Raw genomic sequence first — 230,686 nt, 5'->3', positions numbered from 1 at the left:
GATAACAGCGAGCGAAAGAATATCAACATAGAAAAAATCCGAAAACAGGCGATAGCTGCCTCTAAGCAAAGTCTGAGGGTGCATTTCCCAATTGTGAATGATTTGGTGAAGTTGCGCGATTTTCTGAAAACCATAGATCCAGAAAAGACTTTCGTAGCCCATTGTGATAGAAGCTTGGTACGCATTCCCATACAGGAGCTTAAAGTAGAGAACAGACTTACGATACTCATCGGTCCTGAGGGGGATTTCTCCACTGCCGAGATTGAGCAGCTCTCTACTCTTGGGATAAGGGCAGTAACGCTCGGAAGCCAGCGCCTTCGCACCGAAACCGCAGGGGTATATGCTGCTGCTTTTATCTATTCAAAGATGAAGTAGGGGAGGAGGTCAGTTTGTTTTTAAAGTTGAAAATTTAAACTTTTCAGCTTATACACAAGCAAAAAGCACGGGTGAAATTATCCGTGCTTTACTTTTTTTATCTGTGTTTGTAGCTTATTTAGTCTTCCTTATCCTCCACCAGATTTTATTAATGAAGAATCCCAAGATGAACATCCCTATGAAGAGCAGGAAGGTAAGCCCTAAGGCAGTGAAGTTCATCGGCTCACTTTTAGGGACATAGATAGTATTGCCATTGGTTGTGGAAATCAGCCCCAGAATAGTGATAAACAGGCTGGTGAGGAAATGTACCTCTAATCTAAAATCTTCCTCTGGCAGGAGTTCCTTAATGCCATATGCTCCACCGATAATCAGCAGGAGTACGCCTATTGCCAGCACCGTAGTGGTGGTAAAGAAATCTGCCCCAGAGAAATAAAAAATAGACTGTGTAAGCAGGTAAAACAGCACTGGAAATATCAGTAGGCTTGGGTACCATTTCAGGATTTTATAGCCTCGGCTTTCCTTGCCCAAGAAGAGGGTGCGGAGGGCTAAGAAGCAAAAGCCAATGCAGAACCCCGCTTCTATACTCACGAGTACTGCCATATTGCTGAGGACTTTTGTGTTTTCTAATGCCTGCTGTATCGTAACCTGAGACTGCTCTATGGCATAGGTATAGGCAAAGAGCAGAAAGCCAGCGGATAATACTCCCATTATGGCAACTTGCCAGAGCTTCCAGAAACTGAGTTTTATCAGTGTATTAATGATGATAAAAACGATAAGTATGTTTAAAATCAGTTGCATAAGATTTACTTTAAAGTGTGGTTTCTAATAGTACAGCTGATGAACTGTATCCCTTCTTCGGTTTTAATGAAATTAAAATGGTCTTGATGGCTGAATTTCCCTTTTTCATAATAGGATATTATCAGGTTAAAAATAGGAAATCTGTTGATATCTCTTTCGCCGCAATTGTTGTAATGATGTTCAAATTCTTTTTCTATTTTTTCGGTAAGAGGGGTATAATCCGAAAGTTGATAGTCTTTTTTAGAAAAATAAGCCTTCAATTTCTCTGAAAGTATAGTATAGTTTTTTTCTATAAAATCTTTTGCAGGAGCAGAAATCCAGCCTTTTTCTTCATCCCAATAAACGATTTCTTTATAGGAATTTTTTAGAAGATATTCTTTGTTTAGATTTTTAATCAATTTTTCGATGAAGTTTTTAAAAAGTTTTTCATTGTCCACGAAAGAATAATATTTTCCATTTTTTCCTAAAACATTGATTCGGTTTTCGTCCTTAATCGGCTTTTCAGCTACTTTTGAAGAATAGAGATCTAAACTTTTCGGCTCTGGAAAATCCTCAACGAGAATTTCATTTTTTGAATTGATTAAAACATTCTTGCCACCTACCCAGCTCCAATGGTTGCACCCAGAGTGCTCATTATGTTTTTCCCAATATTCTTTGTATGCCCCTTGTAGCGCGATGGTCATTCCATTTTTTACAGGGAATAAGTCGCTGTATTTGGCTGGAATTACAATTTTGCCTTCGTGATTAAACATTCCGACTTTATCCGTTTTGGAATCGTGAAATCTAATGAATCCCTCACTTTCACAATCAAAAGTCATATCAAAGATATAAGTGCTGTCCTTTCCAAATGTCTTCCCATTTTTCAGCATATAATATACTCTTGAGAAATTTTCATCATCCATTAAGGCTATTATTTTATCAAACTTACGAGCTGAAATAAGACCTCTGAATCTTGGTTTAATCATTACCTCACCTTTGGAATTTTTAAAGCCGATATCATCAGTATCTGGATTATAGAAAGCCGTCCAAATATCATTGTTCTGTGCAAATGTACAGACAGAGATAAAGGAGAGAATGCTTAATAATCTTATTTTCATACGGCTGCTTTTACTTTGATATTCTTAATAATATAAAAGCAGTTTAGGATATTGAGATACCCTAAACTGCGAATTAAAGATTAGTCGGATTTTCTTTTTTTCTTGAAGTAGATGAGCAGAGCGATAAAGACAATTAAGATACCTCCACCGATGAAGAGCCCGTTGAGAGAGACTTTTTCTTTTAATTGTTCTGTATTGTTCTCTTCTTTTTTCAGGACTTTTCCGTCTTTCACCTGTGTAGTGCCAGACTTCATCTTTTCAAGAGAGCCTTTGTACTCGGTTGCCTGTGCTTCTGGGAGCTTTTTAGCGATATAGTTCTGAAGTTTTACATTTTTTGCAGAGAAGTCAGAAGACTCGGCTCCATTTTCTTTCACAAGGTCGTTATGCATCATTGCCAGTTTAGCAATTTTTCCTGCATCGGCTTTCCACATACCTTTTCGTGTAGCTTCGAGCATTACGGCAGTTACGGTTTGCAGTGAAGCACTGTTCTTCTGATGGATGAAATCCTTTATACCGAGGTTATGCTTATCTTCTACATAGGTTTGGTAGAGCTCTTCCCACATTGCATCATCTACTACCTCTGGTCGTGTAGCTTCCCAGCCGAACATATTGGTTGCAATTTCTGCAATTTGTCCAGCGCTGGAGCTTTTTCCTTTCATCATTTCTTTGATGTATTTCGGATTGAAGATGGTTGCCTGTGCTTCTACACCTACGGCCTCTTTCAGCTCCTGCATTCTCATATTCTTATGGTTTCGGTAGTCTGCAAGGTAGGCATCGGGGTCTTTGCCTGTTACATCTTTAATAGCAGCATTCATCCCTCCCATAAATTCAAATACATGGTCAAGGCTTAGCGCTCCCCAAGTGTTATTCTGTCTTGGCTGGATGAGTACATCGGTATTGCTCAGTGCGGCACGGAACATACCTTCTTCGTGCTGGCTCCATTCTTTTTCTGAGCCGTAGAGGGCTCCCATATTGTGGATGTAAGTTTTGGCAATATCTTGTGTAGATTCCCATTTATCACCAGAAAGCATCATCTCTTTTGTACCTGTATCGTATCTGCCTTGCTGCCCACCAAAGATTCTGTAGTTAGACATTTCTCTTGCGCGCTTAGGTGGTACTCCTGCTTTTACCAGTTGTTTTTCTATTTCTATTGTACCTGCACTTACTTGGTTATCAAATTCATCGTCTTTGGCATTAGCAGCCATTTCTACCGCTTTGGTAAGCAGGAAGAGGCGCGAAGCTGCTAAATCCCTGAACTGACCAGAGGTTTGAATTACCACATCTATCCTTGGTCTTCCCAATTCTTTGGAAGGAATGAGGCGTACATCTACTACTCTACCAAAGGAATCTCTTACAGGCTCTACACCGAGCATATACAATGCTTGAGCGATAGATACCCCTTCGGTTTCTATAAATTCTGAGCTCCAGAAAGTATAAGCCACTTTTTTAGGATAAGCTCCTTTGTGTTTCTTTTTATATTCTTCTATGGTTGCTTTTGCCAGGGTCACCCCTCTATCCCAAGAGAGCTCACTTGGAGTCATTTCCGCATTTACGGAATACATATTTCTCCCCGTAGGTACGGCTCTTGGGTTGGCTACTAAATCTCCACCTGAAGAAGGCGGTGTATAGCCACCATTAAGTGCATTGATAAAAGATTTGAATTCGATTTCAGGGCTTTCGAGAAGCGCTTTTTTATTATCTACAACAGCTTTCAGGGTTCTTTCTATGTCGAGTACAGCTATTGCTTTTTCTTTTACTTCTTTTGGTATTTCAGGCTTTTTGGTTTCGGTTTTTGCTTCGCCTTTTTTTACCGTTCTTTTACCTCCTGGGTTGTAAGGCTCGAGTCTTTCTCCTCGTTTTACCTTTTCCATTAGTTTTTTCGCAACAAATTCAGGCATTCCTTCAGGGATTTTTCCTGCTTTCAGTTGTTTCTCTATATCGGAGAGTTCTGCAGAGCCTTTTCCTTTTTTCTCCATAGATTTTTTGAGGAAGAAAGGCATTTCCCTTTTTGGAGTGAGGATTTCTCTTGATTTTTCTATTTCGGAAACTGGAACTCCTGCTACTTGTGCTACCAATTCTGGAGTTACTTCTCTGCCTGCTAAGATTTGGTTGACTAAATTCTTCGCTGGGTTCAGGTAGTTTTCTGTGAAGAATACTTTCCTTTTCAGCTGTTGGTCGGTTACTTTTCCTCTTAGTTTGTCTAATGCCGCCACGGAATATGCCAGAGGGTCTGTGCTCATCGCCAGTACGGTGGACTGTATCTTGTCTGAAGAATAAGGCTCTCCCATTGTGTAGAACTGCCCGTTGATTTTCTCTGTCGCGATTTCCTCTGCGAAGTTTTCCAATTTATCGATTTCCTCTTCTGTATAAGGTTTTGTGAGTACGGAGTCTAATCTCAAACTTCTGTGGAAGCCCATTTTTACAGCATCGGCTTTTATTTTAAGTGAGAGGTCTCTCTTGTGGTCTTCTTCTTTTGCTTTGTAATAGTAGTTGATTTTATCCATCAAGCTATTGAAAGCGGTTCGGGTATCACTCTCGGTAAATGCAGGGTTGAGGTAAGACACTAAACTCGCATAAGTACGGCGTTTAGCCATAATACTCTCTCCTACATTGGCAATGGTATAGTAGTAGAAGTGAGGTACGGCACCTATGCAGATATCTCCCCAATCATCTCCGTCGAGAGCCACCTGTTTATGTGGAGTAAATTCCAATGAACCGTGGGTTCCAAAGTGTATCATAGCATCTGCTTTGAAGCCGTGCTGAGTCCAAAGATAAGTTCCGATATAAGCGTGAGGAGGGATTTCTTTAGCACCGTGAACTACTTTGAACTGGTCATCCGAGCTAATACCCGCAGGAGGTTGAGGGAGGATCACTACATTTCCAAACTTCACCCTTGATACTGCGAGATAGTTCTTCCCATCTTTTGTTACGCCCATATAGGAGTAAGGAGCAGCACCATTTTTCTCCATTACTTTTTTGTAGAGGTCTTTGGAGAGAGCTCCTTTTAGCCATTTTTCGTACTGAGTAGTTTCTATCAGCTCTGGGTCTCCGTTTTTCACATATTCGTCAAATGCTCCTTGCGCACTGGAGAGGAAGATATTCCCTTTCAGGTTGAGGACTTTCTCAAACTCCTCTTCTGTAGCTGGGAGGTCATCTACGGTATAGCCTTCAGCTTTTAGCCTTTTCAGGAAGTTGTAGAGTGAGGCATTGGTCTCAAGTCCCTGTGCTACAAGAGGATTTTCTCCATAACCTTTGAAGTAGTAGATGGCTACCTTCTTCTCAGCGTTTTGTTTTTCTTTCAAGCGGAGATAGTTATTCACTACTTGTGTAAAGGTTTTAAGCCTTTCGGGCATTGCCTTAAACATATAGAAACCGTCTTTGCTTTTCTCTTGAGCTATGAGCGCATAAGGGTAAAGGGCACCGTCCAGCTCGGGCATTACAATGGTTTGCCCCATAAAGCCACCGAACATTCCCATTGGGTTTTTCTTCCATTCTTCTTCTAATTGAATGATGGATATCGGTGTAAAGAGTGGGATATTTTTCTCTTTTAGATATTCTACGGTAACCTCTGGATCCATCATCTGCACCCTTCCGTGTGGCATATAGATAACGGCATCTGGGTTTATCTCTTTTAGAAAATCTATCCTCTTTCCAAAAGATGCGAAAGGATAAACATTAAGACCTGATTTTTCTAAGGATACGATAATACTGTCTATATGCTGCCGATTCCCAGAAAATGGGTCGTGGATTCCCGTAATGAACGCCACTTTTGGCTTGCCTTCCTTATAGATTTTCTCTTTTTTAAGAAATGCTTCAAAGTCTTTTAATGTAGGGAAGTGGTTGTCTTCTCCCAGATAGAAAAAGGCATCGCCTATACTCTTAGCGGGCTTTTCTGGAGCGGTAGCAAAGAGCTTTTTACCATTGATTTTAGTGCGGACATATCTTGCAAAGTTCTGATAGTTCTTTTTATTGGCAGAGTTTAAGTATGCATCTACTTCCTCCAGCTGAGTTTCCGAGAGGCTCGTAATATCATTCTCTGGTGAGGTTACGGAGATAAAGTGTGTAGGGACTTTCTCTGCAATTTTGAGGAAAGTTTCTCTCTGCTCATCATTAATTCTCAAACCCATTCCCCAAGTGAGGACAAAGTCATAACCATCGAGTTTATCAATTTCCTCAAGAGGAACATCTACAAACTTGATGAAGCTGTCCGAATTGGAAAGGGCAATGTTTGATACCTGATAGTTCGGGAAATTTACAAGAGCAATACGCGTAGGCGAAGCCCATTTGCTCCAAACGAACCAGCAGGCACTGAGTAAAACGGCAATAAAGACCGCTAACAGAATTTTCTTCTTGTTTTTCATTATATATAAGTTTTTTATTTTAATAAATACTGTAGCATCTAAGGCTATCTCTCTCTATTTTTTCTTAATATCCATCTTGCAAATCTCCTCCACCTGTAGGACTGTTTCCTCCACCTGTAGGACTGTTTCCTCCATCTGTAGGACTATTTCCTACGCCTTGCCTACAAGGTATCATCATTCTCTTTTTTCTTCATATTGAAGTTCCATCTTACCCCTAAATAATAGGTCCTTCCCGGGCTAATGGGTGAGTAGAAATCAGCAGTAGGTGTTTTATAATTAAACAAATTGCTAACGCCTGCTACTACCGAGAAGTTGAGCGGTAGCTGGGAGGAGAGCTTCAGCCACCAAAGGGAGTAGGGGCTGTACCAGTAGGTTGTGATATTCCCAGCGCTATCTTTCTCGGCAAGGGTACTGCCAGAGATGTACTTACCGCTGATGAGTACATCGGGAATATAGAGCTTGTGGGAGCTGTATTCTGCCTTAAAGGTAAGGGTATGCGGGCGAATTTCTGTAATTCTCCTCTGCCCTATGCTGTAATAGGAGTAGGAAGTTCCAAACTTAAAGTGTTTGTTGGGTCTGTAGGTGGCAGAGACCTCTGAGCCGATGATGTCTGAGCGCCCACTGAAATTTACATATCGTATTGTGTCGTTATTCGCTGTCCATTTATTGGAAATTTTATTCTTGATGCTCGAGTACTGAGTCATAAAAGTAAGATTCAGCTTCTTGTTGAGGTTAAAATCTACAGATACGGTGTAGTTATCGCTGGTTTCGGGTTTGAGGTTTTTATTGCCCATTATTTGGAAGCCTCCGCCCCAAGGGTGGAACCAGTTGGTGTAAAGCTCTTTCAGAGTAGGGGAGCGGAAGCCACCCGAATATCCTCCTCGCAGGGTCATCAGATTATCGAGCTTATACATTCCTGAGAGTCGGAAAGTGAAAAAGTTTTTGAAAAGGGAATGATGGTCGAGTCTGGCACCCGTTACAAGAGTAAATGAAGGGCTAAGCACCCAATCTTGCTGAGTAAAGAGAGTGTAGGTCTCGGCTTGTTTTTTCTCGGCACTTCCCGAGTCATTAAATCTAAAACTGAGAAGCCTGTCAGCCAAGACTTCACCACCTGCTACTAAGGTATGCTTACCAAAGAGAGTTTGGTTGTATTCTGCTGTGCTGCGAACAATCTGGTTTTCGTAATCTTTCTCTTTTTGTTTGAGGAGTCTGTAGTATTTGAATTTATCATACCTGTCAAAAGCTCCGCTGATGCTAAGGTTTTTATCTTCTGTGAGTTTAAAATTGGCTTTGAGACCTCCTGTATAGTTATAGTACTTATCTCTTATTTTTTTACTGTCGTTATCTCCTCTATTTCTCTCGCTATAATAGTAGCCAGGGGTAAGGGTGAGGTCTATTTTCGGACTGATATTAAACTGTAGCTTGGGATTGATGGCATAATTGGTAAAACCTGCTACATTTATCTCAGGGTATTTGGCTACGCCGCTGTTATCTATTACTGGTTCTGTCCCTCTTATGATATAGGGCTCTCTCATTTTGTAGAAAGAGGAAACGCTGAAACTTCCCCACTTTTGTTTTGTACCTGCGGAGAAGTTGATTTTATGGTTAATACTGGTATCATATAAATACCCAGCGGTGATGTCTAATGGGCTTTGAGAATTTTTAGTAATGATATTAATAACCCCACCAATAGCATTAGAGCCGTAAAGAGAGGAAGATGCCCCTTTTATGATTTCTATCCGCTCGATGTTATCAAGGTCTATTCTGTCGTAGTCTATGTTATCAAAGGTTTCACCAGCAAGCCTTTGCCCATCCACAAGGAATAGGATATACTTCCCTCCGAAGCCCATCATATTGATATTGGGCATACCACCGTCATAAGTAAAATTGATTCCAGAAAACTCATTCTCTAAGAAAGACTGAAAGTCTTTGGATTGAGACTTTTTTATTTCATCAGAGGTAATGACTTGTACGGGTATAGGTACATCTTTTAGCTTTTTTAGAGAGCGAGTAGCGGTTACCACTACTTCCTGTATATCTTTTATACTATCTTTTTTTTTCTCGGTTTTCCTTTGCCCAAAGAGAGGAACACTGATGAGTACAATAACTAAGGCTGTTGAAATTTTTAATTTTAACATTACTATTTCTATGGTAATTAGTGTTAAAAACCAAAATAGAATTACCATAATACTACAGTAACTCTATTTTAGATTAAAAGTTATTAAATGATGAGATTAACATTCCATTCTATTAGAACTTACCATCGTTAGAAACTTGGTATGTAAACTTAGGATAACCACCCTGGTTTTTCTCATTAACATAATCTGTAACTTGAAGTTTTACAAATTTTTTACCATCAGCAGTTTTTACTACATAAACCCACTTATGTGTAATATAAGGTGTTTTACCTTGTTGTGCTAATGAAGGGTAAAAAGATGCAAAGCCATTTACTTGACCTTGATCACCATTTCCGCCAGAGATTGCACTATTATAAGAAAGTTCCACAGTTTGTGGAGGGTAGCCTATTTCTACAGTCTCTTTTTTATCATCTGCTAAGAAACCTGAAGTAGGTGCTTGTTTCAATGCACTGAAATCTTTTCCATCGGTTTTAACAACACCTCCTTTCCCTTTTCCTGAAAAGCCACTATTTGTTTTAACATAAAGTCTTTGAAAAGCTATATCCCAATTAAGGTCATTATCCGGATCTGTTACTGTAACCTCAGTTCCTTTACTGAAAGAGAAATATTTCCAAACATTTTTTTTACTAGCATCTAATGTTGCTTCTTTTGCACCTGTAGGGACAGGGGTTGGAAGTGGTAAATCTTCATCTCTACTGCAAGAAGTTAGTGTTAAAACTCCTAATACTAAACTAAAAAATATCTTTTTCATTGTAAAAATTTTGAGGCAAAAATATGCTTTATTTGTAATGAATAAATATTTATTTATATGATAAAAATCATATTTTTTAATTTTAAAGCGCAGGCAAAGGTAAGATTTATTTATAGAATTATAACGCCTGATAGAGTATTTCTATTGATATTAATAATATTTTATCTGTGTGTTTAGATATTTAAACAGTAATTCGTTTGATTTAACTTTTTTCATTAATGTTTATAAAAGATGGCTTGTAGAGCAGCTTTCTGTAAAAAGAAAATTTATTTTAAATCTATTGTTGCCCATTTATCACTTTTTTTTAAATTTGTGAGCACTTTCAAAAAGAAAATAAATATAGTATATTATGAATCTTCACGAGTATCAATCTAAAGAGATTTTATCAAAGTATGGCGTTGCAGTGCAACGAGGCATTTTGGCAAATAATGTAGATGAAGCAGTATCTGCCGCTGAAAAATTAACCGCAGAAACAGGAACTCAAGGCTGGGTTGTAAAAGCACAGGTTCACGCTGGAGGTAGAGGAAAAGGAGGGGGAGTAAAATTCTCACCTAATATGGATAAACTAAAAGAAAACGCACAGAATATTATAGGTATGCGTTTGGTTACCCCTCAAACTTCCGCAGAAGGTAAATTAGTTAACGCTGTTTTGGTCGCAGAAGATGTGTATTATCCAGGTGATTCTGAACCAAAAGAATTCTATGTTTCCGTACTTTTAGATAGAGCATTAGGTAAAAATACCATTGTATATTCCACAGAAGGAGGTATGGATATTGAGCATGTAGCAGAGGTTACCCCTCACCTTATTCATAAGGAGGTAGTAGACCCTCAGCTTGGTTTGCAAGGCTTCCAAGCGAGAAAAATCGCTTTTAACCTTGGGCTTTCTGGCAATGCTTTCAAAGAGTTCGTGAAATTTATCTCTGCTCTTTACAATGCGTATATCGGTATTGATGCTTCTCTATTTGAGATTAACCCTGTTTTAAAAACATCAGACGATAGAATTATTGCAGTAGATGCAAAAGTTACATTAGATGATAACTCCCTTTACCGTCATAAAGACCTTGCAGAGCTTAGAGACAAGAGAGAAGAAGACCCAATGGATGTAGAAGCTGGCGAGGCAGGGCTTAACTTTGTGAAGCTCGATGGTAATGTAGCTTGTATGGTAAATGGTGCCGGTCTTGCAATGGCAACTATGGATATTATTAAGCTCTCAGGAGGTAACCCTGCAAACTTCCTTGATGTAGGTGGTACCGCCGATGCTCAAAGGGTACAGACCGCTTTTGGAATTATCCTTAGAGACCCTAATGTAAAAGCGATTTTAATCAATATCTTTGGAGGTATTGTGAGATGCGATAGAGTAGCACAAGGGGTGGTAGATGCTTATAAAGCAATGGGAAATATCCCTGTGCCGATTATCGTAAGACTTCAAGGTACAAATGCAGAAGAAGCGAAGAAGATTATTGATGAATCTGGATTAAATGTACACTCTGCTATTACACTTGAAGAAGCAGCAAATAAAGTAAAAGAAGTTTTATCATAACTTGAAATTTTAAAATGAAGAAAGCGACTGATATATCAGTCGCTTTCTTGTTTATTGGGAGGGTTTAGATTTTTATTTTCTTTTAGACCTTCCCTTTTTGCTGTCTTTATAGAAATGGGTGTAGGCATATTCAGCCGCTTTTGCTACATCTATTACGCCTCCTGCTTCGGAGATGTTTTCAAAAGTATTGTTGGGTGCAGCAAGCCCTGTTTCGGACTTGGATTTATTACTCGTCTTCACCAGAGATTCTATAATCTGCTGTGGGCTGAGGCTTGGCATATAAGACCAAAGCAATGCCGCTGCTCCTGCCACTACAGGTGATGCCATAGAAGTCCCTTGCAGGTATTGGTATTTGCCGTCGGGTACGGTAGAATAAATCTGCTCACCTGGTGCGAATACATTCACCATTTTCTTGTTATAGTTAGAGAAGCTCGCTTTTAAGTCATCATTTCTATTGGTGCTCGCTCCCACTACAATCATATTAGATACGAAAGGTTTGGTATCAGATGTTTTCTTGAAGTTCGTAGGGAAGTATTCATATACTTCTATGTCTTCGTTTTCGTTTCCTGCGGCTTTTACGAGGAGTACGCCTTTGCTTTCGGCATATTTAAGGGCTTCCCATACTTGTTTTTTACCAGGGGAAACGGGCTTTCCGAAAGACATATTGAGGATTTTCGCTCCGTTATCTACGGCATATCTAATGGCATTAGCTACATCTTTATCTCTCTCGTCTCCGTCTGGAACGGCTCTTACGGTCATAATCTTCGCTACTTTGGAAGCAACTCCGTACTGCACTTCGCCTCCCTGAGGGTAGCCTGCAATAATCCCCGCCACATGGGTTCCGTGTAAGGCATCTGGACCTTCGTAGTGGTTATTTCCGTAGTGTTTTTGGTTGTAGTTGTTATAATCATCGCCTACGAGCTCTGCTCTGGTATCAAAGTCAAGGTCATACTGTTTTGAGGAAGGCTCATAGTGGTCAAGCGCTTCTTTCACCATATTATCCATATAGTCTTTTACCTTATCTGGAGTAGCGCCCTTCAGCTCTGGGTCTTGTCCCAGCCTTGAAAGAAAATCCAATGCAATGGCTTCGTCTGGCTGAGTAGGAGTAATTTTTGAAAGCACTTCCTGAGAGAGGTTTTTACCTTTTAATAGCTTAATCATCGTAGGGATGGTCTCTTTCAGCTTGGTGAAGAATGCGGTATATCTCCTGCTTTCTACGCTTTTTTCGTCGTAGATTTTTTTGGATTTCATATACATTTCAAACTCTTCGGGCATTTTGGCTTGGTTCGCCTTGTTTTTTGCTGAGTTTTCGCTTTCAAATAGAGGTTTATACTGCCTTACCACTCGGGTTACCTCCATATTATCCACATCTACATCTCCTTTGCTACTTCCCATAAAGTTCCAGCCGTGTATATCATCTACATAGCCGTTTTTATCGTCATCAATTCCATTATTAGGGATTTCCTTTGTGTTTATCCACATATTTTTGATGAGCCCTGGGTGGTCTACCTCCACACCGCTGTCTAGCACACCCACGACAATAGGCGTAGGCTTCAGCCCTTTGGACTCTAAGAAGCTGTACGCCCCTTGTGTATTCACACCATAGACATTCGCGGTTTTAATGTCTTTATGATACCAAGTCATCAGGTCATTACCCTGATTTTTATCTGCACTTTGCTGTGCAAAAGCCAAGTTTAAGCCTGCCAATAATGCAGATGCTATAAAAATTCTTTTCATTTTGAAAATATTTTAAATTAAATAGGCTACAAATGTAGCTGAATACCCCATTCTCCACAAAAAATTATAGTAAATTTAACCCTTTACACCTTGCAGGTGATACGATTCTTACTAAGAGCACCCCACTCAGTGGGAGTGGGGAGCACCCGTTAGCACGGGAGGCAATTACTTATAAGCCAAAAGCCAGTTGCAGCCACTTCGGGACCACCCTTTACCCCGTTCTGAGGTGGTTGCAGGCACTTCGGGACCACCCAACACCCACTTCCGAACCAGGTGAAACCTCAAAAATAGTGCAAACTTGATAATTTTAATAGGGTTTTATTAACAATAATGTAATATGCTAGCTTTTGGCTAATAGCTATTAGCTAATAGCCAGAAGCTAGTTGCTAAGCAAAAAGCACGGAGACTGAATCTCCGTGCTTTTTGTTTATAATTATAAAATAAGAGCCTCACCGGCTGCGGTGCTACGGCTTCTTAATAAACTTAAGTTTTTGGGAACTACCGTTGTCATTAACACTGATGATATAAACTCCCTGAGGAAGGCTTGTGATAGAGATTTTCGCATCTACTACTTTGCCTTTTTGCACGAGATTACCAGCAGTGCTATAAATCTCATAGGTAGCATTTGCTGATGCCTTAGAGAGGTTGAGGACATCGGTAGCAGGGTTAGGATACAGTACGATCTGATGAGCCTTAGCCTGTACATCATTTACTGCAAGATTCTCTTTAATGAATACGGAATAATCTTCCACTTCACCATAGTTGAACCCTGTCTCGCAACCACTCTTAGGTGTTTCACCATATTTCAAGATTACGCGGAGTCTTACAGGGTAGTTACCCGTATAAGCGTCATTAGGCACATCGAAGGTTCTGTATGCAGGATTAGTTTTGCTTGGTGATGAGGAGAGAATCTTCTCGCTGTCATCAAATATACCGTCTCTGTTGAAGTCTATCCAAGCGCTTACCCCTTCATTGTATTTGTTAGCTCTCCAGCCTTTGGTAACATCTATTCTGTTGTTTTCGCTACCTTTTTCTAATGTAATGTAGGCTTCTGGCTCTTCGGTAAAGTCAGAGTAAGGCTTACCTTGAGAATCGTTTGATACCTTAGTGCCTTGGTGGTTGGTTACGGTTACATTAATGATATGTCCATCGGTAGCGTTTTTAGATTCGCTTGGGCAGTATTCCAGTTTTTTCGTCTGGAATGTAGTTTCTGCATAAGTGCCCACTGTACCAGAGCACACGGATGCTACGCCTAATTCATACTCTACATTTTCTTCAAGGTTGGTAAGATGGTGGCTTGTGCTATTCACCTCTACTGTAGTCCAATCCGTATCAGAAGTTTTCTTGTATCTGAGGCTGTATTTATCTGCATTTACTACACCTTCCCAGCTTACAGTAGCTTCATTTATTGTAATATTTGAAGTATTGAGGTCTAATACTGGGGAGCCATCACATTCTACCGCTTTGCTAATGCTGAATTTTTTAACGGTATAGAAGATATTATCAATAGCAGAGATTCTTACATAAAGCACAGCATCATCTGCTAAGGTTTTGAAATCATATTTTTCTCCACCATCGTTTGGAGTAGATTCAGAGAGAACCGTCCAAGTATTTCCTCCATCTATGGAATAATCTACTTTTACATTGGCTACATTATAGGGAGCGGCTTCTGTTTTAGCGGTATCCCAAGTAATGTCTGTAATCGTATTATTAAATACCTTTTTATTGATAATGCTGAAAGGTCCGTCATTGGTTACGGTAACTTTCATTTTAGCAGTAGCCGTCTGTTGCTCTTGTACATTTGGGCTATTATCCCTTACCGTTACATTGAAATTAAGCTCTCTTGCAATGTTGGATACTGCCTCCCATTCTTGTTCATTAACGAGCTTGCCTTCCAATACGCTTGAAAGTTTAGGGAAATACCTTGTAGGATTGGTAGTAGGGGAAAGCGAGCGGAACTTAGGACCGTATTTATAATCTCCGACTACGGTCGTTACTGTTTGAGACATCGTATCTGCCTGCTCCCAAGTATAGGTAAGTCTATCGTTATCCTCTGCGTCGGTTGCCTTTGCTGTTAGAACAAAAGGAGTTCCTTTCGGGATGGAATAATTCGTGAGAGGATCTATTACCGGTGGGGTATTGGTAATATTGGTAATAGTACCACAGGTTTGAGAGGTAATATAATTCTGAACCTGCTGAATACTCGCCCCATTGAAATAAGCATCTGAATGATCTTGAACATCCGCAGAAGTAATACCAGCATATCCCATAATCGTAGAGCCAGAGCCAGGCTCTACCTGTACAGGGGTACCTTCATAGCGGATAGCAAAAGTATGGTTTGCCCCAAGCTGGTGCCCCAGTTCGTGTGCTACGAAGTCAATATCAAAAGCATCTCCCTCTGGACCTCCTACATTTGGAGATGTATAGCCAGAGCCTTTGGATGATTTATCATTATTATCTTTTGGGTTTCGGCAGGCATTACCTATACCACCTGCATTACCGCCACCACCGCTTCGTCCAAAGAGGTGACCTATATCATAATTATCATTGCCTACTTCTTTGGTAAGGGTTCGCTGGAGCTGTAGATTCCAAGTACCTTTTGCTCCTATACTTGCATCATCATAAGGATCGGTTTTAGGGTCAGTAAAGATAATCTGAGGGAGATCCTGTACGGTAAGGTGTACCGCAAAATCCTTTTCAAATACTCCATTTACACGGGTTATTGTTGCATTAATCGCAGTAGCTGCCTGTGGCACCCCTCCGAAGTACTGGGTATATTCACCTGTTACGGAAACGGCAAGTCTGTAGTTTCTGAATTTTCGGTCAGAGGTTCTGCTAAAATCGGTTACCGATTTAGAGAAATCGCGGTTGGATTCTAGCTTGTCAATATCGTAATGGTCGTGTGTAAGGCATTCAAATGCTTTCCCATCAGCTGTTTTCTTGGTTTTATAGAATACTCTGTATACGGACTGGGCTCTATCCGTAGGCTCGATGAACTGATACTTCCCATTTCTATAAAGCATAGATTGGAAGTCATTAGGCGCTACACTGAAACGAATATACGCCGAAGGGTCATCAATGCCCACTCCTGTATAGGACCCAAGCTGATATCTCTTAGCAAAAGATTCTTCAACCACTGGGAGGCTGTATACAGCAAACCTTTCAATCTTACCATCTATCGTTGGGACATTAATAATCGTAGGTGTGGAAGATTTCCCTGCCTGTTGCGCATTATTGAGTTCCTTTCTTATCTGGTTAATGTCCAGTTTGTAATATTTTACATCATCAGTGGAGCTTTTTTTTGTTTTTTCTGAGGCTGTAGTAGGCGTCCACTGTGCATTTGCACCTACCCAAGCAGCAATAATGAATAAGGATGTTATTACTTTTTTCATAAAAGCGTTATTTAAATTTAGTCGCGAAAGTAAATAATTATCTTGATATAATCCTCTTTTTATGATAAATATTAGGAGATGAAAATATAGAAGCTCCTGTTATTAAGTGTTAAAAATATACTCTGTATTTTAAAAGTTAGATTAATCTAATAAATTTTTATACTTTCGCAGAAAAATAATCATTATGTTAAAGAAAGTTTTTATTCCAATGGTGCTAGGAGCACTGTTTTTAGGTTCTTGCAAGCAAGACGACAGAGATGAACCCCAAGAATTGTCCGTAACCAAGGACATTCAGAAACTTAATGCCACTTCATATGATAAATGGGTGTATTTTTCGTTTGGTAAAGGAGAAATCGTAGAGGTAGCCGATCCTGAAAATGACCTCAGCTGGGATATAGCCCTCCAAAGGTGGTATATAAAAACCAATAGCGGAACTTCCGGTAAGAAAGGTAAAGGCGGAGCTATTAATACCAAAGCTACCAATTGGAATCTAGTTTCTACCGCTCCAAGTGGAGATTATAAAGTAGATCAGATGGGTATTTTAAAAGGTTGGGATGTTATAAATAATGTAGAAACCAAAAAAGAAGGTTCATTCTCTCAGGAAGCCTCTCTCTATGTAGACTATATAAGCGGGGGCAAGTATAAAGTGAGAAATGAGGTATATGTACTCAAAACAGCAAATGGAGGATATGCTAAAATTCAGTTCTACGACTATACTAATGAGAAATTAAAAGGGGGTTACCCAAGTTTCAGGTACAAGCTGAGTACCGATGGTAAGTTTTAAATTCAAATAATTATAAAATGAAAAAAGCAATTTTTACTTTTATCCTGTCCGTATTCGCTATTGGGGTGGTAAGTGCCCACGCAATCTGGTTAGAGACCAATCCGAAAGGTAGTGTAGGAAGCACTCACGAAGTGAGATTATTCTTTGCAGAGCCCAATGAAACCGAAAAACCTGTGGCTACAGCAAACTGGTACTCAGATTTGAATGAAGCTCAAATCGTGCTGACTTCTCCTTCGGGTAAGAAGCAAGTCCTAACCAAGAAACAAGCCGAGTTCTACTACTCCACCGAGTTTAAAATAGAGGAAAACGGCATCTATACCCTTAGCGTAAATCATTTGGTAAAAAAGGTGTATAAGCGAATGAGAATCCGCTACCAGACCGTAGCCTTCGTAAGTACCTTAGATGAAGGTAAAGACATCGTTATCGGTGATAAAAAGTACTTCCAGATAGGGATTAATACCGCTTCGCAAGTGGGTACTCAGACTTACAAAGCCTTCTTCAAAAAGAAACCTTTTAAGAATGAGAAAATCGCCTTTGATTTCAGTGTAGATAATACAATGACCCTTGAAACCAATGCCAAAGGAGAGGTAACCATTACTCCAAACTCACCTAAAAAGTATATCGTAAATCTCGCAAGAAAAACCGATAACAAAGGGAAGCACCACGGCACAAAACACCTATGGGACTACGAATGGCTTACTTATTATTGTGGGCAGTAGTTGGCTATTAGCTAATGGATTTTATTTAATAGTCCATACTTACTTTATACCTTAGAATTAATAACCATATATCATATTTTTACTTGTTACAGCTCCATCAAAATGGAGTACAATTACTAAAAAAGCACGGAGAATTAAATCTTCCGTGCTTCTTATATTTGCTTGCTACTTAGCGCTTATTGTTTCGTTTTTGTTCTTGTAATCTTTGTTGTTCCTGAGCTTTTTCCATCATTTCGCGCATTTTCTTTTGGAATTTACCTTCTTTTTTAGGCTTGGCTTTATTCTCTTGTATTTGTGCGTGTATTTTTTTCTCATCGAGAATCCAGTATTTGATAACGAGAATAATGATGATGTTGATGGCATTAGATACGAAATAGTACCACGAAAGCCCTGATGCTGCGGAGTTGAGGAAGAAAAAGAAGGTTACGGGGAAGATGTACATCATCACTTTCATATTTGGCATACCTTCTTGTGTTGGTTGCTGCATTTGCCCTGCTGTCATCGTCGTATAGATGAGGATAACCGCTGTACAGGCAATGGCGAAGATGCTGATGTGGTCCCAGCCGAGAAACGGAATCGTAAATGGGAGTTTCAGCACATCATCGTAGGCAGTGAGGTCTTTTGCAAACCAGAAACTCTTACCCCTTAGCTCGATGAAGTTGGGGAAGAACCTGAAAAGCGCATAGAAAATCGGGATTTGAAGCAAGCCAGGGATACAGCCTGCGAGCTGATTAACCCCTGCTCTTCGGTAGACATTCATTATTTCCTGCTGCTTTTTCATTGGGTCGGCATCCTTATACTTGGCATTTACCTCGTCTATTTCTGGGCGGATGACGCGCATCATCGCTGAGAGTTTGTGCTGTTTGAAGGTGATGGGGGAGAGGATGAGCTTTACAACGATGGTAATGATGAAAATAACCCAGCCAGCGGAGACACCCCAATTGGAGATAAAATTGTATACTGGGATAAAGAACAGCCTATTGACTCCTCCGATGAATGCCCAGCCGAGAGGGAGGATTTCATCGAAGTTTTTGTCGTAGGATTTCAGTAAATCCAAATCCAGTGGGAGGAAGTACCAGCTAAAATCCTGATTGAGCTCACCGCCAGAAAGCTGTACCTGCCCAGAATACTGGAATTTTTTGAGGATATCCCCTTTTTCTATAATGTCCTGATGCCCCTGAGATTTCGTGAAACCATTTTTCGCCTCAATAACCGAAGCAAAGAACTGCTGTTTTACTCCAATCCAGTTCAGGGTTTCATCCTCCTCAGAGAGCTCGGTTCTACCGTCGTAGTCATAGTCCTTATAATTATTAAATGCGTACGAAAACTCGGAGTGAGACTGCTCCTGTGAGCGCCCTTTTTCCTGTTTTCTTACCTTATAATCCCATACAAAAGCTGCATTGTCAGCCTTTATAATATTGGAAAGTCCCTGCGTCTTTACCCTGAAATCTACTTTATATTTTGGGAGTAGGGTATAGATAAACTGTATCGCTGCACCACCAGTATTTGCCGTAAGGATGAGCTCGTTGCCCTTAACCTGCGGGCTAAAAATTAAATCTTTTGTGCTGATGATTTTCCCGTTGCCGTCCTTAAACTCAAAGCCATAAGATGCCGAATGCTCTGCAATAAGGTTGAGCGGGAGGTCGGTATTATCGGTTTTTGTATTGTAAGCCTTGTATTCTGGCAGCTCTACTTTGGTTAGAAGTCCGCCTTGAGTAGAAAATTCAAGGTTGAGCTCCTTATTGCTAAGATTAATGCGCTCTACCTTTGCTGTGCTATCGGTTGGGAGGTTCAGATGAGCAGATTCTTGCTGCTGAGTTTGAGTAATAGTTTTGTTTTTTGCTTCATTTTCTGCATTTATTTGTCTGTTTTGGAAGTAAAACATCCCTCCAATCAAGATGACAGAGAAAATGATAAAGTTGATGAGCTGGTTTTTGTCAAATCCTTTGTTTTGTTGCATCGTAATTAATATTAAAATATCCTTCTGACCCTACGAAAGTCTTCCCTCTGTAAAATCAGGCGGACAAAAATACAGTTTTTTTACCAAACCTGCTGACATCACTACTTTATAGGCTATGGTATCAAGTGAGCGGGTATTAATGGACTATTTTTATAAAGAAAAAAAGATGAGACTGCTGCCTCATCTTTAAATTATTATAATGAAAGGGTTTTTGTATTTATGGAATTAAGCGCTCGAGAACCCATTCTATGGTCATTCTTTCGGAATTGTGGTGGTCTGGGGAGAACTCTCCTCGTCGTCTGTTGGCTATCACACAATTTACGGTAAGCGCTTTATGCCCCAAGAGTTTTGAAAGCCCATATATTGCGGAAGTTTCCATTTCAAAGTTGCTTACGCCGAGGTCATTCAGGGTTTCGAGGAATTTATCATCTACGGCTTTTAGCCTTAGTTGCCTGCCTTGTGGAGCGTAGAAACCAGGGAAAGTTGCCGTATTCCCGTGATACTTAGCATCGGCATAGTAAGAGGAGATGTCTTCTGCCCAATCTGAGAAGTAGAGCATAGGTTTTATTCGCTCGTAAGGGAATTTTTCGAGGAAATTTTTGGAAAATTCATTCTCAAACTGATAGTCTGAGTAGAAATGAAGGAGACCATCGAGCCCCACTACATTTTGGGTAACGAGCATATTGTCTACCTGTATGTCTGGGTTTACACTTCCGCAAGTCCCCAGTCTGAACAGCTGAAGTGCTTTATGTGTATCCTTAAACTCCTTATTCTTAAGGTCTATATTCACTAATGCATCGAGCTCATTCATCACAATATCGATATTCTCGGTACCGATACCTGTGGACATTACGGTGATTCTCTCTCCTCGGAGTACGCCCGTATGGGTGTAGAATTCTCGCTTGTTTTTCTTGACCTCAATTTTGTCAAAGTACTTGGATACTCTGGCTACTCGGTCTGGGTCGCCTACTAAAATGATTTTTTCGGCAATTTCTTCTGGATGCAAATTGAGATGGTAAACGCTTCCGTCTTCATTTAGAACTAACTCGGAAGCAGCAAGTTTTTTTAACATAATATTTAGTTTTACTTTATTTTAATGAATGTACCTATATTGAGGAACAGCAAGAGGAGCCCCATTGTAACCCAGAAGGCATTATTCATATTCTCAGCTTTGTAGGACTCTATATATTCTTTAGCGGTCTCGGCAAGGCTATCGTCCTCAATAGTGTAATTATTAATGCTGATGACTTGGTCAATATTGATATTCGGCACCGATTGCTTTGAGAAATAGGCAATATTTTTCCCTATATAGCCTACGATCCAGTATTCGCTGGAATTTTTCATCATAAGGTTGTCCAATCTGTAATGGTCTGTACGGATATTTCCAAAATGCTCGGTAGTATAGAGCGAATCTCCTTCCTTCTTATCAGGCGTGATAATATAAAAATCCAATGGCTGAGGGAGCTCATTGATAATTTGCAGGGATAAAGAATTTTGCAAAAGCCTGTCGATACTTTTTTCTATAAACCAGTAAGTGAATAAACTCACTCCTAAGGCAATACTGAAAATACGAAAGACTGTAGCCCACTTTTTTAATATTCCAGAGCGGATGAGATTAAGAAATAATGAAAAAGATAATATTACAATAAGTATATACAACATAAATCCTGCAAATAGGAAAGCAAATTTAATAAATATTTTTGGGATAATGCTACTGCTATGGTATGTATTCCGTAAAGAATAATCTTGTTATAATCACAAAAAACTCCTTTCTTTTAGAGAGAAGTATCTTTTCATTAATAAAACTAAAACTCTAAGCTAAAGAATCCTTAATAAAGTTTAGTATATAAATGGTTATTTCAAAAATTAGCTGTACCATAGTATTTACTTTTTGTTGTAATTACAGGCAAATATAAGTTTTTATTTGTAAAAAAGGCTGATTTTTTTGTAGAAAAAAACAATTATCCTAGTATTTTCTGGTTTAGATGTTAGAGAGTCTTTTCGTACTTTTGCCTTATGATTTTAGTAACAGGCGCTACGGGCATTTTAGGTAGGGTAATTGTACTTCAACTCCTTAAAAAAGGGAGAAAAGTAAGGGCTACAAAACGCCCTGAAAGTAATCTAGATGAGGTGAAACACTCCTTCCGCTTCTATACAGACACCCCCGAAGAATATTTTAATACAATAGACTGGGTAGATATCGATTTTGATGATATAGACTCAATTTCTACCGCACTACACGGAGTAGAAGAGGTCTACCACTGTGCTGGAAAGGTAAGTTTTAACCCCTCTGAAAAGAAGGGAATCTATCATACCAATATTTCGGGGACTAAAAACCTGCTCTACGCCTGTGAGGATTTTCAGATTAAAAAGTTTCTTTTCATCAGTTCTATTGCGGTATTAGATGGGCTTAATGAGCAGGGCTACTTGGATGAAGAATCTGATTTTAATCCTAAAATAGCGCATTCTGCCTATGCAAAATCCAAGCACTTCGCAGAAATGGAAGTATGGCGCGCAAGTGCAGAGGGACTGAATACCATTATTCTAAACCCAGGTGTGATAATTGGCAGTGGGAACTGGGGACGAAGTAGTGCTTTGCTTTTCAAAACTTCTAAATATACATTCTCTGGCGGCACAGCCTTCGTAGATGTGAGAGATGTAGCCCAAATTGCCGTTCAATTAATGGATGAAAATGCCTTTGGAGAGCGCTTTGTCATCGTTTCAGAGAATAAATCCTATGAGGAAGTAGGAAACCAAATACGGCAGAGATTAGGACTGGGGAAAACGAAAATCCTTTCCGATAAACTCCTTAATGCAGCGAGATTTTTAAATGTTTTTGGCTTTATTTTCCCAAGATTAAAGCTGATGAATAAGGCAAATATCAATGCCGTTACCTCAAATATTAACATCACCAATCAAAAGATAAGAAGAAGATTAAATTTTGATTTTATCCCTGTAAAAGAGAGTATAGACTTCCACTTAGAAAACTATTTAGCAGATCAAAGTTTTAAAACTTCAAAATAAATCCGTATTGTTGCAAGTCTAAATTATGCAATACATAAATTAGAATGCGCAAAAACAGAATTTTAATTTAATCATTTACCGAAAATAAATGAATCTTACTGAATTCTTGAACGCTAATGTTCAAAAATTTCCACTAAATCCTGCCATTGGATTTAAAAAGAAAGATGAATGGAAGTCCATCAATTGGAAGCAGTTCCGTACACTGGTTTTTAAAACGGCAAACGCTTTAAAAAACGCAGGTATTTCCCCTGGTGACAAAGTTGCGATTTATTCCGATAACTCTGCGGAGTGGATTACCTTTGACCTTGCTGTAATGGCTCTCGGAGCGGTTACCATTCCCATCTATGCAACCAATAATACCGAGCAAACTCAGTATATCATTAATGATGCAGAGGTAAAAATCATCCTTGCAGGAGCGCAAGACCATTATGATGTCTGTTATAATTTACTTCCGAACTGCCCTACGCTTCGTCAGATTATCGTTGCTAAAAAATTGGTTTGGATTAAGAAAGAATACAGCCAATACCTCGAAGATTTTATCTTAGATGCAGATGAAACCCTTGATATCATCCCGAGAACTGATGATGACTTAGCTACGATTATTTATACTTCTGGAACTACAGGTACTCCCAAAGGCGTAATGCTTACTCACGGCAATTTGACCAAAGCCTTTGATGCCCATATGAAGTATTTCAAGTTTAAAAACTTTGAAAGAGAGCATTCGCTGGCATTCTTGCCCTTAAGCCATGTCTTCGAGAGAAGTTGGACGCTTCTCGTTCTCTCGTTTGGTGCAAAAGTTAGCTTTTTAGAAAACCCAAAGCTCATTGCTCATACACTTCCAGAGGTGAAGCCTACAATGATGTGCGTAGTCCCAAGATTCTATCAAAAAATTTATAACGGAATTAATGAGCTGGTCGTTTCTGGTTCTCCGTTGAAGAAAAAGATATTTTTTTGGTCTATGTCTGTCGGTAGCCGTGTAGCTGAGCTTAAAAGATTGCAAAAGTCCGTTCCTTTCAGCTTAAAGTTAAAGAATGTTTTGGCAAATACGCTGGTTTTCGGCAAGATTAAAAACAAACTCGGTGGCAAACTATGGTTTTCCCCTTGTGGTGGAGCCTCTCTTGATGCGGAAATCTCCAAATTCTTTGATGCTATGGGCTTGCATATTACCGTGGGCTATGGTATGACTGAAACTACGGCAACAGTAACCTGCTTCCCTTTTACTCAATACGAGCACGGCAGTGCTGGCGAGCCTATGGAATGCCAAGTAAAGATAGGAGAGAATAATGAAATCCTTGTAAAAGGTACAGGCGTAATGAAAGGCTATTACAAACAGCCAGAGGAAACAGCCAAAGTATTTACTGAAGATGGATGGCTCCGTACGGGGGATGCTGGTTATATTTCCGAGACAGGAAACCTTTATATCACCGATAGAATTAAGGATTTAATGAAAACTTCCAACGGTAAATATATTGCTCCACAGCCTATTGAGAATCTCCTTTGCAAGAATAATCTTATCGCTCAAGTGATGCTGATAGCGGAGGGTAAACCATTCGTTACTGCGATTATTAGCCCTAATTTTGAGGCATTAGAGCAATACGCTCAGAAGCAAAATATCACTTATAAAAACCATAAAGAGCTTGTAGAGAATGAGAAAATCAGAAATCTGTATACTCAGATTATTACCGATTTACAAAAAGACCTCAATGGCTATGAAAAGGTGAAGAAATTTACCCTAATGCCTTATGAATTTGATATAGAATCGGGAGAAATTACTCCTACTCTTAAAATCAAGCGAAATATTGTTACTCATAAATATGCTGAACTTATTGATCAGATGTACCAGCATTAATATTTATTGGATATGACTTATACCAGTGTTCAGACTTGCCCTTCAAATATCGCTCTCATCAAGTATTGGGGGAAATATGATAACCAAATCCCAGCAAATCCCAGTATTAGCTATACCCTCAATCATTGTAAGACCATTACAGAGATGCAATTTATACAGGGGGAGGTGTTCTCCGTTCAAACTTTTCTTTCTGGAAAGGAAGAACCGCTTTTTGCCGATAAAATTGAGAAATATTTTAAGAAAATTGAGGTTTATTTGCCTTGGGTTTTAAGTGGCAAGTTTGTTATTAACACAGAAAACACTTTTCCACACAGCTCTGGAATTGCAAGTTCGGCATCTGGTTTTGGAGCCATCGCTAAATGCTTGGTAGATATAGATACTCAGCTTCAGCCTAATCAAGAAAACACCCTTCAAAAAGCCTCTTTATTGGCTCGCTTGGGCAGTGGAAGTGCTTGCCGAAGCCTTTATAATGGTTTAGTGGTTTGGGGGCAGACCGAAGCCGTAGAAAACAGCTCAGACGAGTATGCTATTCCCTATCCTAATGAAGATATTCACCCTGTTTTTAAGGATTTTAATGATTGGGTACTCCTCATCCACGAAGGGCAGAAGTCCGTTTCTTCCACACTCGGTCATAGCCTTATGAATACCAATCCTTATGCAGAAAGGCGATTCCAAGAGGCGAGGGATAACTTTTTTACTCTAAAAAATATCCTGAAAACAGGAGATTTAGAAGGTTTTATCAAGTTAGTAGAGCACGAAGCTCTTACGCTACACGCAATGATGATGATGAGTGAGCCTGCTTTCATCCTGATGAAAACCTCTACTTTGGAAGTCATCAATAAAATCTGGGCTTTTCGTAAAGAAACCTCCTTATCTCTGTTCTTTACCCTTGATGCAGGCGCCAATGTCCATCTCCTTTTCCCTTCTGGAGGGGTAGGAGAGCAAGCCATCATAAGTTTTATAGAAAAAGAGCTAATGCCTCACACTCAGAATGGTGGAGTAGTAAAAGATTTTATGAAATTCTAAAAGATTTCTCTTATACAATAGCATATTTCACTAAATCTATACCTTAAATCTTTGTTGGGAAGCAAAGATTTTTTTATCAATCTTTTTAGTAGAATGCTCTTTTGAGTAAATCCCTATCTTTGCCGAATGGAATATCCAAGTAAAGTCCTTTCTAAAGCCGTTGAAGAGATTTCTGGGCTACCAGGAATAGGAAAAAAATCCGCTCTAAGGCTTGCTCTATACCTTTTGAGACAAAATGAAACCCAGGCTTTAGCTCTCGCTGATTCATTAAAAAAACTTGTTCAGGAAATTAACTATTGTACCGACTGTTACAACTTCTCAGACGATGAAAAATGCAGCATTTGTGCGAGTAATAGTCGCAATCCCGAACTTATCTGCGTTGTAGAAGATGTAAGGGATGTAATGGCAATAGAAAATACAGGCAAATACACAGGCAAATATCTCGTTTTGGGTGGTAAAATCTCTCCCATAGAGGGTATCGGTCCTAATCAGCTCCATATTTCTGCTCTTAAAAACAAATTAGAAGAAGGCACGGTAAAAGAAGTTATTTTTGCCCTTAGTGCAACGATGGAAGGAGACACTACAGCCTATTATATCTACAAAAAAATGAAGCATTTCCCTGTGATTTTTTCCAGTATTGCACGGGGAATTTCCGTAGGGGACGAGTTAGAGTACGCCGATGAAGCTTCTCTCGGCCGCTCGATTATCAACCGCTCTCCTTACAACGAAAAAAGCTAAAATCCTACCCCTATGCTTTCCGTTATCATCCCTTTATACAACGCTCAAAGCAGTATTATTCGCGCTTTAAACTCAATTAAAGCTCAAAATTTTGATAATAGCTTAGAAATCATCATCATTAATGACGGCTCTACCGATAATAGTCAGTTGTTGGTAGAACATTTTATCCACTCCCATCCAGAGCTTGACATTCATCTTATTAATCAGGAGAATAAAGGGGTTTCTTCCGCCAGAAATGCAGGCTTAAAGCACTCCAAAGGCAGCTATATCGCCCTCCTTGATGCAGACGATGAGTGGCTCCCCCACAAAACAGAAACCCAGCTCAATTATTTACTTCATCATCAGGAAATTGATTTCCTAGCTACCCGTTTTAATGATAAAAAACTCCTTTTCCCCTACGCTACTCGTAAAAATCTCTGCAAAGTCACATTTAGAAAGCTCCTTTTTCGTAATGAAATCCAGCCTTCTACCGTTATTTTCAAGAGAGAGATTCTCAATAGCATTGGTTACTTCTGTGAAAATCAAAACTACGCTGAAGATGTCAATTATTGGCTAAAAATCTCTGAAAAACATCACTTATTTATCTTCAATCAGAGCTTGGTTATCGCAGGTCAAGGCAAAAGAACATTCGGTGTATCGGGTTTATCCGCCAACCTCCCCGAAATGGCAAAAGGATACAGAAAAAACCTCAAAGAAATGTACCTAATGAAGCGAATATCCTTCATAGAACTCATTATTTACCGCATTTTTTACAGGTTAAAATACATTTTTCTTCGCTTCCGCACTTTTTATCATAAATTTGGCAGGTAATTTTTCTCAAAATGCTAAAAATTCTCATTACAGGAGGTGCAGGTTTTATCGGTAGCAACCTTTCGCTCGAGCTTATAGATAAAGGACACAAAGTTACGGTGTTAGACAACCTTTCTCCACAAATTCACAGCACTCATCCCTTAGAAAATTCGCCTCTTTACAGGAGTATTCACAATAAAGTCCATTTTATTCACGGCGATGTAACCAATATATCCGATTGGGAACGAGCAATTAAAGACCAAGAAGTCATTGTTCACCTCGCTGCTGAAACAGGCACTGGTCAATCAATGTATCAAGTGAATAAATACACCGAAGTTAATGTCCTTGGCACCTCTAAAATGCTTGATGTACTGATAAATACCCCTTCTCATAGCATTAAGAAGGTCATTCTCGCCTCTTCTCGAGCCCTCTACGGCGAAGGCAAGTACCTTCACCCCGAAATCGGCATCGTTTATCCTACTCAAAGACGAGTTGAAGATATGAAAAAAGGTGATTTTGAGGTGAAATACAATGATGATCAACTGCTCACTCCTCTTCCCACCGATGAGAACTCCAAAACGCACCCAATTTCCCTCTACGGCATCACAAAACACACACAAGAGCAGATGATTATGACACTCTGCGCCGCAATCGGCATCCCCGCCGTATCATTAAGGTACCAAAATGTATATGGCGAAGGACAGTCTCTCTTAAACCCCTACACAGGCATATTATCCATCTTCTCTGCACAGATTCTCAATGGAAACGACATAAATATCTTTGAAGACGGCAAAGAATCCCGCGATTTCATCCATATCAGCGATGTCATCGATGCTACCATCAAAGCCATTGAGAAAACCGAAGCCAATAACCACATTTTTAATGTCGGTACAGGCATTAATACAGATATTATCACTGTTGCTAATGAGTTGATACGCAATTATAATAGAACTACCAATGCCGAAACCTCTGGTCTCTTCCGAATAGGCGATATTCGCCATAATTTCGCCGATATTACCAAAATAAAAAACCTCCTTTCCTTCCATCCTAAGGTTAATTTCAAAGAAGGAATACAAAAATTCACCCAATGGGTTATCAAACAAAGCATAAAAGATGTAAAATTCAAAGAATCAATCGAAGAAATGAAGAAAAAAGGTCTCCTTAAATAAATGAATATGAATCTAAAAGGCAAAAAAATCCTCTTTCTCTCAGTCAGTTTCTTTCAATACGAAAAGAAAATCGCCCAGCGCCTCACAGATTTCGGTGCTGAGGTAATTTTCTTCGATGAGCGACCCTCAAATACCCTCATTGAGAAGGGAATTATTAGGCTCAACAAGTCTTTTATCCAGCACAAAATCAATAAATACTATCATTCCATACTAAAAAATATCACCAATCAACATTTTGATTATTTCCTCCTAATAAAAGGCGAAGCTGTTCCCGATTTTTTTCTTAAAGAACTGATTAATAGCCATCCTCATACTAAAAAAATCTACTATTCCTTCGATTCTTTCAGCGAATATCCTCACCTCAAAGCCCATCTTCCCTATTTTGATGAAGCCTTCAGCTTTGACCCTCACGATGCTAAAGAACTACACCTTCATTTCCTCCCTCTCTTCTTTATTCCTGATTATAATACGCAAGAAACCAGTCAAAAAAAAGAGTTTGACCTCGTTTTCATCGGCTCCGCACACACCGACCGCTATATCGTAGGCGAAAAAGTCAGAAAAGTCATCGAAAAAAACCACCTCAACACCTTTTTCTATTACTATGCAATGAATAAATGGGTCTTCAAGCTCAAAAAACTCTTCGATCCTCATCTCAAATACTTTGATTCCTCAAAAATCAGCTTTCATAAACTCTCTCATCAGCAGATTTACAGCTATTATCGCCGTTCTACAGCAGTTTTAGACATCAATAAACCTTTCCAAAGAGGGCTTACAATGCGTACCTTCGAAGCTCTCGCCTCTGGAAATAAACTTATCACTACAAATCCTGATATTCAGCAGTATAATTTCTATACTCCTCAGAATATTCTCGTAATCAACCGAGAGAATCCCCAAATCCCACTCTCATTTTTCCAAACTCCCTTCATTCCTCTCCCTCCCGAGCTCCTCAATACACTCTCTCTTGACAATTGGCTCCAAACCCTCTTCTCTGCATAGCCTTCTCCCTCTCAAAATCCTTTTTCCCTCCTCTTCAATAGAGAAAATCCTTCTCAAAATAGCTCCCATTCCCTTAAAATTTCCTCTCCTTACACCTAAAGCCCTCTCTCCCCCTATCCAAAATCTTCCACTTTTTATTAAAAAACCAATATTCAACCTTAAAATCTTCTCTCTCCCCACCTAAAACGCTCTACTTTTTATCAAAAAACCAATACTCAACACGAATAAATACATATTCAATCAGTAAAAAACCTTGCTCATTATCAAAAATTCAATACTCAACTAGGAAAAAGCCTTACTCCACTCGAAAAAAACCTCACTTCTTGTGAAAAAACCAATACTTCAACCAAAAAACTAAATATTTGCACAAAAAAAGGCATTTTTCACCCTAAAAAATGCTTCAAAACAAGCAAAAATTTAATACTTAACTTGAAGAATTGAATATTCAACCAGTAAAAAGATTTACTCCACTATGAAAATCCAATACTCGACCTAAAATATTGTAAATTTAACAAAATGACCCCATTTTTTACCCTAAAAACACCCTAAAATTATCAGAAATTCAATACTCAACATAAAGAATTGAATACTCAACCAGTAAAAAGGTTTACTCTGCTATAAAAATTCAATACTCCTACCTAAAACCCTGAAAATCCCATAAAATTAAGCACTATTTAAAGCATTATTTCCTCTATTTTCATTAAAATACGCTAGGGTAGGGGAGCAGAAAACAGTATTTCCCTATTTCTCCCCCTAAAATCAAATAAAAAAGGGGTCTCTGATCCCCAAAAAATAGGTCTCTGACCTAATAAAAGGGGTCTTAGACCCCTTTATTACAATTCCCTTTTCAAAAAGCTCCCTGTAACCGAGTTTTTATTTTCGCTTACTTCTTCGGGAGTCCCTTTTGCTACGATTATCCCGCCATTCTTCCCACCTTCTGGGCCAATATCAATGAGATAGTCTGCAAGTTTTATCACATCAAGGTTATGCTCTATAATAATAAAGCTATTCCCTAAATCCACAAGCTTATTAATCGATTCCATCAGGATTTTTACATCTTCAAAATGCAAACCTGTCGTAGGTTCATCCAAGATATAGAGGGTATTACCTGTTTGTTTTTTAGAAAGTTCGGTAGCGAGCTTTATTCTTTGCGCCTCACCCCCAGAAAGCGTCGTAGATTGCTGCCCAAGACTGATATAGCCGAGCCCAACCTCCTGCAATGTCTTCACTTTATTATAAATCTTCGGTATAGGCTGGAAGAATTCCACTGCTTCATCTATCGTCATCTCAAGAATATCCGAAATAGACTTCCCTTTATACCTCACTTCCAGTGTTTCTCTGTTAAATCGCTTCCCGTGGCAGGTCTCGCAATGCACAAAAACATCAGGAAGGAAGTTCATTTCAATGACTTTCAGCCCACCACCTTGGCAGGTCTCGCATCTTCCTCCTTTTACATTAAAAGAGAACCTCCCAGGCTTGTAACCACGGATTTTACTCTCTGGAAGTGCCGCAAATAGCGTCCGAATATCCGAAAATACCCCCGTATAAGTCGCAGGATTCGAGCGAGGAGTCCTACCAATCGGCGTTTGATCCACATCCACTATCTTATCAATATTCTCCAAGCCCTCAATAGACTTATAGGGCAGCGGTTCTTGTATCGCACGATAAAAATGCTTGTTCAGAATAGGGTAGAGCGTCCCATTAATCAGCGAAGACTTCCCACTTCCCGATATACCACTCACTACCACCAGCTTTCCAAGGGGTATTTCCACATCTATATCTTTCAAATTGTGCCCACTTGCCCCTTTCAGTATCAAGGATTTTCCATTCCCCAGCCTTCTCTCCTTAGGAATCTCAATTTTCCTCTTCCCATTGATGTAATCAGCCGTAATCGTCTCTGCATTCACCAAATCTTTTGGCGAACCTTGCCAAAGTACCTCTCCACCAAGCTTCCCAGCCCTCGGACCGATGTCTAATACCTCATCAGCCTCCATAATCATCTCCTTATCATGCTCCACTACGAGTACAGAATTGCCTATATCCCTTAGATTTTTAAGCGATTTAATCAATCTTTCATTGTCCCGCTGGTGAAGACCAATAGATGGCTCATCCAAAATATAAAGCACATTCACAAGCTGAGAACCTATCTGCGTAGCAAGACGAATTCGCTGAGATTCTCCCCCCGAAAGCGTGCGAGAGCTTCGGTTCAGGCTCAGATAATCAAGCCCTACATCCAATAAAAACTGCAATCGCCCTCGTATCTCCTTTAATATCTCGTGAGCAATTACTTTATTCTTCTCAGAAAAGGTGTCCTCCACTTCATTTAGCCATTCCATCAGCTCAGAAAGACTTAGCGAGGCCACTTCTGCTATATTCTTCTCATCAATTTTAAAGCTCAGGCTTTCAGGTTTTAGCCTCGCCCCCTTACACTCTGGGCAAATCTCCTCCGTCGTATAATGCCTCTCCAAAAGTGTAGCGTCATACGCCTCTTTTTGCCCTATCATCTCCTCAATAATGGCGATAAGCCCCTCAAAATTAATCCGAATCTTCTTTGAAATCCCAGCATGCTTCAGCTCTCGGATTTCCTCTTTGTGTATCCCGTTATAAATCGCATCCAAAGCCTCAGGAACTATCTCTTCAAATGGCGTAGAAAGCTCCTGACCAAAAAGCTCCAATATATTTTTAATCTGAGAAACTATCCATTTATTAGATTTAATGTCTTCAAGTGGTAGCAATGCTCCCGCATTAATAGAAATTTTGGGGTTTTCAACAAAAAATGCAGGGTTTACCCTCTTTATCGTTCCTAAACCCTTGCAGTGTGGGCAACTTCCCTTTGGTGAGTTAAAAGAAAAAGTATTCGGCTCTGGCAGTGCTACGGACTGTCCTGTATCATCATCCATCAGGTTTTTAGAAAAGTATTCAATATTCTCTTTTCCCATTTTCTGTATTCCGATAATGCCATCCCCAAGTTCCAAGGCTGTTTCTAATGACTTTTCCATTCGACCCTCGGTGCTTGTCTCGCCTATCATCCATTTATCAATAATGATGTCTATATCGTGGGTCTTGTATCTATCAAGTTTTAGGTCATATTCTATATCTATAATTTCTCCATCTACTCGGGCTTGAGAGTAGCCTTTTTTTGCCATTTGTACAAAAAGTTCATGATAATGCCCTTTTCTTGACCTTATGACTGGAGCCATCAGGTATACCTTTTGGTCTTGATAATTATTTTTAATAGTAGTGAGAATTTGCTCCTTAGTATAGCTTATTAGCTTTTTACCAGTGGTGAGAGAATATGCATCGGATACTCTAGCGAAGAGCAGTCGTAAAAAGTCGTACAGTTCGGTTACCGTTCCCACCGTTGAGCGAGGGTTTTTGTTCGTTGTCTTCTGTTCTATGGCAATTACAGGTGATAGACCCTCTATTTTATCCACATCAGGGCGCTCCAAGCCTCCCAAAAACTGCCGTGCATATGCCGAGAAAGTCTCTATATACCTCCTTTGCCCCTCTGCGAAGATTGTATCAAATGCCAGCGAGGATTTCCCACTTCCTGAGAGACCTGTAATCACCACCAGCTGATTTCTCGGGATTTTTACATCTATATTTTTCAGGTTATGCTCCCTTGCACCGTATATTTCTATATATTCTTTAGCTTCTTCCTGCTTTTTCATCTTGCAAAAATAGACAAAAACTCCAGCTTTATGCTGGAGTTTTATTATATCCTGTTGGTTTAAGTCTTAAATCGCTTCCTTAGTATATTCTTTTGTATATTCTTTCAAACATTTCTTAGATTGTACTTTCAGTTTCACTGTTTTTACCCTCATTGTGGTTTTATTTGCTGGGAACTGCGGTACTTTCTCTTTTGAAGTTCTTGTTTCTCCGTTATAATAGCTCACTTCCCAGGTATAAGCATAATTATTCATCGTTGAACTTGGGAAGAATGCAAGAATATCATCAGAAACTCTTACTTCTTTAAAGTCTTTTATACTAATATCACAGTCTATTTCCTCCTGATTTATATTAGATGCTGTGTAAGTCTTTGTATATTCCTTTAAACAGGTTCTGGAGGTTACTCTTAGCTTCACTGTTTTCAGCCTCATAGAGGTTTTGTTAAATGGAAACTGTGGTACCTTTTCTACTGAAGTCATTGTCTCTCCCGATAAGTACTCTATCGTCCAATAATATCTGTAATTATCATCATTTAAATCTGGAAAAAATGCTATTGCATCATCAGACATTATTACATCTCTCACTTCTCTTATGTTGATATCACAATCCGAAGAATTACTCATAACTGGAGCTGAACCTCCAGAATAAGAGATATTAACAGGGAAAGTACATCTCACACTTCCTTCTATTGTAGGCACATCTACACTCAAAACGCCGGAGCCAACCCCAGTTCCTTTTACGGTAACAGTCTTTTGGTTCTCGTTGTTCATTATAACGAGGTTGTTGTCCAAATTTCTCCACTCATAGCAGTTCGAGCATCTGGAATCTACATCTACTGTGTATTGTGCTACTTCATTAATAGTGATATTCGGTTTACCAATAATTTTACACTGTGCAAATGCTAAGGTATTCACTACAAACAATGATAAAAATAATAATTTCTTTTTCATCTTTAATCTATTTTTTAGTTAAACTTGAATAATTCCTAAATTAAATTTTTCCTGTATTGGTGCGTTATTAGCCATTTCTATACCAATAGAGATCCATTTCCTCGTTTCCGAAGGATTTATGATAGCATCCGTCCAAAGTCTTGCTGCAGAATACACCGCTTCTGTTTGTTTCTGATATTTTACTGAAATATTTTTAAGTATTTGATTATGCTCCTTCTCAGAAATCTCTTTTCCTTTTGATTTTAATGCCGATTCCTGTATCTGAGCTAAAACTTTTGCTGCCTGAGTTCCTCCCATCACCGCTAATTCTGCCCACGGCCAAGAAACAATAAGCCTTGGGTCGTATGCCTTTCCACACATTGCATAATTCCCTGCACCGTACGAGTTTCCTGTAATAATGGTAAACTTAGGAACCACCGAATTGGCAACGGCACTCACCATCTTTGCTCCATCTTTTATAATCCCTCCTTGTTCAGACTTAGAACCAACCATAAAGCCCGTTACATCCTGTAAAAAGACCAATGGAATCTTTCTCTGGTTACAGTTCGCAATAAAACGAGTGGCTTTATCTGCAGAATCTGAGTAGATCACTCCACCAAACTGCATTTCTCCCTTCCCATTCTTTACAATCATCCTCTGGTTGGCCACAATCCCTACGCTCCAGCCATCAATTCGTGCATAAGCACAGATAATCGTCTTTCCATAATCGGGTTTATATTCTTCAAATTCAGAATTATCTACAAGGCATTTAATGATTTCATAAGTATCATACTGCTCTGCTCTACTTGTGGGCATAATACCTAAAATATCATCAGGACTGCGTTTTGGCTCTGCTGAGCTAATGCGGTTAAATCCTGCATTTTCTTGCTCACCAATCGATTTCATCAGTTTCTTAATCCTGTCTAATGCATCTTTATCATCTTTTGCTTTGTAGTCGGTAACGCCAGATATAGAGCAGTGCATAGTTGCTCCTCCAAGGGTTTCATTATCTACATTCTCCCCGATAGCAGCTTTTACTAAGTAGCTTCCTGCAAGAAAAATAGATGCGGTTTTATCTACAATTATAGCTTCATCGCTCATAATAGGGAGGTAAGCTCCTCCCGCTACGCAACTCCCCATAATCGCAGAAATCTGAACAATTCCCATAGCACTCATTTTGGCATTATTCCTGAAAATCCTCCCAAAATGCTCCTTATCAGGGAATATCTCATCCTGCATAGGGAGATAAACCCCTGCAGAATCCACAAGATAGATGATAGGTAATCGGTTTTCCATCGCAATCTCTTGTGCTCTAAGATTCTTTTTCCCTGTAATAGGAAACCAAGCACCAGCTTTCACTGAAGCATCATTGGCAACGATGACACATTGCCTCCCAGAGACACAACCAATCACTACTACTACGCCTCCTGAGGGGCAGCCGCCATCCTCAGCATACATTTCATAGCCAGCCAATGCTCCAATCTCTATAGACTGCGAATTTTTATCCAGAAGATAGTCTATACGCTCTCTTGCGGTCATTTTTCCTTGTTGGCGGAGCTTTTCAAGGCGTTTTTCTCCACCTCCCAGCTTTACCTGTGAGAGAATTGTACCGACTTCCGATAGTTTTAAACGATTAATGTCTTCTCTTTTATTAAATTCCAAACTCATAGTAAGGAGTTTCTTATTGAATTAGTATTTTTGACCCAACAAATATAATTATAATATCTTAATTAAGGTTCCTTACCCTGAAACACTCATAATATACAGTACTTTTTGTTGAATTATAAATAAAAACTCAGCAAGTCTCATAGAAAAACTCACTGAGCATTATCTTTTCATTGATGATTTTAAATGATATTAAGCTCTTTACCTACTTTTTCAAAGGCATTAATCGCTTTATCCAAATGTTCTCTGGTATGTGCAGCAGAAAGCTGAACTCTTATCCTCGCTTTACCTTTTGGAACTACAGGGTAGAAGAAGCCAATAACATAAATCCCTTCATCCATAAGTTTTTCCGCCATTTTCTGGGAGAGTTGTGCATCATAAAGCATCACTGGGACTATTGCTGCATCTCCATCAGGGATATCAAAACCTTTCTCCTTCATTTTTGTACGGAAGTATGCTGCATTTTCCATTACTTTATCCCTTAGAGAAGTATTTTTAGAGATAATATCAAGGACCTTAATCGTTGCACCTACAATACCTGGAGCTAAAGAGTTGGAAAACAAGTACGGTCTTGAGCGCTGTCTTAGCATATCTATAATTTCCTTCTTGCCAGAGGTGAAACCACCTAATGCACCACCAAGTGCTTTGCCAAGAGTAGAGGTAATGATATCTACACGCCCCATAACCTCATTTGCTTCGTGAGTGCCACGCCCAGTTTTTCCTATAAATCCCGTTGCGTGAGAGTCATCCACCATTACAAGAGCATTATATTTCTCTGCAAGGTCACAAACTCCTTTTAAATTTGCTACGATACCATCCATTGAAAATACCCCATCTGTAACAATAATTTTAAACCTGTGATTTTTCTCGGAAGCGAGCTTTAATTGAGCTTCCAAATCCTCCATATTATTGTTTTTGTATCGGTATCTTGCTGCTTTGCACAGCCTAACTCCATCAATAATAGATGCGTGGTTCAGCTCATCGGAAATAATCGCATCTTCATCGGTGAAAAGAGGCTCAAAAACTCCTCCATTAGCATCAAAACAAGCCGCATAGAGTATGGTGTCCTCTGTTCCCAGAAAGTTTGATATCTTTTCTTCCAACTGTTTATGAATATCTTGAGTACCGCAGATAAATCTCACCGAAGACATCCCATAGCCGTGAGTATTCATCATTTCCTGAGAGGCTTTTACTACCTCTGGATGGTTGGCAAGCCCAAGGTAATTATTTGCACAGAAGTTTAGAAGTCTTTTTCCATTGGCAACAATCTCTGCAGACTGTGAAGAAGTGATTATCCTTTCATTTTTATACAAACCTTCATCTTTTATATTCTGAAGTTCTGATTTTAAATGATTAATAAATTTCTCTGAAATCATTTTTTGTACATTTTTAGATGCGTGCTAAGGTAAAAAAAAAGTGATTTATGGCAAAATAATGCACTTAATATTCATTTTTTTGAATAAAATCTATTAAAAGTAAATACAAATAATTATTTTTGCCAATCATTAAATAAAAAACTATAATAAGTGGATACAATTTCTAAAGTACTTTTCTGGGTAGCAAACAGTTTGCTCATTCCCGATGTTATTATCTTGCTCATTCTCTTTGGTAGATCTCTTCTTCTCATCGGTAGCTTTTACAATCGTTTTATTACAAAGTATAAGAATGATAAACAGCTTGAAGTTGCTATTAGAGCACTTAATTCTGACAATATTTCAGAGCTTAAAACCTTCCTTCCAAAGAAAGATAATTCCTTATATATAAAGTATCTTAGGGATTTGCTTACTCACTCACCAAGTGAGGCTTATTCAGACTTTATGATTTCCAATTTTGAAAATGAAGCCGACAAAGATATTTCCACTTCCAAGCTATTGGCAAAGGTGGGACCTGTTTTAGGACTTATCGGTACGCTCATTGCGATGAGTCCAGCGCTTACAGGGCTTTCCTCAGGAGATATTTCGGGTATGGCGTATAATATGCAGGTTGTTTTTGCAACTACTGTTGTAGGTCTGGTTGTTAGTTTGGTTGGTATCGTTACTTTACAGTTTAAACAAAGATGGTATGCCAAAGAGACCAGCAATTTAGACTATATCGCTCAGATTTTAAACCAAAAAACAAAGTAATGAGTAGAAAAAAGCGCAGAGTACCTGCTTTCAGGCAGGAAGAAGATACTGACCCACTAAGTGTGGTGGTCAATTTATTTGATGTAGCAATGGTCTTTGCCGTAGCGCTGATGGTCGCAATGGTAATGAATATGAATATGCAGGAGTTTTTCTCTGGTGAAGATTTTACTGTTGTAAAGAACCCAGGAAAAGACAATATGGAGATTATCAGTAAAGAAGGTAAGAAGATTAATAAATATACTCCAAGTGAGGATAAGACCAATAAATCTAATAACAGAGGTAAAAAGGTGGGTGTAGCCTATGAACTTGAAAACGGGGAGATTATTTATGTTCCTGAATAATCAACAAGCAAAGAAAAAATAGATTTTCATATTTGTGATTTAGGGGTTATATAGGCGTTCAGCACCCAAAGGGTGCTGAACGCCATTTTTCCTATACAAAATAGAACTCTAAATACTTATAACCCTTCTCCTTCTTCATTATTTTCCTCTCCCCAAGTAGTAAAGTCCTTTTAGTGTGTGCAGTCTATCACTAATATTAATCCTGTCGGTAAGAGGTGTATAAATATGAGCTACACCACCTGTTGCAATCACAAAACATCGGTCATTTACTTCGCTATTGATTCGTGAAATAAAGCCTTCAACCATACCAAGATAGCCATATATCATCCCACTTTGCATACAAGTTACCGTATCAAGTCCTAAAACCGACTGAGGTTGCACCAATTCTATTTCAGGGAGCTGTGCTGTCTGCCTAATCAGGCTATTGAGCGCTGTAATAATCCCAGGTGCTATAATTACTCCAAGCGTTTCCCCATTTTCATCTATACAGCTGGCAGTAAGTGCTGTACCAAAGTCAAGAATAATCTTCTTTCTATCAGGGTAAAGGCAATGGGCTGCAACAAGATTGGCATAAATATCCGTTCCCATCTGTTTAGACTTAGGAATTACCTCAGATTTTGTATTTCTATCCACAATTGTCGGTGATTTTTGGTGGATTTTCTGTATTGCAACTTCTACAACTTTAGTAAGTTGCGGCACTACCGAACCAATAATAATCCGCTCTATATTTTTCACCTCAATTGCATAGGTTTGGTAGAGCATTAGTATGCTCATATAGAGTTCATCGGTTGTTTTATACGGTTTTGTATTCAAAACCCACGAAATTTCACACTTTTCATCGTTAAACAACCCAAATCTAATATTCGTATTTCCAATATTAATAATAATCGACTGCATATTTATTTCTTTTACTTATTGAAATCAAGCAAAATCTTTAAAACAAAAAGAGAGTAATTAAAGGTGGGTAGATTAGCAATCCAACACACAGCACATTAATTACTCTTTTCGCTTGCAAATATAGATAGAATATCAAAAATATCCTAAAAAGGATTGTTACAAAATATAGATATTAGGGAATATATTTGAATTCAATTATTTATAATTATGAAATGGTCTTTCAATTTATACTTAAGGCTTTCAAAAAAGAAGACTAATAAAAGCCCTCGTTGAAGGATAAGTAATCCAATACAGAATCTTTAATTAGTCTTCTCGATCGCAGAATATAAATAAAATTTTTAAAGAATAAATAAAGTATAATGCGGTATAAACAATCAGTTTTACCCCCTCTCTTTATATTTTTCAAGTGCATCTTTCAGTATTTCAGCACTTCGTTTCAGGTCTTCTTCTTTCAGCACATAAGCTATTCGCACTTGCTTTTTACCGAGCTCTGGATTGCTATAAAAACCGCCCATTGGTGCGAGCATCAGGGTCTCATTGTTGAGAGAATAGTTTTCCAATAGCCATTGAGCAAATGTCTCGGTATCATCTACGGGGAGTTCTACTGCACAATAAAATGCTCCCTTAGGTTTTGGGCAAAATACCCCTGGAATATCATTCAATAAACCGACCAACAGGTCTCTTCGCTTTTGATATTCCTCTCTCACGCTGTTAATGTACTCCGTATCATTGTAATGAGCCGCTGTAGCAGCAATTTGACCGAAAAGCACAGGGCTAAGTCTCGCCTGAGCAAAAAGCATAGCCGCATTGTATATCTTTTGAGAGCGAGTGATGAAGAAACCGATCCGAGCACCACACATAGAATAGCGTTTAGATTCAGAATCTACAATAATCACATTCTCAGAAGCCTCTTTAAATTCAAGCATAGAGACTTGCTTCTCTCCATCATAAACATACTCTCTATAAACTTCATCAGAAATAATGCAAATATCGTGTTTCACAGCTATATCGGCGAGCTTTTGAAGTTCTTCACGCGTATAGAGATACCCCGTGGGATTACCAGGGTTACAAATGAGAATTGCCTTTGTTTTATTGGTAATTTTCTTCTCAAATTCCTCAATAGGAGGGAGGCAAAAGCCTTGCTCAATACGAGAAGGCACAGCAATTACATTTACATTAAACGCCTGTGTAAATCCATTATAATTAGCGTAGTAAGGTTCGGGGATAATCACCTCATCACCGTCATCACAAAGGGTAGAAATGGCAAAGCTCAGTGCTTCTGAGCCTCCATTGGTTACAATAAAGTTATCCGTACTCAAATCTTCAAATCCTAACGAATGATAATAATCTCTAAGTGCGGTTCTATACTCTATATTCCCTTCGGAAAGAGCATAATCCATTATTTCAAGATGATTATTTCGTACTGCAGCGAGTGCTGTCTCTGGGGTTTTTATATCGGGCTGTCCGATATTGAGATGATAAACCTTAATTCCCTTTTGTTTCGCTTGTAAAGCATAAGGAACCAGTTTGCGAACGGGAGATGCGGGCATTTTTTGTGCCCTAATAGATAGCTGAGGCATAGTCTTTTTTTTACAAATGTAATAAATCCTTGATATTTTATTATCTTTGGTCGCTTTTTAATTTTAATCCTATGAAAAAAATACTCTTATCGGTTGCTATTTTCTCATTTTCTGCTATTTATGCTCAGGAAATCTCATTAGATAAAATCTACTCTGGCTATTACAGAGGCAAAGGCATTGCAGGAATTTCTTCTCTAAACGATGGCGAGCATTATGCTGTAATAGAGAGCAATGGTATTGCCAAATACGCTTATAAAACCACCGAAAAAAGCGGCTATATCGTTAGTGGAAGCTATCAAAGCTATGAATTTTCTAATGATGAATCCAAAATCCTCCTTCTTACCGAGTCTTTTCCTGTCTATCGGCACTCTTTCCTCGGTGTTTTCAGGGTAAAAGACCTTAAAACAGGGCAAGTGATAGATATTAATAACGGAAAACCCATCCAAGAGCCCAAATTTTCCCCAGATGCTACTAAAATAGCCTTTGTAGCAGATAACAATCTGTTTTACCAAGACTTAAATACAAATAAAATCATCAAAATTACCTCTGATGGAAAGAAAAATGAAATCATTAATGGTTTGGCGGACTGGGTTTATGAAGAAGAATTTGGGCATTCAAGGCAATACGAATGGACTCAAAACTCAAACGCCATCGTTTTCATCAAATCCGATGAATCTCAGGTAAAAGAAGTCCTCATCCCTATCTATAACAAGAATCTTTACCCCCAAGAGATGAGGTTTAAATATCCAAAAGCAGGCGAAGAAAACTCAAAAGTCTCCGCTCATCTCTATAAATTAGATGAAAATACTACAATTCCCCTCAATCTCTCTCAGTTTAAGAACTATTACATTCCCAATGTCTTACAAACTGCCAAACCCAATGAAATTATCCTTATAACTTCCCACAGAACACAGAATGCCTCCGATATTCTTAAGGTAAATACCCAAACAGCAAAGGTAGATAAGCTCTTTACAGAGGTGGATTCTCAATGGATTGATACAGATAATGTTACTCTCGATTTTTTAGAGGATAATTCCTTTATATGGGCTTCCGAACGCAGTGGTTTCAGGCATCTTTACTGGTATCATCCCAATGGTAAGCTCAAAAAACAAATCACCAAAGGCAAATGGGAAGTTACTGACTACTACGGTTATAACCCTTCCACCAAAGAGGTTTATATTCAAACCACTCAAAACGGAAGTATCAATAAAGTTATTGCTAAAACTAATATAATCAGTGGAAAAACAACCGTAATTTCCAATAAAGAAGGCAATAATTCCGCCAATTTTAGCAAAAACTACCGCTATTTCATAGAAACTCATTCCACCGCCCTCTATCCTCACGCCTATACCCTTAAAAATAGCGATGGCACCCTCCTAAAAGAGCTTCAAAACAATAATGAACAGCTCCACAGGCTTAAAGAGGACAACTTCTCCCCAAAATCATTCTTCACCATTCCAAATAAGGTGGGCGACCAGATGAACGCCTACATTATCAAGCCAAAAGACTTCGATAATACCAAAAAATACCCCGTGTTTATGTACCAGTACTCAGGTCCAGGCTCTCAATCCGTTGCTAACGCTTGGGATAATGGCAATACTCTCTGGTTCAATCACCTTGCACAAAAAGGATATCTCATCGTCTGTGTAGATGGTCGTGGTACGGGCTACAAAGGCGCCGCTTACAAAAAAGCAACTTATAAAAATCTCGGTAAATACGAAATCGAAGACCAAATCACTGCTGCTCAATGGCTTTCTAACCTCCCTTTCGTCGATAAAACCCGCATTGGCATCTTCGGATGGAGCTTTGGAGGCTATATGGCTTCTCTTGCGATGACCAAAGGCGCCGATACCTTCAAAATGGGCATCGCTGTAGCCCCAGTAACCAATTGGCGGTACTATGACACCGTTTATACTGAGCGTTTTATGCTTACTCCACAAGAAAATCCACACGGCTACGATGATAATTCCCCCACTCACTACGCTCATCTCCTCAAAGGCAAGTTTTTAATGATTCACGGCACTGCGGATGACAATGTTCACTTCCAAAATGCAATGGAATTCTCCGAAGCTCTTATTCAACACAACAAAAAATTTGAGTTTATGGCATATCCAGACAAAAATCACGGCATCTATGGAGGCAATACCCGCCAACATCTCTACCAATTAATGACCGATTTTGTTCTCAACAACCTCTAATCCCCTTATCTCATATAAAATCAGCTGAATCTTCTCTTTTTGAGAGGAGATTTTTTCGCTTATATGTCTATAACAAATCCGAAGTAGAACCTCCACCACTTCCAAAAGCCCTCATTAGCAGGCTTTCTACCTTCGGTTCGCTCCCTCTAAAGGCTTTATAGAGCTCCATCGGCGGCACTGTTCCTCCTGATGAGAGCAGTTTTTTATATTTTTCTGCGGTTTCTGGGTCAAAAATCCCCTTTTCCTTAAAGTATTGGAATGCATCTGCATCCAAAACCTCAGCCCATTTATACGAATAATACCCCGCCGAGTATCCTCCCTGAAATATATGTGAAAAACTCGTAGAAATTGCCGTTAATGGCTCTGATGGATACAAATTTGTTCTTGCAGTATGCTCTTTTTCAAAGGTTTTAATGTCTTTCACTTCTCCTGCTTTCGTATGATATGCCATATCCAGCAATCCAAAGCCCAATTGCCTCAGTGTCTGGTATCCTTCCATAAAATTCTTTGATTCATTCAGCTTTTTTATCTTCTCATTGCTCAGAATCTCTTGGGTTTTATAGTGTTTAGCAAAACTTCTCAAAAAATCTGGCTCATAGCAGTAGTTTTCGAGAAACTGCGACGGAAGTTCCACAAAATCCCACTTCACAGAAGTCCCCGACAGGTTAGGATAGCGCGTATCCGCCAATATTCCGTGCAATGCATGCCCAAATTCGTGGAAAAGCGTCGTTACTTCCTGAAAACTCAGCAGCGAAGGCACCTCATTCGTCGGTTTAGAGAAGTTACAAACCACAGAAATATGCGGCCGTGAGTTCTTATCGCCCTCCTTCCACTGGTTTTTGAAGCTCGTCATCCAAGCACCGGCTCTCTTCCCTTTACGAGGATGATAATCAACATATAAAATCGCCTTCTCCTTCCCATTTTCCTCTACTAAATAGGTCTTTACCTCTTGGTGATACTTCTGAATGCCCTCCACTTCCCTAAAATTCAGCCCAAACAGCCGCTGAGCAAGGCTAAATACCGCTTTTTCAACCTCCTCAAGAGGGAAATAAGGCTTCAGCTCCTCATCATTCAGGTCATACTTCGCTTTTCTCAGCTTTTCAGTATAATAAGCGTGGTCATACGCCTGTAAATCATCTATTCCATCTGCTTTTGCAAGCTCTTTTAGCTCAGAAATCTCTGCCTCAGCATAAGGAGTTGCCGCCACAAGGAGCTGATTAAGAAACTCAAAGACTTTTTCAGGCGTCTCCGCCATCCTTTCCTCCAAAACATAGTCCGCAAAGCTCCGATAGCCCAAGATTTCGGCTTTCTCTTGCCTCAGTCTCACCAATTCCCGTATTAAATCCTGGTTATCAAACGCTCCACCATCAAAACACTTGCTCCCATTAGCCAAAAACAGCTCTTTTCTCAGCTCCCTGCTATCAGCATAAGTCATCGCAGGTATAAAACTTGGGTACTGCAGTGTAATCACATATCCACTCAAGCCTTTTTCCTTCGCATCTTCCTCATATTGAGCCTTAATTACCTCAGGAATACCCCTCAATTCATCATTATTAATAATATGTTTGTAATAATCATTCGTCGCTCCCAATACATTTTGACCAAACTGCAATTGTTTCACAGACAATTGGATATTAATCTCCTCCAATCGCTTCTTTTCCTCCTCGCTCAGCAGCGCACCGTTCCTCACAAAGCCTCTATAAGTCTCCCTCAGCAGCATTTTTTCTTCGGTGTTCAAGTTTAAGCCCTCACTTTCGTTATAAACTTTTTTAATTCTCTCAAAAAGCCTCTGATTTTGATGCATTTTAGATGAAAATTCCGTCAAAATAGGGGAGACTTCCTGTGCAATCTCCTGCAATTTCTCGTTTGTCTCCGCAGAATTCAGATTAAAAAAGATACTCGTTACCCTCTCAAGCTGCCTCCCCGCGTATGCAAGCGCCTCCACCGTGTTTTCAAAGCTAGCCTCCTCATTATTCTCCGCTATTCCCGTTATTTCAGCCTCCGCTCGCTCAATTAATTCCTTAAAAGCTGGCAAAAAATCCTCCTCCCTTATCTCATTAAAGGGAGCCGTTTCATATTTCGTTCTAAATCGCTCGGTAAGTACATTCATTTTTTTTATTTTTTAAAGCCCACAAAAGTAATCAATCCCACCCAAAGACTAAATAAATCTAAAATCAATCAAAATTTCTTTTTGCACTTCTTATTTAAAGATGTATTTTTGTCTCATAAGTTTATTTTTGTAAAAATGAGAGTACTAATCGTAGGAAATGGCGGCCGTGAATCCGCTATCGCTGATAAATTGATGGCAGATAGCCGTCCTGTAGAACTTTATTTCGCAAATGGTAATGCTACAACTGAGAAATTGGGCAAAAATCTCAACCTTTCAGGGATTAAAGAGATAAAAGAATTCGCTCTTAAAGAAGAAATCGAGCTCACCATCATCGGTCCCGAAGCTCCTCTCGTTGATGGCATCGTAGAAAGCTTTCAAGAAGCAGGTTTAAAGATTTTCGGAGCTAAATCCAGAGCCGCTAAACTCGAAGGAAGTAAGTCTTTTGCTAAAAAATTTATGCAAACACACGGTGTGAAAACCGCCACTGCAAAAGTCTTTGACTCTTATAATGAAGCGCTTGACTATCTCAATGGTAAGAACTTTCCCCTCGTCATAAAAGCCAGCGGTCTTGCTGGTGGCAAGGGCGTTGTCATCTGCGATAGCAAAGAAACCGCACAAGCCACCCTCCACTCCTTTATGATCGATAGAATTTACGGCGATTCTGGCATTCAAGTAGTTATAGAAGACTATCTCATCGGCTTTGAAGCCTCCATTATCGCTTTTTCAAACGGCAAAAAACTCTTTCCTTGCATCGCTGTCAAAGATTATAAAAAGGTAGGCAATGGAGATAAAGGTCTTAACACTGGCGGAATGGGCAGCGTAGCCCCAAGCCCTGAATTTACACCCGAACATTTCCAAGATTTCGAGAAAAATATCCTCACTCCAACCCTTAATGGGCTTAATGAAGAGCATCTCGGCTTTACTGGCTTCATTTTCTTCGGGCTTATGGTTACCAAAGACGGCACTTACCTCCTCGAATACAATATGAGGCTCGGCGACCCTGAAACTCAATCCCTTCTCCCTCTTCTTAACAACGAACTTTTAGATGTTATCGAGGATTGCCTCGAAGGTAAAGACATCAAACTTAGCTTTAAAGATGAAAAAGCCGTTTGTCTCGTGATGTGCTCTGGCGGTTACCCTGGTACAATACAAACAGGCATTGAAATTACAGGCATTGAAAAGGTAAAACATTCCAAAATCCTCTTCGCAGGTGCCCAATACTCTGGCGATAGGCTCCTCACCTCTGGTGGAAGGGTCGTTAACCTCGTCGCTACAGGCAATACCTACGAAGAAGCCCGCGAAAAGGTCTATAAAGACGCCATCCCCCTTAATTTTGATTATGCCTTTTACCGCGAAGACATCGCTCAGTTCTAAACAATTATTTTCAAACATTTAAATACTTCACCCCAGGGGATTGCATCGCAATCCCCTGTGATATTTTCTTCTTTTAATCTTTTCTTTAATAATGAAGTGTAAAGTGATAATCCTTAGCACTAACAGTAACCAAAAGCTAATCTAAAAACATTTTCCTCTTATATCAGAATAAAATCTTCCCGTTTTATTACTTTTAAAAGGATATAATATTTCTCTAATTTATTTAATAATAAAAAGTATTACTAAATAAAAAAAGCCCTATGTTGTAGAGCTTTATTTATTAGCTGTGTATGTTTATAGAAAATAGGATTAATCTCCTGAGATGATGTTATGAAGGCTTTTCTTTAATGCTTCAATCTGTGCTTTCTTTTCATCAATTTTTGTAAAGCTCTCTTGAAGTAGAGGATTTTCCCTCGTAGCATTATTAAAGAAGTTGATATTATTCTCCATTTTTACTACTTCAGCCTCCAAATCTGCGATTTGCTTCTTGATTTTCCTTGCTTTTTCGGTGAGTTTGTCTTCAGGCAGAGAAGTTTCATTAATATCAAACACGCTTATATTATTGAGTTTTAATTTCTCTTTTAAGACTTTGTTAAATTCTCTGTTTATCGCTATTTTCTCTTTTGGGACCTTGCCGATAGCATTCCATTCGTTTTTTATTCTCTCTATTTTGGCAATGCTTCCTTCTTCATCGGTTAGGATTTTTAGTTCTTCCAATAGAGCTGATTTTGCTTTGAAGTTCATCTTCCAGTTTTCAGACTCTGCATTGGTCTTTTCCCTGAAATTAGCAAAGAAAGTATTGCAGGCATTATGAAATTCTTCCCATATTTTATTGGATGCACTCCTTGGCACATGTCCAATTTTTTTCCAATCTTCCTGTAATTTTTTGAAAAGAGTAAGGCCCGCTTCCCAATCTTCGGAATTAACATTGTCTTTGGCTATTTTTATCAGTGCTTTCTTCGCTTTTAGGTTAGCCGACTGTAATGCTTTTAAGTCCTTATAGAAATTATTTTTAATAGTGTTAAATTCCTTTAATACAGAATTAAATTCTGACCAGTTTTTATTTGAAAACGCCTTTGAAACACTGCCTGTATTGAGAAATTCCTGTCGTAATTTATCTACTTTGCTAATGGCTTTTTGCCAAAAATCGTGTCCTTTATCCTTGCTTTCTTCTATAAGCCTTTTGATTTCCTCAATAATCTGGTTTTTTCTTATCAGATTCTCTGCTTGCTCTTTTTCTATTTGCTCAGTAAGCTGTGCTTTTCGGTTATGAACTTCATTAGAAATGGCTTTGAACTCCTCCCAAGTGCTTTCTCTTAGCTCTTCTGCAACGGGCTCTGCTTCTTCTTTCCAGAGTTTATGAAGATATTGCAGTTCATTCAATGCTTTTTGAATCACAGGCTCTTCGAGTAGCTCTTTTGCACGGGAGATGATTTGCCGTCTCTTCTCTAAATTATGAGCATATTCCTGTTCCAGATATTCTTTATTTAGGTTCAAAAGCTCATAGAACTGATTGAGATGGTAGAAGTAATTATTGTTTATCAGCTTAAATTCATTTTTTGCTACTTGACCAGCATTTGCCCATTCCTCTTTTATTTTTCGGATTTCTTTAAAAAGGTTGGTTTCTAAGTCAGAATTGAGATAGAGATTTTTGAGTTTCTCTATAATTTCAAGACGTGTTTGCTTGTTCTTTTCTAGCTCTTCTTCCAGCTCCTTTCGGAATTCATTATATTTCTTTTTAAAGATATTATTGAGACCAGAGAGCTTTGCAAGCTGAGGGTGTTCCCAAGAAAAATCTTCCTCAGGATTCCCCGCTTCTATATGAGTGGCTTTCATTTTTTCAGTTTCTTGATTGATAAATTGTAGAGCCTCATTCCTCAGTGCACTAAATTCTTTTGCAAATTCTTTTACCTCCTCAGTATTGATGATTTTTTCTAATCTAATGAGGATTTCTTCAAGGGATAAACCTGAGTTTTTAGTGCTAAAATGCTGATCGACCTTGTGAGAAAGGCTTTTTTTATTGTCGTTAGCTCCTTCTTGAATAGGTTTGTGTCCTTCTTGTGCTGATGAATGATTTTCTAGTGTCATACTGAAATAATTTTTTCCACATCTTGTGGTAATAGTAAGTTCTTATTCAAATTTTGCGACCAATTTAAAAGAATTTTATTCACAATTCCAAATTTTCCACGCTTTTTCTGCTTGTTGTTCAAGCATAAAGTATCCATTTACACATTTCGCTCCATATTTATAAGCATTTTTAATGAATTGCGTATATTCAGGGTTGTAGATTAAGTCAATCACGAGATGCTGCTCTGTAAGTCCTTCAAAAGGAAATTCCAAGCAGTCGGTTACATTCGGAAAAGTACCAACAGGCGTACATTGTATAATAATGTGATGAGATTTTAGCATTTCCTGATTAAGTGTACTGAAATTGATTTCAGACTTTCGACTAACGGTGATAAATGGGATGTTTTCTTTTTTTAGTACAAACTTTATTGCTTTTGCAGCTCCACCATCTCCTAAAATTATCGCTGAACAGTGATGAGGCTTTCTGTGCAGGCGTAAGGTTCTCTCAAAACCGTAAGCATCTGTATTAAAACCTTTGGTCTTTCCATTTTTTATAAGAACGGTATTCACCGCTCCGATTTCTTTTGCTTCCTCGCTTAGCTCATCAAGATAGGGAATAATCAGTTCCTTATAAGGTATTGTTACATTAAATCCTTTGAGATTAGTGATTTTCATAATTTCTCTTACTTCCTCAATATTTTGGAGGTCAAAAATCTCATAAGAATGATTTTTAAGAAGTAACTGCTGAAACTTTTCTGTAAAGTATTGTTTGGAGAAGGAGTAGGAGATATTCCTTCCGATTAACCCGAATTTCTTAGTTTCCATACTTTAATTGAATATACAAAAAAGGTAAGATACATTTCTTTTGCATCTTACCTTAGCAGAAAGGAAGGGATTCGAACCCTCGATACGGTTACCCGTATACTACCTTTCCAGGGTAGCCTCTTCAACCACTCGAGCACCTTTCTAAATATGTCTGCAAAAATATACTTTTTTTTATTATCTGCAAAATTATTATTTCGTAGGTCTATATATCGGTCTTTCTGTGCTGGTAGGGTGTTCTTATTTTTATTAAAAATATTTATATCGTTTTATTAATCCTTATCTTTGTCGGCATTCAATCAATAATTAAAATCATTAAACTATGAACAATAAACATTATGTACCTTATAAGGTAAAAGACATCAGTCTTGCAGATTGGGGGAGAAAGGAGATAAAACTTGCAGAGGCAGAGATGCCAGGTCTTATGGCTATACGCCAGGAATATGGGCATTTGCAACCGTTAAAAGGAGCCAGAATAGCAGGTTGCCTCCATATGACGATACAGACGGCGGTGCTTATCGAGACGCTTGTAGCTCTCGGGGCAGAGGTTTCGTGGTCGTCTTGCAATATATTTTCTACTCAGGATCACGCGGCAGCAGCAATAGCTTCGGCAGGTATCCCTGTTTATGCATGGAAGGGAATGAATGAAAAAGAATTTGACTGGTGTATAGAGCAGACCCTCTTTTTCGGAGAGGAGAGAAAGCCACTTAATATGATTTTAGATGATGGAGGAGACCTTACAAATATGGTTTTTGATCGATATCCAGAGCTTGCAAAAGAGATTAAAGGGCTCTCTGAGGAGACTACTACGGGGGTTCACAGGCTTTATGAAAGGATGAAAAACGGTACTCTCCTCGTCCCTGCCATTAATGTGAATGATTCCGTAACCAAATCTAAATTTGATAATAAATACGGCTGTCGCGAATCCGCTGTAGATGCCGTAAGGAGAGCTACTGATGTAATGCTCGCAGGCAAGAGGGTAGTGGTATGTGGCTATGGAGATGTGGGCAAAGGTACAGCAGCCTCTTTCCGAGGTGCAGGAGCTATAGTTTCGGTTACGGAGATAGACCCTATTTGTGCTTTGCAGGCAGCGATGGAGGGTTATGAGGTGAAAACATTAGATACACTTGTAGAGACTGCGGATATCATTATTACCACTACGGGGAACAGGGATATAGTGCAGGAGAAGCATTTTATGAAGATGAAAGACAAGACCATCGTTTGTAATATCGGTCATTTTGATAATGAAATCGATATGGCATGGCTTAACAAAGCCTATGGGAATACCAAATATGAGGTAAAACCTCAGGTGGATATTTATAATATCAATGGAAATGAGATTATCATCCTCGCAGAGGGGCGTCTTGTGAATCTCGGCTGTGCTACTGGGCATCCTTCTTTTGTAATGTCTAATTCATTCTCCAACCAAACGCTGGCGCAGATTGAGCTTTGGACAAATTCTGAAGCATACAAAAACGAGGTTTATACTCTTCCTAAGAAGTTGGATGAGAAAGTTGCTGCCCTCCATCTGAAAAAAATAGGTGTGGAGCTGGAAACCCTTACTCCTGTACAGGCAAAATACATCGGTGTGGAGGTAGAAGGTCCTTTCAAACCTGATTATTACCGCTACTAAGCAAATGAGATTAATAAAAAGTTTTTTATACATTTGCATTGGGTAATTTTAAAAGTTAAACAATTTATTTTTAGACCGCCTTTCGGGGTGGTCTTTTTCAATTTTATTTATCTTTGCTGGCAAATAAATTTTCAAAATGTCATTAGAGGTCAGAGGGCTTACCAAGAAATTTGGGGAGCAAACAGCACTGAATAACATCAATATTCGTATAGAGAAGAATGAAATCGTTGGGCTTTTGGGGGCAAATGGAGCAGGGAAATCCACACTGATGAAATCCATTGTTGGAGCGCTTAAAATAGATGAAGGGCAGGTGGTGTTTAATGGCAGAGACATTACTGAAGAGCCTGTTGAATCTAAGAAGCTTATCGGCTTTTTGCCAGAGAATAACCCACTTTATATGGATATGTATGTACGGGAGTATCTCCATTTCGTAGCAAATTTGCATAAAGTTCCTTCCTCAAAAATAGATGAAATTATCAATCTTGTGGGCTTAGCTCCAGAGCAGAGGAAGAAAATCAGTCAGCTTTCAAAAGGTTATAAGCAGAGGGTGGGCCTTGCGCAGTCCATTCTTCATCAGCCTGATCTCTTGATATTGGATGAGCCTACGAATGGTCTTGACCCGAATCAAATTATAGAAATTCGTAATGTTATCAAGGAGATTGGTAGGGAGAAAACGGTTATTATTTCCACTCATATTATGCAGGAGGTAGAAGCCCTTTGCAACAGGATTATTCTTATCAATCGTGGTGAAATTATAAAAGATCTACCCGTTCACGAGTTTAAAAACGAGTTCAGCAGCCTTGAAGAAGCCTTTCAAAAATATACTTCTGCTACGAATTAATTTTTCTATCTAATGAAAGCACTACTTTTCATCAATGGTGAACCGCCTAAAGCCTTGCCTGATTACCGAGACTATGGAATCATCGCCTGTACTGATGGTGCTTTTCATTACTTGAAAGAAATGGGGTTTCCACTCTCTAAATTGGACTTTGTTTCTGGGGATTTTGATTCTCATTCGGGGGCAGATGAGCCGATTTATCACGAAAAGTTTATTCATACACCTGACCAAAATAAAACCGATTTTGATAAAGCATTAGAAATCCTTTGTAATAGAGGAGTTACTTCTGTAGCTGTATTTGGTGCGAGTGGTGGGGAGATGGATCACTTCCTCGGGAATCTTACGGTAGCTTTTAGGCATAAAAATCACCTTAACATCCGATTTTTTGATAACCATTCTGAATATTTTTTTGTAGAGAATGATACTCTTCTCAGTGGTGTAAAGGGTAGAATGATATCCATCTATCCATTTCCCTCTGCTGAAAAAGTAACTACTGATGGGCTTAATTGGGAGCTCTCATCCGAAAGCCTCAGTATGACTAATAGCCTTTCCACAAGAAATTTTGCAGTTAAGGATAGCGTTCGCATACAATACCTCTCTGGCAATATTCTCCTCTTCATTGGTGATAAATATCTTTAAAGTACAATAAAAAGCCTCTCTAATTATAGCAATGAAGGTGGGTGATTACTCTTAATTAGTGTGAGTCAATAGCTTGAAATCAGATTTTATTATAAGGTATTAAAATACCCTAAAGTTTTTTCTTTGTCTTCGTCTAGCTTTTCTATGAGTAGAGGCAGGCTTTCAAACTTGATTTCTTCGTGCAGGAATTCCCGAAAATGGATTTGAATATCTTCACCATAGATGTCTTTATCGAAATTCAGGATATGGACTTCCACTGTAAGGTGCTCCCCGTTTACCGTTGGGTTTGTCCCAATGCTGAGCATTCCCATATATTTTTTATTCTGCACAAAAACATCTACAATATATGCTCCTTTTTTAGGAAGGAGCTTCTCTTTGCTTACGGCTATGTTTGCTGTGGGATAGCCTATGCTTCGTCCTAATTTTTTGCCATCTACCACTTTCCCAGAAATCGGATAGTGATACCCAAGCATAGCATTTGCTTCATTGATTTTCCCCTCCTCTAATGCTTTGCGAATTTTAGTAGATGAGACATTATGATTATACAAATTCACAGCTTCCATTTGTAGAACATCATAGCCAAGCTCGGGAGCAAGCTGTTTCAAGAGTTCAAAATTTCCACTTCGGTTCTTTCCAAAACTGTGGTCATAGCCTATAATCAGCAGTTTTGTATGAAGTGTGTTAATGAGTACTTTGCGAATAAATTCTTCTCCTGTTAAGTTTCTAAATTCTCCATCAAAGTTCTGGATAAATAGATTTTGGATTCCAAACTTGCTCAGGAGCATTTTTTTTTCTTCAAAAGTATTGAGGTATTTTAAATCATCATTTGGGTTGAATGCTATCCTTGGGTGGGGTGTAAAGGTAAGGATGGCAGATTCTAAGTTTCTCTCCTTTGCTAATTCGTTGATTTCTTTTATAATCGTCTGATGACCGAGATGTACTCCATCAAACATTCCTAAAGATAAAGCTATAGGTTTATTTTCCGAATACTGCTTAAGAGCATTAAATATTTTCAAGATGGGATAATTTTGCTGGCAAATATGATAAAAATCTTTTTTTTAAGCAATTGCCAATTTAATAAGTTTGATTATATTTGCACGCAATAAAAAAAACAGCAATGGCAAACCAAATAAAAGGAAAAATCTCACAAATCATCGGTCCAGTAATCGATGTTGTTTTCTCTGAAGTAGAAGAACTTCCAAAAATTTATGATGCACTCACTGTTACAAAGGATAATGGTGAAAAATTAGTCCTTGAAGTAGAACAGCATATCGGTGAAGATTCCGTAAGATGTATTGCGATGGATGCTACCGATGGTTTACAGAGAGGGCACGAAGTTGTAGGGCAAGGTCGCCAGATAACAATGCCTATCGGTGAAGGGGTAAATGGTCGTCTATTTAATGTAGTAGGAGATGCTATTGATGGGCTTCCGGCTCTTTCTCAAGAAGGAGGTTTGCCAATTCACAGAGAAGCTCCAAAATTTGATCAATTATCTACTTCTGCGGAAGTTTTATTTACAGGTATTAAAGTAATCGACCTTATCGAACCTTATGCAAAAGGAGGTAAGATTGGTCTATTCGGTGGTGCTGGTGTAGGTAAAACCGTACTTATCCAGGAGTTGATTAACAATATTGCAAAAGGTCACGGAGGTCTATCCGTATTCGCAGGAGTAGGAGAGAGAACCAGAGAAGGAAATGACCTTTTAAGAGAGATGCTTGAGTCTGGTATTATTAAATACGGTGAAGACTTTATGCGCTCTATGGAAGAAGGAGGCTGGGATCTTTCCAAAGTAAATCTCGAGGAGATGAAAGATTCCAAAGCTGCTTTTGTTTTCGGGCAGATGAACGAGCCACCAGGAGCAAGAGCAAGAGTAGCATTGTCTGGTCTTACCCTTGCGGAATACTATCGTGATGGTGGAGAATCTGGGCAAGGTAGAGATGTACTCTTCTTCGTAGATAATATATTTAGATTTACACAGGCAGGTTCTGAGGTGTCTGCACTTTTAGGACGTATGCCATCAGCAGTAGGTTATCAGCCTACGCTGGCATCTGAGATGGGTGCGATGCAGGAGAGAATTACCTCTACAAAGAACGGTTCCATTACTTCCGTACAAGCGATTTATGTACCTGCGGATGACTTGACCGACCCTGCACCTGCTACTACATTTGCACACTTGGATGCTACTACCGTATTAGACAGGAAAATCGCTTCATTAGGTATTTACCCTGCGGTAGATCCTCTGGCTTCTACATCAAGGATTCTTACCCCTGAAATTTTAGGAAATGAGCATTATGAATGTGCTCAAAGGGTGAAAGAAATCCTCCAAAGGTATAAAGCCCTCCAAGATATTATCGCGATTCTTGGTATGGAAGAGCTTTCAGAGGAAGACAAATTGGTAGTATACAGAGCGAGAAAAGTTCAGAGATTCCTTTCTCAGCCGTTCCATGTGGCAGAGCAGTTTACAGGTATCCCAGGGGCTTTAGTAGATATTAAGGATACAATTAAAGGCTTTAATATGATTCTCGATGGAGAGCTCGACCACCTTCCAGAGGCGTGCTTTAACCTGAAAGGTACCATAGAAGAAGCAATAGAAGCAGGTGAGAAAATGCTTGCTGAAAGTAAATAAAATTTAAATTCATTTTTATGAACATAAAAATTTTAACTCCCGAGTCTGTAATCTTCGAAGGCGAAGTAGATTCCGTACTTCTTCCAGGTAAAAATGGAGAGTTTCATATAATGAAAAACCACGCAGCAGTGGTTTCATCTCTGGAAGGAGGCAAGATAAAGCTCTTTACAAAATCGGTGGGAGAGGAGTATCAAAAGTACTTCACAAAGGAAAAAGAAAAAGACGCTTTATATACCTTCCCACTTGTGAGTGGTGTAGTGGAGTTTAGTAACAATAAAGGAATTATTCTCTGCGAATAAATTCAAGGTTTTGGTTAGAAGCAGCCCAGTTTTTTAATTGGGTTGCTTTTTATTTTAGTCGTTATGATAAGGCTTTCCAGCGAGGATTTGGCTCGCGCGGTAGATTTGCTCAATGATAAACAGACGAATCATCTGATGGGTAAAAGTCATCTTCGAAACTGAGATTTTCTCGTGTGCTTTCTGGTAAATTTCCTCTGAAAAACCATACGCTCCACCGATGAGCAGGTTGATTTTCTTTACAGAGCTGTTCATATAATTATCAAGCTTGGCAGAAAATTCTCTGCTGGTGTAGAGCTTCCCTTTTTCATCGAGGAGGATGTTGTAATCCAATGAATCTATATGCGAGAGGAAGAGCTTCCCTTCTTCCTTTTTGATGAGCTCTGGCGTAAGTTTCCCCGCATTTTTTAGATCGGGGATTTCCATCATTTCAAAATTCCAATGCTTTGGCAAGCGTGGGAGGTAATAGTTGATCAGTGATTGTATTTCCTTAGCATCGGTTTTGCCTATGCAGATTAAATTAATTTTCATTTTCCCTATCTTTGTTTTGCAAATATACTTGAATGAGAGCAAGATTTATTGGTTTTTTTACAAAAATAAAGGCATTTTTAGAGGCTATACACATCCCGTTTTTAGGTATTTCGCTCTACAAAATGTTTGAAATCTATATCAAAGGGATTTTCCAAAACAAGCTCGGCAAGTTGGCTGCTGCCATTTCGTGGTCATTTTTTTTGAGTTTGTTCCCTTTCATTCTCTTTCTCATTTCGCTGCTCCCGCACCTCCCGCACTATGAGCGGCTGATGTTTTACATCTTTGAAATCCTCCTCCCTCGCATAATGCCAGAAAACATTCTGCCAGATGTAACCTATTATATAAAGGACATTCTCCTGCCTCATCGGAAGGGGCTAAACGCAATGACGATAATCCTCGCCCTTATTTTTGGTACCAATGGCACCTATTCCCTCATTCGTGGGTTTAATGAAAATACCACACTCAGGAGGGGCTTTATTAAGGAATATTTCATCTCTCTGGGCGTTACTATTGCATTTATTGCACTTATTATCCTTACTTTTTTGGGGATTTATTACAGCGAAATCGTCCTAAAATTATTTACTCCGAGCTACGATATCTCTTGGTTCGTGCAAAACCTCTCGCGGATTATCGGTTTCATCTCTTTTCCTATTTTCTATTTAATGCTCCTCAGCCTGTTCTACTGGGTCGGTTGCCTCAGCATCAGCCGATGGGTGCAGGCGCTTCCAGGGGCGGTTTTTACTACCATACTCTTCGTTTTGGTTACTTATTTCTTTGCGATTTACCTGAAAAACTTTGCCCGATATAACCTCCTCTACGGCTCCATCGGGAGCATCATCGTTGTAATGATTTGGGTCAATATCAATATTATTCTCCTCCTTCTTGGCAATGAGCTCAATATTGCTATTAGAAATATTCGTTTAGAGAAGGAACTCGCACAAACAGCTTCCAGTGAGAAAGAGAAACATTTTAATGATTAATTTAGTGAGAAAATGACAAGGCAAAATATAAACTATAGCTTGAATTATTATAATCATTCTTGAAATTCTTGCTCTTGTTCTTATAAATGTAATTCCTCGTGGAAATTTTTTAGCAGCATATGTTTGTACTGTCATTTATATTTTTCTAATGCTTGTTCAGTTTTTAATCATTTTAATATCTACTAATAGTATTAAAAAATGGGTCAAAAACCTTTGTATTGCTATTAATTTTTTTTGTATCTATTCTTATACTATATTTTTTACGGGTATATATTTGAATTATCATAGGAAATATTTGTGCAACATTTTTATTTTTTGCTAAAAATCTATAGTTCTCAGTTGAGAGATTCATCTGCAGCATGGCAGTCAATTAGAAATAAAATGCCTCATCTGCTAAGGTGTGGAAACTTAATTGTATTTTTGCAGGAAATTTTCAAATTATGAATGGACGAGGTTCTGGAAAATCAGGGAGACCGAGATTAAACAAAGACGGAGATACAAGGGGCGGAAGGAAGCCTAACTCCTTTGATACCCGAAAAAAATACGAAAAAGGAGACTTGAAATTTAAGAAAAAACCTTTCAGTAGATTTAGTGATGACCCAGAGAAGGTAAAATCTTTTGTACAAAAAAGAAAGCTCGCAAAGATTGATAAAGACCTGCATAAGGATACCATCAGGCTGAATAAATACATCGCAAACTCTGGAATATGCAGTAGGAGAGAGGCAGATAAACTGATAGAGCAAGGCTTGGTAGAGGTAAATGGAGCGGTAGTAACCGAGATGGGATACCAAGTGCAGAAGAGCGATAGAGTGTATTTTGATGGGCAACCGATAACGCCAGAGAAGAGCGTATATGTATTGCTCAACAAGCCAAGAGGCTATATATCAACCACGAAAGATGAGAAAGCAAGGAAAACGGTGATGGATTTGGTGGCAAACGCCTCGCCTTATCGCCTCTTCCCCGTTGGGCGGCTGGACCGAAGCACAACGGGCGTTATCCTCCTCACCAATGATGGGCATATGACCAAGAAACTGACGCATCCGTCCTTTAATATTAAGAAGATTTATCATATCGTTTTAGACAGGAAGCTCTCGAGCGAGGATTTGCAGACCATCGCTAAGGGCGTACGATTGGAAGAAGGCGTTGCAGTGGTGGATCATATCTCCTTCATAGAGGGTAAGCCGAGAAACGAGGTGGGGATAGAAATCCATATCGGTTGGAACCGCGTAGTGAGGCGAATTTTCCAGAAGATGGGCTATGAGGTAGAGTCGCTCGACAGGGTAATGTTTGCCGGGCTTACCAAGAAAAACATCAAGCGAGGGCATTGGAGAATCCTCACCGAATTAGAAGTAAATAACCTTAAAATGTTATAAAACGAGCTGCCGAGAGGCAGTTTTTTTCTTTTTCTAAGTTAAAAAATCCTTAAAACCCTCTGCTCGGAATATTTATTGATACGCCCCATAGCATTTGAAAATAGAATAACAATGAAAAAATTATTTGCAGTATTATTAGGGCTTGCGAGCCTTTGGAACTTTGCTCAGGACACCCGTATGGTAGGAGAGTTTTCATCATTAAAGGCGTATGACGGGATAAAGGTAGATTTGGTGAAATCCAGACAAGGGAAAGTAGAAATCTATGGAGATGATAACGGAGATGTGGAAGTGGTTAATAAAAACGGCGAACTGAAAATCCGAATGAAAACCCTAAAACTCCTGCAAGGAAGCAAAGTGAGAGTAAAGGTCTTCTACGATGATTTGAATGCTATTCAAGCGAGCCAAGGGGCAATTATCTTGTCAGATGATACCTTGAAGTCAGAAATGCTAAAACTTACCGCAAATGAAGGCTCAAAGATTGAGTTGAAAATTAATTCCAGTGTACTTGATGTAAAAGGCAATTCGGGAGGAACATTAAGCCTACAAGGAAAAGCAAATACCCAGAGCATTGTGGTGAATTCTGGTGCGGTGTTTAATGGCAAAAATATGGATGGGGATAATGTCTCCGTTACGGCAAATGCAGGTGGAGAAGCCTATGTATATGCCGAAAAATCGGTGAAAGCAACGACGAGGGCTGGTGGCACAATAGAAGTTTATGGTAACCCGAAGAACCGAGATACAAAGAAATTTGTAGGCGGAAGCATTAGCTTTAAATAAGTATTAAATAAAAAAACAAAAGAGCTACTGAAATACTTCAGTCGCTCTTTTTAATATATATGAAAAAATTTAAATTTCCTTTGTTTATTTTTTTGTGGGGAATCTATACACGATGGCATTGATATTCATACCCGCTCCCACAGAAGTAAGGACGATATTTGAGCCGTCTTTAAAACTATGCCCACTGAATTCACCTTTTATAATAAGGTCATACATCGTAGGGATACACGCGACGGATGTATTTCCGTATTCGTGAACGGTCATCGGAGTTAAATCATCAGAATACTCCTTTATATTATAGAGCTTATGAAGCCTTGAAATAATCGCGTGATCCATTTTAGCATTCGCTTGGTGGATGAGGATTTTATCAATATCGGTAAGGCTTAGACCCGCTTTATCAATCGTATCTTTAATTGCTACTGGAACATTTTTAAGGGCAAATTCATAGATTTTTCTGCCTTTCATTCGTACGAATCGTTGATTCTGGTCGGTATTAGGGTTCAGTGAGCAGCCATTTTTCAGGTAGTCTATTTCCTCTTCATTGAAGCATTGGGTATTATCGGCAATAATCCCTACGCCCTCCTCATCGGAAGCACTTACCACTACGGCGCCTGCTCCATCGGCAAAAATCATTTTATCTCTATCGTAAGGGTCTGTTGCACGGCTTAAAGTCTCCGAACCTACGACCAGTATATTCTTTGCTCTTCCGCTTTTTATTAAAACATTGGCTAATATCATCCCTTCTACCCAGCCTGGGCATCCGAAAATCATATCGTAATTTACACATTTTGGATTTCTAATGCCCAGCTTATGCTTTACCAATGCCGAAAGTGAAGGCATAAAACTCTGCTGATGATTCTCGTCTATATCTCCAAAATTGGTCGCACTGATGATGTAATCCAAAGATTCCTTGTCTATACCTGCATCTTGTATTGCCAGCTCCGATGCCTTTGCTGCGATATCTGAATTGAGCTGGTCAGAATCTACATAGCGCCTGTTGGCAATTTCTGTAATCTCAATGAATTTGCTTACAATTTCTTCATTAGTTTTCTCGATTTTCTGTCCATTCTCATCATAGAATTCAGATGAATAGAAATCTTTTCCGCTAATAATGTTTTGGGGAATATATCTTCCAGAACCTATAATAACCGTACTTGGCATAGAGTTTAAAAATTTTAAGACCACAAATGTAAGAATAAAATCTAATGATTAGAGTATAGATGGGCTATATTTTAAATATCATCAGGTGGATGGATAAGGTGATGAAATTATTTTCAGATATGGAGATTTAATGATATTTGAACCAATCTGTGCCTGTGAGGTTGTAAATTTTTTGAATGTCTTTTAAGATTTTTTCAAAGTTGATATCCAAATCTATGAGTTTTCCAGATTTTAAATCAAAGACCCAGCCGTGCACTATAGGATATTTATGTTCGAGGTAACTTTCCTGTACGCAAGCCATTTTAATGACATTGATGCATTGTTCCTGTACATTAAGCTCTACAAGTCGTCTGTATTTTTGCTTTTCAGTTGTGATGGCATCGAGCTCCTCCTGATGCAGTCTATATACATCTCGTATGGTTCTGAGCCAGGGGTTGAGTAGCCCGTAATCTTTTGCTGTCATAGCAGACTTTACTCCACCGCAGTTATAATGCCCACAGACAATAATATGTTTTACTTGAAGGTGTTCTACGGCATATTGAATTACAGCGGTAGAGCTCATATCGAGAGTATTTATTACATTCCCGATATTCCTGTGTACAAATACTTCTCCAGGTCCTAAGCCCATCAATTCTTCGGCTGTAACTCTACTATCTGAGCAACCGATGTACAGGAAATCCGGTTGTTGATTTTTATTGAGTTTTTTGAAAAAATCTTTATCCTCACTGAGCTTTTTTTCTACCCACTTTTTATTGTTCTCAAATATTGTTGCGTAGCTATCCATACCTCTATTTTAGTTGGGACAAATATGAGAAAAAATAAAATTAATATTAAATTTATAATAGTATTGTTCGTCGGATAAATGAAGTTGTACAATGAATATGATTTTCTTTTTTCTGATAATAGAGTATAATTATCAATTAAAAGTATCTTTCTTTCTGTTGATTTAATTAAAATAAACTTCTCTTGTGAAATTTAAGTTTATGATTATATGCGTGTTTATAAAAATACTGAACAAATTGAAAAAATAAACTTGCCAGATATACTAAAACCGATTACATTTGCACCACGAAAAACGGAAAACTAAGCGTTTCTGGAGAGATGGCAGAGTGGTCGATTGCGGCGGTCTTGAAAACCGTTGAGGGTAACACCTCCGGGGGTTCGAATCCCTCTCTCTCCGCAATATCATCTATAAATCAATTAGTTATAGATACAAGGGACTAAAACGGGGACTTTGATATTATCAAAGTCCCCGTTTTTATTTTCTAATAATACCAGCCAATATATCTACTCTACTTTAATTTGGTATAATATCTATTCTAATCATCATTTTTTAATTCTGAACCATACACACATTTTTTATTATAAAGTTGCAGAAAAATAGAAAAGAATAATCCATCATTTTGTAGCAATAGTATAAAATAGTCTAAAAGAATATAAAATAGCCTAACAAAAATACAAAGCCTTGTGATTATATGATGAAATAGACATTTTTGCCAAAAAAATATTCTAATGAAACATAAAATAACATTATTTGCATTATTAGGAACGACATTAGGTTTTTCGCAAGATTATAGCGGAAGAGTAGGTATCAATACAGAAACTCCCAATGCGACATTGGAAGTTAAAGGTAGCCCTAACGATACAGAAGTCATAGATGGCTTTATTCCTCCTAAAATTACCTTTTCTCAAATTACAGCAAAAACAAATTATAATCATCATCAGACAGGAGCATTGATTTACATTACTGATGCAACTAATTCTGAGGGAATTTACAATCATCAAAATCAGTTTATCAGAACACAAGGATACTACTATTGGAATGGAATGACTTGGAGACCATTGAAAGGTAAAGATGGTGAACTTGTGCGTATTGAAACCAATACGAACAGATACGGCTGGGGACTCCCTTATAGGTTGAATAATCCTCATAATTATGATACTATTGGAGAGTATGCAGTAGATTTTTCTCTATCACAAGTCCCAACAAGTAGAACAGGAGAACAATACGGGGCAACAGGTAGAGCCTCATTTGCTATTGGAACACATACCATAGCAAGTGGCGGTTATTCTTTTGCTCACGGAGAAAGGGCATTTGCCACAGGGGGATATTCTTATGCTGGAGGAATAGGAACAAAAGCCACTAACTTTGCCTCTCACGCAGAGGGTCAAGTAACCACTGCAAGTGGCTGGGCTTCTCATTCGGAAGGATATAATACGATTGCAGATGGGACAAGTTCTCACGCACAGGGGAATAGCACGATTGCGAATTCTTTCGCCGAACATTCACGAGGGACATATAATTTTTCTCCTACGCCCTATTCAAAAACGAGTTTTGATAAACGAGATTTAATAGAAAGTGTAGGAGGTGGAACAGGTTTTATTAGCACAGGAGTATATCATCGGACAAACTTATTTGAACGATACAAAAGCGGAGCATTTAAGTATAATGCCCAAGAACTAAATTCTGCTAATATTCCGAACGCAAGTAAAGGGTTTCACGCTTCAGACCTAAACGGAAAGTTAAACTATCATAACGGAAATGAATGGGAGACTTATATTACAATGAAGTTTGCGGATACAGAACCTAATACTGCAAAGAAAGGAGATTTATATTTTAATACTCAACTAAATACCTATTTCGCCTATGATGGAACATCTTGGCGGTCGCTTTGGTAAAGTGTGTTTTTTCATTTGTGTTAAAAAAGAGGGAGATTTTCTCCCTCTTTTTTGATTATATATCAATATTTGGATAATAACTACTTTCTATAAAAATCCAAAATTTTTTGACTAAAAATATAATTATACTTGGCTTGTATGGTTGAACTTTTAGCACTTACATAATTATTTCTTGCAATATGTAAATCATAGATACTTGTTCTTCCTGCTTCATAACTTTTTTGAGCAAAATCCAACGCTAATTGAGTGCTTTTCTCGGTTTCTTGGGCAGAAAGGTAAGTTTGGTAATGGCTTTCCATATCAAAAAACACTTTTTGGATTTGTTGCAATAATTGTTGCTCCTGTATTTTTAATTGATTTTTAGCCATTACTTCATTGATTTTGGCTTGTTCTACCTGCAATTTAGTATTCCCTTTATTGAATATTGGAATATTTACAGATACTCCCACTTGCTGATAAAAATTCGTTTTATATTGGTCAAACAAGGCTTTTTCTTTGATGATATTTCCCAAATTATCCACTCCTGTAATGTCTGTAACCAACGAATTATAATAAAAACTCCCCAGCCCAGCACTCAAACTAATACTTGGCAAAAATGCGGTTTTTACCACTTCTGTTTGGGCTTCTGCCGATTTGACTTGACTTTGTGCTGATAAAATTAACGGATGTTTTTCTCGTATCTGTGTCAATACACTTTCCAATGAATGAAGATTAGTAGGAAGTTCCTCACTGGGTGACCAATATTCTATATCAAAACTATGATAATCATTAAGTTGTAAAGTTTGAGAAAGCATGAATAATGCTTTTTGAACTTCTATTTTGGACTGATTGAGATTTTGATTTTCTTTGGCAAGTGCCGATTGGGCTTCTGCCAAAGTCGTTTGAGCAGTTGTCCCTACTTCGGTGGTAATTTTGGCTCTTTGATAGCCTTTTTGGGCATTTTCCACCGAACTTTCATAAATTTTTACGATTTCTTTTTGCAAAAGAACCGATAAATATTGCTGAATAATTTGCAAAGCAATATTCTCTTTCAAAAGTGCGACATTATGCTGGGCAATTTCTACATCGTAGCCTTTTTTAATGGCTTGTTTTTGTAGTCTTCCACCATTGTAAAGCAAGATATTGGCAGATACATTAAGGTCATTGTTGAAATTGTCATTACGCCCAATTCCTCCTTGAAAACCTTGTGTTTGCCCAAATCGTAATTGGTTGCTCATATTTCCAGCAACGGAAGGCAATCGTTCGTTTTTTGTTATTTGTAAATTATTTTCCTCTATTTTGAGTGAAATTTCTTTATCAATAATCTGCAAATTATTTTTCGTAGCATAATCAATGGCTTCTTGGAGTGTCCATTTCTTTTGAGAAAAAGAAACCAATGGAAGACATAAAATACCGAAAACAATATATTTTTTCATAAATTAAGTTTGATAGCCTAACAATTTTCTTATTTGGTATAAAAATCTTTCAATAAGCCTTAAATCTTGCGTTACTATATCAGCACTACCTTTCATTTCCTTATCAAAAATAATATCTTTATTATAAGATGTTTTCAATCCTTTTGGGAGAATAATATAGGCATAGTAATTTCCATCTTTATCAGGAGTAAGGGATATATTTTTCACTTGTCCTTCTATAATGCCGAATTCTTGATAGCGATAGTTGTCTAATTTAACAAGAACTTTGTTACCTATTGCTATTTTTCCTGAATTAGTTGAAGGAATATTCATTCTACCAATTATTCCTTCTTTTTCGTTAGGCATTATGGAAATAATATTTTCTCCAGCCGAAATATGCTGATTAATTCCTAAAAAATTTTGAAAACTAACAATACCATCGGTGGAAGAAGTAAGAAGATAATTCTGTTCCCATTGAGTAATGGATTTCCTTAATTGTTCTAAAAGATATAATGATTGAGTGGAATAATTAGTTCTGTCCTTTATAGAATTTATATTAACATTTTTTTTACTTTTTTGTAAGTTTTTTGCTCCGTCTTCCAGTTGAGATATAGACATTTTAACACCTTCTATACTCTGTTGAGCCTGTAAAAATTTTAACCTCTCATTTTCAAACTCCATTTTGGAAATGACACCCTGTTCAAAAAGAGTGGATGCTCTTTCGTAATTTTTCTTTGTGAGGGAATATTTAGCATTCTCCAAATTTAGTTGTTGTTTGAGTATATTTAGTTGATTTTTATTTTCATTGATGTTTTGGCTTATAGCAATATCATCAGGAGCGTAAGGTTTTAGATTTGTAAAAAGAATTTCATCTGTAAGGACTTTTGCAAAATTATTATAGTCTCCTTGTAATTCTCCTAATCGAAATTGAGATGTTTTAGATAGTGGAAAATTAACTATATCATTCGTATTTACAGAATTTACAATATCTTTTAATGCCAAAATATCTTGATAGTTGGCGGTAGATTGTAGAACGATAAGAATATCTCCTTTTTGAACTTTTTGTTGGTCTTGGATTAGTATTTTTTCAATTTTGGAACTAATACGAGCCTCTATTTTTTCAGGGGGATTTTGTGAAGATATGATAATAGGAGCATTAATAAATTCAGGATATTTAATAATGTAACTCATAAAGATTATTATGATAAATATAATTAAAATTAATGTGTTTCCCCATTGTATCATCCAATGAGGAGGTTTATTAAGGATATCCTGAACATTTTCTGAGCGAAGTTCAGTATTATTTAATATATCTTTTTTAGTTTCCAAGTTCTAACTGGTTTTTAATTAATCTGTAATATTCTCCTTTTTTAGCTACTAATTCTGTATGATTCCCCTCTTCTACAATTTTTCCTTTATTCAAAACAATAATTTTATCCGCATTTTTTACAGTTGATAATCGATGAGCAATAATAACAACAGTTTTATCTTTAAACAATTGCTCTAAGTTATTCATAATTAGGTTCTCATTATTTGCATCTAATGCACTAGTTGCTTCATCAAGGAATATATAATCAGGTGATTTATAAATTGCTCGTGCTATAAGTAACCTTTGTTTCTGTCCTCCACTAATTCCTATACCTTCATTACCTATCTTTGTATTATAACTTAAAGTTAATTCCTCAATAAAATCTTTAATGTTAGCTATTTTAACAGAATTTCTTAATCTTTCTTTATTTATAGTTTCTTCTCCTATTGCAATATTTTTTGCGATTGTATCATTAAATATATATCCCTCTTGCATAACAACTCCACATTTTTTTCTCCAAAGTTTTATAGAGATATTACTGATATTGATATTCCCTACCTTTACTTCTCCAGAATTAGGCTCATAAAAACGAGAAAGTAATTTTAAAATTGTTGTTTTTCCACTTCCACTAGTTCCAACAATAGCAGTTGTTTTTTTATAGGGAATATTGATGTTAAGATTTTCAAAAATATAATTATCAGAACCATTATATCTAAAAGAAATATTTTTCAAATTAAGGTCACCTTCTGGTATTTCAGATATATATTCTTTATCGTGATACTCTTCATCATCTTTATTATGAATTTCATTTAATCTTTCTAGTGATATTTTTGCATCTTGATATTGTTTAATAAAATCTATTACTTGTAATAAAGGATTATTTAGTTGACCTATAATATATTGAACAGAAAGCATCATTCCTAGTGTTAAATCTCCATTTAATACCAGTTGAGAAGAAAAGAAACTTATAAAAATATCTTTTATTTGATTGATAAAATTACCTCCTACAGATTGTATTTGTTCTAATGAAAGAGATTTAATTTTTAGTTTAAATAATCTTATCTGTAAATATTCCCAATCCCATCTTTTTTGCCTTTCAGCATTATTCATTTTTATTTCTTGCATTCCATTGATAAGTTCAATTACTTTGCTTTGTTCATTTGAAACTTGTGAAAACTTTTTATAGTCTAATTCTTTCCTTTTTTTTAAAAAGAATAATATCCATATAATATATATAAGTCCTCCTATAAGATAAATAATAAATATCTTATAATTATAAAATAATAAAATAATACTAAATGTTAATAGATTTACTATTGAAAATAGGGTATTTAATGAGGTACTTGTAAGTAGTTGTTCTATCCTTGTATGGTCGTTAATTCTTTGCATTATATCCCCTGTTAATCTTGTATCAAAAAAATTAATTGGGAGATTCATTAGTTTAATAAAAAAATCTGAAATAATAGAAATATTTATTCTAGAAGAAATATGTAATAGAATCCAACTTCTAATCACTTCTATACTAGTTTTTCCTAAAAATAGCATTATTTGTGCTAAAAGAATAAGATATATGAAGTTTAAATCTTGATTGTGTATTCCTATATCTACTATACTTTGTGTAAGAAAAGGAAATGTCATATTTAATAAACTACCTATAAACAGACCGACGAAAAGTTGTATGATGAGTTTATTATACTTTGTAATATATTTAGTTAAAAAATAAAAATTATTTTTATTGTCTCTTTCATTTGTATTTTCACGCTCATATAAATTAGGCGTTGTTTCTAATAATAAAGCGATTCCATCTTTTGAGTTTTCGTTTATATTATCTGCTCCTATCCAATGTTTTATAAAATCTTCCTTTGTATAATCTATTAACCCATAATTTGGGTCAGAAATATAAACCCTATTTTGTTTATTTATTTTATAAACAACAACAAAATGAGCACTATCCCAATGAACAATACAAGGTAATGGCACTTCATTTTTGAGAGTATTAAAGTCAATATTGACACCTAAACTTCTAAATCCTATTTTTTCTGCTGCTTCGCTTAATCCAAATAAAGAAGTTCCTTCTCTATCTGTTTCTGATAAATCTCTAATATATTGTAACGGTAAAACTACTCCATAATATTTTGCAATTATTTTTATACAAGTAGGACCACAGTCTTTGTTATCAGGCTGGATATAAGATGGAAATTTATTATTTATCATTATTATAATACTCTTTGATTATTTCTTCTATAAAATAATATATATCTTCAATTTGATATTTTTGTGAAAAAAGGTATCCATTAATTAGAAGCATAGGACTATCATTAAGTTTTTCTGATATATTTTCTTTTGATATATCTTCAATTTCCATAAAGTCATTTATTAAACTTTCTTCCTTTGAAAAATGGTATTTTTGAATATACCATTTATCAAAAGTACTAAAAAACTCATTTTCACCTTTATTATACGCATATATTAGATGTTTTATAAAGTTTCCTATTTCAGGTAACTTTGGTTTATTGAAAAAATTAAACCTTATTTGAAGTGAAATATATTCCCTATTTGATAAATAAATATCTTTTAATATATAAAAGGCTTCTTTACAAAAAAAACATTCTAAGTTTAAGATTAATGTAATATGAATTTTTGACTCCTTTTTTCCAATAAAAAATAAATCTTTATATTTAAAATTAACTTGTTTTGAAGAAAATAGTTCTCGTTTAAAAATATCATAATTTCGCTTAAACCTAGTATTTATTAGATTATCATGATTTAATTTCTTATTAATATTAATAATTTTATTCACATAGATATATAGAGGAGTAATAATGAAAAAGTAAATAAGGCACAGAAGGAATACCCTAGTGGAAAATCTGAATTCAAAATGCAAAAAGCATATTAATGAGTTACTCAATATTATTCCAATTAATATTAAACATATTTTACATGTTTTTCTGATTTTAAAGAATTGAATATAGATGGAATATATGACACTAATTATACTTAAAGAAGATAATAAAATTATTATAAATTGAGTTTTATTTAGGAATAATGAAAATATTGTAGTTGTTAGGAAATATAATAAAGCCATATCAGATAGCTTTAATCCAAAGATATTAATTCTATCTTCTTGCATTACCATCTGACAAGAATTTTCTTTCTTACTACTACAAATTTTATCTATAAATTTTGAATTTATTTCGTGTTGTGTTTTATATATTTCTATACAATAGCACAATCCTATAAGAGATATGAATGCATACAAGAATTCATATCTATCAAAATTTAGATAAAAAAAATATAATATTAGGGTTATGACAATGATAAATGATTTTTTAATAATATTGTCAATATCTATATTAATTTTTGATGTTGATTTTTGTTTTTCAACCGCAATTACTAGTCCAGACCAATTCTCTAAAAAAATACTTATATCTATTTCCTTTTTATGTTGGAAATTATTAGTAATCAATACACTACTTTCTTTTTTCTTTACTAATATTAACTCTGAATTTTCTTTTAATGAAGAAATGAAAGTATTGGGCAATTTATTGAAATGAGAATTATTAAATTCCGCAATGATATTTTCTATATCAAATTTATCCAAAGTATCTTTTACCGCAGATAAACTTGGATAGTCAGGGTGAGACATAAATTCATTATCAAAATCTTCTTTTTTTATTTGATAATTATTTAATCTGATTAATTCATAGAATAAAAAAGTAGACATGTTTATACTGTAAAATTTTATCTATTTACTTTATCATTATATTTATCTAATCCATCTATTCCAAACAATACTTTTTCTTCTTTTTCAGGGGTTATTATATTTTTTATATTACCTCTAATATAATATTTTCTATTATAATTATCTTTTTGGTGAACATCAGAAGTTGTGCTACATTCATTTAATTGATAAAAACTCTTCTCATTTTTTTTAAATGAACATTGTAGTTGATGAGACACTATTCTATAAGAATCATTTCTTGTTCCAAACATAGATATAAATGAATTTCCAGTATGTTCTATAAGGGTAGTTTGAAAATCTAAAATTGCAAACCTTTTTTTATCTACATTCAAATATCCCTCATACATAAATGATTTAGAATTTGTAGGGAAAAATTTAATCGTATAAACATCTTCATGATTAGTCTCCAAAAATGAAAATGAATATTGTTTTTTTCTTTTAATAATCTCATAAATGATTTCAGGAGAGATATACCTACTAAAAGATGTTGGGTAATTTTCTTTTTTACTATCCAATAGTTTATCAGCATTGTTAACAATTTTTGTATCTTGATAAATAAACGAGTCATAATAATGATTAATATACTCTAAATACTTATCAAAAAACAAATCCAAATTCCCTTCCAATTGATAGATTGTTCCTAACTTTTCCTCCTTATTGGAAAATTTTGTATAAAAGGTTAATGTGTCTTTCTTTTTATAATTATTTACAAACTTTTTTTGCACTAAATCAATTACATTTCTTGCAGTCCTTTTCTTAATGATATTAACTTCATCTATTTTCTTTTCTCCTACCTGCGAAAAAGAAAAAGAAGAAATAAATGCACAAATAAATAAGGTAATATATTTAATATTCATATTTTTTCATTTCTAAAGAAAAATATTATAAAGGCTATCTTTCAAGATAGCCTTTGTTTTATATTTAATATTCATATTTTTTCATTTCTAAAGAAAAAGATTATAAAGGCTATCTTTCAAGATAGCCTTTGTTTTTAGTTAGTCTTCCCAGAACCAATGAACTGCATCTCCGTTTGCACAACCTCTTTTACCGATTCTAATACTAACGATACCTAAGTTTATTTCTCCACGACATGAGTGTCCACCTTTAAATGATTTTAGATTTTCTCTTGGAATCTCTACACCTGTTGATTTTAATTCGTTTAAATTCATTTTTTAATTTTGTAAAATTAATAATTGTTTTTGTTACACTTACAAAAAATTATTGATGCATCTTTATTTTTTGTGGGAACAAATGTATATAATATTTTTGATAAAAACGTTATTTTTATTAAAAAAAATAACACATTAAACCATTGAAATATATTAACAAACTGATAATAAATACAAAGAAAATGTTATTATTTTTATTTTTATAATATCGGTATTTGTAGAGCCTAAATAATGACCTGTAAAAAATAATGCAAGGTGTCCAATGCCACCTGTAAAAAATAATACAAGGTTAACCGATGACCTGTAAAAAATAGTGTAAGGTCTAACCGATGACCTATAAAAAATAATGCAAGGTGTCCAGCACTACCTGTAAAAAATAATACAAGGTGTCCAATACCACCTGTAAAAAATAATGCAAGGTGTCCAGCACTACCTGTAAAAAATAATACAAGGTGTCCAATACCACCTGTAAAAAATAATGCAAGGTGTCCAATGCTACCTGTAAAAAATAATACAAGGTATCCAACACCACCTGTAAAAAATAGTGTAAGGTTAACCGATGACCTGTAAAAAATAATACAAGGTATCCAACACCACCTGTAAAAAATAATGCAAGGTGTCCAGCACTACCTGTAAAAAATAATATAAGGTTAAAATATACAATATATTGAAAACCAATAAAATAATAAAATTTGTTGGTTTTTTATCATTTTACCTATATACACACTATATATGAGAATATATTAGTGAGAGAATAATAGTGAGAATAAAAAAGAGCAAAATTTTGTTTTTTCTGCATCAGCCATTTTTGACTAAAAAAAATCATTTTCGGGAGGTCTAAACTCATTTTACAAAAAACACATTCTGATTTTCAATTACTTAAACTACTCCCCTAAAATTCCTTTATAAAAATCCCGATTAACCACAAACTAACCACCCTAAGCGGTGCAAGATGTGTCTTTGTTCCCACAACTTTTCAAGTTGAGGACAAAGACCTCTTGCCTTTTTTGGAGCAAAAAAGGAGCAGAAAAATTTCGGAACTCATTTTTCTTTTCAATGGCATTTTCTCTTTGGGAAATTGCATTCCAATTTCATTTTTCAAGGTCAGATTTTAGGACAGCAGTCTAATTTAGTCTAAAATAATAAAGAGTAGTCTAACCATTGGTTAAATGCTTGTTTTCTATGTTTTTAAGTTGAAATTTTGCGAGACAAAAGTCCCAAAAAATGCAGAAAAAAGATAGTGAAATTAAGATTAGACTTGAAAAATCTGAAAAAGAAGAATGGCAAAAATTCTGCAAAGAGCAAGGGATTACCCTCACGAGTCTCATCGTTAATTCTGTAAAGAAACGCACTTGGGATAGTGAGCGAAGAAAAGCGATGGCGTTCATTGAAAAGCAGGTCAACCTATTTGCGAAAGTGGAAAACAATATCAATCAGTTAGCCAAGTATGTGAATGGGCAAAAATTTATGACTCCGCAACAGGCGAATGAATTTGAAATGTATTTGAAAGCCGTGAAGAAATTGAAGCAGGAGCAGAACGAGATTTTAATGAAAACTTATCATTTTATTGCTAATGATAGTGAAAATTTTAAGTTCGGCGAGTAATGATTTTCACGGCGTAAAATACAACGACAAGAAAATGGAAAGCGGTGCTGGGGAACTGATGACAATGGAAAATTTCCCCGATGGATTTGATGAAAATCCAAAACAAGATGCCGTGAGAAATTATTTCAAATCTATTTCCAAAAGTGAGAAAGTAAAGAAACCGCAGTTCCACGCTACGATTTCTACCAAGTTTCAAAATCATTCCAAAGAGGAATTGACAGAGATTGGGCAAAACTTTATGCAGGAAATGGGCTATGGAAAACAGCCTTACATTATCGTTTTTCATAACGACACAGAAAACAATCACATTCACATTGTTTCTACTCGGGTAGATAAAAGCACGGGGAAAAAGATTGATGATAGTTTTGAAAAACTCAAATCTCAAAGAGCCTTACAAAAAGTTTTAGCCCAATTATACGGAGAGCAGTTGGATAAGGATTTGGAAAAACTACTCCGATACCGATATGGCACAACGAAGCAATTAGCCCTTTTGTTGGAAAGAAGCGGATTTAAGATGGTGCAAAATAAGACAGATGATACGGCTTTTGATATTCTGAAAAACGGGGTAAAACAAAAAACTTTGGAAGCAAACCAAATTGTATTTCATTCCAAATCGGATAGTAAAAGGGCAAAACAGATTAAAGCATTTTTAGAGAAATACAAATCGGTGTATTCTAACAAGGTTTTCAAAGTCATTGACAATAGAGAGACGGAAGGAAAGCCCGAAGAAAAAACCAAGCGGAACATTGCCCCCAAAATTGAATTTGAGAGCGAACTACAATATAAGATGCGAGAGATGTTTGGGATTGATATTGTGTTTCATCATAAGGAGGGACAAAAGCCATTTGGATATACTCTGATAGACCATAAAACTCAAAAAGTCTGGAAAGGAAGTGAGATAATGAAGATGAATGAGATTTTTGACTTTACACAGGAGCAGTTGGACAAACGCCTTTTTGAGCAGATGAAAGATTACAATATTTTCAATGGTCAACAAAAACAGGCACTACTCCATTTTTTCAATCGCTATCTAACCTCTGAAAAAATCCAAGACTTTATGATTTTTGAAAATAAGCACAGGAAGAATTTAGAGGAATATAAAAAAGTCCGAGAAGAGACTTTCCAAGCCATAAAACAGCCCAAACAACAGACTGACATTTCCATATTTAAGGGAGAAGATGGCAGATATTATATGGTTCATCAGCAGTATCATCATCTCCACGATTTGGAAAGTCTTATCGGACAAACGGCTTATCAGAATTTCGTTAATCCTTCATCGCAAAAACAGGAACGCACCTACTATCAAAAAGATGAATTGTCCGAAGCCCTTGATGAATTTTGGTTTGAGATGATGAAAAATACAGGCAAAGGGCTTGACCCCGCCGAAGAAGAAAGGAAAAGAAAACGAAAAAAACGAAGATAAAATGATAATCACATTTGGAACACAAAAAGGTGGAGCAGGAAAAACCACACTTGCTATTGCCTTTGCCAATTATCTCTCTTTACAGGGAAAGAAACTTAATGTTTTTGACTTTGATTTTCAAAAGTCATTTTATCACAAGTGGGCAGAAGATGAAGCGTTGGATTTGCCCCAACTTTATGAAGTGAAAGTCATTGGAGAAGATGAAAAAGTTGTAGACTTCAATACCATTATGGATATGAAAGAAAGCAAGGAGATTTTTCTCTTTGACTTGGCTGGGACAATAGATGATAAATATACTCATTTACTGATATTAAGCGACTATATCGTTATCCCATTTGAATATTCTGATGTGTCCGCAAAATCTACATTGGTATTTATAGAATTATTGTCAATGATAGAGAGTGAGGCTCAAATGATATTTGTCCGTTCCAAGTATGATAAGGGATACAACTATCTCAACCAAGAAGGAATGGATGCCGAGATTTCTAAATATGGGAAGATTTTGGAAAACCCAATCTATAAGCGGAATTGTTTGCAAAATATTACAACAAGGAAATTGACCTATGAGCAAAAGCACTCGGTAAAACCCACTTTTGATGAACTAATGAATTTTATCAATGCCACATTATAAACTCCCTTTTTCCATTCAGTTAGAGCGAAAATACAATGACATCAATATTGATGATTTTATAAAAGAATGGAAAGAAAATGAAAAGAATAGACAGGAACGCACCATAGCCATAGATAATGAATTGCATATTGAGTTAGGGAAGTTCAACACTTTTGATATAAACCTCAATGAAATCATTGATTTGGGAATGCGGTATGCCTTATGCAAGAGAGAATTTAGGCGAATGATGGCACAAGTTATTGAACAAAAAAACAAAAAAATATAACCAAATGGGAAAATCTTTTTTAATCATTTTCGGAGTGTATTTTCTCTATTATACAGGGAATATCCTATATGATTTATTCTTGAAAAAAGAAAAAATCGTGGAGACAGAAAATAACGAGCAGAGTTTTTCACTTTCAGAGTTGGCAGACCAGTATCAAGAGAAACCTATCTCTGTGGAGATAGAAGATGTGGAAAATATCCGAACGCCACAATCTTTTGAAAACGAGCCGTATGATTTTCTTTCTGCAAATGAAGAACCACAAAGTATGGAGGATTTGCAAAAGAAATATGAAGATGAAAATCAACTTAATGAGATGGAGCATTCAGAAACTCCACAGGAAAAAATAGAAGAAAAAACAACTTCCATTATAGATAAACCAATTAAATCTTTGAGCATAAAAGACTTACTCAACGATGCCAATACAAAGGTAAAAATGGTGGCAAACTATGAAGGGCAAAAAGTTTATAACATTCAAGCATAAGTAAATCCGAGTTAAATATTAACACTTTAATTTTTTTTATTATGAATGGAACATTCAAAAAGTTGAAGGGGCTAAAATTAGCCAACTTCAAAGGAGTGAAAAGAGAGAAGGTATTCATTTTATCACTATTGCTTCTCTCTACTACACCTGTTTTGGCAGGAGGTGGTGCAGGTGCTTTTACCACAGCAGGAAACGAGGTTAAAAAGTATTGGACACCTTTAAAAACATTTATTCAGTTTGTGGGAGGTATCGTTGGACTTATTGGAGGTCTCAGAATCTACAATAAGTGGCAAAACGGAGACCAAGATGTGAATAAAGAAATCCTTGGCTGGGGTGGGGCTTGTCTATTCTTAACGATTGTGCCTACTTTCGTAGGTTCATTCTTTGGATTAACTTAAAGATGGGCTTTTACTTATACAAGGGGTTAAAAAAGCCCCTTGTTTTATTCGGATTGAAAGACAAATATATCTACTATGGTATTGGTTGTGTCGCAGTGGGACTGATTTTGTCAGGAGTTTTAGGTTCTTTTATGGGCATTTGGGGAACTCTTTTAGGCTTGGGATTAGGAGCATTAGGCTTTTGGTCAATGTATAAAATCCAAGATAAAAAAGGGCTTTACAACAAGACTAAAAACGATGATGAACTTCATATTTTCCCAAAACGATTTAAGATAACAAAATTCAAATCTAAAAACTGATATGAAATCTAAAAATAAAATTTTTGATATTCCTTTTATAGGCTATGATTATGGTAAGGAACACGGCTGGAACTTTGATGTGTTGGTAGGAAAATACGGCAATCCTGTTATTGGGATTAAAATTAAAAATGCGGTGGAGCAATATTCCGCAGACCCCAATGCCTATACAGATTTTCATACCATACTCAATCAATTGATTTCCATTATTGGAGAAAATCATATTATTCAAAAATTGGATATTTTTAGAAAACAAAAATACACGGCTGAAAAATCTTCGCAATTTTTACAGCAAAAATATTCAGAGCATTTTGATGGGAGAATGTATAAAACCATTGATACATTACTTCTTTTCACGGATGTAGTGGATAATAAAAAGAAGAAAAACAATTACGATTTTTCAGAAAAAAGATACAAGGAACTCATTGACCGATGTGAGAAAGTTCATATGCTTTTGGCTCAATACCATTGTGAGCCACAATTTTTGAAAGAAAAAGACTGGGAGCAATACATCGGAGGTATTTTGGCAATGAACATTGCGGACATTCCTACTTTTGATAATATCAAATCCTTTAATAGCCATTTAAGGTTCGGCGATAGGTATGGTAAAGTCATTAGTTTCGTAGATGTAGAAAATATAGAATTGCCCAGCCAAATAGAACCCTATTCTCTTTTGGGTGGTAATGGAACGGCATCAGAAACTGCCGTAGATAATTTTTCTTTCATCAATGAATTGGAAGATTATCATATGATTGTATATAATCAAATCATTTCCATTCCAGAACAAGCCCCGAAACAAAGGGAGTTGGATAAAAAGAAAAGAAGCACGAGGGCGTTTCTAAATCAGCCCCTTCTAATGAGATTATTGCAGAAGAGATAGACACCCTTTTACACAACATTGCCGTAGATGGGCAGTTAATCGTAGATGCTCACTTTTCCATTGTTTTTGCGTGTGATAGCCAAGAAAAAATGGAGAAAACCCAATCAATGATTGAGAGTAAATTATTTACCAAAGGGATTATCGTTTCCAAAAATGCTTATAATCAATTAGAGTTGTATCGCTGTGCCATTCCCGGCAATGCGGTGGAACTGAAAGACTACGATTTATTTACAACCACGAGTGAGGCATCGCTTTGTTTTTTTTTTAAGGAGAGTTTCCCCGTAAGTGAAGAGTCCAATATTTATTTGAGATTTACCGACAGACAAGGCGTTCCTTTGAAAGTAGATTTGTCTGACTTGCCGATGAAAACGGGGCGAATGAACAATAGAAATAAATTCGTTCTTGGACCTTCGGGGTCGGGAAAATCTTTCTTGATGAACAATATTGTAGAGCAATATCTCCTTTACAATTATGATGTGGTTATCGTGGATACAGGGGACTCATATAGTGGCACTTGTTCTTATAAAGGAGGGAAATACATCAAATATACCGAAGAAAAGCCTATTACGATGAACCCTTTTGTAATGAATGAAAAGGAGTTTAATATTGAGAAAATAGAGTTTTTAACCAACCTTATCTTTATGATATGGCAGGGTGCTGATGCCACGATGACCAAAGAACAAAAATCTATCTTGGACAATACATTGGTATCCTATTATCATCAATATTTTAATCAAGGGAAAGCGTGGTATGAAGGCAAATCTAATGAAGAACTATTACTCCATTTGGAAAAATACAATATTCATAAAGAAGAATTATTAGAAGACTTTGAAGATGATATAGAAAGTAATAAAACATACTATGAGATATTAGGCGTTCCATTTGATGCTCCTACTGATGAAATCAAGCGGAAAGGAAGAAAGTTAATTAATTTCTACCATCCTGATAAGAATATTGACAATCCTAATTACAATCAAGATATGTTCCATAGGGTGTATGAAGCCTATGAAACGCTGACCGATGAAGAAAAAAGAAAGGAGTATAATGAAACGAAATTGGCAATTATCACGCCACAAGAAATTATCAAAACTCCGAAAAATGCAGAAGAATGGAGCGAAGCATTTCGGTATGCACTCATTAAGAGAATAAAAGAATTAGATGAAAAATTAGAAGTTTCGGATTTGTCTTTCAATAGTTTTTATGAATACTGCGATAGGTTTTTGCCTATCTATTTGAAAAATAAAAAATACAATATCACAGAGAAGGAGTTCAATTTAAGAACATTTTTGTTTGTCTTAAAGGATTTTTATAAAGGCGGAAGATATGGCACTACGCTGAATGAGAGTGCAGACAGCACCTTATTTGATGAGCCGTTCATCGTGTTTGAGATTGATAATGTTAAGGATAATCCTACGCTTTTCCCCATCGTTACGCTTATCATTATGGATACTTTTATCCAAAAAATGAGATTGAGAAATGAGAGAAGAAAAGCCCTTATCATTGAGGAAGCGTGGAAAGCCATCGCCTCTAAACTAATGGGAGGATACATTCTTTATCTTTATAAAACCGTGCGTAAGTTTTGGGGAGAAACCATTGTGGTAACGCAGGAACTGAACGACATTATTGGGAATGCGGTGGTGAAAGACTCCATTATCTCTAATTCGGACACCTTTATTCTGCTTGACCAATCCAAATTCAAAGATAATTTTGGGGCGATTGCTGATATTCTTTCCCTTAACCAAGTGGAACAGAATAAAATTTGGACTATCAATAATCTGAATAATAAATACGGCAGGGCAAGGTTCAAAGAATTTTATCTCAAACGAGGAGGCAAAGGAGAAGTCTATGGTAATGAAGTGTCTTTGGAGCAATACCTAACCTACACCACCGAAAAACCCGAGAAATCAGCCGTAGAGCATTATGCAAAAGCCATTGGCAGTTATGATGAAGCGTTGGAGAGAATTGTATCAGACTTACACAGGATAAAAGCCCCATTGGACAATTTAGTCCCACTTATCAATCTCTATAAAAAGCCGATAGATGAAAGGAGTAATTAAATTTTACAATCATATCAAGAGAGAATACAAAGGACAAAGTCCGATTAAAATTATCCAAGAAAAAATTGCAGAAATTCATTCTGAATTGGAAGAGCAATATTCTGATAGGCGACTATTGGAAGAAGAAAAAGAAAAAAGTTTTGAAAAATTATTAAACGCTGTATAATATGAAAAAGTATTGTTTTTGTCTTTTGTTAATGGGACATTTTCTTTCTGCACAGAATACTTATGTTGATGTGGCTACGACCGCTGCACTCAAACTCTATTCTGATAATCTCAAAGATAAACAGAATGAGACCATAGAACAACAGAATAAATTGCAAAAAGCACAGGCGTGGGTAGCCTCTCAAATGGTCGTTGCGAATAATATCCAAGACAAAATATTGAAAGGATTGAGTGAAGTCTCGGGAACACTGACTAATGGTCTTCAAGTCAAAGGAATTTACGAAGACCTTAAAGGACTGCACAATGTATTCTTCTGAAATTAGCAAATTGGTTAAAGACCACCCAGAGTATGCCATTTTCGGGCAAAGGCAACGGAAACCACTTACAAAGAAGTCTTAAAAATGTCTTCGGAAGTCAGTGAATTATTGAAGTCGGGGGAACTCAACTTGGCTACCGCAGGAGACCGATATAAACTACTTTATGAGATTTCTACCAAAGTAAAATGCTTAAAGTTTGGTTAGCCACTATTAGCCTTAACTTGGACAGAGCCAAAAGATTGGGATTTTGGAGAGCCATTAACCCTTTTCAAGGCTATATCAATACCGACAAGGATATTGTCAGAAATATAATGGAAAAATATAAGCATAATTTCTAAATCCTACAACGATGAAAAAATTCTCTTTCCCATTTTATTATTGGCTGGACATATCGTTCTGACTTCTTCGGGGGGTAAGCCTAAACCACCTATTTGGGAGCAAGAAAATGTATCGTTCCCAATGATGAACCAAGAAATCCGCCACTCTATGCAAGAACACGAGAGACAGGTGGAGATGAAAAATAAACAGCACATCAATCTTGTAGGAGAAGGTGTCAATAAAAAGCAATGGAGCAAATTCAAGGAAACGACAAAGAAAATCCAAGACCGATTGAGAATTGTAGATTTTGCATTACAGGCAATCCCCACAGGCATTGTTATCTCCCAAGAGGCAAGAGAAATCAAACACAATCAAGAGCGGATAATTCAAGAGATTAAGACTGCTCCCTATGCCCTTGTAGTCGCACTCCCCAAGCAGGTTGAGTTCGTAGATGACCTCCAAATGGTCGTGAGACTTTTGGCAGGAATAGTGGCTTCCTATGGGGCGATTAACCAAATGGAAAAAGCAGAAAGAAAAATCTTGTTAGACTATGCTCTATCGGAGGTGGAGAGATTAAATAATGAGTCATTTTTCATTCTTACCACCATTAGAAATGTTAAAGAAAAATTTGAAGCAAGAAAAGGCTTACTTCAATACTATGTGAATGCAGATAGACAGATTGTAGAAGATATTATCAATAATGTAAAAACTTTTAAGATGAAGATTAAATTTTTAGCATTGAGTTTTTTTCATTGGGACAAGTTTAATTCCCAGCCAAATGGTTGTAGTGAATGAACAACTGATGTTCCAACTCTCCAAGAACCAAGCCGTAAGATTGGCAAAGTAATAATGCGTTTCTAAAATCCTATGAAAAGCAAAAGGAACTTTACGATAATATCAATAAAAAAATTACCCAAGCCGTTGCTATACAGGAGTTCATTTACGATAAATTGACCAAAGTCAATCAGTACCATTTTGCAAGGAAAACAACTCAAATACCTATACAAATATTTGGGAGAAGTGGGAGAAACATAGCCAAAAAATGCTCCGATTGACCGCCAAAAATCCGCAGTATGCTATTTTATTGACCGAACATTATCAACGATTGTGCAAGAAGAGCCATTTTACTGCAAAAGGAATTGAGGGAGGAAGTCCTCCGAGAAGATAAAGGGCTACTGATAGACCCCTATGACAGGGAGCATCTTATCAGTAGAATATTTGACCGAGTGCGGATTTTACACGGCAATGTAATGTTTATCAATCTAATGTTAGAAAGAGCAGGGGGAAACACCTTATTTATACCAAGTTCCTTATTTAAGAGACTATATCAATACAGATAAATCAGTGGTAGAAGATATTATGAGAAAGTATCAATATATAAAACAATAAAATTATGAAATATAAAAAACTTATCTATACTTTTTCCATTTTCAGTATGAGTATACTTAACGCACAGGTTGTTAAAAGATTGAATGATGAAGCCATTGTATCGCAACATAAACGAATGGTCTTTGAACGCTGGGGAGATTTCAGACCTTACCCTAAGTATAATTTTTTAGGTATTCAGACCAATTTGCTTACGCTACCGTGTGGGGAATGTGGTCGCCTTCAAGGAATAGAGATTATAAAATGGAGCAGATATTAGACCGCTTAAAGCAACAGGGGTAGAAAATCAAAGGTTGGTGGAATTGGAAATTCAAAAGCAAGAAGCAGAAAAAATAAAAGTGGAAGTAGATACTATACACAAAAGAAATATGCAAGATTTTGCTCATTGGGACATCTACTACTGTAAGTGCAGACCCTTTGTGGCTTTGTATTATAAAAGAATGCTCCGCCCATTGAGTGAGTTCCCTGAAGCCCCTCAAAATTATAGAGAATGGGGATTTGATAATGCTGAAATTTATGAGACCTTAAAATTCTCGGGAAGTATTGAGAAACTACAAGAGAGTTTGGACTTACTAAAAGATAAATACCATAAATCAAGAACAATGGATATGCCAAGAGGAAAGCGATTTCTGATGTATCACGAGACCTTATTAGGATGGCGGAAATTCCAAGCAGAGTTATTTTCCTACAATACGAAAAGTGAATTGTTTTTTGGATTACAAAAAGCATTGGATAAATTCAGAAAAAGTCGGAGAATTATATTACAAAATCCGATGTAGAGATTGTGCAGGAGATTATGAATAAATATAAAAATCAATACTAATGAAAACAAAATACATTACATTTTTTGCCTGTCTTATTTTATGCTTTTTACCCATAATTATTTTTGGGCAACAAGGGGCAAGTGCAGAAGACTCCAATAAACTTTTGCAATTTTTGAAAGGAGATGGAGCATTTGAAAAATGGTTTTTTCAGTCTTTCCAAAGATTAGATACGACCATTAGTGCGGAAGCAAATAAAGTAAATTTTTTAGGGAAAGCCATAGGCGGTGTAGGAGCAATGCTGTATTTGGGCTATATCGGTTGGCAAATGCAGGCAGGCGACCGAGATTGGGAAATTACTCCAATGCTCCGCCCTTTCTTTATCGGACTAATTCTTTTGCATTGGTCAAGTTTTTACTCTCTTATCCAAAGTCCTTTTAGAGTGACCGCTTCTGTTTCACAAGGAATTTTTGAGAGAATAGAAAAAGATGCAAATGTTCTTCGTGTCAAAAGATTTCAAAAGCAAAACGAACTTTTGGACTATATGATAAAAAAAGAAGCGGAGGAAAAAGCCAAGCAAAAGCAAATAGATGACTTAAAAGAAAAAACATTTATAGATAAAATCGGAGATAGTATTTCAGAGGGTTGGGATAAAATTCAAGCCCCTGTGGAAGAGTGGTTCATCAGAATGGATTTCAAATTCCAAAGGATGATTGCAGAGGTTATAGAAGCAGTGGGTTTGACAATATTAAGAGTATGCACCTACTTGATATTTTTCATTCAGAAAATTTGGAGTTATATCCTTATCGTTCTTGGACCGATAGCCGTAGGTATGGCTCTCATTCCGGGGTTTGAGAGTTCGCTTACAAGTTGGATAAGCAAATTTATTAATATCAATCTCTATTCTTTTGTTGCATTCACGGTCATCAATATTGGTCAGCAACTCATTATGTCTGCCTATATTATGGAAATAGACCGCTACGAAAAGATGATAAGCACATCGGGAGGTGTGGACTCCGCTACCATAATGGCATTTATTAACGGAAATGGAATGCTCCATATTACCTTATTCTCTGTGGTGGCTTACATTGTGACAGGAATTGGGGTGCTGATGACTCCTACGATTGCCGACAGCATTGTTTCCGCAGGTGGTGCAACCGTGATGAGTAAGATGAAGCAGTCCGCTGGAAAAGTAGCGAGTGGAGGAAAATTAGCAGGTCAAGGGGCTAAAATGGCTGGAAGAGGAATTGTATCAGGAGCAAGAATGGGAAGACAAATGGTTAATGACACTCAATCTTATCTTAAATATATCAATTCGGATTTATATAAAAGTAGAGCAAAATAAAAAAGAATTAAACTTATGATAGTAAAAGACATAGAAAAAAAGATAAAAATCAATAAAGCCGTTTCTATTTCTGCCATATTTTTTGCAGTAGTAATCGTGATTGCAGGATTTTTCTACTCCTATAAATTGGTAGAAGACTCACGGAAATCCATCTACATATTGGACAATGGAGTGCCTATTTTAGTGAAACAAACCGATGAACTTCTTAATCGCCCTGTGGAATATAAATCACAGGTAGAGTTATTTCATAGATTATTTTTCACTCTTGCTCCTGATGACAAGTATATTCGGGAAAATGTAGAAAAATCGCTTTATCTCATTGATGATACAGGGAAAAAGGAATACACCAACCTACGGGAAAAAGGTTTTTATAATCAATTAGTTTCATCAAGTTCAATGATGACCATAGATGCAGACTCTATCAATGTAGATTTGGCACAGAAAAAATTCATCTATTTTGGGAGACAGGTTATCAATAGGCGGTCAGCAATTATTATCCGAAAACTCATCACAGAAGGCAATTTTGAAGATGTGGTCAGAACGCCCAATAATCCGCACGGGGTTATTCTTAAAAATTGGAAAATTTTAGACAATTCCGAAATATCAAGTGAGTCAAAATATAATAACTTTTAGAGATGAAAGAGAAAATTAAATCTATTCTATCTTGGGCAAATGAAGAAAGGAGACCCAAAAAAATATTGTATTTCTTTTTAGGATTTTTATTGCTATCCAGCGTTTTTGCCATTGTTAAAGAAATTTATTTTCCACCCCAAACCACTTTTACCAGCATTCCAATGATATATGCGGAGAGTGATAAAGAAAAAGCAAAATTCCAACTCAAAGAAGCGGAACTGGAAAAAGTAATGAAAGAAATACACCAATTTCAGCAAAAGCAAAAACAGGTAGGATTAACAAAGAGCGATAGTGTCAGAATTGAATACCTGTATAACGAATATAAAAAACTAAAAAATGAACCTTAAAAAAATTAACTTTAAGCAACAGAAGTATATTATGCCTCTCATTGCCTTACCTTTTGTCCTATTTGGAGCATATCAAATAGAGACATTACTGGCAGATGAAGAAGTGGTTGCTCCACAACAGGAACTTTCCCTATCATTGGGGGAAACACAAGACAGCATTCTCACAAAGAACGAGGCTTATGATGAACTTTTTGCCAATGGAGACCATAGAACAATGTTAGATGGATTGGATAGAGAAGAAGACAGCCTTATGATGTATACGGATAATCTTAATGATAAACAAAGGCGGTATATTGACTCTCTTGAAGAGGCAAGAAAAAGGAATTTAGAACGAGAAAGCCGATTGGCTTCGGGTAGAACTTCCTATTATGAACCTACATCGGGAGGTGGGAGAACAGGTAGAAGTAATGATGAAGACTACCAAAGGTCAGCCGATATTATCCGAATGCTCAATGAGGGAGCAAGTGGTACAGGAAAACAATACAACAGCAATAATCCAATGGCTTCATCTTCTAATTCTAATAATCAATCCCGAGAGGAAGATGACCCCGTGAAAACACTTCGCAAACAAATGATTATGCTGGATAGTTTGGAAAAATCAAGAGACCCCGAAATATTGGCACAAAGAAAAGCCGAAGAAAAATTGAAAAAAAGTAGAGCCAAAATGGAGGCATTTCTTAACAGCACTCTAAAAGTTTCCAAAGCAGGGCTTAATCCACACTTTAATTCTATTTCAAAAGAAAGAGAAAATAACTTTGTCAAAGCCGTAATTGATGAAAATGCTACGGGGTATCTTGGCTCTCGTATCCGTTTTAGGTTGTTGGAAGATGTCTATGTTGGGAAGCACAGAGTATCCAAAGGCAGTATTCTATATGGACAAATTTCGGGATTTACACTTCAAAGGGTTAATCTCAATATTGTGTCTATTTTGAACAACGGAGAAATTTTACCAATAAACCTCTCTGTTTATGATACTGATGGAATGCAGGGCTTGTATGTTCCGCAATCGGCATTTAGAGAGATGATGAGAGAACTTGGAGAAAATTCTGTGCAAGGCACAACAATGGATAATAGCGGACAAGGATTTTTCACAAGTTTATTATCAAGAGCCTTTCAATCTACATCGCAGACCATTGCGAATTTGATTAGAAAAAATAAAGCCAAAATAAAATACAATTCTTACATCTATTTAATTAACGAAAATGACCTTCAAAAATATGAAAACTAAATTTAATACAATGAAATCATTATGGGTAGCCCTTTTAGTATTGACTACATCTTTTCTTTCTGCACAAACAGAGAAAAAGGAACAACGCATTGATGAACTGCCCGAATTGGATATGACACAGGGCGTAAATATCCATTTTATATCCCCAGAGCCAATACAATTTGTGGATTTATCTACGGAAAACCTCGTGGGCGATTTGCCATCGGAGAATATTGCAAGAATAAAGGTAGTCAATCCAAAAACAGATACTTTGTCTAAATCCGAAACACTTCCTTTCCATAACGGAGAAAGGGTTGGTATCATTACTATTGTAGGACAATCTTTTATGGCTCAATATAGAGCGGTATATAGAAACCGAGAAATGTATAATACGCAGTCTAATATTCAAATTCAGCCCGAAGATATGCAACCTTTGGAGTTTCCAAAAATGAAACTTTCCAATATGGAATTGAGAAAATTAGCAATGGAAATTATTACCAAAAAGGCAAAAAAGCCTTTGAGAGAGGTCAATAACTTAAAATTGGCTATGAAACTCAATAATGTCTATGTGATGAGCGATTATATCTTCTTGGATATTAGTTTTGAGAATAAAACCAATTTAAGTTATGATATAGAGGGAATTAAATACTCCATTGAAGACAAGAAAATATACAAAGCCACTAATAATCAAAGTATAGAGTTAAAGCCTGTATATCAACTTCATAAGCCAACACACTTCAAGAAAAGTTTTAGAAACATCTATGTTTTCAAGAAATTCACTTATCCTAATAGCAAAGTGATGAAAATAAGACTATTAGAAGAACAATTATCGGGAAGAACGATTGAAATGAAGATTAAATATTCTGATATTCTCAATGCCGATACTTTTTAATGAAGAATTAAATCCTAATTAAAAACCAATTAAAATGCAAGAGCAACAGCACCAAATAAAACTCTATGGATTTCTACAAAGAATGGTGTATGCAGTCGTGATAATGGATATTTTGACGCTGTTTTTCCAAAACGCCAAGATTTTTGTGCTATCCGATTTGTTAAAAAACTTTGCGAAAATGGGCGTATTTTTTCCTCCCATTAACGCCAAAGTCTCTACGCTCATTTTAATAGGATTGGTTGCCGTAGGAACAAGAGCCAAGAAGAAAAAAGATTTGAATATAACCAAAGAAATTATTTTACCGATTATCATTGGTTTGCTGATGATTATTGGTTCTTTGGCTCTCGTAGATAAGGCAAGTATCCATACATTACCTAAAATCAACCCATATCAAGTTGGTTATGCCTTGCTGTCTTTGATAGGAGCAGTCATTACCCAAATGGGAGCAGATAGCATCTCAAAACTAATGCAACAGAAAATGGGGAAAGACCGCTGGAATGTAGAGGAGGAAAGTTTTGCCCAAAATACCGAACTTGTGGAAACTCCTTACTCTGTGAATATTCCTTATCTGTTTCGGCATAACAAAAAGAACAATAAAGGTTGGCTTAACATCAATCCATTTAGAGGAACAATGGTGTTGGGGACACCAGGCAGTGGTAAATCTTTTGGGGTTATCAACCCAGCCATTAGGCAGATGATGGGTAAAGGTTTTTGTCTCTGCATCTATGATTTTAAGTTTCCAGACCTTGCCCAAATTGCTTATTACCATTACCTTCTCAAAAAGAAAAAAGACAAAGACTATAAGCACGATTTCTTTGTTATAAATCTTAATGAAGTAGAAAAATCTAAAAGGGTTAATCCATTTAAAAAAGAATATATCCAAACCCTTGCGGAAGCCCAAGAAATGGCGGAAAGTATGGTGTCCGCATTGCAAAAAGGAGGCGGAAGTGGTGGCGGTGGTTCGGAGCAGTTTTTTACGCAGTCAGCGATTAACTTTCTTGCTTGTTGTATTTCCTTTTTCGCTACTTACGAAAATGGAAAATACTCATCATTACCACATTTGTTATCCTTTATGAACAGAAGTTATGAAGAGATTTTTACAATTCTTTTTACACAGGAAGAATTGATTTCACTACTTTCACCTTTCAAATCAGCATACGATAACAAAGCATTTGACCAATTAGAGGGACAAGTCGGCACACTCAAAATTTTCCTTTCACGATTGGCAACCAAAGAGAGTTTTTGGGTATTCTCGGGCGATGAAGTGCAACTGAAAATATCGGATAGAGAAAAACCTTCTACGATTATTTTAGCTTCCGACCCAGCCACCCAAGACATCAACTCGGCTTTATATTCATCAGTATTGAACCGAACTTTAAGGCTTATTAACTCCAAAGGAAACCACCCAAGTGGCATTATTGCCGATGAATTCCCAACGATTTACATTCACAAAATTGACAATGTAATTGCAACAGCAAGGAGTAATAAAGTGGCAGTAATGTTAGGCTTACAGGAAATTCCACAACTTCGGCAATACTATAAAAAAGAAATGGGAGAAACGATTTCATCTACTATTGGGAATATTCTCTCGGGGTCGGCTCGTGATAAAAATACTTTGGATTGGTTGGAAAAAATGTTTGGTAAAATTAAGCAAAAATCCTACTCTCAGTCTATTTCTAATCAAGGGACAACCACCAGCATTAACGAGAAAATGGACAATATGATACCTGCTGGGAAAATCGCCGCACTTCGCACAGGAGAAATGGTCGGAATGATTGCGGGTGGCGAAGAAAATGACTCCGAAGAATACAAATCATCAGCATTCAGTGGAAAAATCAATTTGGATATGAAAACCATCTCCGAAGAAGAACAAAACTATGTGCCATTGCCGACTTACTATTCATTCCTTGATAAAACAGGCAAGGATAGAAAGGAGGAAGTCCTAATGACCAATTTTAGGAAAATCAACAAAGAGGTGGAACTCATCATAAAAGACCACATCTCTGCATAAATTTGGATGTCTTTATTTTCTATATGTTTATGAAAATCCTCCGCACTAATCATTTAGTCGGAGGATTTTATTTATCATCGTAGTGTCCCCAAGCGGAAAGTATAAACACCTCCTTTGGGTTTTTCAATTCATCTATTTTGTAAACCAATCTATGCTTTTGGTCTATTCTCCGAGACCAAGTTTCATCAGTATGGAATTTTAATTGTTCAGGATGCCCTGTCCCTATTTTGGGGTTGTCCATACATTCCGAAAGAAATTTTTCTATCTTGGCTAATAACTTCTGTTGTCCAGATTTTTTGTGCTTTTCAAGGTCTTCAAAAAACTTTTTAGAGAAAGAAAGAGTATAAGCCATTTATATAGCAGATTTGAACAAATTAGACAATCCTTCTTTACTATCTATAATAACTTCACTTTTTGTTTTTTCTGCATTATCAAGCATTGCTTTAAACTCCTCTTTGCTCATTTTCGTAGGGTCTTTTTCCTCAATTTTTATGGAGGAAGTCTTAAACTTTTTCAAAAAATCTTTCAGAGCAGGAATATCAGAAGTCTGCATTTCTATATTTACGATTGCGGTATTCATAACATCAATATTTTATACAAAGATACAACATTCTTTTGGAAAAAACAACATCAGTCTAATTTAGTCTAAAATAGTAAAGAGTAGTCTAACAAAGAGATAAACCCTTGTTATTGTGAAGAGTAATAATCAAATTTGTAGGAAAAACGATAATAATGAAGCACTTTCTTGGACTAATTTTTCTATTGTCATCGGTAGTAATTTTCGGTCAATTCAATACTATTACTTATCCCATTGAGCGTAAAGAAAAAAAAGAATATTTGAACCAATCTTTTTATTCTGCACCTCAAAAAGTGGAAGAAAAGAAAGATGTTCCAAAACCCAAGAAAGCCAAAAGAACCACAAAGGCAGACCTCAAAAAAGAATTGGACTCTCTCAAAATGATGATGATGGATTTAAGTAAAAAAGAGCCATCTCAAAAACGAAATATCAAGAAAATAGAAGACTCTTTATTGCAACATTTCCACCAAAAAATCAACATAGAAAAAGAGAAAGAAACTGCCTATACTCCCATAAAAAAGTATGATTTTATTCGTGAAGATATGATTAAAAAAATCTCTATGCCTTTGGATAAAATGGTCATTACTTCGCCTTTTGGCTTCCGCACCCACCCCATTTTTGGAGGAAGAAAAATGCACAACGGAATAGACTTGGGAGCAAATTATGAGAATGTGTATGCTGTGTTAGATGGTGTAGTGTCAGAGGCAGGTTGGGACTACAAAGGAGGGGGAAACTACATTAAAGTTCGCCATTCCAACCGATTTGAGACTTCTTATTTGCACCTGTCTGCGATGTATTACCGAGTGGGAGAACCTGTAAAAGCAGGATATATTATCGGAAAAAGCGGAAACTCTGGAAACTCCACTGGACCGCATTTGCATTTTGCGGTCAAGGAGTTTGGAGTTTTCATCAACCCAACTCAATTTTTGAACGATTTAATCAAAGTTAATAATTTAATCTCTATTCAATATGAACAACAGCAATTTACCAACAGATGATTTGAAAAAATACGGCATTATTGATGAAAATAATTCTTTCTCAAAAAAACTCTCCGAAAAAGATGTAGAAAACTTCCTAAAAGGACATACCATTATCGCTGAAAATGGAGACAAAAGGGCAACCTTCCAATTAGAAAATAACAAATTGAATGTTAATTTTTATCATTTGGATAAAAGCCTTGACCAAATTTTGGAACAATCAAAAGAAAAGCCTATCCAATATGCAATAGAAAGAGAAATTGACAAAGAAAATAAAGCCGATGAAAAACTAAATTTCAAAGCCTTTATCTATGATGAAAATAAAAAGGAAGTCAAAGAGTATGATTTTGTAAAAAATGCGGAAGAACTAACCCAAAAAATTGCAGAAAGAAAAGATGCAGTGGAGACCAACCGCTATAAAAACGAATTGCTAAAACTCAAAGATTTCTTGCAGGATAAAATGGATAAATTCCCCGATGTAGCCAAAGAGATTAGCAATGATATAAATATCGTTTCCAAGACCATCAATACCATTGATGATTTGACTCCTAATGAGAAACAGGCTCAACAGCAAGAAAAAACGAATGTTCAACTTAATGTAAATGACCCCGACCTTTATCAAGATGCTAATCAAGAGCGTGAGGAGGATTGGGAAGAGAGCCAAGAACAGGAACGCAAACGAGGGTTTAGGAGATAAAATTTACGATTATGGCTGAAACAAGTATTATATTAAAAGGAGGTGTAGAAGAATTGGAATTATTAGAAAAGGCAAAAGTTTACTATAACACTATTCTTCCTAAATATTGGGAAAAAAAGGAAAATAATACTATTGATTTAATTTTAAGACATCCACAAAAAGAAGATGGTTTTTCATTGCCTGATAAAGAAGAATATAAAATTGAGGATATACTAAAAACATTAGAAAAACACCGCCAAAGGCAATATAATAAGCAAAAAGATTATTCTAATTCTCAATACAAAGATGAATTCTGGTCGGCATATACAGACTATATTGCAGAAAAAAAACTAAAAATCATCCTTTCCGAAAAACAAGATGGAAAAAGTATGGAAAAACTATCTTTTAAGGATAAATATATCACGCCACTAACAAAAGAGTATAAGGATTTTATCCACGAAATGGAAAATACGCCTTCTGAAATTTTTTATAGAGATGGTGAACGAAGGTTTTCAAAAGAACAAGAAAAGTTTTTTGATATTTATATGTATAAACAAAAAAAATATTATGAAAATATAAAAATCACTCCCGAAATAAATAATATGTTTCAGGAGATAAAAAATAACTTTTCATTAAAAGAACAAGGACTTATTTATTATCAAATAAGTCACAATCCTAGAGATTTAACAAGACATTATTTTTTGGAAAATTATATTGCTAATTCAGAAATTAAAAAGGAACAATTAAATAAAGTTAATAATTTTCTAAATGAAAATCTAAATGGAGATTCGGAAAAAGAAGAGTCCTTGAAAAAAGCAATGAATATAGACAGTAATTTTATTGAAAAAATAGAAATACTTAAAAAACTATTTATTTTTTATGAAAAACTTGATTTTGATGAAAAAGAGAAAGTTTCGTACTGGGACATTAACCAAATTGCAGAAAAAGAAGCCAATTATCATAGTCTTTACAATCACGGAATAAAACAAAATCAAAATTTACAGAATATGGATAATACACAGGAAATTAATAAAGAAAAAATAAATTCATTTGTCAATGATGTGATATTCACTCAAAAAAATGAAACCGAACAAGAACACACTGAAAGATATACACAAATGTGGAATGAACTCAATGGAGATGAAAAAGCATATGTCCAAGAAAAAGGGGCAGATATCGCAGTTAGTTCAATTGGAGAAGCATATTATGAAGATACCTTTATGCCAAGAGAGAAAGAAAATGAAATAATTGCTGATTTCAATAGTAAAATAGAAAAACTATCCTCCGAAGAAGTAGTAACAAAAAAACATAACGAGCCTAAAAAAGAATTTGATATTACAGAACATCTTAATAATCAAATGAAATATCTCGGTTTTGGGGATAATCATAAGGAAGAAATACAGAAAGGGATTGACTCCAATGATAAATCTTTCCAAATTAAAACCACATCAGACCGAGTAATGGAGGGTAATCAAGTAGATTTTGCCATTAATTTTAATAAGTCAGAAAAAGGTGGTGTTTTTCTCAATTCCTTTGATGCAAGGTTGATTACACAAGATGGCGAAGAGCGTTCGCACAATTTCAAATTGAATTTCACTGCAAAAGAAGCAATCAATCTATTAGAGGGCAGAGCGGTAAAAACAGAATTTAATAACTCCAAAACCAACGAACCTTTTGAGGCTTTTGTAAGACTGAAATTCAATGAGCCTAAAAATGAGTATGACAACTATAAATTGGAGTTCCACAAAGCCAATGAGATTGATACGGCAAAAATCGTGGAACTTTCGGGACTGAAATTTGAAAAGCCCGAGTATAAAGATTTTGTTGTCAAGTCGCTGGAAAAAGGAAATATTACCAATGTGAAATTTACTCACGAGGGCAACGAAATTGAAGGAAAAGCCGTGCTTAATCCTCAATATAAAAACCTTAATCTTTATGATAAGGAGATGAATAGGCTAAATACCAATAAACCTTTACAGGGCTTGGAACAGGACAATAGCCACGAGAAAAATAATGTAAGACAACAAAATATTTCAAGAAGTATATAATCCCAAAGGGCTACCTAAAAGTAGCCTTTTATCTAATCCTTATTTTATGAAAAAATACATTTTATATGGCATTGTGCTTCTTTCTGCATTGGGTTCTTGCAGAAAAGAAATTAAATCCAAGCAAGGTGGAATAGACCTTATTTCTAATATCTACATTAACGCTTCTAAAAATTTGGAGGATACCCAAAGTTTCCATATTTCAAGGCTCAACTATTCCAATGATACCATTATAGAACTTGTTCCTAATGTCACTAATCCATTGATTACTGATGAAATACACTTTATTAAAGATAGTTTGTTTTATTCTTTGGGAACACCTGTTAATGCTGGGATAAGCACGATTGTAGAAGTGGTCGCAACTGAAAAGCCGACTTTGGTCTATTCCGAGAATAAAAGAGGGGCAATTTTTTCTAAAAATAAAGTCCCTAATTACCATCAAAAAAGAGATTTGAAAGACACTATTTTGTTTGGGAAAACCTACAAAAGATTTGAAATCAACTCTCCGCAAAGTTATAGCCGATATTATGTTTATCAAACAGACACTATTTTGCCTTATTCTTTGTATAAACACGCAGAAATTGACTATAAAGGAAGAATTGAGCGGATAGATACTTATAACAAAAAGCAGGATATTTTCGTGACTTTACAATTATTGCCAAGAAAAAAATGGGATGAGGAGGCGAAAGATGTGTTCAAATTTAATGAGTTTATCAATAAAAAATCCAAAAAGTAAATCCAATGAGATATACCGAAGAAGATTTAAGAAAAATTATAGAAAATGTTTCTGTTTTAGATTATTTCCAGCATTTAGCCAAACAGGGAAAAGTTAATTTTGAGCGAAAGTCTGGGCGAGATTACTATTTCCGAACCGATGAAAATAAATTTTCGGTTAATGAAACAGGATTTTATGATTTCAAAACAGGCGAAGGTGGAAAACTCATCAAAGCCGTAATGACTTTGGAGAATAAATCTTGGAAAGAAGCAATGGATTTCCTCAAAGATTTTTCCAACACTTACATTCCAGAAGATATTGCAGAAATAAAAAGAATTAAAGAAAATAAAGTCAATGAAACTAATTCTGCTCCCTCTATTACCCAAATTACGCCTCCAAATAATGATAAACTTATTGCTTATTTTAATGAAAGGGGCATTTCCAAAGAAGTATTGGAGGTTTACACTAAGCAAGTGCATTACCAAGTAGGCGGTAAAAAGTATTTCGGAATTGGGCTGGAAAATCAGTCAAAGGGCTACGAAATCCGCAACCCAATGATGAAAACGAAACTTGGGAAAAATGACCTTACCATTGTCAATAAGGACAAGGGGAAAAATGTTTTTGTCTTTGAGGGAATGACTGATATGCTTTCCTTTCTGCAACTCCAAAAACTAAATAATCAAGAAAATAAATCTACTTTGGTAGTGCTAAATTCTGTGGTTAATGTAGATAAATTTGCAGAAGAATTTAAGGATTATAAAGGAAAAATCTCACTCCTTTTAGATGGAGATAAGGCAGGAACAGAAGCCACTAACAAAATTATCACATCTATGCCCCAGCATCATATCCAAGATTTGAGATGGAGGTATGGCATAGGTCAAAGTAATATTAACGACCTCAATGACTATCTGAAAAATAGGCAACTGCCCCAAGATATTATCTTACAAAAAGGAATGAAAGTCCGATCCAAAGCCACAGAAGATGAATATTATATCCATAGTGTAGATGATAAATCCATAGGTTTAAGAAAGGATTATTTGCCTTTTTTGTCCAAAGTCCATAGTTTTCAAGTTCCAAGTTTTAGAGATTTTTTCAATCATTATGAAGTTTATAATTTAGATGAAAAAAAGATTGAAATATCAGAAAAAAGTCGTATCTTTACCCAAGAAAATAACACCAAAAAATTAGTTGAAAATGAGAGAAATATTGAACAATCCGCAGGAATATCCAATCCTCAGTCAGTGGAACGAGGAGAAACTATCTCAAACGATAGAAACCTTGACCAAACAAGCCAATCCCAGCACGGAAATGCCGACCGAGAGCCAAAAACTTTGGACAGCCACAATGTTGGAAATGGACTTGGCTCACGAGAGTCAGAGCGTTTGGGAAAACGAGGATTACAGCCAACTGGAAGCAGTGGAAATGCACAATCGCCGATCGATAGAACTGAAACAACTCTTCAAGGCAGGGAATTTGGAGGAGTTAGACAAAATTTGGCAGAACGAAACGGAAACCCCAGCAATCAAGAGAATGGCTTGGGAGATGTCAATGCAGTTGGAGAACCTTCCGTTTTAGAACTTGTCCAAAACTTAAAAGGACAAAAATCGACCAATGAGCAAATTGCAAAATTGGTAAATGCTCTTACCGAAGTTTCGGAAGATAAAACCATTCATCTTAATCCCAATATTGAAATTACAGATGATATTAAAAACCTCGTTTCTCAATACAAAAGTGGCGGAATAGCCAAAGAGGGGCGAGGTATTTTAGATGAATATTATACTGATGAAAGATTAGTCCAAGCCGTTGGAAATCTCATCAAAGACCATTTCAAAGGACAGAAAGAAATAAAGGTGTTAGAACCAAGTGTCGGCACTGGCAATTTCCTTTCAGCATTGAATAATCTTAACTCAAAAACAGATATTACTACCTTTGAAATCAACGAAACCACCGCTAAAATTTCCAAAATTCTTAATCCGAACACCAATGTAAATCTTCGTTCCTTTGAAACGGAATTTATCACAGATAATGGGCAGAAAAAAGACTTTGCCCCAAAATACGATTTGGTCATCGGTAATCCACCCTACGGACAGCACAGGGGACTTTACAAAGGTTTGGGCGAAGAGCCTAAAATCGCTCGTTATGAAGACTATTTTATCAAGCGTTCCCTTGACTTGATGAATGAGGGCGGAACTCTTGCTATGGTTGTTCCCAGCGGTTGGCTCAACCGACAAAACAATCTTAAAAATGCAGAATTAACAGAGGCATATCGTTTGCCTAATGGTGTGTTTAAGGCAACTGATGTCGGCACAGATATTATCATTCTAAAAAAGAATTCCAATGCAGAAATAAAAGATATTTCTAATTATTTTGAGCAAAATCCTAACCGAGTTTTAGGAGAAATTGGGCAGAAAACCAACCGATTTGGAAAATTAGAAGATTATGTAAAAGGCGATTTGGATAGTGCTTTATCATTGATTGAGCAGTTAAGAACAAAGCAAGAAACTCAAAAAAATCAACAGGCAATACAACTTAATTTATTTGATATTGTAGAGCCGATTGCAGAAGAAAAAATCTCTGAACAACAGCCAAAAGAAATAGATGAAAATCTACCCCAAGAACTGCAAAAAAATATAGAAGACACCTTAAATAGGCTTCACAATATTAAGTTCAAAAGCCCTGTTATCATCAATGAGATTGAAAAGTATAACGGGATTTATCGTGAAATAGAAAATACTCCACAAAACTTTGATAAAGAGCGAATAAAAGACATTTCCGATAAATTGGAAAGACTGAATAAAAAAATCAAAACCAATGAAAAAGAATATACCATTCAGTCCTCTCCCGAGATTAAAAAGGGCATATTAAAGTATCAATTTCAGAAAGAAGATGAAATTATTGCCACAGGTCTGCAAAATAGTCCCAATATCACGGATAGACAGGTAGAAGCGTTCAGAAATACGCACTATGATGGTGTAATGAATAACCCCGAGAAATATCAAGAATTTGCTAATTACTACAAAGGCGATTATATCCACGATTTCTATTATGCGGAAGGCGATATTTATGAGAAATTAGAGACATTGGAGCAAGATAAAGATGATATTTCACAAGAACAATATGCCAAACAAAAAGCCCTTTTAGAGAAAGTTTTACCACAGAAAAAAGAATTAGAGGATATTATCGTGTCGCCTAATCAAGAGTTTGTGCATCAGTTCGTGGTGGGAGAAGTGGAGAAAATGGTGCAGGAACAAACAGGTTGGAATTATGGAGGTAGAAATCCAACTCCTATTTATGAAAATAAAATGAAAGTGGTAGAAGAAACTTTGGCTGAAAAGTTCAAAAATTTTCTTTATACATTACCAAGTGAAGCCTTTGGAAACTCCAGCAGTTGGGAAGTTCGTGCTTATGTAGATAATAAACAGGTTACAGGAAAAGATAAGGATTATAATGCACTTATCCGTGAGCGAAGAAAAGAAGTCGGGAATGATTTGTTTAACAAATTCTTGCGTGAAGAATTAGATAATGATACCAAAACAAGATTTGTAGATGAGTTTAATAGAAAACATAATAATATTCATATTCCTAATTACAAAGAATTTCCTTTATTTTCCAATATTCACAAGAATTTCAAAGGCAGACCATTGGAACTGACCGAAGTTCAGAAAGCAGGAATTGGGCGACTGACTACCAAAGGCGTAGGGCTTTTGGCTCACGAAGTAGGTTTTGGAAAAACGCTCTCGGGGGTTTTATCTATGCACGAAGCAATGGAGCGAGGCAATGCTAAACGCCCTTTAATTGTCGTGCCTAATGATAGCATCTTAAAACAATGGGTAGAGACTATTTATGAGACTATTCCTAATGCCAAAGTCAATGTTTTAGGCAATTTAGGAAAAAATATTGATTTGTCTAAATTTGATAATAAAGATGGGGAAATATCGCTCGTGACTTATGAAGGATTTAATAATATTGGATTTTCCAGAACCGTTACCCAAGACTTAGCCAACAAATTTTCTTATATTTCTGAAAATGAAACCAAAACCTTAAAATTTTCAGAACGAGACATACAAAAAGAAATCCAGCAACAGCAAGAAACAGAAGGTAAAATGCGTAGGGGAAAACTCTATGATTGGGAAGATTTTGGATTTGACCATTTGACCTTTGATGAAGCCCACAATGCTAATCATATCGTAGGAAAAGTAAGGATTGATGACAGAAAATACGCTTCGGATTTTAGAAATCAAAATCAAGCCACTTCTTTGCTGGGAATGAATACTTGGGTAGCCTCTCAATACATTCAAGAGCAGAACGATGGGCGAAATGTTAATCTTCTTTCTGCAACGCCTTTCACGAACAAACCTTTGGAATATTACTCTATTTTGTCGCTCATTGCCAACGATAGATTGGAAAAAAGCGGTTATTTCAATGTCAATACATTTTTTGAAACTTTTATGGAAGCCGATAATGATATGGAGATTGATGCCAAAGGCGATATTAAGTATAAAACCAATGTAAGGCGATTTAAGAACAATGCCTTATTCCAGCAACTTTTAGGCGAGTTTATTGATATTAAAGGCGAAGAAGATAATCCCGAACTTAAACGCCCAAATCGTATCAATAAAGAATATAAAATTGAGCAAAATGACTTGACCAAAGAGGCTTATGAAAGACTGAATAAAAGTTTTAATGAGAGTAAAAAAGGGGCAATTTTAACTCATATTCTCAATGCAAGATTGATAGCAATGTCGCCGTATTTAGCCAAAGATTATGATGGAGAAGAACCTACAACCAAAGAGTTTATAGAAAACTCGCCGAAACTAAAAACGACTATGGACTTAATTTCCCAAAATAAAAAAGACCAGCCCAATGCAGGTCAGATTATTTACTCGGAATTAGGTGTGGCAGAGTTTCCAAAATTGAAAGAATATTTGGTCAGTGAAGTAGGATATAAATCCGATGAAGTGGGGATTATCACGGGAGCAACCAGCAAAAATCAAAGATTAGATATTCAAGAGAAATTTAATGAGGGAAAGATTAAAATCGTGATTGGTTCAGAAGCCATACAGGAAGGTATGAACTTGCAGAAAAAGACAAGTGATATGTATCTTTTGAGTTTGCCGTATAATTTTACTTCGCTTCGCCAAACGGAAGGTAGAGCGTGGAGACAGGGCAACCAATGGGAAAATGTGCGTATCAATTTTATGCTGACCAATGATAGCATAGATGTTTTTATGCTCCAAAAATTACAGGCGAAACAGGCTCGGTATATGGAGGCGATGAAGAAAGGAGCGAATATCATTGATGTTTCTGATGTGGATACCAGCGAACTCAAAACAGCGATTATCACAGACCCCAGCGTGAGAGCCGATATAGAAATTGATGTAATGAGAAATCGTTATGATAGTGAAAAAACACGGCTTAAATCTGAATTAGTTTTCTTATCAAGAAAGTTTGAAGATTATGTAGCAAGTAAGGAATATCAAGGATTAAAATATGTGAAAAGTAATTTGGAATACTATCAAAACCAATTAAATGAAGCGAAAGAAAAATGGGAAAAAGATGTGCCGTATTGGGAAGAAAAATTTTCGGAAGCAAAAGAGCAATTACCTTTATATGAGGAGGCTTTGAAACAACGGGAAAAGAAATTTATTGAAAAAGGAATGGATATAAAGGCATTTCAAACTAAAAAAGAACAAACCGAAACAAAAATTGCTGAATTGGATAACAAAATTTATAATGAACTTCCTGTATTAAGAGAAAAATTAATCACGCAATATCAAGAAGAAAAAGAAGATAAACTCAAAAATTATAATCCTGTGGATTTTGTTAGGGAAAGAGCGGAAGAGAACAAAACTTTTTTCAAACTCAGTTCTAATGAAGAAAAGGAGAAGAAAATGGCAGAAAAAGAAAATATTTCTACTCAACAGACACTGAAACAGGATAAGCCAAGAGGATTTAGAAGATAAATTTTATACAAAAAGAAGGAGCAAAATTCCTTATTTTTTCTTATCTTTGCAGAAATAAAATCACACAGAAAATATGGAATATCCAATTAGTTTAGACACTGCATTACAGATTGTTGGCTCACTAAAAGTAAGAGCAATAAAAGAGAAAAATGCGACAAATAATCCCACTGAAATAGAAAAGTTAGAGTTCCAAATTAGAACTTTTTTAGAAGAAGAAAGAATGCTCTATGGGGCAGATGTATATAAAAAAAGTTCAGTAATGGATAAAGTAGTAAATTATTACAGCCCACTAATAAAACGCCTCAATGGATTTGCATAAAGTAGTTGAGATTTACAATCAAGAACGCAAAGATTTATTGGAGGATTTAACACCACAAGAAAATCCTTTGGCTTTTATTTTGGGAGGACAACCCGCATCGGGAAAAAGTAAATTAGCCAAAGAATTTACAAGCAAATTTTCCAATAATAATATTCTTTTCGTTAATGGCGATATTTACAGAGAATTCCACCCCAATAGGCAAGAGTTAATCAACAATCCTCTTTCTTATTCCAAAGAAACACAGATTTTTTCCAATGTTTTTACGGAAAATCTTATCCGAGAAGCCATAGAAAATAAATACAATATTATGGTGGAAGGAACAATGCGAAATCCACAAGTGCCGTTTAATACTGCCAAAATGTTCAAAGAAAATGGCTATCGTGTGGAAGTTCTTGCTATTTCTGCACCTGCTATTTTTACGGAATTGGGTTTATACAATCGCTACCAAGAAGAAATTAATTTTCAAGGTTGGGGGCGTTTGGCAGAAATTGAGTCGCATAATTCCGCAGTAAATGGAATTTTAGAGTCATTAGACTTATTGTATAGAGAAAAAGCGGTAGATAAAATTCATATTTATTCCTACCAAGCCGAAAAGCATATTGAGACTTTTTCGCTGGAAAGTGGTAAATGGAATATTGATGATTTACCATCAAATTATATTACTGATGCAAGGGAAATTCAGTTGCAGAGAAAAGAAAATATTGCTAAACTCATAGAACGAGGTGAAAATACTTTAAGCCAAATTTCCGATAATTTGAAATCTAATGTAAGTGATATTCTACAAAAACTCAAAGACCTCAATCTAAAACAAGAAGAAAAGCGAGGTTTTAGAAGATAAAAAAATCCCTAACTTTTTTGGTTAGGGATTTTTCACAAAGATTATCCTTTTCTAATATATAATAATATTCCTATTAAAATAAGAATTGATAATACTTGGATGCTTATTGCTAATTGATTTCTATATTTTAGATTAGAGTTTTCTATTCTATATATTACCCTACTATATAAATATGTTATAGGAATAAGTAATATGAACGGAAGTATTGTCAAAAATTCTTTCATAAAGATATTTTTTACAAAATTAAAAATTTATCTCCAAAGTCCAAATCTCAAAGGTAAATATTCGTATATCAAATATACTAAAATAACCCATAAAATAAGAAATACCGCTAACACAAAATATTGAAATTTCTTTTTGTATTTCATAACAAAATTTTTCATTTTATAATAAAGGTTTAATTGATAATTAAATGTTTTATAAAAGCGAAAATCCCAAGATGAACCGCATAGAATGAGTAATAAATATTGCCTGTTTTTTTACCTTGTTGACCATTGTAAAAGTATATCGGAATAAGCCCTAAAATCGCAAATCCTTGATATATATTCAAGAGAAATGTGGCTAATAAACTTGAAATTGAAATAGGATTTGAAAAAGGGGCTTCGTGCAAAAACGAAGGTAATAATCTCTCTTTTTTGAAGTAATAGAACCAAAAAATTATACTCACTCCATAAATGCTATAATCAACTCTAAAAATCAAAGCCAAAAATAAAATCACTAAACAAATAAGGATTTTCAAGCCAAGTTCTTTGTTCTTTTCCAGCCAATGAATGCCTAATGCAGAAAGAAAAAGTGTCCAAAAAATATTCTGATGACCAAAATTAAAAAGCACACCATAATTCGCCAAATCAAAGGGAATTTCTGAAATCAATGCCCAAAGGAATAATTTACCTAAATACCTATGAATATTTTTAGTGTGAAAATACCCTTCTACCAGCATAAATGCGTAGAGAATAAAGGATATTCTACCTATAATTTTCAATATAAAATATTCCTCAAAAAACATTATTCCCAAATGGTCAATAATCATTGTGATTAAGGCAATGATTTTGAGATGGAAATTATTAAGATTTTTCATTCGTTCTATTTTTTTCTTTCAAAATCAACACTCTACATTTTTTATCTATGATACTAACCAAAACATAAGTTATTGATATACAAAATGTAAATCTTACTATGTTCCATAATTTACTCTCAATACTAATCAAGCCCAATAAATGATTTATGATATTGCTGATAATCAGAAATAAACTTCCAATGATAAAAATCCTTACTATTTTCATTTTATAAAACTTGATAAACTTGATTTTCCATTATACTACCTTTGGGAATAGTGATAATATACTTATATCCCAAGTCTTTTTTTATCGGCTCAATAATTTCATTTTTTATAGGCTGAACAATTTCATTTCCTTTGGAATTATAATCTAATGTATCTCTTTTTTCTTGTCTGCCATTGATACGATTAAAGTATCTTATTTTTACTATACTATTTGTAATAATACTTGGGTGGGCATCTTTCTCAATGATTAAAGTTTCATTAATTGGAACTTCTCTACGAATAAACCCATCATTCCTTTTTACTAAAAAGATATAGTAATCCGTATTATTTATGCTTCCAAAACCTAATGTAAAATCTCCTGTAATCCTATTTGTAGGCTTCAATGAATAAATCGGGATAGATGTTTGTAATAATTCATATTTTCTACTATCTCTATCTTCCATTTTATATTCTATAATTGCAGGAGCAAGAAACATAATCCCTGCTACTATAAAAAATCGTATAAAAGAGTTTTTTACAATTCTCGGAAATATAAGACCAAATACAAGAGCAAGTATCATTATAGAAAAACATAATAAGATAAATATAAAAGAGTTCATTTTTATTACTAAATAAGAGTTAATATTACTTCTAAAATCTATATCATTTTCTCAATGATTTTTCGTTGCTATACCATTTTACTCCGTAGTTTACACTTTTGGTTAAAAGATAAGCCCCAGCCACAGCACAATAATAAATCCATTTGGGGTTGTTCATTCCAAAATAAATGAGGTATGCAGTTGCAAATAGACTAATGCCAAGTAATATCTTTTGGCTTCTTATTTCTTTTCTTATTTCTTCTGTATTCATTTCTGTATGGTTAATTAAAATTGTAAAAACTTGATGTCGCTAAATTGACTTTACATCTTTCGGGAAGTAGTCCTCCGTGTCGGTTCTTGGCAATAATGATTTCTATTTCATTAGCCGTAGGCTCGTTATTATATTCAGCCCATAACTCAATATTGTAATATTCGGGGCGGTAGAGAAAAATCACTTCATCAGCATCTTGTTCAATGCTCCCCGAGTCTCTTAAATCTGATAATTGAGGGCGTTTATTAGGTCGTTTTTCCACTTCCCGAGAAAGTTGGGATAGAACAATTACAGGAATATCCAATTCTTTGGCTATGGATTTCAAACCTTGTGATATTTTGCTAATTTCTTGCTCTCTTGTTTTAGATTTTTCGTGAGTAGCAAGTTGGAGATAATCCACAAATAGCACTTTAATATCGTGTCTAATTTTCATCATTTTTGCCTTTAATCTGATGTCTTGGATAGAAAGTGCTGGGGTATCATCAATATGAATATTCATTTTTATCATCTCATCTTTGCAATTCCAATATTGCTGTAATTCCTCTTGATTTAAGCCTTTACGAAGAATGGATGAATTTCTAATATTAGTATAATTTGTAATAATTCTCGCTGTGATTTGCTCCGCAGACATTTCCAATGAAAACACCCCCACCGCCTTACCTTGCCGAGCAATATCTACAATCTGCTGAACGATGAATGCCGTTTTCCCCATACCTGGTCTTCCTGCTATAATGGTAAGGTCTGAATTTTGCCACCCACCAAATGCCTTATTGATAATATCCAGCGAACTCGCCACACCTGTAATTCCTCCTAACTCGCCATTGGTAATTTTGCTAAATTTTTCTTCTACTTTCTGCACCAATTCGGGGAAAGCCGTATGCTGTTTATTAGCTTCAATGAATTTGTCTATGAAAAGATTATCAAAGAACTCAAAGGCTTTATCTCGGAGGAGAAATATATCTTGTTCCTCCTGTTTTGCCATATTGGTTAGCATCGTGAATTTATGGACAAAATCTCTTTTTATGGAGAGTTCCACCAAAATCATCACATAATATTCTATGTTTGCAGGAGAAGAAATACCAACAACTAAATCAACCACATATTTATCCAATTCCTGTTTCCCTATCATTGCAAATTCTTTGGAGAGCAAAACCATATCTATGGGCTTATTTTTCTGCCAAAGGCTATCAATGGTCTCAAATATAATTTGATGGATTGGCTCTGTAAAAAGATTGACAGATAATTTACTTTTGAGTTTTGGATACAGATTAGGAAAACCAATGAGTGTGCCTAATACTATTTTTTCTGTATCAATATTACTATTCATTGTAAGTTGTTTTTGGGCGGTTTATAGTAGGTATTTTATTTATGGATAAATTTGGCTTTCTGTTTGTTCTTAGATGTGGTATCGTATTTTTCAGATTGTTTTGCCACTTTATAAGAGGCATTCCTAATCCATTTTTCCACCCAGCATCTACCCAACTTTCATATTTGGATTTTATGGCAAAGTCCATACTCTCATCATAGGCTTCCAATGTTTTTGCAAAATCCATAAATTCTTGTAATGATGGTATATCTATATTCTCACGAACGGGTGGCGGTGTAGATGGTATTTCTATTACAGCAGATTGTTCTACTATTTCAACAGGTATTTTGTCTATTGATTTCTTTTCTACTACTTTGACAATATTTTCTTCTGTTAATTTCTGTGACCCTACATCATTTTTTACAGGTTCTTGCTTTGTAATAGGTTCTTGCAGAAAAGAAAAATCAGAAATAATTCTATAAATACAAGGCATACCATTTTTAGTATGATATTGAATTAAGCCAATATTTCTTAACTTGGATTTCATCGCAACAATAGTAGGTCTTGTGAGCGATAACTTTTGACTTATCAAGCCATCAGAGATAGAAAAATTTTCTCCATTGTTTTTTCTCCATTCCTCCAATAGGAATAGGTATAAAGCAACAGCAGATGCCCCAAGTGGAGTTTTTTCATTGATACTCCAAAATTTGCTTATTAACTCCGTATAATTCATTTCTCATTTTCTTTTACGGCTATTAGTTCAAGAACTTTGAATTTATCTATCACAATAACATTTCCTACCTGTGCAATGGCTTCATCTATGATACCTGAACTTTTTATTTTTGAAGCCGTTGCTCTGGAACACCCTAATATGTTTGCCAAACCTTTTAATCCATACACATATACTTTCTCCTCTGATTTTATCATTTTAAGAAGTTCCATATACTCTGCTACGGTAAGGTGTAGTAATTGTGTATTTGGATTTATTTTCATAGTCTTTTATTTTTTATTATTAAATAATTCCAACGCCTTTTCCTTATCAATAATGATTTTTCTGCCTCTTTGGATAATGGCTTCATCAAATATTCCTTGACCTTTCAACCTTGCGGCGTGAGAAGTAGAACAACCTATCAATCGTGCCAATCCACTGATGCCGTGAACATATTCTTTATTTTCTCTAACAGGCTCTTGTTCGGTTTTTGGAGGTTCATTAGCATTTTTCAATGCGTGTATAAACTCTCCAAGAGTAAGTTGCCATATAGGTGTATCTCTATCTATATTCATTTTTTAGGAATTTAACTCCGTTATCATTACTTCCATTTTACATTCTAATGCATACTTATTACTCATTGCTTTTTCATATAAAATATCAATGATATTATTGTCAAAGCAAGTTCCATTCATCACTCTAATTACTCTATTGTAGGGGAGATTATATGTTTCGGAAATTGTTTTTAGGTCTCCTCTGTAAAAATGATTACGGAGTTCCTCCACAAATTGTTTATGCAAAATTTTTCTTCTTTCTGCAATCCTTTCTGATGAAACTTCAATAGCATAAAAATTGGGGTCTTTTTCTCTTAATCTTTTCTCACACGCTATGAAATATAATCTCGCCTGTTTTCCTTTATCACTCTTTTCTATCATTGAGAGTTCTTTTGCCATATCCATAGACAGAATATATTCCTTTGTAGGGCGACCACCTTTGGAGTTTTGCTCAAAAATGAGCGAAACCTCAAAGTCTTGATTTTCAACAAATCCATAATCCTCAATTCTCCTTTTTATCCAATCTTTGAAATGGGTCTTTACACCCAAGAACTGATGTAAATCTCTTGCAGAAACAGAAGAAATCCCATTATGTTCTATGGTTTTGATTATAGGCTTCATTTCACACTTGTTTTGGATAATTGATTTTCTTTTTCAAAAATCTGCTCTTCTGAATACCCCTTTTCTTTGTAGAATAAAACGGCTTGATATAAAGATAGTTTACTACTATTTCTCCTTGCCAAACCAATTACAGATTGCTGTTGAACCTTCATTACTTTGGCTAACTCTATACTAAACTCGTTATCCGTTTTAATTTTTTCAATAATTACTTGACTAATTTTCATTTTGCATCTTATTTTATATTTATATAAATTTATATATGATAATTTATTTTTTTAATGATAATTTATATTTATAAACACTTTTTAATAAAATTATATATTTTTTCATTTTGTATTTCATTTTGTATTTTATTTTTACTTATATTTGCAAATAAATTTTAACCTTATTATATATTATTTTATATAAATACAAGCGTTTTTTTACTTTTTTACGCCATTTTTGTTTATAAATTTATATAAAAAACACTGCAATTATATAAATTTTTATATAAAAAATTATAATTTGTTTTATAAAAATAAATACAAATACATTAACATATTGATTTACAATAATAAAATTATATACAAATGAAAGAACGATTGATTAAATTTTTAGAGTATTTGAAGATAGGACAAAATAAATTTGCTCAAAATGTAGGCTTATCCCCTTCGTTTATCAACAATTTAGGAGATGGTATCAACTTAAAAAGCCTACAAAAAATATTAAAGGTATATCCTCAATTAAATGAGAGATGGCTTCTCACGGGAGAGGGAGATATGATAAGGGAATTGACTCAAATAGCGAAAGGAAACGGAAGTATCAATAGCAATATTAGTGGAAATGTAGAAGGAAATGTGATTATTTCTCATAATGATTTTTCCAATATGCTGGAAGTCCAAAAAGGAAATTTAGAAATACAGAAAGAACTAAATGATAGATTAAAAACAAGTCAAGAACAAGTGAACATACTATTAGAAATTTTACAAAAAAAAGAATTATGAAAACAGCATTTTTGCCCATATTTTTACTCTTTTCTGCTTTTACCGTAGCACAAAAGAAAGATAATTGTGATAACATCATAAATTTATATAGTGATATATTTTCTATTAAAAAACCTCCAATAGAGAGTGTTAAAAAATGTTTATCAAAATATGAGAAAAAAATTAGGATTGAGGTTATTAACAATGGAGAGTATAATAAATTTGTACAGTACTTATCATTGGATTTTATAAAAGTAAATAACAATGATTTTTCTCCTATCTTGAAATACTCCGAAAACACTCCCGAGATTATCGTAGATAAAACATCTGATGAGACAAATTGGAAAGATGGCTATGGAGGAAATTTATACAAGCACAGCATTATGGTCTCTCAAAGTTATTTAAGTCCAGAGGATAACCCTAATTTACTACTCAAAGAAGTAGAAATATATGAAACCTCTGCACCTATTTTATCAAGTGTTTTCAGAGTATTTACTTATAGAAAAGATTTTGACTATTCCAATCCTGCCCATCTGAATAAAACTATCAATATCTATGCAGATGATAAATTGATACTTACCAAAACTTATTCACAAGAAGAAGTAGAAAAAACAGAAGGCATTATATTAGAACTTAAACTTTAATAATATGATAAAATACCACGCACAATTTTTATTGGACAAAGAAAAAGATAATCCATCTGCAAAACTCCGATATAGAATAAAATGGAATGGGATTATCGTAGCATTTAATGTTGGGTATAGAGTAGATATAGACAAGTGGAGTAAGGACACCCAAAGATGTAAAATCAACACGACTCACGGCAAGAAAAAAGTATCTGCAAGTATCATCAATCGTAAAATTCAAGAATATGAGCAGACCTGTGAGAATGTATTTGCAAAATTCTATGCAGAAGATAAAACACCTACTGCTGATGAATTTAGAGAGATTTTTAACAAAGAAATAGGTAAAGAAACGAAGTCTGATAAAGAAATAACATTTTTTGATGTTTATGACCTATTTACCAAAGATGAAGGTAAGAAAAATCAATGGACAATAGCCACTTATGAGAAAATGGAAACTCAAAAAAGACATCTTATTGATTTTGACAAAAATATTTCTTTTTCTGATATTACAGAAGAAAAGTTAATTGATTATCAATACTTTTTACAAAATACGCTTGACCTTAAAAACTCTACCATTCTCAAACAATTCTCTTTTTTAAGATGGTTCTTACGCTGGTGTAAAAAAAGAGATTACTTACAAAGTAATGTTTTTGAAGATTTTAGACCAAAACTTAAAACTACCCAAAAAAAGATTATTTTTCTTAATCAGAAGGAATTAACCCAAGTAAAAAACTTTACTCTTCCTCCACAAAAAGAATATTTAGAAAGAGTTCGTGATGTATTTCTTTTTTTATGTTTTACAGGATTGAGATATTCTGATGTATCAAATCTTAAAAAATCTGACATCAAAGGAAATACCATAGAGATAACAACAATAAAAACTACAGATAGTCTTATTATAGAACTTAATAATCATAGCAGGGAAATTATTGACAAATATAAAGATAAGGTCTTTGATAAAGGACTTGCTTTACCTGTGATTACTAATCAAAAAATGAATGAGTATCTAAAAGAACTAATGGAATTAGCAGGAATAGATGAGCCTATCCGAGAAACTCAATATAAAGGAAATCAACGGATTGATACTATTATCCCAAAGTATGCTTTAATCGGCACTCACGCAGGAAGAAGAACCTTTATTTGTAATGCATTATCATTGGGAATTCCACCACAAGTAGTAATGAAGTGGACTGGACATAGTGATTACAAAGCAATGAAACCCTATATTGATATTGCAGATGAAACTAAAATCAATGCAATGGAGCGTTTTAATTCACTATAAAATATTAAGTCCCTCATCTAAAAAAACAGGGACTAAAATAGGGATAGTCTATGATAGTTTATGATAATTTTATATAGATGAAAAAAATATTAATCATTGATTTTCAATAATTTGATAATTTTTAATATTTTATGATATGAATACGCAAATCCCTCTCTCTCCGCTAAATAGTATAGTACCTCTTGAATTTCAAGAGGTTTCTTTTTTAAGAAAAGTAGTAAGATTAACAAAAGTTAACAAATATTTTTCAACAGTCCCCCTCGCCCTTGAGAGAGTAAAAAAGAATGTTCCCGCTTAAAAAAATAAAAACACTCATTTTGAGTGTTTTTTATTAGAATATAAAATTTCAGTAAGCTTTAAATACTTTTAAGATAGGCTTCCCAGCCTGCGATTTTGTATTCTAATGCGGCTTTTTCTGTATCAGGGGCTTTATAAATGCCTCGCCCCACGATGATGAAATCGGTGTGTAGGGAATTAAAAACATAATCGGGGGTGTTGTATTGCTGACCTTTACCATCGCCTTTTGCAGAGAGATTGACGCCAGGCGTGAAGAGGAGGAGGGATTTCCCGATCGATTTCTGAGAGACGCCACCGATTACATTGGGATGCGTTTCCGCTACTTTTAGCGCCTCTTGGAAGTAGTTGGAGTCGGTCAAACAGCCTTCGGAAGACATACTGAGGATGGCGACCACGCCAGAATTAAGGAAGTAATCCAGCGACCGATACCCACCGATAACCTGAGAAGTAATGAGGTCTGCCCACGAGGAGATTTTATATAGTCCGTACGAATACTGCATCTCTTGCGTACTCCCGATATCGGCAAATTTCCTGTCCTCCATTAGTAAGAAATTGTGTTTCTCGGCAAGGTCGCGGAGGGGGAGGATGGTTTTATCAAAATCAAAATCGGTAATGATGTCTATATGCGTCTTTAGGGCTGCGATATGCGGGCCTACTTTTTCGGCAAGGTTTAATAGCTCTGCAGTGGTGGTTACATCTGCCGAAGCGATGAGGTTGGTTTTCTTTTTAAGGGCTATTTCTAAGATTTTCCTTGCGCTTGGGTGGCTTGTGAGCTTTAATTTTTCTTCGTAGGGGAGTTTTCTCTCTTTCTCGAAATGGATTTTATTGCCCGCAAGGAAGTCGGTAATTCTTTTGATTTCTTCAGTATCGAGCATATTTTCGGTTCGAAGGATTTCGCAAACTTCCATTATATTAAATAAGGTATGTACGCGGAAGCCTTTGCTTTCGAGGAGCTCTTTACCGCCCTGCTGTCTATCGAGCACGACAACGATGTCGGATACTTTTAAGTCCTCCTGCTCTACTTCGGCTATGGTTTCTATGAGGGATTTCCCAGAGGTGATGACATCTTCTACTAACAGGCAGTTTTGCCCCTTTTTGAATATCCCCTCGATGAGTTTTTTCGTGCCGTAGGTTTTTGCTTCTTTCCTTTTTATGATGAGCGGGATGTAGCTTTCCAAAGACATTGCTGTAGCCATTGGAAGAGCCGCATAGGGTACGCCACAGATGAGGTCAAAATTATCCAAAGGGAGCATTTCCAAGAGATAATCGGCCAAGTGTTTTAGGATTTTTGGGTCTGATGCCAAAGGTCTTAAATCTACATAAAAGGGGCTTTCTATACCGCTTTTTAGCGTAAACCTGCCAAACTTGATAATGCCGAGTTTGTAGCATTCAAGGAAGAATTCGCGTTTTGTTTCCATTACTTTTTTAGATTTATTGTATTAAATTTTTTTATCGGTTAGATGGCTTCCAGAAACCTCATCGTATCTACATTATCGGCATAAGTGCTAAGGCTAGGCTTTTGTGCATTGCCCATATTTATGCTATTGGAAATCCCGAGCTGAGGCTGAGCCACTATACATTGGATGTTTTCTTCGTTTTCTTTGATGAATTGATGGACTTCGTCAGTCTGCTCATATCTGCTGAAATGAAGCACTGCAAGAGGGGAGAAGAGCTTTTCGTCCTCTTTTAGAAGAACGAAATTATTATCCCAGAACTTCTCTTGGTTGAGCAAATATATCGCTCGGTTATAGTCGTAATTATTCGCATACTTATGATGATGAATCACCTCTTGGAAATCCATAAAATTCTCAAACAGCCTCTCTAAACCGAAGTTTTTTGGAATGAAAAGTCGGGTTACATTTCTGCATCCTAAACCGAAATATCTAAAAATATCATTGGCAAGGGCTCTGATTTCTTCATCGGTCTCCTCACCAGAGAGTACAGCTACTGAGGTTCGGTTTTTTCGGATAAGGCTCAGGCTGTTTTTGAAGTAATATTCCAAATATCTTGCGGTATTATTGCTCCCAGTAGCGATAACGGCATCGTAATCCGTTAGCTTTTCTACGATTTCAAAAGGAATGGGGAGCGGTTTAGAAAATTCATTCCACTTTTTCAGCAGGAAAGGAATCATTATTTTATCCTTAGATGAGGGTTTAATAACAGCAATATTCCCACTAAGAATAGTACAAATAACATCGTGAAAACCTACCAAAGGGATATTCCCAGCCAGTACAAGACCTATTTTTTTAGGCGTTTCAGAAAAGCGATAATCTTGTAGCCACTCGCTGAGGTTTTCCTCATTTAAAAGCGTTGCCCACTCATTGAGCGCATATTTTTGATTTTCTTCTGTAAACCAAGGATTGTCTATTTCAGATTTTCTAATAATACTGTTGAAATCAGAGAATTTTTCATTTTGTTGAAGAGGGTCATTAGCTAAAAAATCTTTTATATAATCGCCTAATTTAGAAAGTCCCGAAATATATAATTGTCGCTTCATCGCTGGATTTAGATTATCTGAATTTTACTAATTTTGCACAAAAATAATAAAATAAAAATATTAGCATTATGGCTATTAAGATAACAGATGATTGCATAAACTGTGGTGCCTGCGAGCCAGAATGCCCCAATAATGCAATATATGAAGGAGCAGTGGACTGGAAGGCATCTGATGGAACATCATTAAAAGGCGCAATCGTAATGCCCTCAGGTTTATCTATAGATGCAGATGAACCACAACCTCCCGTAAGTGATGATTTTTACTTTATAGTAACCGATAAATGTACCGAGTGTATCGGCTTCCACGAAGAGCCTCAATGTGCTGCGGTATGCCCAGTAGATTGTTGCGTACCCGATGAGGATAATGTAGAAACAGAAGAGCAGCTCTTAGCTAAAAAAGCATTCCTACACGGGGAAGAATAAATATTTATGAATGCTCAAAGGAAATAATAAGAAAATATCTGAAAAGCATAAATCTCAATTAGGTTTATTGCTTTTTGTGTTTTAAATAATAATATAAATAATGAAAAAACATAATTTCAGTGCGGGTCCCAGTATTTTGCCACAGGAAGTTTTTCAAAAGGCTTCCGAAGCGGTGATTGATTTTAATGGTTCGGGGCTTTCCATTCTTGAAATCTCTCACAGAAGTAAAGATTTTGTAGCCGTAATAGAGGAAGCAAGAGCATTGGTAAAACAGCTGATGAATATAGGCGATGATTATGAAGTACTCTTCCTACAAGGCGGGGCAAGCCTTCAATTTGCAATGCTCCCATATAATTTGCTCAGCATAAACGGGAAAGCTAGCTATCTTGATACAGGAACTTGGGCATCAGGGGCGATAAAAGAAGCTAAAAAAGTAGGGAATGTAGAGGTAATAGCCTCTTCTAAGGATAAAAATTATACTTATATCCCTAAAAATTATACGATAGATTCTTCATCTGACTATTTTCACTGTACTTCTAATAATACAATTTATGGAACTCAGATGAAAGACTTTCCAGAGACCTCCGTACCGATAGTATGCGATATGAGCTCGGATATTTTTTCTCGTAAAGTAGATTTCTCAAAATTTGGACTTATCTATGCGGGTATGCAGAAAAATATTGGTCCAGCAGGTGCTACAATGGTTGTACTAAAAAAAGAACTTTTAGGGAAAACAGGAAGAGGAAATATCCCAACTTATTTTGACTACCAAGCACATATCAGTAAAGAATCTATGCTGAATACACCGCCTGTATTTTCTATCTATACCTCGCTTTTGAATCTTCAATGGTTGGTGAGAAATGGTGGAATAGAAGCGGCTGAGCAAAGAAATAGAGCAAAAGCTTATCTCCTTTATGAGGAAATTGATAGAAATCCACTATTTGAAGGCTTGTGCGAAAAGGAAGACCGCTCACTGATGAATGTTTCCTTTACCATTACAGATGAAACTAAGAAAGAAGCATTTGATAATGCTTGGAAAGAAGCAGGAATAAATGGTCTCAATGGGCACAGAAGTGTTGGTGGGTACAGAGCAAGCCTCTACAATGCCCTGCCAATAGAAAGCGTACAGGTGTTGGTTGATGTAATGAAGTCTTTTTAGATAATAGATTTAATTAAATTCAAAATCTGAAATCTAAAGATTAAATTTTTTTAAGATAATGAAAGTTTTAGCAAACGACGGTATTTCGGAAGAAGGTAAAAATATTTTGCAAAATGCAGGGATAGAGCTGGTAGAAACAAGAGTTTCCCAAGAGCATTTAGCCCATTTTATAAATGAAAATAAGATAGATGTCTTACTGGTAAGAAGCGCTACCAAAGTGAGAAAAGAGCTTATAGATGCTTGCCCACAGTTAAAAATAATAGGTAGAGGCGGCGTAGGTATGGACAATATAGATGTAGATTATGCCAGAGCAAAAGGCATAACAGTAATCAATACCCCGAAGGCGTCTTCTCGTTCTGTTGCAGAGCTGGTTTTTGCGCACTTCTTTTCCCTCGCTCGTTTTTTGCACGAGTCTAACAGGATTATGCCTCTTGAGGGAGATACACAGTTTAATATCCTCAAAAAATCCTATGCAGGAGCTGTAGAATTACAAGGTAAAACATTAGGTATTATCGGTTTTGGAAATATCGGTAAAGAGGTAGCAAAGATAGCCATAGCTCTTGGTATGAAGATAAAAGCCGTAACTTCTAAACCCACTCCTGAGGTCATTAGCCTTAACTTTTTTGATGGTCAGAAAGTAGATTTTACTATTCATCCAACCGATAACCTTGATGACCTCCTTCCAGAGGCAGATTTTATCACGATTAATACTCCGAAAACAGAGGGCTATATTATAGATGAGCCAGAGCTTGAGAAGATGAAAGACGGTGTATTCATTGTAAATACAGCGAGAGGAGGAGTAATTAATGAAGCCCTGTTATTAGATTTTATAGATGAAGGTAAAGTTGCAGGAGCGGCATTAGATGTTTATGAAAATGAGCCTTCACCAGAGCTTAATCTATTGATGAACCCAGCACTTTCACTCTCTCCCCACTTAGGAGGCAGTACCATAGATGCACAAAAGAAAATAGGGATAGAATTAGCAGAGCAGATTGTAAAATTAAAGCAGAAATAATAAGAGATGCCTACATTTAAGCCTTTTCGCGGGATTAGACCAGAAGCAGATTATGTAGAGAAGTTTCCTACGAGACCGCTAGACAGCTTTACCCCAGATGAAATTAACAGAAAAATTCAAGAGCAGGATACCTATGCTCAAATGGTAAAGCCATTTATTGCAAGTAAATCTAAAGATGTAGATCGTAATCTTAGGAAGATTAGAAACTCATTTGAAGAGCTTGTTGCCGAGAAAAAATTAGTACAAGACGATGCTTGCTACTATCTTTACCAACAAACAATGCCAGATAAAACCGTGTATAGAGGTTTGCTCGGCTTAGTGAGTGTAGAGGATTTCAAAAATGGAAAAATTAAAAAGCACGAAGCGACCATAAAAGCACGAAAGGAGAGGCTCACCCACTACCTTGAAAAAGTCTGTATGCAGGCAGAGCCTGTACTCCTCACCTATAAAACCAATACCAAAGTGGAGCTCTTTATGGATAAGGAGGAGAAGACCATTCCGATTATCAACTTTGTTTCCGAACAGGGAACGAGGCATAAAATCTGGAAGATAGACAATCGCCTCAAAATGCAGCAGATTAAAGAAGTCCTCGAGCAGATTGATTCCTTTTATATAGGCGATGGGCACCATAGAATAGGCTCCGCAGCAATGAATGCTGACAAGCTCAATGCAAAATGCAAAAGACCTCTCGGAACAGAGCCTCATAACTTCGTATACAGCTATATCGTTTCAAAAGAGTCCATAAGAATTCACGATTACAATCGTCTCCTCAAATCATTAAATGGACTTTCACCAGAAGATTTCCTAAAAAAGTTAGAGACTTCATTCTCCATCCACGAGAAAGGAGATACACCTTACTTCCCGTCTCAAAAGTTTCATTTGAGCCTTTATTTAGACGGCAAGTTTTACAGCCTCCATGTAAAGCACGATTTAAGAAAAGCCCATAAAGACGCGAATGACTTAGACCATTTCTTCCTCGAGAAGTATATTTTTAATGATATTTTAGGAATTGAAATAGAATCCGAAAGCGATAATATAGACTATCTAAAAGGGAATTCTACTATAGAGGGCATTATCTCACTCAAAGAAAAAGTAGATTCAGGAGATTATGTAGCGGCATTCGGAGTCTATCCTATCAGTTTTAATGACCTTGTAAAGATTTCCGATAAGGATATTAAAATGCCTCCCAAATGTACCCTCATAGAGCCTAAACTAATGACAGCCCTCGTAATGTATGATATGAAGCCGTAGCACACCTTAGCAGGTGAGGCAGTCACAGCGTGGCGAGCAACCATAGCAGGTACTTTTATTTTCCTCTTCTGAAAAATGTTTCGGGCGCCCCTGCGGGGCGCCCGAAACCATTTTATCATTCTTATACTTTCTTAATGAAACCTATTAGCTTTAAGGAGCTTTAGATTTTCATTATTTCTGCCTCTTTAGTTTTGAGGACTTCATCTGCTTTTTTCACGAAGCTGTCGGTAAGTTCTTGTATACTACTTTCGGTATCTTTTATGATGTCTTCGGATACGCCGTCGAGCTTTTTCAGTTCTTTCATTCCGTCCTGTCTGGCGTTTCGTATGGTTACTTTGGTTTGCTCGGTTTCGGCTTTTGCTTGTTTTGCGAGTTCTTTTCTTCTTTCCTCTGTAAGTGGGGGTACATTCAGGATGATGTTCTCTCCGTTGTTTGAAGGTGCAAAGCCTAAGTTGGACACAATGATTGCTTTCTCAATAGCTCCGATGGCAGTTTTATCCCAAGGTTGTATGGAGATGGTCATTGCATCGGGTATGGATACATTAGCTACTTGGTTCAGAGGGGTAGGGGCACCGTAGTATTCTACCATTACATCTTGTACCATAGCTGTGGAAGCTCTCCCTGCGCGTATTTTCTGGAATGCGTGGTCCAGGTGCTTCATTGCGGCTTGCATTTCTTGTTTTACAGTCTCTACTATTAAATTTAATTCTTCCATTCTTTATGAAATAATAAAGTTGATATATTTTTTTTTATTACGAATTCACTAATGTCCCTATATTTTCGCCTTGCACGAGTTTTAGGAGGTTATTTTCTTTGTTCATATCAAAGACGATGATGGGGAGTTTATTCTCGTGGCTCAGGGTGAATGCCGTCATATCCATCACTTTTAGGTCTTTTTCAAAAACTTCCTCAAAGGTCAGCGCATTAAATTTCACTGCATTTGAGTTTTTCTCTGGGTCGCTGTCGTAGATACCATCTACTCTTGTTCCTTTGAGGATGACATCGGCGCCGATTTCTATTGCGCGGAGGGTCGCTGCCGTATCGGTCGTGAAGTATGGATTGCCTGTGCCTGCCCCGAAAATCACTACTCTTCCTTTCTCCAAATGTCTCACCGCTCTTCTCTTGATAAAAGGTTCAGCTACTTTATCCATTTCTATGGCAGATTGCAGTCGGGTCTTTATCCCTGCATCTTCTAATGCTCCTTGTAGCGCCATACCATTAATCACCGTTGCCAGCATCCCCATATAATCGCCCTGCACTCTATCCATTCCTTTTGCTGCTCCTGCCAGCCCTCGGAAGATGTTTCCTCCGCCAATCACAATGGCTACTTCACAGCCCAAATCGGTTACTTTTTTTATCTCTTCGGCGTATTCTTTCAGCCTGTCGTTGTCTATTCCGTATTGTCTGTTGCCCATTAGGGCTTCGCCACTTAGTTTGAGGAGGATTCTGCTGTATTTCATTTTTGGAATGATTTATTTGCTTGCAAATATAATGAAATATAGAAAACTACCTGTTGTTCTTTCTTTAAAAACCTTAGGAAGTCCTTTGTTTTCTTTTTGTTTTTTGAGCCAAAATCTCTTTTTCTATCTCTCTATTTTTGATAAATTAATAAGATATATAGTGATACTTTTTCTACTTTTAGTATAAAAAAGGGAAATATTCTTTAAATATTAAGCCCAGCAATTTTGCTGAGCTTAATGACAACTTAACAACCTTTACTTCCTTTTTATAAAACAGAGAAGCAATTTTTTCTATCTTCTGCCTTGCTTAGAGGCAGGGATGTTTACTATACCACAGCCATCTACGAACCATTTCCCTTGAATATTCTTCATTTTGATGAGGACTTTGTAATCGCCCCAGTCTTCACCTTTGGGGTTTACGGCAACATAATTCGTTTTTTTATCATACGAAACCAGCTTGTAACCCCCGTCTGGACAGTCTTGGGCATCAAGAATGGGGTCAGCATCAAGGTCACGCGCGGTGAGCTTCTTATACGCCACTTTAAACTCCTTAGTTACCAACTTATTTTTATTAACCCACGCACCTATATTACTTGTAGAGTTCAATGCTTTGATGTAGGAGTTGATAAACTTCAGCGCTACCGAAGAGGCGGTATCTTGCTGTTCGGGGCTCATTAAAGAGACATCTACCCTTTCAGAAACGGGTAGAGGGCGAGCAGAAATTGAGCTGCTTAATACTGAAAACACGAGGACTGAGGAAAAAATAAATCTGTTCATTACGATATAATTTTAATGTTATGAGCTTCAAATTTAGTTTTTTTTAATTCAGAACTAAGGTTAGCTTTTCAAATTCTTTTTCGGGGTTTTTGTTTTCGTAGAGGATTTTATAAATCGTATCAATCATCGGAGTGTGGAGATTCTTCTCGCGGGCGGTGTTATAGATAGATTGTGCGGCGTAGTAGCCTTCGGCAATCATATTCATAGACTGTATGGCGGACTTCACCGTATAGCCCTTCCCGATGAGATTCCCCAAGCTGCGGTTCCTCGAAAAGAGGGAGTATGCCGTTACGAGCAAGTCTCCTAAATATGCGCTTTCATTTACATCTCTTGGCGCTTCGTATATCCCTTCAAGGAAGGTTTCCATCTCTCGAATGGCATTGCTCACGAAGACTGCCGTGAAGTTGTCACCATAGCCCAATCCACTCGCAATCCCCGCCCCGATAGCATAGATATTCTTGAGGATGGCGCTGTATTCATTTCCGAGAATATCGCTACTGCTATGCACATTGATGAAATTAGATGAGAATAATCGGATGAGCTTCGCTTTTACCTCTTCATCGGCAGCGGCAATGGTAAGATAAGAGAGGCGCTCCATCGCTACCTCTTCGGCGTGGCAAGGTCCAGCAATGACGCCTTGGCACTTAAACCCAATGCTAAATTCATTTCTAAGGTAGTGTGCTACTACATCATTTACTTTTGGTACGATACCCTTGATGGCGGAGACGAAAACCTTTCCTTTATAATCGCAAGAAAGCCCATCCATAGCGTCTGAAAGATAGATAGACGGCGTAGCGAGAACGATGATATCACAAGCCGAAACCACTTCATTAATATCGGTTGTGAGCTGAAGGTTCTCCAAGTTGAAATTAACCGCCGTGAGGTAGCTTGGGTTATGCCCTCTGCGCTCGATAGCACCTTTTACATATTCATTTCTCACACACCAGTGCACGAGTTTGGAATTCTGCACCAGCATCTTCACAATAGCCGTAGCGAAGCTACCACTCCCCACCACACCCACCGAGGGGAGCACTTCCTGAGTATCGTAATTTATATTTTCATTAGCCATAGATAGATGTATTTAATGGTTTTTAGATCTGAAAAATGATTATTCCTCTGTGCTGAGTACTTTTTCTATTCGGGTTAGAAGTGCATCGTCTGCGATTACTTCTGGAAGCTCATATTTTAAGGATAAATACAGTTTTTCTAAATCGGGTTCGGAGAAGATGATTTTCCGCTCTGGGGAGAGGGCTTTTGCCAGCTCAGCAGTGGTTTTACTCGTGCAGAAAGCTATTGTGTGGAGTTTATTTTCATTGGCTTTTTGGAGGAGGCGAATGGAGCTCCCCGTAACATCAGCCACTGATTTGATTTCAGTACTCATATTTTGATGGGCAAAGACTAAAATTCCTTTTTCTTCTTTTAGTTTTTGAATGGACTGCAACAGATGCTCTCCTGAGGGGATTTGTAAATCTCCGAAGCGCATAAAGTCAAACACAGGCAGGTTTTCTTTTTCTTTTTTTTGAGTTTGAATACCCATTGTTTTTAGGTTTTAGATGAATGATTGTATTAAACTTTCTACTTCTTTTTTAGCATCGGAGAGGTTGTCATTGGTTACGATTTTATCAAACTGATGCTGATAAGAAAGCTCCTCTTCGGCTTTGGAAATTCGGGTTTTGATGGTTGCTTCGTCATCGGTGCCGCGAGAGATAAGTCTGCGCTCGAGCTCCTCCACAGACGGTGGCTTGATGAAAATAGAAAGCGCCTGTGCCCCGAAATACTTTTTGAGTGCTATGCCTCCTTTTACATCTACATCGAAGATGACGACTTTGTTTTCATCCCAAATTCTCTGTACTTCATCCTTCAAAGTGCCGTAAAATTTATCGGTATATACTTCTTCGTATTCCACGAAAGCCCCTTCGGCAATTTTTGATTTAAATTCTTCAGGGCTTAAAAAATAATAATCCTTACCGTGAGTTTCCTCTCCTCGTGGGCTTCTTGTAGTGCAGGAGATGGAAAAAGCGAGGCGAGGGAAAACTTCGAGGGCGTGCTTTACGAGTGTAGTTTTACCACTTCCTGAGGGTGCCGAAAATATAATGACTTTCATTCTTACGCTTTTTAAAGTATGTTGAGCGTTTGCTCTTTGATTTTTTCAAGGTCGTCTTTCATTGCGACAACGAGCTTTTGTATATCTGCTTGGTTTGCTTTTGAGCCGAGAGTATTGATTTCCCTGCCGATTTCCTGAGAGATAAACCCGAGCTTTTTCCCTGATAAATCTTCTCCTTTCATCACTTCGCGGAAGTAGCTTAAGTGCTGGGCAAGTCGCACTTTCTCCTCCGAGATGTCCAGTTTTTCGGTATAATATGCCAGCTCTTGGTAGAACCTCGTCTCATCTATATTTTCAAATTCAGAGAGGGTTCGCTGGTATCTTTCACGAATGTTAATGATTCTTTGTTCCTCGAAAGGCTGGACCTTTTTTAGATTTTCACCGATGTTCTCAAGGCATTTGGAAAGGTCTTCTTCCAGTACTTTTCCTTCGGTCTTTCTGAAGTCTGTGAATTTTTCCAGTGCTTCGCGGAAAAGCCCTGTGAGGAAGTTCCATTCCTCTTCTCTTAGTTCATCGGGTTTAGAAGAGATGGCTTCAGGCATTCGTACGGCCATTTTAAGGTATTCAAACTCGGGGCCGTCGCTTGCACAGTCTTTCAGCTCCTCCATATAGGAAGCGATGAGCTCTTTATTTATCTTTACATCATTGCATGCATCCAGCGTATCACAGTTGATAAAGCAATCTACCTTGCCTCGGATAATTCCATCATTAAGGATTTTTCTCAGGTCAAATTCCTTTTCCTTATACCTCACGGGTACTCTTATATTCAGGTCAAAGGACTTAGAGTTGAGCGATTTCACCTCTACGCTGATTTTCTTCCCTTCAAAAACACCTTCGCTTCTTCCGAAGCCTGTCATAGATAAAATCATATTGTCTAAAAAAATTGGGGCAAAAATATAAAATAATTATTTCTATTTACGGTATGAGAGGCGCACCTTTGCAAGTAGATGTTTAGCCATAGTGTAGGATGCTTACTTAATATTAAGGATTAAGGTTACGCCCTTTATTTTACTATTAAATTGACAAGTAATACTATTTATTTAATTCTGCCTTGTAAATTCGGTTCTATTTTGGAAAAATAAGCACTTAAAAGTTTCTCAATATTTGTGTCTATGGTTTTTAACCTCACCTTTGAATTGTATAGGTAATATGCTTCCGCCAGAGGGGAAACCCGCTGATAAATGAGCCTTACCTCACCGCTGCTTTCTGCTACTAAAATCCTGAGAGGGAGCTCTATCGCAGCATAAATATCTTCCTGCATTATTGGAGTACCTGCTTTGGGATTACCCACAATAAAAACTGTAGCAGGTTTTAGCTCCATACCCACTTCTTTTGCTGCTTGGGAGTGGTCTATCTCTGCAAAAATCTTTATCTCTTTTTCTTTCAGAATTTGCCTTAATTGGTTTAGGGTTTCACTGAAATTTGACTGACTTCTAAAAACAAGGTCTGTACCTGTCTTCGATTGAGAAAAAAGCATCTGAAAGAGGATGATTCCCATTATCATAAAAATATTTTTCATTTTATTATTCGTTTATTTTTACTGTCAAAAATATAAAAACTTCAACAATCCTTTGATAAGCCAAATACAATAGCTTTATACAATTGCCTATTCCCTTTTTTTAATGAAATTTGCAATCGCTTCATTTGTAAAAAAGAATCAGGTATGAAAAAGCCTAAAATCGCTTATATAGAAATAGATACTCACCCTGAAATCGTACAGAATTTTATGGAGCTTACCCTGCTCTCTCGAGATTTTGAAATCGATTTCTACCTATCTGAAAAGATTTTGAAGCAGATTAATCCCATTCAACAGAATATTTTTGTAGTCTCCCCAGAAAATCTATTATCAGAGCTCGAAAAGCAAAATTATAACCTTATAATTATAGGGACAGCGCACAGATACTTTCATATCTTTAAAAAAATTATAAAAAAACAGAGTGCAACCATTATAGTTCATAATATCAACTTTTCAAAATCTTCAAAGCTCAGTCTCTTTAAAAATATCTTTAAAGAAGAGGTGGTTTTCAGACTTAAACTCCTACTAAAAGAGGGATTGCTTTCTGCTCCCAATCTTTATAAAAATGTGAGCAAAACCTTTGTTTTAGGCAAATCTCTGGCAACTGAAGGGCGGATATTTCTCCCTGTTTTCTACTCGGAAAAATTAAGCGGAAAACCAAAAACCACTGGAAAAATAAGAATTGTAATTCCAGGTGCTGTCTCCCAAAAGCGGAGAGATTATCTGCATATTTTGAAGAGGATAAAAACTTTTAAACTCAATGCTGAAATTATTTTCTGTGGAAAAGCCAGCAGCGCCGAGCACTCTTGGCTAAAAGAAGCTCAAAAACACTTGCCTGCCAATCTCAAAATAAAATTTTTCAGTACAAAACTTAGCCGAGAAACCTTTGACCAAATAATGGCCTCTGCTGATGTTCTCTGGTGCCCGATACAAGAAAAAACCACCTTTATGAGCGTTGAAGAGACTTACGGCAAAACCAAAATCAGTGGAAACACAGGCGATGCCATCAGATATCAGAAGCCCGCAATATTCCCAAAAGGATACGAATCTCCGCTTCCATTTATTTTTGAGGAAAAAGAGGATATTGAAACTCAAATTTTAGAAATCATTAATACTCCCCTCGATTTTAATGATTATTCGCAAGAGAAAGTCGCCTCTGCATTGGCTGCCTTGTTGAAGAATTCATTTTAATATCCTACATTTGCAGTATGAATGAGAGCAATAGACAGCGTAAAGTCGCACAAATTATACAAGAAGATTTTGCCGAACTTTTTAGAAAACAATCGGCAGAAAGCAATAAGAATTTCATCATTACCGTCTCTGATGTAAAAGTAACCGCTGATCTCAGCATTGCGAAGATTTACCTCAGTATTTTCCCTCAAGAATTTAGAGCGCCAATTATGAAGGAAGTGGAAGCCAATAAATCCCAATACCGAAACTTCATCGGGCAGAAAATGGCAAAGCAAGTGAGAATCATCCCAGACCTTCAATTCTATCTCGATACCTCACTGGATGATGTGGAAAGACTGGAGCGCGAACTGAGAGGCGAAGGAGATAATCCAGTGCTTTAATCCTAAAAACTAAAAGCAAACGCTCAGCATTTCTCTGCGTATGAATACCCCTTTTTATATCGCTAGAAGATACCTTATCGCCAAGAAAGGCAATACTGCCGTAACCTTTATCACTTGGCTTGCTGCCTTTGCGATGATGACTGCCGTAGCAGCAATGTTTATCATCGTATCCGTATTTTCAGGTTTGGAAGATTTGAATAAGGACATCATCGCAAACCTACACGCTGACCTTAGCATCTATCCAAAAGAGGGAAAAACGCTTAAAAACATTGGGAAACTAAAGTCCGTTCTCTCCAAAACCGATGAAGTAAAACACTTCTCCAAGGTAATACAAGAAAAGGTCTATATCAGCTATAATAATGTGGGAGAAATCGCCTATCTGAGAGGAGTAGATTCTGCTTATACTTCGGTAAATCCCATAGATAAAAAGCTGCTTTTGGGGCACTATCCATCCTTTGATTATTCCAATGAAGTATTTATAGAAAACGGTCTTAATAGCCGGCTTTCCATTCCCATAGATACTGAAAATGACTATGCAACGCTCTTTATGCCCAAAGCTGGTACAGGAATCATCAGCAAAGAAGAAGATATATTTAATAAGAAAGAAATCTATACTACAGGGGTGTTTTTTTCCGATAATGATGAGCTGAATAACCATATCATTGCACCATTGGAACTCGCACAGCAGCTCTTGGATTTACCAAAATCTGCCGCCTATAGCATAGTGATAAAACTAAAAGACGAAAGCCAAGCCAATACCATAAAATCCCAATTAGAAAGCCAACTCGGGAGCGACTATACCTTAAAAACAAAAGAAGAAGAAAACGCTGCCTTCTGGAAAATGATCAATACCGAAAAACTGATGATTTATCTCATCTTTACGCTCGTAATCTTCATCACAACATTTAATCTGGCAGGGGCAATCATCATTTTACAGCTCGATAAAAAAGAGCAGGCAAAAGCCCTTATCTCACTCGGATTTTCACAAAGAAATCTCAGAAAAATATACTTCTACACAGGTTTGCTCATCGTGCTTTTTGGGATTGTTTTAGGGCTTATTATCGGTACGCTTATCTGCCTCTTCCAGCTCAATACAGGGCTCGTAAAAGCCAGCGAATACCTCCCTTTCCCTATAAAAATTACACTGAACAATTACATCCTCGTAACCTCCATAGCCCTCGCAATGGGTCTCCTCGTCTCTTGGTTTTTCTCGAAATCTCGGCGGTAGGTAATAATAAGAAATCAGCAGTAGGCAAATCAGCAGTAGGTAGCGCATCGCTATAAGGGAGATTATTCGTAGGCAATCATCCCTTCTCCTAAGATATTTTCACGATTTAAAAAATATTATAAGTATTTTTTTAATGAATTAATAAAAAACAATTATAATCATTATCAATTTCAATATAAAGGGGTCAGAGACCCCATATTATTATTAACATTTTATTCCGCGCATTCCGTTTGGAATAAAATCCCGTTGGGGTTAAAGACAAACAACCCTGTTTGTAATAAAACCCTTCGGGGGGTTAAGGAGAAACAACCTTGTTTGTAATAAATCCCCGTGGGGGGGGTACGCGCAATATGGGGGAAATTAAATCCTTGGAAACTTGAAGGGTTTTAGTGCGGAATTAGATTGAAATTAGTGAAAAATCGATGATTTTGTTATTAATTCTGTAATTAAGAAAGGGGAAATCCTTAAAAATAGAGGGTTTTGAGAGGAGAGAGAGGGGAGTATGGAGTGAAGAAAAGCGGGCGGTGAGAAATTAATTTTGGATATTTTTGCGCTTCATTATAAAACAAAAAAGAAGAGATGCCTTTTTTTAGAGATTTTTCAGATGCCGATGCACAGCTCCTTGTTTGGAGGTGTAGCGAGGGGGAGGCGTTTCCAGCGCAGGAGCTCCTGTCGCCAGAGGATGAGGCGAAGATAAAGGGCTACCCGCAGAGGAAGGTTCAGGAGGTGCTGATGATTCGCCAGCTGCTTCGGCAGTCGCTCCCAGGGCATAGGATTTTGTATCGCGAGGGCGCGCCTTACCTCCAGCCGAAAAGTTATGAAATCTCGATTTCACACTCGTATCCTTACGCTGTTTTGGGCTATTCGCAGAGGAAAATCGGGGTGGATGTGGAGCGCCTCAATCCAAAACTTTTAAGGCTGAAGGACAAATTTCTCAATCCAAATGAAAAGGCTTTTGTGCCTCGAGGAAACGAGCTGGAGTATTTGGCAGCGGTCTGGTCGGTCAAGGAAAGCCTCTACAAAATGCACCATACGAAGCATTGGTCGCTCAAAAAACATTATGAGGTCTTTCCGTTTTCGGAGGCAGATTTAGGGGCGGTTCGCTGCCGAGTTTATGATGAAAATGGGGAGGATAACTATCTTGCGAGGGTTATTTTCTTTGATGATTATGTGCTTACTATTGTTTTGGGCGAATGATTTTTACCGAAATTTGAGCTTGCTGAGAGTGGTTCTCCATCGCTCTTTTCGGATGAAATCAACCTCCTCTCGGCTGAGAAGAAGTGGGTGTTTTTGCTTGCGAAAAGAGCGGAGAATGCGAAAAAAATCCATCGGAGTGCGGCTCTTGAGTACCGATTTTAATGCCGATACCGCAGCGAGGGGCAGGCTGAGCCCGAGGTTGTAGAAATACTCGCCCATCTTTTCCACTTTCTGATGCCTGTATTGGTAGGCGGTGGGGCGCAGGTGCTTTACCCAGAGGTTTTTTATGGTGAGGCATTGCCAGCCTGATTTTTTTGCGAGGAGGACATCAATATTATCCCACCCCAAGCAGTCTCGGAGCCCGCCCATATCATTAAAACACCGCTTTCGGTAGGATTTAATAGGCCCCCGTATATGCTCGGGAGACGAGAGGTCTTCAAATGCCCAAACTTGAGCCTTATTGCTAAAATTATAGCGGTCTGTGCTGGGTTCTTCCCCCTTTTTTATTCTTACAAGCCCAGACGCCATACCGATTTTTGGATTTTCCCGGTAGATGAGGTCAAGCGCTTCGAGGTAATTCGCAGGGAAGATAATGTCTGCATCAAACTTGCAAATGATATCGATATCTTGAAGGGAGGAGGCTTTTAGCCCTGAGTAGAACGCCCTCACTACCTTTGCACCTGGCTGATGCTCCGAAGGGGATAGATTTAAAATTTCAACTTTTGGTTTAATGGGGGAGGTGGCGAGGAAGTTCTCAATACCATCTGCTGTGCTGTCGGTAGAGCCATCATTCACCACTACGATTTTAAAATCTTGATGCGTTTGATACTCCAACGAATAAAGGCAGAGGGAAATGTGCTCTGCTTCATTATGCGCGGGAATGATGATGAGAAACCTCACGAGGGTAGGCTATTTTAAGTGGAGATTATCAATTAAACGAACGCCATCTACCACTACAACGATAAATGCGCGGTAGCTCTTGCTAGGGAGGAATTCGTGGGCTTCTCTTAGGGTTTCCTCATCGGCTATGGAGATGTATTCGAGGGTGTAGTCCTTTATATTATCAAAGGTTTGGGCTACCGCTCTACGAATTTCGGAGGGATTTTTCCCCGCTTTGAAATCTTCATTTGCCTTGGTTAGGGTTTCGTAGATGAGTTTTGCTTCTGCTCTTCGCTCTGGGCTTAGCCGCTGGTTGCGCGAGCTTAGGGCGAGACCATTTTCTTCCCTTACAATCGGGATTCCATAAATCTCCACAGGAAGTCCTGTAATTTCAATGAGTTTTTTTATAATCGCGAGCTGCTGGAAGTCCTTCTCACCGAAATAGGCTCTATTGGGCTGAACTTGCCTTAGCAGTTCCTCTACAACTGTACCCACGCCATCAAAATGACCGGGTCGGAACTTGCCTTCCATTTCGCTCTCCAAACCACCGAAATCATACTGCTTGCTCTGGGCTCCATTAGGGTAAATATCATTTATCGTTGGGATATAAACAGCATCTACGAATCCGTGTTCCTTTAATAAGTTGATGTCTTTATCTATCGTTCTGGGATATTTTTCTAAATCTTCAGGATTATTAAACTGGGTAGGATTTACGAATATGGAAGAGATGACGATGTCATTATCCTTCCTTGCGTGCTCGTATAAAGACAGGTGCCCGCTATGCAAAGCACCCATAGTTGGAGCAAAACCGATGCTTTTACCTTGCTCTTTTTGAGCGTTTATATAGCCTTTGAGCGATTCTCTATTATTTAAAATTTCCATAAAAATTTTTGGCAAAAGTAAATTAAAAAATGATTTACAGCATAAAAAATATAGGTATAAAATTATTAGATTAATTTTTTGTAATTTTGCGCCTAATTATATTATCAGAACAGGAATAAGCAAAAATAGTTATGCTCAATCAAAAGATTTTATATGTAACCACCGAGATGTTTCCTTACCAGGAAGACAGCAATATGGCAGAAACCGTCAATAAAACTGCTCTGAAAATGCACAGAGAAGGGAATGATGTACGGGTTTTTATGCCTAAATTCGGTCTTATCAGCGAGCGGAAATTTCAACTCCACGAGGTGATTAGACTCTCGGGGATGAATATAATTATTAATGACTTAGACCAACCTCTTATTATAAAAGTTGCTTCCCTACCAGGAGAGAGGCTTCAAGTGTATTTTATAGATAACGAAGAGTACTTCAAAAGAAAATTCTATTATAAAAACGAAGAAGGAAATCCTTTTGAGGATAATGGTGAAAGAGCAGTTTTCTTCGCAAGAGGAGTGATAGAGACTATAAAAAAACTCAATTGGGTTCCAGATGTGATTCATTTTAATGGTTGGATGGCATCGTTTATTCCAATCTATCTTAAAAATTATTATAAAAAAGATTTTTTCTTTAATAATACAAAGCTCGTAATGTCCGTTTATAATGAACCAGAAGTTGAGCTGAACGAGAAAATAAAAAAAGTTTTGGCTTTTGATAAAATTAAAAACCTTAAAGCTCTGGAAGGGTTGAGATCTCAGGATTTCATTGCCGAAGCGATGAACCTCGTAGATGTAGTTGTGAAAGGAGATGAATTCCTCGAAGGAGATTATGAGCAGATGTATAAAGAGGCTACCTCTGAAAAAGCGGATTTTGTGGAAGCAGAATCTATGGAAAATGTATATTTAAGTTAGTTTCTACTATTTCAATGATAAAGAATACAAGTAAAGCTATTAAGTTATTCTTAATGATAACGGGTAGTTTGGTTTTATGGAGCTGCGAGTCTGACCCAGATAATCTTGGCTCTCAGTTTTTTGAAAATAATTTAGCACAGGGAGTAGATGAGTCTTATGACCTCGTCGCTTATAATATCTCCAATTCTGATACCCTAAGAGCCGACGGCAGGATTACGGGTACGGTAAGGAAAGATACAGTTGTATTAGGTGCTTTTAAGGAAAACCAGTTTGGAGGGCAAAAGGCTTCTTTTGTTTCGCAGGTGAGACTGGCATCTTTTAATCCAGATTTTGGTACAAACCCGAGAATTGACTCCGTAGTGCTCTCTCTAAGGCCTAAATACCTTACAGGAACAGCTAATGAGACAACTACCACAGATGAAAACATTGTCTGGGGAGCAGATAATACCCCAGCAAAAAAGGTAGTAAAGACCTATCCTGTCTATAAGTACGGAAATGCGAGCAATACGATTACCATTAATGTAAATGAAATTAATGACTTCCTCGGTTCTGTAAATGATATTTATTATTCCGATAAATCCGTAACAGAAGGAGCGCTTTTAGGAAGTAAATCGTTTAATGGTAAAATCAGTTCCGTAGAAGTAACCAAGAAAAGTGATAATTCATCTCTTTTGAGTCGCCCAGCAACCATCAGGATGAATTTAGATGCTAATTTCTTTAAAACTAAAATATTTGATAAGAAAGGGAGTGCAGAGCTTAGCAATCTTTCAAACTTTATTCGATACTTTAAAGGGCTTAAAATCTCCATTGCAGAAACCGATGGATATCTTATGAAACTCCAAATACCAAAAGATGGAGATATTACTATCTATTATAAGAAAGAGGTAACGGCTAACGGTACTACTAAAACTGAAAACGCTACTTTTACCTTGAATTTGGGCTCTTCCAATGCGAGCTTTAGTAAAATTGAATACGATAGAACAGGTTCAGCAGCAGCTACGGCATTAGCGAGTGCTAATTCTACATCGGGAGATGCAAAGCTGTATGTACAAGGTATGGGAGGTCCAAATTTTGGTGTGAAGATTCCAGATGCTACGATAAATGCTCTTAAAAATAAATTCACAACCGATAAAGTAGGGATTTTATCAGCTAAATTTAGATTCTATACCGATGCAAACCTTTGGAACAATAGTTTTGCAAAGCCACAAGCATTTACGGTAATGCAAAATAAACAGGATGCAAATGGAAAGACGCTTTATGAGTTTTTAAAAGACTTATCAGCTTTTGAATATCAGGCAAATTACAGATTGACTCAAGGCTATGATTTAGCTTCTCATCCTTCTTATTATGAAATTAATATTACACAAACGCTAAAAGATTTAGTAGAGAAGGAAGGGCAGACCAATCAGGATTTTATTATTAAACTTGGGCAGTATCTTGTGAATACTTCTTCAGGTAAGAAAGGTCTTTATGGACAAAATGTAGATAGTAGAATCTATTCCCCAGAAAGGGTGATTTTAGTAGGTACCGATGCGGGAAATGACAAGAGAGCTCAGTTGCTTATAACTTATATCAAGAAATAAAAAAAATAAAATAACTATGTGTGGAATTGTAGGATATACAGGTTTTCAAGATGCTTATGATATTGTAATCAATGGACTTAGAAGATTGGAATACAGAGGTTATGATAGTGCAGGTATTGTTTTAGATGATGATAACTCAGCATTTAAATTAGCAAAAACCAAAGGTAAAGTAGAAGACCTGGTAAGGATTTCTGAAAATTTAAAAGGAAAATCAAAAGTGGGGATGGGGCATACCCGATGGGCTACTCACGGTGCACCAAGTGATAAAAACTCCCACCCACACCTTTCTAATAATAAAAAAATTGCATTGATTCATAATGGTATTATAGAGAATTATGATACAATTAAAACAATGCTTCTCGGAAAGGGCTTTACTTTTCAGTCAGATACAGATACTGAGGTTTTAGTGAATCTTATCCAGTATTTTATGGATATAGATACTACGCTTTCTTTTCCGGAAGCGGTTCGTTCTGCTTTGAATGAAGTCTATGGTGCTTATGCAATTACAGTAATGCACGATGATTTCCCAGGTCTTTTGGTTTGTGCGAGGTTAGGTTCTCCGCTTGCCATCGGTCTTGGTGATAAAGAGTATTTCATCGCTTCCGATGCCTCTCCATTTGTAGAATTTACTAAGGAGGCTATTTACCTTGAAGAAGGGCATATGGCTACCGTAAGCCTTGAAAATGGCGTGGAAATCCGTTCTATTAAGAATAATGAAAAAATAACGCCAGCTATACAAGAGCTTAAAATAAGTTTGGAGCAGATAGAGAAAGGAGGCTATGAGCATTTTATGTTGAAAGAGATTTTTGAACAGCCAAAATCTATTCACGATACAATGAGAGGGCGTCTTTTAGTAGATGAAGGTATCATAAAAATGGCGGGTATCTGGGATCATTTGGAGCGAATTAATAAAGCAGAGCGTATCATCATTATTGCCTGTGGTACTTCCTGGCATGCAGGGCTAATCGGTGAATACCTTATCGAAGAGTTTGCAAGAGTTCCAGTAGAGGTAGAATATGCTTCTGAATTTAGATACAGAAATCCGATTATTACCAATAAAGATGTGGTTATCGCTATTTCTCAATCGGGAGAAACAGCAGATACTATGGAGGCTATTAAACTGGCTAAGGAAAGAGGAGCTTTTGTCTATGGTATTTGTAATGTGGTAGATTCTTCCATTGCAAGGATTACAGATGCAGGCTCATATACCCATGCGGGGCCGGAGATTGGTGTAGCTTCTACTAAAGCATTTACTGCACAGCTTACGATATTATCATTAATCGCTTTAAAACTCGGTAAGCACAATGGTAATTTAAGCAATGCAGAATTTATGAGGCTTATCACAGAATTAGATACCCTTCCTAAAAAAATTGAAGATGTTTTAGCAAATACACATCAAATTACACAGGATATAGCGAGAGAATTTGTAGATGCGGCTAACTTCTTATACTTGGGTAGAGGATATAATTATCCGGCTGCTTTGGAAGGTGCATTGAAACTTAAAGAAATCTCCTATATTCACGCAGAAGGCTATCCAGCTGCTGAGATGAAGCACGGACCTATAGCTTTGATTGATGAGAATATGCCTATCGTTATTATCGCTCCTAAAAAAGGGCATTATGATAAAATTGTAAGTAATGTTCAGGAAATCAAGGCGAGAAAAGGAAAAGTAATAGCCGTTGTAAATAAAGGGGATGAGCAAGTAGCATCAATGGCGGATTATATTATTGAAATTCCAGAGACTTCCGAGTGTTTCTCTCCGATAGTAGTATCTGTTCCACTGCAGTTGTTAGCATATTATATCGCGGTTTATAGAGGAGCTAATGTAGACCAACCGAGGAACTTAGCTAAATCTGTAACAGTAGAATAATTAGGTTCATAGAAATAATTTATAGATTTTTTTATCAAGTAAAATAATATAAAATTTTCTTCGTTAGAAGTTAGGTTATTAGGAATTATAATTTTAGAATGAAAAATTTATTGCCAATACTATTTGCAGCATCTGTAGTTGCTGTATCGTGTTCAGGTTCAGGAGGTGGAGGTACTTCTGGTAAGCCAAGAACAAAAGGGGAAATTATTCCAAGGGAGAAAGCAAAAGCTTTTGTAGCAGAAAGACCTTATGGTATGGTTGCTATCCCTGGTGGCTCTTTTGTAATGGGGCTTGCAGATCAAGATATGGTAAGTACTCCCGAAAAAGCACCTCTGAAAACAGTTACTGTTTCGTCTTTCTTTATGGATGAAACCGAAACTACAAATGCGGAATATCGTTTCTTCGTTAATTATGTAAGAGATTCTATTGCAAGAACTCTTTTAGCAGAAGCAGTGGGGGATGACAGTCCTTATGCTTATCTGGCTAAAAAAACAGAAAACCAAACTCCATATCAGGAGTATCTGGAATCACAAGGCGGAAGAGATGGATATGATGAATCCAAGAGACTGGATTATTCTGCTCGTTTGTATTGGGATCCTAATGATTACCCAGATGTAGAATATGCAGAAATTTTAGAATCAATGTACTTGCCACAAGACCAGAGAATCAATGATGAAAGGGTTATTGATTGGTCTAAAATTAAATATAGTTATCAGTGGGAGGATAGAGAATCTGCAATTAAAGATAAATCAAGAGGGGCAGATTATCTTAAAAAGCAGAGCATTGCTGTCTATCCAGATACTACGGTATGGGTAAAAGACTTTAATTATGCTTATAACGAGCCTCTTTATGATGGCTATTTCTGGCATTCTGCATACAAGAACTATCCAGTAGTGGGCGTTACTTGGGAGCAGGCGAGAGCATATTGTAATTTCAGAACCAAGTTTAAAAGCGACTATAATAAGAGTCAAAAGAAAAAGAAACAAAGAGCTATGGCATTCAGACTTCCAACAGAAGCTGAATGGGAATATGCTGCAAGAGGTGGTCTGGAAAATGCAACCTATCCTTGGGGCGGTCCTTACCTGATAGATGATAGAGGTTGCTACCTTGCTAACTTTAAACCTAAAAGAGGTAGCTATATTGAAGATGAGAAAAAAGGAACTTATACCTATACAGCTCCTGTAAAGAAATTCCATAAAAATGGTTTTGGGCTCTATGATATGGCTGGGAATGTAGCTGAATGGACGGAATCTCCGTACAACAACTCAACTTATCAGTTTTCTTCTACTTTAAATCCTTATCTATCTAACCAGGCATATAAGGAAGTGAAAAAAGTGGTTCGAGGAGGTTCTTGGAAAGATGTTGGTTATGTACTTATGACAGGGTATAGAGACTGGGAAAGAAAAGATTCTGCAAGAAGCTATATAGGTTTCCGTACGGTACAGGATATTCCAGAGGGAACAGGTAGATATAAAAAGAAAACGAAATAAAAAATTAAAAAATAATTAGAATATTATGTTTAAAACTAAGGACGGAATATTAAATTTCGCGTATTCATTCGGTGCTGCAATTGTTATATTAGGAGCATTTTTTAAGATGACACACACTACTTTTGGTGGTCTTATCAATCCAAACTGGGTTTTAGGTGGTGCACTTATCACTGAGGCTATTATCTTTATGGTATATGCTTTTAACCCTCCAAAGACAGAAGAAACTTACGCTTGGGAAAATGTATATCCAGAGCTTTTGGATAAAAATGCACAGCCAACGCCGAGACAGACCACATCTTTAGTTCAGCAAACGACAGAATTAAGAGAATTAGAAACCTCTCTTTCTACTAAATTAGATAAAATGCTTGCAGATGCTAAGGTAGATAATACTCTGCTTGAGAGCTTTAAAACAGGAATTGAGAAATTCTCTTCTTCCATAGATGAATTACAAAAGTCCGCTGAGTATTCAGATAAGTTTAATCAGGAATTACAACAGCTTACAGCTAACCTTAATAACTTGAATAAAGTCTATGCAGGTATGCTTAGCGCAATGAAGTCGTAATTTGAACTAATTTTTAACCTTATAAAAGTACTTAGATGGCACACGGAAAAGAAACTCCGCGTCAGAAGATGATCAATCTGATGTACTTGGTTTTTATTGCGATGCTTGCAATGCAAATAGACCAGGAAATCATTAGATCCTATAATGATACAAAAAGCTCTCTTGAAGAAACAAGATTGCTTACTCAGACTAAAAATGAAATCTTTGAGCAAACTTTACAACAGAAGGCAAAAAACTCACCAGATACTTTTGAAGCTCCATATCAGAAGTATAAAGATTTAAAAAAGCAGGTAAATGACTTGGTAGAAGAGTTAGAAAAATCAAAACTCGCAATGTCTAAATTTGCAGATTTAGACTTAAAGCAAAGTAGTGATGAAGATGATTTTAACTTCAATGCACTGAATAATACAGATGCTTCTACCCATTATTATTTTGTAGATGCCAATGAAAACAAACCTACTAAGGAAGCTCAGGCAGTCGTTAAAAAAATTAATGATTTAAGAGAGTTTATCGTAGCTTCTTTTGCGAAAGATAATACGATGAAGCAGGTGGTAGAGAGGGCGCAAAAGTCCTTGATTACAGAGAATAAAAAAGGAAATAAAAAGAATTGGCTGGTAAGGAAATTTTATAATCAGCCCCTAATCGCTGCTCTTTCAAATGTAGAAGTTATCCAGACAGAAGCAAGAAATATTGAATCCGATGTCTTGGCAAACCTCCTTCAAGAGAAAGTAGATGCCGATATTAAATTCAATGCTTTTGAGGCGATTGTATCTGCCCCTACGGTAGTTTTACAGGGAGAGCCAGCTGTTGCTAAGGTTGTGATTGGGAACTACTCAAGCTCTCTACCTAATTTGAAGTTTTCAAATGTTGATAGAGAGGAGAATGGACAAGGTATAAAGGCTTTACCTACGGGTACCGTTGGGGATAATTTCTCATTTAGTGGTAATGTATCCTTTACAGATGCTAATGGCAAAGAAGTATCTCTTCCATATAATCACACTTATCGAGTGATTGCAGGAGCTAAGGAAGTAGCATTTGAAAGTGGGGCTTTGCTTGCTGCAGAGAAAATGCAAGTGCTTTACAGAGGTCTTGCAAATCCTATTTCGGGCTCTATTTTAGGTGCGGATAATAGCCAGACTACCCTTACCGCTTCTGGTGCTTCGGTTACTAAAGTGGGGGGAGGTAAGTGGAATGTAACCCCTGGTGCGGGCAACTCTACTACGCTTACCATTTCTGGTAGAGGACCAAAAGGACAAGTGATTTCGCAGTCATTTACTTTCAGAATTAAAGGGCTTCCTACACCAGTAGGTCAGATCCGAGGTGAAAATGTAGTAAGTATGCCTGCTTCATCTATCCCGAACCAGACGGTATCTGTTGCAATGCCAGATTTTGATTGGCCAGTATCCTTCCAGGTAAATAGCTTTATGTTTAAAGTGCCTGGTAAGGCAGCGATGACCGTTAGCGGAAGTTCTATGGCATCAGTGGCAGGATTAGCCAAAAACCTCAGACCAGGAGATATTTGTTATGTCTATAATATCAATGCCTCTGCTTCTGGGATTGGTAATCAAGGATTGAAAAAAATCCCTGCGATTGTAATTAATGTTCAATAATATTGATTTCAAAAATCATCATCAAATGAAAAAGATAATTTGCAGTTTTATGATTTTAGTTTCTGGGTTAGCATTTTCTCAGACCATATTAAATGCTACTTCTCCAGAGGAATTCAGAAAACTAAGAGAAGAAAACAAACAGATGGTGGGAGATTCAGTGGTTTCCACCAAGATAGAACCTCTTAAATATGGCTATATAGACGAGAAAGATATCCTTAAAAGTATGGTCGTATGGGAAATCATAGATTTGAATGACAGGATAAATCAACCGTTTTATCAGAATAGTGATGGGCTTGTGAGTCAGAATAAATCATTATTCCAAATTCTTTATGATGCGATTATTGAAGGGAAAATTACGGAGGTTTATGATGATGAGATGTTCCAGACCAAACTTGAGCCAGAGGCTATAAAGAACCGTGTAAGGTTTGAATCGCTCTCCGATGCGGGGGTTGAGAAAATCAATGAACAGGGAGCGCCTCTATCTGATGAGCAAAAGAGGGAATATACCGATATCTACGAGGTAAAGTCCGACAATGTGAAGCTCATTAAGATTAAAGGGATGTGGTATATAGACAAGAGAGATTCTCAGATGAAGTATCGCCTTCTTGGTATAGCAGCAATGGGGCAAGACCCTTCTGCAATGGGGCAAGTAGGTCCCGATGGTATGCCGATAGCACAAGATGATACCTATATAGACCTCTTTTGGATTTTCTATCCAAATGCAAGGGAAGTATTGGCGAATTCTATCGTCTTTAATAATAGAAACCTCTCTTCCAATATTTCATTTGATGATATCCTTAATGCAAGGAGGTTCTCATCTGTCATCTACAAGTCTGGTTCGGGGCAGGGCAGTGGTGTAATCTCCGATTATATCCCTAATGATGCCGATGAACAGCTCGAGGAAAGTGAGCGTATAAAAGACCAGATTCTACAGATGGAAAATGATATGTGGAACTACTAAACAAACACTAAATAAAACCAAAAGCCTTAGATATTTCTAAGGCTTTTTTAGTTCATAAAATGAAGTCCGTTAATCCTGCTTATTTCAGTATTTTGTTGATAGCGAATTTCAGCTTGTTAAAGAATCCTTTCTCAATAATGTCTATTCCCAGCCCAAAATTGCTGTCAGAGATTTCCCTGTACTGCTTTTTCAGTTCCTCGATTTCATCGTGAGGTATTTCCACATTAGATATTGGGTTATAGTCTATATAGGCACTACCACCATTTTTCCTGATATCTTTTTTTATCGTGTGGGAGAGATATTTGTGATTGATACTCAGCTCTTGTACAGTATATTTTTCCTTAGTATCAATACTTTCATCAGTATTGAGGTGGATGGCATACTTCTCCCTGTCGAAATTATGCCAGTAGAGGATATCCTTATGATTAAAGTCGCCCACATTCTTATTGATATTATGGTCAAAGAACATTAGGAACCTTCTGCCATTGTTTTTATCGGTAAAGTAAGCATTATCTACCTCTGCGGTGTATTCAGTAATGAATTCATTATTGAGTTTATCATCGGAAATGATTTCAATTTTAGGATTGATGAATACATTGCGTATATCCTCCTCTTTTCTATCATTATGGAAGTTCATAGAATAGAAAATGAAATTATTCCAGCTATCGATAATTTCTCGTTTATTAGCATTTCGGAAGTACCTTCTCATCGCATTGGCACGGTTGTTTCGGTACTTGGACTTAATACTGATTTTCCCTTTGTTGTTCACCACATTGATGTTGATTTCCTCCTCTATACCGTAGTTGGTACGGCTTACAGCAGGTCTTTGTTGCAGGCTTGCCCCTTGTCTTATCGGGAGATAATAGCAGAAGGAGACGATGCTTCCGTTTTCCAGTCCACCATACTCATCAAGCAGAGTAGGGTCTACGAAATACTCCTTATCGTTGTAATGAACTTTTAGAATTACATGATTAAAGGCGAGGAGAGACGGCTGATATACCCTAAGGTAATGGTCTGCCTGGAAATTCACGAGGATAATCTCAGAGCTAATGTTCAAGTAATCAAAGAAGGTTTTCAGGAGTACGCACTTTGCTTTACAGTCGCCCTGCTTGTTGGTAAAAGTAATATCTGGCGATTGGGGAATGTGCCCATGCATCTCCATTTCATTGTAGATGTAGCGTATATGGTTTTGTACATACTCTATTGCAAAGGCGATTTGCTGGTCTTTATCCTCTATCTCATCCAATTGCTTAGCAAATTCTGGTGCATAGGAGGATAGTGGATGTTCCGTTACTACCTGCTCGTAGTATGGTGTAATGAAGTTGGAGAGTTCTTCCCAGCTCGCTTTGGTTACAAAGTCTATGAATGGGTATACTTCCCGTTGCACATCCAGATCATTAATATAATCGTTATGAGAGAATTTGAAGCGTTCACCTTGTGGTATCTCACCTGTTTCATCAGGTAGGAGATTGCCGTTTTCACCTCGGTAGAAGTGCTTTTTGTAGGTGAGAGGTTGTGTCCTGTCGTTAATTAGTTCAAAGCTATACAAGCCGTATGCCCAATAGGTATCCGGGCTTACCACAATGGAGCGGTAGAAAGCCTTTCGTAGGAAGTCTTTCTCAGTAAAATGTTTTGTAAGGGTATCCTCAAGGATGAGTATATCATAAAGCCTGAGATCTTTAATAGTAATATTTACCTTTTTGAGGCTTTGGAGTACGCCGCCGTTACTCTCATTCTCCTCATCGAGGACTTTTATGCTTACATCTGGGGTTTTATCAATAAGTACTCCGTCTCTAAGGATAGAAATCCTGTGGATGAGGTACTGCCCGCCCTCTTCAAGTATGTGTTCATACACAGAGGCTGCTTTTAGGTTATCGGGCTGGTTGAGTGAGTATGCCATTAGTTTGTACTCAGCATTTTCCTCATCGGAGGTATAGATTACCTTATCCAATACAAAGCAATAATCTCTTCCTTCATCGGTTTGCTCTTTGGAGAACTCGGTCTCGTGCAGATAGCTTATCAGCTGTTCATCACTTATTTTCTTAGCCCAGTGTTTCGGCTCACAGAATTCATATTCCTGTCTGTTCATATGCGTTTTTTTTTCGAGCCCAAATGTAGGAATTATTTTTCTGGTTTAATATCCCTTTTTAGTGTTAATACTTCCCTTTCTAAATGTTAAAATTATTATTAAAATTAAGATTTCAATGAGATTTATCTCGATAATAAGCCCTTTGACTAGAAATAATAAAAGCCTTAGATTTCTAAGGCTTTCGTCTGTATATCTCACTACAATAATAGGGGGGGGAGAGCAGTAGAGACTATTGTATTTCTATGAGCTGCTCGATAAGGGCAGGGAGTTTGGTTTTTGGATTGAGCACATCGTCATTCCAGAAACTCATTACACAGCTTATATTCTTCCCATTGATATTTTCAGCTACATAATAAACGATTAGCTGTGCCTTATTTCCTACAAGCAGAGCATTTATACCTTTTAGGGAGAAGATGACTTTTTTAGCTTGTACAGGCACACCGAGGAAGGTGATCATGACCGTCTCTTCAGATTGTATTTTGCCTTCACTTCTGCTCTTGGAGAGTTTTAATTGATTTTCCACGGATTCCTTTGCCCCTTGCAGTGTCTTGTGCAGTGCCCAGTTCATCTCTCCATTATAGGGGCATTGTATGGTGTTTATCATCGTCCAATAGCACTTGGTCCCCAGCATAATTTCCTTGTCTAAGATATTGAGCCGAGTAGGATTTATGGGGAGGAATTTTTCCTGTGGTATTTTATCTTCAAAGAGCATATTTACAAGGGTCTCTTCTATATTTTGATCTGTACTGCCCGCTTTTGCAAACCATACTAATTTTATTTTTCCCTCTCTGTTCTTTATAAAATAATAATGGTTGCTTTGGTAGAGTTCATCGGCTATTTTTTTAGTCTCAGAGATACAGAAATTATCGGTGAGGAGGGTTGCATTTTTAGTTTTGGTACAGCTCTCCTTTATTTTATTTTTTTTGAATGCTTTTTTTAGTCCCTTTTCATCAAAAGGATAGTCAAAATCCTCAGAAGTGATGGTATAATTATCTACATTTAGCCATATTTTACCATTATTCTTTAATGCAAAAAGTCGCTCGAGAATATCGTTCTCTTGGGCATAGCCGATAGATGAAGCGATGAATAACATCAATATAAAAAACACTTTCTCCATAGTTTATTGATTAAGATTTACTATAAAATTACCTCTGCAAGGTATACTTTTTAATATTGATGGACAAGTACAGGTGTTTTTATTGCTTATTGAGTATTGCTGAGATAGGGTTTTAAATAAATTTTCCAACCTCTCTTTTGCCTATCATCATAAAAAATAATACTTTTGGTTGCTTTTAAAATAAAATCTGATGACTTGGAAAGAAATCCTTGCTCCAATAAAAACAACAGACTATTTTTCAAACCTCTGGAAGAGCGTAAAACAGGAATATGCCAGCGGGAAATGCTTCCCACCAAAGGAGCAAATATTTAGAGCAATAGAGCTAACGCCCTTTGAGGATATTCAAGTGGTGATTATTGGTCAAGACCCTTATCATAACGACTTTCAGGCAAACGGGCTCTGCTTTTCGGTTTCGGATAAGGTTCCTGCACCTCCATCTTTGAAGAATATTTTTAAAGAATTAGAAGATGATTTAGGGATTAAGAAAACTTCAAATGAATTAGACAGCTGGGCAAGGCAGGGGGTGCTCCTCCTTAATGCTATACTTACCGTGAGGGCTCATTCTCCCAATTCTCATCAGGCTTTGGGTTGGGAGAGATTTACGGACTTCATCATTCAACAAATTTCAGCTCAAAAGGAAGGTGTAGTCTTTGTGCTTTGGGGGGCTTTTGCTCAGAAGAAAGAAGCCTATATCGATACTGCTAAACATTTTGTGATAAAATCTGCCCATCCATCGCCATTTTCGGTACATAGAGGTTTTTTCGGTAGCCGACCATTCTCAAAGATTAATGAATATTTGAAATCTAAAAATAAGAAGGAAATCAGCTGGTAAGAATATAATAAGGCAAGGCTAAAAGCGTTGTATATACGCATTTCATTTGTGAGAAAATGAGTAAATACACTACTTTTGCGAAGTTTAGTATGGAAAAAAGAAGACTACTTTCATTGTTATTTATTGGTGCGGCGCTGTATTCTAATGCTCAGACAGGGCAGAGCGTTTATACCTTCCTCAATTTACCTATTTCTGCCCGCCAAGCGGCTTTGGGGGGAGATGCCGTATCTATCAGAGACTATGATGTGAGTATTGCGGCTGTAAATCCATCTCTGATGAACTTGGAAATGGATAACCGAATCTCTATTCATTATGCCTCATACCTTGCCGATTCTAAAATAGGGAGCATCGCTTATGCAAAGGATTTTGGGAGCGGTCATTTGGTGGGAATGAATGTTCGCTATATGGACTATGGAAGTATGGACAGAACCGATGAAGCTGGGAATATTAACGGAACTTTCTCTGCTTCCGATGTCTTTATTGGAGCGAATTATGCCTACCGGTTTGAAGAGGATTGGACGGTGGGCGGTAGCCTCGGGCTTATCACTTCCAAGATAGATACCTATAATTCTATGGCAATCTCTGCTACTGCTGCCATTACTTACCACAACGATGAGAAAAAAGAAAGCCTTTCTTTGGTTGCTCGTAATTTTGGTTCGCAGATTAAGACTTATAATGGCACCCACGAGCGGCTTCCATTTAGGGTAGATTTGGGTTATACCAAGATTTTGGAGTCTTTTCCTCTCGCATTTACCATTACAGCACACGATTTACAGCAGTTTAATATCTCTCAGGATTTGGATAACAATGGGCGAGAGGTAGGTACCTTCAGGAAGATTGCAGATCACTTTTCTTTCGGTGCAGAGCTCTTCCCAGAGAAGTCTTTTAATATCAGGCTTGGCTATAATATCAAGAGGGGGAATGAACTTGCAGTCCTTGACCAAAGAAATTTCTCTGGGCTTTCTGCTGGTTTTGGTATCAAGATTTCCTATTTCAGGTTTGACTATGCCCACACACGCTATCACAATGCCTCTAATATGAATATGTTTGGTATTTCCTTAGATATCGCGGAAATTAGCGGTAATAAAAGGTAGTTTTCTCAATATTTTAATATTTCAATGAATAAAAAACCCGTAATTGCCATAGATGGCTTTTCCTCTACAGGAAAAAGCTCCATCTCCAAAGAAATTGCTAAAAAATTAGGGCTCATCCACCTCGATACAGGTGCTTTATATAGAGGAGTAACTTTTTTTGCCCTTCAAAACTGCCAGAAAAACGATGAAATAGATCTCCCTGCTCTCTTTTCTCATTTTGATGATATCAATCTTGAATTTAAGGAGGTGAATAATACCCTCATCCTTTTTCTCAATGGGAAAGACATCTCAAAAGAAATCCGTACCCAGCAGGTTTCGGATAATGTGAGCCTTATTGCCAAGCAGCCAGAAGTGCGTAGCTTCCTCCTCCATACTCAGCGGCAAATCGCTCAAAACGGTGGTGTCATCCTCGATGGTAGGGATATTGGTACGGTGGTTCTTCCCGATGCAGATTATAAATTTTTCCTCACTGCCAGTATAGATAAGCGTACAGAGAGGCGCTTTAAAGAGCTTCAGGAGCTCGGCATACCTATGGATTTTGAGCTTGTAAGGGAGAATCTTATCACTCGTGATAAAATTGACAGCTCCCGAGAAATTGCCCCTCTCATCCAAGCCGAAGATGCTATTCTTATTGATAATTCAGATATTAATAAGGAAGAAACCCTTAACCTTATCCTTTCTTATATTAAGCCGTAGTTACCGTAGTTAGTGGGATATTCAATGAGCTACAGCGTGCTCACAAGTGGCTCCAAATATCTATCTTTGCGCCTATGATTAAAATAGGTAATATACAACTGCCAGACTTCCCTCTATTGCTTGCTCCGATGGAGGATGTGAGCGATCCTCCGTTTAGACGCCTTTGCAAGCTTCACGGTGCTGATCTTATGTACTCCGAATTTATCTCCTCCGAAGGGCTCATCAGAGATGCTATTAAATCCAGAAAGAAACTTGATATTTTTGATTACGAGCGCCCCGTAGGAATCCAAATCTTCGGTGGAGATGAAGAAGCGATGTCTCTCTCCGCTAAAATCGTTGAAACCGTAGAACCCGATCTTGTAGATATTAATTTCGGTTGTCCCGTGAAGAAAGTTGTAGCCAAAGGTGCAGGCGCAGGCGTCTTGAAAGATATAGACCTGATGGTGAGGCTTACCAAAGCCGTTGTATCTTCTACCCACTTGCCTGTAACTGTAAAAACCCGCCTTGGTTGGGATTCCAGCTCTATCAATATAGATGAAGTTGCTGAAAGGTTGCAGGAAGCAGGTATCAAGGCACTGACCATACACGCCAGAACCCGTTCTCAGATGTACAAAGGCGAGGCGGACTGGGAGCATATCAGCAGGATAAAAAACAATCCCAATATAGAAATCCCAATCTTTGGAAACGGAGATATTGATTCCCCGGAAAAAGCACTTGAATACCGCTCAAAATACGATTGCGATGGTATAATGATCGGTCGTGGGGCAATTGGCTACCCTTGGCTATTCAAAGAGATAAAACATTACTTCCAAACGGGGGAGCTTCTTCCAGAGCCTACTATAGAAGACCGTCTTATCGCCGTAAGGCAGCACGCCGAGTGGAGTACCGAATGGAAAGGTGAGCGTCTTGGGCTTATAGAAATGCGTCAGCATTATTCAAACTACTTCAGAGGGGTGCCACACTTTAAGGATTTCAGGAAAAAATTCCTCCAAGTTTTTACATTAGAAGAAATGGATGCAGTCATTTCCGAAGCAAAAGACTTTTACCTAAATTTTGAGCACTCATAGTGCCCATATTATAATTTTATTGTACTTTTACGCAGTGATTATAGTAAATATTAACCTTAAAAAACAATTAAAATGTCAAACAGAGGAAATAATTCAGGAAGTGTATTAGCCAGTCTATTAGCAGGTGCTGCTGTAGGTGTAGTTTTAGGTCTTATTTTTGCTCCAGAGGAGGGCAAGAAGACCCGCAAGAAGCTCAGAAAAGTAGCAGAAGACTGGTCTGAGCAGGCAAGAGAACAATATGGTAAAACGGCTGAGATGCTTAAAGACCAATATCATAAAACTGCTGATAAAGTAAAAGAGCAGTACCACAAGTACAAGGAGCAGGCTTCTCACTCCATTGCTGATGCGGAAGATGATGCTCAAACGGAATTAGATGGCTTGAAATAATCCATTTCAATCATTTTCCCAGATTTTAAAATTAGGAACAATAAAAGGGAACTTTCTAAGTTTCCTTTTTTTAACTGATAGCATAGCATTAGAATTATGATAAACCTACTGAAAGAATATATAGAAAAGAGAATAAATCTCGTGAAATTAGAAGTTACCGAAAAGGCAGCTTTTATCTCGGGGCTTGTTTATTTTTTGGTGATTGCGCTTGTGTTTCTCACCTTTTTCATTGTCTTTTTAATCTTAGGTGTAGGGCTTTGGCTTGGGTATTTATTGGGAAATTATGCCTACGGCCTCTTGCTGATGTCAGCCGTTTGTCTACTGATATTTATCATCGTTGTTCTGATGAGAAAAGGTATCCAGAGGTATGCGGCAAATACGCTCATTAAACTTTTAAATCGTTAATTATGGCAAAGGAATACAATGCTCTTAATGAATTAAGAGCCAAGAAGGAAAACCTTAAATCCGAAATAAAAAAACTGGAAGATTTAATGGCTTTTACTCGCCCAAAAGAGTCGCTAAGTGTTATTACCCAAGGCTATACAGATGCGTTTTTAAAGGAAACTACAGACGATGAAGGGAATATTAAGACCACTTTTGATTCCTCTTCTGTTTTGAAAATGATTTCTCATAAGATAAAATCGGTATTGAATAGAAATACGATGATGCAGGTCCTAAACAGTGAAACAAGTACTGAGATTATTCAGGATACAATGAAATTAGGAGCGGTAAATCTTGTAACAGACTATGTGCAAAAGAAAATGAAATCCGATGGCTGGAAGAAGAAGGCAGTCGGTTTTGCATTAATCTATGTAGCTCCTTTGGCTATAAAATACATCGGTCAGAAGCTCGATGAATACCAGCGCCACAAGACTACTAAGAGTTTAGAAAAACTCATTTAAGCCACCAAAATACGACCCATTATGAAAAAGAAAATCGTATACATTCTTCTCCTTATCTCGTTCATCGTCAATCTAGTTCTCATCTACAAATTTCTTATAAAAGGGGATACTTACAGGTACGAAGGAGACAGCCGGCAGAGCATCCGAATGAGTAAAGACCACCGCGAGTTTGTAATGGCGGAGATGAGGCAGTTTGTAGAAAGCGTGCAGCAAATCAATAAAGGGATAATGACCAATGACCCTAAACCCGTGATAGAAGCTGGGAAGCGCTCGGGAAGAGGGGTAGGAGAGCACGCTCCTGATGGACTGATAAAATCCCTTCCCGTAGGTTTCAAGAAGTTGGGCTTTGGTACCCACGGGCTTTTTGAAGAGATTTCTGAGGCGGCAAAAACCGATTTCAACCCTAAAACTACCCAACAGCAGCTCGATAAGCTCCTCAATAACTGCGTAGCCTGCCACGCAACCTACAAAATAGACGTAGCTCCAGCTAAATAAAAGGCAATTAGCTTTTGGCTTCTGGTTAATTAGCTAACTGCTAACCGCCAATTGTCATTTTAATAAAAAATCTCGCTATTTTTTGTCAACTTTTTGACCGGGTCGGCGGGGTTTTTAACCGGGTCGACGGGCTTTTTAACCTAATTGTTCCGGTCTTTAACCTAAAGAATGGGTCTCTGACCCTCTCTGACCCCTCTCTGACCCTGTTTTATAAAATAAATGATAGAAATGAGGAGCAGCAGCCAGAGGTAATAGGCTTTTGAAACCATTTCAGAGTAGTTGATATCGGTTTGCATTAGCTTAAAGAGGATGAGAACTTGCGCCCCGTAGGGGATAAGCCCCTGAACGATGCAGGAAATAATATCTAAGATGGATGCTGTGTGAGGAGCAGGGATTTTAAACCGCTCGCTGATGCGCTTCGCAACAGACCCTGAGACCATAATGGCAACCGTATTGTTGGCAACGGCGGCATCAACCAGCGCTACAAGGCTTGCAATGCCGATTTTAGCCCTCAGCTTGCTCGTCATAAAGCGAGACATTTTCTGTATGATAAACTCTATGCCCCCTTGCTTCTCAACCATATAGGCGAGCCCACCCGTGAGGAAAAAGACGAGGAATACATCCGTCATAGCACTGAAACCATTGTAGGAAATATTGAGAAATTCCATCAGCGTAAGCCCTTCGTACCCTCCGATAGCCCCAGCAAAGACAACCCCAAGGAAGAGGGTGATAAAGACATTAACACCCGCCAAAGCCATTGTGATAACGAAGAGATAAGGCAGGATTTTGAGCCATTGGATCGTGATATTATCCACCAAAACGCCGCTTTGGTTCGGATGAAGGTAGAAACCGAGTAACATTAGGATAATCACGGTAAGGATGGAGGCTGGGAATGCCATTCGGGAGTTGGTTCTAAACTTATCTTTCATACTGCAGCCCTGAGATTGAGTAGCCACGATGGTGGTATCTGAAATAATCGAGAGATTGTCGCCAAACATAGCCCCAGAAAGCAGTGAGGCAGCGATGAGCGCAGTGTCTATACCCTCTAATTGTACAAAACCTGCAACGATAGGAGTGAGGGTGGAGATGGCTCCAACTGAGGTGCCCGACGAGAATGAAAGGAAAGAGGCGAGGATGAAAACCCCTGCGTATAGGAATCTCGGTGAGAGGTAAGATTGTGCGAGATGAACCACCGTTTCTGTAGCTCCGATGGCAGTTGTAACCTTGGAAAAGGCTCCGCAGAGAAGCACGATGAGGCACATCATCACAATATTCTCATTGCCACAACCGCGGATGAAATTTTCTATATTCTGATGGATTCCATTCCTGAAAAAGAGGATAAAAGCGGTGATAATCCCTGCAAAAACTGCAATAGGGGCAGGGAGAGCATAGAAATCGCCAGAGATAATACCACTGCCGAGAAATACGGCAATAAAAACGATGAGCGGGAGGAGAGATTTAAAGTTCATAAAGGGTTGAAATCTATTTGTTTTAGGTTAGAGTTGGTCTAAAATATCCATTATCTTGTCCACTGAATTTCTAAGGCTGAAAGGCATCTGGTAGGCTTTGAGCTCCTGCTGATAAGTAGTGAAAGATTGAGACTCGGTAAGGGCTTTTTTCATCCCGAGATAGATGCCCTCTTCGGAGTTTTCTGTAATGAGCCCGAGCTTGCCATTGAGGAGCATTTCGCTTACGCCAGAAACATCGGTTGCAATGATGTTTTTCTTTAAGGTAATCGCCTCGAAAAGTACGGTAGGATAGCCTTCATATCTGGAGCTTAGAATGTAGTAGTCAGCGATATTAAAGTAAGGATAAGGGTTGTCTGTAAAGCCCAGCATCGTTACCGAATGTGCAACTCCCAGCTCGTTTTTCAGGTGTTTTATATTCTCGAAGTCATAGCCATCTCCCAAGATAAGAATCTGATGTTTAAGCCCCTCGTCTAAGAGTTTTTTATGGGCACGCAGGAGCCTGTCGAACCCTTTTTGAGGGAAAACTGTACCCACGGAGAGGAATAGAGGAGCGGTCTTTTCTATCTCTTGGTGGGGAGGGAGGCTGGCTTTAGAGATGATTTCTTCAGTATCAAGGGGGTTATAAATCCTCACGATTTTGTTTCTTTCGTTTGGCGTTTTTGCAAGGCTCTCGAAGTCCTGCTGTATGTGCTCTGAGATTAGCATAATCTTGTCAAAGCCAAAGAATTTTCTTATTTCATCATCTGTATAATTATGGAATTCGGTTTTTCTTAAATCGTTGTGAATCCAGACTATTTTTTTTGAAGATTTTAGTGGCGAATTGAGGATTTCATCTCTGAAACCGTGTATGGCAGCAAATTCTATATCATACGGCTTGTCCTTTAGTATAAACTTATACAGCAGCTTGGGGAATTTTCTCAATATCCATTGATACATTACTCTGAATGCCTTTAATGGGAGGTCTTGTAGGCGATTTGTAGTAATCATTTCCCCTTTGTTGAGGTATAAAATATTAACCCAAGAGGGAATTTCTGCCAGGTACTTACCAGAATAAAGATTCAGGAGCAGGTCTATATCATACTTGTCTTCGGGGAGGTTTTTTAGGAAAGTTGCCAGTACTTTCTCTGCACCTCCGTGCCGTAAAGAGCCTATTCTTATAAGGATTTTTTTTGGGGGAGTCATTTATTTTGTTGTTTTTAGGTATTCAATAACTTTTTCGTTGAATTTAACTACTGCATTTTGATTTAAATGGTTACTATCATAAAAATCAAGAGTATCATTTAGCTTAATCGTACCATAAAAATTTTTATAAGTTCCTAAAGTTGAGAGTAAGCTATCTACTTCCTTGTTGTTAGTACGTGCATCATAAAGTTTTTTAGTAATAGGAGCCTGAACCAATATATATGGAATATTTCTTTGTTTTAATAGAGCTATATTTTCTTTTAGGGCATTAAGTTGCTCAGGATTGATATCCCAGTCTTTGATTTGCTCTTCTTTTAGTTGATTTTTAGAAAATTTACTCTCTACAAAGCCTCCTTTTATATAGGTGTTTCCATCTTGAATTGCAGGCTCGGTAAATGATTTATTAAGCCCAAATACTTGACGGAAATATCCATATAAAAGTGTATTATAAGTAGGAAGTTGATTGATTTTTACTGCCATTTGAAGAGCGTTTTTATCAATTTTATTATTACTAAGTAAATCCAAGGAGGATTCCACACCATCAGTCTCTAAAGTACCAGCATAAGTTTCCATAATGACCATTTTAGGCTGAATGTCATCCAAATATTGCTTTAGAAGAACTTGCATATTGATAGGTGTTTGGGAACTTGAGCCTAAATTAAAAGTATTCAATCCATATTTGGAAAAAACACGAGGGTCGAAACCTCTGTATGCATGTGAGGAACCTATGAAAAGTATGTCTGGGTTCTTAACTTGTGGTATTTCTTTTACTCTGGAAAATAAATGTCCATAGCAACCCACACAGCTTCTCACATTTTTAGCCATAAAAGGAGGCATAATATAGCTCCATAATGGAAGTATAATGATATAAAAAACAGAAGCAAAGACTGAAAACTGAATTATTTTTGTTAAGAATTTTTTCATTGATTAGAATTGAAAATAAATAAATGGAGTTTCATTGGTTTGCATAAATAGTCCTATAAGTAGAATAATAAAAGCGTAAAAAGACCATCTAACTAATTGATAATTACCCCCCCCCTGCAATATTAGAATTCACAAATAACTTTTCTAAAGCGAAATTATCTTCTCTACCAATCCATTCTATAATGAGTAAAAAGCCAATAAGAATAATAGTCGCTAATGCTGCTTTATGAATTCTTGGGATACTTATAACACTTGGACTAAAAATCCTTGAAATATAAGAAAATGCTTGTTCTACATTTTCAGCTCTAAAGAAAATCCAAGCAAAAGTAATGAGCCCAAAGGTAATACTGATATTCATTATATCTTTAAATGAGGGGAGTTTCCTTCCACTTGCAACGATGTCTAAGTTTGCTCTGTTGGTTTTGAAGATAATAGAAGGCATTATAAATAAAGCGTTTAAAGCACCCCAGATGATGAAAGTCCAATTTGCTCCGTGCCAGAAACCACTTACTAAAAAGATGATAAAAGTATTTCGTATGCGCATTAGATTTCCTCCTCGGCTACCACCTAATGGGATATAGAGATAATCTCGAAACCATGTATTGAGTGAAATATGCCACCTTCTCCAAAACTCAGCAACATCTCTTGAAAAGTATGGGAAATTAAAGTTTTTCATTAAATCAAAACCAAAAAGACGAGAGGTTCCGATAGCAATATCCGAATATCCTGAAAAATCCCCATAAATCTGAAAGGCAAAAAATACTGCTCCTAAGACAAGTTCGCTTCCTGAGGAGGTCTCATAGTTAGCAAAAATTTGATTAGCATAAATAGCACAATTATCCGCAATAACCATTTTTTTGAAGAGCCCCCAAAGGATTTGGCGCATACCATCTACTGCAAGATTATAATTAAAATTTCGTTTCTTATAAAACTGAGGAAGTAGATGAGTTGCCCTCTCGATAGGACCAGCAACCAACTGAGGAAAAAAACTTACAAATGCTGAAAAAGCTATAAAATTTTTGGTAGCTGTAAGATTTCTTCGATATACATCTATTGTATAACTTAGTGTTTGGAATGTATAAAAGCTAATGCCAACGGGAAGAAGAATGTTCAGTGTATGAATAGAGGGTTTCGTTCCGAAAAAGCTAAATGCTGTAATAAAGTTATCTATGAAGAAATTATAATATTTGAAGAATCCAAGAAATCCTAAATTCGTAACAATACTTATAGATAGCAATAGTTTTCTTTTTTTCTGGCTATTTTCTTTCTCAATCCAATAAGCGATACAATAATCTTGTACAGTACTGAAAAGTATTAGAAACAAAAATCTCCAATCCCACCAGCCATAAAAAATATAACTTGTAATAACAATGAAGAGATTTTGCCATTTTAAACTCTTCTGGAAAACAAACCAATAAAGTATAAAAACAATGGGTAAAAATACCGCAAATTCTATAGAATTAAAAAGCATATTTAGTTTTTCAATTTATGATAAATATAGCTAAATGGTAGTAAAAATATCCCTAAGGTTTTAATAGTGAGATTGTTAATGGAGAAGATAACTTCTTTCAATGAATTTTTGTTTTTAAAGGAATAGTATTGATAACCAATGATATTTCTAAGAAGAGTTTTGGGGTAGAAGAATAATTTTGTACCATAGGAATTAAGAAGAGATAAGTGCCCTTCTTTTAGTCCAAAAACATTTTTACCTGTCCAACGGGTATTGGATACAGATGCCGTATCATTTTCATCCTTATGATAAATTCTCACTACCCTATTGATAAATCTTGTTTTTACACCTTTTGCATCATACTCATTAAATATCACAGACTGAGGAATATATCCTTTCCCTTCATATTTAGAATAGTCCTTATTTTTAATCCATTTCTTATAAGTTTTTGATATAAAAATCCCGAATTTATCCCCTCTTACTTTATATTTATATCGCATATCAAAAATACTCCCATCAAAACCATCATTAGGATATGCATCCCCTACAATATCTCCTTTTTCATCTGCTGAAAGCGCCATCAAGCCTATATAATCATCCTGATTTTCAATTTTTTCAACCTCATTAAATAAAATTTCAAGTGAATTTTCTGGATAAGAATCATCCGAATCTACAACCATATGATACTTAGATTCTACTTTTCTTATTCCATCCAAAACAGTCAAAAATTTATGCTGATTTTTTTGCTTATAATATTCGATGGAAAAAATATTTTCTTCCTGAAAACTTTTTACCAAACCCTCCGTACTATCCGTAGAGCCATCATCCATTATCAACCATTTAAAGTTTTTAAAGGTCTGATTTTTTAAGGATTCATATACTCTGTGGAGCGTATGAGTACGATTGTAGGTTGGGGTAATTATGGTGATTTCTGGTTTCATTATTTTAATATAGATTTAAAAATATCAATTACCTGCTGATAAATTTTGTTTTCATTAAATCTTTCAGATGAATTTTTTGTTCCCTCTTTTATTTTATTCACCCATTCAGGCTGAGTAAGGAAATCTTTCATCGCATTATAAATTTCATCTTCATTAGGATTGATAAGAACTCCATTAATACCATTATCAATAATCTCTGGGATGCCTCCCACATTAGTAGAAATAATGGGTTTGTTTAGTAGTAGATTTTCTAAAATAACCATAGGGTAAGACTCTCTAAGCGATGGATGTATAAAGAAATCCGCCTCTTTGAAATAAGGATAAGGATTGGTCTTGTTTCCTAAAAGTAAGAATGTTTTTTCTACACCAAGTCGACCGATTTCTTCTGAAAGATTATTCCTCTCTGGGCCATCACCTAAGATAGCGATATAATGCTGGTGTCCCTCTTGTATTAGGCGATGATGAGCTGCTAAAAGCAGATCATAAGCCTTGCTTTTTATGAGTCGTCCTGCTCCGATAAAACAAGGGTGGGGGAGGACTGTATTAAACTCATTAGATTTCTTCTGAATGTCCTTAGTATTAGCAGGATTATTCACTACAAAGCTACTTTTGAACCCCGTATTATAATATTTCTTTATGTTGTTTTTTGCAAAATCAGAAACCATAATACAAGCATCAAACTTCTTCATCAGAGCTATGATATGTAGAGTTATATTTTCATTTGCATGGGTGTTTTTTAAATCATTATGAAGCCAAGATATTTTTTTAGAATCTTTTACAGGACTGTTTGCAACCCATTGAAAAGTAGGAATATCAAAAGCTATTTCAATATTGGGTTTTCTGTGTAGTTTTCTGTAAAGCAGATTAGGAAACTTTTGATAAAATGCCAATTTAATCCTTCTGATAACAAGCTGTAATTTCTGAATGTATTTATTTTTGGAAAGAAATTCTTTTCCATTTCCTATAAAATAGGTGCGGATATCTTTTGGGATTTCATTAATTAATTCCCCTTGATAAAGGCTCGTTATAAGTGATATTTCAAACTCCTCTCTCGGTAAATTGGCTAAATACTCCAAAAGGACTTTTTGAATTCCGCCGATTTCCATTGACCGAATATGAAAAACTAAATGTATTTTTCTATTCATTGCTAAAATTTATTGTTAATCAACCTTGCAACCTTGTTTTCTATACTGTTCTTTAAACTGCTCTACCCAGTTTTTAAACGCCTCAATATTCATTTTATCCTTTATAAAATGGATGAAATAATCCATTGAAAAATCATTAGGGAAATTCTCCATAGCATCAAAATCACCATTGTACCAGGCTTCATTGATGATATGATTAAAAATATTCACATCAAAATCTGAGGAGTACTTATGATAGGAATTTGTGGCAGAAGACTGAAAGGTCGTCAGCATTGCTTCATTCTTTAATTGTGCCGTAAAGTTCGGATTTTCTTTTCCAAATCTATTGTAATAGACTGCTGCATTACGGAGCTGTTGCTTTTCATCTACTTTCCCCTTGGCATCTTTCCAGATATAGAGCCAGTATTCCTTTTTCCAAAGCCCCATTAAAATAGAATTCAGCGTCCAGTATCTCAGTTTGGTTTGGTTATCTACCTTTCCCAATTTGTATAAAATACTGAAAAATTTAAGCCTGTTATAAAAGAACCAATCCATTATTAAAGGATGAGAGAGGAATAAATCTTTGGGCTTAATAGCATTGATGGCGTGGTTAATCTCTTTCACTTCCTGCCATTGCTCGTCTTTACTGCTCCCAAGCCAGCCTAATTTCAGTAGATTGATGTTATACTCCTGCACCTCTTTTGAGAGCTCATCGGTATTAATTTCTCTGCTAAACCATACATCATCTTCCGTCATTATAAAGTAGTCGGAGGCATTTTTTGCAGCATTATACCAAAGCTGGGTAGGGATTTGGAAGCCATTAATCTCTTTTCTATTTTCTAAATTTTCCTTTATTGCCTGTACTTTCTTTGAGTGATTTTCAGATTTAAAAATTTTAACGCTTGGATATTTCTCTTGGATTTTATCCAAGTATTTTTGAGGAGTACCATCATCCAAAATACTCATGCGATAATCTCCAGATACAAACGAATGAATACTGTTTAAGCATCTGTCGAGATAAAAAGGTCGGTTAAAAGACTTGATGAGGATGTCCATTATCACTAAATATTATATAATTAATTGCGAGAAGTACTAAATATTTTTTTTACGATGAGTTTAAGCCTCTCATAAAAAGATAATTCTTTTAAGTATTTATTTCTAATTATTTGAAAAATAAGGAGTGTCTTTAGATGGGCTTTAATATACTTCCTCTTATATTGAATCATATTTTTTCTAACGATATCATTTTCTTCAAAATCGTTTTCCAAGTGTTTATATAGGAGAAGTATATTTTCATAATTGTTTTTATTATGTTGCCATACTCCTACATTAAGCCTATACACGCCCATTTTTTCACTAAAGTATTTTATCTTTCCATACCTTGCTATCCACATCATAAGGGGGTAATCACCCATAGGGGCATCATAATACCAGTCTGGGAAATCAATCTTTATATTACGAAACACAGCAGATAGGGTGGGGAGTAAGTTTACTTGGCTAAGTTCCTCCAAAGTATATTCACTTTTGGAATTTAAATGATCATAATCCTCAGAAGTGAATGTATCTCCATCCAGGAATTTTACATTATGGCAACAAATAGCGAAGTCATTATTATTTTCTAAGAAATCTACTTGCTTTTGGAGTTTGTTTTCATCCGTCCAATAGTCATCACCCTCACAAAGGGCTATATATTTTCCTCTTGCTTGGCTCATAGCCCAAACGGAGTTCCTTATCATTCCCTTATTCTCCGTATGCCGAGTATATTTTACGGTGATATGTTCAGGCGCATTTTGTATTAATTCTCTGATGATTTTATCCGAATTATCGGGCGAGCAGTCATTCGCAATAATAAATTCTATCGGGAAGTTTGTCTTTTGGGAGAAGACTCCATTTATTGTCTCTCCGATGTATTTTTCGTGTCCGTAAGTAATCGTAACTACACTTACTAAGGGTTCTTTCATTCGTTACTAATTTTTATTTTCAAATAAATAGCCATCAGAATACTAAGTTTCTGTACTATCTTTCCGCATTTCAATATAGGGGGCAAAAATACACAAATATTATTACCTCGCACCGTAGCAGGTGAGCCTACTAGTATGGAGAGTTTTTACATCGTAGCTGGTGAGGCATTTTTATATGAAAGGCTGTCCGAGTACAAAAATATTTCAGCCTCTTTTCCTTAGTTTAAGTAAGTATCAGCTGTACTATAGCATATCCTCCAAAAATCAGTCGCCAATAGATTTTATCCATTGACGACTATTTATTACCTATTGTTTAAACCCTAAAACCTATCGCTTCCTGCTAATTTGCTACATCACTAATAAATTTTATTCTTAGCATTCGGACTTCTTCATCGCTGAGGTCATCGCCGAATTCATCCAAGAGTACTTTCATAGAATCACTTTCGCTTTCGTGCATAAATTCCATAAACTCCTCTACTATATCTTCATCTATATTTGCACTGATGTAGTAGTCTATATTGAGCTTTGTGCCTTGGTATACGATACCTTCCATCTCTTTGAGAAGCTCATCCATTGTAAGGTTTTTTGCTTTGGCAATGTCTTCAAAATCTAATTTTTTGTCTGTACTTTGGATAATGAATACCTTATGGCTGGATTTATTAGCCACTTGTTTAATCACCATATCCTGCATCCGCTCAATATTATTTGCCTCTACATATTTCGCAATAAATTCAGCGAATTCCTTACCGTATTTCCGTGCTTTCCCTTCGCCTACACCATATATTTTTGCAATTTCTTCTACGGTTATGGGATATTGAACCGTCATATCTTCAAGGCTTGGATCCATAAATACCGTGTATGGAGGAATGCCGAGTTTCTTGGCGATTTTCTTTCTTAATTCTTTCAGTTGGCTAAAAAGCACTTCATCTAAACCTCCACCCGATTGTACAGAAACACTATCCGATTCAGATTTCGCTTGCGAGAGATCAAAGGTACGATCTTCTGCGATGTAGAAAGGAGTATTGAGCTCTTTATTTAGGACAGCTCTACCTTTTTCAGTAAGGCTTAGTACTCCATAGGTTTCGATATCCTTTTGCAAGAATCCCTGTACTGTAGCTTGTCGTATAATGGTTTTCCAATAGTTTTCAGTTTCGTGTTTCCCAATACCAAAAAACCTGTGGTCTTCGAGTTTATAGGACTTGGTAACTGCGGATTCTTTACCTGTAATGATGTTGATGAGGTCTTTGGTTCTGAATTTTTCATCAAGTTTTTTGATGATTTCCAGTAGTATTTCAAAATCTTTGGTTGCATCTTTCATCGTTGGTGGGTTTATGGAATTATCATCCATTTTAGCACCATTGCCGTTTACAGGGTCAAATTCTTCACCGAAGTAGTAGAGAAGGTATTGTCTCCTGCTCATAGAGGTTTCTGCGTATCCTACCACTTCATTTAATAACTGAAGTCCAATCTCTCTTTCAGAAACGGGCTTTTGAGCGAGGAATTTTTCAAGTTTCTCAATATCTTTTGGGTCATAGAAAGCTACGCAATAGCCTTCACCGCCGTCTCTCCCCGCTCTTCCTGTTTCCTGGTAATAGCTTTCAAGAGATTTAGGAATGTCGTAATGGATTACAAATCGTACATCAGGCTTATCTATTCCCATCCCGAAAGCTATAGTTGCCACAATTACATCACATTCTTCCATTAGGAATTTGTCCTGATTGGTTACTCTTGTCTTTTGGTCAAGACCTGCGTGGTAGGGCAGGGCATTAATCCCATTTACTTGTAGCAATTGAGCGAATTCCTCCACTTTTTTACGGCTGAGGCAATATACAATTCCCGATTTTCCTTTGTTTTGGTTGATGAACTTAATGATTTCCTTATCTACATTTACTTTTGGGCGTATTTCATAGAAAAGGTTTGCTCGGTTGAAGCTATCTTTAAATACCGTTGCATTGTTCATTCCTAAGGTCTTTTGTATATCTTCCTGCACCTTAGGTGTTGCCGTTGCGGTTAGAGCTATTATAGGTACATCGGCTATTTTGTCTATGATGAGTTTCAGATTTCGGTATTCTGGTCGGAAATCGTGCCCCCATTCCGAAATACAATGCGCCTCATCTATCGCGAAGAAGGAGATTTTTACCGTACGAAGAATTTCCAGATAGTCTTCTTTTATCAAACTCTCTGGAGCTACATAGAGCAACTTTGTTTTTCCGCTTTTAATATCTGAGAAAACCTGATTGGTCTGCTGTTTATTTAGAGAGGAGTTGAGCACATGAGCTGTTCCCTCTTCGGATGAAAGCCCATTCACTGCATCCACTTGGTTTTTCATCAGTGCAATAAGGGGAGAGACTACGATTGCCGTACCTTCTGAGATTAGTGCTGGTAGCTGATAGCAGAGCGACTTGCCCCCGCCTGTAGGCATTAAAACGAACACATCTTTATTGCTAAGAAGTGTCCTGATGATTTCTTCCTGCTGTCCCTTAAACTGGGAAAAGCCGAAATATTTTTTTAATTCTTTCAGTAAGTCAATTTTTGTTGTATCCATTTGGTAATATGCTATAATTGAGGCAGACCAAAAGTAACAATAAAAAACTATAAATGAAAATTTTTATTAAAAACTCTATTATTTTTATTGTATTACAATGATTGATAAAAACTATTTGCTTTAATAAATTAATGCAATGATGAGGCTTATTATACTTTATCTGCTTGATTTAATAATAAAAATCATTCTTTTAAGCTCTTTGCCTTATTTATGAGGATAAGTGTATTGGTTGCTTATAATATTTCTGAAAAAAACGCTCTTCATTGTAACAATTTAAGTACTTTTGCTACTCATCAATCGATTTTAATAAAAATAGTTTTCTAATAATGAAAAAAAGACTTTTATCAGTGGCAGCAGCAGTTCTTTTCGGGATGCTCGCTAATGCACAGCAAATCAAATTCGAGGAGTATGATTTGCCAAATGGGCTACATGTGATTCTTCATCAGGATAATTCCGCTCCTGTCGTTACTACTTCTGTAATGTACCATGTGGGTGCAAAAGACGAAATAGAGGGCAGAACGGGCTTTGCACACTTCTTTGAGCATTTGCTCTTTGAGGGAACTCAAAACATCAAAAGAGGTGATTGGTTTAAGATCGTTTCTGCTAATGGAGGCTCGAATAATGCCAATACTACGGGCGATAGAACCTATTACTACGAGGTTTTCCCATCGAATAACGAGCAGCTTGGGCTCTGGATGGAAGCCGAGCGGATGAGAAATCCTATCATCAACCAAATCGGTGTAGATACCCAAAGAGAAGTAGTAAAAGAGGAAAAGAGACTGAGAATGGATAACCAGCCGTATGGTAATTTTATGACGGCGCTTCTCAAAACAGTATTTAAAAAACACCCGTATAAAGGTACGGTAATCGGCTCTATGGAAGACCTTAATGCCGCTACATTAGAAGAGTTTAAAAACTTCTTCAAGAAGTACTATGTGCCTAATAATGCTGTGCTTGTAGTGGCGGGAGACATTAAGCCAGAGCAAACCAAAAACTGGATTAATCAATACTACGGCTCCATCCCAAGAGGAGCGGCTATCACCAGAAACTTCGCGAAGGAAACTCCCATTACCACCGCTTATGAGGAGACTTATTATGATAAGAATATCCAAATCCCAGCTTATATCTTCGCTTACAGAACACCGGGCTATAAAGACAGAGACGCCTATGCGCTTGATATGCTCAGCACTTATTTGAGCGATGGTAAATCCTCCGTGCTCTATAAAAAATTAGTAGATAAGGAGAAAAAAGCATTAGAAATCGGTGCTTTTAACCTTGGTATGGAAGATTACAGCATCTTTGCTTGCCTTGCCCTTCCGATGGGAGAAACCTCTAAGGCTACTTTGCAGAACGATATAGATGCAGAGATAAGAAAAGTACAAACCGAGCTCATCTCTGAAGAAGATTATCAGAAACTCTTAAACCAAATGGAGAATAATTTTGTCAATTCCAATACTTCGGTAGAGAGCATTGCGCACTCGTTGGCAGACAGATATATGCTAAAAGGGAATACAGACATCATCAACAAGGAAATAGAAATCTACCGCTCCATTACAAGAGAGGAGCTAAGAGAGGTTGCTAAAAAGTATTTGAACAGCAACCAAAGAGCAATCATCAACTATCTACCAGAAAAAAAATAAACCGCAACAAAAATGAAAAACATAAAATACATAGCAGCCGCTTTCCTCATCTCTGGAATGCTCTCTGCACAGAATATAGACATCAATGCAATGCCGAAACCAGCCGCTACACCGGTCATCAACATTGCAAAACCAAAGACTTTCCAACTGAAAAACGGGCTTACCGTCCTCGTTGTAGAAAACCACAAGCTCCCAAGGGTAAATATTGAGCTTACCATCGATAGACCACCTTTATACGAAGGCGAGATAGCAGGTGTAGGTGGGATTTTATCCAGCCAGCTGGGTACTGGGACAACTAGCCTTAGCAAAGATGAATATAACAAGAAAGTAGACTTCTATGGAGCAAAAATAGGATTTGGTGAATCTGGCGCTGTTGCCAATACCCTTTCAAAATACTCCAAGCAAGTCATTAGCCTAATGGCAGATGCTATCGCAAACCCTAAATTCTCAGTAGAAGAGGTAAATAAATCTAAGGAGAGAGCCATTGAGGGATTAAGATCTGAAGAAAAGAGTGCAGAAGCCATTGCCAGAAGAGTTCAAAGGGCTTTAACTTATGGTAAAAACACCCCTCGTGGGGAGTTTGAAACAGAGGAGAGCATCAATAAAATCCAGCTAAAAGATGTTCAGGATTTTTATGAGAAATATTACACACCAAACAATGCTTACCTCGTTATCGTAGGTGATGTAAAAACCGATGATATCAAGAATCTCATAAAAAAAGAATTTGGAAAGTGGAAGAAATCAAAAGCTAAATTCACTGCTTTAGAACCTGCTCAAAATGTAGCAACTGAAGTCAATATCGTGGATGTTCCTACGGCGGTTCAATCCGTTATCTATATTGGGAATATCTCTACCCTCAAGAAGAAAGACCCTCAGTATTTCAGCGGAGTGCTTGCCAACTACATCCTTGGAGGTGGTGGGGAAGCAAGACTCTTTATGAACCTCCGTGAGAAAAACGGATTCACTTATGGTGCGTATTCTAATCTCTCCACAGGTAAATACAGCCCAAAATTCACAGCAAATGCTAGTGTGAGAAATGAGGTTACTGATAAAGCAGTTCAAGAATTTATGAACGAATTAAAAGGAATTTCCGCCATCAAATTAGACGAGTTAGAAAACGCAAAAGCCAAACTAAAAGGTCAGTTTATTATGTCTCTGGAGAAGCCAGAAACGATTGCAGAATTTGCTCTGAGTGAGAAATTAGAAAACCTCCCAGAAGGTTTTTATAATAACTATCTCAAATCTATTGATAAAGTAACGATTGCCGATACAGAAAACGCTGCAAAAGCTAACATCCTTCCTAACCAAAGCCGAATTTTCATTGCAGGAAAGGCGAGTGAGATTGCAGACAGTGTAGAGAAACTCGGCTACCCAGTAAAATACTTTGATGCCTATGCAAACCCAACCCAAAAGCCAGCAACTAAGAAAATTGATGCTAATGTAACCGTAGAATCCATAGCACAGAAGTTCATAAGTGCTACTGGAAGTAAAGCCGCAATAGAAAAAGTGAAATACCTTACTACTAATGCTTCGGGAACGGTACAGGGAATGGCACTTGAGCTCTCCACTATCAAAGGGAAGAAAGGGGAATTCCTTATGGAGATGAAAATGATGGGTAACACCGTGCAAAAAATGGTATTCAATGGTAAAGACGGCTATATCGTAGCACAAGGGAATAAAGTCCCAATGCCAGAAGAAGCAAAAGCCGAGATGAAAGCCGAAGCAGGTCTCTTCCCAGAAGCGAATTTCACCAAAGATAAAGTAGAGCTCAAGGGCATTGAAAACATTAATGGTGAAGATGCGTACGCGCTCAAGCAGGGGAGTACTACTTATTATTATAGCGTGAAGTCTGGGCTTAAATTAGGCGAATTGAAACTCCAAAAAGCCAATGGGCAGGAGATCAGCATTCCGACTTATTATTCCGACTATAAGGAAGTACAGGGTCTGAAGCTCCCATTCAAGATTACACAGAATATCAATGGTATGGAGATGATCTTTAATGTAAATTCCTACGAAATCAATAAGGCGACAGAAGCCACTTTTAAGTAAACATTCATTCGAATAGGGCTACCTCTTGGGGTAGCTCTATTTTATTTGTCCATTAAATAAAAAAGGGCTACATTTGCCCACTAAATTTAGAAAACTAATGAGTACAATATTTACATTGCTAATGGTGTTAATCGTCATAGCAGCCGTTTTATTAATCATTATCATTTTAGCTCAAAACCCTAAGGGAGGAGGGCTTTCTGGTACTTTTGGAGGTGCTTCCTCCGCTCAGTTTGGGGTACAGAGAACCAATGACTTTATGGAGAAAGCTACTTGGACTTTGGGCATCACCATCGTAGTGCTGATTATCCTCAGTGTAGTACTCACAGCGAATCCTACGCCTTCTACATCGGTAGCTCCAGCGCAAAGGGAAGCGAGCACTCCCGCTAAGAAAGATACTTCTGCTCCTGCTACCACTCCTGCACAGGATTCAGACGCTACAAAATAAGAAAACAGATACAAATTAATCACTGTGGAGATACTCTATGGTGATTTTATTTTTAATCACAGGCTGAGACTTTAAGCCAAATAAATTTTAGATATTATGGAAAAGAATATTTTAGATTGCGTTATTATCGGCTCTGGCCCTTCGGGTTATACAGCAGCTATCTATGCTGCAAGGGCAGATTTAAAGCCAGAATTATACACAGGATTACAAGCAGGCGGGCAGCTGACCACCACTACTGAAGTAGATAACTTCCCTGGTTATCCAGAAGGGGTTACAGGTACCCAGCTGATGATGGATTTGCAGAAACAAGCCGAACGATTTGATACAAAAGTACATTTTGAGACCATTACTAAGGCAGAATTTGCCACTCAAAAGGGTGGAGTTCATACGCTTTGGGCAGGTGATAAGGAGATTTTGGCCCGTACCGTTATCATTTCCACTGGAGCTTCTGCCAAGTATTTGGGACTCGATGATGAGCAGAAATATGCGGGTGGGGGAGTCTCTGCTTGTGCTACTTGCGACGGATTTTTCTACAAAGGGAGAGAGGTCATCGTAGTAGGAGGGGGGGATACCGCTGCCGAAGAAGCTACTTATCTTGCTAAGCTCTGCTCAAAGGTTACTCTGCTCGTGAGAAAGGGTGAGTTTAGGGCTTCAAAAGCAATGGTACACCGAGTGATGAATACCGAAAATATAGAAGTGAAATTCCACCACGAGCTCATCGGGATTGAGGGGGAAAACAACTTGGTAGAGCGTGCGGTAGTTATTAATAATCAAACGAAGGATACTGCCAAAATAGAGGTTCACGGTATTTTTATCGCCATTGGTCATAAGCCGAATACGGATATTTTCAAAGGTCAGATAAATTTGGATGAGAACGGCTATATCCTCACAGAAAAAGGTAGTTCGCATACCAACATACCTGGCGTATTTGCCGCTGGTGATGTAAAAGATCCTGTCTACAGGCAGGCGATAACCGCAGCGGGCAGTGGCTGTATGGCAGCAATAGATGCCGAGCGGTATTTAGCAGAATTGGAAGGATAGACTAAACTCTACTTTTAAAAAGAAAAGGATTATTTTATTAAAAACAGTGGTGAGTGCTAATGCTCATTGCTGTTTTTCGTTATTTAATACACTTGATTTCAATTTAGAGTTTTAGATTTCATCATTAACCCCTATTTTTGAGGCTTTAAATCAAGAACAGATGAAATTAAAGTATTTTCCTCTACTTATTCTGCTTGCATTCGTCATTAATGCCTGTGGTAGCCAAAAAAGGAAAACCGTAAAAAGATCCGTAAAGACAACAAAAACCGTAGCAAAAACGAAGAAAACACCTACAAAATCTGAGCAACAGCCACATCAGAAGCCTCAGCCCCCAGTGAAAAAGGAAGATGCCTTGCGCGTACAGCTCCCAGAGGTAAAAAGGGAGTTCCGAGCAGCGTGGGTGGCATCGGTAGCGAATATCAACTGGCCGTCTAAGAAAAATCTTAGTGTGCAGGAGCAAAAAAATGAGGCTCTTTTTATATTGGAACTCCTCAAAAATCATCATTTTAATGCGGTGATTTTCCAGGTAAGACCTTCAGCAGATGCCCTCTACAAAAGTGATTTGGAGCCTTGGTCCTACTTTCTGACAGGGGAGGTGGGCAGAGCTCCAGAACCTTATTACGACCCATTGGAATTCTGGATAGAGGAAGCTCATAAGCTCGGAATGGAGCTTCATATCTGGCTAAATCCGTATCGAGCACATCACTCCAATGGTGGGAAAGTCAGCCCAAAATCTATGATCAATACAACCGATGCGAATGTGGTTCGCCTAAAGAATGGGATGTATTGGTTTGACCCTTCCGACCCTAAAACCCAGAACCATACCTCTGCGGTGGTGCGAGACCTCGTCCGAAGGTATGATATAGATGCGGTGCATTTTGATGATTATTTCTATCCTTATTCCTCCTATAATAATGGTGCGGACTTCCCCGATCAGCGAACTTGGAATGAGTACATAGCCAAAGGTGGTCAGCTCTCAAAAGCCGATTGGAGACGGGAGAATGTAAATAAGTTTGTGGAGCGAATCTATAAGGAAATCAAGGCAGAAAAACCCTATGTGAAGTTTGGTATCAGCCCTTTCGGAATTTGGAAACCTGGCTATCCAGCGTCGGCAAAAGGGCTTTCTCAATACGATGAACTCTATGCCGATGCAAAGCTCTGGCTTAATAAAGGCTGGGTAGATTACTTCTCTCCGCAGCTCTACTGGGCGATAGACTCCAAAGGGCAGAGTTTTAGGGAGCTCCTCCTCTGGTGGAAAGCAGAAAACACCCATAAGAGACACCTCTGGCCAGGTCTCAATACCGTTGAAATTAAGGCTTCGCATCGCCCTACTGAGATTGCCAATCAGATACGCCTCACCAGAGAAATTCTGGGCGATGATGCAGGGGCACTGCATTGGAGCGTTGCAGGGCTCATTAAAAAGTATGATATGCTCTCCACACTTGCCAAAGATTCCTACAAAGAGGAGGCTCTCGCTCCAAAATCCCCTTGGATAAAGTCCGAAAAAGCACCTCGACCAGAGCTTAATTATACTCTAAACCCACAAAGCGTAACGATAAACTGGAAGACTTCTCAACCTGCAAAAGTCTTTAAGTGGGTGCTCTACCTTAAATATGGCGACAGCTGGGAAACGATGATTTTAAACCCATCTGAGACTTCAAAAGCAGTAGAACGGGTGAAAAATTCTAAACTCCTGAGTGTAATTGCTCTGCAATCCGTTGATCGCCTCTCCAATGAAAGCGATTATACAGCGCTAAAAGTACAATAACCCTATTTGAATAGACTTTAAAATCAAATATAAATACACTTCCAAAAGTGCAAAATTTTACCTTTGTAAGTTGTTGATTTCCAAAACTCACAGAGAAGATAAAAAAAGGCAGTCAGTTTTTCTAAAAACTGACTGCGTTTTTTCAGAAACTGACTGCGTTTTTTCAGAAACTGACTGCGTTTTTTCAGAAACTGACTGCGTTTTTAAAAAATGCGACTTTTAATTAGCTGCTGGCAACTGGCTTTTAGCTAATAGCTATGGGGATAAGTTAAGTACTCCCCACGCTAGTGGGTAATAGCCTGCTGTGCTACGGCTAAGCATCTATTCGGGCGTATTTAGCATTTTGTTCTATAAACTCTCGTCTTGGAGGTACTTCATCGCCCATTAGCATAGAGAAGATGCGATCGGCTTCGCCAGCATTTTCTATGGTTACCTGTTTCAGGATTCTGTTTTCAGGGTTTAGGGTAGTTTCCCAAAGCTGCTCGGGATCCATCTCACCGAGACCTTTGTATCGCTGTACTTCTACGCCTCTGCCGTCTGCTGAGAGCTCGAGGGTTCTCTCTTTTCTCTCTTGGTCATTCCACGCATAGACTTTTTTATTTCCTCTTTTGAGGAGGTAGAGCGGTGGAGAGGCGATATAGACATAGCCGTTCTCTATCAGCTCCTTCATATATCGGAAGAAGAAGGTGAGGATAAGGGTAGAGATGTGCGAGCCATCTACATCGGCATCGGTCATAATCACGATTTTGTGATATCTGAGTTTTGATAGATTGAGGGCTTTGCTGTCTTCCTCCGTTCCTACACTTACACCGAGAGCGGTATAGATATTTTTAATCTCATCGTTATCATACACTTTGTGGAGCATAGATTTTTCTACATTGAGAATTTTACCTTTGAGGGGGAGGATTGCTTGGAAGTGTCTGTCTCGTCCTTGTTTTGCAGAGCCCCCTGCGGAGTCTCCCTCCACGAGGAATATTTCGGATTCTGCCGGGTCTTTTGATGAGCAGTCAGCGAGTTTTCCAGGTAAGCCACTGCCTCCCATTGGAGATTTGCGCTGTACCATTTCCCTCGCTTTCTTGGCTGCCTGTCTTGCCTTAGCGGCGAGTACTACTTTCTGAACGATGAGTTTAGCTTCGTTAGGGTTTTCTTCAAGGAAGTTGGTCAGCATCTCGCCTACGATTTTATCTACGGCTCCAGACACTTCGGAGTTTCCGAGTTTGGTTTTGGTTTGACCTTCAAACTGAGGCTCCATTACCTTTACGGAAATAATGGCAGTAAGCCCCTCGCGGAAGTCATCACCTGTAATTTCTACTTTCTCCTTTTGAGGGAGACCGAGCTCATCGGCATATTTCTTTAAAGTTCTGGTAAGTGCCCTTCTGAAACCTGCGAGGTGTGTCCCACCCTCGTGAGTATTGATGTTATTTACATAAGAGTGAAGGTTTTCGTTGAATGAAGTATTATACCTCATCGCTACCTCTACAGGGATGTTATCTCTTTCGCCTTCCATAAAGACTACATTCTGCATAATACCTTCCCTGTTGCCATCTATATATTCTACAAACTCTTTAAGCCCGCCTTCGGAGAAGAAAACCTCGGTTTTAAAGTTGCCTTGCTCATCTTTTTCTCTCTCATCGGTGAGGGTAATGGTAATCCCTTTATTAAGGAAAGAAAGCTCACGAAGTCTGTTCGCCAAAGTATCATAGTTATATACCAGCTCGCTGAAGATGGTATCATCTGGCTGGAAGAACTGCTCTGTACCTTTTTTATCACTGGTACCGATTTCTTCCACTTGGGTTACCGCTCTCCCTTTTTGGTATTTCTGCTGATAGACTTTGCCGTCTCTATATACAGTGGTAACCATATCGGTAGAGAGGGCATTCACACAGGAAACCCCCACTCCGTGTAGCCCCCCGGAGACTTTATAGGAGTCTTTATCAAACTTACCTCCTGCGCCTATTTTCGTCATTACAACTTCAAGGGCAGATTTCTGTTCTTTCTCGTGGAAATCCACAGGGATACCCCTACCGTTATCGGATACAGAGATGGCATTCCCCTGATGTATGGTTACTTTAATCGTATCACAATAGCCTGCTAATGCTTCATCTATGGAGTTATCTACCACTTCATAAACGAGGTGGTGCAATCCTCTTGTACCTACATCTCCAATGTACATAGACGGTCTTAGACGCACATGCTCTATTCCCTCAAGGGACTGAATACTACTGGCTGTATATTGTTTCTCGCTCATATTATAATTAATGTTAAATTAAAAATTAAAAGGCTTGTCTAAGCCCTGATTCATCTCCAAAAAGATTGACAAATATGGTGATTTTTTTTGGTATATGAAAGTATTAAAAACTAAATTTGTGGCTACTAAAATGAGTACTCCAACAAAGAAAATTCTGATTATAACTTACTATTGGCCTCCCGCTGGCGGACCAGGAGTTCAGAGATGGTTGAAGTTTGCAAAATATCTCCCCAATTTTGGTTATTCCCCGATTATTTATACTCCAGAGAATCCCAGCTATCCTCTTTTGGATGAAAGCCTCATAGATGATATTCCCAAAGGAATTAAAGTTGTGAAACGAAAGATTTGGGAGCCTTATCATATTGCTGAAAAGCTCAGTAAAAAGAATAAGAAATATAAAGGTGGACAGTTTGATATAGGTAAAAATCAAAGCTGGAAATCCAGGCTCTCTATCTGGATTCGTGGGAATTTCTTTATCCCAGATGCACGGGTATTTTGGGTGAAGCCTTCGGTTAAATACTTGAAAAAGTATATTCGTGAAGAGGGAATAGATACCGTAATTACTACAGGTCCTCCGCATTCTATGCACCTTATTGGTCTTAGACTGAAAGAAAATCAACCTCATCTGAAATGGATTGCTGACTTCCGAGACCCGTGGACGGAAATATCCTATTATAAACATCTGAAACTCTCCAGATATGCTGATAAAAAACACAAGCGATTAGAACTTGCAGTATTTAGAAAAGCGGATTTAACCCTCGCTACAAGCTATACCGATGCACAGCATTTTAGTGAAAAGGGAGCAAGAGCCATATGTATAACCAATGGTTTTGATGAAGAACAAACCACTGATTTACAAAAAGGAGAGAAGTTTTGCTTGAGTTATGTAGGTGTATTGGAACAGCTGAGAAATCCAGAAGTGCTCTGGGAGGCATTGGCAGAATTAGCAGCATCTAATGAGGATTTCAAACGAGATTTCCTGATGAAATTTGTAGGGAGAGTAGATGAAAAAATCTCAGCTCAAATAGAAAAGACGATATTAAAAGACAATGTCTTGTACTTGGGCTACCAAAGCCATAGCATAGCGGTAGGTGAGATGATGGGCTCAGATGTGCTACTCCTTACCAACTTCCCAGAGGAGGCTTCCAGAGGAATTATACCGGGAAAAATCTTCGAATACCTGTCTACGGGAAATAAAATTATATCCTTTGGGGTGAAAGATGCTGATGTCTCCACGATTTTGAAAGAGACTTCCACAGGAGAGCACTTTTTGTATGATGAAAAAGACAGGGTAAAAGATTATATCCTCTCATTATATCGCCTTTGGAAAGATGGGAACCTCCTCAGAAATACCAATACTATCAGCCAGTTTTCAAGGGAGAGGCTTACTCAAAAATTAGTAGAGACGATAGAAAGTTTATAGCTTACCACTTCTGTTTTTCAGTTTCTATGAAAGGAATTTCAGGATTTAAAATCTCATTTATCAGCGTTCGGATGGATATCATTGCCGTATCCAAATCCCCATCTTGAAAACTCAAAGGATGCACTCCCTTACCTACTTCCGCGAAGCTCCATATCCCTGCTTGGGCGGGTTGCCCAGAAAATTCCGATTGGCGGAGGTAGTAAAGATAAACACATAGCTGTATCGTTTGCTTGTATTTATCCTCCATCAGTAGGGTTTCTCTATTGTCTTTAAAGGTAATATTCAGGTTTTGGGGCTTCGCGGTTTTGTAATCGATGAGGCGAATGCTCCCATTAAGCCTGTCGAGCCTATCAATAAATCCAAAGAAACTAATGCTATCTCCCTCGTCATTAATAGGAAAAGTAATATTCTCTATCCGTGTCTCTATATCTATAATTTCTAATGAATTCCCCGCCTCTACAAGGGAGAGGTCATAATGAATAACTTTCTTTATCACCTTTTGAGCAAGGGATTTATGGATATAATTCATCCCTTTTTGATAATACTCTGGCTGGTGTTTCAGCTCTTGTGTAATCGTATGCTCCAAAGCCTCCTCAGTTTTTGCCAGCATTGCTTCCAAATCTTGTGTAGAGAGCAGCTTCCCGACAATGGGCTTGTACAGATATTCAAGGGATTTATGGATGATGTTTCCATAATTTCTTTGGGAGAGTTCCTCCTCAATCTCGGCAGTTTCTCTGGTTTTTAATACATAGTTAAGGTAAAACTGTACGGGGTCGTAGAGGTAAGAGGTGAGATGAGTCGGCGAAACCTTGCTCTTCCACGCTTCTAAAGTCTCTAATACCTTAGCCGTTTTCTCTATACGAATGGGCTTTTCGATAATGGGGGCCGACTGATTTTCTATAATCACCTCCTCTATTTCGTGAGGGCTTTCCAGCTCAATCTGAGTAATAAATCTACTTTTTTCTCCAGTATTAATTCCTGAGCTCAAACCGTTGTAGAGCAGGAATACCCGCTCCGAATCCTGCAAAAGCCGATAGAAATGATAAGCATAGATACTGTCATTTTCAAGAAAAGTATGCATACCGAATTTCTTTCTGATATCATACGGGATATAAGTATTCTGAGTATTTCCCAGTGGGAGTTTGCCTTCATTTACTGAGAGGAGAATGATGTTTTTAAAGTTCAGCAACCGTGTTTCAAGTAGCCCCATTATTTGCAGTCCGCCCAGAGGCTCGCCTTGGAAGTCCAGTGACTCATTAGCAATCACTTGATTGATGAGCACCTCTAATGATTCTGTCCGTATTTCAAAATGATAATCATCTATCAGGTTTCTGATGATTTTAAAGGATTTTTCAAAGTGAGAGATGTTTTCAAAGACGATATCATCCGTAATATTAAACTTCAGCTGGAAGCAGAAATCCGAGAGTTTATCGAGCAAATCCTTAGCATTCTCCGTCTTTTCAAAGAGGCTGAAATAGGACAATCCCGAGAGACTCTCCCTGAGTTTAGCTTCGGAGATATAGACCATATTCTTCTCTTTCAGTTCGCGGATGAAGCGGTCAGCCGTATCTTTATCGGCATCGGTGCTGGGCAAATTTTCCAAAACCGAGACTATATCATTATAATAGTAGCTTTTTGGGGTTTTAGCTAACTGTTTCTGAATGTAGAAAATCTGCCTTATCGCATTGCTAAACTCAAGGTTTTTTAATGGAAAACCCATCGTGATATTTATCCTCTCGATACTGCTAAGCGAGTCTAAGGTCGCAGGCAGTAGGTTCTCATCCAATAGTATGAGTGCGGTTTGGTCTTTATCTTCTATCTCATTGAATATAAGGGGCAGGGCTTTTGTCTGGCTGATGTTCCCTGGCGCTTCATAGACTTTGATTTTTTTCTGTTTGATGAAGTCATTTTCTACCCAGCGGAAGGGGCGATAGTCATTAAATTCTTTCCATTGCTTATGCCTGCGGAGGAAGGCTCCAGCCTCCTGTTTTTCATCATTCATATAGTAGTCATCGGCTTGGAAGAAGCAGAGGGCTTTGTCTTCTCTAAGCAGAGATTTCACCAAAAGCTCCTCTACGGGAGTAAAGGCATTAAAGCCGATAAACACAAATCTTTTGGCGGTTTTTTCTGCAAAACTGCTGATGTTTTGGGTTGCCAATTGGTGAATCATCCCAGAGGTGGCGAGGTTTTCTTTCAGTAGTGCCTGCTTCAGTTTGGGGAGGAATTGGTTCATTTTCTTCCAAAAGTTCAGGTTTTTCCTCCGTGCGGTATCATCGCCCAGGCTTTCTCCCCAGTTTTTTATCCGCTCTTCATCCAGCATATACTCCAAAACTTTAGTGTCGTTTGGGGCGAATTTCATTATATCGTCCCAGTCTTTCAGCAGTGTAGGAAACCATTTGATAAAGGCGTCAAACGGCTCTTCCTCTATCTTTTTTCGGTAGATTTCATAGGCGAAAAGCCAAAGTGGGAGGTTGGGAATAAGCGTTTTGCCCGAGATTTCCTCAATCATCTCCTCTATCGTTTGGAAGTCTGGCAGTATCCCCTCATATCCTTGTTCGGTGAGTATCTTTTTGATGAATATTGCGGGTCTTTTGCCTGGGAGGATAAAGCTGTGGTTAGACAGCTCTTGGCTCGTGCTGAGGACTTCGGAGATGAGTTTGTTTAGAAATTTCATTGGGTGAGAATTGATGATGAGGATTACGAATTAAAGTTTCCTTTGGAGAGATAGACTACCTTTTTGGTCTCAAAAAAATCTTCAGAAAAGTAGTTTTTCAGCGGGAAGATTTCGCATTTTAAGCCTGCGAGCTCCTCTGCCAGGTCGCCTCCTTTCAGGTAGAGAACCCCATTGTGCTTAGGGTTCAGCTGCTCTTTTTCAAACTTCCCTTTTAGCCATCTGAGAAATTCTGGCATTTGGGTTACGGCACGGCTTACGATGAAGTGGAATTTCTCTTTTAGCTTTTCAGCCCTCCCGTGCAGGGCGGTTAGGTTCTCGAGTCCGATGGCTTCCGCTACGCCTTCCACCACTTTGATTTTCTTGCCGATGGAATCGATGAGGGTGAACTGCACCTCTGGGAAGAGTATCGCGAGCGGAATGCCCGGGAAGCCCCCTCCTGTGCCTACATCCAGCACTTTGGTTCCCGCCGAGAATGCCATCACTTTGGCAATCCCCAGAGAGTGGAGAATGTGCCTTTCATAAAGGAATTCGGTGTCTTTTCGGGAGATAACATTGATTTTCTCATTCCAATCGAGGTAGAGCGCGCCGAGCTTCTCAAACTGCTCCTTTTGCCTTTCCGATATTTCAGGGAAGTATTTTAGAATTAAGTCCGTATTCATAAGCTGAAATTGCCACAAAAATAGAGATTTCAAGACAGCCTCCCAAACGGAAAACCTCCGCCCCTCCTCCTCCCCTCTCCGCCAGATTTTTAATGATTTTTCAGCCTTGTCTTTATCGTTGTTAATGAGTAGTTTATCTATTCATCTGCATCAACCTTAAAAAACATCCGCATCTTTTGTTCAATTCTTCCCAGTGTTTTGGTTAATTCTTCCCAGTGTTTTTGGTAAAACATCCGCATCTTTTCTATGGAAGTTTAGCGTCTTTTAATAAACGACTCATTATCTATCGTTTAAAGATTAATGATAAAGAGTGAATTTAGCCCTATTCTCCCTGATGTTAGAAGCCGCTACTCCACTCTTTTTTATATATTTGTCGAATGATAACACTGTCCGAAGAAAATTATTTAAAAGCGATATTCCACCTTGCCAATGAGAAAAATCAAGTGGGAATCAATGAAATCAGCAAGTTTCTGAACATAAAAATGCCGAGCGTTAATAATATGATGAAGAAATTTGCCGAGCGCAAATGGGTGATTTATGAGAGCTATAAACCGCTCATCATTACGGCTGTTGGGATGAAAGAAGCCGCATTGGTCGTGCGAAAGCATCGCCTCACCGAGATGTTTCTCGCCGAGAAAATGGGCTTCGGATGGGAGCAAGTGCACGAAATCGCAGAGCAAATCGAGCATATAGACTCCGATATTTTCTTTGATAAAATAGATGAGCTCCTCAACTACCCCAAGATAGACCCCCATGGCTCGCCCATACCCGATAAGGAAGGGAATACGATAACCCACCACTATCGCAAGCTCAGCGAATGCAAAGTGGGCGAGAAAGTAATCTTTAAAGCGCTGATGGATTCCTCAAAAGAATTCCTTAACTACCTCAACCAGAAAGGGATTTCTCTCGGTACCGAAATAGAAATCCTCCACAGAGAAGACTTTGATAAGAGCCTCACCGTAGCTTATCTCGATAGGAAGGAGGTGCTGAGCCCTATTGTAACCCATAAACTTTTGGTGGAATTGTAATCAACTTTTAACTAAAAAATGGAGGACAAACGAGATACTTATCTGCAAAAAGGCAAGCGCAGAATATTGGTAGAATACCTTAGGGACAGTGTGGGGATTACCGATGAAGCCGTGCTCCACGCAATCAATACCGTACCGAGACACCTCTTTATAGAGAGTATTTTTGAGGATTATGCGTATGAAGACCGCGCCTTCCCGATAGCTTCTGGGCAAACGATTTCGCACCCCTCTACCGTTGCTGAGCAAACCGAACTCCTCCAAATAGCACCAGGTGATAAAATCCTTGAAATCGGTACAGGCTGTGGCTATCAAACTGCCGTACTAATGACCCTGAAAGCCAAAGTATACACCATAGAGAGACAAAAAGAACTCTACGACTTTTCTAAAAAAATGTTTAAGAAGCTTCGGCTCTTCCCCCTCTTCCAAAGCTTTGGAGATGGGTTTGAGGGATTGCCTTCATTTGCCCCTTTCGATAAAATCATCGTAACCTGTGGGGCAGAAGTATTGCCCAAACCACTGCTGAGACAACTGAACATCGGTGGGAAGCTCGTAATCCCCATCGCGCAAGGTTCGGAGCATATCCTTTACCGATTTACGAAAATAGAAGAAGACCGTTTTGAGAGAGAGGAATTTGGGCTCTATAAATTCGTCCCAATGCTTAAAGATACCAACTAAAACAGTCTTTTCTTAGAGGACTTTTAACTCTAAGTCTATCGCTTTTCCAAAGAATTTTTTGGAGATTTTCTCAAAGTTTTTCGTGATATCTGAGAGGTAGAAATGATAGTTCGGATTCGGATTATTCGTATTGAGCAGATGATGCTTGTCCATTATCATTTTAAGCTGGCTCGCAACGATATTGGGAGAGTCTATTACCCGTACCCTGTTGCCATAGTATTGCTTTATTTCCTCTATGAGGAGCGGATAGTGCGTACAACCCAAAATAAGGGTTTCTATGTTCTTCAGCCTATGGTTGCTCAGGTAATTGTATATAATCGCGTGGGTGATGGGATGGTTTTTAAAGCCCTCTTCTATCGCAGGGACGAGGAGAGGAGTTGCCAGTTCATCTACTTTAATGAATTTATTGTGTTTTCTAATGGATTTCTTATAAAGCCCAGAACTTACCGTAGCTTTCGTAGCGATTACACCTATATTATTATGAATTTCATAAGCGACTTTCTCAGCTACGGGGTTGATGACATCAATGATGGGTACTGCTCCACTGACCAAATGCTGTACTTCCTTTAAAGCGTTTGCAGTGGCGGTATTGCAGGCTATTACGATTGCCTTGCAGCTGTTTTTCAATAAAAAATCAGTGATTTTGGTGGAGTATTCTATAATTGCCTCCTTAGATTTATCACCATAAGGCAAGTGTTTGGTATCTCCGAAATAGATGAGGTTTTCATTGGGCAAAAGCCTTTTTATCTCTTTTGCTACGGTAAGTCCGCCCACGCCAGAATCAAAGATTCCGATAGGTTGCTCAGGTTTGAGGTGGGAATAATCAGCTGTTTTCTTTTTCAATGGGAGAATGAATTTGCTCGCAAAAATAATTAAAATTGAAAAAATATGGATTTAAAACTAAGATTTCATCATTGGCTAAGCCAGAATTATTGCTTAGTGTGGATGAATTTCATTACATTTGGGCAAATTATACAATATGAAAAACTCAACGGAAAGAATACTTATTACAGGTGCTTTAGGGCAAATCGGTACAGAACTCACGGCAAAATTAGTAGAAATCCACGGGAAGGAAAATGTAATAGCATCGGGGCTGGATAGGTGGGATAAGACCCTTACCCAAGCGGGCTATTACGAGAGGATGGATGTAACCAATACGCAGCTCGTACGCCAAATTATACAAGAGTATGAAATCACCACAGTTTATCACCTTGCTTCTTTGCTTTCGGGGACATCGGAGAGGCAACCGCTCTTCGCGTGGCGACTTAATGTAGAGCCATTGCTCAACTTTTTAGAAATGGCTAAGGAAGGATTAATCCAAAAAATCTTTTGGCCGAGCTCAATCGCGGTGTTTGGAAAAGGGATTCCTAAGCATAGTGTAGGTCAGGAAGTGGTTCTAAACCCCACAACCGTCTATGGAATTTCTAAAATGGCAGGCGAAAAATGGTGCGAATATTACCACGAAAAATACGGCGTAGATATAAGGAGCATTCGCTACCCAGGCTTGATTTCTTGGAAAACCCCAGCAGGTGGAGGTACTACCGACTATGCCGTAGAAATATTCTACGAAGCCATAGAAGAGGGGAAATACAAGAGCTTCATCACAGAAAATACGGCAATGCCAATGCTCTATATGGACGATGCCATAGATGCTACCCTGCAACTGATGCAAGCCCCAAAAGAGAGTATTAGCGTGCGCTCTTCTTATAACCTCGGAGGGATGAGCTTTACCCCAAAAGAGCTCGCAGACGAAATAAAAAAACATATCCCAGACTTTGAAGTGAGCTATGAGCCCGACTTCCGACAGGCAATTGCAGACTCTTGGCCTGCTTCAATAGATGACTCTGTAGCCAAAGCAGATTGGGGACTTAACTATAAATTCGGTATCCGAGAAATGACCGAGGATATGATTAAAAACCTTAGAATAAAATTAAGGCAGTAAGCTGTAGGCAGCCACAGCGTGGCAAGCACTTTTTTTCATTTTCTTTGACCTAAGGTTGATTTTCCTTGACCCTGTGGATTAGGTGGTAGTTCACAGGCAGTAGGGGAGGGTGGGGAAAACTACTCCTTACAAAACATTATAAAAAAAGGGGGAGCTTTGTGATATCACAAAGCCCCCCTTTTTAAATACATATTATGAAATTTTTAGCTAAAAGCCACTTTATTTATTCATAGACATAAGGAATTCCTCGTTGTTTAGAGTGCCTTCTATGTGCTTTTGTACAAATTCTATTGCTTCTACGGGAGTCATATTAGCGAGGTGCTTTCGGAGAATCCACATTCTTTGCTGGGTGAGTTCATCGTGGAGGAGCTCATCTCTTCGGGTGCTCGAAGCTACTAAATCAATCGCTGGGTAGATGCGTTTGTTGGCAATTTTCCTGTCCAGCTGGAGCTCCATATTTCCGGTACCTTTAAACTCTTCGAAGATAACTTCGTCCATTTTAGAGCCAGTGTCTATGAGCGCAGTGGCAATAATGGTAAGCGAACCGCCACCCTCGATATTTCTCGCTGCACCGAAGAATCTTTTAGGTCTGTGCAGGGCATTGGCATCTACACCGCCGGAGAGTATTTTCCCAGAAGCGGGGGTTACGGTGTTGTAGGCACGAGCCAGTCGGGTGATGGAATCGAGCAGGATAACGACATCGTGCCCGCATTCTACCATTCTTTGCGCTTTGGCAAGAACGAGATTGGCCACTTTTACATGCTTTTCAGCAGATTCGTCGAAGGTAGAGGAGATGACTTCTGCATTTACGCTTCTCTCCATATCGGTAACTTCCTCTGGTCTCTCATCGATGAGGAGAACCATCATATACGCCTCTGGGTGGTTGGCAGAGATGGCATTGGCGATGTCTTTCAGGAGCATTGTTTTCCCTGTTTTCGGTTGGGCTACAATCATTGCTCTTTGCCCTTTGCCGATAGGTGCGAAGAGGTCTACAATCCTTGTGGAAATGGTAGAGTTCTTTGCTCCGAGGTTGAATTTCTCTTCTGGGAAGAGGGGGGTAAGGTACTCGAATGCTACTCTGTCTTTGATGAAAGCGAGGTCGCGCCCGTTTACTTCTGTAGGTTTTAGAAGTGAGAAGTATTTCTCTCCTTCTTTTGGCAGCCTTACAATGCCTTTTACCATATCCCCTGTTTTGAGTCCATAGTTTCGGATTTGAGCTGTGGATACATAAACATCGTCTGGTGAAGAGATGTAAGAGAAATCTGGTGAGCGGAGGAAGCCATAGTTGTCTGGGAGTATCTCCAAAACGCCCTCTATGGTGACCATACCATCAAAGTTGAATTCTTTTTTCTCTTCCTGTGGTTCTGTCTGAGGCTGCTCGTTTTGGTGATTGTTTTGCTGTTTTTTGTGCTGGTGGTTGCCGTTTTTATTGGGGTTTTTAGCTTTTGGTTCTTGTGGTGCAGGTGGAGTTTCTGTAGGGAGGGTTTCCGTTTCTGCTTTGCTTTCTTGTGGAGTTTCGGAAATGTTTTCTGCTGAGGTAGGGATTCTTTTTCTTTTGGTACGCTCTGGTTTTATTTCAGGTGTGCGTATATTTTCTTGTGATGTTGGGTTTACCTGCTGAGCTTCTACTGATTTCTCTTGTGTTTGCTCAGCTGTAGTTTTGGGTTTCCTGCCTCTTTTTTTGCTTGCTGGCTTTGGTGTTTCTTCGGCTGGAATTTCCACTTTTGGCTGAGCCTCTGTTTTTAGCTGAGTTTCAGATTTTGGTTTTCTACCTCTTTTTTTAGGTTTTTGTTCGGTAGTTTCTTCTGGTTTCTCAGTTTTTACTGGCGCTTCGTTGGCATTGTAAAATTCTTTTACAGCCTGTCTGTTTACTGCTTGGAAGTCTAAAATAGCAAAAACCTTATCATTTTCAGTACTGTTTTTTGCTACTTTAATGCCCAAAGCATTGATGATATTGGTCAATTCTTCATTAGACTTTGACCTTAGTAGTTCGATATTAAACATATAAATTGTTGATGTATTTTTATGTAATTAAAATTGAAGTCGGGCGACTTCATCTGAAATGTGAATTTTGAGAGGCAAATCTACACTTATTTTTGAAATATGCAAAATTTACATTATTTTTGCCCGCGTTATGATACAAAGAGTTCAAACTGTATTTATGCTTCTGTCCGTACTTTCTGCGGTGTCCTTATTCTTCACGGGGCAAGATGTAGAGGTTTTTAACCTTTCGGGTTTGATGAATATTATCTGTATCATTCTTGTATTAATAGGTTTGCTAAGTATTTTTAGTTATAAAAATAGAAAGAGACAGCTCTTACTGAATACTTTCAGTATCGCTATAAACGCTGTGTTGATAGCATTATTGGTGTACTGGCTACAAACTTTATCCGGAGGAATTTCTTTTCCTGAGAAGGGTATTGAGCCCGCATTTCCATCTATTGCTGTGATATGTTTGTTTCTTGCAAATATATACATCAGGAAAGATGAAAGGCTCGTAAAATCTGTAGACAGGCTTCGGTAATCTTACAACGATTTAATAATTTTTTGAGTGAGAAGTGGCTTTATTTAAGCCACTTTTTTCTTTTTAAAAGAAACTGCTTGGGGGATTTTCCAAGCAGTTTTAAATGAATTTTAATAAAATGATATTGTATAACCTACCAAACCAAAGCACTTGCTCCGAGTATGGCAGCATCGGCTTCTTTCAGGTCGCTATATAGGATTTTTACTTGGTTTTTGAATACTTCGAGCAGGTTGTCCTCCATTGCCTGGCGAGTAGGCTTCATCAGAAGATTGCCCGCTTTGGTAAGTCCGCCAAAGAGTACGATAGCTTCGGGAGCAGAGAAATGCACGAATGTAGCAAGTGCTTCACCGAGAATCTGTCCTGTGTATTCAAATATCTCGTTGGAGAGGCTGTCTCCCTGCTCGGCACAGTTGAAGACAGTCTCGCTTGTGAGCTCATTTATGGTATAATCTCTCAGCAGGCTTGGCCTATCGTGGTCGCGTTGCAGAAATTCTATCGCAGTATCTCTTAGCCCTGTTGCTGAAGCATAAGACTCCAATGAACCTCTGATTCCTGTATTCTTGTGCAGTCTGCCTCCGTGTCTTACCACTATATGCCCAAGCTCTCCAGCAAAGCCATTGTGCCCTACTACGATTTTTCCGTCTATAATTACCCCAGCGCCTACGCCTGTGCCAAGGGTAATGGTGATAAAATGTTTTAAGCCTTTTGCAACGCCATACATTTGCTCGCCTACAGCAGCAGCATTGGCATCATTGGTCATCTTTACGGGGAGGCCGAAGCGCTTCTCGATGAGTTCTGCCATTGGTATTACCCCTTTCCATTTGAGGTTGGCAGCATATTCTATCGTTCCTTTGTAGTAGTTGGCATTGGGTGCGCCCATTCCTATACCAATGAAGTTTTCTACTCCTCCATTTTGCTCAATCATTGGGAGGAGCTTTTCAGCAAGAACTTCTATAAAACCTTCGGCATTTTCTCTTTCGTTGGTTTTTATTCTGTCCTGCATCAGGATTTGCCCCTGTTTATTTACTATCCCGAATTTGGTATTTGTACCGCCTACATCTATACCTATTGCTAATGTATTGCTCATAATATTACTTTTTATTATTACTTTATCAGATTTAAACTTGGATATCTTTATTTACATTTTTACTTCCTATAAAGGCATAGAAAATCATATAAGCAAAGCCGAGTGCCACTACCCAGTAGCTTTCTACATATCCGAAAGCGTCGGCTACAAAACCTTGAACGGCAGGGAGTATGCCTCCACCACATACCATTACCATAAATATCCCTGAAGCCGCTGCGGTATATTTCCCAAGTCCTTCAGTTGCGAGGTTGAAAATTCCTCCCCACATCACTGAAGTACAGAGACCGCAAAGTACAAGAAGCATAATACTTACGGGTACTTTTGCTAATCCGAACGAGATGTCAGACTGAAATACGGGCATATCAATCATCTGCTCCTTAGGGAGAATGATGGCTAATGATACAAAGATTAACCCCAGAAATGCTACAAAAGAAAGCATCGCCTTGCTGGAAAATTTAGCGCCCAAAGCACCACCTATGAGCCTTCCTATAAGCATCAGAAACCAGTAAGTGCCTACTACTGAGCCTGCCACTGTAGTATTTATTTTCAGCTCTTCGGTCATATAGAGGTTACCGATGTTCGGAATCCCTACCTCCACGCCTACATATACAAAAATAGCTACTGCTCCCAAGATAAAATGTCTGAAAGAAAGTGGACTATGGGTATTGGTCTTTGCTGATTTTCCTTCGGAATGAGTATCGACTTTAGCGATATGCGGCTCAGGAATGTCCATTAATGAAAGAACTAAAAATGCCAGTACGAAAATCCCCATTGCGAGAAAAAGTGCAGGATTGGCATCGGAGATAGAGGCTTTGCTTACCTCACCCATTAGATAGCCTACGAGCACAGGGACTATAGTTGCCCCTACCGAATTGAGTGCTCCACCGAACTGTAGCAGCTGATTTCCCTTTCTGCCTTCTCCACCAAGGGTATTGAGCATAGGGTTTACCACCGTATTGAGCATACACATAGAGAACCCAGAGATGAAAGCCCCGAGCAGATATACAGGAAAGCTCCCCATATTCCCCGCAAGGAATGTAATGCCAACACCTAAGAAACCAACAAAAACTGCTGATAGAGCGGTCTTCTTATAACCTATTTTTTGTAGCATAAGCCCCGCAGGTATGCCCATAAAAGCATAAGCGATGAAATTGGCAAAGTTTCCCAACTGGGCAAGGAAGTTAGACGATTGGAACTGATTTTTTACAATAACCCCCATTGGGTTTTGAAGTCCCGTAACGAATGCAATCATAAAGAATAAAGCAAACATCATCGTGATGGGTAGCGTGTAGCTTTTCTGTGTATTTGTCATTTTATCTTTCTTTTTAGGCTAACAAATATAGACTTTTTTATGATTTTTTTTACTGGTTTTAATTTGAGGGAATAATGTTTATAGTTTGTTGATTTCCAATGGTTAATATTTATTAATAAGAGGGCTGATGAATATTTTCTCTTCCTATTTTTTTAATAGGAAAGAGGGGAGTAGGGAATTTTATGCTGATGAAATTCAAATTTTGTAGTGATGAAAATATAATTTCATAGTGATGAAATTTCTATTTCGTAGTGATGAAAAAAAATTATGACAGTACGAAATTAAAAATGAGTTAGCAGAAGAAAAAAATTATGATAGCTAAGCGTAAAAAACAGGATAAAAAAGGCTTGAGACTAGAATTGCAAGAGGTTCTTTTTTGTACAAAAGCAGGGGATTTTTGTAAGGGGAGGAGGTTTCAGCTAATAGCTGTTTTAGAGGGAGATGGGAAAAGTATTCTTTATAAAGTATGCTCAAATATTAGTCAAAATGATTATCGTGTTTGTCTTTATCCTTCGTTTTATAGAGAATGAAAATCCCAATACTTAGCCCTACAACTCCTGCTATGGCATTCATAAGTGCTATTTCTAAACTGTCAGTTCTTTCATTGCCCAGCTTATTCATCAGGAATATAATAATGAAAGTAGCTATGGAGAGTATGATATGTTGTTTGCCAAAAAGTTTCATTGCCTATTTTATTTTGTAGGAAATCATTACACCTCCTCGGTAGGGGATAAGTTCACCGCTTTTGTTCCAGTTTCGTTTTACATCAGAGTAGAATTCATCGGTTCTAATGCCCGTATCTTCATCATAACCTCTATACAGCGCTTGAGAAGAACCCACACTGAGGTATAGATCTACATTCCACCGCTCTTTCCAGTGGAATTGATAGCCCACCGTACCTCCCAAAATAAAGGTAAATCCTTTCTGATAATACTTCTTTGAATCAAAAATCTGAGTTTCATCAGCTGGATTTTTATAGTCAGGATTGTTCCAATATGTCCATTTCTGGATATTAAAAGCTGCAAAGGAGAAATTTGCTCCTATATAAAATTTAGAAAAAGCATTGTTAAAATAGTATCGCCCTTCTATTCCTGCCATATAAACTTGTGCGTGTTTGCCTGCGAAAGACTTCCAGGGGGAGATAAAGAAATCCCCTTGCAGGGTATATCTATCATTGAGCTGATGTTCTACTCCTGCATTGAAAATAAGTGCTGGAAGGAATAGAGCATTACCTTTTATATAGGTAGACTGTGTTTTTATAGATGGAAGTTCTCCATCTTGAGAAAAGCAAATAAGAGAGAGAAATAAAGAGAAGAGGGAGATGAGTCTTTTCATTTTCTGAAATTAATGGGCACAAATATATTGAATTATAAAAGAAAAACGCCCCGTATTTGGGGCGTTTTCAGTGGTTTCTCCAGGAATCGAACCAGGGACACACGGATTTTCAGTCCGTTGCTCTACCAACTGAGCTAAGAAACCATTGCTTTTAGCGGTGCAAATATAGGGGTTCCTGTTCTTTCCTACAAGCATTGCTTGATATTTCCCCTTAAAGTCTTTTGAATTTAATGATTATGAGTACTTTTTTCTAGTGGGTATAGTTTTACTCTTCTCCTCACTCCCTCGCCATTTTCCCTCGCATTTTGCTTAGAAATTCTGGCGTAATGCCGATAAATGAGGCTATTTGTACTTGTGGAAGTCTATTGAGCAAGTGCGGATAGGTTTCTGTGAAAGACAGATAGCAGTCTCGTGAGTCTCCGCTGAGCATTTGGAGGATTCTGGCTTGCAGGAGTTGCTGATTTTTTTCCGAGAGCCGTCTGAAGATAAGGTTAAATTTTGGGGCTTTTTCGTAGAGGGTGTTGAGTTTTTCAAGTGAAATCTGAAAAACAGCAGTGTCTTCTATAGCATCTATGGAAAGTTCAGAAGGGATTTGCTTCTGGAAGCTCTGTATATCGGTAATCCAACCGTCTTCTGTGGCAAACTGCAAGATGTGGGGCACTCCCTTTTCATCTATTTTATAAAGCCTGAGGCAGCCTGTCTCTACAAAGTTGAAATATTTCGCTACATCACCTTCTTGCAGCAGATATTGGCGTTTTCTATAAGTTTTGGGGCTGAAAAGCTCAGAAATAAGATTTTCCTCTTCTTCGCTAAGGGGAGCCTGACGGTTAAAATATTGGATAAGGCGCTGTATATCGGGTGGGGGTAAGTTCTTTTTCGGCATAATGGAGTAAGTAGGTTTTTAAGGATGAAAAAGAATTGCACGAGATAGCCCAAGCACTCGTGCAATTGAAATAAGGTTTAGTGGTGTTGCCACTTTTCTTCTTCCAGGTCTATTCTCTGGATATGTTTGCGAATGATTTCCTCGTCTATTTTTGGGTTTTTGTTGAGCTCAATCAGGATTTCTCGTTGCTCATCAAGCATAGAAAGGTACTTCTCTCGCTTGCTATCGCAGATTCTGAAATCATTTTTATCTGCGAGGATATTCCAGAACTCGGTTCGGTTTTTTGCTAAGGAAGTCCCCAGTTCGTCATCCGAATTATAATTAATATACCGATCTGATGATTGGGAGAGGGCATTACCGATTACTTTCAGAGCTTCTTCTTTTGGCAGATGGTCATCAAATTTAGGTAGTGGTATTTTCTTGATGAGGATAGGCAATGTAAGCCCTTGAATAATTAAAGTAAGAAGGATAACCACGAAAGTAATATAGAGAATCAGGTTTCTGTGTGGGAAGGGCTCGCCATTCCCTACGAGGGGGATAGACAGTGCTGCCGCAAGAGATACCACACCGCGCATACCTGCCCAACCGATGATGAGCGGAGCTATTTTGCCAGGTTTTTTCTCATCTGCTACGGTGATGAATCTTTTCATTATCTGAGTAATGACAACCGAGCCGTAGGAGGCGATAATCCGTACAATCATCAGCGTAGCGGTGATAATAAGGGCATATATTGTAGCATCGGAGAGATCCACGCCTTCTTCTATCATTCCCTCTAAAATCTGTGGCAAATCCATCCCAATCAGTGTAAATACAAGTCCGTTCAGCACAAAAACATAACTTTCCCAGACGGTAATTCCTCGCGTACGGGTAGAGGCATTAAATATATTGTATCTCACATTTGAGAGGAAGAGCCCACCCGCTACCGTAGCGAGTACCCCGGATGAATGCACCTCCTCAGCTGCGATATACATTAGATAAGGACTGATGAGAGTAATGATGATATCCATATTGCTATCAGTAGGGAGGATTTTATGCAGTTTGGAAATGACCCACGCAATCGCCAAACCGATGCCAAGCCCGCCTACAACCATCCAGACGAAACTCCCTGCAGCCTGATACCAGACAAACTGCCCGGTAGTTACCGTAAGCACAGCAAATCTGAACACAATAAGCGAGGAAGCATCATTCAAAAGGCTTTCTCCTTCGAGTATGGTGGCTACTCTTTTGGGAACTTTTACGAATTTGAGAATTGCTGCTGCACTCACCGCATCGGGAGGGGAGACGATGCCCCCAAGCAAAAAGCCTAACGCAAGCGGAAAGCCCGGAATAATCGAGTTCGCTACTACGGCTACTACCGCAGAAGTAATAAACACGAGGAGAAAGGCAAAGCTGGTAATAATTCTTCTCCATTTCCAGAGTTCTTTCCACGAGTTAGACCACGCTGCTTCGTAGAGCAACGGCGGGAGGAAGATAATAAAAATCAGTTGCGGATCTATCGTGATATTCGGTACATCTGGGATAAGGCTCAGGATAAGCCCGAGGATGACCAAGAGTATAGGATATGCTATTTTCAGCTTATTAGCAATCATAATCGCTCCCATTATCACGAGGAGCAGTCCTAAGAATAAAGCTACACTTTCTACCATTTTCTTACATCTTTTTATGGGGGTAAAAATACTGTTTTCGGTTTAAAAATGGGGCATTTCTACTGCTTCTGTATTTAATTTTATACTTTTGTGGCACTTGTTTTTAGCCCTTTTTAGTACAAGAATCCTATGTCTGATTATCGTTTAAAAGTCTTCCACACGGTGGCTACTCGTCTCAGTTTTACTAAGGCAGCGCAGGAGCTCAGCATTTCCCAGCCTGCCGTTACCAAGCACATCAAGGAGCTCGAGCAGCAGTTTAACACCAAACTTTTCGAGAGAAAAGGGCTCAACATTAGCCTTACCGAGAGCGGAGCGCTCCTCTACCGCTATGCCGAGAAAATCCGAAATATCTATCGCGACCTCGAGTTTGAAATGAGCCAAACCAATGCTCACCTCAAAGGCAAGCTAAAAATTGGTGCCAGCACCACCGTAGCCCAATACATCCTCCCCGAGATGCTCGCAAAATTCCACGCACGATACCCAGACATCCGCATAGAGCTCCTCACCGAGAATACCGAGAAAGTTTCCAGCTGGCTCGCCCATCATCAGATTGATTTAGGGCTGATAGAAGGCGCTTCCCGCCTGCCCTTATTTGATTATTACCCATTCAAAACCGATGAAATCGTGCTCATCTGCAAATCTTCCCATCCCCTTGCGGGGAGTACGATAGCCCTTGCCGACCTCTACAACCTCAGTTTTGTGATGAGGGAGGAGGGCTCGGGTACGCAAGAATTTATACAAAACACCCTCGAGGCGCATTCCGTGAGCCTCCAAAAGCTCAATATCTGTATGCGGCTCGGGAGCAGCGAGAGCATCAAAAACTACCTCCAGCACTCCTCCTCGCTCGCTTTTCTCTCTATCCACACCGTGCTCCAAGAGCTTAGGAGCAATAGCCTAAGCATCGTAGATATCCGAGATTTCAGTATCAAAAGGCAGTTTCACTGCATTCTCTCCAAAGGCGAGCAGTCCCCCCTCATTAAACTTTTCCTCAATTTCCAGCTCCCTTCTGGCGAGCACCTCTCCTCGCCTAAAAAGAGCACACGCCCATAGCAAGCCCCAAAAGTATAGGGGGAATCTATTCTGCAATGGGTTTTTATTATGCTAATTATGGAGTTTTCAATAAAACTGTGGGATTATTGCTAAAAAATCGTGGGAAAGAGCCAAGACTTGTTTCCTACTACTGTCCAATTTTTGGATTTTATCAATCCTTCAGTCTTGGCGTTTTCCAATTTTTGGAAAACGCCAAACCCGTTGTCTTGGGACTTTCCGAATTTCGGATTTTAATAATCCCGTTGTCTTGGGGCTTTCCAACTTTTGGACGGCGCCAATCCTGTTGGTTTGGGAAAAAAAATTACCGTACTACGGTTAAGTCCATTGGATAGAAGCCATCCGAAAGTTGGAGGGGGAGGTGTAGAGGGTTTGTATAACTTAAAGTTATTAATCAAAACAAAAAACGATTGGTTTTATAATAAAAACTTATGGACTTTTGTGCGGAAAATAAATCGTAATCAAATGGAGAAATCAGACAGCAGGCAGGGCGTGAGGAAGGTGGTGTTTTTTGCTTTGGCAGTGCTCTGCCTTACGCCTTGGGTATCATCACCAGTGGCATTAGCCTTAGGTTTTTTTGTTTCTATCGCTATTCAGACGCCTTTTTCTTCGGGCAAGATTAGCCCGATTATTCATCAGCTTTTGAAGGTTTGTATCATCGGTTTGGGCTTCGGATTAGAGCTGAATGAGGCATTAAAAGCGGGGAAAGAGGGGTTCTTTTTTACGGTGGGGAGTATTTCGTTTGTGCTGGTGGTGGGCTTTGTGCTCGGCAGGCTGATGAAGCAGGAGGGGGTGCTTTCTTACCTTATTTCGGTGGGTACGGCGATTTGCGGGGGGAGCGCGATTGCTGCGATTTCACCGATTATAAAGGCATCGGGGAGGCAAATTTCGGTAGCGCTTGCGGTGGTTTTTCTGCTGAACTCCATTGCGCTGTTTATCTACCCCACAGTGGGGCATTGGTTAGGGCTTTCGCAGGGGCAGTTTGGGCTTTGGTGCGCGATAGGGATACACGATACGAGCTCGGTGGTAGGGGCGGCGAGTAAGTTTGGCGATGAGGCACTGAGGGTAGCCACAACGGTGAAATTGGCACGCGCACTGTGGATCATCCCGCTCTCGCTACTCACCCTGTTTTTTGTGAAAAATAGCCAAGCGAAAGTGAAAATCCCTTGGTTTATCGGTGGGTTTGTCCTTGCGATTTTGGTGGGCACTTATGTACCGTTGGTCGCGGATATTAGTCTGTACATCACCGAGGTTTCTAAGGCGGGTCTGCACCTTACGCTCTTCCTCATAGGCTGCACGCTGTCTCGAGAGACCTTAAAAACCATTGGGCTGAAACCCCTTATTTTCTCGGTGATAATCTGGATATTGGTGAGTGTTCTTAGCTTAGAAATCATCCTCCTGATAGGGAAATCTTAATCTAGATTCATCAATTTTTTTAATCTAGATTAATGTTTTGAGGGAGAAATACGAACTACTTTTGCCACAGAAAATTTCACTGAATAGATAATTAAAATTTAAGAAAAGATGAAAACAAGAACAGTAGAATTAGTGGCAATGCCGAGAGAACCCCACTTTGTAGGCGATGGTTTTAGAGTGCATAACTTCATCCCCAGTGGGTATCATTTGGATATGGAAAGGATGACGCCTTTTATCCTTTTGGATTATAACTCTAAGTATCATTTCCCACCGAGCGAAATACCAAAAGGGGTAGATGTGCACCCGCATAGGGGCTTTGAAACCGTAACTATAGCTTATAAAGGTAGGGTAGAGCACAATGATAGCAATGGCGGCGGCGGTGTAATAGGCGAAGGCGATGTACAGTGGATGACGGCAGCGAGCGGTGTATTGCACAAAGAATTCCACGAAACCGAATGGAGCAAAACAGGAGGGGAGTTTCAGATGGTACAGCTTTGGGTAAATCTCCCAGCGAAAGACAAGATGTCTGCTCCCAAATATCAGGCGATAAAAAATGCGGACTTGGGGCGCTATACCTTTGACGGCGGCGAAGTGGAAGTAATCGCAGGAGAATATAACGGCGCAAAAGGAGTAGCGAGTACCTTTACACCTATATATATGCTCAACTCAAAGATAAAAAAAGGGGCAAAGCTCGACTTCCGCTTCCCTGAAAATTATAATACAGGCTTGCTCGTAATAGAAGGGAGCATTAGCATAAATGGTACCGAAAAAGCACCTACCGACCACTTCGTTTTAATGGCAAATGATGGTGAAGTATTCAGCATTGAGGCATCAGAGGATGCAATTGTGCTCGTCCTAAGTGGTGAGCCCATCAACGAGCCTATCGCTGCACACGGACCTTTTGTAATGAATACCAGAAAAGAACTGGTAGAAGCGTGGGATGATTTCCAAGCAGGGAAATTTGGACAATTGTCATAAAACAGCAGTAAAAATAAATATACACAAAAAAAGAGCTTGAAGATTCAGGCTCTTTTTTTTAGAGGGGATTAAAAATCTTCTATAAAAACATTTTAAGAATTATAGAGACTATTAGAGTGATAATAATCCCTAATACCCAAAGTATGATTTTGATTTGGCTATCTACTCTATTGATTTGACTATCTACTCTATTCTCTAAATGTTTGATAGTTTGAATTACTTCTTTCATATCTTCATTTGTTTTAATGTCTATTAATTTCAAAATTGCATCTTTATGCTTTTCAGGTAAAGATTTAATAATCTCATTTATTTCGTGTAGTTCCATTTGCAAAATTATATAAAAAATTAATCACGAAGTATGTTTTACTAAAAATCACCAAAATTTTATACTTTCAGTTTTCTAAAATTTTTAAAACTTATTATACAATGAAGTTTTTCAGGTTACTTCACAATAATTTTCTTTGAAACCGCTTTGTTATTCGCTGCAGAGAGCATTTTCACGATATAAATACCTTGCTGTGCCGGGGCATTGAAGTTATCGGTAATTTTCGTTTGAGCGCTTACCAATCTACCATCTATACTGAATAGATGCACTGAGTTTACCTTTTCAGAAACTTTGATATTCTCATTTGTAGAAGGAGTGGTCGGATAGAGACGAAGTTCATTAGCTTTTGATGCAAAAACATCATTAGTTGATAATGGGTCTATTCCCCAAGTGTCTTCTGCTTTATTTCCTCCCCAGATAAGGGTAGCGAGATAAGGGTTGTCGATAAACGGATTTCTGTTGTTCTGTGAACGGAAGATTTCTTCGTTTCTTTTTCTTTCAAATTCGGAAACGGGGTCTTCTACATTCCATTTGAGGAAGATATCAGGCATATCTTTTATGTTGAATTCAGAATTTCCTCCTACACCTATATTATTAGGATGGGTTCTGTTTCCGTAGCGGAGATACATATACATAATGATGCGGGCTACATCTCCTTTCCATTCATCGCCTGGGTACCAGTTGGAGCCTACATCACCCGAATTTCCTGAGCCATTAGCAAACTTTTTATTACTTCTCAAAGCATTCCAATCTACATCGGAGGCTCTCAGGTTGTGGGCATCGGTTCCTGCCTGCCCTGTATCAGTGGTTAGCTTAGGGTTTGCTAATGCTTTTGCAACTACATGCTCTCGGTTCCACTGACCAGAGCCTCCTCCATTAAGATTCTTTTTTCGGGAGCGGTCGGTTTGGCTACCGTTATTCGTACTGCCACTATGCCCATAGATGAGGAGTACATTTTGTTTATTTTCCGGGTCTTCATCTGCCCTTTTGAGGATATTCCAAACATCATTATATGAGCGACCTCTGTAGCCATTGGTAATCGTGGAAGTTAATTGTTGCTTTACAATATTTTTTGGCTGGGAGAAGTCAATATTAGTGTAATACTGAGGGATATTCTGAGCAATACCCAATGCAGGGGTGAGAAGTATGGATAATAAAATTCTTTTCATAGCGAGTATCTTTTTTACAAGCAAAGCTAATAAATAAAAAGTATTCTTAGAGATAGGAGATATAAAAAATAAAGAGCTCGGTTTAGGGAGCTCTTTATTCATATGTAATTATAAGTAGAATGGAGATTAGTTTTTATTTTACAATGATTTTCTTAGAAACCACCTTGTTATTCGCTGCAGAGAGCATTTTCACGATATAAATACCTTGCTGTGCCGGGGCATTGAAGTTATCAGTAACCTTCGTCTGGGCACTTACCAATCTGCCATCTATACTGAATAGATGCACTGAATTTACCTTTTCAGAAACTTTGATATTTTCATTTGCAGAAGGGGTGGTTGGGTAGAGACGAAGTTCATTAGCTTTTGATGCGAAAACATCATTAGTTGATAATGGATCTATTCCCCAAGTGTCTTCTGCTTTATTTCCTCCCCAGATAAGGGTAGCGAGATAAGGGTTGTCGATAAACGGATTTCTGTTGTTCTGTGAACGGAAGATTTCTTCGTTTCTTTTTCTTTCAAAATCGGAAACGGGGTCTTCTACATTCCATTTAAGGAAGATATCGGGCATATCTTTTATGTTGAAATCAGAGTTTCCCCCTGCACCTATATTATTGGGCTGGGTTCTGTTTCCATAGCGAACATACATATACATAATGATGCGGGCTACATCTCCTTTCCATTCATCGCCAGGATACCAGTCTGTACCTATAATATCAGATTCTCCACTTCCATTGGTGAATGCTCTGTTGTTTCTTCTGGAGTTCCATCTTACATCGGCTGCTCTCAGGTTGTGAGCATCTGTTCCTGCATCGCCTTTTTTTGTTAGTAAAGGAGGTGTTCCGAGTGATTTTGCGAAAACATGCTCACGATTCCATTTTCCTTCTGGGCTTCCGCCTTTTCCTAATGCTTTTTTACTTCTTGAGCGGTCTGTTCGGGTATCACTATTGGGTGTAGTATAGCCATAGATTAGCAGTACATTGTCTTTGTTTTCAGGGTCTTCGTCGGCCCTTTGCAGAATACTCCAGACATCATTGTATGTAATTCCTTTATGCCCATTCTTAATGGCATACTCTACTTGTTGTTTTACAATGTTTTTTGGTTGAGAGAAGTCTATACTATTATAATATTGAGGAATATTTTGAGTAATACCTAAAGCAGGTATAAATAATAGAGATAATAATGCTTTTTTCATAATATCTTTTTTTTACTTTTTCACTAACAAATTTATGAATAATATAATATCTGGATAAATTTTATATTGAAAAAATTCAGTGCAATGCATTGTAAAAATATGAAATTTCTTATAAAAAGGAGGGTTGTTATGAGTTTTTAAATATGTATATTTCATTGTCTTGGATGATTTATTAGGTAGATAAATTCTTTAGATCTCTTTTGTGGTATACCCATTTTGCTCTAATTCCTTATTTTAAATCTAAAGATTAACATAATAAGAAAATTAATAAAAATATTTTTTTATGAGAATATTACAATCGTAATAAAAGGTGATTTTTATAGTAATTTTATTAAGGGATATTTTGCCATTCTTTTGTTCTGGAAGAGTAGATTATTGTCTCATCAAAGCCGATATTGAAGAAAATAATATAGTGTTTGCTGTTTTCTTTTCTGTAGTAAGGACCATCATTCATTGGCTCTTGTAGTCCCATTTCTGTTATTGTATTGGGGAGTCTCCCATATTTATTTCTGAATGTTTCTATCTGCTCTATTAATTCAGAACCTCTGTTTTTATATGAATATTCATTAGCAAATCTTAGACTTGCTATAATGGTGAAAATAATGCTCAATGCTATTATGAGTGCTTTAATAGTATTTTTCATTGCTTTTAATTATAAGTTAAAGTAGCTATAAATAGTAGGATAGACTTTTGCAGGAAGATATATTACTAATCAAATTATATAAGGAATAAATCTGCAGCGATGCCATCAGCAAAGAACCAATGCCGCTCGGGAATTTTTAGGTGATGATGGTCTATGATAAGCATACCTTCATCAATTTTGGGTTGGAGACTTTTGAGGCATTGCTCATAAATTTCAGAGGAGAATTGAGCTTTTATCCGTTCTAAATCTACTCCCCAGATGGTTCTTAGCCCAATCATTAGCATTTCATTGTATCGGTCTTTTTCGGAGAGGACTTCTTTCTCGAGAGGGAGGTTTCCTTGGTTCAGATGCTTTATGTAGAGCGGATTGTTGGCAATATTCCAGCTACGGATGTCGCGACCATTATAAGAGTGTGCAGAGGGACCTATGCCGAGGTAGGGCTCATATTTCCAATAAGCGGAGTTGTGCTTGGAATGGTAGTTGGGTTTTGCAAAATTGGATATTTCATAGTGCTGGAAGCCGTGCTCCTTTAAGAAATCTACCATATAGTAGAATTCCTGATTTTGATGTCTCTCTTTTGGTGCAGGTATTTTGCCTTTGCCAATCCAGTTTTCAAGGGCGGTTTTGGGCTCTATGGTGAGCGCATAGGAAGAGATGTGGGGCACTTGTAGTTCTATACTCTTAATGAGATTTTGTTTCCATATCTGGAAGTTGGAAGTAGGGGAGCCGTAGATGAGGTCTATGCTGATGTTCTCTATACCGATATCTTGCGAACGCTTGATAGATGCTTCTGCCTGCTGTGAGTTGTGTGCGCGGTTCATCAGCTGGAGGTCGGCATCAAAGAAGCTCTGTGTACCGATAGAGAGACGATTAATCCCCGCTTTATAAATCTCTTTCAGAAAGTTTTCGTTTAAGTCATCAGGATTTGCTTCTAAGGTGATTTCTATATCTTCATCAAAGCTGAAATATTTCAGAACTTCATCTAAGAGTTGGTTGATTTCATTTGGGCTTAATAGAGAAGGAGTACCCCCACCAAAGTAGAGGGTTTTTAAGGTTTTGCTTGGTATTTCATCTTTCCGAAGGGAGATTTCCTTTGCCAGGGCTTGGAGCATCTCGTCTTTTAACCTAAGAGAGGTGGAAAAATGAAAATTGCAATAGCTGCATTTCTGTTTGCAAAAAGGAATGTGTAGATAGATCATCTCTAATAAAGATCGGGCAAAGATAAATGATTTCTGATAAGCCTTGCCCATACGACTTAATTTCGTACTTTTGTGAGGTAAATTTTTCTATATGAAAGAATGCGCGATTAAGAAGATTGCAGTATTTACTTCAGGAGGAGATTCCCCAGGTATGAACGCAGCCCTTAGGGCAGTTGTAAGAACGGCACACCACTTTAATATCGAGTGCTATGGAGTGAGAGAAGGCTATAATGGGCTCATTAATGATGACTTTACAAAGATGGGTCCGCGTTCTGTGAAGAATATCATCAATCAAGGGGGGACGATTCTAAAATCTGCCCGTTCTATGGAGTTTAAAACCTCAGAAGGTAGAAAAAAAGCCTACGATAACCTCCAAAAATATGGTATAGACAGTTTGGTTTGCATTGGTGGAGATGGAACTTTCACTGGTGCAAAAATTTTTAGTGATGAATATCCAGACATCAAAGTAATAGGCATACCAGGTACTATTGATAATGATATCTTCGGTACGGATAATACCATAGGCTATGATACAGCCCTCAATACTGCGATGGATGCCATAGATAAAATCCGTGATACGGCTACCTCTCACAACAGGGTTTTCTTTGTAGAGGTTATGGGTAGAGACGCAGGTTTTATTGCATTAAATAGCGGTATTGCTACGGGTGCGGTAGATATTCTCATCCCCGAGCAAAAGGATAGCATGGAAGACCTCTTTAATAATTTTAGAAAATCAGAAATATCGGGTAAGTCCTCAAGCATCGTTGTAGTAGCTGAAGGGGAAGAGCTTGGAGGCATTTATGAGCTAGCAAAATCTACAAAAAAAGAATTCCCAGACTTTGATATAAGGGTTACCGTGCTCGGGCATATACAGAGAGGAGGCTCGCCGAGCTGTGCCGATAGAGTCCTCGCAAGTAGATTAGGCTACGGCGCCGTAACAGGGCTGATGAACGGAGAAAATAAAGTAATGGCAGGGATGCGCTCGAATAAATTAGTCTATACCCCGATAGTAGATGCCATTAGAAAACATAATGCGATAGATGAAGAGCTCATCGCGATTTCTGAAATACTGGCAATTTAATTAAACCGTGAAATAAATAATCGTAAAACTGAAATAAATTCTAATTTTTAAATTTTTAACACTATGTCAACAATCAAAGTAGGTATCAACGGATTTGGTAGAATTGGTCGTCTCGTATTTCGAGCAATGACCGAGAGAAGTAACATTGAAGTCGTAGGTATCAATGACCTTATCAGTGCAGATTATATGGCTTATATGCTGAAATATGATTCTGTACACGGAGAGTTTAAAGGTGAAGTAAGCGTAGATGGCGGGCACCTTGTAGTGAATGGAAAGAAAATCCGCGTAACGGCAGAGAAAGACCCAAACAACCTTAAGTGGAACGAAGTAGGTGCAGACTACATCGTAGAGTCTACTGGGCTTTTCCTTACTAAGGAATTGGCACAGGCGCACATCAATGCAGGAGCTAAAAAAGTAATTCTTTCTGCTCCTTCAAAAGACGATACACCGATGTTCGTAATGGGAGTAAATCACAAAGAACTCACCGATGATGTGAAGATCCTTTCCAATGCATCTTGTACGACCAACTGCTTAGCACCATTAGCAAAAGTAATCCACGATAAATTTGGTATTGTAGAGGGGTTAATGACTACCGTACACGCTACTACAGCTACCCAGAAAACCGTAGATGGTCCTTCTCATAAAGACTGGAGAGGAGGTAGAGCAGCGCTTAATAACATTATCCCTTCCTCTACGGGAGCAGCTAAGGCGGTGGGTAAAGTAATCCCTTCTCTCAATGGTAAGCTTACAGGGATGTCATTCCGCGTTCCTACAGCAGATGTATCTGTGGTAGACCTTACCGTGAGAATAGAGAAAGGCGCTACTTATGATGAAATCTGTGCAGCGATAAAAGAGGCTTCCGAAGGAGAACTCAAAGGTATCCTCGGTTATACGGAGGACTTGGTAGTTTCTCAGGATTTCGTAGGAGATAAGAGAACTTCCATCTTTGATAAAGATGCAGGTATTATGCTTTCTCCTAATTTCGTGAAGCTCGTTTCTTGGTACGATAACGAAATGGGCTACTCTAACAAACTTGTAGATATGCTCGTACACGCTGCATCGCTTTAAGCAGTAAGCTACTAGCTGCTAGCCATAATCTATAAATAAAATAGTGTCTTTATTAGAGACACTATTTTTTGCTATTGGCTACTGGCTGTTAGCTGCTGGCTGTAGGCTAAAAGCCAAAAGTAAATTATAAACTCACTGTTTTGGAGTCATCAATATTAAAGTATTTAATGACTTCCTCATAGTTGGAGTAATCTACCACTGCTCTCCTTCCAGCGCTTGCCGGTACTACCACTATTCTGAAGGTTTGTCCGTTCAGGTATCCATCATTAAAGGCGGTGGATTGCCCTTTTAGGTCAAAATCTCCTCCTGCTATAATATCAAACCCTGAGCTACTGAACTCGTATGTATATTTCAGTTGCTTACCTGCGGGGATTTCTTTGTATTCATTCGCGTGGTAGATAACGGGCAAGGGTTCCCAGATATTCTTACCATTGCTCACTTCTACTAATTTGTAGATGAGCACTACATCCGAGCTGGCGATTCCCCTTGTGAAAGTCCCTCCAAGTACGAAGAGTTTCCCCGTGAGTTTAAAATTCCCTTTTACATCATAGACTACCGAGTAGGTATCATTGTCCATTCTGTCGTCATTGTCTCTTGTACTGCAACTCCATATTAGGAATGAAGCCAGCATACCTAAAATCATTAAGCTAAAGTACTTTTTCATTGTATTTAATTTTAAAATTCTTCTCTTTTTACCAAAAATTATACCATATAAAGCCTGTAGCAGACTTGTAGAAGACGGTATATCTTTAAGGGTGCTAATATAGCATATTCTATAAAATATTTTTTAAGTGATGAAAATATTTTTGTATTGAGTTTTTTCTATTTTGAAATTGTTTTGAAATTGTAAAAATATCAGTCGTATGATAAGTATCATACATTAAATAAAGGAGCTTTTTGTCTTTTTGCTAATTTTGTGCCTATTAAATTGATAATAAATAAATGTTTTCTAAGACTTGTGAATACGCCATTAGGGCTTTGATATATATAGCTCAGAAAGCTAAGAATGGAGAAAAGGTAGGGATAAAAGATATAGCTGTGGGGATAGACTCTCCAGAGTATTTTATCGCTAAAATATTGCAAGAGCTCAGTAGAAAGGGCTATGTGCAGTCCGTCAAAGGGCCTAATGGAGGCTTCTATATGAGTAAGGAAAACCTTGAAATGTCTCTGGCAGAAATAGTGAGGGAAATAGATGGAGATAAGCTATTTACTAGTTGTGGCTTGGGTCTTAAAGAATGTTCAGAAGACCACCCCTGCCCGATACACAATCAGTTTAAATATATAAAACAGGATATGAAAAATATGCTGGAAAACTTTAAAATTAAAATGCTGGCAGAGGGTATAGACTCTAATCTCACCTTTCTGAAAGTTGCGGATTGTGATGCGTAGAAGATTATTTGAGAGTAAAATTTATATAATATATTGTTACTATGAAACAAAAAACTTTTTTGGTAGCATTACTAAGCGTAGCACTTGGATTGCAGTCCTGCAAGCAGGAAACAGTGAGTGATTCTACTTCTTTCCCTTCCGAAGAAGGAGAGAAAATTGAAGCAAAAGGAAACTTTGAGGAGGCAGAGGTAACCTCTCCGCCCAATGTACCAGCTCCAGTAGGAGATAGAGAGGCTAAAAAACTTATTGTAAAACTTGAAACCATCGAGAAAATAGGCGAGTTGGCAGATGGTACGCAGTATAATTTCTGGACTTTTAATGGTACAGTGCCAGGAGCATTTATCCGTGCAAGAGTAGGAGATGAAATAGAGCTCCACCTGAAAAACAATGAGAACTCAAACTTTCCGCACAACATAGACCTGCACGCTGTGAATGGGCCAGGAGGAGGAGCAGAGGCTACCTTTGTACCACCAGGGAAAGAAGCGGTGTTTAATTTTAAAGCGACCAATCCTGGGCTTTATGTTTATCACTGCGCTACGGCTCCAGTAGGTATGCACATCGCAAATGGTATGTATGGGCTCATCCTCATAGAACCTAAAGGAGGCCTCCCAAAAGTGGATAAAGAATTCTACATTATGCAAGGAGACTTCTATACCAAAGGTGCATTCGGAGAGAAAGGCCTGCAAGACTTTGATATGGATAAAGCAATTGCCGAAAAACCAGATTATGTGGTCTTCAACGGGAATACAGGCTCACTCCTCAACGGTAAAGAACTACAAGTGAAAACCGGAGAAACCGTGAGAATATTCGTAGGAAACGGCGGTCCGAACTTAGTATCATCTTTCCACATCATAGGCGAAATCTTCGATAGAGTATATATGGAAGGCGCGAGCAAGGTAAATGAAAATGTACAGACTACACTAATCCCTGCCGGAGGTGCTGCAATAGTAGAGTTTAAAGCAACCGTACCAGGAAGCTATGTTATCGTAGATCACTCTATATTCAGAGCATTTAATAAAGGTGCATTAGGGAAAATCGTAGTAACAGGAGAAGAAAACCCTAAGGTATTCAAGAAAAGAGATAATTAAATCACCATTTAAGTGATAAGATATTTATTCATATCCGTCTTAATATTCATTATTTCTTGTTCAGACAAGAAGCAGCCTGTCGATATTTCTGTAATAAGAGATTCCATCAACGCCATTAGTACAAATAAGAAAATGGTGAAGATAGATAGCGGCTCTTATCAGGCATTCTACGGAAAAGATTCTGGAAATATAGTGCGCGTAAAAGCATTCTATCTGGATGAAACCGCTGTAACAAATGCTGAGTATCTGAAATTTCTAAAAGCTAATCCTCAATGGACAAGAAATAATGTATTAAGGCTGAAGGCAGATGAAAATTATCTTAAAAACTGGAAATCTGATTTTGAATTTCCAGAAGGAGTGAGCCCAGATGCACCCGTAACCAATGTCTCTTGGTTTGCCGCTGTAGCCTATGCAAAAAGCGTAGGAAAGCGCCTGCCTACCGTAGATGAATGGGAGTTTGCTGCCCTTGCAGATGAGCATACGGCTAATGCCTCATTAAAACCAGAATTTACGGCTTATATACTTAATTCTTATCAGAAAAAGTATAAGTACAAAAAGCCTGTGAAACAAAACAGACCTAATTATTATGGGCTGTATGATATGTACGGCGTAGTATGGGAATGGACAGAAGACTTCAGCTCTGTGATGATGACTGGAGAATCCCGAAATGATAAATCAGAAAACGAAGGTCTCTACTGTGCGGCAGGGGCTCTTACCTCTTCTGACCTGAGAAACTATGCTGCTTTTATGCGCTTTGCACTGAGAGGGAGTATACAGGCAAATTACTGTATAAACAACCTCGGATTCAGATGTGCAAAAGATATTGATTAAGGTTAAATAGAATTATAATTACTAATTATGAGATTCCTCTTTATTTTTATATTAGTCCTCGGGCTGTCTTCCTGCAAACAGACAAAACCCGAAACACTGCCCCAAAGCTCCGTCTATAACCTCTCATCAGAATGGGAAAATCAAAATGCGGATAAAATCCACCTCGCAGACCTTAAAGGTAAAGTCGTTGTAATGGTAATGATTTATACCTCCTGTAAAACAGCTTGTCCTCAGCTTACAGCAGAAATGGGAAAAATCGCAAGAGAAACCGAAGATATACCTCAAGAAGATATCCGCTATGTTTTGGTATCAATAGACCCTGAGCACGATACTCCAGAAGTAATGAAAGACTATCTTAAACGAAATAAATTTCAAAATGAGAAATGGCTCTTCCTCAGAAGTAGCATTGAAGAAACCCGAGAGCTTGCCAATGTACTTGCTGTAAAGTATAAACAAATCTCTCCAATAGATTTCTCTCACTCTAATATCATTAGCGTTTTTGATAAAAATGGTGTCCTCGCTTTCCAGAAAGAAGGGCTAAGCCTTGATGTAGAAGGCACCGTAAAAGAAGTACGAAAACAAACAAAAAAATAATTAAATTTGGAACTTTAAAATTAAAAAAGATTATGAAACGATTATTCTTAACGATCTGTGTATTATCAATTGCTGTGATTTCTTGTTCTAAAAAAGAAGAGGCATCTCAGCCAGAGCCAGAAACCAATGTAATGCTTGAAGAGCCTACTGCTTCTACTGCTGGAGATTCAGGTGCAGCAGATACTCCAGAAGCAAAAGGTCAGAAACTCCTTGAGGGAATGGACTGTGTGGGCTGCCATAAGGTAGATGCTAAGCTAGTAGGCCCATCTCTTCAAGAGGTAGCAGATAAATACACCGAAGCAGATATTGATAAACTGGCTAAAAAGATTATCGATGGTGGTAGCGGTAGCTGGGGAGATATCCCAATGACACCACACGCCGGTCTTAGTGATGAGAATGCTAAACTAATGGTACAGTACATTCTCTCCCTGAAAAAATAAACCAGTTTTGGGCATTGCTAAATTTATTATACCTTTGCGAGGTAAAAAATAGAGCAGTGCCTATTTTTTTAATCAAATAAAGGATAAAAAAGTATTATATTAATTTAAATTTTTGTGAAATTATGGACTTACAAAATGCGTTTATTGGAGATATTGTAGCTGAAGACTTCAGAACAGCTGCAATTTTTAAGAGACATAAAATTGACTTTTGCTGTAATGGCGGTAGAACAATTGAAGCAGCTTGTACTGCTAAGAAAATTGACCCTGCCGTTATCTACAAAGCAATTGATGAGCTTCCAAAAGGAAATGGTGGAGATATTGACTTCTCCTCTTGGCCACTGGATCTCTTGGCAGATTATGTAGAGAGAATCCACCACAGGTATGTAGAGGAAAAAACTCCTATTATCCAAGCTTTCCTCGATAAGCTTTGCAAAGTACACGGAGGAAGACACCCAGAGCTATTTGAAATTAAAGAACTCTTCGATGCATCTGCTCAGGATTTAGGTGCTCACCTTAAAAAAGAAGAGCTTATCCTTTTCCCATTCATTAAAAATATGGTGAAAGCTAAGCAAACAGGTGAGCCTCTTAAGCAGCCTCAGTTCGGTTCAGTAGAAAACCCAGTGAGTATGATGAAGCACGAGCACAATGTAGAGGGAGAAAGATTCAGAAAAATCGCTGAAATCACTGATGATTATACTCCACCTGCCGATGCTTGCAATACTTACAGAGTAGCATTTGCTATGCTCCAAGAGTTTGAAGATGACTTACACAGACACATCCACATAGAAAACAATATCCTTTTCCCTAAGTCTATTGAGTTAGAAAAAGAGTTTTCTGTAGAAGCATAGAGTGTAATTTTCATATCATAATATTTTATGTGAAAGGCTTACTGGTTTTGGTAAGCCTTTTTGTTACCAGTACTGGCATTATTTTCGCAGCATATTATCAAAATCAAAAAAATGAAAACACTAAGCAAGAAAACAGTAAGTAGAATATTCATCCTCACACTAAGCCTCTTTACTACCTATTTATTTTCACAAACCGAAAAAGATATTCTCAATATGAAAAATAAAACCGATACTACGGCTTTAAAAAAGCTTTCCGAAAACCTAAAAAAGAATAAAATGAGCAAGGAGGAGCTCCAGAGAAAGGCAAAAGAGCTCGGGATTCCCTATTCTGGAAATGCGAATGGGAGCTATTTTGAGCTTCAGGGGTTTGACCCAAATGGAATGCCTATTTATTACACCACGATGTCTGATGACCATTCCCCTTCCAATGATAGAATAGCCCCGCAATCCCCTTCTAACCCTAAAAAGTCTAACCTAAATAACTGCAAAAAAGCCCTAAAAAAGAGCCGAAAGGCAAAAAAAAGCAGGCATAAGAATTAAAAATTAGATTTATTTTATCAACTGATTTTCTCGCCCTCTTAATAAAAGAGGGTTTTCTTATTTCTTATCGTTTGGAGCAAAAATGAAATAAGTACTCCCCACGCACCGTAGCCGGTGATGCACTTAAAAATAATTGCTCCCCACGCCAGTGGGCTGTTGGGAAGAAAAATGAAAAAAAGGCCTCACCAGCTACGGTGTGCTCCCCACGCCAGCGGGTCGGGAGGGAAAATAAAATAATTGAGCAGATTAATTACCTTTGCACTATGGCAAAAATCATTAAAATATACCCAGAAAACCCTCAGGAGCACTTGATAGATGAGGTCGTAAAGGCTTTGCAGCAGGGCAAGCTCATCATTTACCCATCGGATACGGTCTATGCCTTAGGCTGCAATATTTTTGATATCAAGGCGATGGAGAGATTGGCTCAAATCAAGAAAATAAAACTCGAAAAAGCCCATTTTTCCATTATTTGCAATAATCTGAGCCACCTTTCGGAGTTCACCAAACCCATAGATACCGCTACTTTCAGGTTTTTGAAAAGCCATATACCGGGCAACTTTACCTTTATCTTGGAGGCGAATAAAAGCCTCCCCCTCGCCTACAAAGGCAAGAAAACAATTGGGATAAGGGTACCCGACCACCCCATACCGCAGCTTATCGTAGAGAAAATGGGCTATCCCATCGCCTCTACTTCTATCAAGGATGAAGATGAGGTGCTCGAATACTCCACAGACCCCGAGCTCATCGCTGAGAAATACGACCATCTTGTGGATATCGTGATAGACTCAGGCTTTGGCGGCAATATCGCCTCTACAATTGTCGATCTCACTTCCGGAAACCCCGAAATTATCCGACAAGGAAAAGGAATTCTCTAATTTTTTTAACTATTTTTAATGAAAATCATATCCTCACCTGCCAAATTGATGAAGCTCAACCCTCATCAGAGCATACTTACCCCTACTACGCCCAGTTTCATAAAAGAAGCCGAGCTTATACAATCTCATTTGAGGGAGAAAAGCCCTAAATTTCTTTCCGAACTGATGGAAATCTCCCAAAAACTCGCCGATGAGAATTGGGAGAGAAACCAAAAATGGTCATCAGCCCCAGATTCTGAGCACAGCAGTTCTGCCCTCTATACCTTTACAGGAGAAGTCTATAAAGGCCTCGATGCAGATAGCCTCGCCCCACAATCGGTGGAGTATTTACAGGAAAATTACAGGATTCTCTCTGGGCTTTATGGCTTGCTAAGACCCTCTGACCGCATAATGCTCTACCGCTTAGAAATGGGCAGGGCTTTCCAGTTTGAAGGCTATAAAAACCTCTATGATTTCTGGTCTGAAAGACTCACCCATCACTTCAATTCCGAGCTGGAAGAAGACGAAGCTATCCTCAATTTAGCCAGTGCAGAGTACAGCAAGGCACTAAACAGGAAGAATTTAAAAGGAAAATGGATAGACTTTGAATTTTATGAGATGAGCTCGGGAAAACCTAAAACCATCGTAGTCTATACCAAGCACGCCAGAGGGCTGATGATAAGATTCTGTGCCCAAAACCAACTAAAAACCTTAGAGGAAGTAAAGGCTTTTAACGATGGTGGCTATCTCTTAGATGATGAGCGCTCAACCGATTCCAAACTCGTCTTTATAAGGTAGAATATGACGCTCACTAGCCTTAAAAATCGTTATCAAACCGAGCTTTTACCTCTTTATACTCCCACCGAAAGCGCATTTATCCTGTATCTTCTCGTAGAAAAGCTATTGCATTGGCAGAGGTACGAGCAGCGCCTCCATTCCGATGAAGAGCTCCCGCAAGAAATAGCTTCTCAGCTCAAAAACCACCTTGATGAGCTCAAAAATCACCGACCATATCAGTATGTTTTAGGTGAAACCCACTTCTTTGGGCTTAGATTCTTTGTAGAAGAAGGCGTCCTCATCCCTCGTCCTGAAACGGAAGAGCTCATAGAGCTCGCTTTAAAAAAGATAAAGGAAAAATTCGCCAGTCGCCCCCTTAGGATATTGGAAATAGGCACAGGAAGTGGGATTATCCCCATTAGTTTAAAGAAAAACCTCCCAAATGCAGAGATTTTCTCTATTGATATTTCTGAAAAAGCCTTGCAGATTGCTCAAAAAAATGCCCTTAGTAACGAGGTGGAAGTCCATTTTATTCAAACCGATTACCTCTCTACCGATTTTGCAGAAAAGTTTGATGTCATCATCTCCAATCCGCCCTATATCGCCAAAGAAGAGGCAGCAGAAATCCTTCCTTCGGTTAAAAATTATGAGCCTCGGCTCGCTCTTTTCTCACCTACCGAAGACCCGCTCGTATTTTACAGGAAAATTGCCCAAGATGCTACTCAAATACTCAGTGAGGAGGGATTGATTTTTCTTGAAATAAACCAAAAACTCGGGCAGGAGACCCTCGAGCTTTTTCATCGGTTTAATGCTCATCTATTGTCTGATTTATCCAACAATCATCGCTTCATCATTGCGGAAAATTAGACTCCTAACCCTCGTTTTTGTACCCGTTTATACACTCTTGCCGATAGCATTACGCTAAATTCATAGAGAATCAGCAGGGGGAAAGCCGCAGCCAGCATACTTAGCACATCAGCAGGGGTTACGATTGCCGCTACCGTCATTATGAGGACGATGGCGTGCCGTCTGTAAGTTCGCAGGAACATTGGGGTGAGGATTCCGATGTTGGTAAGGAAATAAACGATAACAGGGAAGAGGAAAAGCACACCCATTCCGAGTACGACTTGGAGGAAGAGGGTAGTATAATCAGATAAATCGAACAGCTGCTCTATCGAGCCAGAGATTTTGAATAGCAATCCGAAATTAATCGCCAGTGGGAGGATTAAAAAATAGCCCGTAAGCACTCCAATGATGAATAATACCCAGATGAAATTAATCATAAAGGCAGAATTTTTCTTCTCGTTTGGGTGCAGAGCAGGGCTTACGAACCGCCATATTTCCCAGACAATATACGGGAATGCAGCTACGATCCCACCAAAGATAGAAACCGCCATCATTACATTAAATTGCTGGAAAAGTTTCTTCTGCTGTACTCGAAATTCATCAGGCAGGTGGAAGCTATCGCTCCCCACAAGCTCGCGCGAGAGGTAGTTAATCAAACGAAAGGTAGGGAAGTCATTCTTCGTAGGGCCAAAGAATACATTATCCATCAGCCACTCTATATTAAAGCCTACGATGATTGCCCCGATAACAATCGCTATAATACTGCGGATGAGATGCCCCCTCAGCTCGCCTATATGCCCCCAAAAAGACATTTCTTTCTCTGAACTCATCAATTCTATTTTTAGATTTTGCGAAAATAATTATTTCTATTCATTTCCGCATTAAAAAACTCAGTTTTTGAGGTCAAAACTGAGTTGGGATAAAGTATTTTTTAGAATTAAAGGGTTGAGATTATTCTTCTCTTTCGCTGTATCTATCGACAATCTTTTGAGAAACGCCTGTATTGCTAAACCCACCATCGTGGAAGAGGTTTTGCATCGTTACTTTCCTCGTAAGGTCAGAGAACATCGCTATACAGTAGTTGGCGCACTCCTCTGCACTTGCATTTCCGAGTGGAGACATATCTTCTGCATATCCGAAGAAGCCACCAAAGCCCTTAATACCACTGCCGGCAGTAGTCATCGTAGGGGATTGGGATATGGTATTCACCCTTACCTTTCGCTCTCCCCAATAGTATCCAAAACTCCTCGCGATACTTTCAAGGAAAGATTTATTATCCGCCATATCGTTATAGTCAGGGAAGGTTCTCTGTGCCGCGATATAGGTCAGTGCGAGGATAGAGCCCCATTCATTCATACAATCTTTTTCGTAGGCTACTTTCATCACTTTGTGGAAGGAAACTGCCGATACATCCCAGCCTTTTTCTAGCCAGTCGTAGTTCAGTTCTGTGTATTTTTTCCCTTTTCTCACATTTACAGACATCCCGATGGAGTGGAGGATGAAATCTATCTTTCCAAACTTGGCAATAGCTGCATCAAAGAGTTTTTCAAGGTCTTCTACTGAGGTAGCATCGGCTCCTATGACTTCTGCGCCTGTCTTTTCTGCCAATTCGTTCAGCTCTCCCATTCTCAGGGCTATTGGAGCATTAGACAATATAAACTCCGCTCCTTCTTCATAGCATTTTTCTGCTACTTTCCACGCGATAGACTGGTTGTTTAGCGCTCCGAAGATAATTCCTTTTTTGCCTTTTAGTAAGTTATAAGCCATTATTCTTAATTTTTTTAATGGGAACAAATGTAATGATTTTGAATGAGTGGAACAAAAAACAGCCAGAAACTGATGTTAGCTTCTGGCGGGTTGTTTATTTCTTTTTTGTAGGGAGGGTAATCTCTCCTGGGTCATTCCAAAGTCCGTCTTTTTTCGCTTTTTTCTTCACTGCTTCGGCTCTTTTTTCACTATCTGGGTGGGAGCTCATCATTTTTTGGAATGTAGTAGGCTTTTCTTTGGTGAGTAATGCAAATTTCTTAAATGCGGTATAGGCACCCATTACATTATAGCCGTGTTTCTTCATAAATTCGTAGCTGTAATCATCGGCTTGAGATTCCTGCTTTCTTGAGTGTGAAGAGTCTAGCATTGCACTTGCTAAAGTACCGAGCTGGCTATCGTTGAGCTTCTGTACGGTACTGGATGCCATAGATGCAGCGTCTAATGCTGCTGCTTTCAGATAAGCGGACTTAATCGCATCTTTGGTATCTTCATTCTTCACATGCCCGATTTCGTGCCCGATAATCGCCAATAGTTCATCATCGGTCATAATATCCATCAATGAAGAGAATACCCTCACACTACCGTCTGCACACGCAAAAGCATTGATGTCGGTTACCAAATACACTTTGTAGTTCAGCGTAAGCCCGTCCTCGTTTTTGTGTTTTGCGAAGAGTTTGTTCAGCCTTTTGGTGTATGGGCTTTTTGCATTGGCTACTTTGTTGTGTTCATCCATCCAATCTACTGCTTCTTTGGAAAGTCTCTTTGCATCTTCGTTGGAGAAGCTAAGAGCTTTTACACCTTTTGAAGCGGTGTTGATAACTTTGTCTAACTTGATTTGAGCATTTGAAAGTGTTACTGCTCCCATTGCAATTAATGCAGAAAATACTACTTTTTTCATCTTTTTTTTGCTTTCAAAGATAAAGATTTCTTTATGATATGAGCAAAAAAAGTTGCGAATTTTTTATTTTCTCTCTGTATATTTGCCCATTAATGATTAAGAAATGATAATTTTTAGAGGAAATTTTTTAGTATTCTTGTTTTTATCTGGCTTGCTTTTTATTTCCTGTCAGAGTGATAAGAAATCAGAGGTAGATATTACAATCAGTACAATGAATGCTACTGCAAAGAAGCTCAATGACCCTACACTCAGCCTGCAAGAAGTGAAGAGGGTGGGCGAGAATGAGATTTTGATGCGCTTCCAATCTAAAATCAATGCCGATAAAGTAAGTTCTGATGTGATGAGAGAATCACTCCTCAGCCTTGTAGGGAAAATCATCTGGTCTGATAAACAAAATATCAAAATGCTAAACGATGGCATTAATTTCAAGGTTGAAGTGAAAGATGATTCTGGTAAAGTCATTATCTCTGAACTCATAAATAAAGCCAATATCCAAAACGAGAGAACCAACCCAACCACCCAGAAACACAATGAGGTGAAGCAGATGCTCGAAGTCTTTAATAACAACCTCCCGATTGTAGATTCCGCCTCAGGAGTGAAGATTACCCAGATTTCCGTAGGTGTGCAGAACGACCTAATCTATACCGCAATAGTTCCCCACTCGATAAAACAAGCCGTAAAAAGACCCGAAGCAAAGAGCATCATAAAAGAAGATATGTCTAAAAACTCAGCACTGAAAAAAATCCTCACCGATATGAAGCCCTACGATATCTCCACCCTCAAATACCAGTACCGAGACGAGAACGGAGCCCTGCTACAAGAGGTAGAAATGACAGAGAGGGATTTTTCTTCGCAGCAGCCGTAGTATAGTGGATAATTTGAAAATTACTTTCCAATCAAATTTAAAAGTAGTCAGAGTTTTAGATTTTTTTTAAAACCTCCATAGTATTAAAAGTAATGAGATTTTTATTTTATAGTAGCAGCCTTACGCTGTGGGAGGTTTTAATTTTAGTACTTTTGCCGGATGAATTCGCTAATAGATAAGTATAATATACCTGGACCCAGATATACTTCTTATCCTACGGTTCCGTTTTGGGACGAGGGGGGCTTCTCGCCAGAGAAATGGAAGGAATCTGTGGTTCATTCCTTTAATGAAACTAATGACTCGGAGGGGATTTCCCTCTATATACACCTCCCTTTTTGCGAGGTTCTCTGCACTTTCTGCGCCTGCCACAAACGGATTACGAAAAGGCATTCGGTGGAGGAGCCCTACATAGACACTGTGCTTAGAGAATGGGCGCTTTACCTTGAATTATTCACCAAAAAACCTAAAATCAAGGAGCTTCACCTTGGAGGGGGGACGCCGACTTTCTTCTCGCCAGAAAACCTGAGGAGATTACTGGAGGGGATTTTTGAGCAGTCGGAAATCGCCGGAAATCCAGAGTTCAGCTTTGAAGGCCACCCGAATAATACCACCAAAGAACACCTGCAAACGCTCTATGATTTGGGATTTAGGCGGTGCAGCTTCGGGGTGCAGGACTATGATTTGAAGGTTCAGAAAGCCATCAACAGGATACAGCCCTTTGCTAATGTTCAGAAGGTTACCGAATGGGCTCGGGAGGTGGGCTACCTGAGTATTTCCCACGATTTGGTCTTTGGGCTGCCTTTCCAGACTTGGGAGTCTATGAACGATACGATAAGGCAAACAATGGCGCTGAAACCCGATAGGCTGGCATTCTACTCGTATGCCCATGTACCTTGGATAAAGGGAGTAGGGCAGAGGGGCTTTGATGAAAATGACCTACCGAGCGGCGAAGAGAAACGGAAACTCTACGAAAATGGGAAGAAACTCCTCGAGCAGCTTGGCTATAAGGAAGTGGGGATGGATCACTTCTCTTTGGAGAGCGATGACCTCTATCAATCAATGCTCACGGGGAAGATACACCGTAATTTTATGGGCTATTCATCGAGCAGAACCCAGCTGATGATCGGTTTGGGGATGAGTGCAATATCAGACTCGTGGTATGCTTTTGCTCAGAATGATAAATCGGTAGAAAGCTATCAAGAGCAGGTAGGGGAGGGGATCATCCCCGTATTCCGAGGGCATATCCTCACCGAAGAAGACCTTATCATACGGAAGCATATCCTGAACCTGATGTGTACATTAGAAACCTCTTGGGATGAGGATAGCCACCTCCCCGAGCTCGACAATGCGATGGAAAGATTGCAAGAAATGCAGAGCGATGGGCTGGTAGAGCTGAGCCGAAACCGCATCAGAATAACCGAAAAAGGCAGAGCATTTACCCGAAATGTAGCAATGGCTTTTGACCTGAGAATGTTGCGCAACCAGCCCGAAACCCGAATATTTTCTATGACGGTATAGCCCGAGTATCCCATTAGCAGATTTTCATAAATACATTATATTTGTGGGGTTTTATTCCCCATTCATCAAAATCTAAAACTTGTGTCTAATATTATAGAAGAAATAAAGCGACCGATAACCACAGAAATGAAACTCTTCGAGGAGAAGTTCTACGAATCTATGAAGAGCAGCGTACCTCTGCTGGATAAAGTAACCCGCTTTATCGTAACCACCAAGGGCAAGCAAATGCGCCCGATGTTTATCTTCCTCTGTGCAAAACTCTTGGGAGAAGTGAATAGCAAAACCTACCGCGGCGCCTCTATGATAGAGCTGATACACACCGCTACCCTTGTACACGATGATGTGGTGGATGAGAGCTTTAAAAGGAGAAACTTCTTCTCCATAAATGCCCTTTGGAAGAATAAAATCGCTGTGCTGGTAGGGGATTATCTGCTCTCCAAATCGGTACTTCTCTCTACTGACCATAAGGATTATGACCTGCTTTCGGTAATTTCTAGAACCATCAGGGAAATGTCCGAAGGAGAGCTTCTTCAGTTAGAAAAAGCGAGGAAATTAGACATTACCGAAGAGGTTTATTATGAAATCATTCGCCAGAAAACCGCTACTCTGATTGCCGCTTGCTGCGAAATAGGCGTGCTTTCTAACGGCGCCGATGAGGTTTTAGCAAAGAAAATGCAGGATTTTGGTACTTACACAGGTATGGCTTTTCAGATAAAGGATGACCTTTTTGATTATTTGAGCTCAAATATCATTGGGAAGCCTGTGGGGATAGATATTAAGGAACAGAAGATGACGCTGCCGCTCATCCATACATTAAAAAACGCCAGCGAGAGCGACAGGAAGTACTATTTTAACACCATTAAAAGGTATAACAACGATAAAAATCGAGTGAAAGCACTGATAGATTTTGTAAAGAAATCTGGGGGGCTGGATTATGCCATCGGAGTGATGAAAGACTTCCAGCAGAAAGCGAAAAATATCCTCGATGAGTTCCCAGACTCCGATGCGAAGAAGTCCCTCCTCCTGATGCTGGACTATGTTATTGAAAGAAAATTTTAAACCCAACCCTCTCTATAATTAAACAAGATGAAAGACTTAGTAAAGATATTGATTCTCCTTTTTGCATTCATAAATCAAGGAATCAAGGCAGAAAATTACCCCGATGGATTATCTAATGGTACGCTAAACATCAATGGGAAAGATGTTCCAGTGAAGATATTTGCTACGACCAATCCCGCTACACTCGATGAGTTCAGTGAGAAGGATGTAAAGGCGAGCACCCTTATTTTTCTCAATGAAGATATGAATAAATATGCGTCTATGCTCTATCCGAAATTCTCTTCATTGGGCTATCAGGCGCTGGACAAGAAATTCCTCCCTACCGATGACCTCAATCGATACAAATACCTCTACAAACCATTGCAGAAAGAAGATGAAATCGTAGGAGGAAAGGTAGTGCTTCACACTCCATTCTTTGTTTGGAACCCCGTGAAAGGCATTCAGCTGGGCGGTTTTATGCTTCATTTTTATAGTTTGATGTTCGTTCTTGCCTTTGGTCTTGGTTTTAAGGTAATGGAGAAAATGTTTAAGATAGATAATGTGGATGCTAAATATCTGGAGCCACTGTTTATATTAACCATTGTAGGTACGATACTTGGTGCTCGTTTGGGGCATGTTTACTTTTACGAACCCGAGCTGGTAAAGAAAGATTTTTGGGCAGTATTCCTCCCTATACGCACCCAACCGAAGTTTGAATTTACAGGATTTTCGGGATTAGCGAGCCACGGAGCTACGATTGCGCTCATCCTGACTACGCTTTATTATTCATTCAAGGTTATTAAGAAAAATCCGCTTTGGGTGTATGACAGGCTTGGGATTGTGGTAGCCCTTGGGGGGACTTTTGTGAGGATTGGGAACTTTATAAACTCTGAAATCATCGGGAAAATTGCCAGCGAAGACTCTCCTTTTGCCGTGCTCTTCCCGCAGATGAGTGAAGAATACGGAGCTACCGTACCGAGATACCCTTCTCAGCTCTTCGAAGCGGTGGGATATATCACTCTTTTTGCCATTCTCTGGTGGCTTTATAATCATACCGATAAGAAGTATCAGCAAGGTTGGTTGTTTGGGTTTTTCTTTATCGTGCTGTGGTCTATCCGCTTCTTCGTAGAATTCCTAAAAGAACCACAAGGTGATGAATTTATCACTCTTGGAACGCTGAATACCGGTCAGGTATTATCCATTCCGTTTATATTGATTGGAGTGATACTGATGCTCGTCTCTAAAAGATTTAGCCTAAGTAACCGCTAATTGTATCCCGTACTAACGGGTTTTAGGTAGATGAGCTTGTGGTGTGGAAGAAGGTGAGGATGGAATATTTTGATATAATCTTTGAGCATTAAATCTACGCGTATGGCACCGCTTTCAAAGGCATCATTGGCAGCGCCATTCATTGCTCCGGATAGGGAATAGATTTCCCCTTTTTGATAAACGCTGAGTTTTTCGTAGTTGGGATTAATGTTTAGAAGCTCGCTTTTATGCTTATGATTGCCCACATTCACCCAGTATTCGGCATCTTTTGCTCTTATAAAAACTTCTTCAAAGCTCATTGGTACGCTGGTGTCTTGTTCGTTTTCTTTAAGGATGTAGTTTGAGCCAGCGTCTTTCAGATAATTGGCAGTAAAGGTTTTTCCCCCTGCTAAAAACCATTGATTTCCGTACATTTCATTGACGAGAACTTTGGGTTTTTCCTTTTGCTCCTGTGCGAGTTTGGAGAGCTTTTCGTATTCCTTTTTTATCTCTTCAAAACGGAGGCTTGCTTCTTTTTCCTTGCCCAGCAATTGCCCAAAAAGATTGATGATATTGGCTTTGTCTAATGGTTTTTGTTCGAGGTATTCATCTATAAAGATAACTTGTATATCATTTTTTCTAAGGATGTTGTAGGTGTTTTCAAAGCTCTCAATATAGTTGGTAAAAACGGCATCTGGCTTATGGGAGAGGATTTTCTCTATGTTATACTTCTGGTCATTTCCTATATTTTGGATTTTCTTTTGAGTGATGAGTGCTCTTATTTTTTGGGAGAATACATATTCTGGGCTTGCAATTCCATTGATTTTGTCCTCTGCCTTAATCTCTAAGATATACCCTGTAAGGCTGGCATTAAGGAGCATTATCTTTTTGAAAGGAAGTTTGGATTGTGGGATTTTATAGTTGAATTTTCCAGATTTAAACTCAAAGAAGTCTTTATTTTCTGAGTAGGAAATCCTTTCTGAAATCTTAATCCAGTCTGAATCTGATATTTTTTTGCTCTCGTTCTTACAGCTTAAGACGATGAAAAGGCTAATGATGAAAAAAAACTTTGCATTCATCTTTCAAAGGAAGAAAAATTTATTATATATTTGCAAACCGAAAGTTCAGGACGCGTAGCTCAATTGGATAGAGCGTCAGATTACGGCTCTGAAGGTTGAGGGTTCGACTCCTTCCGCGTTCACTTTTAACAAAAGCTCATCTTGGTGGGCTTTTTTATTTTGTGTATATTTTATTCTTAGGATAAAGCTAGCATCTCTACAGCTCTATTTTTTTCATTGCTTCTAATATCATTTTTATTTTATCCTTACAATCATTCAGAAAATTATCACTATTAATAATATCCCTTTCCCAAACATCAACAGTCAGGTTTGATATGTATTCATAGAATGGCCACCATTTATGTTCTTTACAAGAAGAAATACCCAAATCCGCTAATTGCTTATGAAGATTATTTCTTTTTTCAGGAGAAAGATTATAAATGTCTGGATCATTGCTTAATCCATAGTAATAATAACCTTTTTCAAAAGAGAACCCTATCCAGCATTCTTCTGGCCAAAGAGGATTTCTTAAATAAAAACCTACATAAGCCTCTTCACTTGTCTCATAATGATATTCTAACCCATTTTGCTTTGCAAACTCTTCCATTTTTGGATTAAAATACTTATTTATGATAGTATCATAAGTTGCTAAATAGTTATTATAAATTGTTTTTGCAGCTTTCAGATTTTCTGATAAAATTTCTGTTATTTCCTCTTTGTTTTTATTATTCATATCTTGATTTGTTAGTTCTTTTAGGTGATTTATGTATTGAATGATGGTTTCTCGTACAATGGGAAAGCGAGAAGCAATTGCAACGCATTTTTCAAGCCAATTTATTATGGTTTCTTTATATGAGATTGTTGAATAAAGAACTTCTCCTCCACTTTGTTCAGAGGCTTTACATCCCCCAAGAGTCAAGTATAATATCTGATATTTTCCTTTTTGATATTTACTTTCAGCGTATTCGTTATATCTTTTTAGTTGCTCCCATTGATCATCTGCGTATATTTTATTCTCGATAATAATAGCCTTTTGTCTTTGTTCGTCCTCTATAAGAATATCTATTCGTCCTTTTGGGGTTGAGTATTCTGTATATACTTTTGCATTTTCATAGCTGAAATCTTTTACTAAAAAATCATTCTCTAATATATCTATAAAACATTCAAGAAATTGTGATTTTAATCCATGCGTCCCATTAGGGTTTAAAAATTCTGCGATAATTGCTGAATGTGTATTTTCATAATGATTCACACCACAAATACGAAATATATTAAATCTACCACCTACTGCCTCCAATATTTCTGCATTTTTCTTACTAATGATAGATACTTGATTTAGTAGATTCTGTATTTTATCCATTATTTCTTTTGTTTTTATATTTTATAATTAGTTAAATAAGTTTGTATTATTTTTTATTCTTTATATCTTTTCTACCATAACCTCTACAATCTAAATCAACTTTTAGTAACCCAGAAGAACCCACAATTGTAATTCCTAAAATAATATAAATAATATTCATATCTATATTTCCAATAAATATAGCCCAACAAACTGTACCTATAAGACTGATAAAACCTAATATTTCCATATAAGAAAGGATAATTAGCATTATTTTCTGGAATTTATTCATTTCATATTTGTGCTGGAAGATTATAGAATAGGTAAGAAAAGATAGAATAGGCGCTCCTACGCCTACAGCCCATATTTTCCAGGTATATGCCATAATTCCAATAGCCAGAAGTAATATGCTGAGTATAATAACAGCACTTACACACCTTAAGAAGAAATTGATTATATTTTCCATAGTTTTTTTATTTTTCAAATTGTTTTAAGTTAAATACTAATTCTTCGCCTAATTGCTCGAGTCTCAGCCTGCCAACTTCCTGTGTAACGAAGTCTAAAACTCCATGTGTGATAGTTGGCATCTGTTAACTAACCGCTAATTATATTTATTGGTTTGTATACAGCTCCCAGTAAAGCATACTCTCTACATCATCATATTCTGGTGAGATACCTTTATCCTTACATCCCGCGAAGATACATACTTTTTCAGTGAATAACTATCTAGCCTTCCCCAGAAAAGACTTTATCTTTAGTTGATGGGCTTTTTTGTTTAGAAAGCTTATATAGAAAAAATATAGCTTTTATGATGCTAATTTTATAGTTTTTTAGTTATAAAAAAAGCATAAAGTTCTCACTTTATGCTTTTCAACTTGTACCCAGAGCCGGGATCGAACCGGCACGCCTTGCGGCATTGGTGTTTGAGACCAACGCGTCTACCAATTCCGCCATCTGGGCTACTTTTCAGAATTGTGAGCGCAAAGATACATTTATTTTTAGAATACACAAGCCTTTGTCAGTACTATAAACCTTAAAAATTTATTTCCAAACCGTCGTATGCAAGGTGTATAGTAGCAGGGAGTTCTTTTTCTACATCATCAAAAAAGCCTAATGTATGGCTAATATGCGTAAGATAAGCTACTTTTGGTTTTAGCTCTTCCACAAGTGAAATTACTTCTGGCAATGTGAAGTGAGAATGATGTTTGGGCTCTTTTCTCAGGCAGTTAATGATAAATACATCAAGGTTTTTAAGTTTTTCTTTTTCCTCTTTGGGAATAGCACTTGCATCGGTTATGTAGGCGAGGTTCTTTATTTTATAGCCTAATATTGGTAGCTTTCCGTGGATTATATTAATGGGAATAATCTCAGCATCCAATACATTAAAAGTCTCATTGATGATATTAAGTTCAAAAGATGGAGCGCCAGGGTATCTATCATCGCTAAAAGCATAAGGAAACCGTTCTTGTACTTCATTGGCAACCCTTTCGGAGCAATAGATAGGCATATCCGAAGCATTTTTAAAGATGAGTGGGCGAAGGTCATCTAATCCTATAATATGGTCATTATGTTCGTGGGTAATGAGTACGGCATTGAGGCTATCTTCATTATTATTGAGCATTTGCTGGCGAAAGTCAGGACCACAATCAATTAAAATTTTATTTCCCGTATCAGTAGTAATGAGAGCAGAAGTTCGTAATCGTTTATCTTTTGGGTTATTGGAGAGGCAAACGGGGTGTTTGGAACCAATCACTGGAACGCCTTGTGAGGTTCCAGTGCCAAGAAATTTTAGCTTCATACTTTGAAGAATAAATATTTTTGGTAAATTTACAAAAAATATAAAATGTCGTTGCAAAAACAGAATTTAACTGCTAAACAGAAGGCTTTAATTATCAATCTTGATCCCAATATTTATGGGACTTTTGCTGAAATAGGTGCTGGTCAGGAAACTGTAAGGCACTTTTTTAGGGCTGGTGGGGCTTCGCAGACCATTGCAAAGGCTATGTCTGCCTACGATAAAGATTTCAGTGATGCCATCTATGGTAAAGAATCCAAAAACAGATATGTAACCCAGAACCGATTGAGAAAGATGCTTAGATACGAGGTGGGGCTTATAGAAGAGCGAATCTCTCGAGATAAAATGCCTGGCAGGAAGTACTTTGCCTATGCTAATACGGTTACTACCATCAATTTTACTAAGACACTCAAAGGGCACGGTTGGGTAGGCATCAGGTTCCAGTCAGAAACTCAGAAGGAGTATAACGAAATCGTCCTCCATATCAGATTTAAGGAGAATGATGCTACCTATCAGCAGGAAACACTCGGCAAATTGGGCGTTAATCTCATCTATGGCGCATTTAATTATTATGATAACCCAAGGAAGCTCATCAATTCTCTATATGATTCTATCCCAAAGGATAATATTGAGATTGATATGATAGACTTTTCGGGACCAGACTTTAAATATGTAGATAATAGATTGATGTCTCTGCAGCTCGTGAAGTCGGGTATGACCGAAGCAGTGATTTTCACTCCTGAAGGTACCAATGTCCTCTCCGCCGACCTCCTCTACAAGAAGAATATTTTTGCTGTTCGTGGGAGTTTCCGTCCTGTAACATTGGTTAATATAGATATGTTCCTCAATGGTTTGGAGATGTTTATGGAAGATGTAAAATGTAGCGAAGATGATGTAGAAGTCCTCTTTGAAATCACTACGGCAAACCTCCGTGCAGCAGGGGATATTGATGAGAGAGACTTCCTCGATAGGGTAGATGTACTCGGCAAGCTCGGTTATAATGTGATGATTTCTAATTACTCCGAATACTATCGCCTGACCGACTATCTTATCGGATATACCAATCAGAAAATCGGTATTGCAATGGGGGTAAACAACCTTTTAGATGTCTTCAATGAAGATTATTACGAGGACCTCTCTGGCGGTATCTTGGAGGCATTCGGAAAGCTCTTCAGGAAAGATGTCTGCGTCTATCTCTACCCTTACAAAGACCCTGTTAGCCATCAAGTACTCACTTCCGCTAATCTGAAAGTTGGTGCCAATCTCAAAGAACTCTACAAATATTTCATCCAGAACAAGCGAATCGTAGATATTACTAACCACAATACTGCCTACTCCGAAATCTATTCTCGAGAGATTCTGAAGAAGATTGCAATGAGGGAAAAAGGCTGGGAAAATCAGCTCCCTGCAGGTGTTGCCGATATGATTAAGGAGCGCCGAATGTTCGGCTACCGCGATGAAATTTCCTTTGACTAATCAGCGGGTCTGGAGCGTATTTATTAGCACCGAGCCAGTGGTTTTATGCAAATAAAGTAAGCTAAAGATACTAAGAGAGGACTATTTTAGCCCTCTCTTAGTCTTGAAATCGATCCTACAAGTGAGGTCTTAGTTAAGGACAAGAATTACTCTCTTTTGAAATAAAAAAAAACGAGACAGTTATGACTCGTTTTTCTTTATATATTAGGACACTGTAGCCAGTGGGTGTAACCGCCCGCTGTGCTACTGCTTCCTTCTGCTATTAAGCTCGGTTATTACTTCGTGGTGGGAGACGGTTTTGTCTTTAAAATATTCTATGAAGTATTTTTTTTCTTCTTCGGTAGCGTTGAACTGGTTCAGGATATTGAGCAAGTGCATTTTCATATGTCCTTTTTGTATTCCTGTGGTTACTAATGACCTTAGTGCGGCAAAATTTTGTGCAAGCCCAGAAACGGCAAGTATGCTCATCAGTTCTTGTGCAGAGGGCTTGCCGAGGAGTGCAAGGGAGAATTTTACGAGAGGGTGAAGATTGGTCAGCCCGCCCACTATTCCTATGGAAATTGGTAGGTCTATCCAGAATTTAAATATGCCACCATCTGTACTGCAATGCGTAAGGGAGGAGTATTTTCCATCTTTGGAGGCATAGGTATGGGCGCAGGCTTCCGTTGCTCGGAAATCATTTCCCGTTGCGATAACTACTGCATCTACCCCATTCATAATTCCTTTATTGTGAGTTGTTGCTCGGTAGGGTTCTATTTCGGCAATGGTTACCGCTTGTTTAAACTTCCATGCAAATTCTTCTGGTGAGATTCCAGAGTCGTCTTTCAGGTCTTCAATTTTACAGGAAACCTCTGCTCGCACGATGCAGTTGGGCGTATAGTTGGAGAGGATATTCATCACTACCTGCAATGAGTTTTTCTCGTCATCATTAAAGTTTTCATCGTTTAGGACTTCCTCTTTTAATGTCCTCCCGAACTGCTCTAAGCAGGAGTTGATAAAATTAGCACCCATAGAGTCCTTAGTATCAAAGCTTGCTTTCAGCTGGTAATAATTATTAAGCTCTGCAGTCTTGTCAATAAGCTGAATATCCAGAATGCCACCACCTCTCTTCCTCATATTTGTGGTAATGTTTTCCGTTGCTTCAAAGAGTTTCTGTTTCAGTTTAAAATTGAAAAAATGAAGCACTTTTACAGGTTCTGCATTAAGGATAAAGTGGGTATGCCCCAGCTTTTCTGTATTGATAATAGTCGTTTTAAACCCTCCTTTGTCTAACCAGAATTTTGCAGATTTTGCAGCTGCAGCTACTACGGAACTTTCTTCCACCACCATTGGTAGAGCGAGGAGTTTTCCATCTATAAGGAAGTTTGGAGCTATGCCGTAGGGCATATAGAAGTTAGAAATGGTGTTTTCGGAGAATTCTTCGTGTAGTTTTTGCAGAGGCTCGTCATCATTCCAGTATTGTTTCAGAATTTTCTCATATTCTGTATTTCCATTGAGATATTCGCTTGTGAGCCAGTTTATTTTTCCTTGTTTATCCAGCTTGGAAAAGCCTTCTATGGGTTTTATCATTACTGTATTTGTTGTTTAGGGCGGTAAATATAAGGAGTTTTTTGTTTAGCAAGCGGATATTATTATCTACATTTGTCATCTAAATTAAAATAATTATGAATAGAGAAAGCACTTTAAATGAAAAGCAGGGGCACTGGATTCTTGCTAAGCTTGGTAAGAGAGTGCTTCGCCCTGGAGGTAGGGAGCTCACAGAGACTCTTATCCGAAAAATGAATATTCAGCCTTCAGATGATGTTGTGGAGTTTGCTCCTGGGTTGGGCTTTACAGCAAATATTACCTGTTCGCATCAGCCCAATTCTTATACTGGGGTAGATATTAATGAAGAAGCAGCAAAGCTCGCTCGAAAGAGTATAAAGTATAGCAAAGCTAAAGTTATTATTTCCGATGTATCACAGACTACTTTGCTTAGTGGTTGTGCTACCAAGGTCTATGGTGAAGCAATGCTCACGATGCAAACTTTGGAGAATAAAAAGGCAATTATAAAAGAAGCCATCCGCCTTTTGAAGCCTGGTGGATATTATGGAATACACGAGCTCGGTATACGACCAGATGAGGTAGATGAAAGCGTAAAAGAAGAGATTTTTAAGGGATTAAGTTCTAATATCAGGGTACACGCCAGACCTATGACTACTGCCGAGTGGGTAGAGCTCCTTACCGAGCAGGGCTTTAGTATTGTGAGTATAGACCACAACCCTATGCACCTCTTAGAAGGTAAGCGAGTACTTCAAGATGAAGGCTTTTGGCGCACAATGAAATTTTTGTTTAATCTTCTCAGATTTCCAGATTTAAGGAAAAGAGTCCTCAATATGCGTTCTGTATTCAGAGAATATGATAACCACCTTGACGCCGTAGCGATAGTTGCACAGAAACCCTTAACATAAGACAATACTAATGATAGACACAGCATTTGTAACCTCAAATATACAAGACGGAATAGCCGAAATCACTTTCGGAACACCCAAATCAAACGCTCTACCACTTCACATTATGGAAGAGCTTGCCAGTACACTGCTATCGGTAGGAGAGCAGGATGAGGTAAAAGCAATCCTCCTGAAATCCTATGGTGAAAAAGCCTTTTGTGCGGGTGCCAGTTTTGATGAACTTCTTGCTGTAGAAAACCTTGATTCTGCAAAGCGATTTTTTTCGGGTTTTGCTAAAGTTCTCAGTGCGATGAAGAACTGTACCAAACCTATAGTAGTAAGGGTGCAGGGTAAGGTAACAGGTGGGGGAGTGGGCATAGTCTGCGCTGCCGATTATTGTCTCGCTACCGAAGATGCTTTTCTTGCTCTCACGGAGCTCAATATCGGCATAGGACCTTTTGTTATTTCGCCTGTTGTAGAGCGGAAGATAGGTATATCGGAGATGACTGCTATGAGCCTCGATGCCGAGTTTCGTACGCCTCATTGGGCAGTGCAAAATCATATTTATCAGCATATTTTCCCATCTGTACAGGTGTTGGATGAGTATCTTCATCAGTTTATGAAAAAACTTGCTCAAAAAAGTACAAAAGCCCTTTGTGAGATAAAAAAACTCTCTTGGAAAGGTACTGAGTATATGGATGAACTGATGATTTCCCGTGCTTTAATCAGTGCTGAACTCCTCCTCAAGCCCGAAGCCCGAAAGTCCATTCTCTCAGTGCGAGAAAAGCTCCGAGAAAAGCAGGGGAGAGAATAAAGCACCGATGAGGTTTAATACTCATCTTTATCTTTTAAGTATTCGTAATGATTAAATCATCTGCTCCAATGGAAAGAAGATTCTATTGGAGCAGATTTTTTATGCTATAATTTGATGTTTATCTCGCTTTATCAGACTTGTAATCTCCCTATAAAGATTTGCCTAAAAACACGAGATATTGTACTTTTGCTCAGCAATTTTGTGATAAAATTTAGGGAATATTATTTAAAATTAAAGTTTGTTCATAAATCTTTATTTATTATTCCTTTATTGATGACAGACTATTAAATATTAATTTAAGAATAACATATTATACAATGATTTCAGATAAATATAATCCTCAGGAAACCGAGCAGAAATGGTACAATTACTGGTTAGAAAACAAATACTTCCACTCTGAGCCAGATAGCCGACCACCTTACACCATCGTGATTCCCCCGCCAAATGTTACGGGGATTCTTCATATGGGGCATATGCTCAATAATACGATACAGGATGTACTCGTAAGAAGGGCAAGGATGAAAGGCTTTAACGCCTGCTGGGTGCCAGGTACCGACCACGCTTCCATTGCTACCGAAGCTAAGGTCGTTGCTAAACTCAAATCTGAGGGGATTAATAAATCTGATATCTCTCGTGAAGAATTCCTAAAGCACGCTTGGGATTGGACGAATCAATACGGAGGAACTATCCTTGAGCAACTCAAAAAGCTCGGTTGCTCCTGCGACTGGGACAGAACTCGTTTCACATTGGAGGACAAACTCTCTCAGCAGGTGATAAAATCTTTTGTTGATTTGTATAACAAGGGACTTATCTACAGAGGATACAGGATGGTGAACTGGGATCCAGAGGCGAAAACCAATATCTCCGATGAAGAGGTTATATTCAAAGAACAAAACGGAAAACTCTATTATCTGAAATACAAAATAGAAGGTTCGGAGGACTTCCTCACTGTGGCAACGACCCGTCCAGAGACCATTTTTGGAGATGTCGCGGTTTGTATCAATCCAAATGATGAGCGATATGCGCACCTGAGGGGTAAAAAGGTCATCGTGCCTATTGTTAATCGAGCGATTCCGATTATAGAGGACGATTATGTGGATATAGAATTTGGGACAGGAGCGCTCAAAATCACGCCTGCCCACGATACCAATGACTATGAAATCGGTATCCGCCATAGCCTCCCGATGATTGATGCTTTGGACGATGATGCCAATCTCAATGAGCACGGGCTTCATTATGCAGGGAAAAATCGTTTTGAGGTAAGAAAAGCCATTGCCAAAGAATTAGAAGAAAAAAATCTTTTGCTAAAAGCCGAAGATTATGTAAATAAAGTAGGAACTTCCGAGAGAACAGGAGCTGTGATAGAGCCAAAAATATCACAGCAGTGGTTTTTGAAAATGTCTGAAATCGCAAAACCTGCTCTGGATGTGGTGATGAATGATGAAATAAAATTCCATCCCGAAAAGTTCAAAAACACCTATAAACACTGGATGGAGAACATTCGCGATTGGAATATCTCCCGCCAGCTCTGGTGGGGACAGAGAATCCCTGCGTACTACTACGGTGATGGTGAGAATGATTTCGTAGTGGCAGAAAATAGCGAAGAAGCCTTAGCTTTAGCGAGAGAAAGGGCGAATAATCCTCAACTTACCGCAGAAAATCTGAAACAAGATGAGGACGCACTCGATACTTGGTTCTCCTCTTGGCTTTGGCCGATGTCTGTCTTTGATGGACTTCTTGCCCCAGAAAATAAGGATATTAACTACTATTATCCAACGGCAGATTTGGTTACGGGACCAGATATTATTTTCTTCTGGGTGGCTCGTATGATTATGGCGGGGCTGGAGTGGAAGGGCGAAGTTCCGTTTAAGAATGTGTATTTCACGGGAATTGTAAGGGATAAGCAGAGACGAAAAATGTCTAAATCTCTTGGGAACTCCCCAGACCCTCTCGAATTGATAGAAAAATACGGTGCCGATAGCGTTCGTGTAGGGATTTTGCTGAGTTCTGCGGCGGGGAATGACCTTCTCTTTGATGAAGATTTAATGCTTCAAGGGAGGAATTTTGCTACTAAGATTTGGAATGCCTTCCGACTTACACAAGGCTGGAGTAAGGAGAATAAACCCTCTTCCGAAGCTGAGCAGCAAACGATTGCTTGGTTTGAAAATCAGCTTAATAAAACCATTTTGGAAATCAATGAGCAGTTTGACAAATTCAGAATCTCCGATGCGCTTCACCTTATCTATAAGTTGATTTGGGATGATTTCTGTTCGTGGTATTTAGAGGCGGTAAAACCGAATTTCGGTGAGGGTATTTCGCTTGAGGTTTATGATAAAACCATCTATTTCTTCGAGGAATTGATGAAACTTCTCCATCCATTTATGCCGTTCCTTACGGAGGAATTGTATCAGAATATTCAGCATCGTGGGATAAATGAAGCGCTTGTTATCGCTCAGCAAAATTCGGGTGGTCAGTTTGATGAAACTACTATTTCCCAGTTTGAAACCGCAAAAGAAATCATCTCTGGGGTGAGGAACTATCGCCAAAGCAAAGGAATCTCTCCAAAAGAGCAAGTGGAGCTATTTACGAGTGAAAAATCTTTTGCCAACGAGAGTGTAATTCAAAAACTGGCGAATGTATCAGCGATTCATTATGCTGAGAAAACCGATAAACCGAGCTTCACATTCCTTGTGGGGGCTGTGGAAATCTCTGTTCCGCTGAGCGAAAACTTAGATTTAGGCGAAGAAAAAAAGAAAACCGAAGAAGAATTGACTTACCTGAAAGGCTTTTTGGTTTCGGTGGAGAAAAAACTCAGCAATGAGAAATTCGTTGCCAACGCCAAGCCTGAAATTGTAGAAACTGAGCGTAAAAAACAAAAAGACACACTGGAGAAAATCGCGATTTTAGAGGAGAAATTGAAGGGATTTTAAGTATAAAAGACTAATATTGTAGTTATAATTTAATTTTTAAAATATGAAAAAGAATATAGACCAAGTAGAAAAACAAATTCAGGAACAACAACAAATAATAGATTTTGATACAAGAGAATTCACAATAGAATATATTGTGGACAAGTATTTAAAAGGAATAGATGAAGATAAAAATGATATTTATGTCCCTGATTATCAAAGAGAATTTGTTTGGGATTACAAACGACAATCTAAATTAATAGAATCTATCATATTAGGCTTGCCAATCCCTTTAATCTTTTTGGCTGAAAATGCTGATAATGAAAATCGATTAGAAATTGTAGATGGTTCTCAAAGGATTAGGACATTAGCAGCTTTTCTAAAAGATGAATTAAATTTAGTTGGATTAGAAAAATTAGATCAATTAAATGATTATAAGTTTTCTGAGTTATCAGATGCAAGAAAAAGAAAATTTAAAAATACTCCTTTAAGAATGATTGTTTTATCAAATAAATCTACTGATGAGATCAGAAATGAAATATTTGAAAGAATAAATAGAGGAAGTGATTTATTGCAAGCAATGGAGAAAAGGAAGGGAATTTATAAAGGTGTATTTTCAAATTTCATATATGAGATTTGTGCAAAAAATGAATTATTTAATCAATTAACAAAAATAGATAACAGACAATCAAAAAGGCAAGAAAAAGAAGAATTAATTCTAAGATTCTTCGCCCTTAAAGATGGTGGTTATGAAAATTTCTTGAAAAGCAAAGGTATTGCTTCATACTTAGATGAATATTTAGATAAGAAAAATAAGGAATTTGAGTCTTTAAAAGATGATAAAGTAGGAGATTATCTAAAAAAGAGTAAAGAACTTGATCAATATTATAAGGATTTCACTTCAATGCTTGAATTAGTTAACAAATATTTTGAATATGGTTTTTCAAAAAATGCAAGACATCAAGTATCAAGAATTTATTTTGAAGCAGTTTCTGTAGGGAGTTATATGGCTTTAAAAGAGAAACCTAACTTGAAAACAACAAAACAAGAAGTAAGTGCTTGGATTAATTCAAAGGAATTTAAAACTATTATTTCTGGAAAGTATCGTACACATATTCCAGATAGAATAAAAGAAAGAATATCATTTGTTAAGGATAAATTGATTTCCAATGGAAGAACTGAAAAGAGAATATGAGAGGGCTATTGAAGATATTGAGTTATATTATAAGCACTTAGAGGAATTAGAAAAGCAAGTAAACTATTCTCAATTACCAAAGATTCTAAAAGCAAATTTATTTTTGATGCTTTATAATATAATAGAATCTATTGTAACCAAATCATTAGAATTGATACATGACAAGATAAATAGCGAAAAAGTAAAATATAAAGATTGTATAGATGAAATAAAAGCACTATGGATTGAATTTGAACATAGTAAATTTGAAGAGACAAAGTCTTTGAATATTATAAAGAAGCTAACCAAAATAGACGATGAAATTCTTTATATTGAATATGAAGAATATTCAAAAAAGAAAAGGAGCAATATTTCAGGAAATCTTGATGCACGAAAAATCAGAGAAATTTCAAATGTCTATTTACTAGAACATAATCAGCAAATAATAGGAAAAAAACTTGCTGAGATTAAAAATACAAGAAATAGGTTAGCACATGGTGAGATTTCTTTTTCCGAATTGGGAGGAAATTATACTTCGAGACAAATGTTTGAGTATTATAGAGAGTGTGAAGAATATTTAAAAGAATATATATCAAATGTTGAAACATATATAAAAGTAAAGAAATATAAAAAATAAAAACTGTTTCATCATGATTCACTCAAAACCCATTTTTCAGAATAATTTCCTTAGTTTTGAAAAATAAAATTAAAACCAATAACTATTTAGTGAATGAAAAATAAAAAATTTCCATCCACTAATTAATTAAAAGGAGAAAATGAACAAAAACGGGCTTTCACTAATTAGTTAAAAGGAGAAAATAAACAAAAATGGGCTTTCACTAATTAGTGAAAGGGAGAAAATGAACAAAAATGAGCTTCCACTAATTAGTTAAAAGGAGAAAATAAACAAAAGCAGCCAATAACTAAAATATAATTTTAAAATTACATACAGATGAAAAAGTTACTTACAACAGCCAGAATCACCGAAGCTGGTGATACAGCCCACAGATTAGTAAGCCTCTACAAAAGCACTCCAGCGCTCAAAGATGAGGCATTTTTGAAACCTCTATTCGTAGAGATGGAGGAGAAAACCAATGCCCTAACCGAAGCTGTGAAAAGAGATGCCGTTATTTCCCAATTGGAGAACGCAGACGCCAAGAGAGATGGCGCAATCCGAGTGCTGGATAGGCTACTCAAAGGCTACAAAACCATTCCTTTGGATACCCTAAAAGCCTATGGAGTACAGCTTTCAGCGGTCTTTAAAAAATATGGTATGAAGATGACGGTGGAGAACTATTCTTCCCAATCCAACCTTATTGATTCCCTCCTCCAAGACCTTTCAGATAGCAACAAAGCAGCTGCTATAGCCGCACTACCAGGCATCGCCGAAGCGATAGATAACATCAAAACGGCACAAGAGGAGTTTGTGAAAATTCGTGCTAACTATGACAAAGGATTGGCACAAAAAGGGAGTAAAGAGACGGCAACCAGCCTTAGAAAACCACTTTTGGAGCTGATAAATAACAAACTTCTTACTTATCTTGCCGCAATGAAAATCGCCAATCCAACCAAGTATAAGGTATTCTCAGAAGATGTAGCAGTCATCATCACCAGCGTAAATGAAGCCATCAAAGCAAGAAAGAAAAATAAGGAAAAAACTCCCTAGTATCACCTAAAATTATAAGGAGAGATAATCTTGTCTCTCCTTTTTCGTTATTTACTCGTAAATAAACACTATTAAAGTATGAGATTGAAATTTTTGTTATTCATTATCACTATTTTAATTTTTAATGTAAAGGGTCTTGCTCAGGCAACAGACTCTTTATCTTTGGTAGAGAACAGCCGACCGAAGTTTAAACCCAAAGACCTCTACTTCCCTGTAGGGCTGATGGTTTTAGGTACCGCATCGGAGATAGAGATAAAGAATGAAGTGCACAGGTTTAGGAACAAGCAGCTACCTTATTTCAGATATAAGTTTGATGATTATCTGCAATTTGCACCCGATGCCGCTACTTATGGCTTTGAAGCCCTCGGAATGAAGCCTCGCACCGATTGGAAAAACCGAATGGCAATACACATCAAAGGTCATCTCTTTACACTGGCTACGGCTCATCTAATGAAAAATTTAATCGATAATAAGCGCCCCAATGGTGCCCGAATGTCCTTCCCCTCAGGGCATACGGCCTATGTTTTCAGTGGCGCTACTATTCTCGCTATGGAGTATGGGGAAAATCACCCTTGGGTACCCTACGCATCATACGCTACTGCTTCCGTTGTGGGGATGATGAGGATAGCAAATAACAGGCACTATATCAGCGATGTGCTCTTCGGCGCTGGGCTTGGGATATTGGCTATGAAGCTCGCTTATTGGACTCACAAGTACAAATGGAACCGCCCTAAAACCGAAAAAGATGACCCTTTCCAAGGCGTGGTCTATAATATTAATCCAACCGATGATACTACGATAGATGAAGAGAATTAAAATTTGCTTCCTCCTAATAGGAGCACTGGCGTATGCTCAGGAGAATGATAGCCTTTCCATTAATACCACTCCTGCTGATACTGTGCAGATTGAGAGAGAAATTCCCCCGATGGATAAAGCCGCTCAGCATATAAAAATCTCCGATACCGAGACCTATATTTACCAAAAGCCCAAGCTCTGGGATGTTGTGAATAAGCTCCCCAGAAACTTTGTGAATACCGCTGTAGATGCAGTTTCAGCACCGTATTATCCGTATGGTCTGGCAGCTTTGGGGGCTACCGCTGCACTTATCCCTGCCGACCCTTGGCTTATCAGGGAGAGTAGAAATTTTGGTGAATCTATCGGATTTAATGAAGCGCATACCTATAAGAAATTAGGATTTTTGAAAATCATTCCCGCTGATGTAAATTCAGCGCTGTATTTCGTGGGCAATGGTACTACTTTTATCCTCATCAGCGGTGGGCTTGCTACTTATGGACTTCTGAAAAACGATTACAGAGCGGTGAGCACCTCTCTGCAACTGATTGAGAGTATTGCGCTGTCGGGTTTGTTCGTTCAACCGATAAAGAGGCTTTCGGGTAGGGAAAGCCCTTTCATCACTGCTGAGGCAGGCAGATGGCATAGCCATTGGACATTTGCACCGAGCTTTTCAGCCTATCAAAAAGATACTCCAAAGTATGATGCAATGCCCTCTGGACACCTTACGACGGCAATGGCAGCGCTCACGGTACTTACTGAAAACTATCCAGAGAAAAAATGGCTGAAACCCGTTGGATACTCACTACTCGCATTGATGTCTTTTGAGATGATGCAGAGTAAGGTACATTGGGCATCTGATTATCCTATTGCACTCTTCGTAGGCTACCTTATCGGGAAGAATATTGCAAAGACGCGGATTACCAAAGTGAAGAATGCTTCTGCTCTCTCCGAAGAGAAGAAGCTCAGCATCCGACTTTCAGGAGGGGTATACGGAAGCTATCAGATGATAGGGGTGAATATTAGTTTTTGATTAAGAGAATATAGATAAAAGTTTAGGCTCACCCGCAGGGTGAGCCTAAACCATTTTGCTGCATTGCAAGTCTCTGACTAAATCAGCAGATTAGTTCTCTGCAGTATACTTTTTTACACCCTCTATATAGAGCGCTTTTTCAGCTGCATCGTATTTGTAATGTTCGTCTGCAAAGGTGTTTTCACTTGTTTTATCGAGGATTTTATTATCATTCGTTAGGAAAACTTCTACCTTAGACTTATCATCATTAAAGACTACAAATGCACTGATTACTGCTTCTCCTTCCTTTTGCTTGACAGGGTTGAGGCGTAGAGCATCATCAAATAAGCGCAGGCAGGTTTGTTTCAAGTTACTCCAAGTCTCTCCAGTAGATGGGTTACAGCCGTGCTCATCTTGATCACCACCTGTCGGCCTCTCTTGTGCTACTACTGAGGTATCTTCTGGGGTATTTTCATTACTTACTTCCGTTTGTGCTGGTTTGTTGCACGCCCATAGCATCGCTGATGCCACTACCGAGCTGAAAACAATCTTTTTCATTTTATGATGTATTTAATTATTTGCGGACAAATATAATATTTCATTCAACTTATAAAATTATTATTACCTTTGCTTTTATTAAACTTAAAAATATCATCGTTATGAGAAAAGGATTTTTCATTGGATTATTTATAGCAGGCTTTACAACAATAGCTACAGCTCAGACTATTACATTTGATAAAACCATTGTAGACTATGGTACAATAAAGAAAGGAAGCGATGGAAACCGAGAGTTCGTGGTGAAGAATACGGGGGAAAAACCGCTTATCATCAGTAATGTAAAACCTGCTTGTGGATGTACTACACCAACTTGGACGAAAGAACCGATAGCTCCAGGGAAAACAGGGAAAATATCTGTACACTACAATACCAACCTTGTGAATCCATTTAAAAAAGTTATAGAGGTCTTCTCAAATGACCCAAATAACAGCAGAGCAGTGGTTTATATACAGGGGATAGTAGAAGATACAGCTAAGAAATAAGATTTAATAGTTATATGTAATGCAGTGGAACGGCAATCATTTGATTGCCGTTCTGTTTTAGTTTTTTTCTCTATTTTTGCTAAAATAATTTTAAATGCTTGTTATAGGAATTGCCGGTGGTACAGGTTCTGGGAAGACTACCGTAGTTAATAAAATTTTACAACAACTCAATACAGAAGGTGTAAATGTCCTTTCTCAGGATAATTATTATCACGATAATCAGCATCTTTCTCTTGCCGAGCGAGAGGCATTGAACTACGACCACCCAAAGTCCATAGATTTTGAACTCCTGGTAAAAAATGTAAAACAGCTTAAAAATGGGGAGAGCATCGAGCAGCCTGTATATAGTTTTGTAACCCATTCCAGAACGGGAGATTTTGTCTTGGTAGAACCTAAAAATGTCCTTATCGTAGAAGGGATTTTAGTACTTACGAATAAAGAACTCTTGAAGGAATTTGACCTTAAAGTATTCGTACATACCGATTCTGATGAAAGGCTCATCCGAAGAATCCGAAGAGATATACAGGAAAGAGGTAGAGACTTGGAAGAAGTATTGCACAGGTACCAAACCACACTGAAGCCTATGCACCAAGAGTTTATAGAGCCATCTAAAAATGATGCCGACCTTATAGTGCCTAATATGAAACATAATAATGTAGCTATTGACTTTCTAACCACAGTTATAAACAATTCATTAAAGAAATCCTAAGAGATGAGTACGGATAATCCTACAAATAAAACTTCTGCTTTTAAGTATATACAGCGGTATGTGCTCAATAAGTATGTCATTACTTTTGTGCTTTTTTTAGTTTGGATTATTTTATTTGATAATAGCTCTTTACTCGTTATTAATGATCTTAATTCGGAGATTAAGAAGTATGAATCTCAGCTTGAACATTACAAGAGTGAATATGAGAAACATACTCTTTTCTATAATACTCTGATGGAAAATAAAGATGAAAAAGAAAGGTTTGCTCGTGAAAATTATTTTATGAAGAAACCCGATGAAGAAATCTTTATCCTTGTAGCTGATAGTGTTAATGTGAAAAACTAAATCCTATGAATAGCTATGAAAAATTACTTAAAAACCGAAGTTCAAGATTACATTAATAAGAATATTGATGTAGATATTGTTGATTTACTTCTAAGAAAATCTCCTTTTGATGATATTTCAATACAGGAGATTGCTCAGCAGGTTAAAGGCAAGCAGATATGCAGAAAGAAATTTCCTTTTCTGGATAGAGAGAATATTATTTTTCCACCGCATCTTAATTTGGAACAGTCCAGCTCCGAGTCGGCAGCAAGGTACAAAAGCCGTCTTGTAAAAGGGAAGACTTTCCTCGACCTTACCTCTGGTTTTGGTATAGATGCCTATTTTCTCTCTCAGAATTTTGAAGAAACTACACTCGTGGAGCGAAATTCTAAGCTGTTGGATATCGTAAAACACAATTGGGCAGTGCTCGGTAAAGATGCTCATTTTATCAACTCTGAATTAGAGGCCTTTCTCAGTGAAAATGATAGAAAGTTTGATGTCATTTTTATAGACCCTGCAAGGCGAAGTGCAGATGATAAAAAGGTTTTCTTATTAGAAGATCTTTCACCGAATATTTTGGAGATTCAGAAGCAGCTGGCTCACATTTCAGACAAAACTCTTATAAAACTCTCACCGCTTATTGATATTTCTTACCTCATTTCTGTAATTGAGCATATTAGTGAAATCCATATTGTAGCAATAAAGAATGATGTAAAAGAAGTTTTGGTACTGATAAATAAAGGGACTAAATATCCTAAAATCTGCTGTGTAAATCTTGAAACCGATGAAGCTCCTTTTGAGCTTGAGTATGGGGATTCAGCAGTTTGTGTAAGTTATTCCAAGCCTCAGGCTTATCTGTATATTCCGAATAATGCCATATTGAAATCTGGTGCATTTTTAGAGGTAGCCAAGCAGTTTTCATTGAGCAAACTCCACCCGAATACTCATCTCTATACTTCTGGTGAAAAGTTTGAGAATTTTCCAGGCAGGATATTGAAAGTAACGAAAATTAACCCTAAAACATTAGAACGAGGAGATAAATATAATATCATCTCTAAAAACCATCCACTAAAACCTGATGCTATAAAAAAGAAGTACAAAATATCAGATGGAGGGGAGCGTTACCTTGTTTTTACTCAAAGTGTTGCTGGTATGGAAGTCCTGCTGAGTGAGTGATTATTTCTTCGTCTGTGGGATTTCCTTTGCATTAAAATCACCAGAATTGTTATAAAAACTGTATTCTGAAAAATCATCTTTTGCCACCATACCGTTGGCTCCTACAAGGGTATTCCCTTTATTATCCATTACGAATACGGTATCCTGAGTTTGCATTTGCCGTTTTTCTCTATCCCAAAAAATGCTTTTAGTCGCAAATGAAGTCCCATCATTGGTTATGATTTTTACATTTCCTTTGGCTTCGTAGGAATTCTTTTTTTCGTAGAATATAGCATAATCTGCCCATATTTTACCAGGTATTTCAGGCTTTTTCTTATCAAAATATTCCAGATAGAAACCTTTTTTTGCTTTTACATAGGGGGAGTCTATCAGTTCATATTTTTCTATAATTGGGGCTTTAAATCTCAGGCTTATTTCTCCAGAATCTTTTTGTATGAGATAGGTATTGTAGAGTATTTGGGAGGGGAAATCTTTCTTTTGATTATTAGATACATCGGTATTGTTGTCCTCACAGGAGGTAAAGACAAAAAATATAGCAGAGCAGGCTGCTGCAACTACTATATTTTTATATGTTGATTTCTTTCTCAAAATATTAATCAAATTCTACTTTTCTGAACCAAAGGTCGGAGAAGTTTAATCCTATTTTCAAGTTGATAAAAGTTTGGTTTATCAAGTTGTTTTGCGTAGTTCCTCTTTTTCCGAGCTCAATTCCTATATCAAGGGAGCTTCGTTTGTTGATATTTGCATCCGCAAAGGGGAAGGAGGCTCCTGCGGTTACTGCAAATTCATTGATGAAGTTACCCGAGCCTTGATTGCTTGGGTTGAGTTTTAATCCACCTCTTTCGTAATAAGCACCAAATCTATAAATTACTCGAGAGAAGTAGTTTCGGAAGTTGTTATAGTTCGGGAGATACCACCCACCAGCAGAGATTTTATATGAATCTTCATAATGGAAAGGCTTGCCCATAAACTGCACATCATTACCACTTTTATAATCAAACTGTGTAGAGGCAAACCACTTGGCATCATTACCATAGCCTACCCCGAAAGTAGCTCTCTGCGGGAGATAATTATTTCCAGTGCTCGTCTTTTGGTCGAGAATTGTTTCATTCATTTTTTCATTAGAAGAGAGGTAGTAATAAGTACTGTTGGTATAATCTACGCTTGATTTTCCTGTAGAACCAAAAGTATAAGTAGCACCGAAAGTGAGTTTTCTATCGTTTTTCAGCTTTTTCTGATATACCGCTCCCGTTGTAAAGTTGAAGCTCTTAATGGTATTCGTTGTAGAATAGCCATTGATAAGCACTGCATCTGAATATGAAATTTCTTCCAAATCGGTAAGTTTTCCGAAGTGATAATTTGCTTTAAAACCTAATGAAAAATTAGGATTAATGGTATAAGAAACCGCTCCCTGAACCAATGACACAGTACCGCTACCAGAGAATTTATTGAGCTTGTAGTGGCTAGTGCTCGCACCCTCACGGTGTACGATAGTATATCCTTTGGAGCTGTAAGGCTGATAGCCCAAACCGAACTTCAATTTCTTTGTGATGGGGAATGCAAATGCAATATTAGAAAGGTAAGTGGAGTGCTTTTTCGTGCTGATATCTCCATAGTTGGAGGAGAAGTAGTTGTTCTCATTCGTACCTTCAATGGATAAACTCGTTAGTCCATAATTCTGATTCGTTGCTGGGTTATCAAAATTAAATTTCCCATTAAAATCATTGATATAAGCTGCAGAAATCCCTCCCATAGAGGAAATATCCACCGAATTATCATATTTCACATCACCGATTCCATACGCTGCATAAGGGGAATTGCCTATACTTTGTGCATTGAGCGAGTATGCTACCAGGCAAGAAGTCAGTACGATTGCTTTTTTCATTCTTTGTACTCTAAATTGAGGTGCAAATATCATAATTTCCATTGAACTAAGAAAACCCTCACCCGTTAAAGTTTCTTAACAGGCTGCGCCTGCTGTATTTAGGTGATAAACCATAGGAAGTAATTGTGGCTTTGAAAAATTTTCCTTTGAATGAATATTAAGTTATACTTTAGTATTAGGGATATATTTTAAATTAAAAGACTACTGCTAAATATCAAATGGGTTATTTTATTTAAAAAAATATTATTTATAGTAAATTTGTCCTCTTATTTTTGGTAAAATGGTTCATTTTATACTTATTCTCAGTGTGGTTTTAGGAGTTGTGCTCGGTGGTTTTTTCGGAAAAAATGAAAAATTAGCAAAACAGCTCCTTATTATAAGTGCCGGATTTCTTATTACCATTTGTCTGAATGAGGTTTTTCCTTTGGTTTATGGTGAGCATTTTCGCAGTGAGGAGGCGCATTTTCACGGTGAGGGAGCGCATTCCAGCATAGGTTTGTTTGTAGTGGCGGGGGTTATTTTGCAGATGTTTTTGGAAAGCATTACTAAGGGCTTTGAGCACGGGCATATCCATCATCATAATGAGGAAGAGGGGAGGGCTATTCTGCCCTCGGCATTGGTTGTTGGGCTGTTTATCCACGCGTTTATAGAGGGTATTCCTCTTGCGGGGGATAAGGTTTCAATGGCTTATCTGCTGGGGATTGCAGTTCATAACCTACCGATTTCTTTCGTATTAGGAGCCTTTTTATTCAGCAAAAAATGGACACTTCCATCAGTATTGGTTGTTTTGCTTTTTGCACTTGCATCGCCTGCGGGGGTGGTTTTAGGCAAGTATTTTAATCCGAATTGGCAACCTTATTTCTTAGCTTTGGTAGGGGGGATTTTTATTCATATCTCTTCGGTTATTATTTTTGAAAGCAATAAAAACCATAGGATGGACTGGGCTAAAATCGTTTTAGTAACGCTTGGAGTCGCCTTGGCATACCTTACTCATCTGGCGCATAGCCATTAATTTTTTCCTTAGAATACAATAATTATCTTATTTTTGTGCTTTGAATTTTAGAATGAAAACAATACAAATTCACGATAAAGAATTCGTGCCCTATCTTACGAATGAAGAGCTGCAAAGGGAAATAAAAGCCCTTGCAGAGAGAGTTTATGAAGATTATAAAAATGAAGTACCCGTATTTATCGGAGTTCTCAACGGTGTCTTTATGTTCTTCTCAGATTTTATGAAATATTACCCTGGCGAATGCGAAGTGGCATTCCTGCAAGTGAGTTCATACAATGGTGGACTACAATCTACAGGGATTGTTTATAAAAAAATGGATTTAACCAAGGATGTGGAAGGTAGGCATATCATACTGATGGAAGATATCGTAGATACGGGGAATACCATTGAGAGCCTGTTTGAGTATTTTAAAAGTACTCAGCGACCAAAATCCTTGAAAGTAGCTTCGCTTCTATTGAAACCCGAAGTATTCAAAAAGGATTTTACAATAGACTATGTAGCAAAGGAAATCCCCAATAAATTTGTACTTGGCTATGGTCTGGACTATGACGAAAGAGGCAGAAACCTCCCCGATCTCTACCAATTGGCAGAGGGTAGGATAAATCATTAAAAAGTGAAATGTAATGAATATTATAATTGA

210 protein-coding genes, 5 tRNA genes and 2 pseudogenes (2 of these 217 cut by a window edge) are annotated in these 230,686 nt (G+C 37.8%); 123 read left to right on the top strand and 94 right to left on the bottom strand.

Going from position 1 to position 230,686, the window contains the following annotated elements; all coding sequences use genetic code 11:
* On the top strand, positions 1–375 hold the 3' portion of the coding sequence (locus DBX24_RS01615; protein WP_120488661.1) for an RsmE family RNA methyltransferase. The gene continues 318 nt to the left of window position 1, outside the view; 375 of the gene's 693 nt are visible here — the last part of the coding sequence; its start codon lies off the left edge, out of view; it ends in the stop codon at positions 373–375.
* A 114-nt stretch (positions 376–489) separates the two neighbouring features.
* On the opposite strand, the gene hmuT is transcribed toward DBX24_RS01615, so the two are convergent.
* The 5 genes from hmuT to DBX24_RS01590 all read right to left on the bottom strand — a co-directional run bounded on the left by hmuT (position 490) and on the right by DBX24_RS01590 (position 9,520).
* Positions 490–1,173, bottom strand: coding sequence for an HmuT family protein (gene hmuT / locus DBX24_RS01610; RefSeq protein ID WP_245957168.1), 684 nt, complete (start codon positions 1,171–1,173; stop codon positions 490–492).
* Positions 1,174–1,178: 5 nt separating this feature from the next.
* The gene (locus DBX24_RS01605) at positions 1,179–2,270 is read right to left on the bottom strand and encodes a WG repeat-containing protein (protein ID WP_160223770.1); all 1,092 of its coding nucleotides are present in this window, start codon (positions 2,268–2,270) and stop codon (positions 1,179–1,181) included.
* A gap of 80 nt (positions 2,271–2,350) precedes the next feature.
* Positions 2,351–6,631, bottom strand: coding sequence for a cobaltochelatase subunit CobN (locus DBX24_RS01600; protein WP_160223769.1), 4,281 nt, complete (start codon positions 6,629–6,631; stop codon positions 2,351–2,353).
* Between the two features lie 161 nt (positions 6,632–6,792).
* Positions 6,793–8,769 carry a TonB-dependent receptor plug domain-containing protein gene (locus DBX24_RS01595; RefSeq protein WP_160223768.1) on the bottom strand — a complete coding sequence of 659 codons (1,977 nt, stop codon included), beginning with the start codon at positions 8,767–8,769 and terminating at the stop codon, positions 6,793–6,795.
* Positions 8,770–8,881: 112 nt separating this feature from the next.
* Positions 8,882–9,520 carry an HmuY family protein gene (locus DBX24_RS01590; protein ID WP_120488665.1) on the bottom strand — a complete coding sequence of 213 codons (639 nt, stop codon included), beginning with the start codon at positions 9,518–9,520 and terminating at the stop codon, positions 8,882–8,884.
* A gap of 349 nt (positions 9,521–9,869) precedes the next feature.
* Between DBX24_RS01590 and sucC the strand changes: the two genes are divergently transcribed.
* Positions 9,870–11,060: an ADP-forming succinate--CoA ligase subunit beta gene (gene sucC / locus DBX24_RS01585; RefSeq protein WP_120488666.1), complete on the top strand. Its 1,191-nt coding sequence runs from the start codon at positions 9,870–9,872 to the stop codon at positions 11,058–11,060.
* 72 nt (positions 11,061–11,132) lie between these two features.
* On the opposite strand, the gene DBX24_RS01580 is transcribed toward sucC, so the two are convergent.
* Both DBX24_RS01580 and DBX24_RS01575 read right to left on the bottom strand, forming a co-directional pair.
* The gene (locus tag DBX24_RS01580; protein WP_120488667.1) at positions 11,133–12,797 is read right to left on the bottom strand and encodes a S8 family serine peptidase; all 1,665 of its coding nucleotides are present in this window, start codon (positions 12,795–12,797) and stop codon (positions 11,133–11,135) included.
* 464 nt (positions 12,798–13,261) lie between these two features.
* Positions 13,262–16,189, bottom strand: coding sequence for a reprolysin-like metallopeptidase (locus tag DBX24_RS01575; protein WP_160223767.1), 2,928 nt, complete (start codon positions 16,187–16,189; stop codon positions 13,262–13,264).
* 184 nt (positions 16,190–16,373) lie between these two features.
* Between DBX24_RS01575 and DBX24_RS01570 the strand changes: the two genes are divergently transcribed.
* On the top strand, positions 16,374–16,973 hold the full coding sequence (locus tag DBX24_RS01570; RefSeq protein ID WP_160223766.1) for an HmuY family protein: 600 nt from the start codon (positions 16,374–16,376) through the stop codon (positions 16,971–16,973).
* Positions 16,974–16,990: 17 nt separating this feature from the next.
* On the top strand, positions 16,991–17,692 hold the full coding sequence (locus DBX24_RS01565; RefSeq protein WP_160223765.1) for a hypothetical protein: 702 nt from the start codon (positions 16,991–16,993) through the stop codon (positions 17,690–17,692).
* Between the two features lie 169 nt (positions 17,693–17,861).
* Here the strand turns inward: DBX24_RS01565 and yidC are convergent, their stop codons facing one another.
* From yidC to DBX24_RS01550, 3 genes are all read right to left on the bottom strand, one after another.
* Positions 17,862–19,652: a membrane protein insertase YidC gene (yidC, locus tag DBX24_RS01560; protein ID WP_160223764.1), complete on the bottom strand. Its 1,791-nt coding sequence runs from the start codon at positions 19,650–19,652 to the stop codon at positions 17,862–17,864.
* Positions 19,653–19,869: 217 nt separating this feature from the next.
* Complete coding sequence (locus tag DBX24_RS01555; protein WP_120488672.1) at positions 19,870–20,724, bottom strand: nucleoside phosphorylase; 855 nt, start codon at positions 20,722–20,724, stop codon at positions 19,870–19,872.
* Between the two features lie 11 nt (positions 20,725–20,735).
* Complete coding sequence (locus tag DBX24_RS01550) at positions 20,736–21,314, bottom strand: hypothetical protein (protein WP_160223763.1); 579 nt, start codon at positions 21,312–21,314, stop codon at positions 20,736–20,738.
* A gap of 354 nt (positions 21,315–21,668) precedes the next feature.
* On the opposite strand from DBX24_RS01550, the gene DBX24_RS01545 reads away from it, so the two are divergent.
* The 7 genes from DBX24_RS01545 to DBX24_RS01515 all read left to right on the top strand — a co-directional run bounded on the left by DBX24_RS01545 (position 21,669) and on the right by DBX24_RS01515 (position 29,243).
* Positions 21,669–22,676: an NAD-dependent epimerase/dehydratase family protein gene (locus DBX24_RS01545; RefSeq protein ID WP_120488674.1), complete on the top strand. Its 1,008-nt coding sequence runs from the start codon at positions 21,669–21,671 to the stop codon at positions 22,674–22,676.
* Positions 22,677–22,764: 88 nt separating this feature from the next.
* Complete coding sequence (locus tag DBX24_RS01540) at positions 22,765–24,525, top strand: AMP-dependent synthetase/ligase (protein WP_160223762.1); 1,761 nt, start codon at positions 22,765–22,767, stop codon at positions 24,523–24,525.
* A gap of 12 nt (positions 24,526–24,537) precedes the next feature.
* The gene (locus DBX24_RS01535) at positions 24,538–25,551 is read left to right on the top strand and encodes a diphosphomevalonate decarboxylase (RefSeq protein ID WP_120488676.1); all 1,014 of its coding nucleotides are present in this window, start codon (positions 24,538–24,540) and stop codon (positions 25,549–25,551) included.
* A gap of 126 nt (positions 25,552–25,677) precedes the next feature.
* Positions 25,678–26,289 carry a recombination mediator RecR gene (gene recR / locus DBX24_RS01530; RefSeq protein ID WP_120488677.1) on the top strand — a complete coding sequence of 204 codons (612 nt, stop codon included), beginning with the start codon at positions 25,678–25,680 and terminating at the stop codon, positions 26,287–26,289.
* Between the two features lie 12 nt (positions 26,290–26,301).
* Positions 26,302–27,099, top strand: a complete 798-nt coding sequence (locus tag DBX24_RS01525; RefSeq protein ID WP_120488678.1) for a glycosyltransferase family 2 protein — start codon at positions 26,302–26,304, stop codon at positions 27,097–27,099.
* Between the two features lie 11 nt (positions 27,100–27,110).
* Entirely contained in the window at positions 27,111–28,247 is a 1,137-nt protein-coding gene (locus tag DBX24_RS01520; protein WP_160223761.1) for an NAD-dependent epimerase/dehydratase family protein, read from the top strand.
* Positions 28,248–29,243, top strand: a complete 996-nt coding sequence (locus tag DBX24_RS01515) for a WaaS/CpsH family glycosyltransferase (protein ID WP_160223760.1) — start codon at positions 28,248–28,250, stop codon at positions 29,241–29,243.
* Between the two features lie 833 nt (positions 29,244–30,076).
* Here the strand turns inward: DBX24_RS01515 and uvrA are convergent.
* The 4 genes from uvrA to kbl form a co-directional block, all read right to left on the bottom strand.
* Positions 30,077–32,914, bottom strand: coding sequence for an excinuclease ABC subunit UvrA (gene uvrA / locus DBX24_RS01510; protein WP_160223759.1), 2,838 nt, complete (start codon positions 32,912–32,914; stop codon positions 30,077–30,079).
* Positions 32,915–32,980: 66 nt separating this feature from the next.
* The gene (locus DBX24_RS01505; protein ID WP_160223758.1) at positions 32,981–33,862 is read right to left on the bottom strand and encodes a hypothetical protein; all 882 of its coding nucleotides are present in this window, start codon (positions 33,860–33,862) and stop codon (positions 32,981–32,983) included.
* An 18-nt stretch (positions 33,863–33,880) separates the two neighbouring features.
* Positions 33,881–35,509 (bottom strand): acyl-CoA carboxylase subunit beta, encoded by a 1,629-nt coding sequence (locus tag DBX24_RS01500; protein ID WP_160223757.1) that lies wholly within the window; start codon positions 35,507–35,509, stop codon positions 33,881–33,883.
* 179 nt (positions 35,510–35,688) lie between these two features.
* On the bottom strand, positions 35,689–36,882 hold the full coding sequence (gene kbl / locus DBX24_RS01495) for a glycine C-acetyltransferase (RefSeq protein WP_120488685.1): 1,194 nt from the start codon (positions 36,880–36,882) through the stop codon (positions 35,689–35,691).
* Positions 36,883–37,032: 150 nt separating this feature from the next.
* Between kbl and DBX24_RS01490 the strand changes: the two genes are divergently transcribed.
* Positions 37,033–37,629, top strand: coding sequence for a MotA/TolQ/ExbB proton channel family protein (locus tag DBX24_RS01490; RefSeq protein ID WP_120488686.1), 597 nt, complete (start codon positions 37,033–37,035; stop codon positions 37,627–37,629).
* A complete protein-coding gene (locus tag DBX24_RS01485) occupies positions 37,629–37,970 on the top strand; it encodes a DUF2149 domain-containing protein (protein WP_120488687.1) in 342 nt (113 codons plus the stop codon). The genes DBX24_RS01490 and DBX24_RS01485 overlap by 1 nt, the downstream gene beginning before the upstream one ends.
* 138 nt (positions 37,971–38,108) lie before the next feature.
* Here DBX24_RS01485 and DBX24_RS01480 read toward each other — a convergent pair whose 3' ends face one another.
* Positions 38,109–38,867: a type III pantothenate kinase gene (locus tag DBX24_RS01480; RefSeq protein ID WP_120488688.1), complete on the bottom strand. Its 759-nt coding sequence runs from the start codon at positions 38,865–38,867 to the stop codon at positions 38,109–38,111.
* Positions 38,868–39,247: 380 nt separating this feature from the next.
* Positions 39,248–40,447, bottom strand: coding sequence for a pyridoxal phosphate-dependent aminotransferase (locus tag DBX24_RS01475; protein ID WP_120488689.1), 1,200 nt, complete (start codon positions 40,445–40,447; stop codon positions 39,248–39,250).
* Positions 40,448–40,518: 71 nt separating this feature from the next.
* Here DBX24_RS01475 and DBX24_RS01470 point away from each other — a divergent pair, with 71 nt between their 5' ends.
* On the top strand, positions 40,519–42,645 hold the full coding sequence (locus tag DBX24_RS01470) for a S9 family peptidase (RefSeq protein ID WP_120488690.1): 2,127 nt from the start codon (positions 40,519–40,521) through the stop codon (positions 42,643–42,645).
* Positions 42,646–42,712: 67 nt separating this feature from the next.
* On the opposite strand, the gene DBX24_RS01465 is transcribed toward DBX24_RS01470, so the two are convergent.
* A complete protein-coding gene (locus DBX24_RS01465) occupies positions 42,713–44,755 on the bottom strand; it encodes a M3 family metallopeptidase (RefSeq protein ID WP_160223756.1) in 2,043 nt (680 codons plus the stop codon).
* 135 nt (positions 44,756–44,890) lie between these two features.
* Between DBX24_RS01465 and purD the strand changes: the two genes are divergently transcribed.
* Positions 44,891–46,129 (top strand): phosphoribosylamine--glycine ligase, encoded by a 1,239-nt coding sequence (gene purD, locus DBX24_RS01460; RefSeq protein WP_160223755.1) that lies wholly within the window; start codon positions 44,891–44,893, stop codon positions 46,127–46,129.
* A 309-nt stretch (positions 46,130–46,438) separates the two neighbouring features.
* On the opposite strand, the gene DBX24_RS01455 is transcribed toward purD, so the two are convergent.
* The 3 genes from DBX24_RS01455 to DBX24_RS01445 all read right to left on the bottom strand — a co-directional run bounded on the left by DBX24_RS01455 (position 46,439) and on the right by DBX24_RS01445 (position 49,164).
* A complete protein-coding gene (locus tag DBX24_RS01455; protein ID WP_160223754.1) occupies positions 46,439–48,217 on the bottom strand; it encodes a DUF349 domain-containing protein in 1,779 nt (592 codons plus the stop codon).
* 75 nt (positions 48,218–48,292) lie between these two features.
* A complete protein-coding gene (locus tag DBX24_RS01450) occupies positions 48,293–49,021 on the bottom strand; it encodes a shikimate dehydrogenase family protein (protein WP_160223753.1) in 729 nt (242 codons plus the stop codon).
* Positions 49,022–49,077: 56 nt separating this feature from the next.
* Positions 49,078–49,164: transfer RNA gene (locus tag DBX24_RS01445), tRNA-Ser, on the bottom strand.
* Between the two features lie 176 nt (positions 49,165–49,340).
* On the opposite strand from DBX24_RS01445, the gene ahcY reads away from it, so the two are divergent.
* The 3 genes from ahcY to DBX24_RS01430 all read left to right on the top strand — a co-directional run bounded on the left by ahcY (position 49,341) and on the right by DBX24_RS01430 (position 52,128).
* Positions 49,341–50,651, top strand: a complete 1,311-nt coding sequence (gene ahcY, locus DBX24_RS01440; protein WP_160223752.1) for an adenosylhomocysteinase — start codon at positions 49,341–49,343, stop codon at positions 50,649–50,651.
* Positions 50,652–50,787: 136 nt separating this feature from the next.
* Positions 50,788–51,492 (top strand): ABC transporter ATP-binding protein, encoded by a 705-nt coding sequence (locus DBX24_RS01435; RefSeq protein ID WP_160223751.1) that lies wholly within the window; start codon positions 50,788–50,790, stop codon positions 51,490–51,492.
* Positions 51,493–51,504: 12 nt separating this feature from the next.
* On the top strand, positions 51,505–52,128 hold the full coding sequence (locus tag DBX24_RS01430) for a thiamine diphosphokinase (protein WP_160223750.1): 624 nt from the start codon (positions 51,505–51,507) through the stop codon (positions 52,126–52,128).
* Positions 52,129–52,217: 89 nt separating this feature from the next.
* Here DBX24_RS01430 and DBX24_RS01425 read toward each other — a convergent pair whose 3' ends face one another.
* A complete protein-coding gene (locus DBX24_RS01425) occupies positions 52,218–53,144 on the bottom strand; it encodes a bifunctional riboflavin kinase/FAD synthetase (protein WP_120488700.1) in 927 nt (308 codons plus the stop codon).
* A gap of 101 nt (positions 53,145–53,245) precedes the next feature.
* Between DBX24_RS01425 and atpD the strand changes: the two genes are divergently transcribed.
* Together atpD and DBX24_RS01415 are read left to right on the top strand one after the other, a co-directional pair.
* The gene (atpD, locus tag DBX24_RS01420) at positions 53,246–54,754 is read left to right on the top strand and encodes a F0F1 ATP synthase subunit beta (protein WP_120488701.1); all 1,509 of its coding nucleotides are present in this window, start codon (positions 53,246–53,248) and stop codon (positions 54,752–54,754) included.
* A gap of 17 nt (positions 54,755–54,771) precedes the next feature.
* Positions 54,772–55,053, top strand: a complete 282-nt coding sequence (locus tag DBX24_RS01415) for a FoF1 ATP synthase subunit delta/epsilon (protein ID WP_120488702.1) — start codon at positions 54,772–54,774, stop codon at positions 55,051–55,053.
* Positions 55,054–55,107: 54 nt separating this feature from the next.
* On the opposite strand, the gene DBX24_RS01410 is transcribed toward DBX24_RS01415, so the two are convergent.
* A complete protein-coding gene (locus DBX24_RS01410) occupies positions 55,108–55,581 on the bottom strand; it encodes a 23S rRNA (pseudouridine(1915)-N(3))-methyltransferase RlmH (RefSeq protein WP_160223749.1) in 474 nt (157 codons plus the stop codon).
* A gap of 32 nt (positions 55,582–55,613) precedes the next feature.
* Between DBX24_RS01410 and DBX24_RS01405 the strand changes: the two genes are divergently transcribed.
* The 3 genes from DBX24_RS01405 (at position 55,614) to DBX24_RS01395 (ending at position 58,711) form a co-directional block, all read left to right on the top strand.
* A complete protein-coding gene (locus DBX24_RS01405; RefSeq protein ID WP_245957169.1) occupies positions 55,614–56,561 on the top strand; it encodes a YihY/virulence factor BrkB family protein in 948 nt (315 codons plus the stop codon).
* Between the two features lie 440 nt (positions 56,562–57,001).
* A complete protein-coding gene (locus DBX24_RS01400) occupies positions 57,002–57,934 on the top strand; it encodes a pseudouridine synthase (RefSeq protein ID WP_160223748.1) in 933 nt (310 codons plus the stop codon).
* A 111-nt stretch (positions 57,935–58,045) separates the two neighbouring features.
* Positions 58,046–58,711 (top strand): head GIN domain-containing protein, encoded by a 666-nt coding sequence (locus DBX24_RS01395; RefSeq protein ID WP_160223747.1) that lies wholly within the window; start codon positions 58,046–58,048, stop codon positions 58,709–58,711.
* Between the two features lie 84 nt (positions 58,712–58,795).
* On the opposite strand, the gene DBX24_RS01390 is transcribed toward DBX24_RS01395, so the two are convergent.
* On the bottom strand, positions 58,796–59,872 hold the full coding sequence (locus DBX24_RS01390) for a 3-oxoacyl-ACP synthase III family protein (protein WP_120488706.1): 1,077 nt from the start codon (positions 59,870–59,872) through the stop codon (positions 58,796–58,798).
* Positions 59,873–59,999: 127 nt separating this feature from the next.
* Positions 60,000–60,656: a carbonic anhydrase gene (locus DBX24_RS01385; RefSeq protein WP_120488707.1), complete on the bottom strand. Its 657-nt coding sequence runs from the start codon at positions 60,654–60,656 to the stop codon at positions 60,000–60,002.
* Positions 60,657–60,967: 311 nt separating this feature from the next.
* On the opposite strand from DBX24_RS01385, the gene DBX24_RS01380 reads away from it, so the two are divergent.
* Both DBX24_RS01380 and DBX24_RS01375 read left to right on the top strand, forming a co-directional pair.
* A tRNA-Ser gene (locus DBX24_RS01380) sits at positions 60,968–61,052 on the top strand.
* A 332-nt stretch (positions 61,053–61,384) separates the two neighbouring features.
* Positions 61,385–62,551 carry a phage tail-like protein gene (locus DBX24_RS01375; protein WP_160223746.1) on the top strand — a complete coding sequence of 389 codons (1,167 nt, stop codon included), beginning with the start codon at positions 61,385–61,387 and terminating at the stop codon, positions 62,549–62,551.
* Between the two features lie 80 nt (positions 62,552–62,631).
* On the opposite strand, the gene DBX24_RS01370 is transcribed toward DBX24_RS01375, so the two are convergent.
* From DBX24_RS01370 to DBX24_RS01345, 6 genes are all read right to left on the bottom strand, one after another.
* Positions 62,632–63,966, bottom strand: coding sequence for a TolC family protein (locus DBX24_RS01370; RefSeq protein ID WP_160223745.1), 1,335 nt, complete (start codon positions 63,964–63,966; stop codon positions 62,632–62,634).
* 3 nt (positions 63,967–63,969) lie between these two features.
* On the bottom strand, positions 63,970–65,274 hold the full coding sequence (locus tag DBX24_RS01365) for an HlyD family secretion protein (protein ID WP_160223744.1): 1,305 nt from the start codon (positions 65,272–65,274) through the stop codon (positions 63,970–63,972).
* Positions 65,264–67,468 (bottom strand): peptidase domain-containing ABC transporter, encoded by a 2,205-nt coding sequence (locus DBX24_RS01360; protein WP_160223743.1) that lies wholly within the window; start codon positions 67,466–67,468, stop codon positions 65,264–65,266. Before DBX24_RS01360 ends, DBX24_RS01365 begins: the two co-directional genes overlap by 11 nt.
* Positions 67,458–68,978 carry a vitamin K epoxide reductase family protein gene (locus tag DBX24_RS01355; RefSeq protein WP_160223742.1) on the bottom strand — a complete coding sequence of 507 codons (1,521 nt, stop codon included), beginning with the start codon at positions 68,976–68,978 and terminating at the stop codon, positions 67,458–67,460. Before DBX24_RS01355 ends, DBX24_RS01360 begins: the two co-directional genes overlap by 11 nt.
* 17 nt (positions 68,979–68,995) lie before the next feature.
* On the bottom strand, positions 68,996–69,853 hold the full coding sequence (locus tag DBX24_RS01350; protein ID WP_160223741.1) for a hypothetical protein: 858 nt from the start codon (positions 69,851–69,853) through the stop codon (positions 68,996–68,998).
* A gap of 138 nt (positions 69,854–69,991) precedes the next feature.
* Positions 69,992–70,165: a hypothetical protein gene (locus tag DBX24_RS01345; RefSeq protein ID WP_160223740.1), complete on the bottom strand. Its 174-nt coding sequence runs from the start codon at positions 70,163–70,165 to the stop codon at positions 69,992–69,994.
* 1,224 nt (positions 70,166–71,389) lie between these two features.
* Here DBX24_RS01345 and DBX24_RS01340 point away from each other — a divergent pair.
* The 18 genes and pseudogenes from DBX24_RS01340 to DBX24_RS01255 all read left to right on the top strand — a co-directional run bounded on the left by DBX24_RS01340 (position 71,390) and on the right by DBX24_RS01255 (position 87,583).
* Positions 71,390–71,770, top strand: a complete 381-nt coding sequence (locus tag DBX24_RS01340; RefSeq protein WP_160223739.1) for a PH domain-containing protein — start codon at positions 71,390–71,392, stop codon at positions 71,768–71,770.
* Positions 71,739–73,193, top strand: coding sequence for a relaxase/mobilization nuclease domain-containing protein (locus tag DBX24_RS01335; RefSeq protein ID WP_160223738.1), 1,455 nt, complete (start codon positions 71,739–71,741; stop codon positions 73,191–73,193). The genes DBX24_RS01340 and DBX24_RS01335 overlap by 32 nt, the downstream gene beginning before the upstream one ends.
* A gap of 1 nt (position 73,194) precedes the next feature.
* Positions 73,195–73,824: a ParA family protein gene (locus DBX24_RS01330; protein WP_160223737.1), complete on the top strand. Its 630-nt coding sequence runs from the start codon at positions 73,195–73,197 to the stop codon at positions 73,822–73,824.
* Positions 73,811–74,089, top strand: coding sequence for a hypothetical protein (locus tag DBX24_RS01325; RefSeq protein ID WP_160223736.1), 279 nt, complete (start codon positions 73,811–73,813; stop codon positions 74,087–74,089). The genes DBX24_RS01330 and DBX24_RS01325 overlap by 14 nt, the downstream gene beginning before the upstream one ends.
* 4 nt (positions 74,090–74,093) lie before the next feature.
* Positions 74,094–74,570: a hypothetical protein gene (locus DBX24_RS01320; RefSeq protein ID WP_160223735.1), complete on the top strand. Its 477-nt coding sequence runs from the start codon at positions 74,094–74,096 to the stop codon at positions 74,568–74,570.
* 41 nt (positions 74,571–74,611) lie between these two features.
* Positions 74,612–74,968 carry a DUF4134 family protein gene (locus tag DBX24_RS01315; RefSeq protein WP_160223734.1) on the top strand — a complete coding sequence of 119 codons (357 nt, stop codon included), beginning with the start codon at positions 74,612–74,614 and terminating at the stop codon, positions 74,966–74,968.
* A gap of 2 nt (positions 74,969–74,970) precedes the next feature.
* Complete coding sequence (locus DBX24_RS01310) at positions 74,971–75,267, top strand: DUF4133 domain-containing protein (RefSeq protein ID WP_160223733.1); 297 nt, start codon at positions 74,971–74,973, stop codon at positions 75,265–75,267.
* 1 nt (position 75,268) lies between these two features.
* Positions 75,269–78,367: pseudogene (locus DBX24_RS01305) on the top strand (TraG/VirB4 family ATPase).
* Between the two features lies 1 nt (position 78,368).
* On the top strand, positions 78,369–78,683 hold the full coding sequence (locus DBX24_RS09365; protein WP_260392824.1) for a hypothetical protein: 315 nt from the start codon (positions 78,369–78,371) through the stop codon (positions 78,681–78,683).
* A 459-nt stretch (positions 78,684–79,142) separates the two neighbouring features.
* Positions 79,143–79,796, top strand: coding sequence for a hypothetical protein (locus tag DBX24_RS01295; protein WP_260392823.1), 654 nt, complete (start codon positions 79,143–79,145; stop codon positions 79,794–79,796).
* Between the two features lie 598 nt (positions 79,797–80,394).
* Positions 80,395–80,646 carry a hypothetical protein gene (locus DBX24_RS01290; protein ID WP_160223732.1) on the top strand — a complete coding sequence of 84 codons (252 nt, stop codon included), beginning with the start codon at positions 80,395–80,397 and terminating at the stop codon, positions 80,644–80,646.
* 43 nt (positions 80,647–80,689) lie between these two features.
* Complete coding sequence (locus DBX24_RS01285; protein ID WP_160223731.1) at positions 80,690–81,166, top strand: hypothetical protein; 477 nt, start codon at positions 80,690–80,692, stop codon at positions 81,164–81,166.
* A gap of 43 nt (positions 81,167–81,209) precedes the next feature.
* Positions 81,210–82,493: a TraJ family protein gene (locus DBX24_RS01280; RefSeq protein WP_185150752.1), complete on the top strand. Its 1,284-nt coding sequence runs from the start codon at positions 81,210–81,212 to the stop codon at positions 82,491–82,493.
* Positions 82,494–82,508: 15 nt separating this feature from the next.
* A complete protein-coding gene (gene traK / locus DBX24_RS01275; protein WP_160223730.1) occupies positions 82,509–83,126 on the top strand; it encodes a conjugative transposon protein TraK in 618 nt (205 codons plus the stop codon).
* Between the two features lie 2 nt (positions 83,127–83,128).
* Positions 83,129–83,473, top strand: a complete 345-nt coding sequence (locus tag DBX24_RS01270; protein ID WP_160223729.1) for a hypothetical protein — start codon at positions 83,129–83,131, stop codon at positions 83,471–83,473.
* The gene (locus DBX24_RS01265) at positions 83,463–84,701 is read left to right on the top strand and encodes a conjugative transposon protein TraM (RefSeq protein WP_160223728.1); all 1,239 of its coding nucleotides are present in this window, start codon (positions 83,463–83,465) and stop codon (positions 84,699–84,701) included. The genes DBX24_RS01270 and DBX24_RS01265 overlap by 11 nt, the downstream gene beginning before the upstream one ends.
* A gap of 10 nt (positions 84,702–84,711) precedes the next feature.
* Positions 84,712–85,572, top strand: coding sequence for a conjugative transposon protein TraN (traN, locus tag DBX24_RS01260; protein ID WP_160223727.1), 861 nt, complete (start codon positions 84,712–84,714; stop codon positions 85,570–85,572).
* Between the two features lie 34 nt (positions 85,573–85,606).
* A complete protein-coding gene (locus DBX24_RS01255; protein WP_185150751.1) occupies positions 85,607–87,583 on the top strand; it encodes a type IV secretion system DNA-binding domain-containing protein in 1,977 nt (658 codons plus the stop codon).
* A 67-nt stretch (positions 87,584–87,650) separates the two neighbouring features.
* Here DBX24_RS01255 and DBX24_RS01250 read toward each other — a convergent pair whose 3' ends face one another.
* Together DBX24_RS01250 and DBX24_RS01245 are read right to left on the bottom strand one after the other, a co-directional pair.
* A complete protein-coding gene (locus DBX24_RS01250; protein ID WP_160223726.1) occupies positions 87,651–87,935 on the bottom strand; it encodes a Txe/YoeB family addiction module toxin in 285 nt (94 codons plus the stop codon).
* Positions 87,936–88,163, bottom strand: coding sequence for a hypothetical protein (locus DBX24_RS01245; protein ID WP_160223725.1), 228 nt, complete (start codon positions 88,161–88,163; stop codon positions 87,936–87,938).
* 152 nt (positions 88,164–88,315) lie between these two features.
* Here DBX24_RS01245 and DBX24_RS01240 point away from each other — a divergent pair, with 152 nt between their 5' ends.
* The 7 genes from DBX24_RS01240 to DBX24_RS01210 all read left to right on the top strand — a co-directional run bounded on the left by DBX24_RS01240 (position 88,316) and on the right by DBX24_RS01210 (position 99,693).
* Positions 88,316–89,158 carry a M23 family metallopeptidase gene (locus tag DBX24_RS01240; protein ID WP_160223724.1) on the top strand — a complete coding sequence of 281 codons (843 nt, stop codon included), beginning with the start codon at positions 88,316–88,318 and terminating at the stop codon, positions 89,156–89,158.
* The gene (locus tag DBX24_RS01235) at positions 89,130–89,834 is read left to right on the top strand and encodes a hypothetical protein (protein ID WP_160223723.1); all 705 of its coding nucleotides are present in this window, start codon (positions 89,130–89,132) and stop codon (positions 89,832–89,834) included. Before DBX24_RS01240 ends, DBX24_RS01235 begins: the two co-directional genes overlap by 29 nt.
* An 11-nt stretch (positions 89,835–89,845) precedes the next feature.
* Positions 89,846–91,861 carry a hypothetical protein gene (locus DBX24_RS01230; protein ID WP_160223722.1) on the top strand — a complete coding sequence of 672 codons (2,016 nt, stop codon included), beginning with the start codon at positions 89,846–89,848 and terminating at the stop codon, positions 91,859–91,861.
* A gap of 46 nt (positions 91,862–91,907) precedes the next feature.
* Positions 91,908–92,594, top strand: a complete 687-nt coding sequence (locus tag DBX24_RS01225; protein WP_160223721.1) for a hypothetical protein — start codon at positions 91,908–91,910, stop codon at positions 92,592–92,594.
* A gap of 5 nt (positions 92,595–92,599) precedes the next feature.
* Positions 92,600–98,536, top strand: a complete 5,937-nt coding sequence (locus DBX24_RS01220) for a DUF8464 domain-containing protein (protein WP_160223720.1) — start codon at positions 92,600–92,602, stop codon at positions 98,534–98,536.
* Between the two features lie 73 nt (positions 98,537–98,609).
* Complete coding sequence (locus DBX24_RS01215) at positions 98,610–98,855, top strand: hypothetical protein (protein WP_160223719.1); 246 nt, start codon at positions 98,610–98,612, stop codon at positions 98,853–98,855.
* Positions 98,842–99,693 (top strand): zeta toxin family protein, encoded by an 852-nt coding sequence (locus DBX24_RS01210; protein ID WP_160223718.1) that lies wholly within the window; start codon positions 98,842–98,844, stop codon positions 99,691–99,693. The genes DBX24_RS01215 and DBX24_RS01210 overlap by 14 nt, the downstream gene beginning before the upstream one ends.
* A gap of 397 nt (positions 99,694–100,090) precedes the next feature.
* Here the strand turns inward: DBX24_RS01210 and DBX24_RS01205 are convergent, their stop codons facing one another.
* From DBX24_RS01205 to DBX24_RS01165, 9 genes are all read right to left on the bottom strand, one after another.
* Positions 100,091–100,771: a TraX family protein gene (locus tag DBX24_RS01205; RefSeq protein ID WP_160223717.1), complete on the bottom strand. Its 681-nt coding sequence runs from the start codon at positions 100,769–100,771 to the stop codon at positions 100,091–100,093.
* A gap of 206 nt (positions 100,772–100,977) precedes the next feature.
* A complete protein-coding gene (locus DBX24_RS01200) occupies positions 100,978–101,535 on the bottom strand; it encodes a hypothetical protein (protein ID WP_160223716.1) in 558 nt (185 codons plus the stop codon).
* Positions 101,536–101,617: 82 nt separating this feature from the next.
* Entirely contained in the window at positions 101,618–101,824 is a 207-nt protein-coding gene (locus tag DBX24_RS01195) for a hypothetical protein (protein WP_160223715.1), read from the bottom strand.
* A 10-nt stretch (positions 101,825–101,834) separates the two neighbouring features.
* Complete coding sequence (locus DBX24_RS01190; protein WP_160223714.1) at positions 101,835–103,151, bottom strand: replicative DNA helicase; 1,317 nt, start codon at positions 103,149–103,151, stop codon at positions 101,835–101,837.
* Positions 103,144–103,863, bottom strand: a complete 720-nt coding sequence (locus DBX24_RS01185; protein WP_160223713.1) for a transcriptional regulator — start codon at positions 103,861–103,863, stop codon at positions 103,144–103,146. The genes DBX24_RS01190 and DBX24_RS01185 overlap by 8 nt, the downstream gene beginning before the upstream one ends.
* On the bottom strand, positions 103,860–104,123 hold the full coding sequence (locus DBX24_RS01180; RefSeq protein ID WP_160223712.1) for a DUF3853 family protein: 264 nt from the start codon (positions 104,121–104,123) through the stop codon (positions 103,860–103,862). The genes DBX24_RS01185 and DBX24_RS01180 overlap by 4 nt, the downstream gene beginning before the upstream one ends.
* A 6-nt stretch (positions 104,124–104,129) precedes the next feature.
* The gene (locus DBX24_RS01175) at positions 104,130–104,414 is read right to left on the bottom strand and encodes a DUF3853 family protein (RefSeq protein ID WP_160223711.1); all 285 of its coding nucleotides are present in this window, start codon (positions 104,412–104,414) and stop codon (positions 104,130–104,132) included.
* A 3-nt stretch (positions 104,415–104,417) separates the two neighbouring features.
* Positions 104,418–105,014, bottom strand: coding sequence for an antA/AntB antirepressor family protein (locus DBX24_RS01170; protein WP_160223710.1), 597 nt, complete (start codon positions 105,012–105,014; stop codon positions 104,418–104,420).
* Entirely contained in the window at positions 105,011–105,238 is a 228-nt protein-coding gene (locus DBX24_RS01165) for a hypothetical protein (protein WP_160223709.1), read from the bottom strand. The genes DBX24_RS01170 and DBX24_RS01165 overlap by 4 nt, the downstream gene beginning before the upstream one ends.
* A 345-nt stretch (positions 105,239–105,583) precedes the next feature.
* Between DBX24_RS01165 and DBX24_RS01160 the strand changes: the two genes are divergently transcribed.
* The 4 genes from DBX24_RS01160 (at position 105,584) to DBX24_RS01145 (ending at position 108,182) form a co-directional block, all read left to right on the top strand.
* Positions 105,584–105,997: a site-specific integrase gene (locus tag DBX24_RS01160; RefSeq protein ID WP_160223708.1), complete on the top strand. Its 414-nt coding sequence runs from the start codon at positions 105,584–105,586 to the stop codon at positions 105,995–105,997.
* Positions 105,994–106,620 carry a hypothetical protein gene (locus DBX24_RS01155; protein ID WP_160223707.1) on the top strand — a complete coding sequence of 209 codons (627 nt, stop codon included), beginning with the start codon at positions 105,994–105,996 and terminating at the stop codon, positions 106,618–106,620. The genes DBX24_RS01160 and DBX24_RS01155 overlap by 4 nt, the downstream gene beginning before the upstream one ends.
* 4 nt (positions 106,621–106,624) lie before the next feature.
* Positions 106,625–107,884, top strand: a complete 1,260-nt coding sequence (locus tag DBX24_RS01150; RefSeq protein WP_160223706.1) for a site-specific integrase — start codon at positions 106,625–106,627, stop codon at positions 107,882–107,884.
* A 136-nt stretch (positions 107,885–108,020) separates the two neighbouring features.
* Entirely contained in the window at positions 108,021–108,182 is a 162-nt protein-coding gene (locus tag DBX24_RS01145; protein WP_160223705.1) for a hypothetical protein, read from the top strand.
* Between the two features lie 58 nt (positions 108,183–108,240).
* Here the strand turns inward: DBX24_RS01145 and pyrF are convergent, their stop codons facing one another.
* Both pyrF and DBX24_RS01135 read right to left on the bottom strand, forming a co-directional pair.
* The gene (gene pyrF / locus DBX24_RS01140; RefSeq protein ID WP_120488708.1) at positions 108,241–109,599 is read right to left on the bottom strand and encodes an orotidine-5'-phosphate decarboxylase; all 1,359 of its coding nucleotides are present in this window, start codon (positions 109,597–109,599) and stop codon (positions 108,241–108,243) included.
* A gap of 38 nt (positions 109,600–109,637) precedes the next feature.
* Entirely contained in the window at positions 109,638–110,678 is a 1,041-nt protein-coding gene (locus DBX24_RS01135; RefSeq protein ID WP_160223704.1) for an acyl-CoA reductase, read from the bottom strand.
* A gap of 68 nt (positions 110,679–110,746) precedes the next feature.
* Here DBX24_RS01135 and DBX24_RS01130 point away from each other — a divergent pair, with 68 nt between their 5' ends.
* From DBX24_RS01130 to DBX24_RS01115, 4 genes are all read left to right on the top strand, one after another.
* A complete protein-coding gene (locus DBX24_RS01130; RefSeq protein WP_160223703.1) occupies positions 110,747–111,100 on the top strand; it encodes a 4Fe-4S binding protein in 354 nt (117 codons plus the stop codon).
* A gap of 100 nt (positions 111,101–111,200) precedes the next feature.
* On the top strand, positions 111,201–112,259 hold the full coding sequence (gene serC / locus DBX24_RS01125; protein WP_120488711.1) for a 3-phosphoserine/phosphohydroxythreonine transaminase: 1,059 nt from the start codon (positions 111,201–111,203) through the stop codon (positions 112,257–112,259).
* A 58-nt stretch (positions 112,260–112,317) separates the two neighbouring features.
* On the top strand, positions 112,318–113,274 hold the full coding sequence (locus tag DBX24_RS01120; RefSeq protein WP_120488712.1) for a D-2-hydroxyacid dehydrogenase: 957 nt from the start codon (positions 112,318–112,320) through the stop codon (positions 113,272–113,274).
* 6 nt (positions 113,275–113,280) lie between these two features.
* Positions 113,281–114,525 carry a DUF1015 domain-containing protein gene (locus DBX24_RS01115; protein ID WP_160223702.1) on the top strand — a complete coding sequence of 415 codons (1,245 nt, stop codon included), beginning with the start codon at positions 113,281–113,283 and terminating at the stop codon, positions 114,523–114,525.
* A 160-nt stretch (positions 114,526–114,685) separates the two neighbouring features.
* On the opposite strand, the gene frr is transcribed toward DBX24_RS01115, so the two are convergent.
* From frr to DBX24_RS01075, 8 genes are all read right to left on the bottom strand, one after another.
* Complete coding sequence (gene frr / locus DBX24_RS01110) at positions 114,686–115,240, bottom strand: ribosome recycling factor (RefSeq protein ID WP_120488714.1); 555 nt, start codon at positions 115,238–115,240, stop codon at positions 114,686–114,688.
* Positions 115,241–115,277: 37 nt separating this feature from the next.
* Positions 115,278–115,985: a UMP kinase gene (pyrH, locus tag DBX24_RS01105; RefSeq protein ID WP_120488715.1), complete on the bottom strand. Its 708-nt coding sequence runs from the start codon at positions 115,983–115,985 to the stop codon at positions 115,278–115,280.
* A 291-nt stretch (positions 115,986–116,276) separates the two neighbouring features.
* Positions 116,277–116,762: a hypothetical protein gene (locus DBX24_RS01100; RefSeq protein WP_160223701.1), complete on the bottom strand. Its 486-nt coding sequence runs from the start codon at positions 116,760–116,762 to the stop codon at positions 116,277–116,279.
* A gap of 43 nt (positions 116,763–116,805) precedes the next feature.
* Positions 116,806–117,831, bottom strand: coding sequence for an NAD(P)H-dependent glycerol-3-phosphate dehydrogenase (locus DBX24_RS01095; RefSeq protein WP_160223700.1), 1,026 nt, complete (start codon positions 117,829–117,831; stop codon positions 116,806–116,808).
* A gap of 39 nt (positions 117,832–117,870) precedes the next feature.
* Positions 117,871–118,299 (bottom strand): quinolinate synthase NadA, encoded by a 429-nt coding sequence (gene nadA, locus DBX24_RS01090; protein WP_160223699.1) that lies wholly within the window; start codon positions 118,297–118,299, stop codon positions 117,871–117,873.
* A 12-nt stretch (positions 118,300–118,311) separates the two neighbouring features.
* Positions 118,312–118,866: a guanylate kinase gene (gene gmk / locus DBX24_RS01085; RefSeq protein ID WP_160223698.1), complete on the bottom strand. Its 555-nt coding sequence runs from the start codon at positions 118,864–118,866 to the stop codon at positions 118,312–118,314.
* Between the two features lie 11 nt (positions 118,867–118,877).
* Positions 118,878–119,735, bottom strand: coding sequence for a YicC/YloC family endoribonuclease (locus tag DBX24_RS01080; protein WP_120488721.1), 858 nt, complete (start codon positions 119,733–119,735; stop codon positions 118,878–118,880).
* 167 nt (positions 119,736–119,902) lie between these two features.
* Positions 119,903–120,385 carry a DUF302 domain-containing protein gene (locus tag DBX24_RS01075; protein WP_160223697.1) on the bottom strand — a complete coding sequence of 161 codons (483 nt, stop codon included), beginning with the start codon at positions 120,383–120,385 and terminating at the stop codon, positions 119,903–119,905.
* Positions 120,386–120,529: 144 nt separating this feature from the next.
* Between DBX24_RS01075 and DBX24_RS01070 the strand changes: the two genes are divergently transcribed.
* From DBX24_RS01070 to DBX24_RS01055, 4 genes are all read left to right on the top strand, one after another.
* Positions 120,530–121,573 carry a hypothetical protein gene (locus tag DBX24_RS01070; protein WP_120488723.1) on the top strand — a complete coding sequence of 348 codons (1,044 nt, stop codon included), beginning with the start codon at positions 120,530–120,532 and terminating at the stop codon, positions 121,571–121,573.
* 17 nt (positions 121,574–121,590) lie between these two features.
* Positions 121,591–121,953, top strand: a complete 363-nt coding sequence (rbfA, locus tag DBX24_RS01065) for a 30S ribosome-binding factor RbfA (RefSeq protein ID WP_120488724.1) — start codon at positions 121,591–121,593, stop codon at positions 121,951–121,953.
* Between the two features lie 40 nt (positions 121,954–121,993).
* A complete protein-coding gene (locus DBX24_RS01060) occupies positions 121,994–123,181 on the top strand; it encodes an ABC transporter permease (protein WP_120488725.1) in 1,188 nt (395 codons plus the stop codon).
* Positions 123,182–123,760: 579 nt separating this feature from the next.
* The gene (locus tag DBX24_RS01055; RefSeq protein WP_160223696.1) at positions 123,761–124,378 is read left to right on the top strand and encodes a 4'-phosphopantetheinyl transferase family protein; all 618 of its coding nucleotides are present in this window, start codon (positions 123,761–123,763) and stop codon (positions 124,376–124,378) included.
* A gap of 3 nt (positions 124,379–124,381) precedes the next feature.
* Here the strand turns inward: DBX24_RS01055 and DBX24_RS01050 are convergent, their stop codons facing one another.
* Positions 124,382–125,278 (bottom strand): glycosyltransferase family 2 protein, encoded by an 897-nt coding sequence (locus DBX24_RS01050; protein ID WP_160223695.1) that lies wholly within the window; start codon positions 125,276–125,278, stop codon positions 124,382–124,384.
* Positions 125,279–125,287: 9 nt separating this feature from the next.
* Positions 125,288–126,139: a pantoate--beta-alanine ligase gene (panC, locus tag DBX24_RS01045; RefSeq protein ID WP_160223694.1), complete on the bottom strand. Its 852-nt coding sequence runs from the start codon at positions 126,137–126,139 to the stop codon at positions 125,288–125,290.
* A 131-nt stretch (positions 126,140–126,270) separates the two neighbouring features.
* Between panC and DBX24_RS01040 the strand changes: the two genes are divergently transcribed.
* From DBX24_RS01040 to porN, 7 genes are all read left to right on the top strand, one after another.
* Positions 126,271–127,047 carry a glycogen/starch synthase gene (locus DBX24_RS01040; RefSeq protein ID WP_120488729.1) on the top strand — a complete coding sequence of 259 codons (777 nt, stop codon included), beginning with the start codon at positions 126,271–126,273 and terminating at the stop codon, positions 127,045–127,047.
* Positions 127,048–127,061: 14 nt separating this feature from the next.
* Positions 127,062–128,630 (top strand): DUF4270 family protein, encoded by a 1,569-nt coding sequence (locus DBX24_RS01035; protein ID WP_120488730.1) that lies wholly within the window; start codon positions 127,062–127,064, stop codon positions 128,628–128,630.
* Positions 128,631–128,646: 16 nt separating this feature from the next.
* Entirely contained in the window at positions 128,647–130,500 is a 1,854-nt protein-coding gene (gene glmS / locus DBX24_RS01030; RefSeq protein WP_120488731.1) for a glutamine--fructose-6-phosphate transaminase (isomerizing), read from the top strand.
* Positions 130,501–130,598: 98 nt separating this feature from the next.
* Entirely contained in the window at positions 130,599–131,990 is a 1,392-nt protein-coding gene (gene porK, locus DBX24_RS01025) for a T9SS ring complex lipoprotein PorK/GldK (RefSeq protein ID WP_120488732.1), read from the top strand.
* Between the two features lie 25 nt (positions 131,991–132,015).
* On the top strand, positions 132,016–132,552 hold the full coding sequence (porL, locus tag DBX24_RS01020) for a type IX secretion system motor protein PorL/GldL (protein WP_120488733.1): 537 nt from the start codon (positions 132,016–132,018) through the stop codon (positions 132,550–132,552).
* 35 nt (positions 132,553–132,587) lie between these two features.
* Complete coding sequence (gene porM / locus DBX24_RS01015) at positions 132,588–134,162, top strand: type IX secretion system motor protein PorM/GldM (RefSeq protein ID WP_120488734.1); 1,575 nt, start codon at positions 132,588–132,590, stop codon at positions 134,160–134,162.
* A 25-nt stretch (positions 134,163–134,187) separates the two neighbouring features.
* Entirely contained in the window at positions 134,188–135,123 is a 936-nt protein-coding gene (gene porN, locus DBX24_RS01010) for a type IX secretion system ring subunit PorN/GldN (RefSeq protein ID WP_120489678.1), read from the top strand.
* A 79-nt stretch (positions 135,124–135,202) separates the two neighbouring features.
* Here porN and DBX24_RS01005 read toward each other — a convergent pair whose 3' ends face one another.
* Together DBX24_RS01005 and DBX24_RS01000 are read right to left on the bottom strand one after the other, a co-directional pair.
* Positions 135,203–137,212, bottom strand: coding sequence for a hypothetical protein (locus DBX24_RS01005; RefSeq protein ID WP_160223692.1), 2,010 nt, complete (start codon positions 137,210–137,212; stop codon positions 135,203–135,205).
* Between the two features lie 229 nt (positions 137,213–137,441).
* Entirely contained in the window at positions 137,442–138,329 is an 888-nt protein-coding gene (locus DBX24_RS01000; protein ID WP_160223691.1) for a hypothetical protein, read from the bottom strand.
* Between the two features lie 190 nt (positions 138,330–138,519).
* Here DBX24_RS01000 and DBX24_RS00995 point away from each other — a divergent pair, with 190 nt between their 5' ends.
* From DBX24_RS00995 to DBX24_RS00960, 8 genes are all read left to right on the top strand, one after another.
* Complete coding sequence (locus DBX24_RS00995) at positions 138,520–139,161, top strand: uracil-DNA glycosylase (RefSeq protein WP_160223690.1); 642 nt, start codon at positions 138,520–138,522, stop codon at positions 139,159–139,161.
* A 56-nt stretch (positions 139,162–139,217) separates the two neighbouring features.
* Positions 139,218–140,255 (top strand): type IX secretion system protein PorQ, encoded by a 1,038-nt coding sequence (gene porQ / locus DBX24_RS00990; RefSeq protein ID WP_260392822.1) that lies wholly within the window; start codon positions 139,218–139,220, stop codon positions 140,253–140,255.
* 24 nt (positions 140,256–140,279) lie between these two features.
* Entirely contained in the window at positions 140,280–140,951 is a 672-nt protein-coding gene (gene cmk / locus DBX24_RS00985) for a (d)CMP kinase (protein ID WP_160223689.1), read from the top strand.
* A 74-nt stretch (positions 140,952–141,025) separates the two neighbouring features.
* Entirely contained in the window at positions 141,026–142,018 is a 993-nt protein-coding gene (gene dusB, locus DBX24_RS00980; RefSeq protein WP_160223688.1) for a tRNA dihydrouridine synthase DusB, read from the top strand.
* A gap of 72 nt (positions 142,019–142,090) precedes the next feature.
* Entirely contained in the window at positions 142,091–142,405 is a 315-nt protein-coding gene (locus DBX24_RS00975; protein WP_120488741.1) for a YtxH domain-containing protein, read from the top strand.
* Positions 142,406–142,501: 96 nt separating this feature from the next.
* The gene (locus DBX24_RS00970; protein ID WP_120488742.1) at positions 142,502–142,810 is read left to right on the top strand and encodes a phage holin family protein; all 309 of its coding nucleotides are present in this window, start codon (positions 142,502–142,504) and stop codon (positions 142,808–142,810) included.
* A 2-nt stretch (positions 142,811–142,812) separates the two neighbouring features.
* Positions 142,813–143,307, top strand: a complete 495-nt coding sequence (locus DBX24_RS00965; RefSeq protein WP_160223687.1) for a phosphoribosyl-ATP pyrophosphatase — start codon at positions 142,813–142,815, stop codon at positions 143,305–143,307.
* A 21-nt stretch (positions 143,308–143,328) separates the two neighbouring features.
* Entirely contained in the window at positions 143,329–143,802 is a 474-nt protein-coding gene (locus DBX24_RS00960; RefSeq protein ID WP_120488744.1) for a hypothetical protein, read from the top strand.
* 161 nt (positions 143,803–143,963) lie between these two features.
* Here DBX24_RS00960 and DBX24_RS00955 read toward each other — a convergent pair whose 3' ends face one another.
* The 9 genes and pseudogenes from DBX24_RS00955 to recQ form a co-directional block, all read right to left on the bottom strand.
* Complete coding sequence (locus DBX24_RS00955; RefSeq protein WP_160223686.1) at positions 143,964–145,271, bottom strand: Na+/H+ antiporter NhaC family protein; 1,308 nt, start codon at positions 145,269–145,271, stop codon at positions 143,964–143,966.
* Between the two features lie 27 nt (positions 145,272–145,298).
* Positions 145,299–146,453 carry a glycosyltransferase gene (locus tag DBX24_RS00950; RefSeq protein WP_160223685.1) on the bottom strand — a complete coding sequence of 385 codons (1,155 nt, stop codon included), beginning with the start codon at positions 146,451–146,453 and terminating at the stop codon, positions 145,299–145,301.
* Positions 146,454–147,377, bottom strand: a complete 924-nt coding sequence (locus DBX24_RS00945) for a hypothetical protein (protein ID WP_120488747.1) — start codon at positions 147,375–147,377, stop codon at positions 146,454–146,456.
* Positions 147,378–147,380: 3 nt separating this feature from the next.
* Positions 147,381–148,848, bottom strand: a pseudogene (locus tag DBX24_RS00940) (MBOAT family O-acyltransferase).
* A 2-nt stretch (positions 148,849–148,850) separates the two neighbouring features.
* Complete coding sequence (locus DBX24_RS00935) at positions 148,851–149,768, bottom strand: glycosyltransferase (RefSeq protein WP_160223683.1); 918 nt, start codon at positions 149,766–149,768, stop codon at positions 148,851–148,853.
* A complete protein-coding gene (locus DBX24_RS00930) occupies positions 149,768–150,913 on the bottom strand; it encodes a glycosyltransferase (RefSeq protein ID WP_160223682.1) in 1,146 nt (381 codons plus the stop codon). Before DBX24_RS00930 ends, DBX24_RS00935 begins: the two co-directional genes overlap by 1 nt.
* Before the next feature lie 15 nt (positions 150,914–150,928).
* The gene (locus tag DBX24_RS00925) at positions 150,929–151,948 is read right to left on the bottom strand and encodes a glycosyltransferase family protein (protein ID WP_260392821.1); all 1,020 of its coding nucleotides are present in this window, start codon (positions 151,946–151,948) and stop codon (positions 150,929–150,931) included.
* A gap of 20 nt (positions 151,949–151,968) precedes the next feature.
* Entirely contained in the window at positions 151,969–152,853 is an 885-nt protein-coding gene (locus DBX24_RS00920) for a glycosyltransferase family 2 protein (protein WP_120488751.1), read from the bottom strand.
* Positions 152,854–153,193: 340 nt separating this feature from the next.
* Positions 153,194–155,398, bottom strand: coding sequence for a DNA helicase RecQ (recQ, locus tag DBX24_RS00915; protein WP_160223681.1), 2,205 nt, complete (start codon positions 155,396–155,398; stop codon positions 153,194–153,196).
* A 326-nt stretch (positions 155,399–155,724) separates the two neighbouring features.
* Between recQ and DBX24_RS00910 the strand changes: the two genes are divergently transcribed.
* From DBX24_RS00910 to DBX24_RS00890, 5 genes are all read left to right on the top strand, one after another.
* Positions 155,725–157,038, top strand: coding sequence for a M16 family metallopeptidase (locus DBX24_RS00910; RefSeq protein ID WP_160223680.1), 1,314 nt, complete (start codon positions 155,725–155,727; stop codon positions 157,036–157,038).
* A gap of 12 nt (positions 157,039–157,050) precedes the next feature.
* Positions 157,051–159,087 carry a M16 family metallopeptidase gene (locus tag DBX24_RS00905; protein ID WP_160223679.1) on the top strand — a complete coding sequence of 679 codons (2,037 nt, stop codon included), beginning with the start codon at positions 157,051–157,053 and terminating at the stop codon, positions 159,085–159,087.
* 97 nt (positions 159,088–159,184) lie between these two features.
* Positions 159,185–159,532 (top strand): preprotein translocase subunit SecG, encoded by a 348-nt coding sequence (gene secG, locus DBX24_RS00900; protein WP_120488755.1) that lies wholly within the window; start codon positions 159,185–159,187, stop codon positions 159,530–159,532.
* Positions 159,533–159,628: 96 nt separating this feature from the next.
* Positions 159,629–160,573 carry a thioredoxin-disulfide reductase gene (trxB, locus tag DBX24_RS00895; RefSeq protein WP_160223678.1) on the top strand — a complete coding sequence of 315 codons (945 nt, stop codon included), beginning with the start codon at positions 159,629–159,631 and terminating at the stop codon, positions 160,571–160,573.
* A 160-nt stretch (positions 160,574–160,733) separates the two neighbouring features.
* A complete protein-coding gene (locus DBX24_RS00890; protein ID WP_160223677.1) occupies positions 160,734–162,341 on the top strand; it encodes a glycoside hydrolase family 10-like protein in 1,608 nt (535 codons plus the stop codon).
* Between the two features lie 313 nt (positions 162,342–162,654).
* Here DBX24_RS00890 and gyrB read toward each other — a convergent pair whose 3' ends face one another.
* Positions 162,655–164,589, bottom strand: coding sequence for a DNA topoisomerase (ATP-hydrolyzing) subunit B (gene gyrB / locus DBX24_RS00885; protein ID WP_120488758.1), 1,935 nt, complete (start codon positions 164,587–164,589; stop codon positions 162,655–162,657).
* Between the two features lie 130 nt (positions 164,590–164,719).
* Between gyrB and DBX24_RS00880 the strand changes: the two genes are divergently transcribed.
* Positions 164,720–166,012 carry a glycosyltransferase family protein gene (locus DBX24_RS00880; protein WP_160223676.1) on the top strand — a complete coding sequence of 431 codons (1,293 nt, stop codon included), beginning with the start codon at positions 164,720–164,722 and terminating at the stop codon, positions 166,010–166,012.
* A 1-nt stretch (position 166,013) separates the two neighbouring features.
* Here the strand turns inward: DBX24_RS00880 and DBX24_RS00875 are convergent, their stop codons facing one another.
* Together DBX24_RS00875 and rsmG are read right to left on the bottom strand one after the other, a co-directional pair.
* The gene (locus tag DBX24_RS00875) at positions 166,014–168,686 is read right to left on the bottom strand and encodes a PD-(D/E)XK nuclease family protein (protein WP_160223675.1); all 2,673 of its coding nucleotides are present in this window, start codon (positions 168,684–168,686) and stop codon (positions 166,014–166,016) included.
* A gap of 23 nt (positions 168,687–168,709) precedes the next feature.
* On the bottom strand, positions 168,710–169,345 hold the full coding sequence (gene rsmG / locus DBX24_RS00870; protein WP_120488760.1) for a 16S rRNA (guanine(527)-N(7))-methyltransferase RsmG: 636 nt from the start codon (positions 169,343–169,345) through the stop codon (positions 168,710–168,712).
* 377 nt (positions 169,346–169,722) lie between these two features.
* On the opposite strand from rsmG, the gene DBX24_RS00865 reads away from it, so the two are divergent.
* Entirely contained in the window at positions 169,723–170,373 is a 651-nt protein-coding gene (locus DBX24_RS00865) for a metal-dependent transcriptional regulator (RefSeq protein ID WP_160223674.1), read from the top strand.
* Positions 170,374–170,391: 18 nt separating this feature from the next.
* On the top strand, positions 170,392–171,048 hold the full coding sequence (locus DBX24_RS00860) for a protein-L-isoaspartate(D-aspartate) O-methyltransferase (RefSeq protein WP_160223673.1): 657 nt from the start codon (positions 170,392–170,394) through the stop codon (positions 171,046–171,048).
* A 12-nt stretch (positions 171,049–171,060) separates the two neighbouring features.
* On the opposite strand, the gene murI is transcribed toward DBX24_RS00860, so the two are convergent.
* Positions 171,061–171,891, bottom strand: coding sequence for a glutamate racemase (gene murI / locus DBX24_RS00855; RefSeq protein ID WP_160223672.1), 831 nt, complete (start codon positions 171,889–171,891; stop codon positions 171,061–171,063).
* Positions 171,892–172,027: 136 nt separating this feature from the next.
* Here murI and DBX24_RS00850 point away from each other — a divergent pair, with 136 nt between their 5' ends.
* Positions 172,028–172,990, top strand: a complete 963-nt coding sequence (locus DBX24_RS00850; protein WP_160223671.1) for an NAD-dependent epimerase/dehydratase family protein — start codon at positions 172,028–172,030, stop codon at positions 172,988–172,990.
* A gap of 219 nt (positions 172,991–173,209) precedes the next feature.
* Here the strand turns inward: DBX24_RS00850 and rho are convergent, their stop codons facing one another.
* Positions 173,210–174,994 (bottom strand): transcription termination factor Rho, encoded by a 1,785-nt coding sequence (gene rho / locus DBX24_RS00845; RefSeq protein ID WP_160223670.1) that lies wholly within the window; start codon positions 174,992–174,994, stop codon positions 173,210–173,212.
* A 130-nt stretch (positions 174,995–175,124) separates the two neighbouring features.
* Between rho and DBX24_RS00840 the strand changes: the two genes are divergently transcribed.
* Complete coding sequence (locus DBX24_RS00840; protein ID WP_160223669.1) at positions 175,125–175,514, top strand: DUF4293 domain-containing protein; 390 nt, start codon at positions 175,125–175,127, stop codon at positions 175,512–175,514.
* Positions 175,515–175,647: 133 nt separating this feature from the next.
* Here DBX24_RS00840 and DBX24_RS00835 read toward each other — a convergent pair whose 3' ends face one another.
* The 7 genes from DBX24_RS00835 to DBX24_RS00805 form a co-directional block, all read right to left on the bottom strand.
* Positions 175,648–176,601 carry an ROK family protein gene (locus DBX24_RS00835; protein WP_160223668.1) on the bottom strand — a complete coding sequence of 318 codons (954 nt, stop codon included), beginning with the start codon at positions 176,599–176,601 and terminating at the stop codon, positions 175,648–175,650.
* 31 nt (positions 176,602–176,632) lie between these two features.
* Complete coding sequence (locus tag DBX24_RS00830; RefSeq protein WP_160223667.1) at positions 176,633–177,913, bottom strand: MFS transporter; 1,281 nt, start codon at positions 177,911–177,913, stop codon at positions 176,633–176,635.
* Between the two features lie 477 nt (positions 177,914–178,390).
* Positions 178,391–178,597 carry a hypothetical protein gene (locus DBX24_RS00825; RefSeq protein WP_160223666.1) on the bottom strand — a complete coding sequence of 69 codons (207 nt, stop codon included), beginning with the start codon at positions 178,595–178,597 and terminating at the stop codon, positions 178,391–178,393.
* 3 nt (positions 178,598–178,600) lie between these two features.
* Positions 178,601–179,248 (bottom strand): DUF3575 domain-containing protein, encoded by a 648-nt coding sequence (locus DBX24_RS00820; RefSeq protein ID WP_160223665.1) that lies wholly within the window; start codon positions 179,246–179,248, stop codon positions 178,601–178,603.
* Between the two features lie 71 nt (positions 179,249–179,319).
* Positions 179,320–179,392, bottom strand: a tRNA-Phe gene (locus tag DBX24_RS00815).
* 133 nt (positions 179,393–179,525) lie between these two features.
* Positions 179,526–180,131 (bottom strand): Crp/Fnr family transcriptional regulator, encoded by a 606-nt coding sequence (locus DBX24_RS00810; RefSeq protein ID WP_120488771.1) that lies wholly within the window; start codon positions 180,129–180,131, stop codon positions 179,526–179,528.
* Between the two features lie 77 nt (positions 180,132–180,208).
* On the bottom strand, positions 180,209–181,777 hold the full coding sequence (locus tag DBX24_RS00805; protein ID WP_160223664.1) for a Na+/H+ antiporter: 1,569 nt from the start codon (positions 181,775–181,777) through the stop codon (positions 180,209–180,211).
* A 129-nt stretch (positions 181,778–181,906) separates the two neighbouring features.
* On the opposite strand from DBX24_RS00805, the gene DBX24_RS00800 reads away from it, so the two are divergent.
* The 3 genes from DBX24_RS00800 (at position 181,907) to DBX24_RS00790 (ending at position 185,218) form a co-directional block, all read left to right on the top strand.
* Positions 181,907–182,827, top strand: a complete 921-nt coding sequence (locus DBX24_RS00800) for a LysR substrate-binding domain-containing protein (protein WP_120488773.1) — start codon at positions 181,907–181,909, stop codon at positions 182,825–182,827.
* A 462-nt stretch (positions 182,828–183,289) separates the two neighbouring features.
* Positions 183,290–184,240 carry a YeiH family protein gene (locus DBX24_RS00795; protein WP_120488774.1) on the top strand — a complete coding sequence of 317 codons (951 nt, stop codon included), beginning with the start codon at positions 183,290–183,292 and terminating at the stop codon, positions 184,238–184,240.
* A gap of 108 nt (positions 184,241–184,348) precedes the next feature.
* The gene (locus tag DBX24_RS00790) at positions 184,349–185,218 is read left to right on the top strand and encodes a pirin family protein (protein ID WP_160223663.1); all 870 of its coding nucleotides are present in this window, start codon (positions 184,349–184,351) and stop codon (positions 185,216–185,218) included.
* 79 nt (positions 185,219–185,297) lie between these two features.
* Here the strand turns inward: DBX24_RS00790 and DBX24_RS00785 are convergent, their stop codons facing one another.
* The 5 genes from DBX24_RS00785 to hemW form a co-directional block, all read right to left on the bottom strand.
* Positions 185,298–185,543, bottom strand: a complete 246-nt coding sequence (locus tag DBX24_RS00785) for a hypothetical protein (protein WP_160223662.1) — start codon at positions 185,541–185,543, stop codon at positions 185,298–185,300.
* A 116-nt stretch (positions 185,544–185,659) separates the two neighbouring features.
* On the bottom strand, positions 185,660–186,712 hold the full coding sequence (locus DBX24_RS00780; RefSeq protein ID WP_160223661.1) for an endonuclease: 1,053 nt from the start codon (positions 186,710–186,712) through the stop codon (positions 185,660–185,662).
* A gap of 133 nt (positions 186,713–186,845) precedes the next feature.
* The gene (locus DBX24_RS00775) at positions 186,846–187,904 is read right to left on the bottom strand and encodes an endonuclease (RefSeq protein WP_120488778.1); all 1,059 of its coding nucleotides are present in this window, start codon (positions 187,902–187,904) and stop codon (positions 186,846–186,848) included.
* Positions 187,905–188,235: 331 nt separating this feature from the next.
* Complete coding sequence (locus DBX24_RS00770) at positions 188,236–188,547, bottom strand: hypothetical protein (RefSeq protein ID WP_120488779.1); 312 nt, start codon at positions 188,545–188,547, stop codon at positions 188,236–188,238.
* Positions 188,548–188,621: 74 nt separating this feature from the next.
* The gene (gene hemW / locus DBX24_RS00765; protein WP_120489681.1) at positions 188,622–189,746 is read right to left on the bottom strand and encodes a radical SAM family heme chaperone HemW; all 1,125 of its coding nucleotides are present in this window, start codon (positions 189,744–189,746) and stop codon (positions 188,622–188,624) included.
* 91 nt (positions 189,747–189,837) lie between these two features.
* Here hemW and pfkA point away from each other — a divergent pair, with 91 nt between their 5' ends.
* Together pfkA and gap are read left to right on the top strand one after the other, a co-directional pair.
* Positions 189,838–190,827, top strand: a complete 990-nt coding sequence (pfkA, locus tag DBX24_RS00760; RefSeq protein ID WP_160223660.1) for a 6-phosphofructokinase — start codon at positions 189,838–189,840, stop codon at positions 190,825–190,827.
* A gap of 63 nt (positions 190,828–190,890) precedes the next feature.
* The gene (gap, locus tag DBX24_RS00755; protein WP_120488781.1) at positions 190,891–191,895 is read left to right on the top strand and encodes a type I glyceraldehyde-3-phosphate dehydrogenase; all 1,005 of its coding nucleotides are present in this window, start codon (positions 190,891–190,893) and stop codon (positions 191,893–191,895) included.
* Positions 191,896–192,019: 124 nt separating this feature from the next.
* Here gap and DBX24_RS00750 read toward each other — a convergent pair whose 3' ends face one another.
* Positions 192,020–192,559, bottom strand: a complete 540-nt coding sequence (locus tag DBX24_RS00750) for a hypothetical protein (protein ID WP_160223659.1) — start codon at positions 192,557–192,559, stop codon at positions 192,020–192,022.
* Between the two features lie 278 nt (positions 192,560–192,837).
* Between DBX24_RS00750 and DBX24_RS00745 the strand changes: the two genes are divergently transcribed.
* From DBX24_RS00745 to prmC, 10 genes are all read left to right on the top strand, one after another.
* On the top strand, positions 192,838–193,284 hold the full coding sequence (locus tag DBX24_RS00745) for an RrF2 family transcriptional regulator (RefSeq protein ID WP_120488783.1): 447 nt from the start codon (positions 192,838–192,840) through the stop codon (positions 193,282–193,284).
* Positions 193,285–193,325: 41 nt separating this feature from the next.
* Entirely contained in the window at positions 193,326–194,372 is a 1,047-nt protein-coding gene (gene nirK, locus DBX24_RS00740; RefSeq protein WP_160223658.1) for a copper-containing nitrite reductase, read from the top strand.
* 12 nt (positions 194,373–194,384) lie between these two features.
* A complete protein-coding gene (locus DBX24_RS00735; protein WP_120488785.1) occupies positions 194,385–195,203 on the top strand; it encodes a formylglycine-generating enzyme family protein in 819 nt (272 codons plus the stop codon).
* A 27-nt stretch (positions 195,204–195,230) separates the two neighbouring features.
* Positions 195,231–195,797: an SCO family protein gene (locus tag DBX24_RS00730; RefSeq protein ID WP_160223657.1), complete on the top strand. Its 567-nt coding sequence runs from the start codon at positions 195,231–195,233 to the stop codon at positions 195,795–195,797.
* A 32-nt stretch (positions 195,798–195,829) separates the two neighbouring features.
* A complete protein-coding gene (locus tag DBX24_RS00725) occupies positions 195,830–196,237 on the top strand; it encodes a c-type cytochrome (RefSeq protein ID WP_120488787.1) in 408 nt (135 codons plus the stop codon).
* Between the two features lie 122 nt (positions 196,238–196,359).
* Positions 196,360–197,085 (top strand): iron-sulfur cluster repair di-iron protein, encoded by a 726-nt coding sequence (gene ric / locus DBX24_RS00720; protein WP_120488788.1) that lies wholly within the window; start codon positions 196,360–196,362, stop codon positions 197,083–197,085.
* Between the two features lie 111 nt (positions 197,086–197,196).
* Complete coding sequence (locus DBX24_RS00715) at positions 197,197–197,625, top strand: hypothetical protein (RefSeq protein ID WP_120488789.1); 429 nt, start codon at positions 197,197–197,199, stop codon at positions 197,623–197,625.
* A 263-nt stretch (positions 197,626–197,888) separates the two neighbouring features.
* A complete protein-coding gene (locus tag DBX24_RS00710; RefSeq protein WP_120488790.1) occupies positions 197,889–198,500 on the top strand; it encodes an L-threonylcarbamoyladenylate synthase in 612 nt (203 codons plus the stop codon).
* Positions 198,501–198,518: 18 nt separating this feature from the next.
* Positions 198,519–199,277, top strand: a complete 759-nt coding sequence (locus tag DBX24_RS00705) for a YaaA family protein (protein ID WP_160223656.1) — start codon at positions 198,519–198,521, stop codon at positions 199,275–199,277.
* 3 nt (positions 199,278–199,280) lie between these two features.
* Positions 199,281–200,123: a peptide chain release factor N(5)-glutamine methyltransferase gene (gene prmC, locus DBX24_RS00700; RefSeq protein WP_160223655.1), complete on the top strand. Its 843-nt coding sequence runs from the start codon at positions 199,281–199,283 to the stop codon at positions 200,121–200,123.
* Here the strand turns inward: prmC and tatC are convergent.
* The 3 genes from tatC to DBX24_RS00685 form a co-directional block, all read right to left on the bottom strand.
* Positions 200,120–200,932 (bottom strand): twin-arginine translocase subunit TatC, encoded by an 813-nt coding sequence (gene tatC, locus DBX24_RS00695; RefSeq protein ID WP_160223654.1) that lies wholly within the window; start codon positions 200,930–200,932, stop codon positions 200,120–200,122. The two genes, prmC and tatC, sit on opposite strands and share 4 nt — an antisense overlap.
* Positions 200,933–201,053: 121 nt before the next feature.
* Positions 201,054–201,869 carry an enoyl-ACP reductase FabI gene (locus DBX24_RS00690; protein ID WP_120488794.1) on the bottom strand — a complete coding sequence of 272 codons (816 nt, stop codon included), beginning with the start codon at positions 201,867–201,869 and terminating at the stop codon, positions 201,054–201,056.
* A 94-nt stretch (positions 201,870–201,963) separates the two neighbouring features.
* On the bottom strand, positions 201,964–202,767 hold the full coding sequence (locus DBX24_RS00685; protein ID WP_120488795.1) for a M48 family metalloprotease: 804 nt from the start codon (positions 202,765–202,767) through the stop codon (positions 201,964–201,966).
* 103 nt (positions 202,768–202,870) lie between these two features.
* On the opposite strand from DBX24_RS00685, the gene DBX24_RS00680 reads away from it, so the two are divergent.
* The 4 genes from DBX24_RS00680 to lgt all read left to right on the top strand — a co-directional run bounded on the left by DBX24_RS00680 (position 202,871) and on the right by lgt (position 207,457).
* Entirely contained in the window at positions 202,871–203,632 is a 762-nt protein-coding gene (locus DBX24_RS00680) for a hypothetical protein (protein ID WP_160223653.1), read from the top strand.
* Between the two features lie 159 nt (positions 203,633–203,791).
* Positions 203,792–205,150 carry an oxygen-independent coproporphyrinogen III oxidase gene (gene hemN, locus DBX24_RS00675; protein WP_120488797.1) on the top strand — a complete coding sequence of 453 codons (1,359 nt, stop codon included), beginning with the start codon at positions 203,792–203,794 and terminating at the stop codon, positions 205,148–205,150.
* A gap of 81 nt (positions 205,151–205,231) precedes the next feature.
* Positions 205,232–206,209 (top strand): polyprenyl synthetase family protein, encoded by a 978-nt coding sequence (locus DBX24_RS00670; RefSeq protein ID WP_160223652.1) that lies wholly within the window; start codon positions 205,232–205,234, stop codon positions 206,207–206,209.
* A 456-nt stretch (positions 206,210–206,665) separates the two neighbouring features.
* Positions 206,666–207,457 carry a prolipoprotein diacylglyceryl transferase gene (lgt, locus tag DBX24_RS00665; protein ID WP_245957215.1) on the top strand — a complete coding sequence of 264 codons (792 nt, stop codon included), beginning with the start codon at positions 206,666–206,668 and terminating at the stop codon, positions 207,455–207,457.
* Here lgt and DBX24_RS00660 read toward each other — a convergent pair.
* Complete coding sequence (locus DBX24_RS00660; RefSeq protein WP_160223651.1) at positions 207,454–208,515, bottom strand: ABC transporter substrate-binding protein; 1,062 nt, start codon at positions 208,513–208,515, stop codon at positions 207,454–207,456. The two genes, lgt and DBX24_RS00660, sit on opposite strands and share 4 nt — an antisense overlap.
* Before the next feature lie 48 nt (positions 208,516–208,563).
* On the opposite strand from DBX24_RS00660, the gene DBX24_RS00655 reads away from it, so the two are divergent.
* Positions 208,564–208,637 (top strand) — tRNA-Arg (locus tag DBX24_RS00655).
* A 74-nt stretch (positions 208,638–208,711) separates the two neighbouring features.
* Here the strand turns inward: DBX24_RS00655 and DBX24_RS00650 are convergent.
* From DBX24_RS00650 to DBX24_RS00635, 4 genes are all read right to left on the bottom strand, one after another.
* Positions 208,712–209,854 (bottom strand): PDDEXK-like family protein, encoded by a 1,143-nt coding sequence (locus tag DBX24_RS00650; protein WP_160223650.1) that lies wholly within the window; start codon positions 209,852–209,854, stop codon positions 208,712–208,714.
* A 46-nt stretch (positions 209,855–209,900) separates the two neighbouring features.
* Entirely contained in the window at positions 209,901–210,299 is a 399-nt protein-coding gene (locus DBX24_RS00645; protein WP_160223649.1) for a hypothetical protein, read from the bottom strand.
* Between the two features lie 412 nt (positions 210,300–210,711).
* A tRNA-Leu gene (locus DBX24_RS00640) sits at positions 210,712–210,793 on the bottom strand.
* 73 nt (positions 210,794–210,866) lie between these two features.
* Positions 210,867–211,631, bottom strand: a complete 765-nt coding sequence (locus DBX24_RS00635) for an MBL fold metallo-hydrolase (protein ID WP_160223648.1) — start codon at positions 211,629–211,631, stop codon at positions 210,867–210,869.
* A 45-nt stretch (positions 211,632–211,676) separates the two neighbouring features.
* On the opposite strand from DBX24_RS00635, the gene DBX24_RS00630 reads away from it, so the two are divergent.
* Complete coding sequence (locus DBX24_RS00630; protein WP_160223647.1) at positions 211,677–213,104, top strand: TonB-dependent receptor; 1,428 nt, start codon at positions 211,677–211,679, stop codon at positions 213,102–213,104.
* A 243-nt stretch (positions 213,105–213,347) separates the two neighbouring features.
* Here DBX24_RS00630 and DBX24_RS00625 read toward each other — a convergent pair whose 3' ends face one another.
* Complete coding sequence (locus DBX24_RS00625; RefSeq protein ID WP_120488805.1) at positions 213,348–214,673, bottom strand: hydroxymethylglutaryl-CoA reductase; 1,326 nt, start codon at positions 214,671–214,673, stop codon at positions 213,348–213,350.
* A 95-nt stretch (positions 214,674–214,768) separates the two neighbouring features.
* Between DBX24_RS00625 and DBX24_RS00620 the strand changes: the two genes are divergently transcribed.
* The 8 genes from DBX24_RS00620 to DBX24_RS00585 all read left to right on the top strand — a co-directional run bounded on the left by DBX24_RS00620 (position 214,769) and on the right by DBX24_RS00585 (position 223,921).
* Complete coding sequence (locus DBX24_RS00620) at positions 214,769–215,554, top strand: class I SAM-dependent methyltransferase (protein WP_160223646.1); 786 nt, start codon at positions 214,769–214,771, stop codon at positions 215,552–215,554.
* Between the two features lie 10 nt (positions 215,555–215,564).
* Complete coding sequence (locus tag DBX24_RS00615) at positions 215,565–216,347, top strand: enoyl-CoA hydratase/isomerase family protein (protein WP_160223645.1); 783 nt, start codon at positions 215,565–215,567, stop codon at positions 216,345–216,347.
* A gap of 317 nt (positions 216,348–216,664) precedes the next feature.
* A complete protein-coding gene (locus tag DBX24_RS00610; RefSeq protein ID WP_160223644.1) occupies positions 216,665–219,277 on the top strand; it encodes a valine--tRNA ligase in 2,613 nt (870 codons plus the stop codon).
* A 43-nt stretch (positions 219,278–219,320) separates the two neighbouring features.
* Positions 219,321–220,451, top strand: a complete 1,131-nt coding sequence (locus DBX24_RS00605; RefSeq protein ID WP_185150750.1) for a DUF262 domain-containing protein — start codon at positions 219,321–219,323, stop codon at positions 220,449–220,451.
* Positions 220,426–221,067 carry an MAE_28990/MAE_18760 family HEPN-like nuclease gene (locus DBX24_RS00600; RefSeq protein ID WP_160223643.1) on the top strand — a complete coding sequence of 214 codons (642 nt, stop codon included), beginning with the start codon at positions 220,426–220,428 and terminating at the stop codon, positions 221,065–221,067. The genes DBX24_RS00605 and DBX24_RS00600 overlap by 26 nt, the downstream gene beginning before the upstream one ends.
* A gap of 315 nt (positions 221,068–221,382) precedes the next feature.
* Positions 221,383–222,096 carry a DUF6261 family protein gene (locus DBX24_RS00595; protein WP_160223642.1) on the top strand — a complete coding sequence of 238 codons (714 nt, stop codon included), beginning with the start codon at positions 221,383–221,385 and terminating at the stop codon, positions 222,094–222,096.
* A gap of 78 nt (positions 222,097–222,174) precedes the next feature.
* Entirely contained in the window at positions 222,175–222,912 is a 738-nt protein-coding gene (locus DBX24_RS00590; RefSeq protein ID WP_160223641.1) for a phosphatase PAP2 family protein, read from the top strand.
* Positions 222,899–223,921 (top strand): phosphatase PAP2 family protein, encoded by a 1,023-nt coding sequence (locus tag DBX24_RS00585; RefSeq protein ID WP_160223640.1) that lies wholly within the window; start codon positions 222,899–222,901, stop codon positions 223,919–223,921. The genes DBX24_RS00590 and DBX24_RS00585 overlap by 14 nt, the downstream gene beginning before the upstream one ends.
* 90 nt (positions 223,922–224,011) lie before the next feature.
* On the opposite strand, the gene DBX24_RS00580 is transcribed toward DBX24_RS00585, so the two are convergent.
* On the bottom strand, positions 224,012–224,458 hold the full coding sequence (locus DBX24_RS00580; protein ID WP_160223639.1) for a hypothetical protein: 447 nt from the start codon (positions 224,456–224,458) through the stop codon (positions 224,012–224,014).
* Positions 224,459–224,559: 101 nt separating this feature from the next.
* Here DBX24_RS00580 and DBX24_RS00575 point away from each other — a divergent pair, with 101 nt between their 5' ends.
* The 4 genes from DBX24_RS00575 to DBX24_RS00560 all read left to right on the top strand — a co-directional run bounded on the left by DBX24_RS00575 (position 224,560) and on the right by DBX24_RS00560 (position 227,149).
* Positions 224,560–224,940: a DUF1573 domain-containing protein gene (locus tag DBX24_RS00575; protein WP_160223638.1), complete on the top strand. Its 381-nt coding sequence runs from the start codon at positions 224,560–224,562 to the stop codon at positions 224,938–224,940.
* Between the two features lie 94 nt (positions 224,941–225,034).
* Complete coding sequence (gene udk, locus DBX24_RS00570; protein WP_160223637.1) at positions 225,035–225,649, top strand: uridine kinase; 615 nt, start codon at positions 225,035–225,037, stop codon at positions 225,647–225,649.
* A gap of 3 nt (positions 225,650–225,652) precedes the next feature.
* Complete coding sequence (locus DBX24_RS00565; RefSeq protein ID WP_160223636.1) at positions 225,653–225,994, top strand: FtsB family cell division protein; 342 nt, start codon at positions 225,653–225,655, stop codon at positions 225,992–225,994.
* Between the two features lie 15 nt (positions 225,995–226,009).
* A complete protein-coding gene (locus DBX24_RS00560; RefSeq protein ID WP_160223635.1) occupies positions 226,010–227,149 on the top strand; it encodes a class I SAM-dependent methyltransferase in 1,140 nt (379 codons plus the stop codon).
* On the opposite strand, the gene lptC is transcribed toward DBX24_RS00560, so the two are convergent.
* A complete protein-coding gene (gene lptC / locus DBX24_RS00555; protein WP_260392820.1) occupies positions 227,150–227,737 on the bottom strand; it encodes an LPS export ABC transporter periplasmic protein LptC in 588 nt (195 codons plus the stop codon).
* A 4-nt stretch (positions 227,738–227,741) separates the two neighbouring features.
* The gene (gene bamG, locus DBX24_RS00550) at positions 227,742–229,034 is read right to left on the bottom strand and encodes a BamG family beta-barrel-assembly machinery protein (RefSeq protein WP_160223634.1); all 1,293 of its coding nucleotides are present in this window, start codon (positions 229,032–229,034) and stop codon (positions 227,742–227,744) included.
* A gap of 280 nt (positions 229,035–229,314) precedes the next feature.
* Here bamG and DBX24_RS00545 point away from each other — a divergent pair, with 280 nt between their 5' ends.
* The 3 genes in view from DBX24_RS00545 to DBX24_RS00535 are tightly spaced (at most 52 nt apart) and all read left to right on the top strand, a layout consistent with a single transcriptional unit that may run on beyond the window.
* Positions 229,315–230,046: a ZIP family metal transporter gene (locus DBX24_RS00545; RefSeq protein WP_160223633.1), complete on the top strand. Its 732-nt coding sequence runs from the start codon at positions 229,315–229,317 to the stop codon at positions 230,044–230,046.
* A gap of 52 nt (positions 230,047–230,098) precedes the next feature.
* A complete protein-coding gene (gene hpt / locus DBX24_RS00540) occupies positions 230,099–230,656 on the top strand; it encodes a hypoxanthine phosphoribosyltransferase (protein WP_160223632.1) in 558 nt (185 codons plus the stop codon).
* A gap of 13 nt (positions 230,657–230,669) precedes the next feature.
* Positions 230,670–230,686 carry the start of a hypothetical protein gene (locus DBX24_RS00535; RefSeq protein ID WP_120488821.1) on the top strand. Its footprint extends 199 nt past the window's final position, so only the first 17 of its 216 coding nucleotides appear in the window; its start codon is at positions 230,670–230,672; its stop codon lies beyond the right edge, outside the window.

Origin of the sequence: Bergeyella cardium, from assembly GCF_009914665.1 — a bacterium.
Classification (GTDB): domain Bacteria; phylum Bacteroidota; class Bacteroidia; order Flavobacteriales; family Weeksellaceae; genus Bergeyella_A; species Bergeyella_A cardium.
Note: the sequence above shows the minus strand (reverse complement) of the source record. Positions and strands in the feature narration are given on the sequence as shown.

Coding starts and splice junctions, on each gene's coding strand:
- hmuT (WP_245957168.1), bottom strand. CDS start 1,173: ATGCAACTGATTTTAAACATACTTATCGTTTTTATCATCATTAATACA.
- DBX24_RS01605 (WP_160223770.1), bottom strand. CDS start 2,270: ATGAAAATAAGATTATTAAGCATTCTCTCCTTTATCTCTGTCTGTACA.
- DBX24_RS01600 (WP_160223769.1), bottom strand. CDS start 6,631: ATGAAAAACAAGAAGAAAATTCTGTTAGCGGTCTTTATTGCCGTTTTA.
- DBX24_RS01595 (WP_160223768.1), bottom strand. CDS start 8,769: ATGTTAAAATTAAAAATTTCAACAGCCTTAGTTATTGTACTCATCAGT.
- DBX24_RS01590 (WP_120488665.1), bottom strand. CDS start 9,520: ATGAAAAAGATATTTTTTAGTTTAGTATTAGGAGTTTTAACACTAACT.
- sucC (WP_120488666.1), top strand. CDS start 9,870: ATGAATCTTCACGAGTATCAATCTAAAGAGATTTTATCAAAGTATGGC.
- DBX24_RS01580 (WP_120488667.1), bottom strand. CDS start 12,797: ATGAAAAGAATTTTTATAGCATCTGCATTATTGGCAGGCTTAAACTTG.
- DBX24_RS01575 (WP_160223767.1), bottom strand. CDS start 16,189: ATGAAAAAAGTAATAACATCCTTATTCATTATTGCTGCTTGGGTAGGT.
- DBX24_RS01570 (WP_160223766.1), top strand. CDS start 16,374: ATGTTAAAGAAAGTTTTTATTCCAATGGTGCTAGGAGCACTGTTTTTA.
- DBX24_RS01565 (WP_160223765.1), top strand. CDS start 16,991: ATGAAAAAAGCAATTTTTACTTTTATCCTGTCCGTATTCGCTATTGGG.
- yidC (WP_160223764.1), bottom strand. CDS start 19,652: ATGCAACAAAACAAAGGATTTGACAAAAACCAGCTCATCAACTTTATC.
- DBX24_RS01555 (WP_120488672.1), bottom strand. CDS start 20,724: ATGTTAAAAAAACTTGCTGCTTCCGAGTTAGTTCTAAATGAAGACGGA.
- DBX24_RS01550 (WP_160223763.1), bottom strand. CDS start 21,314: ATGTTGTATATACTTATTGTAATATTATCTTTTTCATTATTTCTTAAT.
- DBX24_RS01545 (WP_120488674.1), top strand. CDS start 21,669: ATGATTTTAGTAACAGGCGCTACGGGCATTTTAGGTAGGGTAATTGTA.
- DBX24_RS01540 (WP_160223762.1), top strand. CDS start 22,765: ATGAATCTTACTGAATTCTTGAACGCTAATGTTCAAAAATTTCCACTA.
- DBX24_RS01535 (WP_120488676.1), top strand. CDS start 24,538: ATGACTTATACCAGTGTTCAGACTTGCCCTTCAAATATCGCTCTCATC.
- recR (WP_120488677.1), top strand. CDS start 25,678: ATGGAATATCCAAGTAAAGTCCTTTCTAAAGCCGTTGAAGAGATTTCT.
- DBX24_RS01525 (WP_120488678.1), top strand. CDS start 26,302: ATGCTTTCCGTTATCATCCCTTTATACAACGCTCAAAGCAGTATTATT.
- DBX24_RS01520 (WP_160223761.1), top strand. CDS start 27,111: ATGCTAAAAATTCTCATTACAGGAGGTGCAGGTTTTATCGGTAGCAAC.
- DBX24_RS01515 (WP_160223760.1), top strand. CDS start 28,248: ATGAATATGAATCTAAAAGGCAAAAAAATCCTCTTTCTCTCAGTCAGT.
- uvrA (WP_160223759.1), bottom strand. CDS start 32,914: ATGAAAAAGCAGGAAGAAGCTAAAGAATATATAGAAATATACGGTGCA.
- DBX24_RS01505 (WP_160223758.1), bottom strand. CDS start 33,862: ATGAAAAAGAAATTATTATTTTTATCATTGTTTGTAGTGAATACCTTA.
- DBX24_RS01500 (WP_160223757.1), bottom strand. CDS start 35,509: ATGAGTTTGGAATTTAATAAAAGAGAAGACATTAATCGTTTAAAACTA.
- kbl (WP_120488685.1), bottom strand. CDS start 36,882: ATGATTTCAGAGAAATTTATTAATCATTTAAAATCAGAACTTCAGAAT.
- DBX24_RS01485 (WP_120488687.1), top strand. CDS start 37,629: ATGAGTAGAAAAAAGCGCAGAGTACCTGCTTTCAGGCAGGAAGAAGAT.
- DBX24_RS01480 (WP_120488688.1), bottom strand. CDS start 38,867: ATGCAGTCGATTATTATTAATATTGGAAATACGAATATTAGATTTGGG.
- DBX24_RS01475 (WP_120488689.1), bottom strand. CDS start 40,447: ATGCCTCAGCTATCTATTAGGGCACAAAAAATGCCCGCATCTCCCGTT.
- DBX24_RS01470 (WP_120488690.1), top strand. CDS start 40,519: ATGAAAAAAATACTCTTATCGGTTGCTATTTTCTCATTTTCTGCTATT.
- DBX24_RS01465 (WP_160223756.1), bottom strand. CDS start 44,755: ATGAATGTACTTACCGAGCGATTTAGAACGAAATATGAAACGGCTCCC.
- purD (WP_160223755.1), top strand. CDS start 44,891: ATGAGAGTACTAATCGTAGGAAATGGCGGCCGTGAATCCGCTATCGCT.
- DBX24_RS01455 (WP_160223754.1), bottom strand. CDS start 48,217: ATGACACTAGAAAATCATTCATCAGCACAAGAAGGACACAAACCTATT.
- DBX24_RS01450 (WP_160223753.1), bottom strand. CDS start 49,021: ATGGAAACTAAGAAATTCGGGTTAATCGGAAGGAATATCTCCTACTCC.
- ahcY (WP_160223752.1), top strand. CDS start 49,341: ATGAACAATAAACATTATGTACCTTATAAGGTAAAAGACATCAGTCTT.
- DBX24_RS01435 (WP_160223751.1), top strand. CDS start 50,788: ATGTCATTAGAGGTCAGAGGGCTTACCAAGAAATTTGGGGAGCAAACA.
- DBX24_RS01430 (WP_160223750.1), top strand. CDS start 51,505: ATGAAAGCACTACTTTTCATCAATGGTGAACCGCCTAAAGCCTTGCCT.
- atpD (WP_120488701.1), top strand. CDS start 53,246: ATGGCAAACCAAATAAAAGGAAAAATCTCACAAATCATCGGTCCAGTA.
- DBX24_RS01415 (WP_120488702.1), top strand. CDS start 54,772: ATGAACATAAAAATTTTAACTCCCGAGTCTGTAATCTTCGAAGGCGAA.
- DBX24_RS01410 (WP_160223749.1), bottom strand. CDS start 55,581: ATGAAAATTAATTTAATCTGCATAGGCAAAACCGATGCTAAGGAAATA.
- DBX24_RS01405 (WP_245957169.1), top strand. CDS start 55,614: ATGAGAGCAAGATTTATTGGTTTTTTTACAAAAATAAAGGCATTTTTA.
- DBX24_RS01400 (WP_160223748.1), top strand. CDS start 57,002: ATGAATGGACGAGGTTCTGGAAAATCAGGGAGACCGAGATTAAACAAA.
- DBX24_RS01395 (WP_160223747.1), top strand. CDS start 58,046: ATGAAAAAATTATTTGCAGTATTATTAGGGCTTGCGAGCCTTTGGAAC.
- DBX24_RS01390 (WP_120488706.1), bottom strand. CDS start 59,872: ATGCCAAGTACGGTTATTATAGGTTCTGGAAGATATATTCCCCAAAAC.
- DBX24_RS01385 (WP_120488707.1), bottom strand. CDS start 60,656: ATGGATAGCTACGCAACAATATTTGAGAACAATAAAAAGTGGGTAGAA.
- DBX24_RS01375 (WP_160223746.1), top strand. CDS start 61,385: ATGAAACATAAAATAACATTATTTGCATTATTAGGAACGACATTAGGT.
- DBX24_RS01370 (WP_160223745.1), bottom strand. CDS start 63,966: ATGAAAAAATATATTGTTTTCGGTATTTTATGTCTTCCATTGGTTTCT.
- DBX24_RS01360 (WP_160223743.1), bottom strand. CDS start 67,468: ATGATAAATAATAAATTTCCATCTTATATCCAGCCTGATAACAAAGAC.
- DBX24_RS01355 (WP_160223742.1), bottom strand. CDS start 68,978: ATGTCTACTTTTTTATTCTATGAATTAATCAGATTAAATAATTATCAA.
- DBX24_RS01350 (WP_160223741.1), bottom strand. CDS start 69,853: ATGAATATTAAATATATTACCTTATTTATTTGTGCATTTATTTCTTCT.
- DBX24_RS01345 (WP_160223740.1), bottom strand. CDS start 70,165: ATGAATTTAAACGAATTAAAATCAACAGGTGTAGAGATTCCAAGAGAA.
- DBX24_RS01340 (WP_160223739.1), top strand. CDS start 71,390: ATGCAGAAAAAAGATAGTGAAATTAAGATTAGACTTGAAAAATCTGAA.
- DBX24_RS01335 (WP_160223738.1), top strand. CDS start 71,739: ATGATAGTGAAAATTTTAAGTTCGGCGAGTAATGATTTTCACGGCGTA.
- DBX24_RS01330 (WP_160223737.1), top strand. CDS start 73,195: ATGATAATCACATTTGGAACACAAAAAGGTGGAGCAGGAAAAACCACA.
- DBX24_RS01325 (WP_160223736.1), top strand. CDS start 73,811: ATGCCACATTATAAACTCCCTTTTTCCATTCAGTTAGAGCGAAAATAC.
- DBX24_RS01320 (WP_160223735.1), top strand. CDS start 74,094: ATGGGAAAATCTTTTTTAATCATTTTCGGAGTGTATTTTCTCTATTAT.
- DBX24_RS01315 (WP_160223734.1), top strand. CDS start 74,612: ATGAATGGAACATTCAAAAAGTTGAAGGGGCTAAAATTAGCCAACTTC.
- DBX24_RS01310 (WP_160223733.1), top strand. CDS start 74,971: ATGGGCTTTTACTTATACAAGGGGTTAAAAAAGCCCCTTGTTTTATTC.
- DBX24_RS09365 (WP_260392824.1), top strand. CDS start 78,369: ATGAAAAAGTATTGTTTTTGTCTTTTGTTAATGGGACATTTTCTTTCT.
- DBX24_RS01295 (WP_260392823.1), top strand. CDS start 79,143: ATGATGAACCAAGAAATCCGCCACTCTATGCAAGAACACGAGAGACAG.
- DBX24_RS01290 (WP_160223732.1), top strand. CDS start 80,395: ATGAAATATAAAAAACTTATCTATACTTTTTCCATTTTCAGTATGAGT.
- DBX24_RS01280 (WP_185150752.1), top strand. CDS start 81,210: ATGAAAACAAAATACATTACATTTTTTGCCTGTCTTATTTTATGCTTT.
- traK (WP_160223730.1), top strand. CDS start 82,509: ATGATAGTAAAAGACATAGAAAAAAAGATAAAAATCAATAAAGCCGTT.
- DBX24_RS01270 (WP_160223729.1), top strand. CDS start 83,129: ATGAAAGAGAAAATTAAATCTATTCTATCTTGGGCAAATGAAGAAAGG.
- DBX24_RS01265 (WP_160223728.1), top strand. CDS start 83,463: ATGAACCTTAAAAAAATTAACTTTAAGCAACAGAAGTATATTATGCCT.
- traN (WP_160223727.1), top strand. CDS start 84,712: ATGAAATCATTATGGGTAGCCCTTTTAGTATTGACTACATCTTTTCTT.
- DBX24_RS01255 (WP_185150751.1), top strand. CDS start 85,607: ATGCAAGAGCAACAGCACCAAATAAAACTCTATGGATTTCTACAAAGA.
- DBX24_RS01250 (WP_160223726.1), bottom strand. CDS start 87,935: ATGGCTTATACTCTTTCTTTCTCTAAAAAGTTTTTTGAAGACCTTGAA.
- DBX24_RS01245 (WP_160223725.1), bottom strand. CDS start 88,163: ATGAATACCGCAATCGTAAATATAGAAATGCAGACTTCTGATATTCCT.
- DBX24_RS01240 (WP_160223724.1), top strand. CDS start 88,316: ATGAAGCACTTTCTTGGACTAATTTTTCTATTGTCATCGGTAGTAATT.
- DBX24_RS01235 (WP_160223723.1), top strand. CDS start 89,130: ATGAACAACAGCAATTTACCAACAGATGATTTGAAAAAATACGGCATT.
- DBX24_RS01230 (WP_160223722.1), top strand. CDS start 89,846: ATGGCTGAAACAAGTATTATATTAAAAGGAGGTGTAGAAGAATTGGAA.
- DBX24_RS01225 (WP_160223721.1), top strand. CDS start 91,908: ATGAAAAAATACATTTTATATGGCATTGTGCTTCTTTCTGCATTGGGT.
- DBX24_RS01220 (WP_160223720.1), top strand. CDS start 92,600: ATGAGATATACCGAAGAAGATTTAAGAAAAATTATAGAAAATGTTTCT.
- DBX24_RS01215 (WP_160223719.1), top strand. CDS start 98,610: ATGGAATATCCAATTAGTTTAGACACTGCATTACAGATTGTTGGCTCA.
- DBX24_RS01210 (WP_160223718.1), top strand. CDS start 98,842: ATGGATTTGCATAAAGTAGTTGAGATTTACAATCAAGAACGCAAAGAT.
- DBX24_RS01205 (WP_160223717.1), bottom strand. CDS start 100,771: ATGAAAAATCTTAATAATTTCCATCTCAAAATCATTGCCTTAATCACA.
- DBX24_RS01200 (WP_160223716.1), bottom strand. CDS start 101,535: ATGATACTTGCTCTTGTATTTGGTCTTATATTTCCGAGAATTGTAAAA.
- DBX24_RS01195 (WP_160223715.1), bottom strand. CDS start 101,824: ATGAATACAGAAGAAATAAGAAAAGAAATAAGAAGCCAAAAGATATTA.
- DBX24_RS01190 (WP_160223714.1), bottom strand. CDS start 103,151: ATGAATAGTAATATTGATACAGAAAAAATAGTATTAGGCACACTCATT.
- DBX24_RS01185 (WP_160223713.1), bottom strand. CDS start 103,863: ATGAATTATACGGAGTTAATAAGCAAATTTTGGAGTATCAATGAAAAA.
- DBX24_RS01180 (WP_160223712.1), bottom strand. CDS start 104,123: ATGAAAATAAATCCAAATACACAATTACTACACCTTACCGTAGCAGAG.
- DBX24_RS01175 (WP_160223711.1), bottom strand. CDS start 104,414: ATGAATATAGATAGAGATACACCTATATGGCAACTTACTCTTGGAGAG.
- DBX24_RS01170 (WP_160223710.1), bottom strand. CDS start 105,014: ATGAAGCCTATAATCAAAACCATAGAACATAATGGGATTTCTTCTGTT.
- DBX24_RS01165 (WP_160223709.1), bottom strand. CDS start 105,238: ATGAAAATTAGTCAAGTAATTATTGAAAAAATTAAAACGGATAACGAG.
- DBX24_RS01160 (WP_160223708.1), top strand. CDS start 105,584: ATGAAAGAACGATTGATTAAATTTTTAGAGTATTTGAAGATAGGACAA.
- DBX24_RS01155 (WP_160223707.1), top strand. CDS start 105,994: ATGAAAACAGCATTTTTGCCCATATTTTTACTCTTTTCTGCTTTTACC.
- DBX24_RS01150 (WP_160223706.1), top strand. CDS start 106,625: ATGATAAAATACCACGCACAATTTTTATTGGACAAAGAAAAAGATAAT.
- DBX24_RS01145 (WP_160223705.1), top strand. CDS start 108,021: ATGAATACGCAAATCCCTCTCTCTCCGCTAAATAGTATAGTACCTCTT.
- pyrF (WP_120488708.1), bottom strand. CDS start 109,599: ATGGAAACAAAACGCGAATTCTTCCTTGAATGCTACAAACTCGGCATT.
- DBX24_RS01135 (WP_160223704.1), bottom strand. CDS start 110,678: ATGAAGCGACAATTATATATTTCGGGACTTTCTAAATTAGGCGATTAT.
- DBX24_RS01130 (WP_160223703.1), top strand. CDS start 110,747: ATGGCTATTAAGATAACAGATGATTGCATAAACTGTGGTGCCTGCGAG.
- serC (WP_120488711.1), top strand. CDS start 111,201: ATGAAAAAACATAATTTCAGTGCGGGTCCCAGTATTTTGCCACAGGAA.
- DBX24_RS01120 (WP_120488712.1), top strand. CDS start 112,318: ATGAAAGTTTTAGCAAACGACGGTATTTCGGAAGAAGGTAAAAATATT.
- DBX24_RS01115 (WP_160223702.1), top strand. CDS start 113,281: ATGCCTACATTTAAGCCTTTTCGCGGGATTAGACCAGAAGCAGATTAT.
- frr (WP_120488714.1), bottom strand. CDS start 115,240: ATGGAAGAATTAAATTTAATAGTAGAGACTGTAAAACAAGAAATGCAA.
- pyrH (WP_120488715.1), bottom strand. CDS start 115,985: ATGAAATACAGCAGAATCCTCCTCAAACTAAGTGGCGAAGCCCTAATG.
- DBX24_RS01100 (WP_160223701.1), bottom strand. CDS start 116,762: ATGAACAGATTTATTTTTTCCTCAGTCCTCGTGTTTTCAGTATTAAGC.
- DBX24_RS01095 (WP_160223700.1), bottom strand. CDS start 117,831: ATGGCTAATGAAAATATAAATTACGATACTCAGGAAGTGCTCCCCTCG.
- nadA (WP_160223699.1), bottom strand. CDS start 118,299: ATGGGTATTCAAACTCAAAAAAAAGAAAAAGAAAACCTGCCTGTGTTT.
- gmk (WP_160223698.1), bottom strand. CDS start 118,866: ATGAAAGTCATTATATTTTCGGCACCCTCAGGAAGTGGTAAAACTACA.
- DBX24_RS01080 (WP_120488721.1), bottom strand. CDS start 119,735: ATGATTTTATCTATGACAGGCTTCGGAAGAAGCGAAGGTGTTTTTGAA.
- DBX24_RS01075 (WP_160223697.1), bottom strand. CDS start 120,385: ATGAAAAATATTTTTATGATAATGGGAATCATCCTCTTTCAGATGCTT.
- DBX24_RS01070 (WP_120488723.1), top strand. CDS start 120,530: ATGAAAAAGCCTAAAATCGCTTATATAGAAATAGATACTCACCCTGAA.
- rbfA (WP_120488724.1), top strand. CDS start 121,591: ATGAATGAGAGCAATAGACAGCGTAAAGTCGCACAAATTATACAAGAA.
- DBX24_RS01060 (WP_120488725.1), top strand. CDS start 121,994: ATGAATACCCCTTTTTATATCGCTAGAAGATACCTTATCGCCAAGAAA.
- DBX24_RS01055 (WP_160223696.1), top strand. CDS start 123,761: ATGCCTTTTTTTAGAGATTTTTCAGATGCCGATGCACAGCTCCTTGTT.
- panC (WP_160223694.1), bottom strand. CDS start 126,139: ATGGAAATTTTAAATAATAGAGAATCGCTCAAAGGCTATATAAACGCT.
- DBX24_RS01040 (WP_120488729.1), top strand. CDS start 126,271: ATGCTCAATCAAAAGATTTTATATGTAACCACCGAGATGTTTCCTTAC.
- DBX24_RS01035 (WP_120488730.1), top strand. CDS start 127,062: ATGATAAAGAATACAAGTAAAGCTATTAAGTTATTCTTAATGATAACG.
- glmS (WP_120488731.1), top strand. CDS start 128,647: ATGTGTGGAATTGTAGGATATACAGGTTTTCAAGATGCTTATGATATT.
- porK (WP_120488732.1), top strand. CDS start 130,599: ATGAAAAATTTATTGCCAATACTATTTGCAGCATCTGTAGTTGCTGTA.
- porL (WP_120488733.1), top strand. CDS start 132,016: ATGTTTAAAACTAAGGACGGAATATTAAATTTCGCGTATTCATTCGGT.
- porM (WP_120488734.1), top strand. CDS start 132,588: ATGGCACACGGAAAAGAAACTCCGCGTCAGAAGATGATCAATCTGATG.
- porN (WP_120489678.1), top strand. CDS start 134,188: ATGAAAAAGATAATTTGCAGTTTTATGATTTTAGTTTCTGGGTTAGCA.
- DBX24_RS01005 (WP_160223692.1), bottom strand. CDS start 137,212: ATGAACAGACAGGAATATGAATTCTGTGAGCCGAAACACTGGGCTAAG.
- DBX24_RS01000 (WP_160223691.1), bottom strand. CDS start 138,329: ATGGAGAAAGTGTTTTTTATATTGATGTTATTCATCGCTTCATCTATC.
- DBX24_RS00995 (WP_160223690.1), top strand. CDS start 138,520: ATGACTTGGAAAGAAATCCTTGCTCCAATAAAAACAACAGACTATTTT.
- porQ (WP_260392822.1), top strand. CDS start 139,218: ATGAGTAAATACACTACTTTTGCGAAGTTTAGTATGGAAAAAAGAAGA.
- cmk (WP_160223689.1), top strand. CDS start 140,280: ATGAATAAAAAACCCGTAATTGCCATAGATGGCTTTTCCTCTACAGGA.
- dusB (WP_160223688.1), top strand. CDS start 141,026: ATGATTAAAATAGGTAATATACAACTGCCAGACTTCCCTCTATTGCTT.
- DBX24_RS00975 (WP_120488741.1), top strand. CDS start 142,091: ATGTCAAACAGAGGAAATAATTCAGGAAGTGTATTAGCCAGTCTATTA.
- DBX24_RS00970 (WP_120488742.1), top strand. CDS start 142,502: ATGATAAACCTACTGAAAGAATATATAGAAAAGAGAATAAATCTCGTG.
- DBX24_RS00965 (WP_160223687.1), top strand. CDS start 142,813: ATGGCAAAGGAATACAATGCTCTTAATGAATTAAGAGCCAAGAAGGAA.
- DBX24_RS00960 (WP_120488744.1), top strand. CDS start 143,329: ATGAAAAAGAAAATCGTATACATTCTTCTCCTTATCTCGTTCATCGTC.
- DBX24_RS00955 (WP_160223686.1), bottom strand. CDS start 145,271: ATGAACTTTAAATCTCTCCTCCCGCTCATCGTTTTTATTGCCGTATTT.
- DBX24_RS00950 (WP_160223685.1), bottom strand. CDS start 146,453: ATGACTCCCCCAAAAAAAATCCTTATAAGAATAGGCTCTTTACGGCAC.
- DBX24_RS00945 (WP_120488747.1), bottom strand. CDS start 147,377: ATGAAAAAATTCTTAACAAAAATAATTCAGTTTTCAGTCTTTGCTTCT.
- DBX24_RS00935 (WP_160223683.1), bottom strand. CDS start 149,768: ATGAAACCAGAAATCACCATAATTACCCCAACCTACAATCGTACTCAT.
- DBX24_RS00930 (WP_160223682.1), bottom strand. CDS start 150,913: ATGAATAGAAAAATACATTTAGTTTTTCATATTCGGTCAATGGAAATC.
- DBX24_RS00925 (WP_260392821.1), bottom strand. CDS start 151,948: ATGGACATCCTCATCAAGTCTTTTAACCGACCTTTTTATCTCGACAGA.
- DBX24_RS00920 (WP_120488751.1), bottom strand. CDS start 152,853: ATGAAAGAACCCTTAGTAAGTGTAGTTACGATTACTTACGGACACGAA.
- recQ (WP_160223681.1), bottom strand. CDS start 155,398: ATGGATACAACAAAAATTGACTTACTGAAAGAATTAAAAAAATATTTC.
- DBX24_RS00910 (WP_160223680.1), top strand. CDS start 155,725: ATGAAAAAAAGACTTTTATCAGTGGCAGCAGCAGTTCTTTTCGGGATG.
- DBX24_RS00905 (WP_160223679.1), top strand. CDS start 157,051: ATGAAAAACATAAAATACATAGCAGCCGCTTTCCTCATCTCTGGAATG.
- secG (WP_120488755.1), top strand. CDS start 159,185: ATGAGTACAATATTTACATTGCTAATGGTGTTAATCGTCATAGCAGCC.
- trxB (WP_160223678.1), top strand. CDS start 159,629: ATGGAAAAGAATATTTTAGATTGCGTTATTATCGGCTCTGGCCCTTCG.
- DBX24_RS00890 (WP_160223677.1), top strand. CDS start 160,734: ATGAAATTAAAGTATTTTCCTCTACTTATTCTGCTTGCATTCGTCATT.
- gyrB (WP_120488758.1), bottom strand. CDS start 164,589: ATGAGCGAGAAACAATATACAGCCAGTAGTATTCAGTCCCTTGAGGGA.
- DBX24_RS00880 (WP_160223676.1), top strand. CDS start 164,720: ATGAGTACTCCAACAAAGAAAATTCTGATTATAACTTACTATTGGCCT.
- DBX24_RS00875 (WP_160223675.1), bottom strand. CDS start 168,686: ATGAAATTTCTAAACAAACTCATCTCCGAAGTCCTCAGCACGAGCCAA.
- rsmG (WP_120488760.1), bottom strand. CDS start 169,345: ATGAATACGGACTTAATTCTAAAATACTTCCCTGAAATATCGGAAAGG.
- DBX24_RS00865 (WP_160223674.1), top strand. CDS start 169,723: ATGATAACACTGTCCGAAGAAAATTATTTAAAAGCGATATTCCACCTT.
- DBX24_RS00860 (WP_160223673.1), top strand. CDS start 170,392: ATGGAGGACAAACGAGATACTTATCTGCAAAAAGGCAAGCGCAGAATA.
- DBX24_RS00850 (WP_160223671.1), top strand. CDS start 172,028: ATGAAAAACTCAACGGAAAGAATACTTATTACAGGTGCTTTAGGGCAA.
- rho (WP_160223670.1), bottom strand. CDS start 174,994: ATGTTTAATATCGAACTACTAAGGTCAAAGTCTAATGAAGAATTGACC.
- DBX24_RS00840 (WP_160223669.1), top strand. CDS start 175,125: ATGATACAAAGAGTTCAAACTGTATTTATGCTTCTGTCCGTACTTTCT.
- DBX24_RS00835 (WP_160223668.1), bottom strand. CDS start 176,601: ATGAGCAATACATTAGCAATAGGTATAGATGTAGGCGGTACAAATACC.
- DBX24_RS00830 (WP_160223667.1), bottom strand. CDS start 177,913: ATGACAAATACACAGAAAAGCTACACGCTACCCATCACGATGATGTTT.
- DBX24_RS00825 (WP_160223666.1), bottom strand. CDS start 178,597: ATGAAACTTTTTGGCAAACAACATATCATACTCTCCATAGCTACTTTC.
- DBX24_RS00820 (WP_160223665.1), bottom strand. CDS start 179,248: ATGAAAAGACTCATCTCCCTCTTCTCTTTATTTCTCTCTCTTATTTGC.
- DBX24_RS00810 (WP_120488771.1), bottom strand. CDS start 180,131: ATGCCGAAAAAGAACTTACCCCCACCCGATATACAGCGCCTTATCCAA.
- DBX24_RS00805 (WP_160223664.1), bottom strand. CDS start 181,777: ATGGTAGAAAGTGTAGCTTTATTCTTAGGACTGCTCCTCGTGATAATG.
- DBX24_RS00800 (WP_120488773.1), top strand. CDS start 181,907: ATGTCTGATTATCGTTTAAAAGTCTTCCACACGGTGGCTACTCGTCTC.
- DBX24_RS00795 (WP_120488774.1), top strand. CDS start 183,290: ATGGAGAAATCAGACAGCAGGCAGGGCGTGAGGAAGGTGGTGTTTTTT.
- DBX24_RS00790 (WP_160223663.1), top strand. CDS start 184,349: ATGAAAACAAGAACAGTAGAATTAGTGGCAATGCCGAGAGAACCCCAC.
- DBX24_RS00785 (WP_160223662.1), bottom strand. CDS start 185,543: ATGGAACTACACGAAATAAATGAGATTATTAAATCTTTACCTGAAAAG.
- DBX24_RS00780 (WP_160223661.1), bottom strand. CDS start 186,712: ATGAAAAGAATTTTATTATCCATACTTCTCACCCCTGCATTGGGTATT.
- DBX24_RS00775 (WP_120488778.1), bottom strand. CDS start 187,904: ATGAAAAAAGCATTATTATCTCTATTATTTATACCTGCTTTAGGTATT.
- DBX24_RS00770 (WP_120488779.1), bottom strand. CDS start 188,547: ATGAAAAATACTATTAAAGCACTCATAATAGCATTGAGCATTATTTTC.
- hemW (WP_120489681.1), bottom strand. CDS start 189,746: ATGATCTATCTACACATTCCTTTTTGCAAACAGAAATGCAGCTATTGC.
- pfkA (WP_160223660.1), top strand. CDS start 189,838: ATGAAAGAATGCGCGATTAAGAAGATTGCAGTATTTACTTCAGGAGGA.
- gap (WP_120488781.1), top strand. CDS start 190,891: ATGTCAACAATCAAAGTAGGTATCAACGGATTTGGTAGAATTGGTCGT.
- DBX24_RS00750 (WP_160223659.1), bottom strand. CDS start 192,559: ATGAAAAAGTACTTTAGCTTAATGATTTTAGGTATGCTGGCTTCATTC.
- DBX24_RS00745 (WP_120488783.1), top strand. CDS start 192,838: ATGTTTTCTAAGACTTGTGAATACGCCATTAGGGCTTTGATATATATA.
- nirK (WP_160223658.1), top strand. CDS start 193,326: ATGAAACAAAAAACTTTTTTGGTAGCATTACTAAGCGTAGCACTTGGA.
- DBX24_RS00730 (WP_160223657.1), top strand. CDS start 195,231: ATGAGATTCCTCTTTATTTTTATATTAGTCCTCGGGCTGTCTTCCTGC.
- DBX24_RS00725 (WP_120488787.1), top strand. CDS start 195,830: ATGAAACGATTATTCTTAACGATCTGTGTATTATCAATTGCTGTGATT.
- ric (WP_120488788.1), top strand. CDS start 196,360: ATGGACTTACAAAATGCGTTTATTGGAGATATTGTAGCTGAAGACTTC.
- DBX24_RS00715 (WP_120488789.1), top strand. CDS start 197,197: ATGAAAACACTAAGCAAGAAAACAGTAAGTAGAATATTCATCCTCACA.
- DBX24_RS00710 (WP_120488790.1), top strand. CDS start 197,889: ATGGCAAAAATCATTAAAATATACCCAGAAAACCCTCAGGAGCACTTG.
- DBX24_RS00705 (WP_160223656.1), top strand. CDS start 198,519: ATGAAAATCATATCCTCACCTGCCAAATTGATGAAGCTCAACCCTCAT.
- prmC (WP_160223655.1), top strand. CDS start 199,281: ATGACGCTCACTAGCCTTAAAAATCGTTATCAAACCGAGCTTTTACCT.
- tatC (WP_160223654.1), bottom strand. CDS start 200,932: ATGAGTTCAGAGAAAGAAATGTCTTTTTGGGGGCATATAGGCGAGCTG.
- DBX24_RS00690 (WP_120488794.1), bottom strand. CDS start 201,869: ATGGCTTATAACTTACTAAAAGGCAAAAAAGGAATTATCTTCGGAGCG.
- DBX24_RS00685 (WP_120488795.1), bottom strand. CDS start 202,767: ATGAAAAAAGTAGTATTTTCTGCATTAATTGCAATGGGAGCAGTAACA.
- DBX24_RS00680 (WP_160223653.1), top strand. CDS start 202,871: ATGATAATTTTTAGAGGAAATTTTTTAGTATTCTTGTTTTTATCTGGC.
- hemN (WP_120488797.1), top strand. CDS start 203,792: ATGAATTCGCTAATAGATAAGTATAATATACCTGGACCCAGATATACT.
- lgt (WP_245957215.1), top strand. CDS start 206,666: ATGCTTCATTTTTATAGTTTGATGTTCGTTCTTGCCTTTGGTCTTGGT.
- DBX24_RS00660 (WP_160223651.1), bottom strand. CDS start 208,515: ATGAATGCAAAGTTTTTTTTCATCATTAGCCTTTTCATCGTCTTAAGC.
- DBX24_RS00650 (WP_160223650.1), bottom strand. CDS start 209,854: ATGGATAAAATACAGAATCTACTAAATCAAGTATCTATCATTAGTAAG.
- DBX24_RS00645 (WP_160223649.1), bottom strand. CDS start 210,299: ATGGAAAATATAATCAATTTCTTCTTAAGGTGTGTAAGTGCTGTTATT.
- DBX24_RS00635 (WP_160223648.1), bottom strand. CDS start 211,631: ATGAAGCTAAAATTTCTTGGCACTGGAACCTCACAAGGCGTTCCAGTG.
- DBX24_RS00630 (WP_160223647.1), top strand. CDS start 211,677: ATGTCGTTGCAAAAACAGAATTTAACTGCTAAACAGAAGGCTTTAATT.
- DBX24_RS00625 (WP_120488805.1), bottom strand. CDS start 214,673: ATGATAAAACCCATAGAAGGCTTTTCCAAGCTGGATAAACAAGGAAAA.
- DBX24_RS00620 (WP_160223646.1), top strand. CDS start 214,769: ATGAATAGAGAAAGCACTTTAAATGAAAAGCAGGGGCACTGGATTCTT.
- DBX24_RS00615 (WP_160223645.1), top strand. CDS start 215,565: ATGATAGACACAGCATTTGTAACCTCAAATATACAAGACGGAATAGCC.
- DBX24_RS00610 (WP_160223644.1), top strand. CDS start 216,665: ATGATTTCAGATAAATATAATCCTCAGGAAACCGAGCAGAAATGGTAC.
- DBX24_RS00605 (WP_185150750.1), top strand. CDS start 219,321: ATGAAAAAGAATATAGACCAAGTAGAAAAACAAATTCAGGAACAACAA.
- DBX24_RS00600 (WP_160223643.1), top strand. CDS start 220,426: ATGGAAGAACTGAAAAGAGAATATGAGAGGGCTATTGAAGATATTGAG.
- DBX24_RS00595 (WP_160223642.1), top strand. CDS start 221,383: ATGAAAAAGTTACTTACAACAGCCAGAATCACCGAAGCTGGTGATACA.
- DBX24_RS00590 (WP_160223641.1), top strand. CDS start 222,175: ATGAGATTGAAATTTTTGTTATTCATTATCACTATTTTAATTTTTAAT.
- DBX24_RS00585 (WP_160223640.1), top strand. CDS start 222,899: ATGAAGAGAATTAAAATTTGCTTCCTCCTAATAGGAGCACTGGCGTAT.
- DBX24_RS00580 (WP_160223639.1), bottom strand. CDS start 224,458: ATGAAAAAGATTGTTTTCAGCTCGGTAGTGGCATCAGCGATGCTATGG.
- DBX24_RS00575 (WP_160223638.1), top strand. CDS start 224,560: ATGAGAAAAGGATTTTTCATTGGATTATTTATAGCAGGCTTTACAACA.
- udk (WP_160223637.1), top strand. CDS start 225,035: ATGCTTGTTATAGGAATTGCCGGTGGTACAGGTTCTGGGAAGACTACC.
- DBX24_RS00565 (WP_160223636.1), top strand. CDS start 225,653: ATGAGTACGGATAATCCTACAAATAAAACTTCTGCTTTTAAGTATATA.
- DBX24_RS00560 (WP_160223635.1), top strand. CDS start 226,010: ATGAAAAATTACTTAAAAACCGAAGTTCAAGATTACATTAATAAGAAT.
- bamG (WP_160223634.1), bottom strand. CDS start 229,034: ATGAAAAAAGCAATCGTACTGACTTCTTGCCTGGTAGCATACTCGCTC.
- DBX24_RS00545 (WP_160223633.1), top strand. CDS start 229,315: ATGGTTCATTTTATACTTATTCTCAGTGTGGTTTTAGGAGTTGTGCTC.
- hpt (WP_160223632.1), top strand. CDS start 230,099: ATGAAAACAATACAAATTCACGATAAAGAATTCGTGCCCTATCTTACG.